This window comes from Thalassospira lucentensis, from assembly GCF_011806425.1.
Classification (GTDB): Bacteria; Pseudomonadota; Alphaproteobacteria; order Rhodospirillales; family Thalassospiraceae; genus Thalassospira; species Thalassospira lucentensis_B.
The window spans coordinates 519,043-749,728 of the sequence record NZ_JAATOV010000003.1 but is presented as its reverse complement, the minus strand read 5'-3'; the positions used below and the strand labels follow the sequence as shown (position 1 = coordinate 749,728).

209 protein-coding genes, 5 tRNA genes and 1 riboswitch (2 of these 215 running past the window's edge) are annotated in these 230,686 nt (G+C 53.0%); of the genes, 124 read left to right on the top strand and 90 right to left on the bottom strand.

Going from position 1 to position 230,686, the window contains the following annotated elements:
• Positions 1-110, bottom strand: the beginning of a protein-coding gene (locus HCZ99_RS13480) for a mechanosensitive ion channel family protein (protein WP_167447500.1). The gene continues 928 nt to the left of window position 1, outside the view; the window shows 110 of its 1,038 coding nt (coding positions 1-110); the start codon lies at positions 108-110; its stop codon lies off the left edge, out of view.
• Positions 111-336: 226 nt separating this feature from the next.
• On the opposite strand from HCZ99_RS13480, the gene HCZ99_RS13475 reads away from it, so the two are divergent.
• Positions 337-1,233, top strand: coding sequence for an OmpA family protein (locus HCZ99_RS13475; protein ID WP_167447499.1), 897 nt, complete (start codon positions 337-339; stop codon positions 1,231-1,233).
• A gap of 174 nt (positions 1,234-1,407) precedes the next feature.
• Complete coding sequence (locus HCZ99_RS13470) at positions 1,408-2,049, top strand: hypothetical protein (RefSeq protein ID WP_254869602.1); 642 nt, start codon at positions 1,408-1,410, stop codon at positions 2,047-2,049.
• A gap of 149 nt (positions 2,050-2,198) precedes the next feature.
• Here the strand turns inward: HCZ99_RS13470 and HCZ99_RS13465 are convergent, their stop codons facing one another.
• On the bottom strand, positions 2,199-2,642 hold the full coding sequence (locus HCZ99_RS13465; RefSeq protein ID WP_167447497.1) for a CoA-binding protein: 444 nt from the start codon (positions 2,640-2,642) through the stop codon (positions 2,199-2,201).
• Between the two features lie 218 nt (positions 2,643-2,860).
• On the opposite strand from HCZ99_RS13465, the gene HCZ99_RS13460 reads away from it, so the two are divergent.
• Entirely contained in the window at positions 2,861-3,751 is an 891-nt protein-coding gene (locus tag HCZ99_RS13460) for a sulfite oxidase heme-binding subunit YedZ (protein WP_167447496.1), read from the top strand.
• On the opposite strand, the gene HCZ99_RS13455 is transcribed toward HCZ99_RS13460, so the two are convergent.
• Both HCZ99_RS13455 and HCZ99_RS13450 read right to left on the bottom strand, forming a co-directional pair.
• Complete coding sequence (locus HCZ99_RS13455; protein WP_167447495.1) at positions 3,723-4,358, bottom strand: LysE family translocator; 636 nt, start codon at positions 4,356-4,358, stop codon at positions 3,723-3,725. The two genes, HCZ99_RS13460 and HCZ99_RS13455, sit on opposite strands and share 29 nt — an antisense overlap.
• Before the next feature lie 237 nt (positions 4,359-4,595).
• The gene (locus tag HCZ99_RS13450) at positions 4,596-5,390 is read right to left on the bottom strand and encodes an enoyl-CoA hydratase (protein WP_167447494.1); all 795 of its coding nucleotides are present in this window, start codon (positions 5,388-5,390) and stop codon (positions 4,596-4,598) included.
• 149 nt (positions 5,391-5,539) lie between these two features.
• Here HCZ99_RS13450 and HCZ99_RS13445 point away from each other — a divergent pair, with 149 nt between their 5' ends.
• From HCZ99_RS13445 to rpsI, 5 genes are all read left to right on the top strand, one after another.
• Positions 5,540-6,415 (top strand): hypothetical protein, encoded by an 876-nt coding sequence (locus tag HCZ99_RS13445; protein ID WP_167447493.1) that lies wholly within the window; start codon positions 5,540-5,542, stop codon positions 6,413-6,415.
• A 280-nt stretch (positions 6,416-6,695) separates the two neighbouring features.
• Positions 6,696-7,013 (top strand): hypothetical protein, encoded by a 318-nt coding sequence (locus tag HCZ99_RS13440; RefSeq protein ID WP_167447492.1) that lies wholly within the window; start codon positions 6,696-6,698, stop codon positions 7,011-7,013.
• A 169-nt stretch (positions 7,014-7,182) separates the two neighbouring features.
• Positions 7,183-7,650 carry a PaaI family thioesterase gene (locus HCZ99_RS13435; protein WP_167447491.1) on the top strand — a complete coding sequence of 156 codons (468 nt, stop codon included), beginning with the start codon at positions 7,183-7,185 and terminating at the stop codon, positions 7,648-7,650.
• A 170-nt stretch (positions 7,651-7,820) separates the two neighbouring features.
• A complete protein-coding gene (rplM, locus tag HCZ99_RS13430; RefSeq protein ID WP_033067260.1) occupies positions 7,821-8,288 on the top strand; it encodes a 50S ribosomal protein L13 in 468 nt (155 codons plus the stop codon).
• On the top strand, positions 8,288-8,776 hold the full coding sequence (gene rpsI / locus HCZ99_RS13425) for a 30S ribosomal protein S9 (protein ID WP_167447490.1): 489 nt from the start codon (positions 8,288-8,290) through the stop codon (positions 8,774-8,776). The genes rplM and rpsI overlap by 1 nt, the downstream gene beginning before the upstream one ends.
• Before the next feature lie 201 nt (positions 8,777-8,977).
• Here the strand turns inward: rpsI and HCZ99_RS13420 are convergent, their stop codons facing one another.
• Positions 8,978-10,141 carry an alpha-hydroxy acid oxidase gene (locus HCZ99_RS13420; protein ID WP_167447489.1) on the bottom strand — a complete coding sequence of 388 codons (1,164 nt, stop codon included), beginning with the start codon at positions 10,139-10,141 and terminating at the stop codon, positions 8,978-8,980.
• 382 nt (positions 10,142-10,523) lie between these two features.
• Between HCZ99_RS13420 and HCZ99_RS13415 the strand changes: the two genes are divergently transcribed.
• From HCZ99_RS13415 to HCZ99_RS13390, 6 genes are all read left to right on the top strand, one after another.
• On the top strand, positions 10,524-11,429 hold the full coding sequence (locus HCZ99_RS13415) for a GNAT family N-acetyltransferase (RefSeq protein WP_167447488.1): 906 nt from the start codon (positions 10,524-10,526) through the stop codon (positions 11,427-11,429).
• Positions 11,430-11,633: 204 nt separating this feature from the next.
• Positions 11,634-12,980, top strand: coding sequence for a hypothetical protein (locus HCZ99_RS13410; RefSeq protein ID WP_254869601.1), 1,347 nt, complete (start codon positions 11,634-11,636; stop codon positions 12,978-12,980).
• A gap of 231 nt (positions 12,981-13,211) precedes the next feature.
• On the top strand, positions 13,212-14,258 hold the full coding sequence (argC, locus tag HCZ99_RS13405; RefSeq protein ID WP_167447487.1) for an N-acetyl-gamma-glutamyl-phosphate reductase: 1,047 nt from the start codon (positions 13,212-13,214) through the stop codon (positions 14,256-14,258).
• A gap of 219 nt (positions 14,259-14,477) precedes the next feature.
• A complete protein-coding gene (locus HCZ99_RS13400; RefSeq protein ID WP_167447557.1) occupies positions 14,478-15,005 on the top strand; it encodes a gamma carbonic anhydrase family protein in 528 nt (175 codons plus the stop codon).
• 194 nt (positions 15,006-15,199) lie between these two features.
• Complete coding sequence (locus HCZ99_RS13395) at positions 15,200-16,006, top strand: substrate-binding periplasmic protein (RefSeq protein ID WP_167447486.1); 807 nt, start codon at positions 15,200-15,202, stop codon at positions 16,004-16,006.
• A 188-nt stretch (positions 16,007-16,194) separates the two neighbouring features.
• The gene (locus HCZ99_RS13390) at positions 16,195-17,094 is read left to right on the top strand and encodes a DMT family transporter (protein WP_167447485.1); all 900 of its coding nucleotides are present in this window, start codon (positions 16,195-16,197) and stop codon (positions 17,092-17,094) included.
• A gap of 92 nt (positions 17,095-17,186) precedes the next feature.
• Here the strand turns inward: HCZ99_RS13390 and HCZ99_RS20825 are convergent, their stop codons facing one another.
• Positions 17,187-17,312: a hypothetical protein gene (locus tag HCZ99_RS20825; RefSeq protein WP_303047844.1), complete on the bottom strand. Its 126-nt coding sequence runs from the start codon at positions 17,310-17,312 to the stop codon at positions 17,187-17,189.
• Positions 17,313-17,364: 52 nt separating this feature from the next.
• Between HCZ99_RS20825 and HCZ99_RS13385 the strand changes: the two genes are divergently transcribed.
• Positions 17,365-18,594: a cytochrome-c peroxidase gene (locus HCZ99_RS13385; protein WP_167447484.1), complete on the top strand. Its 1,230-nt coding sequence runs from the start codon at positions 17,365-17,367 to the stop codon at positions 18,592-18,594.
• A 41-nt stretch (positions 18,595-18,635) separates the two neighbouring features.
• On the opposite strand, the gene HCZ99_RS13380 is transcribed toward HCZ99_RS13385, so the two are convergent.
• From HCZ99_RS13380 to HCZ99_RS13370, 3 genes are all read right to left on the bottom strand, one after another.
• Complete coding sequence (locus tag HCZ99_RS13380; protein ID WP_167447483.1) at positions 18,636-20,243, bottom strand: hypothetical protein; 1,608 nt, start codon at positions 20,241-20,243, stop codon at positions 18,636-18,638.
• Between the two features lie 82 nt (positions 20,244-20,325).
• Positions 20,326-22,059, bottom strand: coding sequence for a hypothetical protein (locus HCZ99_RS13375; RefSeq protein WP_167447482.1), 1,734 nt, complete (start codon positions 22,057-22,059; stop codon positions 20,326-20,328).
• A 300-nt stretch (positions 22,060-22,359) separates the two neighbouring features.
• Positions 22,360-23,697, bottom strand: coding sequence for a tyrosinase family protein (locus tag HCZ99_RS13370; RefSeq protein WP_167447481.1), 1,338 nt, complete (start codon positions 23,695-23,697; stop codon positions 22,360-22,362).
• 126 nt (positions 23,698-23,823) lie between these two features.
• Between HCZ99_RS13370 and HCZ99_RS13365 the strand changes: the two genes are divergently transcribed.
• Positions 23,824-24,291: an Lrp/AsnC family transcriptional regulator gene (locus HCZ99_RS13365; protein WP_175581487.1), complete on the top strand. Its 468-nt coding sequence runs from the start codon at positions 23,824-23,826 to the stop codon at positions 24,289-24,291.
• Between the two features lie 92 nt (positions 24,292-24,383).
• Here HCZ99_RS13365 and HCZ99_RS13360 read toward each other — a convergent pair whose 3' ends face one another.
• Positions 24,384-25,262 (bottom strand): NAD(P)-dependent oxidoreductase, encoded by an 879-nt coding sequence (locus HCZ99_RS13360; protein WP_167447480.1) that lies wholly within the window; start codon positions 25,260-25,262, stop codon positions 24,384-24,386.
• Between the two features lie 97 nt (positions 25,263-25,359).
• A complete protein-coding gene (locus HCZ99_RS13355; RefSeq protein ID WP_167447479.1) occupies positions 25,360-27,162 on the bottom strand; it encodes a PHA/PHB synthase family protein in 1,803 nt (600 codons plus the stop codon).
• A gap of 330 nt (positions 27,163-27,492) precedes the next feature.
• On the opposite strand from HCZ99_RS13355, the gene HCZ99_RS13350 reads away from it, so the two are divergent.
• The 5 genes from HCZ99_RS13350 (at position 27,493) to HCZ99_RS13330 (ending at position 34,340) form a co-directional block, all read left to right on the top strand.
• Positions 27,493-28,767 (top strand): OmpA family protein, encoded by a 1,275-nt coding sequence (locus HCZ99_RS13350; RefSeq protein WP_254869600.1) that lies wholly within the window; start codon positions 27,493-27,495, stop codon positions 28,765-28,767.
• Between the two features lie 370 nt (positions 28,768-29,137).
• Positions 29,138-30,379: an LL-diaminopimelate aminotransferase gene (locus HCZ99_RS13345; protein WP_167447477.1), complete on the top strand. Its 1,242-nt coding sequence runs from the start codon at positions 29,138-29,140 to the stop codon at positions 30,377-30,379.
• A gap of 123 nt (positions 30,380-30,502) precedes the next feature.
• Positions 30,503-31,807 carry a homoserine dehydrogenase gene (locus tag HCZ99_RS13340; RefSeq protein ID WP_167447476.1) on the top strand — a complete coding sequence of 435 codons (1,305 nt, stop codon included), beginning with the start codon at positions 30,503-30,505 and terminating at the stop codon, positions 31,805-31,807.
• 135 nt (positions 31,808-31,942) lie between these two features.
• Entirely contained in the window at positions 31,943-32,902 is a 960-nt protein-coding gene (gene glpX, locus HCZ99_RS13335; RefSeq protein WP_167447475.1) for a class II fructose-bisphosphatase, read from the top strand.
• A 145-nt stretch (positions 32,903-33,047) separates the two neighbouring features.
• Entirely contained in the window at positions 33,048-34,340 is a 1,293-nt protein-coding gene (locus HCZ99_RS13330; protein WP_167447474.1) for an Hsp70 family protein, read from the top strand.
• Between the two features lie 33 nt (positions 34,341-34,373).
• Here the strand turns inward: HCZ99_RS13330 and HCZ99_RS13325 are convergent, their stop codons facing one another.
• Both HCZ99_RS13325 and HCZ99_RS13320 read right to left on the bottom strand, forming a co-directional pair.
• Entirely contained in the window at positions 34,374-34,694 is a 321-nt protein-coding gene (locus HCZ99_RS13325; RefSeq protein ID WP_254869599.1) for a hypothetical protein, read from the bottom strand.
• Between the two features lie 243 nt (positions 34,695-34,937).
• Positions 34,938-35,234, bottom strand: a complete 297-nt coding sequence (locus tag HCZ99_RS13320) for a hypothetical protein (RefSeq protein WP_254869598.1) — start codon at positions 35,232-35,234, stop codon at positions 34,938-34,940.
• Positions 35,235-35,535: 301 nt separating this feature from the next.
• On the opposite strand from HCZ99_RS13320, the gene recJ reads away from it, so the two are divergent.
• The 4 genes from recJ (at position 35,536) to HCZ99_RS13300 (ending at position 39,131) form a co-directional block, all read left to right on the top strand.
• Positions 35,536-37,326, top strand: coding sequence for a single-stranded-DNA-specific exonuclease RecJ (gene recJ / locus HCZ99_RS13315; RefSeq protein WP_254869597.1), 1,791 nt, complete (start codon positions 35,536-35,538; stop codon positions 37,324-37,326).
• A 130-nt stretch (positions 37,327-37,456) separates the two neighbouring features.
• Positions 37,457-38,707 carry an MFS transporter gene (locus HCZ99_RS13310; RefSeq protein WP_167447473.1) on the top strand — a complete coding sequence of 417 codons (1,251 nt, stop codon included), beginning with the start codon at positions 37,457-37,459 and terminating at the stop codon, positions 38,705-38,707.
• Between the two features lie 234 nt (positions 38,708-38,941).
• A tRNA-Glu gene (locus tag HCZ99_RS13305) sits at positions 38,942-39,017 on the top strand.
• A 38-nt stretch (positions 39,018-39,055) separates the two neighbouring features.
• A tRNA-Glu gene (locus HCZ99_RS13300) sits at positions 39,056-39,131 on the top strand.
• Between the two features lie 90 nt (positions 39,132-39,221).
• Here the strand turns inward: HCZ99_RS13300 and HCZ99_RS13295 are convergent.
• Positions 39,222-40,613 (bottom strand): DNA polymerase IV, encoded by a 1,392-nt coding sequence (locus HCZ99_RS13295; protein ID WP_167447472.1) that lies wholly within the window; start codon positions 40,611-40,613, stop codon positions 39,222-39,224.
• Between the two features lie 157 nt (positions 40,614-40,770).
• On the bottom strand, positions 40,771-42,081 hold the full coding sequence (locus tag HCZ99_RS13290) for an EAL domain-containing protein (RefSeq protein ID WP_254869596.1): 1,311 nt from the start codon (positions 42,079-42,081) through the stop codon (positions 40,771-40,773).
• A 291-nt stretch (positions 42,082-42,372) separates the two neighbouring features.
• Here HCZ99_RS13290 and HCZ99_RS13285 point away from each other — a divergent pair, with 291 nt between their 5' ends.
• Positions 42,373-43,773 (top strand): tetratricopeptide repeat protein, encoded by a 1,401-nt coding sequence (locus tag HCZ99_RS13285; protein WP_167447471.1) that lies wholly within the window; start codon positions 42,373-42,375, stop codon positions 43,771-43,773.
• 148 nt (positions 43,774-43,921) lie between these two features.
• Entirely contained in the window at positions 43,922-44,647 is a 726-nt protein-coding gene (locus HCZ99_RS13280; protein ID WP_167447470.1) for an SAM hydrolase/SAM-dependent halogenase family protein, read from the top strand.
• 62 nt (positions 44,648-44,709) lie between these two features.
• Here the strand turns inward: HCZ99_RS13280 and HCZ99_RS13275 are convergent, their stop codons facing one another.
• From HCZ99_RS13275 to HCZ99_RS13265, 3 genes are all read right to left on the bottom strand, one after another.
• A complete protein-coding gene (locus HCZ99_RS13275; protein WP_167447469.1) occupies positions 44,710-45,402 on the bottom strand; it encodes an OmpA/MotB family protein in 693 nt (230 codons plus the stop codon).
• 69 nt (positions 45,403-45,471) lie between these two features.
• Positions 45,472-46,266 carry a motility protein A gene (locus HCZ99_RS13270; protein WP_167447468.1) on the bottom strand — a complete coding sequence of 265 codons (795 nt, stop codon included), beginning with the start codon at positions 46,264-46,266 and terminating at the stop codon, positions 45,472-45,474.
• Positions 46,267-46,535: 269 nt separating this feature from the next.
• Entirely contained in the window at positions 46,536-48,248 is a 1,713-nt protein-coding gene (locus HCZ99_RS13265; RefSeq protein WP_167447467.1) for a methyl-accepting chemotaxis protein, read from the bottom strand.
• Between the two features lie 216 nt (positions 48,249-48,464).
• Between HCZ99_RS13265 and HCZ99_RS13260 the strand changes: the two genes are divergently transcribed.
• The 5 genes from HCZ99_RS13260 (at position 48,465) to HCZ99_RS13240 (ending at position 51,346) form a co-directional block, all read left to right on the top strand.
• Positions 48,465-48,731 carry a hypothetical protein gene (locus tag HCZ99_RS13260; protein ID WP_167447466.1) on the top strand — a complete coding sequence of 89 codons (267 nt, stop codon included), beginning with the start codon at positions 48,465-48,467 and terminating at the stop codon, positions 48,729-48,731.
• 324 nt (positions 48,732-49,055) lie between these two features.
• Positions 49,056-49,280: a hypothetical protein gene (locus tag HCZ99_RS13255; RefSeq protein WP_167447465.1), complete on the top strand. Its 225-nt coding sequence runs from the start codon at positions 49,056-49,058 to the stop codon at positions 49,278-49,280.
• 288 nt (positions 49,281-49,568) lie between these two features.
• The gene (locus HCZ99_RS13250; RefSeq protein WP_167447464.1) at positions 49,569-50,096 is read left to right on the top strand and encodes an adenine phosphoribosyltransferase; all 528 of its coding nucleotides are present in this window, start codon (positions 49,569-49,571) and stop codon (positions 50,094-50,096) included.
• A 118-nt stretch (positions 50,097-50,214) separates the two neighbouring features.
• Positions 50,215-50,661, top strand: coding sequence for a hypothetical protein (locus HCZ99_RS13245; RefSeq protein ID WP_167447463.1), 447 nt, complete (start codon positions 50,215-50,217; stop codon positions 50,659-50,661).
• A 142-nt stretch (positions 50,662-50,803) separates the two neighbouring features.
• Positions 50,804-51,346 carry a Panacea domain-containing protein gene (locus HCZ99_RS13240; RefSeq protein ID WP_167447462.1) on the top strand — a complete coding sequence of 181 codons (543 nt, stop codon included), beginning with the start codon at positions 50,804-50,806 and terminating at the stop codon, positions 51,344-51,346.
• A 79-nt stretch (positions 51,347-51,425) separates the two neighbouring features.
• Here the strand turns inward: HCZ99_RS13240 and HCZ99_RS13235 are convergent, their stop codons facing one another.
• Both HCZ99_RS13235 and HCZ99_RS13230 read right to left on the bottom strand, forming a co-directional pair.
• Positions 51,426-52,532, bottom strand: a complete 1,107-nt coding sequence (locus HCZ99_RS13235; protein ID WP_368484259.1) for a ChaN family lipoprotein — start codon at positions 52,530-52,532, stop codon at positions 51,426-51,428.
• Between the two features lie 32 nt (positions 52,533-52,564).
• Positions 52,565-53,719, bottom strand: coding sequence for a trans-sulfuration enzyme family protein (locus HCZ99_RS13230; RefSeq protein ID WP_167447461.1), 1,155 nt, complete (start codon positions 53,717-53,719; stop codon positions 52,565-52,567).
• Positions 53,720-53,821: 102 nt separating this feature from the next.
• On the opposite strand from HCZ99_RS13230, the gene HCZ99_RS13225 reads away from it, so the two are divergent.
• The 3 genes from HCZ99_RS13225 to HCZ99_RS13215 all read left to right on the top strand — a co-directional run bounded on the left by HCZ99_RS13225 (position 53,822) and on the right by HCZ99_RS13215 (position 57,282).
• On the top strand, positions 53,822-55,135 hold the full coding sequence (locus HCZ99_RS13225) for an NAD(P)/FAD-dependent oxidoreductase (protein WP_167447460.1): 1,314 nt from the start codon (positions 53,822-53,824) through the stop codon (positions 55,133-55,135).
• A gap of 237 nt (positions 55,136-55,372) precedes the next feature.
• The gene (locus HCZ99_RS13220; RefSeq protein ID WP_167447459.1) at positions 55,373-55,900 is read left to right on the top strand and encodes a hypothetical protein; all 528 of its coding nucleotides are present in this window, start codon (positions 55,373-55,375) and stop codon (positions 55,898-55,900) included.
• Positions 55,900-57,282: a flavin monoamine oxidase family protein gene (locus HCZ99_RS13215; RefSeq protein ID WP_167447458.1), complete on the top strand. Its 1,383-nt coding sequence runs from the start codon at positions 55,900-55,902 to the stop codon at positions 57,280-57,282. Before HCZ99_RS13220 ends, HCZ99_RS13215 begins: the two co-directional genes overlap by 1 nt.
• A 61-nt stretch (positions 57,283-57,343) precedes the next feature.
• On the opposite strand, the gene HCZ99_RS13210 is transcribed toward HCZ99_RS13215, so the two are convergent.
• From HCZ99_RS13210 to HCZ99_RS13195, 4 genes are all read right to left on the bottom strand, one after another.
• Positions 57,344-58,369, bottom strand: coding sequence for an MBL fold metallo-hydrolase (locus tag HCZ99_RS13210; RefSeq protein ID WP_167447457.1), 1,026 nt, complete (start codon positions 58,367-58,369; stop codon positions 57,344-57,346).
• Between the two features lie 198 nt (positions 58,370-58,567).
• Entirely contained in the window at positions 58,568-59,533 is a 966-nt protein-coding gene (locus HCZ99_RS13205) for an ABC transporter substrate-binding protein (RefSeq protein WP_167447456.1), read from the bottom strand.
• Between the two features lie 92 nt (positions 59,534-59,625).
• Complete coding sequence (locus tag HCZ99_RS13200) at positions 59,626-60,426, bottom strand: ABC transporter permease (protein ID WP_167447455.1); 801 nt, start codon at positions 60,424-60,426, stop codon at positions 59,626-59,628.
• Complete coding sequence (locus HCZ99_RS13195) at positions 60,426-61,247, bottom strand: ABC transporter ATP-binding protein (RefSeq protein ID WP_167447454.1); 822 nt, start codon at positions 61,245-61,247, stop codon at positions 60,426-60,428. The genes HCZ99_RS13200 and HCZ99_RS13195 overlap by 1 nt, the downstream gene beginning before the upstream one ends.
• A riboswitch (TPP riboswitch) is annotated at positions 61,238-61,349 on the bottom strand. It overlaps the preceding gene by 10 nt.
• A 150-nt stretch (positions 61,350-61,499) precedes the next feature.
• On the opposite strand from HCZ99_RS13195, the gene HCZ99_RS13190 reads away from it, so the two are divergent.
• From HCZ99_RS13190 to HCZ99_RS13170, 5 genes are all read left to right on the top strand, one after another.
• Entirely contained in the window at positions 61,500-62,672 is a 1,173-nt protein-coding gene (locus HCZ99_RS13190; RefSeq protein WP_254869595.1) for an acetoin utilization protein AcuC, read from the top strand.
• Entirely contained in the window at positions 62,669-63,115 is a 447-nt protein-coding gene (locus HCZ99_RS13185) for a DUF192 domain-containing protein (protein ID WP_167447453.1), read from the top strand. The genes HCZ99_RS13190 and HCZ99_RS13185 overlap by 4 nt, the downstream gene beginning before the upstream one ends.
• A 147-nt stretch (positions 63,116-63,262) precedes the next feature.
• Positions 63,263-63,339 (top strand) — tRNA-Pro (locus HCZ99_RS13180).
• 147 nt (positions 63,340-63,486) lie between these two features.
• A complete protein-coding gene (locus HCZ99_RS13175) occupies positions 63,487-63,780 on the top strand; it encodes an ETC complex I subunit (RefSeq protein ID WP_167447452.1) in 294 nt (97 codons plus the stop codon).
• A gap of 164 nt (positions 63,781-63,944) precedes the next feature.
• Positions 63,945-64,021: transfer RNA gene (locus HCZ99_RS13170), tRNA-Arg, on the top strand.
• Between the two features lie 324 nt (positions 64,022-64,345).
• Here the strand turns inward: HCZ99_RS13170 and HCZ99_RS13165 are convergent.
• From HCZ99_RS13165 to hisI, 6 genes are all read right to left on the bottom strand, one after another.
• The gene (locus HCZ99_RS13165) at positions 64,346-65,053 is read right to left on the bottom strand and encodes a hypothetical protein (RefSeq protein ID WP_167447451.1); all 708 of its coding nucleotides are present in this window, start codon (positions 65,051-65,053) and stop codon (positions 64,346-64,348) included.
• A 241-nt stretch (positions 65,054-65,294) separates the two neighbouring features.
• Entirely contained in the window at positions 65,295-66,014 is a 720-nt protein-coding gene (locus HCZ99_RS13160) for a hypothetical protein (protein ID WP_167447450.1), read from the bottom strand.
• A gap of 350 nt (positions 66,015-66,364) precedes the next feature.
• Entirely contained in the window at positions 66,365-67,054 is a 690-nt protein-coding gene (locus tag HCZ99_RS13155) for a YitT family protein (protein ID WP_167447449.1), read from the bottom strand.
• Positions 67,055-67,262: 208 nt separating this feature from the next.
• A complete protein-coding gene (locus HCZ99_RS13150; protein ID WP_167447448.1) occupies positions 67,263-68,093 on the bottom strand; it encodes an aldo/keto reductase in 831 nt (276 codons plus the stop codon).
• A gap of 326 nt (positions 68,094-68,419) precedes the next feature.
• The gene (locus HCZ99_RS13145; protein WP_167447447.1) at positions 68,420-69,592 is read right to left on the bottom strand and encodes a CobW family GTP-binding protein; all 1,173 of its coding nucleotides are present in this window, start codon (positions 69,590-69,592) and stop codon (positions 68,420-68,422) included.
• A gap of 15 nt (positions 69,593-69,607) precedes the next feature.
• A complete protein-coding gene (hisI, locus tag HCZ99_RS13140; protein WP_167447446.1) occupies positions 69,608-70,006 on the bottom strand; it encodes a phosphoribosyl-AMP cyclohydrolase in 399 nt (132 codons plus the stop codon).
• Between the two features lie 150 nt (positions 70,007-70,156).
• Here hisI and HCZ99_RS13135 point away from each other — a divergent pair, with 150 nt between their 5' ends.
• From HCZ99_RS13135 to HCZ99_RS13120, 4 genes are all read left to right on the top strand, one after another.
• Complete coding sequence (locus HCZ99_RS13135) at positions 70,157-70,633, top strand: Fur family transcriptional regulator (RefSeq protein WP_167447445.1); 477 nt, start codon at positions 70,157-70,159, stop codon at positions 70,631-70,633.
• Positions 70,614-71,450, top strand: coding sequence for a zinc ABC transporter ATP-binding protein ZnuC (gene znuC / locus HCZ99_RS13130; RefSeq protein WP_167447444.1), 837 nt, complete (start codon positions 70,614-70,616; stop codon positions 71,448-71,450). The genes HCZ99_RS13135 and znuC overlap by 20 nt, the downstream gene beginning before the upstream one ends.
• Positions 71,447-72,250, top strand: coding sequence for an iron chelate uptake ABC transporter family permease subunit (locus tag HCZ99_RS13125; RefSeq protein WP_217701493.1), 804 nt, complete (start codon positions 71,447-71,449; stop codon positions 72,248-72,250). The genes znuC and HCZ99_RS13125 overlap by 4 nt, the downstream gene beginning before the upstream one ends.
• A gap of 82 nt (positions 72,251-72,332) precedes the next feature.
• Entirely contained in the window at positions 72,333-72,869 is a 537-nt protein-coding gene (locus HCZ99_RS13120; protein WP_167447443.1) for a DUF3429 domain-containing protein, read from the top strand.
• Positions 72,870-72,943: 74 nt separating this feature from the next.
• On the opposite strand, the gene metC is transcribed toward HCZ99_RS13120, so the two are convergent.
• On the bottom strand, positions 72,944-74,131 hold the full coding sequence (gene metC, locus HCZ99_RS13115; RefSeq protein ID WP_167447442.1) for a cystathionine beta-lyase: 1,188 nt from the start codon (positions 74,129-74,131) through the stop codon (positions 72,944-72,946).
• A 205-nt stretch (positions 74,132-74,336) separates the two neighbouring features.
• Between metC and HCZ99_RS13110 the strand changes: the two genes are divergently transcribed.
• Positions 74,337-75,293, top strand: coding sequence for a threonine ammonia-lyase (locus HCZ99_RS13110; protein WP_167447440.1), 957 nt, complete (start codon positions 74,337-74,339; stop codon positions 75,291-75,293).
• Between the two features lie 212 nt (positions 75,294-75,505).
• On the opposite strand, the gene rpmF is transcribed toward HCZ99_RS13110, so the two are convergent.
• The 5 genes from rpmF to HCZ99_RS13085 form a co-directional block, all read right to left on the bottom strand.
• Complete coding sequence (gene rpmF, locus HCZ99_RS13105) at positions 75,506-75,685, bottom strand: 50S ribosomal protein L32 (protein ID WP_007090029.1); 180 nt, start codon at positions 75,683-75,685, stop codon at positions 75,506-75,508.
• 41 nt (positions 75,686-75,726) lie between these two features.
• Positions 75,727-76,413, bottom strand: coding sequence for a GNAT family N-acetyltransferase (locus HCZ99_RS13100; RefSeq protein WP_167447438.1), 687 nt, complete (start codon positions 76,411-76,413; stop codon positions 75,727-75,729).
• Positions 76,410-76,952 carry a GNAT family N-acetyltransferase gene (locus HCZ99_RS13095; RefSeq protein WP_167447436.1) on the bottom strand — a complete coding sequence of 181 codons (543 nt, stop codon included), beginning with the start codon at positions 76,950-76,952 and terminating at the stop codon, positions 76,410-76,412. The genes HCZ99_RS13100 and HCZ99_RS13095 overlap by 4 nt, the downstream gene beginning before the upstream one ends.
• A 64-nt stretch (positions 76,953-77,016) precedes the next feature.
• Positions 77,017-77,874, bottom strand: a complete 858-nt coding sequence (gene sseA, locus HCZ99_RS13090) for a 3-mercaptopyruvate sulfurtransferase (protein WP_167447434.1) — start codon at positions 77,872-77,874, stop codon at positions 77,017-77,019.
• Between the two features lie 173 nt (positions 77,875-78,047).
• Positions 78,048-78,758 carry an alanyl-tRNA editing protein gene (locus HCZ99_RS13085; RefSeq protein ID WP_167447432.1) on the bottom strand — a complete coding sequence of 237 codons (711 nt, stop codon included), beginning with the start codon at positions 78,756-78,758 and terminating at the stop codon, positions 78,048-78,050.
• 238 nt (positions 78,759-78,996) lie between these two features.
• Here HCZ99_RS13085 and HCZ99_RS13080 point away from each other — a divergent pair, with 238 nt between their 5' ends.
• The 3 genes from HCZ99_RS13080 to HCZ99_RS13070 all read left to right on the top strand — a co-directional run bounded on the left by HCZ99_RS13080 (position 78,997) and on the right by HCZ99_RS13070 (position 80,911).
• Positions 78,997-79,740, top strand: a complete 744-nt coding sequence (locus HCZ99_RS13080) for a DUF4194 domain-containing protein (protein WP_167447430.1) — start codon at positions 78,997-78,999, stop codon at positions 79,738-79,740.
• A gap of 85 nt (positions 79,741-79,825) precedes the next feature.
• The gene (locus tag HCZ99_RS13075; protein WP_167447428.1) at positions 79,826-80,338 is read left to right on the top strand and encodes a hypothetical protein; all 513 of its coding nucleotides are present in this window, start codon (positions 79,826-79,828) and stop codon (positions 80,336-80,338) included.
• 294 nt (positions 80,339-80,632) lie between these two features.
• On the top strand, positions 80,633-80,911 hold the full coding sequence (locus tag HCZ99_RS13070) for a S4 domain-containing protein (RefSeq protein WP_167447426.1): 279 nt from the start codon (positions 80,633-80,635) through the stop codon (positions 80,909-80,911).
• 40 nt (positions 80,912-80,951) lie between these two features.
• On the opposite strand, the gene HCZ99_RS13065 is transcribed toward HCZ99_RS13070, so the two are convergent.
• Together HCZ99_RS13065 and HCZ99_RS13060 are read right to left on the bottom strand one after the other, a co-directional pair.
• On the bottom strand, positions 80,952-82,112 hold the full coding sequence (locus HCZ99_RS13065) for a PA0069 family radical SAM protein (RefSeq protein WP_167447424.1): 1,161 nt from the start codon (positions 82,110-82,112) through the stop codon (positions 80,952-80,954).
• Positions 82,113-82,188: 76 nt separating this feature from the next.
• A complete protein-coding gene (locus tag HCZ99_RS13060) occupies positions 82,189-83,748 on the bottom strand; it encodes an inverse autotransporter beta domain-containing protein (RefSeq protein WP_167447423.1) in 1,560 nt (519 codons plus the stop codon).
• Between the two features lie 320 nt (positions 83,749-84,068).
• Between HCZ99_RS13060 and HCZ99_RS13055 the strand changes: the two genes are divergently transcribed.
• A complete protein-coding gene (locus HCZ99_RS13055; RefSeq protein WP_167447421.1) occupies positions 84,069-84,701 on the top strand; it encodes a LysE family translocator in 633 nt (210 codons plus the stop codon).
• 81 nt (positions 84,702-84,782) lie between these two features.
• Here HCZ99_RS13055 and HCZ99_RS13050 read toward each other — a convergent pair whose 3' ends face one another.
• From HCZ99_RS13050 to HCZ99_RS13035, 4 genes are all read right to left on the bottom strand, one after another.
• On the bottom strand, positions 84,783-84,941 hold the full coding sequence (locus HCZ99_RS13050; RefSeq protein ID WP_167447419.1) for a hypothetical protein: 159 nt from the start codon (positions 84,939-84,941) through the stop codon (positions 84,783-84,785).
• Between the two features lies 1 nt (position 84,942).
• Entirely contained in the window at positions 84,943-86,517 is a 1,575-nt protein-coding gene (locus HCZ99_RS13045) for an L-lactate permease (protein ID WP_167447418.1), read from the bottom strand.
• A gap of 193 nt (positions 86,518-86,710) precedes the next feature.
• Entirely contained in the window at positions 86,711-87,730 is a 1,020-nt protein-coding gene (locus HCZ99_RS13040) for an LLM class flavin-dependent oxidoreductase (RefSeq protein ID WP_167447416.1), read from the bottom strand.
• 149 nt (positions 87,731-87,879) lie between these two features.
• Entirely contained in the window at positions 87,880-88,785 is a 906-nt protein-coding gene (locus HCZ99_RS13035) for a LysR family transcriptional regulator (protein ID WP_167447414.1), read from the bottom strand.
• Between the two features lie 111 nt (positions 88,786-88,896).
• On the opposite strand from HCZ99_RS13035, the gene HCZ99_RS13030 reads away from it, so the two are divergent.
• Positions 88,897-90,279: an MFS transporter gene (locus HCZ99_RS13030; RefSeq protein WP_167447412.1), complete on the top strand. Its 1,383-nt coding sequence runs from the start codon at positions 88,897-88,899 to the stop codon at positions 90,277-90,279.
• Positions 90,280-90,398: 119 nt separating this feature from the next.
• Here the strand turns inward: HCZ99_RS13030 and HCZ99_RS13025 are convergent, their stop codons facing one another.
• Both HCZ99_RS13025 and HCZ99_RS13020 read right to left on the bottom strand, forming a co-directional pair.
• Positions 90,399-91,397 (bottom strand): cysteine synthase A, encoded by a 999-nt coding sequence (locus HCZ99_RS13025; protein WP_167447410.1) that lies wholly within the window; start codon positions 91,395-91,397, stop codon positions 90,399-90,401.
• A gap of 132 nt (positions 91,398-91,529) precedes the next feature.
• Positions 91,530-92,135, bottom strand: a complete 606-nt coding sequence (locus HCZ99_RS13020) for an NUDIX domain-containing protein (RefSeq protein ID WP_254869594.1) — start codon at positions 92,133-92,135, stop codon at positions 91,530-91,532.
• Between the two features lie 336 nt (positions 92,136-92,471).
• On the opposite strand from HCZ99_RS13020, the gene HCZ99_RS13015 reads away from it, so the two are divergent.
• The 3 genes from HCZ99_RS13015 (at position 92,472) to HCZ99_RS13005 (ending at position 96,318) form a co-directional block, all read left to right on the top strand.
• On the top strand, positions 92,472-94,127 hold the full coding sequence (locus HCZ99_RS13015; protein WP_167447408.1) for a sensor domain-containing diguanylate cyclase: 1,656 nt from the start codon (positions 92,472-92,474) through the stop codon (positions 94,125-94,127).
• Between the two features lie 76 nt (positions 94,128-94,203).
• Positions 94,204-94,713 (top strand): GNAT family N-acetyltransferase, encoded by a 510-nt coding sequence (locus HCZ99_RS13010; RefSeq protein ID WP_167447406.1) that lies wholly within the window; start codon positions 94,204-94,206, stop codon positions 94,711-94,713.
• A gap of 144 nt (positions 94,714-94,857) precedes the next feature.
• Positions 94,858-96,318, top strand: coding sequence for an aminoacyl-histidine dipeptidase (locus tag HCZ99_RS13005; RefSeq protein WP_167447403.1), 1,461 nt, complete (start codon positions 94,858-94,860; stop codon positions 96,316-96,318).
• A 68-nt stretch (positions 96,319-96,386) separates the two neighbouring features.
• Here the strand turns inward: HCZ99_RS13005 and HCZ99_RS13000 are convergent, their stop codons facing one another.
• Positions 96,387-97,742: a DnaJ domain-containing protein gene (locus tag HCZ99_RS13000; protein WP_167447402.1), complete on the bottom strand. Its 1,356-nt coding sequence runs from the start codon at positions 97,740-97,742 to the stop codon at positions 96,387-96,389.
• Between the two features lie 185 nt (positions 97,743-97,927).
• Here HCZ99_RS13000 and HCZ99_RS12995 point away from each other — a divergent pair, with 185 nt between their 5' ends.
• Positions 97,928-98,959: a methyltransferase domain-containing protein gene (locus tag HCZ99_RS12995; RefSeq protein ID WP_167447400.1), complete on the top strand. Its 1,032-nt coding sequence runs from the start codon at positions 97,928-97,930 to the stop codon at positions 98,957-98,959.
• A 147-nt stretch (positions 98,960-99,106) separates the two neighbouring features.
• On the top strand, positions 99,107-99,232 hold the full coding sequence (ykgO, locus tag HCZ99_RS12990) for a type B 50S ribosomal protein L36 (RefSeq protein WP_007090004.1): 126 nt from the start codon (positions 99,107-99,109) through the stop codon (positions 99,230-99,232).
• Positions 99,233-99,536: 304 nt separating this feature from the next.
• On the opposite strand, the gene HCZ99_RS12985 is transcribed toward ykgO, so the two are convergent.
• The gene (locus tag HCZ99_RS12985; RefSeq protein WP_167447398.1) at positions 99,537-101,405 is read right to left on the bottom strand and encodes an adenylate/guanylate cyclase domain-containing protein; all 1,869 of its coding nucleotides are present in this window, start codon (positions 101,403-101,405) and stop codon (positions 99,537-99,539) included.
• A 47-nt stretch (positions 101,406-101,452) separates the two neighbouring features.
• Positions 101,453-101,890 (bottom strand): Lrp/AsnC family transcriptional regulator, encoded by a 438-nt coding sequence (locus tag HCZ99_RS12980; RefSeq protein WP_167447396.1) that lies wholly within the window; start codon positions 101,888-101,890, stop codon positions 101,453-101,455.
• Between the two features lie 176 nt (positions 101,891-102,066).
• On the opposite strand from HCZ99_RS12980, the gene HCZ99_RS12975 reads away from it, so the two are divergent.
• Both HCZ99_RS12975 and HCZ99_RS12970 read left to right on the top strand, forming a co-directional pair.
• Complete coding sequence (locus HCZ99_RS12975; protein ID WP_167447394.1) at positions 102,067-103,149, top strand: saccharopine dehydrogenase family protein; 1,083 nt, start codon at positions 102,067-102,069, stop codon at positions 103,147-103,149.
• 269 nt (positions 103,150-103,418) lie between these two features.
• The gene (locus tag HCZ99_RS12970; protein WP_254869592.1) at positions 103,419-105,848 is read left to right on the top strand and encodes a tetratricopeptide repeat protein; all 2,430 of its coding nucleotides are present in this window, start codon (positions 103,419-103,421) and stop codon (positions 105,846-105,848) included.
• Between the two features lie 78 nt (positions 105,849-105,926).
• Here the strand turns inward: HCZ99_RS12970 and HCZ99_RS12965 are convergent, their stop codons facing one another.
• From HCZ99_RS12965 to HCZ99_RS12955, 3 genes are all read right to left on the bottom strand, one after another.
• Positions 105,927-106,430 (bottom strand): universal stress protein, encoded by a 504-nt coding sequence (locus HCZ99_RS12965; protein WP_167447393.1) that lies wholly within the window; start codon positions 106,428-106,430, stop codon positions 105,927-105,929.
• Between the two features lie 241 nt (positions 106,431-106,671).
• Positions 106,672-107,436 carry a TIGR02186 family protein gene (locus HCZ99_RS12960; RefSeq protein WP_167447391.1) on the bottom strand — a complete coding sequence of 255 codons (765 nt, stop codon included), beginning with the start codon at positions 107,434-107,436 and terminating at the stop codon, positions 106,672-106,674.
• Positions 107,436-108,359, bottom strand: coding sequence for a sulfite exporter TauE/SafE family protein (locus HCZ99_RS12955; RefSeq protein ID WP_167447390.1), 924 nt, complete (start codon positions 108,357-108,359; stop codon positions 107,436-107,438). The genes HCZ99_RS12960 and HCZ99_RS12955 overlap by 1 nt, the downstream gene beginning before the upstream one ends.
• A gap of 120 nt (positions 108,360-108,479) precedes the next feature.
• On the opposite strand from HCZ99_RS12955, the gene HCZ99_RS12950 reads away from it, so the two are divergent.
• Both HCZ99_RS12950 and HCZ99_RS12945 read left to right on the top strand, forming a co-directional pair.
• Positions 108,480-108,731, top strand: coding sequence for a sulfurtransferase TusA family protein (locus HCZ99_RS12950; protein WP_167447388.1), 252 nt, complete (start codon positions 108,480-108,482; stop codon positions 108,729-108,731).
• An 83-nt stretch (positions 108,732-108,814) separates the two neighbouring features.
• Complete coding sequence (locus tag HCZ99_RS12945) at positions 108,815-109,303, top strand: GNAT family N-acetyltransferase (protein ID WP_167447386.1); 489 nt, start codon at positions 108,815-108,817, stop codon at positions 109,301-109,303.
• Positions 109,304-109,362: 59 nt separating this feature from the next.
• On the opposite strand, the gene HCZ99_RS12940 is transcribed toward HCZ99_RS12945, so the two are convergent.
• From HCZ99_RS12940 to HCZ99_RS12925, 4 genes are all read right to left on the bottom strand, one after another.
• Positions 109,363-110,739, bottom strand: a complete 1,377-nt coding sequence (locus HCZ99_RS12940) for a DUF2336 domain-containing protein (RefSeq protein ID WP_167447384.1) — start codon at positions 110,737-110,739, stop codon at positions 109,363-109,365.
• Between the two features lie 12 nt (positions 110,740-110,751).
• A complete protein-coding gene (locus HCZ99_RS12935; protein WP_167447383.1) occupies positions 110,752-112,473 on the bottom strand; it encodes a sensor domain-containing diguanylate cyclase in 1,722 nt (573 codons plus the stop codon).
• Positions 112,470-114,323, bottom strand: coding sequence for a sensor domain-containing phosphodiesterase (locus HCZ99_RS12930; RefSeq protein ID WP_167447375.1), 1,854 nt, complete (start codon positions 114,321-114,323; stop codon positions 112,470-112,472). The genes HCZ99_RS12935 and HCZ99_RS12930 overlap by 4 nt, the downstream gene beginning before the upstream one ends.
• Positions 114,324-114,513: 190 nt before the next feature.
• On the bottom strand, positions 114,514-115,218 hold the full coding sequence (locus HCZ99_RS12925; RefSeq protein ID WP_167447373.1) for a GGDEF domain-containing protein: 705 nt from the start codon (positions 115,216-115,218) through the stop codon (positions 114,514-114,516).
• A gap of 156 nt (positions 115,219-115,374) precedes the next feature.
• Here HCZ99_RS12925 and HCZ99_RS12920 point away from each other — a divergent pair, with 156 nt between their 5' ends.
• Positions 115,375-115,683: a DUF5818 domain-containing protein gene (locus tag HCZ99_RS12920; RefSeq protein ID WP_167447371.1), complete on the top strand. Its 309-nt coding sequence runs from the start codon at positions 115,375-115,377 to the stop codon at positions 115,681-115,683.
• A 24-nt stretch (positions 115,684-115,707) separates the two neighbouring features.
• Here the strand turns inward: HCZ99_RS12920 and HCZ99_RS12915 are convergent, their stop codons facing one another.
• From HCZ99_RS12915 to HCZ99_RS12905, 3 genes are all read right to left on the bottom strand, one after another.
• Positions 115,708-116,418: an SPOR domain-containing protein gene (locus tag HCZ99_RS12915; RefSeq protein WP_167447370.1), complete on the bottom strand. Its 711-nt coding sequence runs from the start codon at positions 116,416-116,418 to the stop codon at positions 115,708-115,710.
• A gap of 141 nt (positions 116,419-116,559) precedes the next feature.
• Complete coding sequence (locus tag HCZ99_RS12910) at positions 116,560-118,944, bottom strand: Lon protease family protein (protein WP_167447368.1); 2,385 nt, start codon at positions 118,942-118,944, stop codon at positions 116,560-116,562.
• A 228-nt stretch (positions 118,945-119,172) separates the two neighbouring features.
• Positions 119,173-120,615: a PLP-dependent aminotransferase family protein gene (locus tag HCZ99_RS12905; RefSeq protein WP_167447366.1), complete on the bottom strand. Its 1,443-nt coding sequence runs from the start codon at positions 120,613-120,615 to the stop codon at positions 119,173-119,175.
• A gap of 79 nt (positions 120,616-120,694) precedes the next feature.
• Between HCZ99_RS12905 and HCZ99_RS12900 the strand changes: the two genes are divergently transcribed.
• The 10 genes from HCZ99_RS12900 (at position 120,695) to HCZ99_RS12855 (ending at position 133,470) form a co-directional block, all read left to right on the top strand.
• On the top strand, positions 120,695-120,979 hold the full coding sequence (locus tag HCZ99_RS12900) for a DUF1127 domain-containing protein (RefSeq protein WP_167447365.1): 285 nt from the start codon (positions 120,695-120,697) through the stop codon (positions 120,977-120,979).
• Positions 120,980-121,093: 114 nt separating this feature from the next.
• Complete coding sequence (locus tag HCZ99_RS12895; protein WP_167447364.1) at positions 121,094-122,062, top strand: threonine dehydratase; 969 nt, start codon at positions 121,094-121,096, stop codon at positions 122,060-122,062.
• Positions 122,062-123,507, top strand: a complete 1,446-nt coding sequence (locus HCZ99_RS12890) for a pyridoxal phosphate-dependent decarboxylase family protein (protein WP_167447363.1) — start codon at positions 122,062-122,064, stop codon at positions 123,505-123,507. The genes HCZ99_RS12895 and HCZ99_RS12890 overlap by 1 nt, the downstream gene beginning before the upstream one ends.
• An 83-nt stretch (positions 123,508-123,590) precedes the next feature.
• Positions 123,591-124,424 (top strand): PhzF family phenazine biosynthesis protein, encoded by an 834-nt coding sequence (locus HCZ99_RS12885; protein WP_167447362.1) that lies wholly within the window; start codon positions 123,591-123,593, stop codon positions 124,422-124,424.
• A 284-nt stretch (positions 124,425-124,708) separates the two neighbouring features.
• A complete protein-coding gene (locus tag HCZ99_RS12880) occupies positions 124,709-126,580 on the top strand; it encodes an SLC13 family permease (RefSeq protein ID WP_167447361.1) in 1,872 nt (623 codons plus the stop codon).
• 176 nt (positions 126,581-126,756) lie between these two features.
• On the top strand, positions 126,757-127,947 hold the full coding sequence (locus HCZ99_RS12875; protein WP_167447360.1) for a phosphoserine transaminase: 1,191 nt from the start codon (positions 126,757-126,759) through the stop codon (positions 127,945-127,947).
• A 160-nt stretch (positions 127,948-128,107) separates the two neighbouring features.
• Positions 128,108-129,274, top strand: a complete 1,167-nt coding sequence (locus tag HCZ99_RS12870) for an ATP phosphoribosyltransferase regulatory subunit (RefSeq protein WP_167447359.1) — start codon at positions 128,108-128,110, stop codon at positions 129,272-129,274.
• A 35-nt stretch (positions 129,275-129,309) separates the two neighbouring features.
• Positions 129,310-130,605, top strand: a complete 1,296-nt coding sequence (locus HCZ99_RS12865) for an adenylosuccinate synthase (RefSeq protein WP_167447358.1) — start codon at positions 129,310-129,312, stop codon at positions 130,603-130,605.
• Between the two features lie 249 nt (positions 130,606-130,854).
• Entirely contained in the window at positions 130,855-132,987 is a 2,133-nt protein-coding gene (locus tag HCZ99_RS12860; RefSeq protein ID WP_167447357.1) for a serine/threonine-protein kinase, read from the top strand.
• A 147-nt stretch (positions 132,988-133,134) separates the two neighbouring features.
• Entirely contained in the window at positions 133,135-133,470 is a 336-nt protein-coding gene (locus HCZ99_RS12855; RefSeq protein ID WP_254869591.1) for a hypothetical protein, read from the top strand.
• A gap of 142 nt (positions 133,471-133,612) precedes the next feature.
• Here the strand turns inward: HCZ99_RS12855 and rpoH are convergent, their stop codons facing one another.
• Together rpoH and HCZ99_RS12845 are read right to left on the bottom strand one after the other, a co-directional pair.
• On the bottom strand, positions 133,613-134,479 hold the full coding sequence (gene rpoH, locus HCZ99_RS12850; RefSeq protein ID WP_167447355.1) for an RNA polymerase sigma factor RpoH: 867 nt from the start codon (positions 134,477-134,479) through the stop codon (positions 133,613-133,615).
• Between the two features lie 119 nt (positions 134,480-134,598).
• On the bottom strand, positions 134,599-135,591 hold the full coding sequence (locus HCZ99_RS12845; protein ID WP_167447354.1) for an RluA family pseudouridine synthase: 993 nt from the start codon (positions 135,589-135,591) through the stop codon (positions 134,599-134,601).
• Positions 135,592-135,882: 291 nt separating this feature from the next.
• On the opposite strand from HCZ99_RS12845, the gene HCZ99_RS12840 reads away from it, so the two are divergent.
• On the top strand, positions 135,883-136,260 hold the full coding sequence (locus HCZ99_RS12840) for a hypothetical protein (protein ID WP_167447353.1): 378 nt from the start codon (positions 135,883-135,885) through the stop codon (positions 136,258-136,260).
• A gap of 36 nt (positions 136,261-136,296) precedes the next feature.
• The gene (locus HCZ99_RS12835) at positions 136,297-136,782 is read left to right on the top strand and encodes a Mov34/MPN/PAD-1 family protein (RefSeq protein WP_167447352.1); all 486 of its coding nucleotides are present in this window, start codon (positions 136,297-136,299) and stop codon (positions 136,780-136,782) included.
• Positions 136,783-136,815: 33 nt separating this feature from the next.
• Here HCZ99_RS12835 and HCZ99_RS12830 read toward each other — a convergent pair whose 3' ends face one another.
• The 3 genes from HCZ99_RS12830 to HCZ99_RS12820 form a co-directional block, all read right to left on the bottom strand.
• On the bottom strand, positions 136,816-137,919 hold the full coding sequence (locus HCZ99_RS12830) for an HD-GYP domain-containing protein (protein ID WP_167447351.1): 1,104 nt from the start codon (positions 137,917-137,919) through the stop codon (positions 136,816-136,818).
• 79 nt (positions 137,920-137,998) lie between these two features.
• The gene (locus HCZ99_RS12825) at positions 137,999-139,027 is read right to left on the bottom strand and encodes a quaternary amine ABC transporter ATP-binding protein (protein ID WP_167447350.1); all 1,029 of its coding nucleotides are present in this window, start codon (positions 139,025-139,027) and stop codon (positions 137,999-138,001) included.
• A complete protein-coding gene (locus HCZ99_RS12820) occupies positions 139,024-139,887 on the bottom strand; it encodes an ABC transporter permease (protein WP_167447349.1) in 864 nt (287 codons plus the stop codon). Before HCZ99_RS12820 ends, HCZ99_RS12825 begins: the two co-directional genes overlap by 4 nt.
• Before the next feature lie 271 nt (positions 139,888-140,158).
• On the opposite strand from HCZ99_RS12820, the gene HCZ99_RS12815 reads away from it, so the two are divergent.
• Both HCZ99_RS12815 and HCZ99_RS12810 read left to right on the top strand, forming a co-directional pair.
• Complete coding sequence (locus tag HCZ99_RS12815; protein ID WP_167447348.1) at positions 140,159-140,533, top strand: thiol-disulfide oxidoreductase DCC family protein; 375 nt, start codon at positions 140,159-140,161, stop codon at positions 140,531-140,533.
• Between the two features lie 55 nt (positions 140,534-140,588).
• The gene (locus HCZ99_RS12810; protein ID WP_217701492.1) at positions 140,589-141,224 is read left to right on the top strand and encodes an SOUL family heme-binding protein; all 636 of its coding nucleotides are present in this window, start codon (positions 140,589-140,591) and stop codon (positions 141,222-141,224) included.
• Positions 141,225-141,263: 39 nt separating this feature from the next.
• On the opposite strand, the gene HCZ99_RS12805 is transcribed toward HCZ99_RS12810, so the two are convergent.
• The 4 genes from HCZ99_RS12805 to proV all read right to left on the bottom strand — a co-directional run bounded on the left by HCZ99_RS12805 (position 141,264) and on the right by proV (position 146,357).
• Entirely contained in the window at positions 141,264-142,703 is a 1,440-nt protein-coding gene (locus tag HCZ99_RS12805; protein WP_167447347.1) for a pentapeptide repeat-containing protein, read from the bottom strand.
• A gap of 182 nt (positions 142,704-142,885) precedes the next feature.
• The gene (gene proX / locus HCZ99_RS12800; RefSeq protein ID WP_167447346.1) at positions 142,886-143,899 is read right to left on the bottom strand and encodes a glycine betaine/L-proline ABC transporter substrate-binding protein ProX; all 1,014 of its coding nucleotides are present in this window, start codon (positions 143,897-143,899) and stop codon (positions 142,886-142,888) included.
• A 99-nt stretch (positions 143,900-143,998) separates the two neighbouring features.
• Entirely contained in the window at positions 143,999-145,159 is a 1,161-nt protein-coding gene (gene proW / locus HCZ99_RS12795; RefSeq protein WP_167447345.1) for a glycine betaine/L-proline ABC transporter permease ProW, read from the bottom strand.
• Complete coding sequence (gene proV / locus HCZ99_RS12790) at positions 145,152-146,357, bottom strand: glycine betaine/L-proline ABC transporter ATP-binding protein ProV (protein ID WP_167447344.1); 1,206 nt, start codon at positions 146,355-146,357, stop codon at positions 145,152-145,154. The genes proW and proV overlap by 8 nt, the downstream gene beginning before the upstream one ends.
• 238 nt (positions 146,358-146,595) lie before the next feature.
• Between proV and HCZ99_RS12785 the strand changes: the two genes are divergently transcribed.
• Positions 146,596-147,093 (top strand): MarR family winged helix-turn-helix transcriptional regulator, encoded by a 498-nt coding sequence (locus HCZ99_RS12785; protein WP_167447343.1) that lies wholly within the window; start codon positions 146,596-146,598, stop codon positions 147,091-147,093.
• A 108-nt stretch (positions 147,094-147,201) separates the two neighbouring features.
• Here the strand turns inward: HCZ99_RS12785 and HCZ99_RS12780 are convergent, their stop codons facing one another.
• Positions 147,202-148,236: an ABC transporter substrate-binding protein gene (locus HCZ99_RS12780; RefSeq protein WP_167447342.1), complete on the bottom strand. Its 1,035-nt coding sequence runs from the start codon at positions 148,234-148,236 to the stop codon at positions 147,202-147,204.
• Between the two features lie 348 nt (positions 148,237-148,584).
• Here HCZ99_RS12780 and HCZ99_RS12775 point away from each other — a divergent pair, with 348 nt between their 5' ends.
• The 18 genes from HCZ99_RS12775 (at position 148,585) to HCZ99_RS12690 (ending at position 170,358) form a co-directional block, all read left to right on the top strand.
• Positions 148,585-149,418, top strand: coding sequence for a 3'-5' exonuclease (locus HCZ99_RS12775; RefSeq protein WP_217701491.1), 834 nt, complete (start codon positions 148,585-148,587; stop codon positions 149,416-149,418).
• Positions 149,419-149,595: 177 nt separating this feature from the next.
• A complete protein-coding gene (locus HCZ99_RS12770; protein ID WP_167447341.1) occupies positions 149,596-150,612 on the top strand; it encodes a Fe(3+) ABC transporter substrate-binding protein in 1,017 nt (338 codons plus the stop codon).
• 236 nt (positions 150,613-150,848) lie between these two features.
• Entirely contained in the window at positions 150,849-151,874 is a 1,026-nt protein-coding gene (locus HCZ99_RS12765) for a Fe(3+) ABC transporter substrate-binding protein (RefSeq protein WP_167447340.1), read from the top strand.
• A 119-nt stretch (positions 151,875-151,993) separates the two neighbouring features.
• Positions 151,994-153,760, top strand: coding sequence for an ABC transporter permease (locus tag HCZ99_RS12760; RefSeq protein WP_368484258.1), 1,767 nt, complete (start codon positions 151,994-151,996; stop codon positions 153,758-153,760).
• 66 nt (positions 153,761-153,826) lie between these two features.
• Positions 153,827-155,080, top strand: a complete 1,254-nt coding sequence (locus HCZ99_RS12755) for a molybdopterin molybdotransferase MoeA (protein ID WP_167447339.1) — start codon at positions 153,827-153,829, stop codon at positions 155,078-155,080.
• A gap of 86 nt (positions 155,081-155,166) precedes the next feature.
• On the top strand, positions 155,167-156,738 hold the full coding sequence (locus tag HCZ99_RS12750) for an MBL fold metallo-hydrolase (protein ID WP_167447338.1): 1,572 nt from the start codon (positions 155,167-155,169) through the stop codon (positions 156,736-156,738).
• 148 nt (positions 156,739-156,886) lie between these two features.
• Positions 156,887-158,089 carry a glycosyltransferase family protein gene (locus tag HCZ99_RS12745; protein WP_167447337.1) on the top strand — a complete coding sequence of 401 codons (1,203 nt, stop codon included), beginning with the start codon at positions 156,887-156,889 and terminating at the stop codon, positions 158,087-158,089.
• Between the two features lie 22 nt (positions 158,090-158,111).
• Entirely contained in the window at positions 158,112-159,410 is a 1,299-nt protein-coding gene (locus HCZ99_RS12740; protein WP_167447336.1) for a glycosyltransferase family 4 protein, read from the top strand.
• A gap of 12 nt (positions 159,411-159,422) precedes the next feature.
• Positions 159,423-160,562: a glycosyltransferase family 4 protein gene (locus HCZ99_RS20930; protein WP_167447335.1), complete on the top strand. Its 1,140-nt coding sequence runs from the start codon at positions 159,423-159,425 to the stop codon at positions 160,560-160,562.
• A 2-nt stretch (positions 160,563-160,564) separates the two neighbouring features.
• The gene (locus tag HCZ99_RS12730) at positions 160,565-161,194 is read left to right on the top strand and encodes a histidine phosphatase family protein (protein WP_167447334.1); all 630 of its coding nucleotides are present in this window, start codon (positions 160,565-160,567) and stop codon (positions 161,192-161,194) included.
• A complete protein-coding gene (locus HCZ99_RS12725; RefSeq protein ID WP_167447333.1) occupies positions 161,191-162,336 on the top strand; it encodes a glycosyltransferase family protein in 1,146 nt (381 codons plus the stop codon). Before HCZ99_RS12730 ends, HCZ99_RS12725 begins: the two co-directional genes overlap by 4 nt.
• Positions 162,333-163,091, top strand: coding sequence for a polysaccharide deacetylase family protein (locus tag HCZ99_RS12720; RefSeq protein ID WP_167447332.1), 759 nt, complete (start codon positions 162,333-162,335; stop codon positions 163,089-163,091). The genes HCZ99_RS12725 and HCZ99_RS12720 overlap by 4 nt, the downstream gene beginning before the upstream one ends.
• Positions 163,082-163,735, top strand: a complete 654-nt coding sequence (locus HCZ99_RS12715) for a hypothetical protein (RefSeq protein WP_167447331.1) — start codon at positions 163,082-163,084, stop codon at positions 163,733-163,735. Before HCZ99_RS12720 ends, HCZ99_RS12715 begins: the two co-directional genes overlap by 10 nt.
• Positions 163,732-165,660, top strand: a complete 1,929-nt coding sequence (locus HCZ99_RS12710; protein WP_167447330.1) for an ABC transporter ATP-binding protein — start codon at positions 163,732-163,734, stop codon at positions 165,658-165,660. The genes HCZ99_RS12715 and HCZ99_RS12710 overlap by 4 nt, the downstream gene beginning before the upstream one ends.
• Positions 165,657-167,588 (top strand): ABC transporter substrate-binding protein, encoded by a 1,932-nt coding sequence (locus tag HCZ99_RS12705; RefSeq protein WP_167447329.1) that lies wholly within the window; start codon positions 165,657-165,659, stop codon positions 167,586-167,588. The genes HCZ99_RS12710 and HCZ99_RS12705 overlap by 4 nt, the downstream gene beginning before the upstream one ends.
• Positions 167,589-167,666: 78 nt before the next feature.
• Positions 167,667-168,665: an ABC transporter permease gene (locus tag HCZ99_RS12700; RefSeq protein WP_167447328.1), complete on the top strand. Its 999-nt coding sequence runs from the start codon at positions 167,667-167,669 to the stop codon at positions 168,663-168,665.
• Positions 168,662-169,831, top strand: a complete 1,170-nt coding sequence (locus tag HCZ99_RS12695; protein WP_167447327.1) for an ABC transporter permease — start codon at positions 168,662-168,664, stop codon at positions 169,829-169,831. The genes HCZ99_RS12700 and HCZ99_RS12695 overlap by 4 nt, the downstream gene beginning before the upstream one ends.
• Positions 169,832-169,839: 8 nt before the next feature.
• The gene (locus HCZ99_RS12690) at positions 169,840-170,358 is read left to right on the top strand and encodes a GNAT family N-acetyltransferase (RefSeq protein ID WP_167447326.1); all 519 of its coding nucleotides are present in this window, start codon (positions 169,840-169,842) and stop codon (positions 170,356-170,358) included.
• A 31-nt stretch (positions 170,359-170,389) separates the two neighbouring features.
• On the opposite strand, the gene HCZ99_RS12685 is transcribed toward HCZ99_RS12690, so the two are convergent.
• Genes HCZ99_RS12685 through dusA form a run of 4 tightly spaced genes read right to left on the bottom strand, consistent with a single transcriptional unit; the run spans position 170,390 to position 175,595 of the window.
• The gene (locus HCZ99_RS12685) at positions 170,390-171,247 is read right to left on the bottom strand and encodes a class I SAM-dependent methyltransferase (protein WP_167447325.1); all 858 of its coding nucleotides are present in this window, start codon (positions 171,245-171,247) and stop codon (positions 170,390-170,392) included.
• 51 nt (positions 171,248-171,298) lie between these two features.
• On the bottom strand, positions 171,299-172,495 hold the full coding sequence (locus HCZ99_RS12680; protein WP_254869590.1) for an MFS transporter: 1,197 nt from the start codon (positions 172,493-172,495) through the stop codon (positions 171,299-171,301).
• Positions 172,492-174,603 carry a bifunctional tRNA (5-methylaminomethyl-2-thiouridine)(34)-methyltransferase MnmD/FAD-dependent 5-carboxymethylaminomethyl-2-thiouridine(34) oxidoreductase MnmC gene (gene mnmC / locus HCZ99_RS12675; protein WP_167447324.1) on the bottom strand — a complete coding sequence of 704 codons (2,112 nt, stop codon included), beginning with the start codon at positions 174,601-174,603 and terminating at the stop codon, positions 172,492-172,494. The genes HCZ99_RS12680 and mnmC overlap by 4 nt, the downstream gene beginning before the upstream one ends.
• Positions 174,600-175,595, bottom strand: a complete 996-nt coding sequence (gene dusA, locus HCZ99_RS12670) for a tRNA dihydrouridine(20/20a) synthase DusA (protein WP_167447323.1) — start codon at positions 175,593-175,595, stop codon at positions 174,600-174,602. Before dusA ends, mnmC begins: the two co-directional genes overlap by 4 nt.
• A 142-nt stretch (positions 175,596-175,737) precedes the next feature.
• On the opposite strand from dusA, the gene HCZ99_RS12665 reads away from it, so the two are divergent.
• The 8 genes from HCZ99_RS12665 to HCZ99_RS12630 all read left to right on the top strand — a co-directional run bounded on the left by HCZ99_RS12665 (position 175,738) and on the right by HCZ99_RS12630 (position 183,115).
• Entirely contained in the window at positions 175,738-176,091 is a 354-nt protein-coding gene (locus HCZ99_RS12665; RefSeq protein WP_167447322.1) for an ArsC/Spx/MgsR family protein, read from the top strand.
• Positions 176,092-176,103: 12 nt separating this feature from the next.
• Positions 176,104-176,772 (top strand): HAD family hydrolase, encoded by a 669-nt coding sequence (locus HCZ99_RS12660; protein ID WP_167447321.1) that lies wholly within the window; start codon positions 176,104-176,106, stop codon positions 176,770-176,772.
• 343 nt (positions 176,773-177,115) lie between these two features.
• Entirely contained in the window at positions 177,116-178,039 is a 924-nt protein-coding gene (locus HCZ99_RS12655; RefSeq protein WP_167447320.1) for a sugar ABC transporter substrate-binding protein, read from the top strand.
• Between the two features lie 88 nt (positions 178,040-178,127).
• Entirely contained in the window at positions 178,128-179,693 is a 1,566-nt protein-coding gene (locus HCZ99_RS12650) for a sugar ABC transporter ATP-binding protein (protein ID WP_167447319.1), read from the top strand.
• A 1-nt stretch (position 179,694) separates the two neighbouring features.
• A complete protein-coding gene (locus HCZ99_RS12645; RefSeq protein ID WP_167447318.1) occupies positions 179,695-180,693 on the top strand; it encodes an ABC transporter permease in 999 nt (332 codons plus the stop codon).
• Entirely contained in the window at positions 180,690-181,100 is a 411-nt protein-coding gene (gene rbsD, locus HCZ99_RS12640; protein WP_167447317.1) for a D-ribose pyranase, read from the top strand. The genes HCZ99_RS12645 and rbsD overlap by 4 nt, the downstream gene beginning before the upstream one ends.
• Positions 181,097-182,020 (top strand): ribokinase, encoded by a 924-nt coding sequence (rbsK, locus tag HCZ99_RS12635; protein ID WP_167447316.1) that lies wholly within the window; start codon positions 181,097-181,099, stop codon positions 182,018-182,020. The genes rbsD and rbsK overlap by 4 nt, the downstream gene beginning before the upstream one ends.
• 93 nt (positions 182,021-182,113) lie before the next feature.
• Positions 182,114-183,115, top strand: a complete 1,002-nt coding sequence (locus HCZ99_RS12630) for a LacI family DNA-binding transcriptional regulator (protein WP_167447315.1) — start codon at positions 182,114-182,116, stop codon at positions 183,113-183,115.
• Positions 183,116-183,186: 71 nt separating this feature from the next.
• On the opposite strand, the gene ggt is transcribed toward HCZ99_RS12630, so the two are convergent.
• Together ggt and HCZ99_RS12620 are read right to left on the bottom strand one after the other, a co-directional pair.
• Entirely contained in the window at positions 183,187-184,977 is a 1,791-nt protein-coding gene (gene ggt / locus HCZ99_RS12625) for a gamma-glutamyltransferase (protein ID WP_254869589.1), read from the bottom strand.
• A 93-nt stretch (positions 184,978-185,070) separates the two neighbouring features.
• Complete coding sequence (locus HCZ99_RS12620) at positions 185,071-185,907, bottom strand: alpha/beta hydrolase (protein WP_167447314.1); 837 nt, start codon at positions 185,905-185,907, stop codon at positions 185,071-185,073.
• Between the two features lie 246 nt (positions 185,908-186,153).
• Here HCZ99_RS12620 and HCZ99_RS12615 point away from each other — a divergent pair, with 246 nt between their 5' ends.
• Entirely contained in the window at positions 186,154-186,834 is a 681-nt protein-coding gene (locus HCZ99_RS12615) for a Crp/Fnr family transcriptional regulator (protein ID WP_167447313.1), read from the top strand.
• 304 nt (positions 186,835-187,138) lie between these two features.
• Complete coding sequence (locus HCZ99_RS12610; RefSeq protein WP_167447312.1) at positions 187,139-187,516, top strand: DUF423 domain-containing protein; 378 nt, start codon at positions 187,139-187,141, stop codon at positions 187,514-187,516.
• Positions 187,517-187,700: 184 nt separating this feature from the next.
• Here the strand turns inward: HCZ99_RS12610 and rpmG are convergent, their stop codons facing one another.
• The 3 genes from rpmG to HCZ99_RS12595 all read right to left on the bottom strand — a co-directional run bounded on the left by rpmG (position 187,701) and on the right by HCZ99_RS12595 (position 190,039).
• The gene (gene rpmG / locus HCZ99_RS12605; protein ID WP_008890790.1) at positions 187,701-187,868 is read right to left on the bottom strand and encodes a 50S ribosomal protein L33; all 168 of its coding nucleotides are present in this window, start codon (positions 187,866-187,868) and stop codon (positions 187,701-187,703) included.
• A gap of 94 nt (positions 187,869-187,962) precedes the next feature.
• Positions 187,963-189,522 carry a S41 family peptidase gene (locus HCZ99_RS12600; RefSeq protein WP_167447311.1) on the bottom strand — a complete coding sequence of 520 codons (1,560 nt, stop codon included), beginning with the start codon at positions 189,520-189,522 and terminating at the stop codon, positions 187,963-187,965.
• A 139-nt stretch (positions 189,523-189,661) separates the two neighbouring features.
• Complete coding sequence (locus tag HCZ99_RS12595; RefSeq protein ID WP_167447310.1) at positions 189,662-190,039, bottom strand: DUF983 domain-containing protein; 378 nt, start codon at positions 190,037-190,039, stop codon at positions 189,662-189,664.
• A gap of 184 nt (positions 190,040-190,223) precedes the next feature.
• Here HCZ99_RS12595 and HCZ99_RS12590 point away from each other — a divergent pair, with 184 nt between their 5' ends.
• On the top strand, positions 190,224-191,012 hold the full coding sequence (locus tag HCZ99_RS12590; RefSeq protein WP_167447309.1) for an Hpt domain-containing protein: 789 nt from the start codon (positions 190,224-190,226) through the stop codon (positions 191,010-191,012).
• Between the two features lie 88 nt (positions 191,013-191,100).
• Here HCZ99_RS12590 and rnr read toward each other — a convergent pair whose 3' ends face one another.
• From rnr to HCZ99_RS12555, 7 genes are all read right to left on the bottom strand, one after another.
• Positions 191,101-193,542 carry a ribonuclease R gene (rnr, locus tag HCZ99_RS12585; RefSeq protein ID WP_167447308.1) on the bottom strand — a complete coding sequence of 814 codons (2,442 nt, stop codon included), beginning with the start codon at positions 193,540-193,542 and terminating at the stop codon, positions 191,101-191,103.
• Between the two features lie 47 nt (positions 193,543-193,589).
• Positions 193,590-196,262: a type I DNA topoisomerase gene (gene topA / locus HCZ99_RS12580; protein ID WP_167447307.1), complete on the bottom strand. Its 2,673-nt coding sequence runs from the start codon at positions 196,260-196,262 to the stop codon at positions 193,590-193,592.
• A 166-nt stretch (positions 196,263-196,428) separates the two neighbouring features.
• The gene (gene dprA, locus HCZ99_RS12575; protein WP_254869588.1) at positions 196,429-197,727 is read right to left on the bottom strand and encodes a DNA-processing protein DprA; all 1,299 of its coding nucleotides are present in this window, start codon (positions 197,725-197,727) and stop codon (positions 196,429-196,431) included.
• Between the two features lie 63 nt (positions 197,728-197,790).
• On the bottom strand, positions 197,791-198,459 hold the full coding sequence (gene plsY / locus HCZ99_RS12570) for a glycerol-3-phosphate 1-O-acyltransferase PlsY (RefSeq protein ID WP_175581485.1): 669 nt from the start codon (positions 198,457-198,459) through the stop codon (positions 197,791-197,793).
• A gap of 1 nt (position 198,460) precedes the next feature.
• Positions 198,461-199,783, bottom strand: a complete 1,323-nt coding sequence (pyrC, locus tag HCZ99_RS12565; protein WP_167447306.1) for a dihydroorotase — start codon at positions 199,781-199,783, stop codon at positions 198,461-198,463.
• A complete protein-coding gene (locus HCZ99_RS12560) occupies positions 199,780-200,739 on the bottom strand; it encodes an aspartate carbamoyltransferase catalytic subunit (RefSeq protein ID WP_167447539.1) in 960 nt (319 codons plus the stop codon). Before HCZ99_RS12560 ends, pyrC begins: the two co-directional genes overlap by 4 nt.
• Before the next feature lie 178 nt (positions 200,740-200,917).
• The gene (locus HCZ99_RS12555; protein ID WP_167447305.1) at positions 200,918-201,841 is read right to left on the bottom strand and encodes an AEC family transporter; all 924 of its coding nucleotides are present in this window, start codon (positions 201,839-201,841) and stop codon (positions 200,918-200,920) included.
• Between the two features lie 252 nt (positions 201,842-202,093).
• Here HCZ99_RS12555 and HCZ99_RS12550 point away from each other — a divergent pair, with 252 nt between their 5' ends.
• Positions 202,094-202,909 (top strand): VOC family protein, encoded by an 816-nt coding sequence (locus tag HCZ99_RS12550; protein ID WP_167447304.1) that lies wholly within the window; start codon positions 202,094-202,096, stop codon positions 202,907-202,909.
• A 98-nt stretch (positions 202,910-203,007) separates the two neighbouring features.
• On the opposite strand, the gene ruvX is transcribed toward HCZ99_RS12550, so the two are convergent.
• Positions 203,008-203,544, bottom strand: a complete 537-nt coding sequence (ruvX, locus tag HCZ99_RS12545; RefSeq protein ID WP_167447303.1) for a Holliday junction resolvase RuvX — start codon at positions 203,542-203,544, stop codon at positions 203,008-203,010.
• 294 nt (positions 203,545-203,838) lie between these two features.
• Between ruvX and HCZ99_RS12540 the strand changes: the two genes are divergently transcribed.
• The 7 genes from HCZ99_RS12540 to gatB all read left to right on the top strand — a co-directional run bounded on the left by HCZ99_RS12540 (position 203,839) and on the right by gatB (position 212,667).
• Positions 203,839-204,939 (top strand): ABC transporter ATP-binding protein, encoded by a 1,101-nt coding sequence (locus HCZ99_RS12540; RefSeq protein WP_167447302.1) that lies wholly within the window; start codon positions 203,839-203,841, stop codon positions 204,937-204,939.
• Positions 204,940-205,022: 83 nt separating this feature from the next.
• Positions 205,023-206,138, top strand: coding sequence for an extracellular solute-binding protein (locus tag HCZ99_RS12535; RefSeq protein ID WP_167447301.1), 1,116 nt, complete (start codon positions 205,023-205,025; stop codon positions 206,136-206,138).
• Between the two features lie 114 nt (positions 206,139-206,252).
• Positions 206,253-207,917, top strand: coding sequence for an ABC transporter permease (locus tag HCZ99_RS12530; protein WP_167447300.1), 1,665 nt, complete (start codon positions 206,253-206,255; stop codon positions 207,915-207,917).
• A 4-nt stretch (positions 207,918-207,921) separates the two neighbouring features.
• Complete coding sequence (locus HCZ99_RS12525; RefSeq protein WP_167447299.1) at positions 207,922-209,142, top strand: ABC transporter permease; 1,221 nt, start codon at positions 207,922-207,924, stop codon at positions 209,140-209,142.
• Positions 209,143-209,440: 298 nt separating this feature from the next.
• Entirely contained in the window at positions 209,441-209,731 is a 291-nt protein-coding gene (gene gatC, locus HCZ99_RS12520; protein WP_022730672.1) for an Asp-tRNA(Asn)/Glu-tRNA(Gln) amidotransferase subunit GatC, read from the top strand.
• Positions 209,731-211,209 carry an Asp-tRNA(Asn)/Glu-tRNA(Gln) amidotransferase subunit GatA gene (gene gatA / locus HCZ99_RS12515; protein ID WP_167447298.1) on the top strand — a complete coding sequence of 493 codons (1,479 nt, stop codon included), beginning with the start codon at positions 209,731-209,733 and terminating at the stop codon, positions 211,207-211,209. The genes gatC and gatA overlap by 1 nt, the downstream gene beginning before the upstream one ends.
• Before the next feature lie 3 nt (positions 211,210-211,212).
• A complete protein-coding gene (gene gatB / locus HCZ99_RS12510) occupies positions 211,213-212,667 on the top strand; it encodes an Asp-tRNA(Asn)/Glu-tRNA(Gln) amidotransferase subunit GatB (protein WP_167447297.1) in 1,455 nt (484 codons plus the stop codon).
• Positions 212,668-212,748: 81 nt separating this feature from the next.
• Here gatB and HCZ99_RS12505 read toward each other — a convergent pair whose 3' ends face one another.
• Positions 212,749-213,429: a type 1 glutamine amidotransferase domain-containing protein gene (locus tag HCZ99_RS12505; protein WP_167447296.1), complete on the bottom strand. Its 681-nt coding sequence runs from the start codon at positions 213,427-213,429 to the stop codon at positions 212,749-212,751.
• A 106-nt stretch (positions 213,430-213,535) separates the two neighbouring features.
• On the opposite strand from HCZ99_RS12505, the gene HCZ99_RS12500 reads away from it, so the two are divergent.
• Entirely contained in the window at positions 213,536-214,441 is a 906-nt protein-coding gene (locus tag HCZ99_RS12500; protein WP_167447295.1) for a LysR family transcriptional regulator, read from the top strand.
• Positions 214,442-214,531: 90 nt separating this feature from the next.
• Entirely contained in the window at positions 214,532-215,107 is a 576-nt protein-coding gene (locus HCZ99_RS12495; RefSeq protein ID WP_167447294.1) for a thymidine kinase, read from the top strand.
• A gap of 102 nt (positions 215,108-215,209) precedes the next feature.
• Here the strand turns inward: HCZ99_RS12495 and HCZ99_RS12490 are convergent, their stop codons facing one another.
• Positions 215,210-215,836 carry a LysE/ArgO family amino acid transporter gene (locus HCZ99_RS12490; protein ID WP_167447293.1) on the bottom strand — a complete coding sequence of 209 codons (627 nt, stop codon included), beginning with the start codon at positions 215,834-215,836 and terminating at the stop codon, positions 215,210-215,212.
• A gap of 175 nt (positions 215,837-216,011) precedes the next feature.
• Here HCZ99_RS12490 and HCZ99_RS12485 point away from each other — a divergent pair, with 175 nt between their 5' ends.
• The 7 genes from HCZ99_RS12485 (at position 216,012) to HCZ99_RS12455 (ending at position 225,067) form a co-directional block, all read left to right on the top strand.
• On the top strand, positions 216,012-216,911 hold the full coding sequence (locus HCZ99_RS12485) for a LysR family transcriptional regulator ArgP (RefSeq protein WP_167447538.1): 900 nt from the start codon (positions 216,012-216,014) through the stop codon (positions 216,909-216,911).
• Positions 216,912-217,045: 134 nt separating this feature from the next.
• The gene (locus HCZ99_RS12480; protein ID WP_167447292.1) at positions 217,046-218,401 is read left to right on the top strand and encodes a paraquat-inducible protein A; all 1,356 of its coding nucleotides are present in this window, start codon (positions 217,046-217,048) and stop codon (positions 218,399-218,401) included.
• Complete coding sequence (locus HCZ99_RS12475) at positions 218,398-220,083, top strand: PqiB family protein (RefSeq protein ID WP_167447291.1); 1,686 nt, start codon at positions 218,398-218,400, stop codon at positions 220,081-220,083. The genes HCZ99_RS12480 and HCZ99_RS12475 overlap by 4 nt, the downstream gene beginning before the upstream one ends.
• 66 nt (positions 220,084-220,149) lie before the next feature.
• A complete protein-coding gene (locus tag HCZ99_RS12470) occupies positions 220,150-220,680 on the top strand; it encodes a PqiC family protein (RefSeq protein WP_167447290.1) in 531 nt (176 codons plus the stop codon).
• Between the two features lie 269 nt (positions 220,681-220,949).
• Positions 220,950-222,638 carry a hypothetical protein gene (locus tag HCZ99_RS12465; RefSeq protein ID WP_167447289.1) on the top strand — a complete coding sequence of 563 codons (1,689 nt, stop codon included), beginning with the start codon at positions 220,950-220,952 and terminating at the stop codon, positions 222,636-222,638.
• Between the two features lie 153 nt (positions 222,639-222,791).
• Positions 222,792-223,820, top strand: coding sequence for a GlxA family transcriptional regulator (locus HCZ99_RS12460; protein WP_167447288.1), 1,029 nt, complete (start codon positions 222,792-222,794; stop codon positions 223,818-223,820).
• 71 nt (positions 223,821-223,891) lie between these two features.
• Positions 223,892-225,067, top strand: coding sequence for an MFS transporter (locus HCZ99_RS12455; RefSeq protein WP_167447287.1), 1,176 nt, complete (start codon positions 223,892-223,894; stop codon positions 225,065-225,067).
• A 134-nt stretch (positions 225,068-225,201) separates the two neighbouring features.
• Here the strand turns inward: HCZ99_RS12455 and HCZ99_RS12450 are convergent, their stop codons facing one another.
• Complete coding sequence (locus HCZ99_RS12450; protein ID WP_167447286.1) at positions 225,202-225,423, bottom strand: hypothetical protein; 222 nt, start codon at positions 225,421-225,423, stop codon at positions 225,202-225,204.
• Between the two features lie 282 nt (positions 225,424-225,705).
• Between HCZ99_RS12450 and HCZ99_RS12445 the strand changes: the two genes are divergently transcribed.
• A tRNA-Ser gene (locus tag HCZ99_RS12445) sits at positions 225,706-225,798 on the top strand.
• Positions 225,799-225,959: 161 nt separating this feature from the next.
• On the top strand, positions 225,960-226,475 hold the full coding sequence (locus tag HCZ99_RS12440; RefSeq protein WP_167447285.1) for a hypothetical protein: 516 nt from the start codon (positions 225,960-225,962) through the stop codon (positions 226,473-226,475).
• A gap of 79 nt (positions 226,476-226,554) precedes the next feature.
• Here HCZ99_RS12440 and HCZ99_RS12435 read toward each other — a convergent pair whose 3' ends face one another.
• The 3 genes from HCZ99_RS12435 to HCZ99_RS12425 all read right to left on the bottom strand — a co-directional run bounded on the left by HCZ99_RS12435 (position 226,555) and on the right by HCZ99_RS12425 (position 229,656).
• Positions 226,555-226,797, bottom strand: coding sequence for an Lrp/AsnC ligand binding domain-containing protein (locus HCZ99_RS12435; RefSeq protein WP_167447284.1), 243 nt, complete (start codon positions 226,795-226,797; stop codon positions 226,555-226,557).
• A 118-nt stretch (positions 226,798-226,915) separates the two neighbouring features.
• Complete coding sequence (locus tag HCZ99_RS12430) at positions 226,916-227,866, bottom strand: carbohydrate kinase family protein (protein ID WP_368484257.1); 951 nt, start codon at positions 227,864-227,866, stop codon at positions 226,916-226,918.
• Between the two features lie 188 nt (positions 227,867-228,054).
• On the bottom strand, positions 228,055-229,656 hold the full coding sequence (locus tag HCZ99_RS12425) for a bifunctional metallophosphatase/5'-nucleotidase (RefSeq protein WP_167447283.1): 1,602 nt from the start codon (positions 229,654-229,656) through the stop codon (positions 228,055-228,057).
• A gap of 585 nt (positions 229,657-230,241) precedes the next feature.
• Between HCZ99_RS12425 and HCZ99_RS12420 the strand changes: the two genes are divergently transcribed.
• Positions 230,242-230,686, top strand: the 5' portion of a protein-coding gene (locus HCZ99_RS12420; protein WP_167447282.1) for a BMP family lipoprotein. 551 nt of this gene lie beyond the right edge of the window; 445 of the gene's 996 nt are visible here — the first part of the coding sequence; its start codon is at positions 230,242-230,244; the stop codon falls past the right edge of the window.

Genomic DNA, 230,686 nt, shown 5'->3' with positions numbered 1-230,686 from the left:
ACCCACCAACCGACAATTAAAAGAATAATTGCGCCCAATATGTCCAAGCCGAAGCCCAAAGCGAAGGCTTTTAGCGCTTCTGTGATTGAATCGACATCTGTATCAAGCATTGTGACCTCATCCGCTCCGTGTCATGGTTGTATAGTTTGCTACTCATACCGCTGTATGAGATACTAAGCATTGCAGGTTTAGGAGCCATTGAAAAGCAGGCACAAAGTCCCAAATAATTTCAGGAAATCGGGAACATTCTTTTTTCCTGATCGTTTACAGTCACAATATAACCATTTTTGGTGATATATTAACTCGCTAATAACAACCTAAGACAGGGGATACGACATGCAGTTTCGTTCTTCAGTAATGTTTGCTCTCGGTGGTGTTGCACTTCTGAGCGCGTGTAGCAGCGTTGACAATTCAGGCACCGCTGTACCTTACGGCGGTAACCCGCTGACCTACGGCAATTCCGTTTCTACGGCGATTGCTGGTGAAGAGCCGACCACCAATTTCGGTAAAGCGCTTAAAGCTGAGTACATTGCTTATGCACAGCGTGAAGCCGACGAATGGTATGACTTCTTTGATGCTGACTTCTTCGCACGTAAAGCAGGCAAAGTTGCAGACAACGAAACGATCCTTCCGGAAGATCCGGCAAACTGGCGTTTTGACGAAGAAGAAATCGCACAGAAACGTGCGGTTCGCGACGATCTGATCGCGCTTCTTGATAACGGCGGCCGTGAAGCAATGCCTGCAACCGCAGCAATTGCACAGGCTCGCTTCGATTGCTGGATCGAAGAAAGTGAAGAAGGTTGGCAGACCGACCTGATCAGCCAGTGCTGGAAAGATTTCGAAGCAGCAATGTCTGAACTCGAAGGCGACAAAGTTGTTGCAGTTGTTCCGGTCGAGCCGACCGAGAGCCGTCTGTTCACCATCTTCTTTGATTTTGACAGCGTAGCAATCACCCCGGTTTCTGAGCGCGTTCTTGACGCCGCTGCTGAACAGTGGGCCCAGAGCATGGGTGAAATCAATGTTGTTGGTCACACCGATTCATCGGGTTCGGCTAGCTACAACCTGAAACTCTCTGAGCGTCGTGCTAATGCTGCTCTGAGCGAGTTGACCGGTCGTGGTATCAAAGCTAGCTCGGTTGACACCGATGCCGTTGGTGAAGGCGATCTGTTGATCCCGACTCCGGATGGTGTTCGTGAGCCGCGTAACCGTCGCGTAACGATTTCTGTCGATTAATCGACGTCGTTTACGAAATGTTTGGCAACGAGGTGGCATAGTGCCACCTCGTTGTTTTTGTATGAGCTTTTAGCTGACTGATTTTTTTTGACGTAATTTCAGTTGAAATTGGCGCCGACCTGCATCAAGTCTGCTATGACATACATTCCGAAGCGTTGAATACGGGGACATATGATGGGGACCTTGAAGTCGGTCTTTTTAAGACGTGCCTGCTGTGCGGTGTTGGGTATTGCCATGATGGCGGCAGTCGTGCCGTCGCCAGCAAAATCGGCGGATGTTACGCCGGTCATGCCTTTTGAAAAGTACTATGCCGACCTGCGTGGTGATGGAAAGTTTTTGCGCTTTAACGCGTTTTCCGGCGACATTCCGGGAAAACGTATCAAGGCGCTGCTGCGGTCTGGCCAAGTTGTTGGTGACCGTGTTCTTCTTGCCGAAGACGTCGCAGTTTATTTCCCGGATGGCTATATCGTTCAATCGCAAGCACGGTTTGGTAAATATATCCCGAAACGGGGTATTCCTGCCGGTTCTGTGGTGAAAGCCGATCACCTGATGGAAAATCCGCGTTACGCGCTTGTGAAGAATTTCGATAAGATTTTGGGCAAAGAATGCGCGCGTAGCGAATACGCCAATGGCTTTGCTGCTCTTCGCATTAAGCGCGATGGTGTGATGTCGCTGGTTCTTGAGACCTCTGGGCTTTATGACCCTCTGGTCGATGAACAGACAACCACCTATACCGTCACCAGTGCTGTTCAGCCGGTCTTTATCGGCAATCAGGGCTTGATGCCGGAATTGCTGGCGCAATGCGGTCGCGGTTAATCCAGCGACGCATTCAAAAGTAAGATCGCGTAAGATTTAAGGCACCGGATATTTCCGGTGCCTTTTTTGTTTGGGGCGTTTGGATTGTTTTGGTCGTTTGTGCCGATGGGGGCCTTTAATCGGATCATCGATGCCGATGCATCACACGATCAGTCGATATGCCAGTCGGCAGGGAAAAGGCGGGGGATTTCAATCGCCGGGCAGCGGTCCATCACAACTGTCAGGCCCGCTTTGTCGGCCTTTTGGGCGGCGGGGACATTGATCACGCCAAGCTGCATCCAAACCGATTTGGCCCCGATATCGATTGCGTCATCGACAACACCAGCCGCATCGTCACTGTTACGGAAAATATCGACCATATCGACGGGCTTTCCAATGTCGGCAAGCGTTGCCACAACGGTTTGACCGTGAATTTTGTTGCCAGCCTGACCGGGATTGACCGGGATAACGTCATAACCATGGTCAACAAGGTACTTTAAAACGCCGTTGGATGGGCGTTCAGGCTTTGGGCTTGCGCCGACAAGGGCGATGGTTTTGGTCGCACCAAGCAGGGCTTTGATCGCATTATCGTCCGGATTAGAAAAATCAGTCATCTGTCACATCCGTCATTTGCAAAACCTATTCGTGCCTTGAAGGTATATGATATTTAACGCTTCGCAACTCGACCATAGGTGCGTGCGTGTGTCATCGGACGAAGGATCGCGGTATCCTCGCGGAAAGTTGAATGCGAGTTTAGGTGACGTATGGTGTGAAACGCGGTTGTTTGACGGATAACTTCATTTTGACGGACATGATTGACGGAACCGATTGAATGTATCCTTGGATTGATCCTTCTGGTCGCTTTTCCTTTTTTAAGCTTACGGTCTTTGTGGCGCTGATTGTGCCGGGGATTGTTTTGCTGTGGCCGGTTGTACTTCAGGGTGGGGCGACAATCCCGGTGAAGGAAGCGATCCTGCAAAGCGGGGATTGGACGATCAGGATGCTTTTGATTTCGCTTCTGGTGACCCCGCTTCGCCGGATTACGCGGTTTTCAAAATTGGTACAGGTGCGCCGCCAAATCGGGCTTGCGGCTTTTGCCTATGCCATCGTGCATTTGTCCCTGTATGCGATCAGTCAAAACTTGGATGTTATCAAAATCGTCAGCGAGATTTTCTTGCGGATTTATCTGACCATCGGCTTTGTCGCGGTTGTCGGATTGGCGATCCTCGCGGCAACATCGACCAAGGCCGCGATGCGTAAACTCGGCGCAAAATGGACCCGGCTGCATAAGGCAAGTTACGCGATCGCCATTTTGGGAACGGTGCATTTCTTTATGCAGTCGAAAATCGATGTCAGCGAAGCCACCCTAATGGCTGGCTTCTTTGTGGCGTTGATGCTGTATCGCTTTGTTCACTGGCGCGGATGGTCTTTGCGCAATGTTATGCCGCTTTTGGCGGTATCCGTGCTGGCGGGCCTTGCAACGGCGGGGATTGAATATGCCTGGTACGCGCTGGCGACCGGCGTCCCGGCGGACCGTGTGTTTGCCGCCAATCTTGAATTTATGTGGCCGCCGCGTCCGGCCTGGACTGTTTTCCTGACCGGGCTTTTCATGATTGTCGTGTGTCAGTTTGGCCGCGACGGCGCCGCGCGGGTTTTGATCGGCAATGTGATCGCGCGGTTGCGCGGTGAGCGGTTTAAACCGCAGCACTCGCGCGGCGGGTAAGGGCGGTTAAAAGCCCGGCACCGATCATAACTGCACCACCGGTTCGGGTAAGGCGGCGCATGGCCGTGGCATTGCGGAACCGTTCACGCAAGGCTGATGCCATCACAGCCCAAATCGCAACATTGATTGCCGCAAGGGTGACAAAGGTCGTTGTCATGATGATGAACTGCGGCAAAACCGGGCTGCTGGCGGTTACAAACTGCGGCACAAAGGCGATGAAAAAGACAATGCCCTTGGGGTTAAGTGCGGTGACGATGTAGGCCTGCAAGAACATCCGCGTTGGACGGTTGCGTTTGGCATCGGGATTGTCTTCAAGTGCCGCGGGTTTTTCCCGCCACATCTTAATGCCCAGATAAATCAGATATCCCGCACCACAAAGTTTTAGCACGGTAAACGCTGTCGCCGAGGTCGCCAGCAATGCGCCAGCCCCGGCAAGCGAGATCGTCATGGCGGTCAAATCGCCCAGCGCAACGCCGGGCACGGTGGCCCATGCGGTTTGGCGTCCCTTGCCCAAGGCATAGCTTACGACAAGCATGATGGTCGGGCCGGGAATGGCCAGAACAATCGCGCAGGCGACAACATAGGCAAGCCAGATTTCAATCGGCATATCGGAACTCCGGTGCTTGGGTTGGGATTTGGCGCGGGGCAGCGGCGATATATCAGGACGTCTTAATTTAACTATTCATCTGGCGCGAGAATTGGTCAAGCGTTTGGGATGTAAAAGTCAGCGACACCAGATTGCAAAGAGCGGTGATGCATCAGGGTGATTGGCGACAAAGAGTGAAGTCTCTACCGCCAGTCACAGGTCTTTCTTTGGGATGTCACCGTAAGCCGGAGCACACGTTTATTCGTGACGCCAAGTGGGATGACGTTTTTCGACAAACGCGCCGATGCCTTCGCGGGCGTCATGTTTTTGCATATTGTCGGTCATGACCTTGGACGCATAGGAATAGGCATCTGATAGCGGCATTTCGAGTTGCTTGTAAAAGGCCTGCTTGCCTGTTTGCACCGTCATGCCAGAGCGTTCGGCGATGCCGTGTGCCAACGACTTAGTTACGTCATTTAGATCCGCATCATCGGCAACATCCGATACCAGCCCCATTGAAAACGCGGTTTGCGCCGTAATCGGATCGCCAGTGAGCAACATGCGCATGGCGTGCTTGCGCGCGATATTGCGGCTTAATGCAACCATCGGGGTGGAGCAAAATAGACCGATATTGACCCCCGGCGTGGCAAATTTGGCCGATGTGCTGGCGACAGCAAGATCGCAACTTGCGACAAGTTGGCAGCCGGCCGCGGTCGCCATGCCATGGACTTTGGCAATGACAGGCTGGGGCAGGGTGACGATGCGCAACATCAAATCACTGCATTGGGAAAACAGTTCGGCATGTTTGTCACAATCTGAAATGCCGTTCATTTCCTTAAGGTCGTGGCCGGCGCAAAAGACAGGACCCTCGGCGGCCAAAATCACGCAACGCACGGTGCGATCATTGGCGATATCGTCAAAAATAGCGTGAAGGGCGGTCATCATGGCCCGTGAAAGCGCGTTGCGACGCGCCGGATTTGTCAGCGTTACCGTGGCGACCCCATCTTGATCATTTCTGGTCGCAAGGGGCGCTTGGTTGCGGTCTTCAGACATTATAATCCTCCCATTAAATCGCGCATAAGTAGTTATTGTTATTTCCTTATACATATCGACGTAGTAGAATTGCACGTAACAGATAAAAAATAAAACATTTCAGGACGCTATCTAGGGTGGCTTGCTGCCGTATCAGGTGGGTGGTGGAAATGGACAATGATAAAACGCGTAAACCGGGCCGGGCGCCAGGTCGTTTTGTGGCAAGCAAGGTAATTGCCGAGACGCCGCGTGCCGTTAAGCCGGTGGCGAATACACCGATTAAGCGGTTTGACCGAACCGATACAATCGAGCGCGATCTTGAACGGTATCGCGCGGACGCCCGCGCACGCTTGTTGCGCAATGGATTTGATATTCCACCTTATCTGATGCCCAAACCAAAACCTGCTGAGGATGAAGACGGCAACCCTGTTGAGTTTGAGCCTGAGGACGTGCGCGATATCAGAAGCGGTGTCATGGCAGGCCCCAAACCAGCCCCATTGGCCAATGAAAAAAATGCATCGATTGGCAGCGTGCGGGCTGCCCCACATCCAGGTGCTGCCAAACCATCACGCCATGTGCATGTGAAGGGTGGGCAGGCGCAAATGCTTCATCACGCAGCGCAGCAGCCCCACAGTGCGCATGCCGGATCGGAGTTACGCGATGATGTTGTCGGGCAAAGTGCCTATCAGGATTACCTTGATAGTTTGCACGGTGGTCCAACCCTTCTTGAACATATGCGAAGCGACGAGGCCCCGGTTCGAGGGCGCGTTGATGATTTAAAAACGGCAGCAACCGCAACGTCACGCATTGATCTGCCAGATAATTCCGCGAACTGGGTATCGCGCGATGGGCATAGCCCGCATCCCCTTAATCGTCCGCGTCCCCCGAAACGCCAGCCGCGCTCAAAACGCAAAAGCCGTAAGGGCAGTGCGATCAATTGGAACAAGGTTTTGCCGAAGTTCGCGGCTTATATGATTGCGGCGGTCTGCGTGGGTTATGTTCTGGTGCTGACGCTTAATCAGTTTAACGCGATTTTGCATAAATAATTTTGCCTGTGCCGCTTTGCGGGGCTTTTGCAAACCGATCCTCATCCCCATTTAAATGACGACGATGCCAAACGTTCGCATGTTCGGCACCAAAACATTTGCGCGTTGCGAATGGGGTGGTGCGTGTGTGCGGTACAGACGTGTTGGCATTGCGGATTTAAACGGGGCACTAAATCTCGTCTTGATCCGGCGATATAAAACAAACACCGTCACAGCGTGGCGGATAAAAAAGATTAACTCTTGGTTGGGGGCGGCATTCGGTGCTGCTTGGTCGTTTGGTATGACAGGTGACGCAAATGGTCCACATGCCACAGATGTGCCAGACGCCAAAGGTGCGTCAAATGTTCGGCGTGCGGTTTATCTTCCAGAGAACCGCCATCATTGGGTGACCAATGACGAAGTCAAAAAGCCAATGATCGATATCCTGCGCGGGCCGGTTCGGCCCAAAATTCCGGCGCCCAAAAACGATGAGACAGGCATCACGTCTGCGGAATGGATGCGGACATATCTTCCGCGGATCGGCGCAACCGCAATTGTGGTGATCGTGATTTTGGGGCTGGTTGCCATAATATATACCGATCTGGCGGCTCTCTTCTGAATGTAAAATACTCGGCGCTGTTCGGTCTTTTGGTTCGTTGTGCTTTGGTCGAAGGCCTGGTCGGCTAAGGCCTGTAAATATTGACGTTAACGTAAACGTTATGTCAGTCTTGTGGCCGATGATCAAAGATGTTGCAGCAAACAAGGCAGCACAGCAGGGAGACACCCCAATGAGCCCGTCCCAGACAGATATAAAAAGCGCCGATTGCGCCCCAAAGGGGCAGGGGATTACCCCCGCCGACTTTGACGCGATTATGCGCGAAAAGGTGCCATTTGTTGGCGATATGGGGGTTGTCACCGAACGATTGACCGATGACAGCGCGTTTTTGCGGCTTCCGTTTAAGGAGCGTTACCTGCGGCCGGGGAATGTGATCACGGGGCCTGCGATTTTTGCGTTGGCTGATATTGCGCTTTATGCCGTGGCGTGGTTGGTGGTGCCCAAGGCCGATTTGGCGGTAACGACTGAGGCCACGGTTCACTTTCTGTCTGGTGCAAAACCGGGTGATTTGATTGCCGAGGCCAAGATTCTAAAAGCGGGCAGGCGGCTTTTGATTGCGGAATGTCACATCCGGTCGGCGGTTGACGACAGTCTGTGCGCGCATGTGATTGGCACGTATGCGATGCCACCTTCTGTGTGATCGACGTGAAAAATGCATAAATTCGTGTGGTAAAATAATACCGCGACTATTAAGTCTTTGATTTAAAATGAAATATTCCTGTTGTTTTCCTGTTGAATGCTGGCATAATGCGCCGACTTTCAACGAGGGACGTTTCCCTCCGTGGAACCCAGTTTTCGAGTATTGAAATAATGAAAACCTTCACTGCGACACCGAGCGACATCGAGCGCAAATGGTTCGTGGTCGACGCTGAAGACGTCGTCCTTGGCCGCCTTGCTGCCGTTGTTGCCAATCGTCTTCGTGGTAAACACAAAGCGATGTTTACCCCGCACATGGACTGTGGCGATCATATCGTCATCGTCAATGCTGAAAAAGTTAAACTTACCGGCCGTAAACTTCAGAACAAGAAGTTCTATTGGCACACCGGTTACCCGGGCGGTATCAAAGAACGTACCATGGACAAGCTCCTGAACGGTGAGCATCCGGAACGCGTGATCATCAAAGCTGTTGAGCGTATGATGTCCCGTGGCCCGCTGCGCAGCCAGGTTCTTTCCAAGTTGCACGTCTATGCAGGCACCGAGCATCCGCATGACGCTCAGAAGCCGGAAGTCCTCGACGTTGCGGCTATGAACGAAAAGAATAAGCGGAGTGCTAAGTAATGGCCGAAACTAAAACTCTTGAAGATCTCAAGGATCTGGCACAGGGCGGCGAAACCGCTGCTGCTGCAGAAGGCACCCTGCCGGAGCCGAAGATCGACGCACAGGGTCGTTCCTATGCAACTGGCCGTCGTAAGAACGCAATTGCACGTGTCTGGATCAAACCGGGCTCAGGCAAAGTCACCGTCAATGGCCGCGAATTCGAAGATTACTTCGGTCGTCCGGTTCTGCGCATGGTGATCAACCAGCCGTTCACCGTCACCGATCGTAAAGATCAGTTCGACGTTGTTTGCACCGTTAACGGTGGTGGCCTTTCTGGTCAGGCCGGTGCCGTTCGTCACGGTATCTCACGTGCTCTGACCGCCTTTGAGCCGGCACTGCGTCCGTCGCTTAAAGCTGGTGGGTTCCTGACCCGTGACTCACGTGCAGTTGAACGTAAAAAATACGGTCGTGCTAAAGCACGTCGTAGCTTCCAGTTCTCGAAACGTTAATTCGTTTCCGGGCAGCACGCCCAAAATTGTATTGGAAAAGCGCCACCATCGAGTGGCGCTTTTTCTGTTTGTGGAGTGATGTTCGGTGGGCATGCCGTCAGGATGTCGTCTCGTCGCAAACCTCATAAAAAAGCGGAGTCTTCATCAAGGAAGACACCGCTTTTTTATTTCATGTTGAGAGACGTAATATTGACTGTCGCGTTACTGCCAGCGGTCTGAGAAGTCGCGCGGGATCATCAGAATGTCGCGATCTACCTTGGTCACGTCAGTATGTCCGCAAAGCGCCATGGAAACTTCAAGTTCCTTCTGAATAAGCTCAAGCGATTTGGTGACGCCTTCTTCGCCCATGGCCCCAAGGCCATAGATATATGCGCGGCCGATATAGGTGCCCTTTGCACCAAGGGCGAGGGCCTTAAGGACATCTTGGCCAGAGCGAATGCCACTGTCGAGATGGACCTCAATCTTATCGCCAACCGCGTCCATGATGGCGGGCAATGCCCGAATTGAGGACAGGGCGCCATCAAGCTGGCGTCCGCCATGATTGGATACGATGATCGCATCTGCGCCAACATTGAGCGCCTCACGCGCGTCGCGTGGATCAATGATCCCCTTGATGATCAAGGGGCCATCCCACATTTTCCGGAACTCGCGGATACGGTCCCAATCAAGCGATTGATCAAAAGAGTTTGCTGTCCAGGTGCTCAGCGATGAAGGGTCTTCAACACCCTTGGCATGTCCGACAATGTTGCCAAAGAAACGGCGCTTGGTGCCGAGCATGCCCAGCCCCCACTGCACCTTCGTCATCATGTTGGCGACGGATTTCGCGGTCAGTTTGGGTGGGGCTGAGAGGCCGTTTTTCAAATCCTTGTGGCGTTGTCCCAGCATTTGAAGGTCCACCGTGATGACAGCTGCCGAGCATTTGGCCGCTTTCGCCCGATCAAACAGGCGCTTCATGAAGTCGTCATCTTTGAGTGTGTAAACCTGCAGCCAAAATGGCTTGGATGTATGTTCGGCGACATCTTCGATCGAGCAGATCGACATGGTCGACAAGGTATATGGTACGCCGAACTTTTCAGCCGCACGGGCGGCCTTTATCTCGCCGTCCGCGCATTGCATTCCCGTCAGTCCGACCGGTGCAAGGGCGACAGGCATAGAGACATCCTGACCGATCATCTGGCTTTTGGTTGAGCGTCCTTCCATATCGATTGCCACGCGCTGACGCAGGTGAATATCCTGAAAATCAGTGGTGTTTTCACGGAATGTCTGCTCAGTCCAGCTCCCCGATTCTGCGTAATCGTAGAACATGCGCGGCGTGCGTCGTTTGTAGATACGTTTGAGGTCATCGACACAGGTGATCACTGGCATGAGTTCAACTCCGAATAAAATGCACTTAGCATACGAATACCAGTTGCAGAAGTTATCGCAAACTGAATTTAAAATCAGCTTCTTAGTAACTTTTTCCATATGCCGGAAGGCGGGATGGCGTTATTGTTATTGCGGAATTTCAAAAAAGAAATATGGGAAATTCCGTACCGTGTGGTAACAACAAATATCCCAAGGGATATTTTTAAAATTTAAGGTGTCATCCAATGGTTCGAAATATGCGACGAATTTTCAAAACATAGCTATTTGAACCTCTGTTGGATTTCCCCGTTATTTGTGAAGGGCCGCTAATGGAGCGGTCTTTTTTTTGTGCCAAATTCAAAGTTTGGCAATGACCAGAACCCGAATGAAAGGGACCCCCGATATGCAGTACAGAAAGCTGCACGACGCCGATCTTGATGCCGCAAACGCATTCCTTGCCAACCATGCTGCCACCAGCATGATTTTGCGCGGAAATTTGCGAACTGCCGGTATCGAGCGACGCCGTCATCCGCTTTCTGGAACTTATTTCGGGGAAGTTGCCAAGGATGGCAGCATTTCAGCGATCGTTGCGATCTTTGGCAATGGCAACGTATTTGTTCAGTCGGGCGATCACGCGACCATTCCGCGTAATCTGACCGCCGCATTTTTGGCCGATACGGTTCAACCCATTGCCGGTGTCTTGGGCGATGCTGATCAGGCGTTAGATATGATCGATCAGCTCGGCCTCAAGGATGCGAAATTCTCGCTTAATGCGTCGGATGTGCTTTATCGGCTTGATCTGTCCGATCTCATTGTGCCGGTGAATGTCCGGTCCGACAGTTTTCAGATGGTTGATGCCGAACGCCTTGACCGCCGTACGCTGCTTGGGTGGCTTCGTGATTACGAGATCGAGGCCCTTGGCGCACAAGATACACCAGCACTTGATAGCAAAATCGCTTCGCGCGTGGTGAATGCGCTTGATGCGCGCTGCATGTGGGGCCTGATTGTGGACGGAAAACCGGTCAGTCTTTCTGGCTTTAATGCCCAATTGCCCGATGTCGTGCAAGTTGGTCCGGTTTGGACGCCACCGGCGGAGCGATCAAACGGGTACGCCCGGATTTTGGTGGCGAAAACTCTGTTGGCAGCACGATCTAACGGCGTTCAACGCGCCATCTTGTCCACCGACAGCGAAGCGGCGGCAAAGGCGTATGAGGCCCTCGGTTTTACGAAAATCGGGCGTTATCGCCTCGCATTTCTGGAAAGCCCGGTGAAGCTTCAAGGTCACCTGATCCAGGAATGTGCCGTTTAAACGTCTGTGCCTGAAGGGCCGGGTTGAAACTGTGCATCGGCTTATCTCATCCCGTCAGCAAGAGAGCCTCTGCTGGCGGGATGGGGTTTCACCATACTGAAATAAGATCACAAGGTTGTTTGCGCTGGGCGGAAATCAGATGCGCTTGGCAGCACGAGGAAGCCCGGTTAGGCTTGCTGGTGATGAGAAATCACACCGTATGAATTGAGCGAGGTCGTCCTGAAACGTCATCTATTGCATTTGTCGCGTTTGCTTTCGGTTCTGCCGGTATGCGTCTTGCTGCTGGCAGGGGGCAAAGTGGCGCGCGCGGCAAGTGATGATCAGGTGCTGTATCGGTTTGAAGACCGGGCCTTAACGCTTGGTCGGTATGGCGCGGTATCGGTGTTTCAGCGCAATCTGTTTGTTGCGGCGGCAAAGTGCCAAGGTGGCCCGGTTGCGGTGTATGGCAAGCCCGACGGGATCGTTGGGGCGAAAACCCGCCAAGCGATTATTGATCTTCAGCCGTGTTTGAATTCTGCGGTGCGGGCCGCGGTTGGCGCGCCAAGTTTTGGGGCGATTACAGGTGGGCTTTGGCGGTTATTGATGCCGGCGAACATGGCGCCACCAGATGCGATTGAACGGGCCAATCAACTGACTTTTGCGCTGGAAGGGACCGACTATGACGTCATCCAGTTCAACTTTTGTCAGTCCAAAAATCCGCGCAGTGGCAAACGATTCCTTGAAGGCGATCCTTATTGTCATACCAATGATCCGCGTGCCTATCTGACGTGGGGGCCACGCGGGGCGACGGCCGGGGCAGGGGCGGAAATACAGCAGATTATCTTTGCCGCGGAGCGTGCCAATCCGGGCTTGTTGAAATCGGTATTTGGCCCCTTGACCGAAGACATGCATCGTTTGGCCTTGGGCAATAATGATGCGGCGTTTGATATCCTGTGTTCGATCTGGGTCGATGATGCGCAACGTAATGATTTCAAGGCCCGGTTTGCGGCCTATGGCGCGCGTGACGAAGTGCAGCGCGCCTATCGCCAGGTGTATGACGCGGCGAATGCTGATGGCGGAAAAATTGCGCGGTTTTTCAAATTGTATGCGGAAATTCGCCCGATCATTGGACGCGATCCGACTGAAATCGATCTGGCGTTTTTTATTGATCGCGCCACCCATGGATCCGTGCCGCCGGGCGATATCAGCCAGCTGGTAAAACAAATGACAAGCTTTGCGACCCGCACCCGCAAATTGCCAAGCCCAGGAGAGTTGCGTAAGCAATTGGCCGCGTGGTTGCCGAGCCATCATAAATATAATGACCGACTGGCACGCGATGCGATTTTCCTGATCGATGATCCAAACATCACATTGTCAGACGCCCATCGCCGCATGTGGCAACAACGATCCGGCCTTAAAGCCAGTGACTTTGGCCTGTCTGATCAGCGGTTTGTTGCAAGCTATCCAGTCGCGGCGCCAACCGGGTACGAGAAAATCGAAAAATTCTATACCGTGCTGCCCGAAGATAAGCGCGCCTGCCCAGCGACGGTGCGACGCGCGAGACGTAAATAAGTCGGCTGTTGCGTTGAATTTCAGAAGGTATTTAGACGGTGTTGATCGCCCTTCTGAATAGCCATTAGATGATCAACGCGTGATCCATGTCATTTCGGCATGGGGGAATCTGCGAATGTGGGATGGATTTGTCGCCTAAATGCTTGCATCTAGGGGGCTTGTTTGCCAACATCCGCTCGTTATCAAGGCCCTGATGTTGTTTGGGGCACGCCTTTAGGAGCAAGATTTAAAATGAGTGACGTTAAGGTCAAAGTCGGAATTCTCGGTGCCAGCGGATATACCGGGGCGGAATTGGTTCGTATTCTTGCGCACCATGAAGCTTCTAAAATCACATTGCTGACCGCAGACCGACGCGCCGGACGTCAGTTTGGGGAAGTTTTCCCGCATCTTGCCCATATCAATCTGCCGACCATGATCAAGATCGAAGATGCGGACTGGTCGACTGTTGATGTTATTTTCTGTGCGCTGCCGCATGGCACGACGCAAGAAGTGATTGCCGGTCTGCCCGACCATGTCAAAGTTGTCGATCTGTCGGCTGATTTCCGGTTGTTTGATCCGGAAACCTATCAGGAATGGTATGGCGCGGAACATGCCGCACAGGATTTGCAAAAAGAGGTCGTTTATGGCCTGACCGAGCTGCATCGTGAAAAGATCAAAAAAGCCCGTGTCGTGGCCAATCCGGGCTGTTATCCAACCCCGGTACAGTTGGCGTTGACCCCGCTTTTGGAAAGCAAAATGGTGCATGCAGATGACATCATCATTGATGCGAAATCCGGTGTGACCGGTGCAGGACGTGCGCCCAAGGAAATGACGTTGTTTGCCGAAGTGACCGAAGGCATTCATGCCTATGGCACGGGTGGGCACCGCCATGCACCAGAGATCGAGCAGGGCCTTGCATGGGCATCGGGCAATGATGTTGTGGTCAACTTTTCGCCGCATCTGATGCCGATGAGCCGCGGTATTTTGGAATCCATCTATGTCAAAATGACCGATGGCACGACTGCCGAAGACATTCAGGCAGCCCTTGCCAAACGCTATGCCGATGAGCCGTTTGTTCGCGTTCTGCCGTTTGGTGCCACGCCGCAAACCCGCCACGTGCGCGGGTCGAACTTTGTTCTGATGGGCGTTGTTAAGGACCGTGTACCGGGCCGTGTGATCATCGTCGCGGTTGAGGACAATCTGGTGAAAGGCGCATCTGGCCAGGCCGTTCAGAACATGAACGTCATGATGGATCTGCCTGAAACCATGGGCCTTGAGATCGAGCCGCTGTTCCCATAAGGGGCGGATAAGGTTTCAAAAGACACTTAGAAGGGCGCATTCAAATTGGATGCGCCCTTTAAGTTTGGGCTGTCGTGTGCTTGAACGTGCACCGGTTTGATGTCGTCCGTAAAATGCGTCGGTTGGATTTTTCAACGGAAAGCTTTCGCATTTCCCACGTTAGAATTTAAACTGATGCCCCATTGAGAACCGTCAGTATTTAAGGAAGGTCAAGTGACCATGCGTTTATCTTATCGCGGGGTTTTGCCCACCATCGACGACACCGCATTTGTTGCCCCGAATGCGACGATCATAGGCGATGTGGAAATCGGGGCCGAGACCGGTATTTGGTTTGGCTGTGTCATTCGCGGGGATGTGCATGAAATTCGTATTGGGTCGCGGACCAATATTCAGGACCTGACCATGGTGCATGTCGCCAAGGGCAAGTTTGGCACATATATCGGGGATGATGTTACGATTGGTCATTCGGCAATCATTCATGCCTGCACACTGGAAGATAGAAGCTTTGTTGGCATGGGGGCCACTGTGATGGATGGCTGCGTGATTGAACAGGGCGGCATGCTTGGTGCGAATGGATTATTGTCACCGGGAAAACGCATTCCGGCCGGGGAGCTTTGGGCGGGTGTCCCTGCGCGCAAGGTGCGTGATTTAACCCAGGAAGAGATCGAATTTTTCAAAGTGTCGGCAGATCGTTATGCCGATCTGGGGCAAGAATATAAAACGTCGATCCCCAAAGATCTGGCTTAACCGTCTTTGGAATGTATCTAAAAACACGTTTGAACTTGTGGTATTTCTGATTAGTACCGGTAAACGGGAACGTCATCTTTACATGACGATGCGTAAAATGAAGGAGCCTATGGCTCCTAAATATGAAATCCGGCATGCCTGCGAAATGCGCAGATACGACCAGCATGACACGGATCGTAAGGAGTGGTTGGATAATGGGCGTCAGGCTTTTAATGCTTGGCCTTTTGGCGTTGGTGATTGCGTTTGGCGCCAAGGTGCCAAGTGTATCGGCCAAACCAATGGTGGCGTGCGATCGTCTGCTAAGTGTGCGGGCGTCCGAAGCGTATGCGCCTTTTAGCATGAAAAGCGTTGGCGGGAGTGCTGTTGGCTTGGACAATACGTTCATCGCCCGTGTGCTTGACTCTATTGGGTGTAAATATCGCTTTGTGTTTTTGCCCTGGAAGCGGTCGCTCTATGCGATCAAAACGGGCGATCTTGATATTTTGCCATCTGCGTCCTTCACCAAGGAACGAACCGCCTATGGTTGGTTTTCCAGACCTTATCGTAATGATGTCAGCGGGTTTTTGGTGCGTCGCGGCGAAGCGCGTAAATTCAATATCCACGATCTTGATGACGTCGTGAAATATGATCTTCGTATTGGTCACGTTCGCAGTGCCTATCGCGGTGAAGAGTTTAAAAAATTCGTGTCCAACCCTGAAAATCAACAACATGTGATTGACCTTCCGCGTGCCGAGATGGGCATCAGTTTATTGATTAACGGTCGCATCGACATGCTGATCGGGATCCCCGAAGCATCTTATATGCAGGCGAAAATACGCAGTCTGGACGATAAGGTGGAAATCCATCCGTTTGTTTTGGGCAAAGAGCCGGTGCGTTTGATGTATTCACGTCAAACGATGAGTCCGGAACTTGTGCGTCGTATAGATGACGCCATTGAGCGTGAAACCAAGTTCGCCTGGTACCGCGACCTTTACGGCGAAAAGGCCGTCACCGCCAATTAACCAAGCTAACTTTTAAGCTGACTGTAACCGCTATCCTGACCGCGCTTGTCACTGTGCGGGTTCTGTATTTTAGACGGCGAAGTATCGTTCTTGCGGATCAGTGGTTCATGCGCTAGCAAGGGGACCAATTGATCCTTGAAACTTGCCGCGCGCCACCACGCCCGGTCACAATAAGCGGAACCGGGAATATGATGCGTTGGCAGGCAAACGTCCTGATTGTCTTTGTCGCCCTGATTTGGGGGACGACCTTTATTGTTCAGCAAACCGGCATGGAAAATATCGGTCCGCAGTATTTTACGGGCGTGCGTTTCCTGCTTGGTGCGTTGGTGGTGTTGCCATTTGCGTTGCGCGAGTTTCGCAAGATCAAACGCGAAGGGCGTTCGCTTTCGCGCGGTGATATGTTTGGACTGCTGGCGACCGGCATTGCCATGTATTTGGCCAGTATCCTGCAGCAAATCGGCCTGATGATGACGACGGTAACCAATGCCGCGTTTCTGACCGCATTTTACGTGCCGACAGTCCCGGTTTTGGCATTTCTTGTATTTCGTGCCCGCCCGCATTGGTCGGTTTGGCCCGGCGGGGCGATGTGTATCTTGGGCACTTATATGCTAAGTGGTGGGAACCTTTCCGCCCTTGATGCCGGTGATTTTTGGGTCATGAGCAGCGCGCTGTTCTGGGCAACACAAGTCGTTTTGATCGGGGTGATGGTCAGCCGAACCAACGCGCCAGCATTGGTTTCGACAACCCAGTTTGTGATCGCTGGTATCTTGGCGATGGTGATGGGCGCCATGACCGAGACGTTTAGTTTTGCCGATATTTACAATGCCGGGTTTGAAATCCTGTATGCCGGTATCATGTCGGTTGGGCTTGCATTTACTCTTCAGGCGGTTGCGCAAAATTACACCGAAGCCGCCGACGCAGCCATTATCATGAGTGCCGAGGCGGTCTTTGCCGCCATCGCCGCTGCTTGGTTCCTGGGGGAGCGTCTAGCACCGGCGGAATATGCCGGATGCGGGGTTATTTTGGCCGCAATTGTCGGTGTGCAGCTTTTGCCAGTGATGGGGCGCCGCCGCCGTGTGGTTGTGTGAAAACCTATGCCGTTTGCGGCTGGGTTCTTGGGATTAAAACATCAGAACTATCTGGGGTAGACGGGGAAACCGCGCCAAATTGCGAATAAATGTTAGTGGTCACCATTGACTTTTATCAAAGCAAAAGGCAATCCTGCCGGGTAAATGATAATCATTACCGATTTCATTTGCGTAACAACCCGTCTTTTCCCGATGGTTTTATCAGAAGTAGCTGACATGCGTGTTTCCCGTCTTTGCCGATCTAAGTTCGTAAAATCAGGCCCCGCTGCCATGGCAGTTGCTGTGTTAACGGTGGCGGGGACGGGCGGTGCTGCCCTTGCCGCGGGATCAAATTCCCAGCAGGAATTTTTGCATCACTTGGTAGATGGCCATTCGGTCCGCGAAGTGGCGTCGGCATCCGATAACACCGGTGATAGCCCGTTTGCCGATAAGGCCGAATTGGGCGAGGCGCTGTTTTTCGATACCAGTCTTTCGGCAAATCGCACGGAATCGTGCGCGTCTTGTCATGATCCGTCGACCGCGTTTCGCGATCCGCGGTTTGATGTAGCCAGAGGGGCCTTTTCGCAAGGTGATGATGGCAAAAGCCTTGGCGATCGTAATGCGCCAATGGCGGCCTATGCGATGTATTCACCAGCCTTTCATGTGCGCCCCGACGGTGTTGCCGTCGGTGGACAATTCTGGGACGGACGTGCTGCCGATTTGGCCGAACAGGCCGGTGGCCCGCCGCTAAACCCGATTGAAATGGGGATGGCGGACAAACCAACCCTGATCGCGCGTCTGAAAAGTGATGCGGATTACGAAGCCGGGTTTAAGGCGCTGTTTGGGGATGATGTCTGGTCCGATAATGACGCAGCCTATCTTGCGATGACCCAGGCGATTGCCGCGTTTGAACAAACCAAAGAATTCGCACCGTTTGATAGCAAATATGACCGGTACCTGCGCGGGGAATACAAAATGACCCCGACAGAGGAACTGGGTCGGGTTTTGTTCTTTTCGCAGCAATTTACCAACTGCAATACCTGTCACATGCTTAAAGAAAGCCCAACCGCCGAGGGCGAGACATTCACCAATTACGAGTTCCACAATATCGGTGTACCGCGCAACGTCGCGACCCGCAAGGAACTTGGCAAGGATGTTAGTTTTACCGATAACGGATTGCTTGATAACCCGGCGATTGATGACGAAAGTTACAAGGGCAAATATAAAACCCCGTCACTGCGTAATGTCGCGGTGACAGGGCCCTATATGCATAACGGTGTGTTTTCCGATCTGGAAACCGTCATTCGATTTTACAACAAGTACAACAGCAAGGCGAAAGCCAACCAGATCAACCCGGAAACCGGCAATCCGTGGGGCGATCCGGAAGTGGCAGATACCTTGTCGCTTGATAAGCTAGAGCAGGGCGATGCGCTTGATGAAAAACGCATCAAGGCGCTTGTCGCGTTCCTGAAAACACTGACCGACAAACGTTATGAGCCGCTTTTATCCGAGCAAAAATAGAGCGGTAAGCCCCGGGACGTTCAGTCCCGGAGCGTGAGATGCTACTTTGTGCTGTTTTTGATCGTGTCTTGAAGAAAACCGATGTCTGCTGTGCTGGCCTCCTTGAATAGGAAGCTGAAATCCGATGCCAATTCCGTGTGACCGGCGATGTTGCCGTATTTGTGGCACGAATCGCAAGATTGGTCCTGTACATAGGTTTCCATGGTCGTATTGGCGACGTCGAGATTACCCTCAGAAGTGAAGCTTCCGAAGTACAGCGGCGTTGGTGCGTTTGGTCCGGGCGCATATTGGGGGGGATTAGGTGACTGATCCCACAAAACATTGACCAACTGATAGTACTGAAAGACCGATTTTCCATTGGTTGCCTGAGATATTTGATCCTGAACATCTTGGTTCAATGTGGCAATCGGGCTGGCAATTGGTTGTTCGCGAACAACCTGCACTGGGACGTCCATATCAAATTTATGTTCGCAGACTTCATTGCCCGATTGCGTGCTACACACAATCCGCGGGGCATTTGGTTTGCAGGTATCCCCCGGGCCTTTGCAGTCCTTATTGTAAAAGGAATAGCCATAAGGGTGGTGCGGATTTCCATTTGATGTGGGCACGTTGTCGATTTGCTCAAACGTGGTCCAAATAAAATCGGGGAAGGTCAGGGTTTTGTGAATGATATGAAGACCAACCAACCCGATTACTTCCGAGGCACAATCACCTGTTTCCGGATCTTTAACCCATGCCGTCGATGTGAGATAGCGGCTGAATTGTTCTGGATGATCGGTCAAAATACGCCAAGCGGCCTTTAGCTCGAATGATCCCAGTTCTTCCTGGGCTTGGGGGGCTGCCGGCGGTGTGATCAATTGTTTTCCGCTTGGTAAGTTCAGGCCGAATGGATAGCTTTTGCCGGGCACTTCGTTCTTGGCAACCATGAGCTGGGTCTTGGCATCAAAAAGGCCATTCTCGACGATATAGTCGAATTCGGCTTTCCCAACTTTTTGCTCAAAGAAAATCAGGTTTTTATTCTGATCCGTAAGCCAACCCCCGGTGGCCTCCATGATCGATAGTGAAGGGGTATCATCAGAAGTAGCAACCGATGTTCCCTTCATATGTCCATCGTGATCATTATCCTTTGATGTGCTTTGAAGAACGTGCAACGGGGTTGAAGCCAACAGCATGCCAGTGTCGGAACTTGCCTTGCATCCAGTAGGCTTGGGCATTGGAACACCCCAGTCGTCCGGCTTTGCGGCATAGGGCTTGAAAATATTCGATGGGCTCATAAAGCTGGCCCACACGGTTGACATGTCGAGTGGCTTTTGGGGGGCGGATGGTACGCCCCAGTCGGAAAACTTCGCCGTGCGGTCTGGTTCGCCAGCCTTCGAGGGGGTTTGTGGCCATCCGCTGTCGACCGGCCAATTGAGTGCTATAAACATCTGCCACGCATAGCAATTTACTGTGGCCTGGGTCGGCAACAGTGCATACATATCACTGGTAAGGAAAAGGGAGTTCGTCGGGTCAACGATCAGCTCGCAAGACGAAGCTGCCTTTGCGCTATGGTTCTGCGCGGGAAACCCTGCAAAAAATACGCCTATCGCAAGCAGTATTAATCCGCGTATTGCGGGCGGCCTCCAATGAGTGTTCAATAATTTACACATGTTTTGTCCCCTGATTACGGTCTTTGGGCGCGGCATCGACAAATGCGCGGCCGCGCCCGGATATAGATTTTCTGCTGTTTTTTCAGCTTGCGTCTATTGCCCCCAAACCAGCAGCCCACGGATGGTCGTCGGCGGATGGATTTTTCGGTTCTGATGGGTTTAGGACCCGTAATTTAACAAGGCCGCTTTCGGCGTTATCGGCGACGGTAACGTCGATGATAAAGGCTTGGGTATCGCCTGCGTCGGTTTTGCCCGGTGTCGGGGTGCCGTTTTTCAGATATTCGACAACGTTTACGGTAATGCTGTCGCTTTCGAATTGGATGCGTGCATTGTCAACAGAGGTGTCATTGCTCGCACCGTGTACAACAAGGGCGAATTTATGCGTTGTTCCGGGGACAAGACAGCCGGGTAGATCGCTTGGCGACTGGCCATAAAACAGATCAATTGGCAACATCTGCACAGGGGCAGGTTGCACATGGTTCGCGCGGGTTTTAACGCACCCTTTTTCGCCTTCGGTGGGGGCAATACCATTCCCGGTGGCGGAAAGCGCGATCTTGAAGTTTTCGGCAATTACCCCGGCATGGGTCAGTGGTTTGCCATTGATCGTACAGTCGTTCAATGCGAAGCCAGCATCCTCGGGAATGGCGAAAACGACCTGAAGAATTTGATCTGTTACCTCGTCACCCTGCTTGGTATGGCCGCGCGTGATATTCCAGTATTTACCGATGTCTTCGTTGTTCGGACCTTTCCAGTTTGTAAAGTCGACCGGGTTTTGGATATACAGCCCGATCGGGTCGGTAAGGGATATCTGAGTCCTCAACGCGACATTATTTGCAAGTTTACCAATGTGCGGGTCCGAGTTGCGGTATGGCTGGCCATATTGTGCGCAGCAAATCAGTTCCTGTTGATTTTTCTGCGCACCGCGATTGATGGTGGCCGCCGCAGCAAGATAAATCTCGGCGCTAAGGGTATTGGGACCGGATGTAAGATGCATGGCGCCGCCACTCTTGCCGGGTACGCGTTTGGTGCCGTAGTTCCACTTGTTCAAGGTGTCATAAGCGGGGCGTCCTGTTGTCGCATCTACGACCGGGTCGCCTTTCTTTGCGCCGTTGGGCTGATCATCGGTATAGCGTAGATACAGGTCTTCAAGTTTGACAGCCGGATCAATGTAAAGCTGATAAAGTGAGAGAACAGCTTCTGGATTGATCTGCCACATTGTGAGGAAATACGCCGGATTTTCACAGGTGAACATAACGCTGCGCATCTTTCCGTCCGCGTCATATTCAATCGACCATTCGCAGTATTCGTCCAACCACCCGCGCGGGCCTGAAGGCGCGAAGGGCGCGAATTTACCCTGCCAGTCAATTTCAGGGCATAGGGTTGCCGGGATGTTCAAGATATCTGACGTGCCGCTTGGGTCATAGAGCTTGTAAGTGGTGCCTTTAATCTCAATCTCGCCGGTATCTGCAAGATCGAGAATCTGTTCGGTACTTAAAGGTGATCCACCAAGTTGCGGATTGGCAACGGCTTGTGGTGTCGTGAAGAACTGTATTAGGCGGTTGGGAAATGGCGTCCAGTCAATCGGCACATCGACACCTGCCCCATACCCAGTAAGCAACGGATTGAAATAATCACTGCGCGGGGCGTCATTCACAGACGTCCAAGGGTTGCCGATAATTGCCATTTCAGTCCAGCCGGTGACATTTGTATTCCACGCTGAGCAGAATGGTGCGAGGTCATCCTCCATTCCGATTTTTTTGAAGTCTTTTGCTGCTTGCTGTGCGGGGGGGGTAAATTCTTTGAAGCTGTTCGACATGATTACCATTCCTGTAGTAGTTGTGTTGTTGATAAAGTTGCTCCGAAGTCATGGTGTTCTTGTGCTGCGTTTTCATTCGTACCGTAATTTCGGTTTGTTCGAAATTTGGCATCCGGTAGCGACAGTCTGCACAAGAGCAGCCGCCATCGGATTAGTTTGTGCAAGTGGCGCTACGTCGTAAAAGCCGGATCGCAAAACGCAGCAAGTTCGAGGAAAACCGCGATATTCGACGTTAAGCCGGGCGGGCAAATTGATGGAAATACCAATGCCGACACGTTGGGTAAGGCAGCTGGTATTTGCTTAATTTACCGGATGTTGCGGTAACCCATTCAGCACGCGTGGGACGGTGGATGACGGCGACGGTGAATTTTCCAGAATAAGGTGGCTGTCGATCTTAAGCGGTGAATTTTTCAAAGAGGGCCGATAAGGTCGCGCTTCTGGCAGTCCATATTGATAATCCAGTGCCCGGCTTGCTTGGGCCATCTGTGCAACCGAAGTATATCGCCAGCTTGCGCGGCAGGTTTCGCTCATCTGAGATGCTGTCGGTCCGATGAAAGGGTGCAAGGGGGCGCATGACTGAATTTTAAGGTTGGGCATTGAGTTCAGCCATGTCTCAAGCAATCTGTCTGAGTTGGCGCACAGCGATAAAAACAGCGGGTCAAGTGCGCTGAGCGAAGTTGGGCGCATCTGAAATCCCGCCCATTCTCCAGCTTGGGCAATCAGGTGTCCGAATAGTGCCAGGCCGTCCGTTCGCTGGCCTGAGGGGGAATTCAGGCACGAACCTTCGATCAATTCAGAGAGCGGTCCTTGTAATGCGGCAAGTTTCCGACTTCGGTTTTCAACTGTTTTGGGCGAAAGCTTGAAGGGGGCGAACAGCATAGTGCTGCGAGATGCGTTTTTGTCTTGCCGCTCGGTTCCAAACACATTTTGCAATGCGTAACGGAGAGGGTTTCGGAGCTCTTTCCCGGTTTCGGGATGGACGTAATATTCATCAAGAAATGCTTGGGGCGCACGAGGGCACAGATTGTTGCCATCCGACATCCAAGCTGCCGTCCAGTCCCAGTAGGGGATGGAAATGCCTGTTTCCGTTTCGAAATGCAGCATAAAGGCCCGGTACCACATCGGGATTTGCCGGATGTCCATCGGATACCATTTATGGTGTTGGGAAGCGAACCGTTGCCATATTGATTGGATATCTGGCAATGGCGCTGTCATCGCGGCGTCAATTTCGGCCCTATACTGATCGAGCTCAATCTGATCCATTGATGCGATATCAAGACGGGTTTTGGAGATTTGTATCGGTAGTTCGGGAGGTTGGATGTTTTGGGTGCGGATAAACTCACAATCCGACGTTTTTCTGCATCCCTGGTTAATCCACAGTCGAAAGGTCTCCTGTACTTCGAATGGCCAGAAGTCTTTCGGGGTTGCAGGGTTCAGCAGATGTTGGGACACCATAAAATGATAAATCTTTTCCGCGCCGTTACGCACGGAAATGTAGCTTGCCATATCAATGCAATGGGTCTGAAACGCGCTTGCCAAATGACGACTAAATTCAGCGCGGCGGCCCTCGGCTACCCACGGTGGAGTATTGATCAGATCACGTATATTATCGTCCCAGGTCGGCTTTGCGACAATCATGGTGTTATCCATCTATCCAAGTAATTGAGTTATTTGCATTAAATTTACCTTTTTTTCCTGCTGGGATATTGCAAAGTTAAGCGATAAGTGATGTAGATTTTTCAAATTCAAGTTGTGGGTGAAAAATTGAAAGCAGATAAGATTGATCTCAAGATTCTGGATAAACTCCAGGAGGACTGCACAGCCAATCTGGATGTGATCAGTGAGCACGCTGGTTTGTCATCGGCCAGTTGCCATCGCCGGATCAAGAAGCTGGAAAGTGAAGGGTTCATCAGAGCAAAGAAGGCACAGCTTGATGAAAAAAAGCTCGGCTTTCAGGTCACTGCCGTCTTTCTGGTCGCGCTAGATAAGGACACAAGTGACGTTGACCACAAGATGCAGCGGATTCTGGCGACACGTCCGGAAGTCATGCAGTGCTATTTGATTACGGGCGCGTATGATTTTGCAATGGTCGCAAAATTTCGCGATGCATCAGATTACACCGACTATATCTATCATTTCCTAGAGACCTACGACGATCTTGCAATCAAGAATTATTCATCGCATCTGGTCGTGCGTACCTTGCGCGAAAAAAACGCCTTGCCGTTGCTTTGATGCTGCAACAGCCCGGTGCGCGTGAAACCTTTGAGCTAGGTACGCGCAAAAAGGCGAAGTTCGTGTTTCTTCAAAATCGAAATTTAACGTTCTTATTTATTATTTTTAACGGTCTCGATTACCGCACTTTGTGCCAAGTCACCGAGCCCGTCTGCGGTGGCCTTTTTAAAGGCATCTGACGCAGCCTGACCAACGGGTAGGGACATGTTCATATCGGTGGCCAGTTGCATGGCATAGGCCGCGTCCTTGGCGCGCAAGCCGGTGGTAAAGTGGATGCCTTCGTGGTGGTTGCCGCTGATCATGCCGGGCAAGGTCATTTTTCCAGACATGCTGGCATTCGCACCAGTGGCAAATGTTTCGGCGACCACATCGCCATCAAGCCCGGCTTTTTGAGCAACGGCGACCAGTTCGGCGGCGGCGGCAATATGAACGGCCCCCAGAAGGTTGTGCATCAGTTTGTAAACCGTGCCCGAACCAATCGGGCCAAAATGCACAATGCGTTTGCCAACGGCGTTCATAAACGGCCAGGCGCGATCAAGAACCGTTTCATCCGCCCCAATCAAAAAGACGGTGTTTCCGGCCTGAATATCGGCGGGAACGCCCGTGACCGGTGCGTCGATATAATCATACCCAGCGGCGGTGATTTTGGCCGCAAGGTCCAAAACAAACCCATGCGATAGGGTTGAACATTCCACCGCAAGTGTCCCTGGTTTCATCGCCGCCAGCGCGCCGTTATCACCCAGCCATACCGCTTCGGAGCCGGTGTCATCGGCCATAAAGGATATGACGATATCAACATTGGACACGGCATCGGCCGGCGTTGAGCAGGCCGTGGCGCCCAAGGCAACAAGCGGTTCGGTTTTGCCCGGGCTTCTGTTCCAGACCTGAACGCGGTAACCCTGTTCAAGGGACCGGGCGATCATTGCGGACGCCATGCGGCCCGCACCGAGAAAACCGATTGTCTGCGACATAGTGTGTCCTTTGTCCTAGGTGGTATTTCATAAGAAACGGCCTGCAAATATCGCAGGCCGTTAAAGTGGTCTATAGCGACATTAGGCTATGTTGCGTTCAAGATAACCTGACTTTGACGTAATCCCCAGGTGCCGGGCCAAGCACCTTAAGCTTGCTGTCGCCGGGTTTGCGGGCGTCAACCTTGCCCCCCGAACGGCGGCTGATCCAGTTTTGCCAGTCGGTCCACCATGATCCATCATGCTGAGTGGCCTTTGAAATCCAATCGTCTGGGTCCTTTGGATTGCGGTTATAGGTCCAGTAGCAATATTTCTTGGCCGCGGGTGGATTGACCACACCGGCGATATGACCCGATGCCGACAGCACGAATTTCACCTGACCAGACAGAAGCTGCGTTCCGGCATAGGTTGCCTGCCACGGGGCAATGTGGTCTTCGCGGGTGGACAGGAAATAGGCGGGGATTTTGATGTCGCGCAGGTCAATTTTTTCGCCAAGGATGGAAATCCCGCCCGGTTCACGCAGCAGGTTCTTGTTGTACATGTTGCGCAGATAATAGCTGTGCATGGCTTTGGGCATGCGGGTGGAATCGGAGTTCCAATACAGCAGATCGAACGGGAAGGGGTCTTTACCCAACATGTAATTATTGACGACAAACGACCAGATCAGGTCGTTGGCACGCAGCATGTTGAACGAGGTCGACATATCGCGCCCATCAAGATAGCCCTCTTTGGCCATCTTATGTTCAAGGCTTTTGATCTGTTCATCATCAACAAAGACCGACAGTTCACCGGATTTTTCAAAATCCATCAGGGTTGTGAAAAACGTCGCGGATTTAATGCGTTCATCGCCGGTTTTGGCCATATAGGCCAAGGTGGAGCTGAGCAATGTTCCGCCAAGGCAATAGCCAATCGCGTTGACATCGGTTTCGCCAGTGGCCTTTTCGATCATATCAAGGGCGGCCAAAATGCCGTCCTTGGCGTAATCTTCGAAGCTTTTTTCCGCCAGTTCGCTGTCGGGGTTCACCCATGACAGAACAAAAACAGTGTGACCCTGCTCAACAGCCCATTTGATAAAAGAATTTTCCGGGCGCAGATCAAGAATGTAATATTTATTGATCCATGGCGGGACGATCATCAATGGACGTTTCGCGACCTTATCGGTGCTGGGTGCGTATTGTTGCAGTTCCATAAGTGGGGTTTTGCCGACGACCGATCCCTTGGTGGTGGCGACATTTTCGCCAATCTTAAAGGCATCAAGGTCCGTCATGCGGATTTGCAGTTTGCCCTTGCCGCGTTCGAGATCATCAAGAAGGTTCTGCAATCCCTTAAGAAGGTTCTCGCCGCCACTTTCGATGGTGGCACGCAGAACTTCGGGGTTGGTCATCAGAAAGTTTGTTGGCGAAATCGCATCGGCAAACTGCCGGGTATAAAATTCGACCTTTTGGGCTGTTTTTTCATCAAGCCCATCGACATCATGGACAAGGTTCTGCATCCATTGCGACGATAGAAGATAGGACTGCTTGATGAAATCAAACAGTTCATTGTTTTCCCATGCTTCGTCACGGAATCGACGATCCCCACGCTTTGGTTCGGCCACGGCTTCCGAATCCTCGCCCATCATGCGCAGCGTGGTGTTGTGCCAAAGCATATAATATTGCTGCCACAAATCCATTTGTGCTTCGACCAATTTGGTCGGATTTTGCATGATCTGGCTGGTTAATTCGACAAAGGCCGAGCCAATATTGAGCGGATCAGGATCAGAAATTTCAGGGTCTTCGGCCTGTTTCGTCAGGAAATCTGCGACAAGTCGTTGACTTCTTTCGGCAATTTCTGCCATTGCTTCTGAAAGTTTTTCGGGGTCCGGGTGATTGATTTCAGTTTCTTTGGCCTGTTGATCGCTCATGGGGCATTCCCTTATGATATCTCGACGGATAGGTCGTGATAAAAAAACGTGGTATGCATCTTTGCAAAATCGCAAGACTTTGTACGTTTTATGTTTCGTCTATCCAAATGGCGCGCTGGGTTGAAACTTTGCTTGATCCTAAGTTAATCATAGCCTTAGCCTAGCTTGTCGCGACGGGGTAGTACAAGAATTATAAGGTGACGTTTTGCAGACTTTTTCAACGCAAGCGTCATTAAACCAAGTTTGGAGCAGCGAAAACAAATGGGCGTTCTGAAATCGACGACAGGGCAGTGGTCGTGGCAGGAGACTGCAAAGGGGAAGCTGCGCATATTGCTGCAGACCGGTTCTGCACTGGCGGTGGTCATGACACTGGGCGCTTGTTCTTCGGTTCCTGATGCAATCAATCCGGTTGAATGGGGCAAGTCCGTCGGCGATATGTTTGACGGCGAAGGTGACGATACCGCCAAGTCCGAGGAAGCCATTCCGGGTGAGGACGGCGAATATCCGAGTCTTTCCAATACACCCTCTAAGCCGATTGTAACCGGTGACAAAGAACGCGATGCGCTGATCGCGGGATTGGCAGCCGATCGCAGCAATGCACAATATAGCGAAGGCACTGGCCGTCGCAGCACGCCGCCGGTCAACGCGCTTGAGCCTGAGCCGAGAGTTTCGAATGACGATCCGGTCATTCAGCCAGCACCGACCACACCGGTGAGCAGCAGCGAAATGGCCGCACCGAGCCAAACACAAACCACCACGACCAGCAGCAACCGTGTGACGTCGGCAAAGTCCGGCTCGAAAATTGCGGATGAATGGTCAGCAAAATCTTCTGCGTCGGGCCCAGTTCCGACTCCTGAAGCAGCGCCAGAGCGCCCGGCAGTTGACGATGCAAAATCGCGCGAAGCACAGCAGTTGGCGGCATATGAAGCCGCGCAGTCTGGCAATGTACGCCCTGAGTTGCGGTCGACCGGTGATCCTTTGATGGATCAATATCAGCGTCGTCTGGCTGAAGGGCAGGGCGCGTTTGCAAACGATCCGTCTGCATCGCTTGCCCCGACATCACGTGGTGAAGATTTCGATTATTCGATGTATTCAGACAACGGGTCGGTCGTTGTTGACGAAAGTCAGTTGGGCGGTTCTTCGTCGTCTTATCGGAACGATCCGATGACCATGGATATGACCGAAACCAACGACATTCTGGCATCACGCCTTGGTGTCCGTTCGATCAATCAAAGCGGCCCTGCGGTAAGCGATATGCAGATCGCGCAAATCCAGTTCGGCTATGGTTCATCGAACCTTGGCAGCACGGATGACCGCGTCCTGCAGCAAGTTGCCCGCACGTGGCAGCAAACCGGTGGTGCGCTTCGCATTATTGGTCATGCATCAATGCGCACCGCGAATATGAGCCTTGAACAGCATATGGAAGCCAACCGCCGCGTTTCTGAAAAACGTGCCGCCGCGGTTGTGTCACGTCTGTTGTCGCTGGGTGTTAATCCGGGGGCGATCTTTGTCGGGGCCGACGGATCAGCCGATCCGCGCTACTACGAAGGTGTTCCAGCCGGCGAGGCGGGTAACCGCCGTGTCGAGATCTTTTTGGATTACTAATCGGGACTTTTAAGTTCAACTTGGTGCGAACACGGGGGCGCACGTTGGACTGACAAGGTTTACTGAATCGAACGAAGATTAACAGCGCGAAGGGGCATGCCCCTTCGCGCTGTTGTCGTTTCAGGACCGATCAGGACGGAAAATGGAACACCTTACGCCCAGCTTAAGGCTTGGTTCGTTGGGGCATTTTGAATAAAGCACGGTGCCAAATGCATTAATTCGTTGAGTCATTATCCCAGAAAAGGTAAATCCTTCGAATTGTACGTCGTAAAGCACTGCTTTTTCGGTGCTAAATGCAATATTCGTAAATTCGAGGCTGTGCTTTTCGCATAAAATTCGAAAATCGCCAATTTCATGAGGATGTAGGATAATGTCCCAAGACTTCCACCGCATAAAACGTCTCCCGCCCTATGTATTTGCAGAAGTAAATGCGATGAAGGCGGCGGCACGGCGCGCGGGAGAGGACATTATCGATTTTGGCATGGGCAATCCGGACCCGGCCACGCCGCAGCATATTGTCGATAAACTGGTCGAAACGGTTCAGAACCCGCGCACCCATGGGTATTCCATGTCACGCGGTATTCCGGGCCTGCGCAAAGCATTGTCGGCCTATTACGGTCGTCGGTTCGGGGTCGATATCGATCCGGAAACCGAAACGGTTGTTACATTGGGCTCCAAGGAAGGTTTGGCGAACCTGGCGGCTGCGATTACCAGCCCGGGGGATATTTTCCTTGTGCCCAACCCGTCCTATCCGATCCATGCGTTTGGTTTCATCATTGCCGGTGCGGCCTTGCGCCATATCCCGATTGGGCATGATGAACAGGGCACGTTCAATGCAGAAAGCTTTATGGAGCAGCTGCACCGGGCGGTGAAGCATTCCGTGCCAAAACCAAGTGCGGTGGTGTTGAATTTCCCGGCCAACCCGACATCGCTTGTGGTGGATCTGGCGTTTTATCAGGAAGTCGTCGATTTCTGCCGAAAGCATGAAATCTATGTGCTGTCTGATATTGCCTATTCCGAGATTTATTTTGATGGCAATCCGCCGCCGTCTATCTTGCAGTGCAAGGGGGCCAAGGACATTGCCGTTGAATTTTATTCCCTGTCGAAAACCTATTCGATGGCGGGCTGGCGCATTGGCTTTGCCACCGGCAATAAAAAGCTGATCAATGCACTGACGCGGATTAAATCATATCTTGATTACGGTGCCTTTACCCCGGTTCAGGTTGCAGCGACCGCCGCGTTGAACGGCCCGCAAGATTGCGTTGAAGAATTCCGCAACTTGTACCGTGAACGGCGCGATATCTTTATCGAAGGCGCGCAAAGTGCTGGTTGGGAAATTCCAAGCCCGGCGGCCACCATGTTTGCCTGGGCCCCAATCCCCGAAGCATTTGCCGAGTTGGGATCGCTTGATTTTTCCAAGCTTCTTTTGCAGGAAGCGGGCGTTGCGGTCGCGCCGGGGCTTGGCTTTGGCGAGTATGGCGATGGGCATGTGCGCATTGCCTTGGTGGAAAATAAACACCGCATTCGACAGGCCAATCGGAACATCAAACAGTTCTTTGCCAAATGCCCGGATGCAAATTCTGCACGTGAACTGTTGAAGAAATCCGTCTGATAACCGATAAAGCATTCTGTGTTTCGCCCGGGACATGTTCCGGGCGTTACTTTGTCAGGATGGGATGCGCATAAAACCGTGCGTTTCGCGCCTGCGGATGAACCCACGTGCTAAGGAGTTATCGTGAAAGACGTCGTAAAAATCGGTGTGGCTGGCCTCGGTACGGTCGGTGCAGGAACCGTTAAACTGCTGAGTGAACATCGCGACATTCTGACCGACCGTTCGGGCAGCCAGATTGTTGTAACAGCGGTATCGGCGCGTGATCGAACTCGTGATCGTGGTTTTTCGACCGAAGGTCTGACTTGGTACGATGATGCGCGTGATTTGGCAGCGGACAAAGAAATCGACATTCTGGTCGAGCTGATCGGCGGATCAGACGGCATTGCCTATGATGTCTGCAAAACCGCGCTTGAAAATGGCAAGCATGTTGTCACCGCCAATAAGGCGCTGATTGCCCTTAAGGGGGCTGAATTGGCGCAGATTGCCGATAACAACAATGTCACCATCGCCTACGAAGCCGCGGTTGCCGGTGGTATCCCGGTGGTTAAGGCCCTGCGCGAAGGTTTGGCGGGCAATGCCATTTCGCGCGTGACCGGTATTTTGAATGGCACCTGTAACTTCATCCTGACCACCATGCGGGAGCAGGGTCGTGATTTTGCCGATGTCTTGGCCGAAGCCCAGCAGTTGGGATATGCCGAGTCTGATCCGACATTTGATGTTGATGGCATTGATGCGGCGCACAAGCTTGCCATTCTGGCCAGCCTTGCCTTTGGCGTTGAGGTTGACTTTGATGCCGTGGCCGTGGATGGCATTCGCAGCGTATCGGCGCTTGATATTCAGCTTGCAGAAGAACTTGGCTATCGCATTAAGCTTTTGGGGATTGCCAAGCAAACCGCCGAAGGCATTGAACAGCGTGTGTCCCCGGTAATGGTGGATCGTGCGACCCAGATTTCAAAGGTTGAGGGCGTGTTTAACGCCGTTGCCCTTGAAGGCGATTATGTCGGTCCTGTTGTTTTGCAAGGACGCGGTGCTGGTGAACGACCAACCGCATCGGCGGTGGTTGCCGATATTGTTGATATCGCCGCAGGACGCACCGCACCGGTATTTGGTGTCCCAGCCGAGCGTCTGCGCAAGAACGTGCGTGCGTCGCTTGAGAAGCATGTCGGCGCCTATTACTTGCGCCTGATGGTTTGGGATCGTCCGGGCGTGATGGCAAAAGTCACCGCGACCCTTGCCCAACACGGCGTTTCCATGGCGTCGATGATCCAGCATGGCCGGGCCGAGACCGAAGGCGGTGTTGTGCCGGTGGTGATTGTCGCCCATGAAACGACCGAAGCGGCCATGGCCGGTGCGGTCGAAGATATCGCTGCGTTCGAAAGCAATTCGCAGCCGCCAGTGTTGATGCGGATCGAAAGTTTCGCGTCGTAACAAACAAAAAAAAGACACAAGCGCCTCGCAACACTTATCGTAGCGAGGCGCAAATGCGTCGGGCACTACTTACAGCTTTTTGCCGATAAAAGAATAGGGCCCCCAGACCCTGCATCACGAAACGAGGAAGACAAAATGGATCGAAATCTTGCGCTTGAAACCGTTCGCGTGACCGAGGCCGCAGCGCTTGCGTGCTCTGGCTTGATGGGACGTGGCGACGAAAAGGCTGCTGATCAGGCGGCAGTCGATGCGATGCGCAATGCACTTAACAGCATGGATATCAAAGGCACGGTCGTCATCGGCGAAGGCGAACGTGACGAAGCCCCGATGCTTTTCATTGGCGAAGAAGTCGGTTCTGGCCAAGGCCCGGAAATCGATATCGCGCTTGATCCGCTTGAAGGTACGACGATTTGTGCGACCGGTGGGCCGAACTCGCTTGCGGTTGTGGCCATGGCGGAAAAAGGCGGCTTTTTGAACGCGCCTGATACCTATATGGAAAAAATCGCTGTTGGCGGTGGTCTGCCCGAAGATGTGGTTGATCTTGATGCCACCCCGCATGAAAACCTTAAAAACCTTGCGGCGGCCAAGGGCTGTGCGGTTGCTGATCTTGTTGTTTGTATCCTTGATCGTCCGCGCCACCATGAAATCATTGCCAAAACCCGCGAAGCTGGTGCACGCATCATGCTAATCGGTGATGGTGATGTGGCTGGTGTTATTGCGACGTCGCAAAAAACATCGGGTATTGATCTTTACATGGGCACTGGCGGCGCACCAGAAGGTGTTCTTGCGGCTGCTGCCCTTCGTTGCATCGGTGGTCAGTTCCAGGGCCGTCTTGTTTTCCGCAATGATGATGAAATTGCGCGCGCGAAAAAATGGGGTATCGAAGACCTTAATCGCAAATACAAACTGGGCGAGCTGGCCAAAGGCAACGTGATGTTTGCGGCCACCGGCGTTACCGATGGTGCGATGTTGCGCGGTGTGCGCCGTTTTGCCAATGGTGCTGAAACCGAAAGCATCGTGATGCGCAGCCAGTCGGGTACTGTGCGCTATGTTCGCGCGGTCCACGATTTTAGCCGGAAAATCTGGTACAAGTAAGTTCTGCTGATAGCAGCATTAAGGAAAGGGAGTGCGACGCACTCCCTTTTTTCGTGACACGGTTACGCTAATCGCTTGCAGGGCAGGGCGGTCTGGGTTACATCCTCCGCCCCCTATCAAACACATAACCGCCGGAGCCCGCCAAATGTCTGAAATTATCGCGCTTGATTTTGGGACGACCAATTCAGTTCTTGCCGTGGCAGACAGTGCGGGAAACGTGCAATCGGCAAAGTTTGAAGTGGGTGCCAACAGCTTTGATACCTATCGGACCATTCTGTATTTCTGGGAAGAACAGGAACTGACCGCGCCGGGCGCGCCGACCCATGTTCGAAGCTGCTCTGGCCCGTATGCGATTGATGAGTATCTCAAAGAAAGCCATGATTGCCGCCTGATCCAGTCGATGAAATCCTACCTTGCGTCCAAGGATTTTGAAGGCACAGACATTTTCGGCACGACCTATTCGATCGAAGATCTGATCGGCACGTTCCTTACCCAAATTCATCATTTCGCGCAGGACAGCCTTGGATGGCTGGGGCAGCGGGTGATTTCTGGGCGTCCCGTGGCGTTTGCGGGCAATAATCCCGATAACGATTTTGCCGAAATGCGCCTGCGCAGTGCCTATGACCAAGCGGGCTTTGACGTCGAAGCCATGGTATTTGAACCCTTGGCGGCATCTTATTATTACGGGCGTGAACTTGAAAAAGCCGAAACTGTTCTGGTGGCTGACTTTGGTGGCGGGACAAGTGACTTTTCGTTGATCCGCTTTACGCCAGGTCTTGGCATGCGCGGCGTGCAGCCATTGGCCCATACCGGCCTTGGCGTTGCAGGCGACCGATTTGATTACCGCATCATCCAAAAAGCAGTTTGGCCGCGCCTCGGCTTTGGCTCGGATTATAAATCGATGGGGGCGACCCTTCCGGTGCCGCGGCAATACTATACGGCGTTTTCACGCTGGCACGAACTTGCCATGATGAATCAGCCCAAAACCATCAATGAAATCAAAAGCCTGGTTCGCTCAGCGACCAAACCAGATGATATCGAAGATCTGGTGGCGATCATTGAAGAAGAAATGGGCTTCCACCTGTATCAAACCGTGTCGAAAGCCAAGGCGGAACTGTCATCCAATGATAGCGCGCTTTTGCAATTCTCGCACGGTGGTGTCGAAATTGAAGAACGCCTGACTCGTGCCGATTTTGAAGCCTCTATCGCGCCAGACATGGCCGAAATCGAAGCAGCGGCCAAACATTGCCTTGATCAGGCCGGCTTAAAGGCCGGTGATGTGTCCAAGGTCTTTATGACGGGCGGCACATCCTATGTCCCGGCGGTGCGCAAAATATTCGAAGACGGATTTGGCAAAGACCGCATCGAAATCGGCCAGCCGTTCCTGTCCGTGGCCCATGGCTTGGCCTTGATTGCGGCGGACGAGGGGATCGTCTGATTTTTAAAGCCTGCCATCGCGGCAGGCTTTTTTTTATGAGCACGAAAAATCGCCGCCGCACTGGATTTGCAACAGAACCACGCTTGCGAAAAACAGGCCGATGGCCAAGCCGCTAAGTGCGTAAAGCCAGATCGATATTTCATGGCGTTTGAAAATCCATGGCAGGATGCCGCCCATGAGGCACAATGCGGGGAAGGCCAGAAGGCTATAGAACATCAACTGGGTGATGGGATTGTTTTCTGATCCCGGGGCATCGAACATCATTGGTGCCATCATCACCATTGGCAGCGATAAAAATGCGCCAAGGATGGAAACGATCGTCAGGGTGATCCGCAGGCCTTTTTTGTTCGTCATTGCACGTATCCCATTGTTGTTATGCGATCAGTTTGCATAGTCTTTGGCGCGGTACAATCTTTGGCGGCAAAAGTGTGTTTTTGAAGGTTCAATCAGCCTTTGTTTCCATAAGCCGACACCGCCGTAATGGCAGCTAAGAATAAAGTGCGCGATTGAAATCGGCCAGCCGTGCCTGTGCGTTATGCATGGCTTGGGACTGGCTGCAGTTTACCTTCTCGTAGGCAAATTCGCAGTTCCCCAATTTCATGGTGTCTCAAGCAACATTATTGAAACCAAAAACTGGACGATGGCCAAACCAGTCAGGGAATAAAGCCAGATTGATTTTGGGTGACTTTTGAACATCCACGGCAGGATGGCGCCAAGCATGCTCAGCACCGGAAAAGAGAGCAGAGTGTAAAACAGAAACTGTGCGAGTGGACTTTCCGAAGATCCCGGTGAGTCAAAAATCATGGGCGCAACCATGATCAGCGGGGAAGACATCAGGGCGACCAGTACCGACAATATAGACAGCACGATCCGCGTTTTCTTTCGATGAACCATTGCTCGTATCCTGTTGTGATTAATATGATTTTGTTCGTAAAATCACATAACAATGGATCGTCGGCAAGAGCTTATGGTTTCGCGCAAAACAGTATCAGACCACCCAATGTTGAACTGGTCGCTGGGCAGCAGGTGCGGCAAACACCCTTAAACAATGCCAAAAGAATCGAGCTGTCTAATCGTATGAGCGTGTGTCGCAGCACCAATGAACAAACGGATTTTAGGGGCAATTTGGCCAAGTAGGACCTTCTGATAAATAATCCAGTTTAAGCCGACCCAAGATTGCGCTATTTCATGGGGCATGAATGATCATGCACATGAAAAGACTTTTATGGGGGTCGAACGATCCGCGACCGGTAAATGGTGGCGTGAGCGCGACCTGGATGAGCGACTAGGCATTACCATTGCCCAACGGTTCGGGGTGCCCGAAATTGTTGGCCGCGTCATGGCGGCACGCGGCATCGGTTTGGATGATGCCGAAAGTTACCTGTCGCCGACATTGCGTGATTTGATGCCCGATCCGTCGACTTTAAAGGACATGGATAAGGCCGCATCACGCATTGCCGATGCGATTGAGGCAGGCGAAAAGCTTGCCGTTTTTGGTGATTATGACGTTGATGGTGCGACCAGCACGGCAGTTTTAAAGCGATTTTTCCGCGCCCTTGGCCCAGATGTGCCGGTTCATATTCCTGATCGCATGAAAGAGGGGTATGGCCCCAACGCCCCGGCGTTGCTGGAGCTTCAGCGTAATGGTGCGAACCTGATCCTGACGGTCGATTGCGGGGTCACGGCCTATGCGCCGCTGCAAGAAGCCAAGGATGCCGGGATTGAGGTCATTGTGGTGGATCACCACGCGGCCGAGCCGGAATTGCCGCCCGCCGTTGCGGTGGTGAACCCCAATCGTCTTGACGATGAAAGCGGCCTTGGCAATTTATGCGCGGCTGGTGTCGCATTTTTGCTGTGCGTTGCGGTGTTGCGAGAAGTGCGCAGCCGCGGCTGGCTGGAAAAGGCCGGACTGCGGGCACCAGATTTGCGCAACTTTCTGGATTTGGTGGCATTGGGAACCGTGTGTGACGTGGTGCCGTTGCGTGGCCTTAACCGGGCGTTCGTGACTCAGGGCATTAAGGTCATGCGTCATCGTTCTAATGTTGGCATGACGGCGTTGGCCGATGTTGCCGGGGTCAATGAAACACCAAGTGCCTATCACCTTGGCTTTGTGCTGGGGCCGCGTGTGAACGCCGGTGGGCGCGTTGGCGAAAGTTTCCTTGGTACGACCCTGCTTTCGGGGGACAACCCCGCTGAGGCGCAGGATATCGCGCGCAAGCTTGATGAATATAACCGTGAACGTAAGGCGATTGAGGATATTGTCCTTGATCAGGCGATTAATGCCGTCGAAGGCAAATCAAAAGTCGGGTCGATGGTGCTGGTTGGCGGCGAAGATTGGCATCCCGGTGTGATCGGCATTGTCGCAAGCCGCCTGAAAGATCGTTATCACGTGCCATCCTTGGTAATGGGCATGGTTGATGGGGTTTATAAAGGATCGGCGCGATCCGTACGGGGCATTGATTTGGGGGCTGCGATTATTGCGGCACGCCAGTCCGGGCTTTTGGTCAATGGCGGTGGGCACGGCATGGCGGCTGGCTTTACGCTGGAGCCGGAAAAGCGCGATGAATTTGAAGCATTCCTTGAAGAACGCTTTGCTAAGATCATTGCTGAAAACGATATTCGTCCGACCATCACAGTTGATGGGGCACTTCACGCCGCCGGGGCGACGCTTGAACTGATTGATGCGTTGGAAAAGATGGGGCCATTTGGGGCGGGCAATGCCGAACCCCGATTTGTCTTTGTCGATTGCCGGGTGGTAAAGGCCGATGTGGTCGGGGCCGATCACGTGCGCTGCATCCTGACCGGGGCCAACGGCAAGGGACGGCTTAAGGCCATCGCGTTCCGGTGTCTTGATAATGATATGGGCCAAACCCTGATTAAGCATGGTGGGCGTCCGTTGCATATTTTGGGGCATTTGCGCCGCGATACGTGGCAGGGCCGCGAAGGCGTTCAGCTGATGATTGATGATGTGTCACTGCCAATGTAAATCCGTGATGGACGCCATGGTTTGGTGATTCGCATCATCAGGTAAATGGACCAACGGGTTGTTTTGACAGTTAAAACGGGGCGCAATTTGCTTGCCGTTGGCATGATATCGCATTAAGCCAGATGATATCATGACAGAACAAACACGCCCCACAACGACTTCGCATGGTATCGGCACCTTTTTGATGGTGCTGTTTCCCATCATGCTTGCATTCTCGCTCAGCCAGTTTTTCCGCTCCGCCCAGGCGCTATTGGCCGAGCCGCTTCGGACCGAACTTGCCGTTAGCCCCGAACAGCTTGGCCTGATTGCAGGCAGTTTCCATTTTGGTTTTGCCCTGATGCAGATCCCCGTTGGGGTGATGCTTGATCGCTATGGCCCGCGCAAGACAAATGGCGTGATGATGGCCTTTGCGTTGCTTGGCGTGATCATTTTCGCCAATGCGCAAAGTGTCTATGGCTTGATGGCCGGGCAGGCGGTGATTGGGCTTGGGTGTTCGGCGGCGTTTATGTCGGCACTGATGCTGGCTGCACGGTGGACCGCGCCTGAAAAGTTTGCGGCCGCTTCTGGCTTAATCGTTGCGTTTAGTTTGCTTGGTGTTTTGGCATCGGCCACCCCGCTTGCCGCCTTGGTCGAGGCGTATGGTTGGCGCGCGGTGTATTACGGCTTGGCCGGACTTACGGTGTTGGCCGTGATCCTTGATTTCACCTTGGTTCGCGATACGCCCCCCGGGGCAAAAGATACCGAACGCAAAGGCGAAACCGTTGCCGAAGCCCTTAGGGGCATGGTGTCGGTTTGGAAGAATCGGCAGGTTTGGCTGTTATGCACCGTGGCGGCATTTAGTTATCCGGCGATTCTGACCGTGCGCGGATTGTGGGGCGGGCCGTATTTGCACGACGTTTTCGCCCTCGGGCCGGTCGAAGTTGGCAATATTTTGCTGATTATGACCGTTGGCATGATCTTTGGCCCGCCAACCTATGGCCAGCTTTCGCGTAAGCTGCATGGCAAAACCCGTGGGCTGATTGTGTTTGCGGTGATGGTTGGCAGCCTGATGTGCATCCTGCAGGCGTTTATCGGGCCAACAGGCGTTGGTGTGGCCGCGGTGCTTCTGCTGCTGCATGGATTCCTTGGCAGCAGTGCGACGCTTAATTATGCGGGCTCGCGTGCGGCGGTTCCCGAACATCAGGTCGGGCGTGCCTTAACCACCATCAATCTTGCCACCTTTGCCGGGCTGTTCTTGCTCCAGGGTGGGGCAGGGCTGATTATTGGCCAGTTCCCCGAAGGATCGCCAGATGGCTATCGTTGGGTTTTCGCGTTTTTGGGGTTTGGTCTTGGCACGGCTGCGATGGTTTTCTGGTTCGGAACACGGGCAAAGAAAGAATAATTTCGACGATCAGGCCAATCGAATGGGGATTGAATATCAAGATTGTTGTGATGCCGGGTTGTCGTGAAAGATGAAATAAACCATCTGGTTAAACAGGGTGGCTTGGTTTTTGCGGGTTTTGGCCGGTTCTGGCCTTATTTTAGGGGGAAGATTAAAAAAAACGTCACAGGGGCAAAAAAGCCGCTTGACCTTACCCGACCCAATCGCTAAAAACCGGCCTCGTTAACGCGCTGCGTCCCCTTCGTCTAGAGGCCTAGGACACTGCCCTTTCACGGCGGCAACAGGGGTTCGAATCCCCTAGGGGACGCCACCAAAGCAGACCATACATAAGATCGCACTGCGATTTGCGTCCCCTTCGTCTAGAGGCCTAGGACACTGCCCTTTCACGGCGGCAACAGGGGTTCGAATCCCCTAGGGGACGCCATCTTTCTTCTGAAAGATGAACATATTACCAGCAAATGCTCGCAACGATTTATCGGCGGGCATTTTTTGTGTTTGGTCTTTGGCGTCCTCGCTAAAACCTGAACCTTTGCTGGCGGATGATTTTCTTTTTATGCAGGCGATAACGCCGGGTCAGGCTTTCGCGTAATTCTTCGGTCGTTGGGCGGGGGAGTTCGATGACGGGGCGCTGCTTGACGGTGGCTTTAACGCTGTCGGTGGTGGTTTCATCGTCATTGATCGCGGTATCAAGTGCCGCGTCGTTACCGTTTTCTGCAAACAAATCGACCGGGTCGGCCTGATCTGCTGCGAATAAATCGGCCACACCGATGCCCAGCAGGCGGTATTTGGTGCCGTCGACTTCTTTTTTCAGCAAAGTCAGCGCGGTATCGAGGATGACGTCTTCGCGTAATGTCGGATAGGTCAGGCGCATATTGCGCGTGCGGATTTTGAAATCCGATGATTTTAGTTTCAGCACCACGGTATGCCCGGCGATTTCCTTGCGCGCCAGATCGCTGGCAACACGGGCCGTCAGGCGGGTGGCAATTTCAGTCAGTTCCGAAAGGCTTGCGATATCTTCGTTAAAGGTGGTTTCCGACGATAGGCTTTTGCGTTCCGTGCTTTGTTCAACCCGGCGATTGTCTTGGCCACGTGAAAAGTAGTACAGGCGCTTGCCTATGCTGCCATAGCGACCCTGTAGGGCATGGATGTCGCGTTCCTGAAGCTGTCCGATGGTGGTGATGCCATCGTCATTAAGCTTGCGCTCCATCGCCGGTCCTACGCCCCACATCATGCGCACGGGCTTATCGGCCAGAAAATCAATCGCCTCAGCTTCGCCAATCATCGAAAAGCCAAACGGCTTGTTCAGGTCCGATGCGGTTTTGGCGAGGAATTTGTTATAGGAAAGCCCGATTGATACCGTGATGCCGACTTCTTGGCGGATGGTCGCCTGTAAGCCCATCAGGCATTCGGCCGCCGTTTTGCCATGGGTTTCGCGCGCGTTCGACAGGTCCATAAAGGCTTCGTCAATCGAAAGCGGTTCGATATCGGGTGTTAGGGCACGCATCATGTCGCGCACCCGGTATCCTTCGCGTTGATATTTCTTCATGTCGGATTTCAGAAATACCGCATCCGGACACAGTTCACGGGCCTTAAATGCCGGCATGGCGGAACGCACACCGTATTTACGCGCGATATAGCAGCAGGTCGCAACAACGCCGCGATGCCCGCCACCAATGATAACCGGTTGGTCAATCAGTTCGGGGTTATCACGCTTTTCGATGGAGGCATAAAACGCGTCGCAATCAAGATGGCCGATGGAAAGGTCAAGAAGTTCGGAATGGGCAATTGCGCGTTTTCTGCCACATGATGGGCACGCAACGTATGATCCCGGGCCGCTTTTGGGCAGCGGTCGATCAAGGTGCAGGCGCCATTTATGATGGCAATCGGTGCAAAGCGCGTAGAGCATGTTTGTTTGTACTTCTTTTGTTCCTTTGTTGCCAAGCCCAGAAATTGCATCGTTGTTCTGGTATGCATGACTGCTGACAGGTGATGGCAGGATGCAGACAAAAAAGCCGGCGCAATGCACCGGCTTTGATGGGGTTTGTGTCATCTGGCAGGATTGATCAGCCTGCCGGTTTGCCGACTTTTGGCTTTTGCGCGGCCTTGGCAGCGCGTTTTGCACGTCGTTGGCGGGCGATCATTTGATCGATATAGCGTCCCTGGAAAAGGGTGATGCCAAGGGATTGGCCAAATTTGATCGCCGTCGGGCTGTCGCATCGACACAGAATAACGCGTTCACGGCCGGAATTTTTGACCAGATTGTCCATTTCGCCGTATTTTTTGCGAATGACATTGTCGGTCATTTCTTCGCGCCAGGCGACCTTGATGAAATCGGCCTTTAGGCGTTTGCGATCAACAAAGGAAAGCGATTCGACCGTCAGGTTATCAATCAAGATCCGGTAGCCGCGTTTATGGAAATCATCACGCAGCTTCAGATAGGTTTCCAGATTGGAAAACAAATCGACCTGATTAAGTTCGATAATCACATTGCCCGGCCATTTGCGCCGCACGGTTTCATCGAACTTTTCAAAGTCCTTAGATGTTAGGGTGCCAAGGTTCAGGTTGAGCGAGAACGAACTGGCGTGGGTTTTAAAGGTCCGCTTGCACAGATAGTTGAGCATGCGTTTATCAAGCACTTCGGTCATGTGCTGAAATAGCCAGCGGTTTGACGCCAGATCGATTTTGGGCATCAAGGCCGTGCGCAAATCCGCGATGGACACGAAAAACTCGTCAAACACCGGATGGAGTTCCTTGGAGCTGCCATTGGCAAAAACGCATACCGGTTGTTGGCGGATATGTTCAGACAGATCAGCCGAATGAATGGTTTCTTCAAGCTGAGCGAGATTTTCTGCGTTGATCGGCTGCAGGCTATCATTTTTGTCGCGCTGCTGAGCAGGGCGCATATTGATGTTTTGCTGCAGCTTTTTGGCGCGCTCGTCCAGATGCTGACAAAGCAGCAGGAATTCTTGATACTCGGTATTAAGGTTATACCAGGTGCAAAAACCGGTTTCCTCGCTGTCATCTTGTGACAAGGGATCATCGCGGAACAGATAGCGCAATGTGTCGACAGCGGGTTCAACATCGGCAATCGATTTGTCTTTCCAGACAAAAATCAGGTCGTTATTGGTTAGGACGAAAATACGCCCAACATACAGTTTCACATAGCTTTCAAAGGTATTGGTCGCAACGCGGATGTGGTAATCGCGGCGATGGAACGGTTTCATCCGCGACATATGGATATGAACCGCACGATGCCCGTATTTGCGGGTTTCGAGCCGTTGCACATAATCAAGCAACAGGTATTCCTGAAGAGCTTGCTGACCATATTGCTGCGGTTCAATCACGAGCATCCCCTGAGAGATTAAACTATTCATTTTATATCTTTATAGGCTCATTCCATACAATCGTACTCAATGAATGAGCAAATCATATTCTTCTGAAGTTCAGGTTAATGCGTTGTGCGTTCTTCTTTATATGAAGCGTTGCGCGCGAAGAGCAAGATATAGCTGAATGGACGTGTTGGTTTTTTCTTTAACGAATTCTTGGCAAGCAGAGTGCAAAATCAATGTGATATGGGGATAGTCGATACTGTTTTGTCGCCGACTTTTGGCCGAACATGCAGTATGGTCTTACGAATAGTTGTTATATAATAGGGGATTGGCGCCATGCAGGTATCCGCAAAGCGGACCGCAAACTGGCTGAAAATCAGCAAAGGACTTGCTGTGATCGGTATGGTTTCATGGGTGTCGGCCTGCGCGCCGTTGCTAGATCAGGACTTTTGGGATGAAGCAACATCGTTTGCCGATTCCAATTATACCGCACTTGGCCTTCAACAACTTGCCAGTGGCGATTATGCCTCGGCTGAGAAGTTTTTTGACGAGGCCCTTCGTAAAGACCCGCAAGACGGGCATGCGATGCTGTGGCGTTCGGTTCTTTATCAAAACACCAATCGCCCAGACCGTGCGAAGGATGGCTATGATACGCTGATTGCGATGAACCCGCCCGGTACTGTGTTAATGAGTACCGCAAACGGTACCCAGCCGCGCCCTTTAAGCGATGCTGCGGAATTTAACCTGATGCGTCTGCAGCGCGGCTTGCCCGGATCGCTTAGCATTAATGATCAGATTGTCACCGGTCCTGCCGGGCTTGGTGAAAACGGTCGTGTGGTCGAAGTGCCAACAGCCATGGGCAAACCGATGCCACAGGCAAGACCCGCCATGACCGGCACACGCACGGCAAATATCCCTGAGGGCGATGTTTTAACCGCCAGTGATGAAGCGGTGGCAAAGCGGTTTGGTATTTTGCGTGATTTGCAATCGGCTGGCCTGATCACGCCAGAAGAATATTCTGCACGGCGTTCGGCCAACCTTGGTGCGTTATTGCCCATGAGCCAGCAGGCGCCGTCAGCCTTCCTAGATAGCCCGCCGCCAGATGGGGCGCAGATCGAACAGCGCCTTAATCAGTTGAACCGCGCTCTTCAGATCGGCGCGATCACGGTGCAGGAACATGTTTCGGAACGCACCGCGATTTTGGATGCGTTGTTGCCCGCCCAACCGCGTCAGCGCGCAACACCGCCACCTGCACCGCAAGGGTTGATGGATGCCGCCCGGCAAATTGCCCGGATTGAAGATCTGGCTCAGATGAAGCTTGTGACCGCGGATGAATTTAAACGCGAACGCGATGCGATCGAGGCCGCGATCATTGAACCGGCCAAGGCAAATGTGATGACAATTAACCCCGGCGAACCTGTGCGCCGGGTTGCCACGGGCAACAGCCGCCCGGTTCAAGGCGGCGAAGCACCGGCTGGTGATGCCGCCGTGGTGGCAAGTGGCAACCGATCTGCCCATCTTGCATCCTATCGCAGTCAGTCGCAGGCTGAACGGGGCTGGAAAGTTCTGACGGGGCGGTATGGTCAATTGGCATCCATGCAACATGACATCATGCGCGCCAACATCCCGGGCAAAGGAACCTATTACCGTCTGATGGCGACGGGGCTTAGTGACAGTGTTGCAAAATCGTTGTGTGCGGACCTTAAGCGCCGTGGGCAATTCTGCGACGTGAAATAACGCATCACCGCCAGAACGATTTGGCGGCGAAGCCAAATGAATTGGTTTTCAATAACGCCGACGGTTTGATCCTTCGTGATCTTAGATGCCGTCGGCGTTATTGTTTGGGGTGTGTTTACGCGATCTTGTTTAACGACGGTGCAGCGGCATGATTTTCATCTTTAGCGATTTTGGTATCAACGGCCCCTATAGCGGCACCATGCGATCTGTGGTGATGCGCGGTGCGCCGACTGTTCCTGTGTGTGATTTGATGGTCGATGCCCCTGATCGAAATCCCAAGGCTGCCAGTTATCTTTTGGCGGCGCTTATGCGTGAATTCAAACCCGGCGACGTTGTGTTGGCGGTGGTCGATCCCGGTGTTGGCAGTGCGCGCAAAGGTGTGGTGGTCAACTGCGATGGTGTGTCATTTGTCGGGCCGGATAATGGGCTTTTTGAAATGATCATTCGCCGCGGAACAGATGTTTCAATGAACACGATTGATTGGCAGCCCGATGATCCATCGGCAAGCTTCCACGGGCGCGATATTTTTGCCCCCGTTGCGGCAATGATCGCCACCGATACATCGTTTGCGGCCAGACCGCTTGCAATTGATGACCGGCATGCCGCCGCGAAAGACTGGCCAGATCAGCTTGAAGAAGTGATCTATATCGATACCTACGGCAATCTCATGACCGGCATGATGCCGCCAAAGGAAGTTGGGCATGTGAAGGTGAAGGGTGAGGTTGTGGGACCTGCGCGTACATTTTCCGATGTGAAAGTCGGGCAGGGGTTCCATTACCGCAATTCAATTGGGCTTTGTGAGATCGCGGTCAATTGCGGGCGTGCGGATCAGAAATATGATGCACAAATTGGGACTGCGGTTTCAATTGTTTAGGTAAAACTTAGGCCGCCCCATCGTGCGGGCTAGGAGCCGGTCTGCATTCCCTAAGTCACGGCTTAGAAGACGCGGGAATATTTCGGGAAAATGCGAATTTCGATGCGGCGGTTTGCATCCCGGTTTGCTTCAATCGGATGGCCGAAATCATCGCGGTTGGGCAGTTTGGGCTTTGTGTCGCCATAAGAAATCGCGCGCATGCGTTTCTGATTGGGATCGACGCCAAGGGCGTGCAAAAAACGCACAACAGCAATGGCACGCCCCGATGCCAATTCCCAGTTTGACGGAAAGCGGGGCGTGCTTATTGGGGTGTCGTCCGTATGACCGGCGACTTCAACCTGAAAACCAAGATAGCGGGGCTCTTTTAGCAGGTCGCCGACGTCCTTTAGGAAGATGACCGCATCGCGCGTCAGGTTGGCGGAGCCCGGTTGGAAAAATGCGCCGCCGCCCAATTCCATCAGGATGCCTTCATCGTCGGTCGATACATTGACCGAACTGTCCATCGCCATATTGAACACGACGTCTTTGAGGTCGGTTTCAAGGATTTCGGTCGGACGGATGACTTCGCGTTTGCCGATTTGTTCGGCAATACCGGCTTGGACCTTCTCAAAGATCGGGATTTCAACTTTGGAAAAGCTGACCAGCATAACAAAGAACGCCATCAAAAGCGTGATGGCATCGGCGTAGGTCGCAAGCCAGTCTTCGCTGACTTCTTCTTCCTTAATCGGTTGCATGGCTTTTCTACGGCGCGCCATATGATGTTCCCTTTGTCATATGTTTGTATCGCGTGTTTCTGCGTGGTGGCCCGATGCGGTGATCGACGGTTATTTTGCCGACTTGTCGATATTGAAATGGATCGCCGGATCCAAAAATGAATTCATTTTGTCCTGAATGGCGCGCGGACCTTTTCGGTCGGCAAGCATGATCAGGCCCTCGGCAATCAGGTAGTTGCGAAACCGCATGATTTCTTCGCGCTGCTGAATTTTACTGGCGGCGGGCATAAAGAAAAATCGCGCGGCAACAATGCCATAAAGGGTGGTGATCAAGGCAATCGCCAACCCGGCACCAAGCGAGGTTGGATCATCGGCCATTTTATCAAGCATGATGACAAGCCCAACCAACGTCCCGATCATGCCAAAGGCAGGGGCGGCGGCAGCCATGCTTTTTAGGATCGAAACGGGCACGATGCTGCGGTTAAACGAATTTTCTATCGCGTTATGGAGCATGTCGGCGGTGTCATCCCCGTCATAACCGGTAATGACGATTTCCATTGCCCACCCCAGAAATGGTTCTTCCTTGGCTACGCGCTCTGATTCCTGTTCAAGCGCGTTGATGCCCTTTTTCTGAAGAAGATAGGCCCATTTCACAACCCGGCCGACTTCGCCGGTCAGCTGTCCGCGGCCCATTTGCGGGGCCCGAAAGATTTTGAAAATCAGTTTAAGGGCAAGAAGAACATAGCGTGCTTCGTAAGCAATGAATGTTGCCGCAAGCGTGCCGCCAATGACCATTAGCGCACTCGAGATGCTTACAAAGACAAGATAGTTATCGGTCGAGATAAAAATTGAACCAACAAATAGCCCAAGACCGATCACTATGCCCAAAATTGTCGTAAACGACATCGCTACTTCCATTCCCCCAAGAAAGCACGTCCCGAACGTATCAGCCGATAACTTCGTGTTCGCAAAGGTTCATACTTGCGTGCTGACATCGTCGCGCGATGTAAGGCGATAAGGTAAATTCGGCGCGATATATCAACAGATTGAAACGGCCAGACAGGTGATTTTGTCTGACCGTTTGGTTCTGTTACATTTTTGGGGCGGGATCGACAAATACAAGCTTTTGCAGGCAAAAAAGACGCTGTTGCCAAGCCGGTAGGATGTCTTAGAGCTTATGACGCACGAATGTCGGCAAGGAATTTGTCGACTTCGGTGCGTAGATCAACAGACAAGCCACCAAGTTCATCGGCTACAGCCAGGACAAGATGGGCTGCCTGATCGGTTTCCGATACCGTGCCGCTCACGCGTTCAATGTTGGAACTGACTTCCTGTGTGCCGATGGCGGCCTGTTCAACATTTTGGGCAATTTCGCTGGTGGCTTCTGATTGCTGCTGAACCGCGTCGGAAATGGTGTTGGTCATGTCGGTGATCCGCGTGATCACATCAGCAATATCGCCAATCGAGGTCACGGTTTTACCGGTTTCTTCCTGAATGGCGGCAATCTGGGCGGAAATGTCGCCGGTTGCACGTGCCGTCTGATTGGCAAGGTTTTTAACTTCGGATGCGACAACAGCAAATCCTTTGCCGGCTTCACCCGCACGGGCGGCCTCAATCGTCGCATTCAGGGCCAGAAGGTTTGTCTGACCGGCGATGTCGCTAATCAGCTCGACAATCTCGCCAATACGGTCGGCGGCATCCGACAGGTTGGCAACAGTGGTTGATGATTGCGCGGCTTCGCGTGATGCTTCTTGGGCAACCAGGCTTGATTGTTGGGCCTGTTCACCGATGGCCGAAATCGATTCAGACAAGTGATCGGCGGCCTCGGACACGGTGCGAACATTGACCGTGGCTTGCTCGGACGCGGCGGCAACGGTGGTTGCGCTTTTGCTGGCAAGGTCGGCGGCCTGCACCAAGCCACGGGCGGTGGTTTGCATTTCACCGGCTGAATGCGATACCGCATCAATAATTTTGGCAATCAGGCCGTCAAAGTTTTCAATGTGGCCTTCAAGTTGGCGCATGCGTTCTTCGCGGCGCTCAAACGCTGCCTGCTGTTCAGCCTCCATCTTTTTCTTGGCGATGGCATTGGTGCGGAACACATCAACTGATTTCGCCATATCGCCGATTTCATCACGGCGCGACAGGGCGCTTATTTCAAATTCTGTATTGCCATCGGCAAGGGCGGTCATGTCGTTGCCAAGGTTTGATAGCGGGCCGGTCACAATCCGCGACAGCAATGCGCGCATCCCAATGATGGTCGCGATGGCGATCACAATGCCGCCAATGACAATGCCAATCAGGATGCGGTTGGTTTTGGCCTGTTCCGGGCCGACTGACAAGCTGGACGACAGAACGGCAATCACGTCGCCTGTTTCGGCTTCCATCGCGCCGTGGCAACTAAAACAAACTTCGCGGTCCGCCCCCTTGGTGACACCCAAGACAATCGGCATTGATTTGCGATAGGTACCATCATCGGTATAGCGGCCGATGGTTTTGCCGGTTTCGATGGCCTCGATATCAATGGCATCCCGCGGAGTTTTGATGGGCTTTTCGCCATATTCCTTCATATAGGCAAGGGTGGTCGGGCCCCATGCGGACCACAGTTCACCAGGGTAATCTGCGTTGCGGCTGTCAAACCAGTTGTTGAACACGTTAATGCCGATGTCATCAACGTCATCTGGGCGCGCGGCCATCACATTCACAATCAGTGCATGAAGCGATGTCAGTTCATTTTGGCTGAGTTGATCAAGCTTGGCATCCATGGCGCGTTCTTCGACATAGGCCATGATTAAAAGGGAAATGATCACGGTTGACGTCACGCCAAACGCGGACGCCCACATAAAGCGTTTACGGATGCCCATAGCATTAAACGCAGACAAAATTCGCATTTTTTATTATTCCCTGAGTGGCGGTCGTTGATGAAACCATACGGATAATAGGTGTGCGCCGCCAGTCGCGTATGGATTGTCCCAACATCGCCACAACACGCTTCGCGTGCTTTGATGTAAGTCAAGGACGGGCAAAGATTGGGCTGGGGCTTGTCAGTTTTGCGATGAACAGGCATAACCACGCCAACTCATGCATTCGAACGACAGGACGGTTTTATGACGCTTTCATATAGCGACACCCGCAAAAAGCTTGATCAAATCACCGCCGAAATGGTGGGCTTGATCCGTAAATACGATCTTGATGCGGCCAGCCCGTTTGACGTGATTTCCGTCGCGCGCGCCAAGATTTCAAATCAGGACGATTACATCCGGTTTTTGGAACTGTCGCTAGAAGGGCGGATTTACGGTGAGTATGGCGAAGCGCTGCAAAAGCAGATCGACCAAGAAGCCAAACAGGCCGAGGCAGCAAAAAAGCTGAACTGATCAGCACGTCCGGTCCCCGTAGAAAGTATTTTCGTTTAAGCGACCAAGCGCCTGTTGTCTGAAATAGAAGACAGGCGCTTTTCGTTTTGGGACGTTAAGGTCTGTCATCCTTGGCGCAAATGTTCTATGGCGTTTTAACGCCTTTTGCGCGTGGCAAACCTGATTAAGGCGGTTTGTCACAAAATATTCCCGATCTTGTCACCGTCCTGACGTTGAGAGACCGCGTAACAGCGATTATATCGCAGCGGTAACAACGGGCAGCATCGCCCCAACATTGTTTCACCAACGACTCGGTGAAACACAACGAGCAACAGGATGGCTGACATGAAAAAGAGTTATGTCCAAACTCTGATGGAAGTCGAAAAAGTATTCGGTCAGATCAATGACCACGACTATCGCCTTTACCGTGCGGTATGGGGCAATCGGCAGGCTGCTGAAACCGGCCTTTCGCGCGGTACGCGTGCGGAAATCAGCAAGAAACTCGCCAATGATTTCGTCACAGGCCCCAAGGATATCGCATCACGCGGCACGTCTGCACACGCTGCGTGATTGATGAGTACATTCTCCCTCGCATCCGGGTTTTAAAGCCGCCATGCGCTAAGCTGTTGGCATGACTTAGGGATCTGTCATGAAGGGCCGCGGTCCAGGGTAACGACGGGCGTGTATCGACTTATTTCGCGTGATGTCGATGGTCTGATTTTACCGTTCATTGGGCGATGCACCTTGCCAATCCCGCCGGTTTCAGGCATCAAGTGACCCGAATTTAAGGTAAGGCCGGTTGAAACGGCGGTTCTGCCTTTCGTGTTTTTCATGCCCGCTTGCAGACCGGAGAGCTTTATGTCGATTAAGTCGTTGATCCGCACCATTCCCGATTATCCCAAAACGGGAATTATGTTCCGCGACATTACGACGCTGTTTTCCGATGCCGACGGATTGCGCGAAGTGATTGACGGTTTTGCCGCCGAATATCAGGACAAAAAGATCGATGTGATTGCCGGGATCGAAGCGCGCGGCTTTGTGATTGGCCCTGCGGTCGCACTTGCACTTGGCATCGGATTTGTCACCGTGCGTAAAAAGGGCAAACTGCCCGCAGAAACCATCAGCGTTGAATACGATCTTGAATATGGCTCAGATGTTATTGAAATCCATAAGGATTCCATCAAGCCCGGTCAGCGCGTTTTGATCATGGATGACTTGATTGCAACGGGCGGCACGGCCCTTGGCGCTATCGATTTGGTCGAAAAGGCGGGCGGCGAAGTTGCCGGTTGTGCCTTTATCATTGATCTGCCTGATCTGGGTGGGGCACAGAAAATTCGTGATCGCGGTGTTGACGAATTCCATCTGGTTGAGTTCGAAGGCGAATAAGATTTGCCTGAAAACCGCGGTTCAGTTGATTTTTCTGACCTGAATCCCCATTTTTCGAGTATAATGTTTAGGTTGGATATCAACTAATGCGTTGCCGGTTGTCGGCAGGGGATTGAAAATGGTTGCTACCGTAAACCCACCACAAGTCGTTTCACAGGTTAGCCAGTATGGCCGACCTGCGGCTGCTGGTGCGCGCGGTGTGGCAACTGTTGACCGTAATGCGCAGGTCGAACAATCCTCTCAGCATTTTGGCTATAACCCTGATGATGATGGCATTTTGTTTAATGCCTATATCGACGGGCAAAGCAAACGCCAATCCGGGCAGGGCAATTCCGGCGAGCAAAAAGACCAACGCACCGAACAACGTACGGTGTCTGCTGCACGGCGTGCCAGTGACAAAGAAGGTGCGATTGAACCGACCACGGATATCGCGTTTTCCAGCCTGCTTGATCCCAGCATTCCATTCGATTTGTCATCAAACAGCGGTCCGTCATTCTATGCCGTGGTGAATGCGGTGGTGCATGGGGCGGGCCATCGTGGAACGCATCTCGATACCGTGATTTGATCACGCGTGGGTTTCACCCAACCATCATCATTCCTTTTTAAATTCGATCAAATCTGGATGCGGGTGCTTGTTGGTGGCGCGCATAGATCGTATGATTGCGGTTCTTTCCATCCCAGTAGACCAGTAGACCATCGGGCCAATCATGAAGAATAAGCCGGTTCTTAATACCGTATTCGAAGCAGCCTTCAGACTGATTGATCATGCGCTAAATGATAACGAATACCTGCAGCCACAAAAGCTGCATCGGCTTTTATATCTTGCCCAAGCCTATTACGGGGCGAACTATCACGGGCGTATGTTGATGCCAGCCCTGTTTGTCGCCGAGGAATTTGGCCCGGTTGAACCGAACCTTTACGCGGTGATGGAAGAATGTCGGCCAGATGTGCGGCTTAAGCCTGTTGATCCGAAAACCGCGCACTTTATCGAAAGCATCTGGGCGCAGTTTGGGCACCACACAGTCGAGCACCTAAGCATGACAGTGCGCAATCACCCGCCCTACACCAATGCCTATAAACAGGGTATTGGCACAATCATTCCCTATCAGGATTTGGTGGATTTTTACACGTCGGTGCGCAAAACAGCCACCACGCCAGAGGCCAAAGACGTCGTCCGCCCGCGCGTAATGCAGTCGCATAAGGGCAAACCCGTTGCGACCACTGACTGGATGCCACGCCGTATCAAATAGACGGGGGTTTTCTAAGCTTAAGAAGGACCGGGCTGGGCTCGTGTGCTCGCCATGTCATTGGGTGTAAGGCGGCGTTGGGCTATTGCCCCATATTGATGTTGTCACACGGATTGCTGCGCATGATGTCATTGGTAAACCACATATAATCAATCGCGTCTGATGCGCCAAACCGCATGGCATAATCGTCTATTGTTGCGGGGGTGTCGCTGGGCGCATCGGCCTCGACCAGGCTGACAACAGCAATGTCCTTATCCGTCAGGCCATCATCAAACCGTGCCAGATGCCAAGGGGCGGCAATGCCGCGTCGCACATGCATTGCACCGGCAATCAAAAATGCACCGTCCGTATCATCGTTATTTGCTGCGTCATACATGGCACGTGCAAGGGATGCATCACGGGCAAATTGCACCGTTGAAAATGCCGGTAACATTGATTTTGGCAATGTGTTGCAATGGCCTTCGGCCATTTCCTGATCCAGCAAAACTTGAATGTTATCTGGGATTGGCGGCAGGGAAAGGTCCTTTGCCAATTTATCGGGCAGGGCCGACCGACCGTCGGCAATCATTGGGCGCAAAATGTCGTCGGGCAGGTTGCCCGCAACCATCGCCAGATCATTGCTGCGCGCGGCCTCGGCAATCGGGGCGTAATCGTGCCAAGATGGCCAACCGCGGTCTTCCCATGTCATGGCAGCACCCAAATCCTCAACCGACAGTTTTTGCCAATTCTGACTAAGCGAGCTTTGCTGATCGCGGGTGAACATTTCCCAGACAACCGCGCGGTGGCGGTCATCAGATTTGCTGAGCGCGTCGACCAGTTCCGCCTGGTGGTGGTGATGGATCGGATTGTCGTGCTTTTCACCGATCAGGATATATTTGGCATCGCCAATACGGCGCACCAGTTCGCCCAGCATGATGTACTCCCCGGCGCGCACATCAAAAATAAGGCCCGGCGCCGGGGGCAGGCTGCTGACATCCGGGATCCTGATCGGGGCGCCAACGCTTTGTGATCGGGCCGGGATACGCTGAAGTTCTTCATCTTCATCGCCATTTGCGGCGTTTGCCACGTCGGCGGCCATCGCAATCATCAACGTTGCCGTCAAAATGCCAACAGCGCCGTATCCCGGGCGGGTTGGTGCGCAAAAGGTCGTGCGTTCAGACAGCTTTATTTTTGATCGTATTGCGTTCACAGGTGTAATCCCAGATGACGGATGGACATGTCTTATTTGGATGATTTCAAAGCATTTTCAATATCATCAATCAGATCTTTGCCGTTTTCGATGCCAACGGAAAGTCGCAACAGGTCGCTCGGCACGGGACTGGTTGGGCCTTCGACGGATGCGCGGTGCTCGATCAGGCTTTCGACTCCGCCAAGGGACGTTGCCCGTTTAAACAGTTTGCAGTGGTTATGGAGCGCAACGGCACGTTTTTCGCCGCCCTTCACCCGGATCGATAGCATGCCGCCAAATCCGCCGGTCATTTGCTTTTTGGCGATGTCGTGACCGACATGGCTTTGAAGGCCCGGATACTGGATTTGTTCGATGTCGGGGTGGTTTTCAAAATGTTGCGCGATGGCCATCGCATTGGCCGATGCGCGTTCGACCCGGATGGATAAGGTGCGCATGCCGCGCAGCAAAAGCCAGGTTTCAAAGACGCCTAAAACAGCACCGCCGGATGCGTGTTGTTTACAAACCCACTGCCAAAATTCGCTGTCTTTGGCGGTGGTCAGGCTGCCAGCCAAAACGTCACTGTGACCATTCAGATATTTGGTGGCCGAATGCATGACGATATCGGCGCCAAAATCAATCGGGCGGGTCAAAAGTGGGGTGGCAACCGTGTTATCGACGACAACCACGGCCCCGGCGGCATGGGCAATATCGGCCACGGCTGAAATATCGCTGATCTGCCAATCGGGATTGGCCGGGGTTTCCAGCCAGACCATCTTGGTTTTGCCCGCAACGATATGTTGGGCCCAGTCATCGGTGTCGCCATTATCGACAAAATCAAACGTCAGTCCGGCGCGAACACCGCTATCGAGCATAAAGCTGCGCAGCGCCCAATACATGACTTTGGGGGCGACAACATGATCGCCGGGATTAAGCGCATGCAAAACCGCAACCGCGGCGGCCATACCCGATGAAAACAGGCGGGTTTCAGTACCACCTTCAAGCGCGCTCAAAACCGCGCTCGCCTGATCATATGTCGGGTTATCAGCCCGGGTGTAACAGCGCCCGTCATGGTAACTCAGGTCCGGGTTACGTTCGAACGTGGTCGACGGATAAAGCGGCGGTGTAACCGAACGCGTCGCGTCATCGACCCATCCCAAAGCCTGTGCGGTGATGGTTGCAGGAGATTGTTTTTTGGCCTGATCCGCCATGGTGCCACCTGATTTTGTTGAGATTTGTTGGCGCGCAACATAACGTGGTTCGCGCCACACACCAAATCGAAAACAAAATACGATCAGATTAAGAGGCCCCACATGACGCAGTACCCAAAAATCGACCTTCCCAACGCATGCGACGTCGTTGTTATCGGCGGCGGTATTCATGGCGCATCAAGCGCCTATTACCTGACCAAGGCCGGGATGAAGGTTGTTCTTTTGGAAAAGGACACGGTTGCATCGCATCAGTCCGGGCGCGCATGGGGGTTCGTTCGCCAACAGGGACGCGATCCGGCGGAATTACCCCTGATGATTGAATGCAACCGCATTTGGCAGGGGCTGGAAAAGGAACTCGACGCCGATCTGGAATGGCGGCAAGGCGGGGTTCTTTTTGTTGCGCGTGACGGTTCGGAAATGGCCGAATATGAACAATGGATTGAAGAAACAAAGGGCTTTGGCATTGAAACCCAAGTTCTTGATACCAAAGGTGTCGAAAAGCTGACCCCGGGGATCACAACACCGGGTGTTGGCGGTATCTACACACCGTCCGATGGGCAGGCCGAACCGAAAAAGGCCGCACCTGCGATTGCCAAGCGTGCATCGGAAATGGGGGCCGTCATCGCCGAAGGATGCGGCGCGCTTTCGATTGAGACCGAGGGCGGTGCCGTAAGCTCCGTCGTGTCAGAACGCGGCGAGATTAAATGCAAATACGTTATTTGTGCTGCCGGGGCGGCGTCGCATAAATTTGTTGCCAAACTGGGCCGTCGCTTGCCGCAGCAAACCACGCGCGGCACGGTTATTCGGACCACACCAGTCCCCCATATTTCCGCCGCCGGAACATTGGCGGCAGGCCTTGCCTTTCGTCAGCGTACAGACGGGTCGATGAATATCGCTGACGAGTTTATGACCGATATTGATCTGACCTTGGGCCGGTTTAAATTTGCCCGGGATTTCGCGCCGGGGCTGTTTGATAACTGGGCAACGTTCAAGTTCCACTTTAACAAGCGGTTCTTTGATGATCTGGTCGATCGCATGCCCGGATCAGAAGCCGCAAAACAGCCAACCATTGGCCGACGCACCAACCAGGCAGAACCTTATAAAGTGCGGGTGAACAACGCGATGGCAAACCTGCAAAAGGTGTTCCCACAGATCAAGCAGGTCGGCATTGTCGATCAATGGGCCGGCGATATTGATGTGACCCCGGATGCCGTGCCCGTGATTGATCAGCTTGATCGGCCAAAGCACTTCTTTATCGCCACCGGATTTTCCGGCCATGGATTTGCCATGGGCCCGGTTGTGGGCAAGGTGCTGGCTGACTGGATCACCACCGGCCAACCTTCCATCACCCTTGCCGGGATGGAACTGGCACGCTTTGAAGACGGCACCCGCCGCCGCCCACGCTCGCGGGTCTGATATTCCCAACAAAGGTTGTTCGCTCTTAAAATCTTTACGTGTTTTCTTGACGTTAACTCGAAAAGCTCCGCCGAAACCAATCCGCGATCTATATAAAATCAGCTGTTGCTATGTTTTGAGAAAGACCGGCGTCGCTTGTTTGCGGGGCCGGTCTTTTCACATGCGGATGCTATGTGCGTCGTTCTGGTGCAGGCGTGATTCGTTGTCCTGCACCACGGTCTATGAATGAGGCAGGCAATGGCACTTGATCCCGAACTTCAACAAAGTATCCAGACCGCAATAAATAATCTGGAGCAAGTCAGTAAGACGATTTTGGCGCGTCAGGATTTAAGCGACGTAGAGCCCGGTAAGGCTGCGGTGCCGCTTGCCATGGTCTTGGAAAAGGAATTGAATGCTGTCCTCGTGGCAGCGCAAATGACGCCATCGATGGCGACCAGTATTGAAAATTCCATCGCTGCTATTTCGCCCGGATTGGCAGAGCTTCATATCAGTGAGGCGAAAATGAGCGCCAAGACTGGGCAGCTCAATAGGTCCAAAAAAGTCTCAACATCAGTAAGTACTGCATTCTCTGCGCTTTTGAAGGAAACGCTGACGAGCCTGAATGTGGTCGACACACTCATCAAAGTGCAGCCCTCTATACCTTCCAAGCCAGTGCAGCCCCAAAGTGGTGCAGGAGACTATCGCAAAGCAATCCGTGCAGAGTTTGAAAAGCTAAATACTGGCGTTACAAAGATTACGATCAAAAATGTTGTGAGGGCAGGCTAATGGCAAAGATATTGATCATTGGTGCAGGTGTCGCAGGGCTGAGTGCTGCCATTAAATTACGCACAGCCCATCATGATGTCGAAATCGCCGAGGCATTGGACCTGATTGGCGGACGTGCTTTTTCCGAGCAGATCGAAGGTGTTTATTTCGATTGGGGGGCTGAAGCAATTGAAGCAAAAACCGATGCGGAGGCATGGCTTTTGAGGGACGATCAATATGCGGTGGAGAACCCGCCTGATGGGTACCACCCGGTGCAAGAGCCACCTCTCGGCGTCGACGGTGCGGATTGGAAACTGTTTCGATTGCCTTTTGCCGGTTCCGGGCAGCGTGAGGCCTTGGTTACAGGAGGGGCTGAGGTGCCGCAAGGCAGTAAGACCGTCGATGAAAACAGGCAAGCTGTTGTGGGGAATTTCCAAACAGTTAATGACGATTTTTTTAACGAGGTGAATATCCTGCTTGGCCACGAGGATCTGAACAGTATTCGTTTCCGTCAGGGGCAATTCGGGTCATGGCCAATTATTTCCGATGCTGTCGAAGTTAATCCTCCTTGGGGTTCCATCCACAATTTTGCGCGCGCCGCTGCTGCCAATAACGGGGGGGAAGTTCGTGAAGATGAAACCAATCAGACCCTCGGTGCGTCGGTGCTGCGCTGGGCAAGCGCCAATAGTCTTGATGGCATTATTCGTCGATCAACAGTGGTGACGCAGGTTACCAATATCGCCGATGACAAGGTTGAAGTCAGATTTCGCGGTGCAGCAAATGCCACATATGATGCGGTGTTGGTGACCGTGCCTACCGATCGGGTAAAGGGACCACATGAAGCGCGGCAAGCCAATGATTTGTTCCTGCCTGATTTGACAGCCCCCCAGATTGCGGCATTCAGGGGTAACCCTCTAGGTTGCTATTTCAAACTTGTAATGACGGGTATCAATGGTGTGCGCGTGCCTAGCCCGGGCAACGGCGTTTATGTCACGCTTGAAACCGGCTATAGCCATTTTCTTATCGGGCAGAATGCAGCTGCATCACAGATTTATCTTCATGCTGCGGGCGATACCGGACGGGTTATGTCCGATGATCATGAACTGGCAGCCCAGGTCTTGGTGCAATCGATCAAACGTTTGAATAATACTGCGGATGCGTTATTCCCGCTGCCTCCTGCTGTTACAGCATATGTTTACGACTGGTGCAGAGAACCATATTATGGCGGGGCTTACTCGTTGACGCGTCCTAATGCGTGGGAGACAAGGCAGCAACTGAGGGATTTTCGGGCGGCGCGGATCTTTTATGCTGGCGAGGCGTGCTCATTGCGTTGGTATGGCCAGATTGCCGGTGCGATGGAAAGTGGAAATGCAACCGCTGACAGAATGATTACTATTCTCTGAGTTTATATTGTGCGCGTCTTTACAGAGTGCTGATTTATTCCGGTTTCTGCCGCGCAATCCTTTAGGCGGATTCAGGACTTTTGCCTGTTGTTCTGCCCGAAAAATGCCGCGTCGCGCCAATCGGCGGGGCAATGAAATCAGCCTCGGCAACTCCGGCCTCTTTCCGCGCCGATGCCAGTCGTTGCGGCGGTTCATCAACCGGTTCGGCGGTTAGGACGAACGTGCCCCAATGAATGGCAAGGGCTTGTTTGACGTCCATTGCTTGCATGATTTTCACCGCTTCGTCGGGATTGGTGTGGGCGTTGCGCATGAAATCGCGTGGGGCATAAGCCCCGATGGGGATCAGGCCAAAATCAATCCCGCCATATTGTGCACCCAGTTCGGCAAACAGCTTTTCGTTCCAGCCGGTGTCACCCACAAAATAGAACCGATAGCCGTCTGAAAATTCAAGGATATAGCCGCCCCACAGCATTTCCTTACGGTCGCTGGTCGTGCGGCTGGACCAATGGTTGGACGGTACATGGGTGATGGTGACCCCCGGATGGGAAAGTTGATCATCCCAATCAAGTTCGTCATACCGATCCGGCGTAATACCCGCCTTTTCAAGCAAGGATCCATTTTTAAGCGGCAAAACATAGCGCGGCGCATTGCCAAGCTTAGACAAGCTTGCCAGATCGAAATGGTCATAGTGATTATGTGAAAGCAACACCAGATCAAGCTTGGGCAACTCATCTATCGACAAGCCCGGTGGGCTATAGCGTTTGGGGCCGAGCCGCTTAAACGGAGAAGCGCGTTTGGAAAAGACCGGATCGGTCAGGATGTTAAGTCCGCCATATTGCACCAGAACCGTGGCATGGCCGACCCACGTCACCTGTAATCGCGTGGGATCGGGGTTTTGGATGGCATTATGGTCTGGGGTTTCAACCGGAATTTTACCATGTTGATGTTTGGCCTTTGGCCAGTCGTCATTGCCGAAATACCGACGTTTTAAAAAACGCCAGAAAGACCGTTTGACCGGATCGGGCAGGGGGTGGCGGTTTTCAAATCCGGTTTCGGTATGATGTGCTGGCTTGTTTTTGGTCTGCACGCGTGTTGCCCCTGCGAATGATGTTTTTCAATCTTTACAATGTGTCGCATCCAACAGATTGCGCAAGGCTTCAAACCAAAGCACACGCCCGCTTGGACCGAAGCCCGAAAAATATAAAGGCCGGAACGGGGCGTGCGTTCCGGCCTTTGGTCTGTTTGTCATTGCCCCAATAGGGTGGGTGATAACTTGGTAATTGCGTTACTCGATGACGGTGACGTAGCTTTCAAGTTCCGGCGCCGCATCAATCAGGCCCTGCGACACCATGTAGTCGGCAAACCGGCTGTAGCGTTTTTTATCAAGGGCGGCAGGACGCAAAGCAAAGCGCGGCAGGGTATCGGCCCATGCGCGTTTGTTAAGCTCATCATCTAGGTTCGGATAGGCGGCAACAAAGGCCTTCCAGCTCTCATCGGGGTGATTAACCAGATACTGAACGCCTTCTTCAAGGGCGGCCAGCATGCGGGCATAGCGCGGGTCGTCGGTTTTGTCGTTACGCACGGTCAGGACCAGCTCGTCATAAGGCGGCACACCTTCTTCTTCGACAAAGAATGCCTTGCCTGGTTTGCCTTCGATATCCATTTGGTTGAGTTCAAAATTGCGATAGCCGCCAATGATCGCATCAACCTGCCCGGAATAAAGCGATGGCGAGAGCGAGAAATTGACATTCACCAACTCAACATCGTCAATCGATATCCCATGATTGCCGAGCATGGTCGCCAAAAGCGCGTCTTCAAATCCGGCCAATGAATAGCCGATTTTCTTTCCCTTAAGGTCGGCGATATCTTTGACCGGGCCGTCTTTTAGGACGATCAAGGTATTGAGCGGGGTCGCCACCAATGTCCCGATGCGGGTTAGTGGTAATCCTTGCGCGGCTTGCACATGAAGCTGGGGCTGATAATTCACCGCCACATCCCCCTGACCAGCGGCAACAAGACGCGGCGGGGCGGATGGATCGGATGGTTCAATCAATTCGACATCCAAATCATGCTTGGCAAAGAAACCCTTTTCCTTGGCGACGATCAACGGCGCGTGATCTGGATTTACAAACCAATCAAGCAAGATGGTCAGCTTATCGGCGGCGCATGCCGGGCTGGCGGTGCCAAGCAGTGCGGCACTCATGGTTGCGCCAATCGTCGCGGCTTTGATCATGGATTTTAGGCGTGACATGGATGAACCTCCGTTAGGATGTCGTCAATTAAATTGTATGAGGATTGTATTTTTGTTGGATCGCGGCCCGTTTGGCCGGCGATCAATTTGATTTAGGAAACAGGTTTCAGGCTGTCTGGCTGCCAGGGCAGGGCGGCACGCAAGATGCGATCAACAATGAAATATTGCGTGATCGAAAAGACGCACAGGATCAAAAGACAGGCAAAAACCATATCAATCTGAACCCGCGCATTGGCGTGCAGCATCAAATATCCAAGCCCGTGACTTGATCCGACCCATTCGCCAATCACCGCCCCAATCGGGGCAACGGCCGTGGCAACGCGAAAGCCCGATGCAAATGCCGGTAAGGCCGCCGGCAGGCGAATATGGGTTAAAAGCCGCCAACGGCTGGCCCCCATGGTGCGCGCCAGATCAAGCCATCCCGGTTCAGTGCGGGCCAGCCCATCAAAGAAGGCGACAGTCACCGGGAAAAAGATAATAAGCGCAGCCATGGCGATTTTGGATGCCAAGCCAAAGCCCAGCCAAAGCACCAAAAGAGGGGCAAGCGCAAAGAACGGAATGGCTTGCGAGACCAGCAAGATCGGCATCAACCAGAACCGTACGGGCGTAAACAGTGCCATCGGAATGGCCGCCAATGCGCCAAGGGTTGCACCGGCAAATAGCCCAATCACGGTTTCGGCAATGGTATATTGTGCGTGATCCAACAGAACCGCGTAACGGGTGATCAGAGTGACCCAAACATCCGCCGGGGTTGGCAGCATGTATTTTGGCGCACCGGTCAATGTCACGGTCAATTGCCATGTGGCAATCAGCGCGACGACAATAATGATCGGCCGGGCAATTTTCAAAAGGCGCCGTTCGAAAAGCGGGGTGTGTTTGGCATGCTGGCGCATTACGCATCCTCCAACAATGTGGCGGATGTTTCATTGGCACCAAGTTGTCGCAGCAATTCGGCCTGCTGGCGCAAAATATCAGGATCGGTAATGTCGCGCGGGCTGGTGCCGCTTGGCGTGATCGGATGTTGTAACCGGGCCGGACTGCCGCGCAAAACGTGAACCACGTCGCCAAGACGCAATGCTTCGAGCGGATCATGGGTGACCAGCAGCACGGTCTTCCCGCGCAGCACCTGTGCGGCGAGTTCTTGCAGGCGCAACCGATTGACGGGATCAAGGGCCGAGAACGGTTCGTCCATCAGGACAACCGGGCGATCTTCCATCAGGGTGCGGGCAAGGGCGACCCGTTGTTTCATGCCGCCTGAAAGGGCGGCTGGCCGCAGATGGGCGGCATCGGTCAGGCCGACTTGCGCAATCAGGCGATCGGCCTTGGCGTGATCGGGTCGGTCGCCGCGCAATGCGGCACCCAGTTCGACATTTTCACGCACAGTGCGCCATGGCAGCAACAAGTCCTGCTGAGCCATATAGGCGATGCGCCCTTTAAGAGGGATGCCATCCGAACAGGTGATGTTACCGCTAACATCACCTTCGACAAGATCGGCGAGGTAGCGCAAAAGTGTGCTTTTGCCCACACCACTTGGCCCCAGCAAACAGGTAAAGCTGCCCGCCGGAAGGCTAAGATCAAGGTCATGGAAAATATCAACACCGCCAAAGGCCACGCGCGCTGCACGCAGATCAATATCAAATCTGGTGGCATTGGGCGCCAAATTAGGGGCGACGGTGGAGGGGTGGTTTTTGGATGTTCGGTCTGTGTTGGTCATGCGATCCTTCCTACGCCGGTCTTAACCGGTTCAGGTTCAAAGGGTCGTTTGGCAACACCAAACCTCTCAGCCGATTTACGATCGGCCCCCCCGGAGATGACGGGACTATGCGCAGTTAAATCCCGCACGTCAAGGATTGTGACAGTTCGCAAAAATTGTGCACTGCATGCATGACAATGGCGTTCGGGGGTACGCATTGCGTGAAACAGTTCTTGCAGCCAGATGGCTCTGCGCGCAATGCTGTGACCTTAATTGCCCAACAGACTAAAGGCCGCCGTAACCTTGCCCCATACACTTCCTGATCATCGCATCCCAACAATCCCAACCCGCATGATCGCTGCCGAGATTTATCGTGGCTCAAGCTACGGTCCCAAACATCCGCTGGCGATCCCGCGTGTGTCGTTGGTGGTGGATATGGTGCATGCCATGGGGTGGGTGGATGCCGATCGTTATGTCACCGGGCCGGTGGCAACGCCCGAACAACTCACCCGGTTTCATGATCCTGATTATGTCCGGGCCGTCATGCAGGCCGAACGCGATCAGGCCTTGCCCGAAGACATGATGGTGAAATTCGGCTTGGGCAAAAACGGCAATCCGATTTACCCCGAAATATTCCGACGCCCGGCAACGGCGGCTGGGTCATCCATCATGGCCGCCGACATGATTGCCAAGGGCGGGATTGTGCATCATCCCGCGGGTGGAACGCATCATGGATTGCGCGACCGGGCATCGGGATTTTGTTATTTCAACGATCCGGTTTTGGGCATTTACCGGCTATTGGATTCGGGCCTCGATCGGGTGCTTTATCTGGATATTGATGCACATCATGGCGACGGGGTGCAGATCGCGTTTAAGGATGATGAACGGGTTTTAACGGTTTCCATGCATCAGGAGGATTTATGGCCGAAAACCGGAAGCATTGATGACATTGCTGGGGGCATGGCGCGCAATTTGCCAATGCCCGCTGGGATGAATGATGATGAAATGCGGTATGTTCTTCATGAATATTTCATTCCACTTGCATTAAGTTTTGCGCCACAAGCTATTGTTTTACAATGTGGTTGCGATACACTTTCGGAAGATCCACTGTCAAAACAGCTTTTGGGGAACCAATCAATTTGGGAAGTCGTGGGGGCGATGACCCGATTGGCACCAAGAAGCCTGGTCCTTGGCGGTGGGGGATATAGCCCGTATGGGGTTGCGCGCTGTTGGTCTGGGATTTGGGCAACCATTAACCAGATAGAAATACCAACCGTGTTACCGAAAAATGCGGAAAATATCCTGCGTGTCATTAAATGGTCGCATAGTCGCGGCAGACAGCCCGACAGTGATTTGTTTACGACACTCGGCGATCCATGGCGGGGTGGCACTATCCGGGAAGAAACCCGTGAACGTGTGCGAAGACTAAAGGGGTATGGGGTATGAAGTCGCTTTTTCAGATGGTTCTTGTGGTTTGCTTTGTGTGTGCCGCCGTTGTTGCGGGGCTGAATGCAAAGGCAAACGGGTTTGAGCGCTCCCGCATTATGGTTGATGGCGAAGTCTTTAATGTTGAACTTGCCATCACGCCTGAGGAACGCTCCCGCGGATTGATGTTCCGAACTGAAATGGCCAAGGATGCAGGCATGCTGTTTGACTTTGGCCGGGCAGCAGATGTTTCCATGTGGATGAAAAACACCTTCATCTCGCTTGATATGCTGTTTATCGATGCTAACGGCACGATTGTCGGGATCGAACAACGCACCGTCCCGCAATCACAAACCATCATCCCAGCACCAAAGCCTGTGCGCTTTGTTCTTGAGTTAAATGGTGGCGCTGCAGAGCGAATGGGCTTCGAAGTTGGTGAAAAGGTTGAAGGCCTTCCGCGTTAATCACTGCACTTTCAGGCATTTATCACAATCAGCAATAGCAAGCCCGCAGAGGATATCTGCGGGCTTTGGTTTTTTATGCATTTTTATGATAAAAAGTGCAAAACGGGCTTGCCCACGCCAGAGTGTGGTGCTAAACCCTCCCTCGTTCGGGGAGTAGCGCAGCCTGGTAGCGTACCTGCTTTGGGAGCAGGGGGTCGCGAGTTCGAATCTCGCCTTCCCGACCACTTTTCCCCTTTTGTTGTTTCATGAAGTTCCAATGGGATTTCCAATTGGCAGCAAAAGGTGTAAAAGATGTGATGATGGTAACGGGTTCTTAAGCCCACTTAATGGCCATCGCCATCTTAATCCTGACGGTCAAGACGAGGGTCCCGATGAAGGTCCGTGTTTACAAACCTGCCAAGAACGCCATGCAGTCCGGTCAAGCTGCGACCAAGCACTGGGTTATGGAATTTGAACCGGGTGCCAAAAAAGTCGCGGATCAGCTGATGGGGTGGATCGGTTCCACCGATACCCGCGGTCAGGTCAAAATGTATTTCGATACGCTTGCAGAAGCCCAGGCCTTTGCCGCGAAACACAAATTGATCGCCGACGTCGAACAGCCAAAACCTCGTAAGCTTCAGCTCAAGGCATATGCCGATAACTTCGCGTTCAAACGCGTCGTTTAAGTGACGGAGCTTCGTTCTGGCAACCAGAACGGCAAGACCCATTTACCGGGGCGGATTTCCGCCCCGTTTGTCTGACAGGGGACATTAAATCCTGTGACCAGCCGGGCAGGCGCCCAATGCCAAGCCCGCATATACCATCCGGGGAAACAACCACCCCACACCGCGGTCCCTTAGCTCAACTGGATAGAGCAACAGACTTCTAATCTGTAGGTTGCAGGTTCAAGTCCTGCAGGGATCGCCATTTTTTTCATATTTTTTCGTGCCTTACCGGTGTCGTTCATGTGTGCTGATTTGCTTGGTGAAGGCGATCAAGGCCAATGCTCTGCCAATCAAACCAAGCAATCCAGCAAGGATGGGATTCCCATTGGAAACTTTGGATTTCGTTGCATGTGGTGCCAGCGCATCCTGCAACGAGGTCATGTCGGTAAAGGCTGAATACGACGAAACCGAAGACGATTGCGCTAATGGCGGTAAAAGACAAAAACGTCCACATGACTTTCATTGCGTAGTATCCGGACTGTGCTTGCAGAGTGGGCATGCACATCGGGTGGCAGGTAAATCAATATTAGCTGTCGTCAACTCCGCAGCGGTCATAGATCAAGCCTATCTGTGCGAGGATGCATTCGCTCGAAAGGTTTGCGCTTTCTCTAGCCTCATTGAGTTTGTGCTTCAATTTGACCATATCATCGGTAATTGGATTGTTCGCTGGCGTAGGAGTGGCAGGTTTGCAGACAAATCCCTTGCTGTCCGCAAGCTGCGTAAGTGCTTTGCTTACTTCAAAATTGAAACTGGTCATAGCGTGCGCGTTAACGATTTTCGTAACGTGATCGCATCGCTGAACGAGCATCTGGTGGGTTTCGCCGTACAAGTTATCCCCTAAGGACAATCTCATAGGGGTGCTCATGTGGTTTTGTTCAAGTTCGTCAATACACGAGAGTTTATATTCCGCCCATGCTTGGAAGTTAACGGCCACTTCGCGTGCAAGTTCAAGTGGGGTACTTGCTTCGTCAGCCCTGTGCAGCTTGGCTTGCCGGAGCGATCGGTCTGCCGTTTCCTGCATGGCCGCAATTTGTGCACGGCTTGATGTGATGACAAATATACCACCCATCAAACCAAGGGCCCCGGCAAGGATGCTTTCCCATTCAAAGCCGCGCCAAACGACGCAGTGAAAGTTGGGGCTATTAGTGCATGCTGCATTAACGCCCAGAAAAAGCACAATGAAGGCAAACGCCGCGATGACGACGGTTATGGCGATATAGGTGAGCTTGGTCATGGCGGTGCTGCTTTGACTGAGAAGTTGAAACGGTGCGATGATCATGCGCCTCTGTTTGTGGGTGGGTCAATGTTGACTGCCCGCGTGGGTGGCGCTCCCGTCAAAAGAAAACGCCCAATGTGCTAACAAGCGCGAAACTTTAGCGCCAACTTGCACAAAGACCATCTCGTTCCGTGCAAGCCTTATTCCATCACGACAACGATGGAAGGGCATGGAAATGCGGAAACGGAAATCAGCTTCACTACGACCGAGGGCGGGATGTTGGTTCCAGAGGGGATTGATCAATCAGTCGCAGTATCTCTGCTCGCAGAAATTTGGTCTGCATTCTGAATTCTCTAATCTCTGCCGGGATGATCGAAACCGCTGCATAATACGTGGTGTTGAAAAATCTATGGTGGTTTTCCTCTTTGACGAGCGTGAGCGGTTTAAGGCTTTCCCAGTCTTCAATGATCAAGCGAACCGGCCTGAGACTGTCTTTGAAGATGCGGCGAATAGTTATTGGAATGCTATCTGGCAACTTGAGTTCTGCGAGCTCCCCCAGAACGCTGTTCAGATCTCTGGCCAGGTATCGGATTTGGCGTTTGCATTTGCTCGCGTGGCCAAGCAGTTCTTTGCTGCCATCTCTCATAAATCCTTCTGTTTGAGAAAGAGCCTGCCAGTAATCAGTGGAATGAACCTCTTCGTAATCGGTGAAGGTGTCTTCAAGCCATTGGATAGCGTCAATAATGTTGTGGAACTGTTCTTCGCGCTTGGCTTTACGACTAAGTTTGTCTTGCCTGTGAACAACATAAAGCGCCGCAGCGGATGTCATGGCCGCGCCAAGAAGTGCACCGATAATGGTTGCCCATCCATCACCGACGGCCATTGGCAATACATATGTTGCGGCGATGAGCCCAATTGGAAAACCGACTGCACTACCAGCCCCCATTGCGGCGATGATGTATACAGGTTTATCGCTCAAGGTGATCTCTTTCCCACAATGCCCTAGCCGCAGTTGAGGTTAGCATAATGCAACCTGCAATCGTAAAGCAATGTGATCGCCAGGGCTGCAAGCGTTCTGGAATGCACATCATGGTCAATCACGGGCGTTGGTGCCGAGAGCATATCTCTTTGGAATTCTTCTGATACAAGCGCATCTCCGCATCTGAAGAGCGTGAAACAGACCCAATTGGTATTGCCGAGTGGTCAAATAAAACCCAAACAAGAAAGGTTATTCTAAGATGCCAGATGACCAGACGAACCGATCTCTAGAGCTGAGCGCTGGATAAAACAGCATATAGGGCAGGCGCGAAAATCGCGTGTTTTTCAGGATTAACGCGCAGCCAAATACCGCCCCGGACGGTGGTTGATGGCGATGATCAGGTTCAGCACGACCGCCCCCAAGATCGATAGCAGGACTTTGTCAAAGGGCAGGGTCAGGAAAGCGATGACGAGGATCACCATGTCGATGGCAAGCTGCACGTAACCAGCCCGGATGCCAAAATGTTCTTGCAGGTAAAGGGCGAGGATATTGATCCCGCCAAGGCCGGCGCGGTGACGAAACAGCATTAACAGGCCAATCCCCATCAGCGCACCACCCGCAACGGCGGCATAGATCGGGTTGAGCATGGTGAAATCGACCATCATTGGGGTCAGTTTGGAAAAGACCGACACCAGACCCACCGCGATAAAGGTTTTTACCGTAAATGCGGTTCCCATGCGTTTATAGGCCAGCCAGTAAAAGGGCAGGTTGATGAGAAAGAAGATCATCCCAAAGCCAAGCCCGGTCGCATGCTCGATCAAAAGGGCTGCACCGGCCGTGCTGCCGGTGACCAGAACGCTTTCGCTATAAAGTGTCACACCAAGCGAAACCACCATCGTCCCCAGCAAAAGAGCCAAAACATCCTCATACAGGCGATGGGAAATGTCGCCTTTTTTCGCAGCGTCTTGCGATTTGACGTCAGGCGTGTTTTCCGGTGCGCCGTTTTTGGCGTCGCTGGTCTGCGTGGCGGATGTGGTCATGAATGGGGTCCGTCTTTTGTCTGATGAATAGATATCAGGTTACGCTTTTCGCAACTGCGAAACAAGCGGGCGCGTTGAAGGCGGCGTTATATGCGCGTTTTTGATAGAAGTGTGCTCGCAAACGCAAAAGACCGGCCATCAGGTGGCCGGTCTTGGTAATTTTATGCGTCGGTTTGACGTTTGGCGGCTTGCCTGATCGTGTTGGGGATCAGGCCGCGTCATCCCATTTCGGCGCAAAGTCAGGATCAATCAGGCGGCCATCGGGCTTGGCCAGATTGCTGATGTCGGTCATTTCGCCTTCTGACAATTCAAAATCAAAGATATCGAAATTCGCCGCCGCATTTTTGGGCGAGCCAGATTTTGGAATGGCCATCACGTCATCTTGTTGCAGCAGCCAGCGCAAGGTCACCTGAACGGCTGATTTTCCGTGCTTCTTGCCGATCTCGGTCAGGGTTTTATCCTTAAGCACCGAGCCACGTGCAATCGGGCAATAAGCCGTCAGCAACATGTCGTGCCCACGCAGGTTTTCAAGCACCTTGGTCTGATCCAGATAAGGGTGATATTCGACCTGATTAACTGTCAGCGGAATATCGGTGAGGTCATTTGCCTTGTCGATCAGCGCAGTTGGGAAGTTTGAAATCCCGATCAGGCGCGTCATGCCAAGGTTTTTAACCTCGTTCAAAGCCGCCAAGGTTTCGTCGAGTGAGACGTCTTCGTTGGGCCAGTGCAGCAGCAGCAGGTCAACATGTTCCTGATCAAGCTTGCGCAGGGACTCAACGACCGAGGTTTGCAAATCGCCGCTTTGGAATTTGTCGTACCAGACTTTGGTCGTCAGGAAATACTCATCGCGCTTGAGGCCCGACTCTTTCAGGCCCTGACCAACGCCTTCTTCGTTGTGATACATCTGTGCGGTATCAAAGTGGCGATAGCCAATCTTGGCGGCCTCGGCGACCATTTTGGCCGCTTGGGCGTTATCAAGCTCGTATGTCCCAAAGCCCAGTGCGGGGATCTTGTTGTCTTGCCATTTCCGGTAAATCATGTGTGTACCCCCTTGGTTTATTTGTTGTGTTTGTAGATTTCGGTCCCCGACGTTGCAGGGGACAAATGGGCGGATATGCACCAGATTTAATCCATAAGCGCTTTCTCGCAACCTGTACGAACAGATGAGTACGGATCAGCTTGGATTACGTGCGCTGTTTTCCTGCGCAAAAGTGCATTCTTGACGGGGGATGTATTGGGCTTTGAACTGCGCAAGAAAAAAGGCGACCTCTGAAATAAGGTCGCCGGAGTTCTGGACTTAGAGTGAGGCTGTATCAAGCCAAGGACGACATTGCCCCATATCCACATCATGTTCCTTGATGTGGCTCAATCGTGTTCGTTTAATTCACCTGACGCGCCATTTTGCGCATTTTTTGCGTCTTCCGCCGTTTCCGCGACGGCCGCATTTAAGTGATAAAGCGATTCCCGGATGACCTGCGGTCCAAGATCCTTGGTGATAAAGACGATTTTGGATCGATGGTCATCACTGGGCCAAGCGGGCAGGGATGCCGGCGGGTGGAAAATATGCTGAACCGCGTGAATGGCCACCGGCGTGTCTTCACCGACCAGATTTAAAATCCCCTTCACCCGCAACAGGCTTTCGCCGCGCATCTGGGTAAAGATTTCTGCCCAGGTAACAAACGCATCCCAATGGATCGGCTCATCAAACGTGATGCAGAATGATTGGATATGATCGTCGTGGCGGTTTACGTCGTTGCCGTGGTCGTGACCGTCAGCATGATCGTGGTCATGGCCGTGATGCGCGTGGTCGTGGCTGTGGTTATGCTTATGCGCTTCGTCGCCGTGATGGTCATAGGCTTCATCACGCAGCCATTTTTGCACATCCATGCTTTTGGTCGCAGGGTCATACAGCCCGGCATTAAACAATTTGTCGGCAGAAATATCGCCATTGATCACCGGGTAAATCGGTGCCGCCGGATTAAGGGCGCGAAGGCGCGCTTGCAGTGCGTTACGTTGTTCATCGCTGGCGAGATCGGCCTTGGTCATGAGGATGCGGTCGGCAACGGCGGCCTGTTTGACACTTTCGGGATGTTGATCAAGCTGGCCCGATCCATGAACGGCATCGACGGTGGTCACCACGCTATCAAGACGGAACTTGGTCGTCAGCAACGGATCGGTCATCAGCGTATGCAGGATCGGTGCGGGGTCGGCAAGGCCGGTGGTTTCAATGATCACGCGATCAAAAAGCGGGATTTCACCGCGCGTGCGTTTGACAAACAAATCGCGCAGACCCGAAATCAAATCACCACGCACCGAACAGCAAATGCAGCCGGAATTTAACAGCACCACGTCTTCGGAAACTTCGCGCACCAGCAAATGATCAAGGCCAATATCGCCAAACTCGTTGATCAGAACGGCGGTTTTATCCATGCCGTCCTGTGTTAGCAGGGCGTTTAAAAGGGTGGTCTTGCCGCTGCCCAGAAAGCCGGTAATGACCGTGGTGGCGACGCGTTCAGATTGTTCGTTGGAAATGGCCATGGGATACCGTTTTGATCACTTCTTGCCGTAGAGTTCATCAACAGAGACTTCCGGCTGGGAAATCACGACTTCTGCGCCATCGCGTGCGGCGAAATAGAAACAGTTGCGCCGCCCGGTGTGGCAGGCAACGCCAAGCTGATCGACCTGTGCCAAAATGGTGTCCTGATCGCAGTCATAGCGAAAATCGACAAGTGTCTGCACTTGGCCGGAGCTTTCGCCCTTACGCCATAATTTCCCGCGCGAGCGTGAGAAATAGCACACCCGACCGGTGTCGAGTGTTTCAATCACCGCATCACGGTTCATCCACGCCATCATCAGGATTTCGCCAGTGTCATGTTGCTGGGCGATCGCCGGGATCAGGCCGTTTTCATTGTATTTCAGCTTGTCGGCAATCTGTGCATTGGCGGTGGTCATGGTGGGCTCCGGTGGATGATGGTTGACTTTTTATGCTGTAACAGTCAGAAAATGATATATTATAACATTTCAACAAATGCCATGGCTTTTTGGTTGTCGCCAATATGCCCGCAATCGGTGCGATGTGGCAATGCTGCGAGATAATCGACAATGAGCGATCTTTTCCCGAAAAAGGGCCATAATCACGACAGATGTGTGAATACCGCACTTGCCCAGGCTGAGAAAGTCTGTGCGGATGCAAATGCGCGCTTTACCGACATGCGCCGCAAGGTTTTTACACTGATCTGGCAATCGCACAAGGCCGTGACGGCCTATGAGCTGCTTGATGCCCTAACCGCGGAAGGCATGCGTGTTCAGCCACCCACGGTGTATCGAGCATTGGAATTTTTGTCCGACCTTGGATTGGTGCACCGGATTGAATCGCTGAATGCCTATTTCGGCTGTGATCAGCCAGATTGCGATCATTTGGGGCAGTATTTCATTTGCACCCAGTGCGGCCGCGTGGCCGAAGCGGTAAACGAAGATATGAGCAAAGCCGTCCATAAGGCGGCGGGCAAAGTCGGTTTTACCATTCAAGCGACCAGTGTTGAAATCAAGGGGCAATGCCATGACTGCGCCACTCATTGAAGGCCGGGGATTAACCCTGTCCTTTGGCAGTGAGCGTGTTCTTGATCAAGTGTCGCTTGCCATTCAACCCGGTGAGATCATTACCCTGATCGGGCCCAATGGGGCTGGGAAATCCACCCTGGTTAAAACGTTGCTGGGCCTGCAAAAGCCAGACGAAGGCAAGGTGATCCGCAAGGCTGGACTTAAAATCGGCTATGTGCCGCAAAAGCTTGCGATTGATCAGGTCCTGCCAATGACGGTAAGGCGGTTCTTGACCTTAACCCGTTCTGCGACGCGCGCGGAATGCGAAAAGGTGTTGGGCGAAGTTGGCGCAACGCATGTGATCGACGCCCAAATGAGCAGCCTTTCAGGTGGTGAGTCGCAGCGTGTGATGTTGGCGCGTGCGCTGTTGCTGCGTCCGCAATTGCTTGTGCTCGATGAACCGACCCAAGGGGTCGATGTCAGCGGGCAGGCGGAGCTTTATCGTCTGATCGATACCATTCGCCACGAACTTGATTGCGCGGTGCTGATGATTTCCCATGATTTGCATCTGGTGATGGCCAAAACCGATCAGGTGGTGTGTTTTAACCGCCATGTTTGTTGTTCGGGCATGCCTGAAACCGTGCGTCAGCATCCTGAATACAGATCGCTTTTTGGCGTCCGCGAAGCCGACGCCATTGGCATCTATACCCACGAACATGATCATGAACATGATTTGTCGGGCCATGTAGTTGGCGGGTGCGGCCATGATCATGGGCACGGACATGACCATAATCATGGACATCATCACGATCATTCGCATGACACCGTAAAACACGCCGCAGGAGGCGCAAAATGATGGATGACTTCCTGTTTCGCGCGGTGCTGGGCGGTGTGTTGCTGGCGGCCGTTTGCGGGCCGTTTGGCGCCTTTATCGTTTGGCGGCGCATGGCGTTTTTCGGCGACATGCTGGCGCATTCGGCGTTGTTGGGCGTGGCCCTTGGTCTTTTGATCGGGGTAGATGTGCGCCTTGGCATGATTGCGACCTGCCTTGCCAGTGCGCTTATTCTGGCCATTGGTCAACGGCAATCACGCATTGGCAGTGATACGGTTCTGGGCATGTTGGCCCATTCGACATTGGCCCTTGGCATGGTTGCACTTGCCTTCGTGCATGGGGTGGCTGTCGATATTATGGCCTATTTGTTTGGCGATATCCTGGCGGTCAATATGACCGACATCTGGCTTTTGGCGGGTGGCGGTGCCTTTGCGATTGCGGTTTTGATTTGGATGTGGCGGCCATTATTGGCGGTTACGGTCAGCCCGGAAATTGCCGCCGCTGAAAGCATTCCTGTCGAACGGCTTCGCCTTGTTTTCATGTTGTTGATGGCGCTTGTGATTGGCATGGCGATCAAGATTGTCGGCGTATTGTTGATCACGGCCCTTTTGATTGTGCCCGCTGCCAGTGCGCGGTTCTTTTCCAGAACGCCTGAGCAAATGGCGATTGGCGCGGCGTTGTTTGGTATGGCATCAGTTTTGGCCGGTATTGCCATGTCATGGCATTTCGATACGCCAGCGGGGCCAAGCATCGTGATTTCGGCGGCGGGGCTATTTCTGGCCTGCATCTTTGTTGCACCGGTCTGGAAACGGATGGCGGCCTAGTCACAGCGATATTCATCAAGTGATCAGTCTTTCCAAATGTGTCGTATCATCCTCATAACCTTATTTAGCGGATGGGGATGTTATGGCACTGGAAAACTTGGATACTTCTGAAAACAGCGACGCGTCGCAACAGGGCGCACAATCCACCGACAAAATTCCCGCTGCTGCCTTATGGCTGGGCGGGACGGGGGCGATTCCGTTTGTTGCGCTGGCCTTGGTTGGCTATGTATTTGGGCCGATTTATCTGGCGGCGTCTGGCTTTGCACTGTTGGCATATGGCGCGGTGATTTTGTCGTTTTTGGGCGGTATCCATTGGGGCCGCGCCATTGGTACGACAAGCGCCGCAGGCTTGACGCAAAAGTATGATGATAAAACCAGCGTCAAACTTTGGGCCGGTCTGGGGCTTTCGGTGGTGCCGTCGTTAATTGCATGGGGTGCTTTGATCTTGCCGGTTACGACGGGTTTGATCGTGCTTGCGATCAGTTTTGGCGGGATGCTGCTGGTTGATTTGCGCGCCTGTGCCATGGGCATCTGGCCGCGCTGGTATGGGCGGTTGCGCATCCCGTTAAGTTTGACGGTGATTGCGTCGCTGTTGCTGGGCTGGGGCAGCTTACAGTAATGGTATGAGGATTGATAAAACCAAAAACGGCGCGGAAATTTCCGCGCCGTTTGTTTTTTGAAAACCCGTTTTCCTTAGGCGGTTTTGAGCCGTTCAAACCCGGCTTCAAGATCAGCTATCAGATCATCGGCATCTTCAAGGCCGACATGAAGGCGGATCAATTGGCCGTCTTCGTCCCAATTGGTGGCGGTACGAATTTTGGTCGGATCGGATGGCAAGATCAGGCTTTCAAACCCGCCCCAGCTAAAGCCCATGCCAAACAGATCCATGTGGTTGACCATGTTGGCAAGTTGCTTTTTCTCAACCGGTTTCATCACGAACGAAAACAGACCACAGGCACCGCTGAAATCACGTTTCCAGATTTCATGTCCCGGATCATCGGGCAGGCCGGGGTGAAGCACGCGTTTGACTTCGTCGCGGGTTTGCAGCCAGCTTGCGACCTTAAGGCCGTTTTTGTGATGCTGTTTCATCCTTACGGAAAGGGTACGCAGGCCGCGTTGTGCCAAATAGCAATCATCTGGCCCAATCGCATCGCCGGAAATCAGGATCTGCTTTTTGACGGTCAAAAGGTCCTGTTCGGTGGCGGTGGTGATGGTGCCCATCATTACATCGGAATGGCCGACGATGTATTTTGTGCCGGCCTGAACCGATACATCCACGCCCAATTCAAACGGACGGCACAAAATCGGCGATGCCCATGTGTTATCAAGCATGACCTTAACACCGCGATCATGCGCAGCCGCTGCAATCGCCGGGATGTCTTGCATTTCAAAGGTCAGGGAGCCGGGGCTTTCGCACCAGACAAGAACCGTGTTGTCGCGGATCAAACCGGCAATGTCACCACCAATGGTAGGATCGTAATATTCGGTTTCAACGCCAAACTTTTTCAAGAAGGTGTTGCACAGATTGCGCGTCGGGAAATAGGCGCTGTCGGTGATCAGGATGTGATCGCCCGGTTTGACAAAGGCCAAGATCGCGTTGGTGATCGCAGATGCCCCGGATGAAACACACAGCGTGCCAAAGCCGCCTTCAAGTTCCGCAACGGCTTCTTCGAGCAAGAAGCGTGTTGGTGTGCCGTGCCGACCATAGGTGGTCTTACCCGGTCCGCCGCCGGTTGCGGCCTTTTCAAGTTCGTCGAGGCTATCAAACAGGATCGTGGATGCATGAAGAACCGGCGGGTTGACCACGCCGTGATATTGGCTTGACCGGCGACCGGCATGGACAAGTTTGGTTTCTGGCTTTTGGGGGCGATGACCTGACATGGGTGGTGCTTCTCCTTGAGGTGGGCTTTGTTGTTTATCTATAAGACAAACCATCTCGACGCCCCACGTTCAAGGCTTTTTCAATGCGTTGGTGCATGGCACCATTGTCAAATACGCCAACTGGGTTATTTCTTATGGGCGCGCCTGTCCTTTGGCCGCGACCTTATCGCTCCAAAATAAAACGTTATCGCCTTCAGGAGGCCCCGTGATCGAACTTCAGGATTTCCGCACTGCGCGGCGTGCTATTTCAAGCCATATGCGCCTGACCCCAGTTTTTAAGGCCGAAAATTTCGCCACCACGTCGATCTTTGATGCGCCCGATCGTGTGCCGGAAATGTTTCTAAAACTTGAAAACATGCAGGTGTCTGGTTCGTTTAAGGCGCGCGGGGCGATGAATGCAGCCCTTGCGCTGGATGCGGACAAACGCGCCAATGGGCTGTGTACGGCATCGGGCGGTAATCACGGCATGGGCGTGATCCATGCGGCAAAAACACTGGCGGTTCCGGTGAAAATCTTTTTGCCGACCAACACGCCCAAGCCAAAGGTCGAAAAGCTGCGTGCGCAGGGTGTTGACGTCACGCTGGTCGGGGCGGTTTGGGATGATGCCAACCGTGCGGCCATGGCGCATGCACGTGAATATCACATGGCCTATATTCATCCCTTTGCCGATCCCAAGGTGATTGCCGGGCAGGGTACCATCGCGCTTGAGATGCTTGAACAGCAACCGGATCTTGATACCCTTGTTGTTGCGGTTGGCGGCGGCGGGTTGATTTCTGGTGTGGCGACGGCTGCGCGTTTGTTGCGCCCGTCTATTCGGGTGATTGGGGTTGAGCCGGTCGGCGCGGCAACCCTTTTTGAAAGTTTAAAGGCGGGTGAGGTTGTGACCCTGCCGACGGTCAATACCGCAGCCACCAGTTTGGCCCCACGTCAATCATCGGCGTTAAATGTCGATTTGATTGGCAAGAATGTCGACCGTATCGCGTTGGTATCGGATGAAGAAATGCAACAAGCCGCCGGTTGGCTATGGCGGGAGCTTGGTATTTCGGTTGAGCTTTCAGCGGCGGCGGGAATGGCCGCGATTATGAAAGACAGGCTGGGCGTTGATGATCCGGGGCGGGTGGGTGTGATTATCTGTGGTACGGGCACCGATGGCCTGAAATAGGTCAGGAAGGCCGCAATGGAAGTCGGCTGCCTGTTTTAATGGGGTTAAAGCGGGCGGCTTCCAATCGGCACTTTTAAATCATCAGACAAATAAAAAGGGATGGAACCAGAAGGCTCCATCCCTTTTTAAACCAGACGCCAGCCGAAGAACGGATAGCGCGGAATTTTGTAGCGTCGCAAACCGCCAAAGAGCAAAAGCTCCCCGGAACGGAATTACATCTTAGGCTCGACCACCTGACGACCACGGTACATACCGGTGTTCGGATCAATGTGGTGCGGGCGATGCAATTCGCCGGTTTCTTTGTCTTCGCGGTACGAGCCCTTGGCGAGCTTGTCATGCGAGCGACGCATGCCCTGACGGGACTTGGTCACTTTTTTCTTTGGCACTGCCATGGGTCATCATCCTCTGGCTTGGGTAAACTCAGGCGCGCTTGTTACCGTGCGCGCTCGGGAAAGTCAACGACCAAAGTGTCAGAATCTGCATTATCTGCATTTTCTGGGTCACTTTCGCTGGAAGGCGCGTCGCCATCCAAATGGCCACCATGATCAATAGGGTGGTCAATTGGCGGGATCAGCCCGACATCGCGAGGATCGTCAACAATATCTGTTCGCTGGTCGTATACAACAAAGCCAGCCTTTTGGTAAGCCCCCAATGCACTTGGGTGATCTAAAGTGCACGTATTTACGGTAAGGCGGCTTGGCTTAAGGCTCCAGGCGGTGTCTACGGCCCAGTTTAAAAGGTATTTTCCGTATCCTTTGCCGATGAAATCGGGGATCAGGCCCATATAGTGAAGATCGATTTCACCGCTTTGGGCATGCTTGCTAAGATCAAGCTCGGCAAAGCCCGCGGGCACACCTGCGACGTAAAGCACGTACACATGGGTTTCTGGTGCTTCCAGGATCGGCGCAAGATCCTCGTCCGTCATCATGCGGCGTTCCCACCACATCCATGGTTCGCCGACTGTATTATATAAGTAGCGATAAAATGACAGTGTCGGAGTCTCTGCCCGGACGATGGCAACTTTGCCCGGCGGGATGATTGCAGCCGGGCGATCCGGCGGTGTCTGCATTTCAAGGAAGCTTACGACAACGTCAAGCTTGCGCGGGTTTGATTTGCTCATGGGTTTAACCTCTTGCGCATGATCGAATGTGTGGTGCTGTCATGCGCCTTTGTGTGTGCGGTGCCTGAAAGGGGCTGATAGCCCAATTTGGCATAAAATTCTGCGACCTCGTCATTTTCAATCGTAACACGGCTTTCGTCAATTTTTGCCGCGCGCAGGATATCTTCGGCAAGGTCGATCAGTTGTCGGCCAAGGCCAAGGTTTTGAACATCTTTGGCGATTGCCAGATAATGTATCCAGCCAAAGATGCCGTCATGGCCGGTCATCATGGTGGCGATGATGCGTTGGTTGGATGGAAGTCGGGCGACAATCAGGCTGCCGTTATCGGCATTGATGCAGCTTTCGATGTCTTTGCTGGCATCGCGGATGACCGGGATCAGGCCGGTATCGATCCATAGGTGTGTGATTGCCGCAATATCATCATGTGTTGGTGATTTAAGCTGCGAAAGTAAAATGCCCGACACGTCATCCTCGCGCGCCGAAACCGCCGCATTTGCAGCGGTGTTTTGTTTCCGGCGATGGGATGTCGTGTCGGGCATTGTTGTTTCAGGCTTTTTCGGCTTATTTCAGTGCGTCTTGTCACCGTGATTTTCGGTGGGGGCTTTATGCCGGGCCGGTTGCGACTGGGCTGTCTTCGGTCGAAGCCCACTGCGCCCATGAGCCATCAAAGACGGCGACTTGTTTATGCCCGGTGATATAAGCACCCATTGCCAAAACGCAGGCCGTAACCCCCGATCCGCAAGTGGCGACCACAGGGCGATCAAGGTCAACGCCGGCTTCTTTGAAGGCAGCGCTGATTTCATCGGCATCCTTGAAGGTGCCGTCGGCATTCAGCAGTTGGTCAAATGGCACGTTAAACGCACCTGGCATATGGCCGGTTTTGCCCCATGGATCATCGACTTCGCCACGGAAACGTTCAGCCGCGCGGGCATCGACAATCTGTTCACGCTTGCGCGTGACATTTGACAGCATCTGATCATATTCGCGCAGTAAGAAACTGTTGGCGCGCGCGGTGAAATGACGTTCGCGCGGCGGGGTGGGGGCATCGGTCACAGGATGTCCCTCAGAAAGCCATTTGGGCAAACCGCCATCAAGAACGACCACGTCCTGATGGCCGAAATGACGAAGCATCCACCACGCACGGCATGCGGCCATGGCTGATCCTGTTTGGGAATAGACAACAATGCGAACCCCGTCGCCCAGACCAAGTTTACGGACCTTGGCGGAAAATTTGATGGCGTCTGGCATCATGTGTGGCAGCGGCGCGCTGTCGTCAGCGGCGATGTCATCAATATCAAAGAAGACCGCGCCGGGAATATGCTGCGCTTCATAAATCTCGCGCGCGTCTTTGTTCTGGGCAGGCATATAATAGCTGGCGTCAACGACGCGGACATCCGGTGCGTCGAGGTGATCCGCAAGCCACTGGGTGGAAACCAGGGCGTCGGAAAGTGGGTTACTCATGGACAAGCTCCGATTGGCAATGGTGGGTATTGCATGATCCCGGTTGGGCCCGAGGATCTTTGTTTCTATGCGTCCTGACTAAATTTGTAGCGGGCTTAAGCCCGGCATGCAATATCGCGCCCCAAAGCAATTACAACTTTTGGTGCGCCTGTGCGGTGGCGTTATGGTGGGGCTTATTCGTCAAAAACGATATTGATGCGTCGATTTTGACGGCCTTTCTTTTCGATTTTCGACACCGTGACGCGGCCGATTTCAGACGTGTTTTTAACGTGCGTTCCGCCGCAGGGTTGGAAATCGATGCCCTCGATCGTGACGGTACGAATGGAATGGCCATCCATTGGCGGCTGTACGGACATGGTGCGCACCAGTTCGGGATTGGCTTTAAGCTCTGCGATGCTGATTTCGCCATCATAAACATCGGCGTTGCGTGCAATCAGTTCATTAAGTTTCGCGGTGATGTCATCTTTGTCGAGTACAGCATCAGGCAAATTGAAATCAAGCCGGGCCTTGTGCGCGGCAATGTTGCCGCCCGTGACATCGCCGTCAATAGTTGCGCATAGCAAATGCATGCAGGTGTGATAGCGCATCAAGCGATGTCGGTTATCCCAATCAATAATGGCCTCAACCTCATCCCCAATGCCGGGCAGGTCATGCCCATCGGCGATAATGTGCAGATGTGTGCCGGTTTCTTTGTCCTTAACCGTGGTGGCAACGGGAATGCTTGACCCTGACGCGGTTTTAAGGATGCCGATGTCGCCCGCTTGCCCGCCGGATGTGGCGTAGAAAACGGTTTGATCCAGTGCGACCCCGCGATCGGAAATCGCTGTTACTTTGGCGGTGCAGCTTTTGGTGTAGGCATCTTCACGAAACAAAAGGCGTGTCATTTTGGTGTTTCTCCGGTGGGGCTTGGACGCAACGACCGTCATGTTTGTTTGTATTTTGCCGCCGCGATGCTTTCGGTGGTGTCATGGTGCGGTCGGGTGGGGTGGATTGTCGAGGATAAATATGCAGCCGGCACGTGCATTAGGGGTGTATAATAATTTACGAAAAATGAATAATGATGTTTGTATACGTACATAATGTATGATATGTCAGGGTCGTAAATCAGGAGTATGACCCAAGGTGTCGGCACTTATTCACGTAAAACTGACGGGCGAAGGTGACTTCGGGCCGGTGGATCTAGAATGTGCGATCCCGCCTGCGCGCCTGCCTGTTGTGATGGCCGCCTTGTTTGGGCAGCCGTTGCCGGTTGGCGGTGACCGAATTTCCCATAATGCCACGGCGTCATCGCCATCGCCCAGCAATGCCCACGATATGCGATCAAAAACGGATGCCCGTTTGACTGGCACGTCTGTTGATGGGGCGGATGACAGGGCGGTTGGTGGTGCAAGTGTTGGACGCGCAGGGGCCGCTTCACCGATCAACGAGGATGTTGTTGCGGATCGTCTGGGCGGATCGGCGGCGCCTGGCGTTTCCCATGAGAATGCGCGGTCTCAGGGCGGTTTACTTGCTTTTGCGCCAGAATCTTATGGGGCCGGGGGCGAGGTGATGGACCCGGGGACGTTCCTGACGCGGTTTGTTGGGACACTTGGCGATTTGGTGGCACGGTTACAGCCGCGCGGTTTTGCTGAAACCATTTTGATTGCAGCGATTTGGCTGCATTACCGCGATGCACGCAACATGGTGACGCGCGATGATATACGACGGGCTTTACGCCGTCAGGATCACCTTCGCATGCCGCGCAATTTTAGTCGTGATTTCCATACTGCACTGTCACGTGGCTATCTTGAGATGGTCGAAAACGAAGACGGCTATGTGGTTTCGTCGGCGGGATATCAGTGGTTTCGTTCTGAATGTCGAAAATGATACAAAAAGTCGAAAAGTAACTTGACTATATGTATGGATAATGTATCGTTTTTGACAGGGACAATAAAGTGGGCGGGACCTAAAAATGCGAGAGTGGGAAGTCAGAACCAGCTGCCGTGTCTGGCGCGGGCGGTATGTCATCCGGGGGGATGTTGATCGTATCGCCAATGACATTGTTGAATTGAAACAAAATCGTTTTCCGGGTTTGGACAATGGCAAGGTATCGCTTCGTGTTGTGACGATGGCGGTCATGTCGGTTCTGGCCGAGGAATGCTGCGAAGACGGGGTGACCGCAGCCGAGCTTTCATTTCTTTTGACGACCTGCCTTGGTATGCCGATTTCACCGACCCGGATCGAACAGGAAATGAAGGACCTTACTGGTCTTGTCTGGACCGGGACATGGGGTGGTGAAACCTTGTATGTCATGGAAAAGCGCGGCTTACGGTTCTTTGACGGCGCGCGTGCGATGGCACTGCCAAAATGCAGCAACGATATGGCGGCCGAGCCGAAAACCGCGCAGGACAATGATAGCGATGTGGTTGATCTTGCGGTTTTGGCCAATCGCGCACCCCATGCGCGGTACCGTGTTGTCAGTTGATCCATTTGATTGATTTTAGATATTTTGACCCGTCGGTTACGTCCGGCGGGTTTTTTATGTTTGCGGTCACAATCTAGCGATTGCGCAAAAGACGCTTGACCGTTTCGTTTTTCAGCCTTAAAAATTTGCCATGGAAAACACAAAGATTCATATTAATGCCTATTTTACGTCGTCCAAATAAGGGCGGCGCGTGTTGATTTGTATCTGATCAAATGAAAACAGGCTGCCACAGGGCGGCCTTTTGTTTTTCATCCCCGGTTGCCCTTGGTGGTCTTATCACGAAGGAAAACCGAAATGACCCATATCTCTGTTTCTGATCGTACCCCGGCCCTTGAACTCGCCCCGGATGACCTGGAAGGCGGGATCGAGGTGGCATCGCTTATTGTTATGGCGGGATTTGCCAAAACACGCACAGAGGCCCGCGATCTTGTTGGGCATGGCGCGGTCTGGATCGAAGAAAAACAAATCCGTGATCCGGAACATCATGTGCTGAGTTATGCGTTCGACGACGGTGAAATCCTGCGGCTTTCGGCGGGGGCAGGTCGTAGCGCAACGATCCAGCGTGTGGGCTGAACGGTTTTTATATGTGCCGGGCAGATGTTGCCAGATACGTTTAAAATAGTGACATCTGCCCATCGGCACTGGGCCGTTTAAAGCCGGTACAATCAAGATTAAGCGACCGTCCGTCGAGGCCATGTTTTCTGCGTGCGGCCTTAAATCGGGTGGCGATTAAATCGGCAATCGGGCCGGTACCGCGCATGCGGGTGCCAAATTCTGATTGGTAGATATCACCGCCACGCATTTGCTTAATCAGCGAAATGACTTTGGCCTTGCGGTCTGGGTAGTGGGCTTCAAGCCATTCTTCAAACAAATTGGCAATTTCAAGCGGCAGCCGCAGGACGATATGGCCGACTGACCGTGCCCCGGCATCCGCACAGGCGGCCACAATGTTTTCGATTTCCGTGTCATTAAGGCCGGGAATGATTGGCGCGCACAATACGGTTACGGGAATGCCCGCATCAGATAGCTTGCGAATGGCATCAAGACGCCGGTGTGGGGCCGATGCACGCGGTTCCAGCAGGTTCGATAATCGGTGATCCAGGCTGGTGACAGACACGGCGACCGATGCGCGGTTATTCGCCGCCATGGGTGCAATCAGATCAATGTCGCGCGCGACAAGCCCATTTTTCGTAATCAGCGAAAAGGGGTGCTGGCAGTCTGACAGAACCTTGATGATGGATCGGGTCAGCTGTTTATCGCGGTCAACCGGCTGATAAGGATCGGTGTTGGTACCAATGACAATCGGGGCCGGGGAATAGGACCGCGCGGAAAGCTGTTTGCGCAAAAGGGTCGGCGCATCGGGTTTCCAGAAAAGCTTGGTTTCAAAATCAAGCCCCGGCGAGAGGCCGAGATAGGCGTGGCTTGGCCGGGCAAAGCAATAAACGCAACCATGTTCACACCCGCGATAGGGGTTGATTGATCGATCAAATGGCACATCAGGGCTTTGATTGCGGGTAATCACACTGCGCGCGCCATCAATACCAAGGGTGGTTTTCGTGCGCGGTGGGGCATCTTCCATCAATTGCCCCAGCCAACCATCATCGACTTCTTGATGAATGTGACGTTCAAAACGACCGTCAATATTCGATACGGCACCGCGCCCCTTTTGGCTGCGGGCGGGCAGGATGCTTTGGTCGTGTGGCGTGGTTGACCATCCATCATCAAATCCCGCCCTTTGCGGGCAGGCAACAGTGTGCGAGATGTTGTTCTTCATACGTGTACATTAAAGAACAAAATAGGAACATTCAAGCGAAAGCTGATGTCATCAAGGTATGCGATACGATGCGAGGTTAGGGGCAGGTTGTGCCGCTTGTCGTGACCGTTCCGGTAATGGTGTAACCACTCATACCCGTCGAACATGTTGTGATGTTCGATGTATTGCCGCCACCCGACAGATTGGTGATCACGACGCTGCCGGCAAGTACGATATATTTTTTGGTGCCAGCTTTACCGGTTATGGAAACCGTGTTGTCATTGATGCGGATGTTTGAATTGTTGCTGCCCCTAATAGATAAGAGCTGAGCAGTGCTGCCGTTGGCCACAACGGAAATATCGTTGTTTTCAATTGTGACATTGTGCTTTCCATCGATTTTGGCGATGGCTGTGCTTTCTCCCTTTGTGAGGTTTGCGGTGATGCCAATCAGGCTGCTGTTATCAGCCATATCAAAGAAACGACTGGCACCACCCCCAGCGACTTGTCCTTCACCAGAGATGGGTGCATCTGGAATGGCGACCGTAACCGACCGTCCGGTTGGGGTTTTGATGTTAAGTGCGCCACCCCCGACAATTGTTTGCCCATCCTGAACGGTTGTGACGGACGCAACATTTGTGTAGTTGCCGTTTAGGATCACGGTGGAATTGGTACCTGCATTGGCAATGGCGGTGGAAAAATCGGCTGCCGATATTGCGTTGCTGTTCAAAAGCGTGATCGTTTTTCCGTCCGCTGTCTGGGTAATTTCAGTTGGGGCCGAAAACTGTCCTGCCTGACTGACGACATCGATGTCGCGGATGATGGGGGCGGTCATTCGCCGTTCCATCGCGGTTAAACGTGGTTTTGGGGCATCGCCAAAATTTTGTAGTGGGATACGAAGCCGGAAGCTGGCAAAACCCTTTGTGCCGCGCGGATTGTCATGCTGAATTTCAGCCCCCAATGAAAAGCGCGATCCTTCCCATAAGAACGGAACTTTATCAAAGGTCAGGTCCAGTCGTCCGCGTGGTCCTTGAATGGTATCAACCTTTTTCTCGGTAAAGCGATACCCACCGGCATAAGCGCGAAGCTGCTGCCCGGCATCCGGCTCAAATAATGGAATGCGCCAGCCAATTTCCGCATCAAAACCCCGCAAAGCGCGTTCTTCACCCTGGCTATACATCAATGTGGCGCCACTAACATCGACAGTGCTTAGACTGTCTTCCATATATTGCGTGGTGCCAATTGGCACATAGGCATTGGCGCGGAAATCCCAATCAACAGAAAGTGCTTCGGCGCCAAAGGTGAGTTGATTGAATTTGTTGCCATATGGGCTGTGGCGGCGGTCAAAATAACCGTAACCACCGATATTCCATCCCGTATCAAGCATCTGACGGATGCCAAGGCCAAAATTGCCTTCGTGGCTGTTATTGTCATCCATGCGTGCGCGGATACTGCCAAAGCTCAGCGTGTTGTCGTCTTGCCAAAGCGGGATAAACAAGTCCGCCTCGCCAAGGTTTCGGTCTGTTCCTGCCTTGCCTTCCAGATCAATATGCGGGCCCCATTTGTCGAGGGTTCGCACGGTGTCGGCATTGGCGCCAGACGCCGCCAAAACCGTTGAAGCAAACAGCAATCCAATCAGGGTGTTCTTTTTCACTCGCATCACAAAATCTGGTCATCAGGCATCATTATGCCGCGGCAATAAGCCACAGCATCGCGGTGCATCAAAGGTGCAAATATGTGGGAATGACAGTGTCCCGCTTAGGCATGACTGTTTGTCATGTCTTTGTTTTGTTGTGAAAAAGTTACCGACAAAGACGCGTGCTAACAAAAGGTATTCTTTATCATTTTCCCAAAAGTTATCATTATCCAAAGGCGGGAAAGGTGAATGCCATATCAATGTATGGTGACAATTCTTGCCTTGCCGGTTTTCCGATCCGTTCTATAATTTTTTATGCGCCGTCATCATCAGGGGATCATTTAATGGATTGGACACAGGTTTTAAGTTTCGCACTTGTCGCGTCGCTATTGGTGATGTCGCCCGGTCCGAATGGTGTCTTGATTGCCAAAACCGTGCCGACATCGGGGCGCGCGGCCGGGGTTGCCAATGTTGCGGGATTTGTGACGGCGTTTTACCTGCATGGGACGCTGTCGATTTTGGGCATCTCGGTCATTTTGGTGCAATCAGCACAGGCGTTTTTGGTGGTTAAGCTGTTGGGGGCGGCCTATTTATGCTGGGTCGGGTTTAAGGCGCTGCGCGATGCGTGGCGCGGTGTTGCCAAGGTCGCCGATGTTAGCCCGGCCAAACAACGCCGGACCTTAATGGCGGCTTACGGCGAAGGTTTCCTGACCAATGCGCTGAACCCAAAGGTTTCGATTTTTTATCTGGCGGCGTTCCCGCAATTTATTCCGGCGGGCGAGGGGGCTGTTGGTGCTGCGTTCATGCTGGTTTGTCTGCATGCGTTGATCAATGCGGTATGGTTTGCGGCGATGGTCATGTTGCTCGCACGCTTAACCCGCTATGCCACGAGTGGCCGGTTCCAGCGCAGTTTAAAGGCCGTAACCGGGGCGGTGTTTATTGGCTTTGGCGTCAAACTGGCGACGTTTAGGCCCTAGTTTGACTGTCGTGCCAATTAGCCCGCTTTTGGGCTTGTCGCTATACTGATGCCCGTCCGGATGCATATCCCGGCGGGCTTTTTATTTGCGCAGAATAATCAGCACCAAGATACAGGCAAACGCGCCAAGCAGGATGTCTGCAACCATGGTGCTGTTGACCATCATGGCCTCGAAGGCGGCGATTGGCAGGATCAGGGATGCCAGAAACAAAAAGACCGGATTAAACAGTTTGTTTTTCATCTTAGGCCCCTATCGAATTCATAGAAATCAACAACATACCAAGGGCAATGAAACCGCAAAGTAAGGTCAGGATCACACCCGTTTTAAGGACAACCGATAATACCGGGCCTTCCTTGCCTGACAGCCCAACCGTGGAACAACCGACAAGGATTTTCGAAGGGGCCAGCATGCTGCCAAGGGACGCACCCGCGGCCTGTGCGCCCAAAACCAGCGAGGTTGAAATTCCCGCAAGTTCGGCGGTGTGGCGTTGGAACATGCCAAAGACAACGTTGGAGTTGTTCGTGCTACCGGTCATGAAGGCGCCCAATGCACCAACGACCGGGGCAATGATCGGATAGGCAATGGCAAAGGCGCCAGAAAACAGCGCCGCACCGCCTTCGGCCAGGGCATAGGTCATGCCCGCGTGGTCCATAATGATCGCAAGACCAATTACCGGAACCATGCCAATGCTGGTTGGAAGCCCGCTTTTAAGCGTGCGTTGCCAGATGCGTTTGCCAATCCCGTCGGCGTAATGCCCACGGAGCTTAAAGAAGGTAAAGCTGATTGCCGAGGTATATAAAAGCAGGGCGCCCGGATGGCCGAAAATGGCAATCGCCTTGGCACTTTCGGCGTCAACCTGCCAGCCAAGCGATGTGCTGGTGGCCGGGAAATCAAGTGTAAAGCGGATGCTGCCCAAAAAGGTTTCGACGGCTGGAATAAAGGTCGCGCAGCCGACCAAAACGATAAACACCAGATAAGGCGTAAGCGCCTCGATCAGGGGCATCGGTTGATCATCTTCCTCGACCTGTTCGGCAACGTCATCAGGATGGGGTTTCCAGAACCGGGTGACAAGGATCGACATCGCAAGCCCGGCAATCCCGGCGGTCAGCCCGCCCAATGTCCAAACGCCGTAATTGGCCATGACATATTGCGTGATTCCCATGGTGCCAGAAATCAGCAGCAGGGGAATGATCCGGCGGCGAATGGTGCGAAAACCGCCATCCAGCCACAGAACCGCCGCGCCACATAGCATCCCCGACAGCCCCAAAAGAATGGCGGCATCATGGGTAAGATCAGCACCAGGAATGCCGGTGACACCAATAAGCGCCTCAAACGAGGTGGCCATATTCCCAAACAGGACCGACCAACTATGCCCGATCATCGGGGCGGCAACCGCCAACACCGGCGAGAACCCCATTCCCAGCAAAAGCGGGGCGACCACGGCAATCGGCACGCCAAAGCCAGCCACACCTTGCAAAAAGGTGGCAAAGACATAGCCCAAGATCAGCAATTGCATCGGGCGATCATCGGTTAAGGACCGAATGGCGCGGCCGATGGTTTTAATCGCACCGGCTTCGTCTGCCGCAAAATACAGGATCAGGGCGGCCCAAACGATATAAAGAATATAAAGGGCCAGCATCACGCCCTTGGCCTGGGCGATGATCAGCATTTGCGTCGGAGCGCCGAAATAGAAAACAGCAATTAGGGCGGTGACGAACCATGCGGCAGCACCGGCACGTGCGGCCCCCCAATTGGCTTTGATCATAAGGAATAGGATGGTCGCAATCGGCGCTGCCGCCAACAAAAACTCAGTCATGTGGGGCGCACCATAACCGTTTGAAACATGGTTGTTTATCGTCGGACAGTCGACGGGATAAGCATACTGTCCGAGCCGGCAATTAAGTGCAAGTCGCGTGCTGTTGGTATTTCGTATGATGAAATACAAATGCCGGACTCAAACTGAGCCCGGCATGATGTTTTGACAGCTAAGAACAGGATTGCGCGTTGGGTTACGCGCAGTTTTGTTTGGTTTCTTCGCCGTTAAGTTCTTTGATCAGTTCGGCTGCGATGCCAAACGATTTAAGCCGTGCGGTTTGATCAAAAATGTTGGCCGTGACCATGACTTCATCAACATTTGTCATGTACAGGAATTCACGCAGTTTTTTGCGTACCGTGTCGCGCCCGCCAATCGCGGCATAGCGCATGGCATGATCAACACCGGCCTTTTCGACCCGGTTCCAGATGGTGTCCATATCCTTGACCGGTTCGGGCAACTGTCCCGGCGTACCACGGCGCAGGTTTAAGAACTGCTGCTGCATCGAGGTTGCCAGATATTCGCCTTCCTCGTCGGTATCAGCACCAAAGAACCCCATCGCAGCGATCGCATAGGGTTTATCAAGCTGGTCACTCGGTTCAAAGCGATGACGATACAGCGACAGTGCATCCATCAGCATGTCTGGTGCAAAGTGCGATGCAAAGGCAAAGGGCAGGCCAAGGCGCGCGGCAAGATCCGCCGAAAACAGGCTGCTGCCCAAAAGCCACATCGGTACTTGGGACCCATATCCCGGGACCGCACGGATCGGCGGATTGCCTTCGAGCGGGGCCAAGAAGGCCTGTACTTGAAGGACGTCCTGAATAAAGCGGTCTTCTGAGCCATGCATGTCGCGGCGAAGGGCGGCGGCGGTGCGTTGGTCTGTGCCCGGTGCGCGGCCAATGCCAAGGTCAATGCGACCGGGGTGTAGGGCATCAAGGGTTCCAAATTGCTCGGCAATCACCAGCGGCGCATGGTTTGGCAGCATTACGCCACCCGAACCAACGCGGATGGTTTTCGTGCCCGCTGCCACATGCGCAATCACGACCGAGGTGGCCGCACTGGCAATGCCGGGCATATTGTGATGTTCGGCCAGCCAGTAGCGATGATAGCCGAGTTTTTCGGCATGCTGGGCAAGTGTCAGCGTATTACGCAATGCATCACTGGGATGCTCACCGGTATTGACGGGGCATAGATCAAGAAGGGAATATCTTACCATTCGACAGACTTTCGGTTTGGCGCGCAATCAAGTCCGATGAACCGGCGCGCCCAATTTCGACAATTGCACCTAATTTAGCGTGAAATCGTCTTGCCGCCAGTCCCGGTTCCGATGATTGCGCAGCAAGCCATTGATTTTCTGATTTATTCCTACGCGATGGGGGCCATATCGCGATGTGCAGCCAATGTGCGGCTGACAAAATTGCGAAGTGCGATTGAGATATCATTACTGCGATAGGCCAAGGATAATTGGGCAATTGGCACCGCACCATCAATTTCGCGGTAGGCGACCCCGTTGGCCTGAAGCTGTGTCATGGGTTTGGGGACCAATGAAAAGCCAAGTTCGGCCGCAACGAAATTAATCACCGAGCCAAGCTGGGGGGCTGATTGGCCGAGGTTGGGTTCAAATCCGGCGGTGCGACAGGCAGTCACGACCTTGTCAAAATGGGTCGGGCCCACGGCCCGTGGGGTCAGGATGAGGGATTCTTCTGCCAGTTCCGAAAGGGCAACCTTTTGCTTTTGCGCGGCGGGATGCCCCGCGGGCAGAACCAAGACCATCGGTTCTGCTGAAATGACATGAAGCCGAATACCATCGCCTGCAATCGCGTCTTGACGCAGAAATACCGCATCAAGGCGTTCGTCTTTTAAGCCGGTAACAAGCTGTGCTGAGTTGGCTTCTTCCAGGGTCATTTCCACGCCGGGAAAGGCACGGCGAAAATCACGGAAAATGCGCGGGACAGACGGGCTAAATGCGGCGGATGCGGTAAAACCAACCCGCAGCGATCCAACTTCGCCACGTCCGGCACGTTGGGCGGCCCTGATGGCGCGTTCGGCAAGGTCGGGGAACTGTGCGACGATGTCGTAAAAGGCTGACCCGGCCTCAGTCAGTTCTGCCCCGTGTGGAACGCGGTGAAAAACGGCGGTACCGATTTCGGCTTCAAGGTCGCGGATTTGTTGACTAAGCGGGGGTTGCCCAATGCCGATTTTTGCCGCCGCACGGGTAAAGTTTCCTTCGCGGGCGACCGCCAAGAAATAACGGATATGGCGCAGTTCCATGGTGGTTATATCCAAAACATATCAAGATTGATTGTATCATATATTGGACGGATGGGGCGTGAACTGCAACCATAAGCGCCATTCTACGCATCATTCTAAATGAGATGATAAATGCCTGCATTTCCGGGGAACTCCCAAGATCGCGATAAGCTGCAAGCTGGCGGCGGTGCCGATACCCATAATGACGCGGTCGGGCCAAGTGCAATATCCTCGCAAACAGGTGAGGGTGAGGCAGGTGGTGACACCAGTGCGCGTGCGTCTGCGGACCCGGTTTGGATACAGCCCGGTTCGGCGGCGTTTCGCCGGATCAGTGTGGCGCTTTTCTTGGCCGGGTATGCGACCTTTTCGCTGATTTACTGTGTGCAACCCTTGTTGCCGGAATTGGCCCGTCACTTTGCGGTGGGGCCGGCGGAAAGCTCGCTCGCGCTTTCGCTGACGACCGGGTTTTTGGCCTTTGCGATCTTGCTGGCCGGTGCCGTGTCCGAGGCGACCGGGCGTAAGAAGCTGATGCTGATTTCAATGTGTGTGGCGTCGGTTTTAAATCTGATCGCGCCCTTATTATCAGACTGGCATGCGTTTTTGGTTGTGCGCGCACTGGAAGGATTAATGCTGGGCGGTGTGCCCGCGGTTGCGATGGCGTATCTGGCCGAAGAAATTGATCCCAAGGGGCTTGGCATGGCCATGGGGATTTACATCAGCGGCACGGCGATTGGCGGATTAAGCGGGCGCGTGGTGATTGGGTTCCTAACCGATCTTTTGGGCTGGCATATGGCGTTGGGGGCGATGGGCGCGCTTGGCCTTTTGGCGGCGCTTGGTTTTGCGATTTTGCTTCCTGCTTCGCGCAATTTCGTCCGGCGTCCCGGTTTTCAGGTGGGTTACCATATGCGGGCGTGGGCCGGGCATTTAACCCATGCGGGTTTGCCGTTTGTGTTTTTGATCGGCGCGTTTGCCATGGGCTGCTTTGTGACGATCTTTAACTATGTCGGTTTTCGATTATCCGATGCACCCTATGAGCTTAGTCAAAGTCAAATCGGTTTGATTTTTGTCGTCTATTTATGTGGATCGGTCACGTCATCCATTGCAGGCGCCTTATCAGACAAGCTGGGACGTGGACCGGTCTTGGTGTTTGGGGTGCTGTTGGCCGGTGCTGGTGTCGGTATGACATTGCTGGAAAGCCTGCCGGGGATCATTGGCGGGATTGTCGTTTTGACCAGCGGTTTTTTTGTCGCGCACTCTATCGCCAGTGGCTGGGTGGGGCGCCTTGCCGAAACGTCCAAGGGCCATGCGTCGTCATTGTATCTTCTGGCGTATTATTTGGGATCAAGCATCATGGGATCAGTCGGTGGTTGGTTCTGGGCGCACGGTGGATGGAACGCAGTTGCGGCATTTGCGGGTGCGATGTTGGTTGGGGCGCTGTTGTGCGGTTTGTATTTGTGGCGGATGGCAACCCAGGCGCGACACAAAGCACAGGATAGCTTGGCCAAGGCATCCTAGACCCAGATGTGACGAATTGCCCAACCGGGCAGGGCTATAAACGTGTTTCGTGCGATAAAACAAAACCCCCGGCCTTTTGCAGGTCGGGGGTTTTCAATTTTGATCGCTGGGGCGTGCGTTTAAAGCCAGCTTGGGGTCGGAAGACCTTTTTCTTTGAGGAATTCCGGGTTCCAAAGCTTGCTCTGGTAGCGCGAACCAAGGTCACAGAGAATGGTGACGATGGTTTTACCTGGCCCAAGTTCGCGGGCAAGACGCACAGCACCGGCAATGTTGATCCCGGTGGAGCCGCCCATGCACAGGCCTTCTTCCTTTAACAGGTCAAAGACGATGGGCAGCATTTCGTCATCGCTGATCTGGAACGGGTGATCAATTTCGACCCCTTCAAGATTGGCAGTGATGCGCCCTTGACCGATGCCTTCGGAGATTGAGCTTCCTTCGGATTTCAGTTCGCCAAATTTATAGTGGCTATAAAGGGCGGCCCCCATCGGATCAGCAAGGCCGATCTGGATGTCTTTGTTTCGGTCTTTCAGGCCAAGCGACACACCGGCAAGTGTACCCCCTGTGCCAACAGCACAGATAAATCCATCAACCTTGCCATCGGTCTGTTCCCAGATTTCAGGCGCGGTGGTGTCGATATGGCCCTGACGGTTGGCAATGTTGTCAAACTGGTTCGCCCAGATTGCGCCATTGGGTTCGGTTTTTGCCAATTCCTCGGCCAGTCGGCGCGATACGTGAACGTAGTTGTTTTCATCGCGGTAGGGGACAGCAGGCACTTCGCGAAGGTCCGCACCCAAAAGACGCAGAAGGTCTTTCTTTTCCTGGCTTTGGGTTTCCGGGATCACGATAACGGTGCGATAGCCAAGCGCATTGCCAACAACGGCCAAGCCGATGCCGGTGTTGCCAGCCGTACCTTCGACGATGACGCCGCCTGGTTTCAAAAGTCCGCGTGCCTCGGCGTCGCGGATGATGGCAAGCGCAGCACGGTCTTTAACCGATCCGCCCGGATTGGCGTATTCCGCTTTGCCCAGAATGGTGCAGCCCGTCAACTCGGAGACCTTTTTCAGTTTCACAAGTGGGGTGCGGCCAATGGCTTCGATGGTGCCATTGCGAATGTCCATGACAGACTCCAAACATAGTTGGGGTGAAAACTTGATGACCTGTTGATTGGGTGGTTTATACACAAAAGTCAAGATGGATTGCGTCATACAACACGAATTAAGTGTTGATTAATCGGCGAAGGCAGTTTTGCATTAGTCGCCGGAAACGCCGGTTTCCGTGCGCAGGCGGTCGCGATTAAGCATCAGCCACTGAACCGCAATTGTCGCCGTTGCATTACAGAGTTGTCCATTTTGCAACATGGCAAAGCATTCTTTGGCCGAAACTTTGTAAACACGGATATCTTCGCCTTCATCCTTTACACCGTGGATGCCACCAATATTGGTGGTGTCGACACGCCCGTAATAAAGGGTCACGGTCTCGCTTGAGCAGCCCGGCGTGACATAATATCGCGATATGTATTCTAGTGGCCCGATGATCTTACAGCCGGATTCTTCCATGGTTTCGCGATGGGCGACGTCGGTTGCATTTTCGCCAACTTCAATGATCCCGGCGACGATTTCATTTAACCATAATGGCATGTCGTCATCTTGCTGGTTTACCGATATTGCGCCGGGGCGAAATTGCTCAATCAGGACAACCTCATCACGCACCGGGTCATAGGGAAGGACCGCAACCGCATGCCCGCGTTCAAGAACTTCGCGCTGAAGAACCGCACTTTCGCCGCCATCAAACGTTTCGTGACGCAGGCGATAAACATCCATTTTGAAATAGCCATCCCAACCGCGGTTTTTTTTCAAGAATTTCGTATTTTTTAGGGCTCATTTTATCTGTATCCATTGTCGTGTTTGCGCAAAATTTTAATTGGGATGGTTAGGGCTTGGGGCGGAAAACTCGCTGGAATATTCGACTTAAAGCATTTATTATCCATTTGTATGGTAAGCTCGATATGTTGCAGGTGATTTGGCGTTAGATGCGGTAACATTTGAACCAATTATATCGCAATGCAATGTGTAGATTGATTTAACCACATAGAACGTCTTTGGTTTTGGTCTATGGTCCCGCGTCTTTGCCCGGACTAATAGTGACAATTCTGTACGAAGTACCGGGAAACGCATGGGGGATTTTGGGCGTTGATGCGATTTGAGCCAACTGAGATCGCACGTCTTTATGGGCGTTCACGGGTAGGGGTTGTTGTACATAAGGACCTTAAGGCCGTGTATGTGAACGATGCCTATGCCAAGATGGTTGGCCGTCGGGATGTCAAAGATTTCATGGCATCACCGGATATGCGCCAATATATCCCGCCCAGCTTTCATTACGAAGCCGTAAAGCTTGTAGATACCTATCAGCATAGCAGCGGCTTTCACGGTTGGAAAAAGGTTTACAACCTTCGGGTGGATGGATCACCCGTCTGGATGGAAATCAGCGATGAAACCGTTGAATGGCAAGACAGCAGTGCCGTCCTGACCACAGCACAGATGATTGATAACGGCACGACCGCGATGCAGGTCGACCATATGTTGGGCCGGTCTTTCATCGGGGTGATGGTTCACCGCAACATGACAGCCCTTTATGTAAACGAAGCATTCGCCCGCCTTATGGGGGCCGAAAATGCCAGTGAATTCATGGCAAATCCCAACGTGCTTCGGTTTGTGCCAAAGCGGTATCAAGAACGCGCAACCAAACACGTTGCAGCGATTTTAAGCGGTGAAATACACGGTGAACGGCATCGCGTCGAAGATATTCTTGATGATGGAACTTCGGTTTGGCGCGATCTGACCGATGAACGTATTTTATGGCATGATGGCAAGCCTGCCATTTTAACCACGGCACATGATGTTCGTGAAGAAGTCGAAATGCATGACGCCTTGGTGCGCGCCAAGGCCGGGCTCGAAGAAGCCGTAACCGAAGTCATTCGGATGGTGCCGTCGGCGGTGGCGATGCTTGATAACAAGCTCGACGTTATTCACTATAATCATGAATTTTCCCGCCTGTTTGGTACGAATGGCAATCCCGAAGATGCCTCGCCATCCTTTGAAATCGCGGCGTTGCGTGATTGTTATGCGCATTTGAAGGAAAATGGGCATGGGCACGCGACAATTGATGAAATGGATACGCCATCGGGGCGTCTGGCCGACGTTCGCATGAACATGATGGAAGGCGGCGGTGTGATGATTTCCGCCACCGATATTACCGATCACAAGCGCAAGGAAGAATTCCTTGATACCCTGGCGTCAACAGATCCACTGACCCGGACGCTAAATCGGCGCGGGTTTGAAAGTGCGGTCAGCCGCCTGCGCGAAATTCGACATCTGAAAGATAAAAGCTGGGTCTTTGGCCTGATTGTTCTGGATCTGGATTTCTTTAAGCAGACCAATGACACCTATGGTCACGCGATCGGTGACCGTGTCCTTGAAAAGGTGGCAGAAGTGTTGCGCCAAGCGCTGCGTGATGATGACCTTGTTGTGCGGTTAGGCGGTGAAGAGTTTGCCGTTTTGTTGCCATCGGCCACAGTCGCGGTAACCAAACGCATTGCAGAAAGACTGGCCAGCCTGATCCGCGATGTTGAAGTGCCCGTCGATAAGGATGGCAGCACCGTTGCAAAAGTCACCGCCAGTTTCGGTGTGACTGTTGGCGGGGAAGGGCGGAAGAAATCCATTGAACTTGCCGAAGCGATGCGTGTTGCGGACCGAGCCATGTATGCGGCCAAACAAGCCGGTCGTAATCAAATCAAATTCAAAATGATGGACTCGGAAGGCGCGAAACCTTTGAGTAGTCGGTCCTCCTGATCTTTAATCTCTCCATGGCGTTGAATTTTCTGTAATCTGTTGCAAGCCGTGTGCATGCAAAGCAGGAGCTTTTCCTATGGATATTCGGGCGATGACATCTTCTGATGGCAATGGCGTTGTCGATATTTATCGGCGTGGATTGCAATCGGGGCACGCATCCTTTCAGGAAAACGCAGGTCATTGGTCCGATTGGGATCAGGGCCATCTGGATATTTGTCGTTTGGTCGCCAGTGAACCCGATGGGCAGATATGTGGTTGGGCTGGTCTTTCGGGTGTTTCCGGGCGCTGTGTTTATCAAGGGGTTGCCGAGATATCGGTTTATGTCGACCCCGATTGTCACGGGCAGGGTGTGGGCAGCATGTTGCTTCGCCGTTTAATCGCCGAAAGTGAAAAACATGGCTTTTGGTCGTTAGAGGCCGGGATTTTCCCCGAGAATCAAGCAAGTATTGCGCTTCATGAAAAACACGGTTTTGAGCTTGTCGGGCGCAAGCGCCGATTGGGGCACATGGGGTATGGGCCGATGGCAGGGCAATGGCGCGACGTGATGTTGTTTCAGCGGCGCAGTGAAATTGTCGGGATTGATTAGTTTGGCGGCTGGTGCGACGGCAGTGTTTGGGGTGAAATTGCGCAGAAACCCTTGCGCGCACTTTAAATTATTGCCTCGATAGGGTAATTAACGGGACGAACCCGCGAAACCCATAGGGCAATAAACATACAGGAGAGCGCCACCGTGAACGAGATCAGCAAAATTGCGCCGGTCGCGATTTGGGAGAATTTCCAAAAGCTTTGCGATACCCCACGTCCATCGAACAAAGAAGAAGCCGTTTTACAGCTTCTTGAAAAAATGGCAGATGCCAAAGGGTTTGCGCATTTCCGCGATAGCGGCAGCAACCTTGTCATTACGGTTCCGGCGACCCCGGGCTATGAAGACCGCAAAATGGTTATCCTGCAGGCCCATGTTGATATGGTGACCCAGGCCAATTCCGGTTCGACCCATAATTTTGATACCGATCCAATCCGCATGGTAATGGACGGGGAATGGATCACCGCAGACAACACCACCCTTGGCGCGGATAACGGCATTGGTGCCGCGGCCATGATGGGCTTTATGACCGAAGACGGTCTTGAGCACGGCCCGCTGGAACTTCTGTTCACCGTGGATGAGGAACGCGGCCTTACCGGGGCGATGAACCTTGAACCGGGCCGTCTTCAGGGTGAAATCCTTTTGAACCTTGATACTGAAGACGAGTATGAACTTTGCGTTGGCTGTGCCGGCGGTGGTGACCTTGTTGCCCATTTTGAGTATCAACCAGAAGCCGTTGATGGTGACTTTGTTGCCCGTGACATCGCGTTGACCGGCCTTAAAGGCGGGCATTCGGGGATTGATATCATTCTTGGTCTGGGCAATGCCAACAAGCTGATGTCGCGTTTCCTGCGCCGCGCGATCCGCGATTTTGGTGCACGCATTGTATCGATCAATGCCGGCACGGCGCGCAATGCCATCCCGCGTGAATCGTTTGCATCTGTTGTTTTGCCAGCCGATCAGGCGTCTGCATTTAATACCGCACTGGCGGAATTTGGCGAAGAGGTCAAAGACGAAATTGGCGCGATTGAGCCGAAATTTGCCATCGCCGCCAAAGACGGTGATCTTCCTAAAAAGGCGATGAGTACTGCTGACTCGCAAAAATTCAACAATGCCTGTGTTGGCGTGCCCAATGGCGTTCAGGCCATGAGCACAAGTGTTGAAGGGGTTGTTGAAACCTCGATCAATTTGGCGATCATTAAACTTTCTGATGGCAAAGCAGAAGTGACCCTGTCGGCACGCAGTTCGATCAATTCGGCACGTGATTCAATCCGCGAAGCCGCGACCGCTGTTTTTGAAAATATCGGTGCGACGGTCAAATGGGGCGATGCCTATCCGGGGTGGAAACCAAACGCAGATAGCGAAGCGGTTAAACTGATGATGGCCGTGCATCGCGACATGTTTGGCAAGGATCCTGAAATTCGTGTGATCCATGCTGGTTTGGAATGCGGCGTTCTGGGATCGAAATATCCACATTGGGATATGGTTTCGTTTGGTCCGACCATTAAACGTGCGCACAGCCCGGATGAATGTGTCCATGTGCCAAGTGTTAGCCGTTTCTGGGATTACCTGTTGGCGGCATTGAAAGCGATCCCGACCAAGGCGTAATCGCCTTTCGGGAGCAAACGCACACTACAGAGATGGCTTTTATCAATGCGACTGACTGCCTTTGGTGGTCAGTCGCAATTGTTTTGGCTGCACCATGTATCCCGTGCATCGGCACCATTGCCGGGCACAAGGGCATCAAGGTTTACAAAGCCGGTTTCACCAATCGATGTATTGATCTCAACCCAGATGCCTTCGCTGTCGCCAGAAACATAAACCGTTTCGAACCGGGCAAGACGGCGAATGACCTTGGTGTTTACGCCAGCCCCTTCGCGCATGTTTAGCAAATCACGGTCGACATAATATGGATCGCGGTCTTCGCCGATCATTTGGGCGACTTGGCGGGTGATCGCGGTGCTTTTTTCCGCGACCATTGTCGGCAGGTCGTGGGTCAGGAAACCTTGCCCGGGGCCAAAGGCGATCAATAGCGCGAATATCAGTACAAAAAGCGGACTTAGATGGAGGAGGGCGACCAATGTGCCAACCTGTTTCCATTCATCGCGCACGCGCCGGGCTGGTTGTCCGTCTTCTAGGCGGCGAATGCTGGTGCGGATTTGTTCGGCCAAGGCGGATCTGTTTGTGCCGATAAAATCACGCGCCTGAAGCAACACCGCACGCGCAAGCGGCCGGTTGCCCGACCGTTCAAATGCGGTGGCTTGGGCAAAAAGAAGCTTGGCATTGCCTTCGGCCGGGAAGGTGCCGCCGCGCATGTTGCCAAGGATGGCGCGCCATGCTGGCACAAAACTGCGCCAGCCCCAAAAACCGCGCAGCCATGTTTTAAAACTGGCCTTAAGCGCCATGCGTCTTGCACCCTTTGGGGCAAGATAGGCGGAAACGGTTTCTGTGCGCATGCTATTGAAAAAACCACGCACGATCTTGAATTCAACCAAGCGCGGCTGCGCAGATACGACTCCTGTTACCGCGCATTGGATTAAACCCGCTGTGTTGCTGGTCGGTTTTTTGTTTTTGTGGCGCCGCGCACCGGGGTGAATGTTGCTTTTGCGGGCGCTGGCTTTTGCCTGCTGTTCACGGTACGCCTGATTGGCGCGGGCATATTTATCATTCTTACCGGGCGGCGGTTGCTGTTCCTTGCGGCCCGAGCCGGCAAATCCTTGTCGCGTCTTATGCGCGTTGCCCGGCCCGGCGGCGTTGGGGCCATAGGCGGATGTGCCTGATGGTTTGCCGTTGGTGTTGCGCCCTTGGCCGTTGGCGCCGTTGCTGGCCTGTGGTGGGGCTTTGCGTTCGCCGATCAGGATTTCGTATGCTTCGGTGATGTCTTTGAATTTTTCTTCCGAATCCGCGTCTGTGTTGCGGTCAGGATGGTATTCGAACGCCAGTTTGCGATAGGCAAGCTTGATTTCCTTTGCACTCGCACCGGGCGCAATGTTTAGCATGCGATAATAAATGCCCAGGCGATCCTGATTCATGGCGAAAGAAAGTTCCTGTCTGGCGTGGCTTCCCTGCGCGGGAGCATTCGTTGCAATCGGTTTTTAAAAGTCGCTTTGTCAGCGCAATCATATGATTGAAATCTTAACACGTTGTCACTTTTGCCGAATTGCCATATTTTGCAAGAATCAAAGTTAAACATCTTCGGAACAAACAGGTAGCCACATTGAAGCTGAAGTTTTGGCAACGCAATGTCGATCAAGACGATGATGTGTCGCAAGAAGACAATGCGTCCGAGTTCCAGATGCCGCCGGGGCATTACCTTAGCCTTGGCACCCGTTTGCGTGCCAAATGGGAAGGCTATGACGATCCGATTGAATATTATCTGCTTCAGCTTGAAATAGATGCCTATGCCGATTGGCTGCGCAAGATGCGTATTTTTCTTGCCCGCCCGGTCGAGCCTGAGCTTTCTGAGCTTGATCTTGATGAAGAAATCGGCCGCTGGCCGCCCGAACGCATTCGGCTTTATGACAAGCTGTTTGATCACGGCATCATGATCCCTGGGGGTCATGAATACGCCCTTGAGCTGGCAAAGCCACTAGCACTTGATGAAACACTAAGCTGTTTGGAGATTGGTGCGAAGCTTGGTGGGGTGGCGCGTATCTTGGCGGATCGGCTTGGCGTTTGGGTGACGGCCTATGAACGCGACGGTGAATTGGCGCTGCTGGGCATGGAGCGTTCAGTTCAAGCCGGGGTCCAGAAAAAAGTCCCGGTCCAAGTTTTTGATCCGAGTGCGCCGGATCTTCGCAAAGCCTATTTCAACGTGGTTTATTCCTTTGGCGAGATGTTTAAAGTCCCGGGAAAGGATGCGTTTCTTGCGGCCCTTGCCGATACATTGCGTGACCACGGACAGATATTGCTGACCGACTATGTCCTGACCCGTGATCTTGATGAGGCCGAGCTTGGTCGATGGGCGAAGTTGGAAGAAGAAGAGCTGTTTCCGTGGACGGCCCAAGAATACAAAAAGAAATTGGGCGCGCTTAAATTCGATATCCGCATTGCCAAAGATGAGTCGGAAACGCATCTGTCGCACATCAAAATGGCGTGGATGACCATCTTATCAGATATGCAAAGGGGTGGTTTAGACCCCGATTTGATGGATTATATGGTTTCTGAGATGGAAATGTGGATGAATCGCGTAAAAATGCTTGAAAATGGGTCGCTGGCCTTTTATCGCTTCTACGCAACAATCCGGTGACCGGTAAGTTTTTGACTGCCGCAGGCGACTTTATTGGGTTTTATGCCAAATTGTGTCGCCGCAACCTGTTTTATGTGTTGACAGGGGCTGGTCCTACTTCTATTTTCCGGCTTCCTCAAAGGGGCCAAGTTTCTAAGGTTTAAGATTATGAAGATCCGGAACTCATTGAAATCCGCGAAACTGCGGGAAAAAGGCTGCCGTATCGTGCGCCGCCGTGGCCGCGTATACGTCATCAATAAGAAGAACCCGCGCTTCAAGGCGCGTCAGGGTTAATTCCCGGCATCTTGAATGCAATGGTTTTACAAAACGCCGCATTGGTTTTCCAATGCGGCGTTTTGTTTTGTGCGCTGTTTAAGGCTTTTGATTGCGTCTAAGTGGGCAGGGTTTGTTGTGGCAGCTATAGAGAGGCCTTTGCCGGCAGGCTGCTTTGTTGCCGTTGGCGAGCCGCATAGCACGTTATAAACGGACTAAGTGGGGCGTTAAAGAAGCCGTTAGCGGTGCCCGGGAGCATCCATAGCATTTGGATGGAAACCTCTTGGCCTCCATCCAAAGGAAGTGTTTTTAGCTGTTCGAGTGATTAATGGGTGGTTGGACCTGATTTCGGTGACGACGGTGCGACCGTATAAAGTTCGGTCTTGCTATGGCGGCCGCGCAGAAGAACGTCGCCGGCCTTGATCACCCGGCTTGGATCCGAAAGTAACGCACGCGTGCTTTCGGAGATCAGAACATTGGTATCAAGGGCCTTATTTTCCTGTTCCAGTCGCGACGCGGTGTTGACCGCATCACCGTGAACCGTAAAGGACAGGCGTTCCTTCGCCCCAACATTCCCGGCAACCATTTTGCCTGTATTCACCCCGCAGCGGCAGCGGATTGATAGTCCTTCGAATGTGCGGCTGTTGACTTCTTGTTCTAGTGCAATCGCACTATTAAGTGCTGCATCGGCATGGTTTTCTATGTCATTGAAAACATTATAAACCGCAAGGATCGCATCGCCCTGGAATTGGGTGATGATACCGCCATGGGCTTCGATAATGCGGGTTGCACAATCGAAGTAATCATTAAGTGTCGAAATAATTTGCTGCGGTTCGAGGCTTTCGCACATGGCGGTGAAATCCACGATATCGACAAACAGCACCGTTGCTTCGGTCAGCTGTGGGGGGAGAACCCCGGAATCCGTTCCCGATGCCAGCAGTTTTTTGGCAATTGATGGCGGGACAAATTTACCAAACAGGCTGGTGATGCGTTCGCGGTCACGCACCGCAATCATCATGTGATTGAATGACCGCGCGGCGTCGTCATATTCACGAATGCGGCTGCCCATCAGGTGCGGCATGTCGGTCATGGCGATGTCTTCGTCTTCAAAGTCCCGTGCCGCTGCGGCAAACCGTCTGATGGGTTTGGTGAATTGGCGTGAAACAATCACCGCAACGATGATGGCGACCAAAAGCACGACGCCGCCCAGAACCGATGCCAGGACAAGTCGTTGCCATTCATCATTAAATAGCCTTTCGTCGAAATGGATTCCAATGATGATCGGCGAAATTGCTGCGTCATCGATTTGGCGCGTCACAATCAGGTTATATTTACCATCAAGGTCTAGTCCAGAAAGCTGGATGCCTTTGGTTTCCGGGTGATCGTCATCATCAATTTCAAGGCGTTCGGATTTTCCAAGGTTGGCCAAAACCGGATCGTTGATGTCATTGATGGTTGGAAGCGGGATGGGGCTGCGCGCGATATTTGCGTCATTAATCAGTTTTGACGCCGTATTCGTTCCCCAGTCGCGCAATCCCGGATGCGCCATAACTCGGTTGCCGCCAATCAGGATAAACGGTGTCCCGGGCAAATCTTCGCGCCCACGAATAAGGCTGTCTGACAGGTTTGAAAGCGACAGATACTGAATAAAGGTTCCAAGATATTTGCCGTCACTAAAAAGCGGCACCCAGCTTGTGACGACTGTTTTTTTGAAATAGGGGTCCCAGCTTGGATAGCCGGTTCTGGCGGGGACGGGGCCGCGCAGTTGGGCCAACTCAGAAAACAGCATGTCATCAATCGGCAGGGTCCGGCGGATGATGCTCATATCTTTGGGGTTATAGCCGATAAACTGTCGTTCATCGGTGATCAGGCCATAGGCCATGACGTCAATGTCCGCCGCGGCAAGCGCACGCATGGCGTTGCCCCATCCGTACTGAAAACTCGGATCAAGCGCGCCCGTTTCGACCTGTCGGGCCACCCAGGTGGAGCGTTGATTAACCTCGTGCATGCGTTCACGCATGGTGCGTTGTACCGATGTCAGATCGACATCGGCAAGCATGACCCAAAGATTGCGCGTGTTTTCATAGGCGGTGCCAAGGCCGACATAAAGTGCAAGCCCAACGCCCAGAATGCTTGTCGCGGAAAAAGCAGCAATAAGGACAGAAAGGACAGAATATCTGCGTTTTGACGTCACTCGGTGTTTCTTCCTCAATAGGAGGTTCCCCAACCTCAGTTCGCAGTTTAGCGGCGATCGAATTTGGTTGAAAGGATGATTGAGCTTGATGTGCGTTTTATTCCCAAAAGTCCGCCGATCTGATCAAGCACGGCATCCAGTTCTTCGGGGGTGTCGGCAGCAATTTCCGCAATCAGATCAAACTCGCCAGAAATCGCAAGGCAGCGCACGCAATTGGGCACTTTTTGTAAGGCGCTAACAACACCAGCGGATTGCTTTTGTTCAAGCTGAATCATGACTTCTGCCAATAAAACGGGTCGGGCCTCGTCGCCCAACTGAACGGTATAGCCCGTGATTGTTTGGGACTTTTCAAGCCGTTCGAGCCGTTCTTGAACTGCACTGCGTGATAGGCCGACATCGCGTGCTAGTGCTGCAATCGGGGTGCGCGCGTTTTCCTGCAATCTTGCGATCAGGCGACGGTCTGTTTCATCAGGTCGGCGTTTCATCGGGTTTACCCATAAAAGTGACGGCTTATTTACGTGTTTTGACAGTATCGCCGGGTTGTAAGCATTCGTCCAGCGGCGGACGATAAAAGGGCTATAAACAAAACGTTATCAGGGCTGGCTGGGCATCAACAATGACATGGTCTGTTGGTCGTCGAGTGGTTTGGGAGTGATAGAGAATGAAAAAGATTTTGATCCTTGGTGCCGGGAAGATTGGGCGTATTGCGTCTGTGATGCTTAATGTTACGGGTGATTATGCGGTGACGTTGGCCGATGCCAATTGTGACATGTTGGAATTGTTTGCCGATGAGACGGCCGCGACCTTGGTGAAGGTGGATGTCACAGATGAAGTCGCCCTGACCGAGGTTGCGCGCGGCCACGACGCCATTTTGTCCACGTGCCCATTTTATTTGAACGTAGCAATCGCCCGTGTGGCCCGTTCGGTGGGGGCTGCCTATTTCGATGTGACCGAGGATGTTGAAACAACGCGCGCCATTCGGGGCATCGCCAATGGGGCAAGCAGCGCGTTTGTGCCGCAATGTGGCCTTGCGCCGGGCTTTATATCCATTGCCGCCCATGACCTGTTTAAGCGATTTGACCGCGTCGATAAATTGCGTCTGCGGGTCGGCGCGTTGCCACAAAATCCGACCAACCGTTTGAAATATAACCTGACCTGGTCGACCGATGGTTTGATCAACGAATATCTTAATCCGTGCGAGGCCATCGTAAATAGCAAACGGGTCGAGGTGCTGCCGCTTGAAGGATATGAACGCTTTTCGATTGATGGCACGGAGTACGAGGCTTTCAATACCTCGGGCGGGGTTGGGGCGCTTTGTGATATGCTTGAGGGCAAGGTCGCAAATCTTGACTACAAAACCGTGCGATATCCGGGGCATCAGGAAATCCTGAAAATCCTGATCGAAGATTTACGCCTCGGTGAACGCCCCGATATGATGAAGGACATCTTTGAAAATGCGCTGCCCGTCACGCAGCAGGATGTGATTGTCATTTTTGCTGATGCGGTAGGCACACGAAACGGTGTTCTGTGTGAAGAAAACTTTGTTCGTAAAGTCCATGGTACCGAAATCGGGGGACAGAAATGGTCGGCAATTCAGATCACGACATCTGCCGGGGTATGTACCTTGATGGATATGGTTTTGACCGGCGAGCTTCCCGGTGTCGGCTATGTTCGACAGGAGCAAGTCAGTCTTGATGATTTTCTTGCCAATCGATTTGGTCGGTATTTCAGTCCTACCCATTAAGTTGTAGCCCAAAAGGGCCTTGCTTTATCTTATGGGTTATCTAAATCCCCCGAATGAGAATTTGGGGGATTTTTGTATGTTTCTTCGGGTGTTATGCGCCGGTCTTGTCGGGGCAAAAGATGAAATTCACCGCAGGGCAGGATCGAAATTCATCAATGCAACCGTTGGGCATGGTCAAGCATAAGAATTTATGGCAAAGACGTTGTTTGTTAACGCTTGGCCCGTATGGTGGCGGGATAAATTAGATACTCTAACAGCGAAGGCATCTTTTGGCTGATTTCGGCAACATGTTCCAGTCTGCGATGGATTTGTATGAAGCAGGGCAACTTGCGGAGGCGGAAGAAGCCTGTCGCAAGATGACGCGCGCCTATCCGCAGGCCGCAGAGGCCATGCACCTGGCAGGGCTTGTCGCCATGCGTCAGGGAAATCTATCTGTTGCCGCCGAACGCATGGGCCGGGCTGCGATTGCAGACGCCAATAGTGCGGAAATTCAACATGATCACGCGCAGGCCTTAAAGGCGGTTGGTAAATTACGCGAAGCAATTGGCGCGTTTAAACGGGCCATTCGGTTATGCCCGGATGCACCGGCGCTTTATTGCAACATCGCCAATACATATCGCCAGCTTGATGATCTTGCTGATGCGCGTGAAAATTACGAACACGCATTGGAATTGGCGCCAGATGTTGCTGAAATTCATGCAAATTACGCCACTTGTCTTTATGCCTTGGGCGATGTTGCCGGGGCAGAAAAATCGTGCCTGACCGCGCTTAAAATGCGCGACGATATTGTTAATGCGCTGGTGCTGATTGGGCAAATTCGCCTTGATCAGGGACGGACGGTATCCGCCAGTGAACCATTGCGCCGCGCACTTGAACTTGAACCGGGTCATCAACGCGCCTTAAGCGCCTATGGCGATGCGCTTTTCCGGCTGGGGCAATTTGCCGGGGCGCAGCATTGTCTGCGACGGGTTCTTGCCCTTGATCCTACCGATGCGAAAGCACGCCACACCTTGGCGTTGCTTAATCTGCGCGTCGGGCAGGGCACAGAAGCCATCGGGGCGCTTGAACCGCTTTTGGCCGAAAACCCAAGCGATCCAGCACTTTTGTTGATGATGGGCGAAGCACTTAGCATCGTTGGGCGTCACAGCGAAGCGGTTGAACAATTTGGTGCAGCCATCGGTGCGGGTGGCGGTGATGACGCGGTATTTCGTCTTGCTGTCGAGTTGGCCGAAGAGGGCGACACGCAGTCGGCGCAATCGGTTTTGCAAAACGGCATTGATCGCAAAATTGCGGCCGGTGAAAACGCGGCACTGTTTCGTACTGCACGCCGGTTACTGTTTGCACCGGTCCCAACCAACATTGCCGCGCAAAATGACGAAGTCGTGCGTGATTTGCTCGACGATGCCATGGATGAAGACGCGCTTGAGCCCGGGTTGGAATATGCCGGAACGGACCGGATTGATCCGACCATCTTGACGCGTTTCCCACCTGTCTGGCGTGCGGCCCTTCGTCCTGAAGGCGATAAGCAGTTGCGCGCGGTTGGGCATTATTGGGAACAGTTGGTGTCGGGCTATGATGTGCCCGAAGTCAGCAAGGACAAACCCCATAATGGCGGCAAAATCCGTCTTGGGATTGTGTCGGCCAATATGCGCGAAAACGGGATCGGACGCTGGATTGTCGGGCTTGTTGATGCCATTGATCGTGATCGATTTGATATCACGGTCATCCGTCCGCCGATCGGCGAAGACGATATTACTGCGCGCATTGATGAATATGCCGATCTTGTCGTGCCATTGCCGCTGGATCCATTGCATTCGGCACGCGTGATTGCCGGTCTTGATCTTGACGTGTTGCATTATGTCGACCCGCAAGCAGATGCCTATACCATGTTGCTGGCAAGCTGGCGTCTTGCGCCAATGCAGATTTCCGGCGGCGGCATTGCTGCGACCAGCGGGCTTTCAAACATCGATTACCATTTGATTGCCGAAGATTGGGAAACCGCCGGCGGTGAAAAGCGATTTAGCGAAAAGCTGATCCGTTTGCCAGGACTATTTGTGAATGCGACGCGGCCAGATGATCTTGGGTTAACGTCGACCGATTTGCAGCGTCATTGGCGCTTGGCGCAGGATAGAAACACCTATCTATGTCCGCAGCCCTTGGACGTATTGACCGCCGAGTTTGATCCGCTGATTGCGGAAATTCTGCGATTGGATGAAACGGCCGAACTGATATTGATTGCGCCAGAGCGCGATAGTTGGGATGCGGCGTGGGGCCGTCGGTTTGCGATCAATTACGCTGATGTCGCCGGACGCATGCGGTTTGTCACGGTACGCAATCGATCCGATATGCTGTCATTGTTGTGTGCGGTGGATGTGGTTCTTGAAAGCCCGGCATGGAACGATGCCATGTTGGCGTTTGATTGCCTTGGCCTTGGCGTGCCGTTGGTGACCTTGCCCGGAAGTGCCGCACGGTCCCGGCGCAGCCACACCTGCTATCGTCAGATTTCGGTCTTTGACTGCGTAGCGTATCATTCAGCCGATTATGTTGATACCGCCCTGACATTGGCGACGGATAAGCGTCGCCGGTCTGTGGTGTCGCAGGCGATCCGCAGCCGATCCCACATCCTGTTTGGGCAAAAATCGTCCTTTGATGCCTATATGCAGTTTTTGGAAAACAGCATCCAGCCCGCATACGCCTGATCGCACGCATTGAGCGGCGGGCCGGGCGTTTGTTGGTTTGGTGTGCTTGGATGGTTGCGGTTTTTTATATGCGCTGGGTTAGCTAAGCGCGTCGAGGTCGGCTTCTGATAGGGCGGCGGGGACGATGGTCAGGGGCAGGCGCAATTGACCCACCGTGTCGCTTTTGGTCAATGCGGTGATAAGCGGACCGGGGCCTTCCGAAGTTGTGCCAGCAGCCAGCACCAGAATAGAAATCTGTTCTTCTTCTTCAAGCAGGGTCAGCAATTCGTCCTTCAGGCGGCCTTCACGGATAAAGAGAAGCGGCATGGCACCCGTTTGTTCGTGGACATAGGCGGCCAATTCGTTGACGCGGGCTTCGGCTTCTTCGCGGGCTTCTTCCTTCATCAGGTCCCCAACGGCGACCCAGTGCTGAAACTCGGCAGGTTCAATCACACTTAGCAAGGCAACACGACCGCCGGTATGTTGTGCGCGACGGCAAGCATAGCGAAGGGCTTTGGTCATTTCGTCACTGTCGTCGACCACAACAAGAAACGTGCGGTTCGACGATATGCGGAGTTCGGCATCGGCATCGTATGAAGTCATATAGAAAGCCCTGAAGAGTTTAGAGGATTGCTTATTATTCCGCCGATTGTGGGGCGGCGGCATTTGCCAGTTTCCCAAAGTGTGCCGTAATTTGCAGTGCGTTTCCAAGTGGTTTTTTTGCCGAACGGCCAAAGAAATATGTATTACGCAGGTGCGAAGGTCTCGCTGCGGTTGCACAGAAACATGTTTTCACAGCGCGTATAATCGTCAGGACAGGCGAACTTGGACCGCGCGGCGGGAATTATCCCTTGCGGAAGACGACGCTTGCGATCCAGCCCGAAATCACCGCGATAATCACGGCAATGATGCCGTAAAGTGCCGAGTAACGGTGCGCGAAATCATAGACTTCTGCGCTCACCCCGGTTTTTGAAACAACAAGCGGTGTTGTTTTCACGCTGGCAATGCGACCATCACGGATCAAATAAACATTGATCATATAGGTGCCGGTCGGGGTGTTGGCTGGGAAATGGATGTCGGTTCTAAAAAGCTGGTTGGACAAAAAGCTGATTTTTGCCGGACGCTGATTGAACAAGCCGACATTTTGCATATTACGAACCAGCGCATCGCGATAGGTTTTTTGCTCCGCCTGCGGGATGTCGTTTGTTGCGATAAAGCGCTGGTGCTTTAAGCCAATGCGATAATCTTGCAGGACGTTGTCGTTGGCGATGATATCCATCGGCCGGTTTGATGCGCTGGCATAATAGGTTGGCACGTTTTTGAATGTGGCACTTTCGCGGTTAACCCAAATGCCCAGTGTGCGTTCCTTGCGGCGCACGACCATGTCCTGATCTGGACCACGTACAGTAACGATCACATCGCCTTCGTTCTGGACCGCCCCAAACAGCAAAACATCAGTACCGGTAAAGCCGGTGGTGATCGCCACAAGGTGGTTTGACAAATCCACCACCAATGCATCAGCCTTGCCGGATTTCAGGGGCAGGGCGACGGACATCAGGGTGATGGCCGTGACGATGGCGGTACGGAGTGTGTGCTGTGAAAACGTCATCACAGGTTCCCCGGCATGATCGAATAAAGCTCGCTCGGTTCGATTACCAGATCAAACAACAGCTTGAGACAGACCGACAGCACAAGCAAACCAAGCAGGGCACGAAGATGCTCTGCCTTTAGGTTGGATCCGAAACGTGCGCCAAACTGTGCACCGATCACGCCACCAATCAAAAGCAGCGTCGCAAGGGCAACATCCACGGTTTGTGTCTGGATCGATTGCAAGAACGTCACGTTGGCCGTGACAAAGATGATCTGAAACAGCGATGTTCCGATGACAACACCAGTTGGCATACCCAACAGGTAAATCATCGCGGGAACCATCACAAAGCCACCACCAACGCCCATCAGGGCGGTCAACATGCCAACACAGAAGCCAATCAAAAGCGGCATAAGGGCGCTTATATAAAGCCCCGACCGGTAAAACCGCATTTTAAACGGCAGGCCGTGGATAAAGCTGTGCTGGTGCTTTTTGCTGCGCCGGATGCCGCCACCTTTGCGCCGGGTGCGGAAAATGGCGCGCGATGCTTCAAACAGCATCATGCCGCCAATAATGCCAAGGAAAATGACGTAGCACAGCGAAATGACAAGGTCGATCTGCCCAAGGGATCGCAACCAGGCAAACACCCAAACCCCGACGGTGGAGCCAAAGATACCGCCAAATAGCAGGACCAGCCCCATTTTCAGATCAACATTGCCGCGCCGCCAATGCGCAAAAACGCCCGATACCGATGATGCGACGATCTGGTTTGCGGCCGTTGCAACGGATACTGCCGGGGGTATGCCATAAAAAATCAAAAGCGGGGTAATCAGGAACCCACCACCCACGCCAAACAGGCCAGACAAAAAGCCGACCCCGCCGCCTAGACCCAGAATAAGAAATATGTTTACCGATATTTCGGCAATCGGGAGATAGATTTGCATCTTGGGGAGGCTAACAGCGTTTGATTGATTGTTATTATCTAGTCTAACATATTGTGCAAATGCAACAATCGCCAAATGGCGCTTTATCAGACAGAAACCGATTTTTTTATAAGGTTCTTCATGCCGACATCTTCAAGTGATGAGTTTGATGTAATTTTGGATGCAAGGGGCTTGATGTGCCCCATGCCGGTGCTTAAGACCAAGAAGGCATTGCGCGACGTCGCAACTGGCGGAATCCTTAAGGTTCTGGCGACGGATCCGGGGTCGGTTGCCGATATGAAATCATTCTGTGAGATGACAGGAAACCATCTGCGTTCGTCCGAACAGGAAGATGACGTTTTCATTTATTATGTCGAAAAAAGCCCTGCGTGATCTGATAGTGCTCGTTATAGTCGCGTCTATGACGCCATTTCCTACCTTTATGCGGTGCAACGCCGTTACGAAAGATGCCCCACATGCCAAATAATCAAAAAAATCTGACATGGATTTCTTGTCAGTTTGACGAAATGACCCCGCTGCAAATTTACAGCCTGCTGAAATTGCGCCAGCAAATTTTTATCATCGAACAGGAATGTATTTTCCCGGAAATTGATGGCCTTGATCCGCAATGCGATCACATCATCGCATGTGATGACAATGACGTGCTTGGGGCTGTGCGGATTGTTGGGCCGGGTATCGATCCTGATCACGTGGAACAAGGTGACCGACCGGCTATTGGCCGTGTGGTTGCCGATGAAAAACTACGCGGGCAGGGGATTGGGCGGCAATTGATGACGCGCTCAATTGATCATTGCAATCAACGATATCCGGGCAAGGCGATTTATCTAAATGCGCAACTTTACCTAAAGAACTTCTATGAAGGGCTTGGTTTCGTGCAGTTTGGCGATGCCTATGAAGAAGATGGCATTCCACATATTTGCATGGAACGCCCGGCTGCCGAGTAGGGATGCCACGTTACCCTTATCGTTGATAAAAGTAAGCGCAGCGTCGGGATGAAGCTGAATTACCGCTGCGCGGTGATGGTCATGCCGGTAAAGAATTCCAGCTGCCAATTCATGTCATCTTCACTCAGCGGATATTGATCGCCATTGCGGGGATTGAGCGTCTGGCTGGGCGGAACGTGGCCCAGCTTGACCTGAATCTTTACCGCAAGATCGGCGGGCAATCCGGCTTTCCATGTTAGGGCAACAACCCCCTTGGCAGAATGCGTGTTAAGCACTTTTGACACGGCCTCTGGCGGGATGCCGGCTAGTACAGAAAGGGCTGCGCGCGCAAATTTCACATCATTGGCGGCAAGTGCCTTGGCAACTTCCTTGTCCGTTAGCTTCTTTTTGGCATGCATGGCAATTGCCTTGTCATAGGCTGGCTCTTCTTCTTCCTCTTCGTCGGCATTGCCTGCTTTGGTCTCGGCACCTTTCGCCTCTTCAGCAGGGGCGTCTTTGGGGGCTTTCTTTTTCGGAGCCGGTTCTGTGATTTCGCGTTTTTCGAACTCACCCGATGCAATGCGGCGTTGAACCACATCACGCACGGCTTCAAGTTGCTCTTTCTTAAGGTCTTTGCGCCGTTCCAGCACGCTAATCAGGTTGTCTGCAACAAACCGGGCCAGTTTGCCCGCCGCACTTGGCGGCAATTTCGGGCGTTCGACCAATGGCTGATGCCATTCTGGATAATCGGGTGCACGATCAATCAGTTGATCAAGGGTTTCTTCGCGTATTTGCGCCGATTTATTGCCCAGAAGATGCGAAATCGCATCTTTGTCGCTGCTGGCGGCAATGGCATCGGCCAGCTTTTCGCCGACATTGCGCCGGCGCGACACAAAGCTAAGCGCGCTGCGTCCAGAACTGCCTTCGATGATTTCAAGAAGATCGTCTTCGCTCAGCACCGGCGAATATTGCAACACCGGGCCGCAGACAACACTTTCGGTGTCGCGCGCAAGCTGCTGAATAATCGGCTGCGGCGCGTCGGCGATGTCTTTGAGTGTTTGAGAGATAACTTGGCGGACGTGAACGGCCTGATCGCGTGCCAGCTTATCAAGCGCTTCGTATGTCATACGACGCAGCTTGTCGCTTTCATTCGGGCTAAGGCCTGCTGACAGATGGGCGATTTTCTCGGCAAGGCTGCCACGCACGCTGTCATCGGTATCATCGGTCAGAAGGACGTCGGCCTGCACCGGTGTTGCTTCGTTCGCGGCGATATGCCGGCGCACAGATGAATCCGTATCATTGGCAAGGAAATACAGGATTTCAGGGCGCGTATCATGACGTTGGGCAAGCGTTCCGCGCACGTCGGCATCGGGACTTGCCGCCATTTGTTTGGCTTCGTCATAGGTGATGGGGGTTTCGCGTCGCTTGGTGAATACCCGCTGCAAAAATCCCTTCATCGGGCATTCCTCCTATTCTTCGATCTGAGCCGAATTGGTTGTCCCGGGGGCCGACGCAATGCCAAAGCGACCTTTACCAAGTTTCTTCACTTGATACATCGTCTGGTCAGCGCGCTGCACGAGTTGTTCTAAATCTTCCTTCGATCCTGCCTCATGAACCGCAATCCCCACTGATATGCCTAGCGGATGGTCCTTGTCACCGGAATATTTGGCAAGGATGGCGCTTTCTTTCATCAGTGTCTTTGCGCGGCGTGACGCGGCATCAACATCAGCACCTTCCAGCCAAAGCACAAATTCATCCCCGCCCAATCGTGCAACCAAGTCCGAGGGACGTACATTTTCCTCGAGCACCTTGGTTAGGGCAAGAATGGCTTCATCGCCAGCTTGGTGGCCATGGATGTCATTGACCAATTTGAAGTTGTCCATATCGACATACATCAGCGATGCTGGTTCATGTTCACGTTGCAGGCGGCTGTGACGGCGTTTGAGTTCATCAAAGAATGCGCGACGGTTCAGAAGCCCGGTCATCCCATCTGTACGGGATAGGGTCAGGATCCGTTCATGTTGAATTGCCTGTTCGATCGCAATGCCAATCTGATCGGCGACTTCGGTCATGATCGCGCGTTCACCGTCATTTGGATCCGGATGGTGTGAATCAAACAAGAAAATTACAGCACCATTATTGCGTTGATGATAATGGCAGGGCAGGGCAAAGACATGCCACGTATCAATCTGGGCATCAAAAATACCACCAGATTTCTGAAGCTTTGCCAGTGCCTGTTTGGAAATATCGTTGGCATCTTTGTTTTCGTCGCCCGCTGCGATTTCCAATTCATGTGTTTCATCATTGCGTTTGAAAATAACGCAATTGGCGCAGGCAAGTGCACGGGTGCTGGCCTCGGACGCGCCTTTTAGGACCAGCAGCGGATCAATTTCATCGCGCATGGTCCGCACGATATAGGTCATCAGGCGGTCACGATTTCGCGCGGTCGATACTTCGCTTTCGCGGCGTCGTTGTTCTGTGATGTCATGTGCAAGTCCACGGGTTCCAATCCATTGGCCTTCGCGGGAATAAACCGGGGTCGAAGACACCGCAAGGCAGGCATCGCTGCCATTTGACCGGCGAAGCCACACGGGCACGTCGCGCACGGCCTTTTGGGTGCGGAAAACGTGTTCGGCTTCGGTATCGGCGTCACCCATGATGAACTGGCGGGGATAACGGCCTACGATTTCTTCGGCGCGATAGCCAAGGGCACCGCGCGGTGACACAAAGACAAACTTGCCAGTGTCGTCAGTTTCCCATGCAAATGCCGATGAAACTTCGACAATGTCCCGGTAACGCTGGCGCGAATCAATTAGCGCCTCGCGCAGGTTGCGGTCCATGCTGACATCGCGCGGCAACAACATCACGTTATTGTTCGTGGTCGGAAGCGCGATTAATTCCAGTGTCGCAGTGCCACGCTGGACCTCAAAGGTCATCATTTCCACCACCCCGCCTGGGGTCGTTAACGTGCGGCGGATCAGTTGGTAAATTTCCGGAAACAAGCCGTCGCGAATGCCGTTGGCAAAGCCGACAGCATTTTTATTGGCAAATAACGGAACGCCCTGTGCGTTCATAACAATAACCGGTGCCTCCGCATCGGCCATGACTTTTGGATCAAGCGCAAAGACATCACCATCATAAGCCGTCAGGTCGTCTGAATGGTCAATTGCGGCAGGATGACGTGGTTTCATGGGCGTCCTCCTGAAACGGTTTGGCTGGAATTGGCGATGGATGATGCCATTTCGGTGGGGCTGTTGGTCGATTTGGCGCCGATCGTAACCGGTGGGCCAAGGTGATATCCTTGACCGTAATCAATACCAAGCTCACAAACCATGTCATAGCTGGCCTGATCATGGATCATTTCTGCAATGGTATGGATCTCCAGATCCCGGCACAAAAGGGCAGTTGCCTTAAGGAATGCACGACCTTTTGGGTTGGCAAGGGCGGTACGCATGGCGCCACCATCAAACTTGATAATGTCCACATCAAGGGCGCTTAGATATTCAAAGTTCGCGGCCCCAGCACCAAAATCATCAAGACAAATTTTGTGTCCGCGGGCGCGCAAAGTTTGCAGACCATCATTCACGTCCTTAAGGGCGCGAATACGCGATGTTTCCGTGACTTCGAATAAGACGCGGTCAGGTTCGATATCATACTCATCCAAGATGGCCATCAGGTCGGCCAGAAAGTCACTCTGTTCAAGCGAGTGACCCGAAAGATTAACGGCCACTGGATATGGAATATCACTTGGCGTATCGCGTAAATGATCAAGCACCTTGCGGCTCATTGCCAGATCAAATTCGGTAATAAGGCCGGTGCCCTCGGCAAAGTGAATGATTTGATCGACGGCAAGCGGGTTGCTGCCATTGGTAAAGCGCGCCAATGCTTCAAAATGGTGCATTTCGCGATCGCCCAGACGCACAATCGGTTGAAGCGCAACCGCAAAGGAACCGTTCTCGACAATTTCGCGGAAGGCCCGAACCGATTTCAGCGTTTCCTGAATAAGGTGGGGCAGGCTGGCCGACAGACGTTCTGCTGATACGTCATTTTGGCTTCTGTGCTGCATACGGTTAAGCGCATAGGCAACCGCACGCGTCAGATTGGTTTCCCGATCATTTTCCCCATCCGAAAAGGGGGCCGCCGCGTCAAGCTGATGGATATTGCGCGCACTGTCATAGTCGTTGCCAAACATATCCGTGGTCGGTTCGGCGGCGGATTTTTTGGTGGTGATACCCGATGAGACATCGTTGGTCAGCGATAGAAGCGCCTCAGTCGTCTCAGCTGTGGAAGTATCATCAAGGTCAACCCGCAATGCACTGGCATAGGCCACGATCCTGCGTTCTAGTTCGATCATCGGTTCATCAACCGGATGGATCGGGTTTTTAAGGGCGCTTAGGGTCGATGCAAAGAAATTCGATGTTTTTGGCGTGCGAATACCGATTAGGTGGGCCAATTCATTGGTCGCGGCGGTTTCCGCCTCTGACCGCGATGCTGCGAGATTTTCAAGAACCACCAATGCTTCGCTTTGATGTTTTGCTGATATCTGGTCGGTGTTTTTGTCGGATGATTGGCTTTCAGGCGCACGTTTGTTCTTTTGAACCGCACTTTGCAAGATCAGGCGATCAATACCCGATCGTGCACGTGGGCGCATGGCGCGATGGCGCGCGGCCAGAAAGTATCGGCTGGTGGGATTGGCGACCATGTAGCCGCTCAGCGACAGGGGAACTGCATCCTGAACCTGTGTGCCATCCGGATTAAATAACTGAAAATCCAGATCCAACTCTTCCAGGCGCTTAAGGCCCGATCCTGCATGCAAATAGGCCCGAAGTAAGGGGCGTTCTGACTTTAAAACCAGCTTTTCCAGTGCTTCACCGATTAGGCGATCCGGACCACATCCAAGAAGGCTTTCCGTCGCACCGGCAACAAACAGCACATATCCGTTTTCATCGACTTCCAACAGCATGTCTGCCCAGCAAAATGCCATCGCCGCCAAAAGGTCTTGGTCATTCGTTTCTGCTGAATAGCCAGAGCTATGCGTCATTGGGGAACCATCATCAAAAGCCGCCTGATCGAAGTAAGTGCAGTGTTAGCTGTCTATATTAAATAGCAATCCTATAGGGGATATGAAGGATTTGCACTTCATTAGCGAAAAAATTAAGGGCGATCTTTGAAATTTGGGCGTGGGCTAAACTGAAGATGGTATGAAGCGCAAGCGGAACAGTTTTAAAACGTCACGCCGCGTTATGGTCATTACGTTTGGTTGCGGGGGCATTTTGATCGTCGCGCGCGGCATGTTTGTTTTTGTACATGTCTTTGTCAGCCGCGCTGATGAGATCGGAAATATCTTGTTTTGCGCCATAAACGGCAAAGCCGAAGCTTGCCTGAATGCGCAACGGATTTCCTTGCCAAATCAGCGGAAAACGTTCCGTTGCTTTTTTGAGCTGTTGAATACGTTTTTCTGCCGCATCTGGATCGCTTGCGCTGAGCAGGACGGCAAATTCATCACCGCCGAACCGGGCGACAAAGTCGTCGGCCCGCGTATGAGTGCGTAGGTTTTGACCAAAATGGCGTAAAACGGCGTCGCCAGCGGCGTGGCCGTGTTCGTCATTTATTTCTTTAAAACCGTCAAGATCGGCGATCAGAATAACACCGTTTTCACCGCTTCGGGCCGCACGCGCAAGGGCCTCGCGCAGGCGCCGCATAAAACCGCGACGGTTATATAAGTTGGTAAGTTCGTCGGTTTCGACCATCAGTTCAAGCTGACGGATGCGGTTTTGCTGCTGGTCCAGTCGTGCTTGCATGTCGCGGGCAAGATCAACAAGCGTTGACAGTGCCTCGTTTTGTTCGGCTTCCTCGGACGCGCGAGTGTTAATCGCCGTCTGTTGCTGAAATTCTTCAGCAAGCTGTGAGAGGAATTCGATTTGCGACTTTGCCATGACCGGTCAGGTAACCCATGTTTTGAAATCGGGTACGAAATTGCGAAATCCGCAAAAGGATGAATACCTTTTTACATCCTGCTGCGTTACAAGAACATTAACGTAAAACTACAGAGTTTGTGACGACGCGACATCGTTCACACAGGAGGTTGAAGAATGAAGACCGGTTTGATGGCAGGATTTTCAAAGAAAATTGCAATTGTTGCAGTGGTGGCAGCGGTGTCTGCATGCTCCGTCATTCAAAAGAATAATTTCACCGTTGCCGGTGAGATTACCGATCAAGGGCAGGAGTGCGTAACGTTCCGTGCAGAGGATGGGACATTGTATGCGCTTGCCAACAAGGCAACCCGCTTCCGCCCGGGCGACAAAGTACGCGTCACCGGCCACGCCGCTTTGATGACGACCTGCACCGAAGCATCAACCTTGATCGTTGACAAGATTGTTATGCTGGCACCTGCGGATTAAATTCCGGTCGTTTGGCGCGCCGTTCTATGGGCGAATGGCAAAACATTCTGTGCCGTCAGCAATCAGCTGGCGGCATTTTTCGTTTGCGGATGACTGGTTGGGAAAACCCGCTAGACGCAGGCGATGAAACACCCCCTTGCTGCCGAGGTCCGCTGTGGCGATTTCGCGCTGGTGTGCTTTGACCAGATCGGGATAGCGAATGCTAAAACTCGCCCAATATGTTTGCGCACTGATCGTGTCATGAAATGCGCCAAGCTGGATGACATAAGGGCCGGTTGTGTCATCAGCCACCCCGTTGGCAAGGGCTTGCGTGTTTGCGTTTGGCCGCGATGCTTGCACGGACGGTGACGTCGTTGCCGCCACTTGCTTGGTCAATGTTTGACCTGCCAAGGAACGTGTTGATTTGGTGCTTTGGGCGGCGTTGGACGTTTCTGGCGTTGAAGGGACGTCTGGTTGTGTTGGGGCGGACTGTTGTCTTGTTGTTCTCGGCGCACCACCGTTGATGGTTTGATGATATATTTCGGCCAAAGACGGAATGTCTTCTTCGAAGGTTGGTGTGGTGGCGGCCGGGATTGTGCCGGGCAGCAAGCTTACCGGAAGGTTGGGATCACGCCCGGTCGATGCATGAACCGGAATGTCCGTTGGGATGGCGTCAACGCCCGTGATTGGGGCATTGGCATGGGCGTGCTGGGATTTGGCCGTCGACGGTAATATTGCCAACGTCGAAGAAGTCATCAAAGCCACGGCAATTATACTGGTTCGCAGCCTTGCCGTTATCGTGTCCGTATTCATAAAATCCCGCCATAAAGCCACGCATTTTGTACGCGAAAAAGGGATCGCATAGCGTGGTTTATGGCGGGTGTCTATGAGCATTTTTTACTGTTCACTGCGATGAGGGTAGGCGTGTCTGTCACGCAATATATTGTCATTGTGGCGCAGCCTTTCCATGGCTTTGCCATACATACTATCGGCGGGATATTGCCCGTCTGATCGATCGCCAGATTGCAGGCCGCTTAAAATCTCAATCGCGTCGTTAACGTGTTCGATGGTCCATATATTGAACTTGCCCTGGCGAATGGCCTGCACGACTTCTTCGCGGAGGACAACATTTTCGGCATTGGCTTGTGGGATGATAACGCCTTGATCACCGGTAAAGCCCTGATCGGCGCAAATTCGATAGAACCCTTCGATTTTGTGCGATATGCCGCCAACCGGCTGTGCTTCACCAAACTGGTTCATAGAGCCGGTCACGCCAATGTTTTGACGCATTGGAACGTTGGCGATGGCTGAGACAATTGCGCAAAGCTCGGCCATGGACGCAGAATCGCCTTCGATGCCGCCATAGTTTTGTTCAAACGTGACGTTGCAGGCGAACGATATCGGGAATTCCTGCGCAAAGCGCGATTTCAGGAACCCTTCGATGGTCATGACCGACTTTTGTTGCAGCGGGCCAGACATGTCGACCATGCGTTCAATGTTTAAAACGCCAAGGCTGCCGACATAGGATCGTGCCGACACGCGCGCCGGCAAGCCAAAGGCATGGTCGCCGTAATCAAGCACGGTCAATGCGTTGACCTGACCCGCGACCGAGCCGTAGCTATCAATCAGGATTTCCCGCCGCTGCACGCGTTCGTGCGACTTGTCTTCAAGGCGGCTGTTACGGTGGCGTCGTTCTTCAATTGCCCGCCTTACATCGGCGGCGCGGATGTTGTCGCGGCGTTCAGATTTGGCCAGTGCACCGGCCTCAATGGCAACGTCTTCGACCCGTTCGATTTGTGCGGTCAACTTATCGCGTTCACCCGCCCAACGGGCCGCTTGCCCAAGAAGTTGGCGAATGGCGCCGTTATCGACCGGAATGCCCGTACGTGATAGCGCTGACTCCCGCAATAATCCGGTATAGATCGAAATATTACGCCCGGCTGCGGGCATGTCCGCGTCAATGTCCGCCTTTACCCGGAAATGATTTCGGAAATCCACATCGAGCGAGAAGAAGGTGTAATAGAATTTCGGCGCGCCAACGATCACGACCTTAAGATCAAGCGGGATCGGACGCGGTTCCGGTGCCCCCGCGGTCGGTGGGCCGCCCTTGTGGGTTTCTTCGATGCGGATTTCGCGGTCCCGAAGGGCCGCCTTAAGGTAGCCCCAGCAATCTTCATGCTCCAGCAGTGATTCTGCACGCAGAACCAAAACGCCGCCATTGGCGCGATGTAGCGCGCCGGGCTTAATCAGGCTGAAATGCGGGTGCATGCCGCCCCCCATCGGGCGGTACTGAATTTGGCCAAAAAGATTGTCATAGCTTGGGCTTGGTTCAAGCACGACATCAGGGTGGCTGTCGCGTGAATGGTCAATCAACAGATTAACCGCATAGCGATCATCAACGGTTTCGGGAATTTTGCCATCGCCGCTTTCGATGGCGGGCTGATCGCTTTCTTCTTCAAAAGCATCGATATTATCAAGGATGTCTTTTTCAAGCGCTTCGAACCACGCTTTCAGGCCCGGACTTGTGAACTTGTCGCGCAGTTTTTTGATGCGCGGTTTAAGGACAACCTTGGCCGCATCACGGCGTAGGCTGTTGAGCGTATCTGAGATCTGTTCTTCAAGATCACGGGTCGACAGTAATGTCTTGCGGGCTTCCTCTGCGACATCTTCGAATGATTTTTCGGCTTCGCGACGCCGTTCCTTGGGAATTTCGTCAAGTGAAACAGGATCGCCATCCTCGTTCAGGGCGACGATCATGACACCTTTTTCGTTTTCCTGAACATCAAGGTCACGTTCGCGGGCGTAATCGCGCAGGGCATCAAACCGTTCGCGCACTTGGGCACGGGCTTCTTCGGTTTGGGCCTGGGTTTCTGTCAGGTGTGCCGGGGCGTTAAAGGCCGACGAAAACGCTTCGCGCAGGTGCGAAATCAACGTTTCCATCGCGGTCATTAATTTGACGCCTTGACCCGCGGGCATGGCATACGGGCGGGGGCGGTTGGCCCGCGAAAAATTGTTCAAATACACCCAATCATCGGGTGTTTCGCGTTCTTCCATCGCCTTGTTAAGATAATCAAGCGTTGCGGTCATGCGACCGGCCCTATCAAGGCCCAGAACAAAGATGTTAAAGCCCGGCTCATGCATGGAAAGCCCGAATTTCAGGGCTTCTGCCGCGCGGTAATGCGATGAGAAATCGAAAATTTTTGGCTGTTGGTCTTTGTGTGGGCTGCGAATCCTAAAGTGCGGAAAACCGCAATCTTCTGCGTCAAGGCGGGAAACTGACATCTGCTGACTTTCTACTGCCCAAGATCATAAACGGCGACGGGTTTTTATGCCGTGCAGCATATCTTGAAAGCAACGCAATAGAGTGGTCAAGCACTGCGTGGAGAAATTGTTGTTATCGCATCAAAAATCGTCCTCCCAAAGAGAGAGGGCGACGAAATCATCAGCCAAAATTGAGTGCATGTTTCGGTGTGTTTGCGCGGGTTTTTTTCTTGGTTTTGGTGCGGTCCGTTACATCACGACGCTATTGCCAAAATCGCTGCTTTTAAGCAACCGGTCCAGGGTTTGAGCACCAGTGCGCAGACGCTCCACCGATTTCTCGCCGCCAAAGCACAGGCGCAAACCGCGTGGTACTGGGCCAACGGCAAATTGCTGGGCGGCAGTTAAAAGAACCCCGCTGTTGGCGGCGTTCATGATCAGTTCACCCGGGTCAATATGATCGGGCAGGGACAGCCAGATATGATAATTGGTCGGGTGGGACCGCACGTCATATCCCTTAAGCGTGCCAAGGATAATGGCAAGACGTTTGCTGGCCTCTTCGCGGTGCCATGCTTCAAATTGCTGCAGACTGCCATCCATAATCATCCGCGAGACCAATTCCAGATTAATGGTCGAAACCATCCAGCAGGTTGCACGGATCGCACTTGCAAGTTTGCCAATCAGTTCACCCGGCGCGTGGATATAGCCAACGCGCAATCCGCCGCCAATGCTTTTGGAAGCACCATCAAGATAAATGCTGCGTTCTGGCGCAAAGCACGAAAGCGGGGGCGGCGCATCGGGATCAAGGAAGTGGTAAATGCCATCTTCAATCAAGGTCAGGTCGTATTTGCGCAGAATTTCGGCGATGTCGATGCGTCGCTGTCGGCTCATTGTGCTGCATAGTGGGTTGTGCAGGGTCGGCATCAGGTAAATCGCGCGTGGGCTGTGTGTGCGGCAGAGATTTTCCAAAACATCTGGAATAATGCCGTCATCATCCATTGCAACACCGCGCAACCGAAACTGCAGCAAATTGGCAAGGCTGCGCAGGTTGGGGTAGGTGAGTTCTTCACACAGCACCAAATCACCCGGACGCACGGTTGCCAGCAAGGACACTGTCATGCCGTGCTGGACGCCTGCGGTTGGGATGACGCGCTCAGGATTGTCATCTAGCCCAAGGCGCCCGGCAGCCGTGGCAATTGCCTTGCGTTGATGGGCCATGCCGTATTCGGACTTGTAGGTGACCATATCGTCAAGCGGCATGGTGCTTGCGATATCAAGCAGCGTATTGCGCAAGTGATCATTTGGCGGTGGCAGGGGGCAGTTCATCCGAAAATTGATCGGGCCGGTATTTTCGGTTTGTACTTCACTATCTGCATGGCGCATCGGACCAAGGTTGTTGGTAAAGGACGCTGGCAATAGCGACCTTGTCGCCATGTCGAGTTCCGACTGCTCATTATCCAGAACATAAGTGCCCCGGCCGACTTCCCCGGCGACAAGCCCGATCCGTTCAGCTTCGCGGTAGGATCGCGTGATGGTCCCGACCGTAACACCCAGATGATAGGCAAGGTCACGGTGGGTCGGCAGGCGGTCGCCCGGCTTTAACGTGCCGTCTTCGACCGCACTACGGATAGCCTGGGCGATCTGTCGATAAACAGGTCCGCCGGCATCTTTCAGGTTTGGAAGCCATATTGTCATGGTGACAATGTTTAAATTGACACAATTACAATGTCAATGACAAAACAATATCGAGACAATTCATCGACAGGAGATGGAAATGGTAAATTGTAACGATACAATCCGGCTTTCCAATGTCGGGATAGAAGATCACGAAGTCGCAAATAGCTCGGCATCAGAAAAGTCAGTCCCATTGCGCTCTGCTATGGTTGGGGCTGTTATCTTTTGTTTGGAAACACTGCGTCAATTTCAGGCAAATGCGCGCGATCGTAAGGTTCTGCAACACCTTGATGATAATGCCTTAAAGGATGTCGGCATGACACGTGCCGACCGTGATCAGGAATTGTCACGCACCCTTTGGTCTGGATTTCCGCCGCGCCGTTAATCCGGGCCACATAATGGGGTTTCTCGATTATGGCATGCCCACTGAGGGGCTGACGAAATCCGTTTTTGCTTACGTAAATGTCGATGTGTTTGATCGATGGATTGAAGGGGTACAATGTCTTTATTCGATATAGCAGAACTTCGCGATGCAGCGTCATTTGTGCGTCAATATGTCGCGCCAACCCCGACAATCCGTTGGCCCCTTTTGGATCGTGCGACCGGCTTGTCATTGTATGTGAAGCACGAAAACCACACCAAGCTTGGCGCCTTTAAGGTGCGTGGTGGTTTAACATTTTGCCAGCATTTGATGGGATCAAGTGACACTCGCCGTGGTGTGATCAGTGCGACGCGGGGCAATCACGGGCAAAGCATTGCCCATGCCGCACGCCAGTTTGGCCTGACCGCGACGATTGTGGTTCCGCACGGAAATGCGGTCGAGAAAAATGCCGCCATGCGGGCATGGGGTGCAGAGGTCATCGAACATGGTGATGATTTTCAAGAAGCATCCGAATTTGCCGTCGATTGCGCTGCGCGCGAAGACCTGATTATGATCCCACCATTTCACAGGGAACTGATCCGCGGTGTCGCGACCTATGGCCTTGAATTATTTGAACAGGTTGCGAAGCTTGACCGCGTTTATGTGCCGGTTGGCATGGGATCGGGCATTTGTTCGTTAATTACTGTGCGCGATGTACTGGGACTAGATACGGAAATCATCGGTGTTGTCGCAAGTGGTGCCGACGCGGTCGCACAGTCTTTTCGGGCTGGAGAAATTGTTGAAACGTCTGCGGCACATACGTTTGCCGACGGTGTCGCATGCCGAAGCCCCAATCAGGATGCGCTTGATATCATCCTCCGCGGTGCGCGCGATATTGTCACCGTTGGCGATGATCAGATCCGTCGTGATGCAATCCGCCTTTATTTCAGTTCGTGCCACACCCTTGCCGAGGGGGCCGGGGCCGTGCCATTGGCCGCGGCCATGGCCGCAAAGCACGAGAATATCAACAAGAAAGTTGCCGTCATTTTGACCGGTGCGAACATCGATCGGACTGAGTTCGCCCGCATTTTGGCAGGAGACACCTGATGAACCATGTCGAAAACAGTTTTCAAAACCGCGCTAAAAGCAGCCCCACTGCAGATACAGCGCGTCATCTGATGTTTGATGACCTTGAAAAGCTTGGTCGTATCCTCGTGCATACGGGGGATATCGCGCACAGCTTTGTACACGGTGCTGATGACATGGATGTAATATGCCGCGACTTTTCTGCATTTGACCCTTCGCGCCCACTCCCGCAGAAAGGTCGCGGCACCCTTGATAGTTTGCGCGCAGTGCAGGATGAAATTCTGCCGCTTTTGGCCGCATCGATTGGTCCGCGATATCTTGGCTTTGTCACCGGTGGCACAACGCCTGCCGCGCTTGTGGGCGATTGGTTGGCGAGTGCAATTGATCAAAATGCCACCGGACCCGAAGGATCGGTTAATGCCGCAGTTGAAGAACAGGTAATCAACTGGTTGTGCGAAATTGCCAATCTGCCGGTGCGGCAATTTGATGGTGTTTTGACAACCGGCGCGACGGTTTCGAACCTTTTGGGGTTGGTTGCCGGTCGCCAATGGTGTGGTGAAAAAGTTGGTGTCGATATTGATGCCGATGGCGCGGGCGCATTACCCGATTTAGAGCTATTCGCCGCCAGTCCCCATGCCAGCATGATCAAGGACCTGTCGATCACCGGGATCGGTCGCAACAATTTCACCAAGGTTGCGACCCATCCGGGGAGCGAGCAAACAGATACCGCCGACCTCCAGGCAAAGCTGGCGGCCAGTGACGAAAGGGGCAAAATTGTCATTGCGTCGGCCGGGACGGTGAATGCGACGGACTTTGATGATTTAAATGCAATTGCCGATCTCTGCGCCACGTATGGGGCGTGGTTACATGTTGATGCGGCATTTGGCATGTTTGCCGCCCTTGATGAACGCCGTGCCCATCTTTTGGCCGGGCTTGAACGGGCTGATTCGGTTACCTCAGATGCGCATAAGTGGCTGAATGTCCCATACGACTGCGGCATTTTCCTGACCCGCCATATTGATGTTTTGGAAAAATCCTGCCGGGCGTTTGCCCCGTATCTCGACACCAAGGCCGAAGGAAACATGTATATCAATCGCGGGGTGGAAAATTCCCGTCGGTTTCGGGCCTTGCCCCTGTGGGTGTCGATGCAGGCATATGGGCGTGATGGATTTGCCGGGATCGTGCGGTCAAATTGTGATCAGGCAGCTGACCTTGCCGCGTGGGTGAAGTCGCATGATAAACTTGATCTTCTGCGCGATCCCATTCTGAACGTGACGATGTTTACCGGCATTGGGTCGGATGATGACAATCGCGCACTGCTGGATCGGATTAATGCCACGGGCGAGGTTTTCCTGACGCCAACAATTTACGGTGGCCGGTTTGGTTTTCGCGCCGCGTTTAGCAATTGGCGCACCCAGAACCATGACCTAGTCATCATTAAGCAGGCCATCGAAACCGTATTGTAACGGGTCAAGCCAACCCGTAATGTTTTTGCCGATAAGAACGGCGGGTATTTTATCAGAAGACAGAGCTATTTTAGGAAAAGACCATGACGACCAAAAATTTACCGATTTATCAAATAGATGCCTTTAGCGACATGTTGTTTGCCGGTAATCCGGCGGCTGTTGTGCCGCTGTCGGCGTGGTTGTCTGATGATGTCATGCAGAAAATTGCGATGGAAAACAATCTGTCAGAAACTGCGTTTTTTGTGCCAATTGACGGCGACGGGGATGACGAAGCCGATTTTCATATTCGCTGGTTTACGCCAACGGTTGAAGTACCGCTTTGCGGGCATGCGACCCTTGCCAGTTCATTTGTAATTTTCAATCAGCTTGGGTTTTCCGGTGATCTTGTCCGTTTTCAAAGCAAAAGCGGCATTCTGACCGCACGCCGTGAAGGCGATGCAATTGTTTTGGACTTCCCGAAGCAGCAGATTGTCGCCCAACCAGTTCCCGACACCGTGATTGCAGCACTTGGCGGTGCGACGCCCGTGGAAACATTTGGGGTGAAAAGCCGCGATACCGACATGGTTGTTGTTTATGACAATGCCACGATTGTGCGGGAAATGAACCCGGATATGTCGATATTAGCCAAGCTTGCCGACCGTGGCGTGATTGTGACCGCGCCGGGTGATAAGACTGGGCTTGATATGGTGTCGCGCTATTTCTTGCCAGCCCTTGGCATCGATGAGGACCCGGTAACGGGCTATATGCATTGTGTGGTTGCGCCGTATTGGGCCGACAAGCTGGGTCGGGATGAGGTCGTCGGCCACCAGGCATCTGCACGCGGAGGTGTGGTGACCTGTAAGGTTTCGGGCGACCGCGTCCATCTAAAGGGCGAGGCGGTCTTGTACCTGAAAGGTGAAATTACCGTTCCGGCATAGAGCTCGGGCCGTGACAAAGATAAAATTTAAAAGACGGGCATCGCAACGGGTGCCCGTTTTTTGCTGGATTAAGGCCCGTTTTATCGCCTGTTTTACGGAAATTGCGCCTACCAAATAATCCGCATTGCGCTGGTTTCTGTCGGTTTTTTATTGACCACGGTATAGGGCTTTCGTCTAAGTAATGGGAAAATACAATGACTGTGGCAGGATCGCGTGGGTAAACGCGCCGGTCTGAAACCGCATATGGAACCGCAATGGTTTGCAATTACAGGGGAAGATAGATCGTGATCGAAAGTGTTGTCGCCAGTTCTGCAACACCGTTACAGATGTGGGTGGTTCTGGCCCTTGTTGCTGGATCGCTTATCTTATACGGGCTGGAGCGCATTTCGCTCGAACTGACCAGTATGGCGCTGATCGCGACCCTGTTGCTGTTTTTCAACTTCTTCCCGCTTCTTGATGCCGACGGCAACAATATGATGGGGCCAACAACCGTCATGTCCGGGTTTGCCAACCCGGCACTTCTGACGGTTCTGTCCTTGTTGGTGATCGGGCAGGGGATGGTTCTGACCGGCGGGGTAAGCTATATCGCTGGTCTGATTACCGAACATGGCGGCAAGCAGCCTGCGATTGCGATTTTTATTGGCCTGTTTGTTGTGATGTTGATGTCGGCATTCCTGAACAACACGCCGGTTGTGGTTATCTTCATCCCAATCATTCAGGCCCTTTCCGAACGTATTCAGCGATCGCCAAGTGCATTGATGATCCCGCTATCCTATGCGGCGATCCTTGGCGGGATGACGACGTTGATCGGGTCATCGACCAACCTTTTGGTATCGAGTTCCCTGATTGAGCTGGGCATGCCGCCACTTGAATTCTTTGAATTTACCGTGATCGGTAGTGTTCTTGCCTTGGTCGGATTTGGCTATGTTCTGTTTATTGCGCCCCGGCTTTTACCCGCCTTGGCCTCAATGAGCAGCAAGCTTGCAAACCCCGATAGCAGCGGCAAACAGTTTATTGCCCAGATAACGGTTGGCCCAGCCTCGCAAATGATCGGCACGCGCCCGATTGCCGGTTTTTTCAAAAACCTGCCCAACATTACCATTCAAATGATCGTGCGCCGCGAACATGCGGATTTGCCACCCTTCGAAGACGACATGGAAATTCAGGCGGGCGATGTTTTGGTGGTGGCCGCAACACGCAAAGCCCTGACCGAAGCGCTGCAAAAAGATCCAGGCTTGCTTCATGCCGATGCCGCGGCCCTTCATGACAGCGGGGGCGAAGCGCCGCAAAAAACAACCGAGCTTCTGGCCGAGGTCATGTTGCCACCCGGCTCGCGCCTTATTGGCTTTAATCTTGAGCAGATCGGCTTCCGTTATCAGTATAAATGCCTTGTCTTAGGTGTTCAGCGTCGATCCCGCATGATCCGCACCCAGATGACGGAAATCCGCCTCGAAGCCGGTGACGTCTTGCTGGTTCAGGGCAAGTCCGAAGATGTCGAAGCACTGCGCACCATTCGCGATGTTGTTTTGTTGGAATGGTCTACCCGTGCCTTGCCGCGTCCATTCCATGCGCGTCGCGCAGCCACGATTTTCCTTGGCGTGATCGCGCTGGCGGCAACGGGTGTCGTGCCGATCATGATTTCAAGCTTTATCGGGGCGGGGCTTATGATTGCGTCTGGGGCGCTTAACCTGCGTCAGGCGTCGCGCGCAATTGATCGCAAGATTGTTTTGATGGTTGCGGCAGCGTTGGCATTGGGCAATGCGTTGCAGATGACTGGTGGTGCTGAATTTGTTGCCGATCAGTTGCTTGCTGTGACCCGTGGGGCACCGGCACCTTTGATCTTGTCGCTGTTTTTCATCATTGTTGCGGTCTTTACCAACGTTTTGTCGAACAACGCGTGTGCGGTTCTGTTTACCCCGATTGGTATTGGTATGGCCCAGCAATTGGGCGTCCCGCCGCACGTGTTTGCGATTGCGGTGGTCATGGCGGCAAACTGTTCGTTTGCATCCCCTGTTGGCTACCAAACCAACTTGCTTGTCATGGGGCCGGGGCATTATCGCTTTATCGACTTCCTTAAGGCGGGAACGCCGCTGATTGTTGTGCTTTGGTTGACGTTCAGTCTTTTTGCTCCTTGGTACTATGATATCCCATTTTAAGTGACGCAGGCCTGTAATTGCAGGCGCAGCATACCGGCCGGATCAGCCATGCAAATTTGGCTGGTTCGATTGTGGTTATGACGTTTGACTTTTGCCCGTACCGCAATAGGATCGGGCGCCTAATTTGATCTGACATGATCTACGCAGATCGTTCTTTTTGCTCAGGAATGTTTTAGATGGCCCAAAATACTGAGAACGCCGCGAACGCCAAACCCGACCTTCGTCCAGCCAGCCCGAATTTTTCATCCGGTCCGTGCAAAAAGCGCCCCGGTTGGTCGGCTGACGCGCTTCAGACAGAGGTCCTTGGCCGTTCACATCGTTCCAAGTTGGGCAAGCAACGCATGGAAGAGGTCATTGACCGTTCCCGTGCGATTTTAAACCTGCCAGACGATTATTTGCTGGGCGTTGTGCCCGCATCTGATACCGGTGCAGTGGAAATGGCCTTGTGGTCAATGCTGGGCGCGCGTGGTGTTGATATGTTGGCATGGGAAAGCTTCGGCGCGACCTGGGTGACCGACGTTGTTAAGCAGCTTAAACTTGATGATGTGCGCACCCTTGATGCGGATTACGGCAAGTTGCCTGATTTGGGCGCCGTTAATTTTGACCGCGATGTTGTTTTCACCTGGAACGGCACGACCGCGGGTGTGCGCGTTCCCAATGGTGACTGGATTGCTGATGACCGCAAAGGTTTGACCATTTGCGATGCAACGTCGGCCATCTTCGCCATGGAACTGCCATGGGATAAGCTCGACGTTATCACCTATAGCTGGCAAAAAGTTCTGGGCGGCGAGGGCGGCCATGGCATCATCATCCTAAGCCCGCGTGCGGTTGAACGCCTTGAAAGCTACGTTCCGGCTTGGCCGATGCCGAAAGTTTTCCGCATGACCAAGGGCGGCAAGCTGATTGACGGTATTTTCCGTGGCGAAACCATCAACACCCCATCGATGCTGGTGGTCGAAGATGCGATTGACGCGCTGAAATGGGCCGAAGACATCGGTGGCCTTGATGGGCTGTTGAAACGGACTCGGGCAAACCGCGCGCATCTTGATGCGTGGTTGGCGACAAGTGATTGGGCTGCCGACCTGGCCGAACTGCCCGAAACGGCATCAAACACATCGATGTGCATTAAAATCGTCGATCCGTGGGCCTTGTCATTGTCCGACGATCAACAGGCTGCTTTGCCAAAACGTATTTCGCAGATGTTGGAAGCCGAAGAAATCGCGATGGATATCAATGGCTACCGCGATGCGCCAGCCGGTTTGCGCATCTGGGGTGGGGCAACCGTTGAGCCCGATGATGTTAAGGCGTTGCTGCCGTGGCTTGATTGGGCATATGCGACTGTCAAAGCCGAAATTCAGGCTGGCTAAGACGTCTTTCATACGTATTATTTGCGTTTTGGGACTTTTCCCCGTTGCCCTGTCCGGCACAAAGCGGTAGTAACCGCTACCGGATAGTGAGCCCTGACCGAAATCGAGATCAGGCTGCCATCAATTTGAATTTGCGCGCCCAGTCCGGAAAGCACACACAATGACCGAACTCGCCAGGAAAGCTCTTTTGCCCGCCGGCCTGCAGGATGTCCTGCCAGGAACCGCCGCCCGGGAAGCCGAAATCCGCGAAAAGCTGATGGCCAGTCTGGCACATGCGGGCTACGAGCGGGTCAAAACCCCGTTGGTCGAGTTCGAGGAAAGCCTTCTTGAAGGTGCTGCACCGGAACTTTCCACGCAGACATTCCGCCTTATGGATCCAGAATCGCGCCGCATGATGGGCGTGCGATCGGATATGACCCCGCAGGTCGGCCGAATTGCCGCAACCCGTTTGGTCGATGCACCGCGTCCATTACGTTTGTCGTATTCCGGCGATGTCTTGCGGATTAAGGGATCGCATCTGCGTCCGGAACGCCAATTCGCCCAAGTGGGTGCCGAATTGATTGGTGTTTCCAGTGCCGCGGCCGATACTGAAATTGTTCTTTTGGCCCTCGAAGCACTCGATAGCATCAATGTGCCGTTTGTTTCCGTCGATTTGAATTTGCCGACCTTGCCGGTGCGTCTGTTTGACGCCTTTGGCGTTAAGGGAGATGACCGCGAAGAACTGATCGAGGCGCTTGAACGTCGTGACGTTGCTGCCCTAAAGTCGATCAAAGGTCGGGTCACGGATGTTTTGGTCGCCTTGCTTGAGGCGGCTGGTCCGGCGCAAACCGCATTGCCGAAACTTAAAAAGCTTGAACTGCCACTAGGTGCATCCGACGAGCTTTATCGTCTGATTGACGTTGCGGAACGCATTCTGGCATCCGGACTTGATGCCGCCTTGACGATTGATCCGGTTGAAATGGCTGGTTTCCGTTATCAGACCGGCGTTAGCTTTACCTTGTTTGCCAAAAACGTTCGCGGTGAGATCGGCCGAGGTGGTCGTTATCGCGCCGGTGGGACGGCGGGCGAGGCGGCTACAGGTATGTCGCTTTATATGGATAGCATCCTGCGTGGTTTGCCCGATCGTGAAGCCACGCCGCGTGTTTATGTGCCGCTTGGCATTCCCCAGCGCGAAGCACGTCAGCTGCGTTTGGATGGTCACTATACGGTTGCGGCCCTTGAAGGGGCGGCAGAAGCAAAAACAGAAGATGGCGCACGCGATGAAGCGCGGCGCATGGGCTGTGATTATATTTATCTTGGTGGCAAAGTCGTGCCACTAAGCGCGTAATTTAACGAAATCTCTATCGCACAAGGAGTTTTGCGATGACCAATGTTGCCGTGATCGGATCCCAGTGGGGGGACGAAGGAAAAGGCAAGATCGTCGATTGGCTGTCAGAACGCGCCGACGTCGTTGTTCGTTTCCAGGGTGGTCACAACGCCGGTCATACTCTGGTGATTGACGGCACGACCTACAAACTCAGCCTTCTGCCGTCAGGCATCGTGCGTGAGAAAAAGCTGTCTGTGATCGGTAACGGTGTTGTTGTTGATCCGTGGGCGTTGCTTACGGAAATCAACCGCCTGAAAGAGCAGGGCGTTGATATTTCGCCTGAAAACCTGCGCGTGGCTGAAAATGCCTGCCTGATCTTGCCGTTGCATGGCAATCTTGATCGCGCACGCGAAGCTGCTGCATCTGGCGACAACAAGATCGGTACCACCGGTCGTGGCATCGGCCCGGCATACGAAGACCGCGTTGGTCGTCGTGCTATCCGGGTTGGTGATTTGGCAGATGTTGACCTGCTCGAAGCCAAGGTCGAAAACCTTCTGACCCACCATAATGCGCTTCTGCGCGGTTTGGGCCAGCCGGAAGTCGATGGTGCCGAGCTTCTTGACCAGCTCAAAGAAATCGCACCGAAAATCCTGCCGTTCTCTGACACGGTTTGGAAGTCGCTCAACCAGTTCAAAGAAGCTGGCAAACGTATCCTGTTTGAAGGTGCGCAAGGGACGATGCTTGACATCGACCACGGTACTTATCCGTTTGTGACCTCCTCAAACACGGTTTCGGGGCAGGCAGCAGCCGGTTCTGGCATGGGTCCATCGGGTGTTGGTTACGTTCTTGGTATCACCAAGGCATACACCACCCGCGTTGGCGAAGGTCCGTTCCCGTCCGAACTGTTTGACGAAGACGGTGTGCGTCTTGGTGAACGTGGGCATGAGTTTGGTGTTGTTACCGGGCGTAAACGCCGTTGTGGCTGGTTTGATGCGGCACTTGTCCGTCAGTCGGTCAAGGTTAACGGGATTACCGGCATTGCATTGACCAAGCTTGACGTTCTTGATGGGTTTGACGAAATCAAGATCTGCACGGGCTATGACATTGACGGCAAAATCTATGACCACTTGCCGGCAAACCAGCGTCTGCAGGCCAAAGCCAAGCCGGTTTACGAAACCATCGAAGGCTGGTCCGATACCACCATGGGTGCACGCAGCTGGGCCGATCTTCCGGCCGCTGCGATCAAATATGTTCGCCGTATCGAAGAACTGATCGAAGCGCCAGTGGCACTTCTGTCGACCAGCCCGGAACGTGATGACACCATTTTGGTGCATGATCCGTTCAGCGCCTAAATAACAATTTGTGCTCTGTACCGTAAAAGCCACCAGTGTTCTGGTGGCTTTTTGCGTTCTAAATGAATAGCTTGCCGGAAAATGTTGCCAAATGCGTGCGGTGTAACCGCTTGCGACGGTATGATATCATAAGTATCGTTTTATCAATCTTTTGAGGGTAAAGTAGACTGCGTCCTGTATGACAGGCGCAGGTGGTTGCGATCACCCCACTTAAGCAATGATAAAATTCGGTAATGAAATATCGGGATTATGGCAGAGCAAGCGGAAGATCAGGTGCAGGACGCTTCAAGTGATGCCGGGCAAGAACCAGAAATGGACAGGCCCGGTGGCGGTGCGCCTGCGCAAGAACCTGCAGCTGCATTCACAGAGCCTGCGGAGGATATCGGAACCGGTGGAAAAAGCCTTGAAATCGGTAATTTTCGGGTCTTCACCGATTTGCGTTTGCCAGAATTCGATATGGGGCACTGCAAGGCCTATGCCGCCGATAGCTTAAGCCGAAGCGACGGGCGTGTCTTTGCGCTTGTGACCGATCCTGTCTTGCCGACCCGATATGATTTGCTGCGGTTTCTCGCGGGCGTTCATATCGGTGGTCAGATTGACCTTCTGGATCACGACGTTGCTTACTGGCCGCCCTTTGGCCGTAAAACCATGGTGCTTTTCTATGAAAAGCCCAAAGGCGGACGCGTCATCATTGCGTCGGGCAAAAACCGCTCCATCGATGAACAAGACATCGCGTCGGTTGTTGTTGAACCCCTGATGAATGTATTGCAGGCGCTTTCGGAAAAGGGCCTGACGCATCGTTCCATCCGTGCGACCAACCTGTTCTTCGCCGATGCTGAAGGGGGTGCGGTTATCTTGGGCGATTGCGCATCTGGTCCCCCCGGTTTTGATCAGCCATTGGTATATGAAACGGCCGCGCGCATGGCGTCCGAGCCAGCAGGGCGCGGTGTTGGCACTTTGGCTGATGATCTTTATGCGCTTGGCATGACCCTTGCCGAACTGGGCATTGGGCGCCGACCATTGGCGAAAATGTCTGATCAGGAAATTATGGACATCAAGCTGTCCAAAGGATCATTTCAGGCCGTCGCATCGCAGGAAAAGCTGCCGCTTGTTTTGATTGAGCCGGTTCGTGGCTTGCTGAGTGACAATGCCGACGAGCGTTGGGGATTTAGCGAACTTCACGCTTGGCTTGATGGGCGCCGAACCAAGCCCCAGCAAGGCAATACCGAAAAGCGTGCGGCACGTTCGCAAAACATTTCCGGCAAGGATTATTATACCGTGCGCTCCTTGGCACAGGGGGTTTCAAAAAACTGGGTCAATGCGCTGGCACCGTTGCGCGATGGTTCGGTGGAAATTTGGTTGCGCCGAGGCCTTGGCGACAATGATCGGGCAAAAGCATTGTCGGATGCCATGCGGCAATTGCAATGGGGCGGATCGGATAAGCGTGCCGCCGAGGATGTCTTGATTGCCCGCTCGATTATTATTCTCGATCCCAAAGGGCCCATCCGATTTAAGGGCTTTTCCGCAATGATCGATGGGCTGGGTAATATGCTGTCTTATGATGTGCAGCATGGTCGCGGTCCGCAGCGTTTTTCCGATGTTGTTGCGCGCGAAATTCCGTCCTTCTGGTTTGGTCGCCAAGAAGGCTTTAATCCCGACATTCACAAGCTTCAGCAGGTTTATAAGAACCTGCGCTACTACGTTCAGCAAAAAAGTGCCGGGTACGGGTATGAGCGGTGCCTGTATTCGATGGTGCGCAATCAGCACTGTCTCAGTCCGATGATCGAAAAAGAATATGTTGTCGATATCGGGCAGCTGCTGCCAGCGCTTGAAAAATTTGCCGAAAACGCCGCCGATGAAAGTTGGCCCGTTGACCGTCACATCGCGGCCTTTATCGCTTCACGTCTTGAAGATGATGTTGAAGGCCAGCTGATGGCGATGCAAAACCCATCTGATGAAGTGGAATACAGTCGTGCCATCATCAGTATGCTGGCGATTGTGCAATGGCGCCACGGTCCGGATAATTTGCAAAATCTGTCGCACTGGGTTGCACGTTTGATGGAGCCGGCCGTAAAGGTCTTCCACAGCAAGGCGCGCCGTGAACGGATTGAAACCGAAATTCCCAAGCTGGCAAAGCGTGGCAATTTGGTTGAGCTTTACAACCTGATCAATGACGAGCAAGAACGCCGCAAGGACCAGTCGGAATTTGTCGAAGCGGTCGCGGAATATTCCGAGGCGGAAAGCGAAGTCTTTGATCTTGAATCTTCCGGCTCCGCCCGTCTTGAAATGGCTGAAACAGTCGGCCAGCAAGCCGCGGCATTTGCGTCAACAATGATCGCGCTTCTGACAGTCTCCGCACTGTTTTTGATGCATATGTTTTAAGGGATCGACATGGCACCACGGGGAAAAGGGAAAAAAACAAAAGGGCGGGGCGCATTTTCCGGTTTATCGATAATTGCGTCGGCGGTTTTGTTGTTTGTCGTGGCATTGCCAACGTTCGTGACGCTGGCGGTTGGCCTTTTGCCGTCTATGGCAGCGTTCATTTTTGATCGCAGTCCGGGGCGCATGATGGCGCGCTGTGTGTTCGGTCTGAATTTTTCGGGTGTCGCACCTTATCTTCTTGAGCTTTGGCAGCATGGCGCCCAATCGGTTGGTGGTGCAACCCAGCATGTTTTTCAGCCGCTTGCACTTTCCATTATGTATGGGGCGGCGGGCTTGGGATGGTTGATGTATCTTGCGATGCCGCCGATTATCGCAAATATCTTAAACCTGTCTGCGCAGCGCAGGATTTCCGAATTGCGCAAAAACCAGCGCAATCTGATTAAGACCTGGGGCGATAGCCTGATTAAGGAAGTCGACCGTTAAGGCAGCTCAGCCGTTTGCGATCGGTGCCTGCCTTGCCGCGATGTTATTTACCCACCATACGTGCAAAAAAAATGGCGGACACAGTGTCCGCCATAGTTTTGTTCTTGATGGGGAGTTATCATGAACAGGAAATACAGACCGCTTAGTGCGGCATATCCGTGTGGATCGACTTTCTGACTTTCTCAAACGCGCGCACTTCGATCTGACGAATACGTTCGCGCGAGATGCCATAGGCAACACTAAGATTCTCAAGCGTTACCGGGCTTTCAAGCAGACGGCGCTGGGTCAGGATATCACGTTCGCGTTCATTAAGGTTGGACATGGCACTTTTAAGCATATCCATGCGCTGAAGGAACTCTTCGCGCTTGCCATACGTGGTTTCCTGATCGTCCTCGTTGCTTTCGATCCAATCAAGCCATTCGCCTTCGCCTTCAACACGGACCGGCGCGTTAAGCGAGTGATCCGGCCCCGAAAGGCGGCGGTTCATCATGATGACTTCGTCTTCGGAAACGCTCAGCTTGGTGGCAATGAATTCGACCTGTTCAGGTTGCAGATCGCCTTCATCAATTGCCTGCATCTGGCTTTTGAGTTTACGAAGATTGAAGAATAATTTTTTCTGAGCTGCCGTGGTGCCCATTTTCACCAGCGACCAGGAATGCAGGATATATTCCTGAATTGCCGCGCGGATCCACCACATTGCATAGGTCGCAAGTCGGAAGCCCTTGTCAGGGTCAAAACGTTTGACCGATTGCAAAAGACCGACATTCCCCTCGGAGATTAGCTCATTGATCGGCAGGCCATATCCGCGGTAGCTCATCGCGATTTTGGCAACCAGCCGCAAATGGCTTGTAATCATCTTACCGGCAGCGATTTCATCATCGTTGTCACGGTAATCGCACGCGTATTGCGTTTCCTCTTCCGGTGTCAGCATTGGATACTGACGAATACGTTGCAGATATACAGTCAAACCATCTTGTGAAACCGTTGGAATTGCATTTCCCTGTTTCATTGAAGCCTCCCGTTACGCCCCGAAATGGTGTGGGGTATTCCTTACCACCACCAACAGGGTATACAGAGGTATTAGATCGCGTCAACAAAATTTAGACCATAAAGTCTAGTGTGATCTATCTATAGGTATAGTTCTAGGCTTCGAATCAGGTCTGCAAGGTCATCTGGGATGGGTGCTTGGGTGGAGATATATTGACCAGTGGTAGGGTGCAAAAACCCCAGAGTTCTGGCGTGTAGCGCCTGTTTGTTGAAGGTGTTCAGAAGCTGTTGCGTTTCAAAGTTGAACTTCTGTGAAACTTTATTCCTGCCGTAAACTGGATCACACACAAGGGAGTGGCCGATATGGCTCATATGCACGCGAATTTGATGTGTTCTTCCGGTTGCAAGGCGGCATTCGACAAGAGAAGCTAACGAGTCGTCGCGTTTTGCCAGCACCTTATACCGGGTAAGGGCATATTTCCCGCCAGATTTAAGGACCGTCATCTTCTTTCGGTTGCGCGGACTACGTCCGATATTGCCTTCGATCTCGCCTTCGCTTTGGCGCGGAACGCCCCAAACAAGCGCGATATAGGCACGGTCAATATTCTCTTTATCTTCGGAAAATAGGGTCGACAGGCCGCGATGCGCCACATCGTTCTTGGCGACAACCATCGCACCGCTGGTGTCTTTATCAAGGCGATGGACAATGCCGGGTCGTTTAACCCCGCCAATACCCGATAGGCTGTCTCCGCAATGGCCCAGAAGCGCATTGACCAAGGTTCCGCTTTCATTGCCCGCTGCCGGATGAACCACCATGCCAGCAGGCTTGTTGATCACCAGAAGGTCATCATCCTCATACAGGACATCAAGTTTGATATCTTCGGCTTCCGGGGTGGCGGGTTCCGCTGGCGGGATGGTCAGCACGAAACGATCGCCTTGTTTGACCTTGGCCGACATTTTCAGAACCGTTTGATCGTTCTGGACAAGGTGCCCATCTTCGATCAGGGATTTGATCCGGGATCGTGATTGATCCGGCCATGCGCCTGCAAGAACCTTATCAAGGCGCGCACCTTCGTCCGCAGCAGTTGCGGTATGGCTAAGGATCTCGGTCTGGTTGTCGGTTTCTTCGGTCATTTAACAATATATGTTGCTGTGCCATGCAAGGCGACATCGCAATGATGTCAGGGCAGGCGGGATACCTTTGGTTTCCCGGTTTTAGCGCGTCTGACCCGTAATGCAATCAAATGAAATGTGGATCATGGCTTTTAATCGCGCTTAATCGTCATCACAATCACCGATCAAGATCATCTTGTGAACTTGCAATTGCGCGGTCTTGGGGCTATGGCGTTGACATAATGTTTTGCATGATTGGCACCATCGGGCCGAAAATGTAGCAATCCCACAGTTTTATCGGTTGGAAATACGATGCGTGCAGTAAAGATTCTTGTCGCTTTTATGGGGCTTCTGATTGTTATCGGCATTGGTCTGGTGGCCTATGGCTTGTCGCTCGATAAAAATAAAACCGCCCCGCAAGAAACAGTTTCTGAACCTGCTGTGCCGTTGGCCGGTGGGGATGTGTCGCCGCAAACTGCGCCTGTTACCGTTTCTGAGCCACTTTCGGACTTTGGCGATATTTCGGTTGATATGGCCGCGGATGAACGCCTTGTTGGCTATTCCCGCCAGGGTAATCAAATCACGTTGCAGATCAATGCGGCAGACGACAGTACATCACGGCTTGTCATCGTCTCGATGGATCAGAAAAAAGTGCTGGGACGCGTCATCTTGGGGGCGCCTGCGCAGTAAGCTGGCACACGCGGCGGCTTAACGGGGAAATCACGCATGAAAGATCGGGGCAGCGAAAACAATGGTCAAAACCAAAACCAGATCGTTTTCTCTGCACGTCTGCATCAAGAAGTGCGTGACCTTGCCGCACTGCATTGGCCAGAAGAAGTTTGTGGCCTTCTGATCGCGTCCAAAGACAGCCCCAACCGCATTGGCCGGGTCGTTGTGGCACGCAATGTTGCCGATGATCCGCAAAAGACCTTTGAAATCGATCCACAAACCTTGTTCGATACGCACCGCGCAGTTCGAACCAGCAATGAGACGATTGTTGGCTGCTTCCACTCCCACCCGAATGGCAATGTTTTGCCGTCAAACACGGATCGCGAACGCGCCGACGAAGACGGGTTTTTATGGCTGATTATCGCCACAACGCATACCGGGGCCGGGGCGAGTGGCATGTATCGCATCGTGCATCAAACGTCGGACGTGCCAGATGACGGCGCAACCATCCGCTATTTTCAGCGCTGCAAACTGACCGAATAGGCGAAAGACGTCTTTGCAAACGTGCTGCGGGGCTTAGCGCGGTCCGCTATCCAGCAAATCATTTTCCGGAAGACGGAGTGACGTAACCGCGCAATCAAACACCTTCGCCATCGCAACGACGAGGGCTCTTTCAACCTTGCCCTGATCAGCCATTTTGAAAAGCACGGCGATTGCTTCGCGCACGGTAAACGGCTTTTTATAGGCACGGCGTTCAAGAAGCGCACCCATAATGTCGCAAATCGTCAAAATACGCGTGATGTCGGTGATTTCGTGTGCCGCAAGGGCGTCGGGATAGCCGCTGCCGTCGAGATACTCGTGATGATGCAACACGGCATCAAGGATATCGGGGTGCACGTTGCCTTGCCGGACAAGCTGCAAATAGCCGTCTTTGGGGTGGCGTTTGACGATGTCAAACTCTTCGCGGGTCAGTTTGCCGGTCTTGTCCAGAATGCTTGCGGGCGTCCAGACCTTGCCAATATCGTGCAACAGCCCAGCTTGGGTTAGCTTGGCAACATCTTCGATGTTCATACCGACCCCTTGGGCAAAGGCGCACGCAATCCCGGTTACCAGCAAGACGTGCTGGAACGTGGAATGATGGTACACGCGTACCGTATCAAGCCATTCCAGAACACCAAGATCGGCCACGGATTCCGCGATCTGTCGGCCGGTTTCACCAATCAGGTCAATATCAATCGGTTCTTGCTGGGCGGCTTGCTCAAAAATCTCGCGCATCGCCCGGGCAGCTGTTTCGATGATCGTCGTCGTCGATGGGGTGACAAAGCGGTGCGGGGTGCGCAATTCCTCAATCACGATGGCAAGGCCAATTTCGCTAAGCGGTTTGAGGATGGTTTTCTTCGCGCCAAGCGCACTTGCTTGTCGTTGGTTCTGGCGGTCGTTTTTGTTGACCGCAATGAAAATTTGGGTGTGTTGCTGGGCGACGTTACGAAACGCCCGAATTTTATCAACCGAGTGCGGGTTTTTAAGATCAATATCGGCCAACAGCAGGTCAATATCCGCCGGCACCGGCTTTCCTGGATCAAGAAAACAAACGTCAACGCCCATAACAGACGTTGGTAAATACCCGATTTGACTGCTCTCGCTGAGAACATGCAACGTCGTGCGTAACTTTGGTTCCATTTCGCACCCTGATTTCCCGTACCCCACAGCACCGTTTGCTATACGCGTAAAGGTGGAAAGGCAAGTGATTATGGGGCTCTTACGGGCTTGTGGGTGTTATTATTTCTACAATTCTATGCCTTTCGATAAGGCCGACTATACCGTTGGTAGTATCTTTGACGCCAATTGGACTCTCGGTTGAAAGTGATTTAGCGATAATATCCTCAAGGCGTTCGTTCTCATCGACGATATAATTCGGATCATGGGCCGGTAGGCCGTCCTCAATCGGGCGCATAATACTGCGCGCACGGATGACCCGCCCGCGGTTCACATCGCGCGTAAATGCCTCGACATAGGCGTCCGCTGGATGAAGGATGATTTCTTCGGGGCGACCAACCTGAACCAGTTTACCATCTTTCAGGATCGCGATCCGGTCACCAATTTTAAGTGCCTCATCTAGATCGTGGGTAATAAACACAATGGTTTTGTGAAGCTCCTCCTGAAGCTTCATCAACTCGTCCTGCATGTCACTACGAATAAGCGGATCAAGTGCTGAAAAAGCTTCATCCATCAACAAAACTTCTGGGTCGGTGGCAAGGGCGCGGGCCAGACCAACGCGCTGCTGCATGCCGCCCGACAGCTGGTCGGGGAATTTGCTTTCATACCCGGCCAAACCAACCCGCGAAATCCACTTGGCCGCAGCTTCTTGCCGTGTTGATCGGTCTACACCTTGAATTTCAAGGCCATAGGCAACGTTATCGATCACATTGCGATGGGGTAGCAGTCCGAAACGCTGAAACACCATGCCAAGACGTTTGCGTCGAAACGCATTTAAGGTTGGAATATCCATCGCCAGGATATCTTCGCCACCAAACGTCACTTGGCCCGCTGTCGGATCAATCAAACGATTAAGGTGGCGGATCAAGGTTGATTTACCCGATCCAGATAACCCCATCACGACAAAGGTTTCACCCTGTTCAATCGACAGCGAAACATCATGAAGCCCAACGGTATTTCCCGTTCGGGCAAGGATTTCGTCCTTGTTCACACCGCCCCTTGCCAACGAAAGGCCGGTGTCGGGGGTGGGGCCAAAGATTTTGAAAATATTGCGGATTTCGATATAGCTCATGACTTATCCTCCGCATGGCTGCGTTGGGATCGTTTGCCATATGCCTGTCCGATCCGGTCAAACACCACGGCCAGCAACACAATGGCAATCCCGGCTTCCATACCAGCCCCCACATCCAAGCGCTGAATACCCATCAAGACCTGCTCGCCAAGGCCACGCGCACCAATCATGGATGCGATCACCACCATTGAAATGGACATCATCGTCGTTTGATTAATGCCCGCCATAATATTCGGAAGGGCCAGGGGCAGTTGTACGCCAAACAGGATTTGTTTGCGGCTTGCGCCAAAGGACCGCGATGCTTCAAGGACTTCTTGATCAACAAGACGAATGCCCAAATCCGTCAAACGGATAAGAGGTGGTGCAGCATAAATTACCGTTGCCAAAATGGCGGGAACCTTACCCAACCCAAACAGCATCAGGGCAGGGATTAAGTAAACAAAGCTCGGCATGGTTTGCATGGTATCAAGGATCGGGAGCATCACGGCGCGAAGTCGGTTGGATATGGCCATGGCAATGCCGACCGGAACGCCAATAATGACCGCAAGTGATGTTGCAACAATCATCAGGGCCAAGGTCTGCATTGCCTTGTCCCAAAGACCAAGAACGCCAATGGCAAACATCGCAATCACAAGCCCCGTGGCCAGTTTCCAGTTTTTTGATGCGTGCCACGTAATCGCGGCAATCACGATCAAAACCACCCACCAAGGTGCGCCGCGCAATACTTGCTCCAGGGCGACCAAAACGGTCAGCAGACTGTCGGCAAAGGCCTCAAATCCAGCCCCATAATTGATCACCAGCCAATCAACAAACTGATTGACCCACTTGCCCAATGGCACATTCAATTGTTCTGGAAACATAATGGCGCTTTGCCCGATCTGCTCATTAAACCAACGAGCGTATAAGCCTACCAAGATCATGCCGCCCGCGCGACCGTAAATCGACCCGCCTCAAAGATGTCCTGCCAAAGTTGGTGACATCGCTGCGGTGCTGGTCAAAGGGCAGGGGTGTTTTAGGTGGCAGATAATCCACACAACCGCAAACAACGTATAATGATCTGATGTGGCGCGCCAAAGCGCTTCAAAGGCAAACGTCGTTGCCAAAAACGCTGCCACCAAATTGGGGCTATAGATGATTACGGTATTTTACGACGGCAAATGTGGCTTATGTGCCCGCGAAATTGATCACTATCGGACCATCGCACCAAGCGGTGTTTTCGATTGGCAGGATGTTACCGAAAGCGACGAAGCCCTTAAACAACAAGGCATTTCTGTTTCCCAGGCCTTGAAACTGCTTCATGCCAAAGACCAACAGGGGCAGATGCATATTGGTGTTGATGCCTTCATCCTGATCTGGTCGCAGTTAAAACGCTGGCGCATTTTGGCGGTATTCGTCCGTCTGCCGATCATTCGCCAGATCGCCAATTTCGCCTATCGAAAATTTGCCAATTGGCGTTTTAAACGCCTGACTCACTGTCAAATCGCCGCCCATCATCACACACCGTGAACATATTATGATGCGGCGCGTTACCCAAATACGGACATTAAAACGGAAAAGACGATTGAGAAAAAAATGGATTTTGACGATTGCGGGTATTTTGGTTGTTGTCGGTGTCAGTGCTGTTGCCGTGGGGCCGGTCATGAGTGATGTGGAAACGCCCGACTACGATGTGGTGTCGTCCGACGGCGCGTTTGAGGTGCGGCAATACCCGCCAATCATCATCGCAGAAGTCACCCTTGATGGATCGCGCAAAGACGCCATTGGCGATGGGTTCCGTTTGCTTGCCGATTACATTTTCGGCAATAACAAAGTCAAACAAGACATCGCGATGACCGCACCGGTGCAACAGCAAAAAAGCACCGAAATCGCCATGACCGCACCCGTGCAGCAACAATCTTCTGGCGATGAATGGACGGTCAGCTTTGTCATGCCATCAAAATACAGCATGGAAACGCTGCCAGACCCGGTCAATCAACGCGTCAGCCTAAAACAGGTGCCCGCCAAGAAGTATGTGGTCATCACCTTTGCTGGCACGACGTCTGATGAAAACGTTCAAGAACACGAAGAAAAGCTAAAAACCTATATCACCGACAACAGTTTGTCGGTATTCGGCCCACCCAAATATGCCTTCTATAACCCACCATGGACACTGCCGTCGATGCGCCGCAACGAGGTCATGATGGAGATACAGGACTAACCAAGCCGAAAGCCGTTGAAAATCATAGTTCTGCTGTGTCTACTTCAGCTTGAAACGGTTGCGGATGCCAAGCAGGATTAAAAAGAGCAGGGCAGAGGACAGCAGCGTCTGAAGGCCGAGTGCTGCTGACGTCAATGTCGGGATTGTGTCGCCATACAGGCAATCATATGCCTGCATAATAAGCGTGCGATCCGCTATCCCCGGAAACAAAAGTCCCTTGCCAATGGCCAACTGAATGGCAGAAACCCATTGCCAGCCTTCACCTTTGACGCATTGCAACGCAACCTTGTCCATCGACTGCTTGGCCGTAAGAAGGTATGATGTCGCGCTTAGGCCCACGATAAGAAGCCAGAACAGGAGCGGGCGCAGGATGGAGCGTCCATAATCCGAGGTGATCTGGAAAATCCCGCTCAGAATCCAATCCCAATGCCATCTTTTATCGACCAGCAGTCGTTTTGATCGCAGTTCCTCCGCAAAGAACTCAACCTCGTGCTTGTGGTCATGCCCCTGAATGGCAAGGCGTTTGAGCGCGCGATAATTTGCGATGACTGTGAAATCCGGATAATGCGAAGATTTCCGTTGCTTGATGACGGTGCTGTCAATGTGGACATCATCAAGCAACGGCGCTTCTTCGCAATGAGTTTGCCGGAAGTCGGGCACTTCTTTGAACCGTGCTCCACTCAGGTCAAAGGCTTGTTTGATTTGGGCCGAGTTAAAGGAGGCGTTCGTGTTAAACCGTGCATCTGAAAAACGGGTTGGCTTTTCAAAGCAGACGCTATTGAACTCCGCGTCGCGCTCAAAGGTCGCGCCATTGAACCACGCGACGTCCTTAAAGGTCGCGCTAACGAACCACGCGTGGCCGTTAAAGGTCGTGCTATCGAAATCCGCGTCGTGCTCAAAGGTCGCGCTGTTGAACCAAGCGACGTCTTTAAAGGTCGCGCTAATGAACCACGCGTGGCCGTTAAAGGTCGCGCTATCGAAATCCGCGTCGTGCTCAAAGGTCGCACTATCGAACTTCGCGACGCCCTCAAAGGTCGCGCTATTGAATCCCGCGACGCCTTTAAATTCCGCGCTATTGAAGTCCGCGTTGCCCTCAAAGGTCGCGCTATCGAAACGCCCCTCACCCTTAAAGGTCGCGCTATCGAAGTCCGCGTTGCCCTCAAAGGTCGCGCTATCGAAACGCGCCTTACCCATAAAGGTCGCAGCGTTCCATTCAGAGACGGATGGAAATAGCCAGCCTTGAAAAGAGGTCGCATCCGGAAAAAGGTGTGGCGTTTCTTTTGAGGAAAAGACGGCGCGGGCGTCTTCGAACCATTTCTGAGTTATCTCGTTTTGGGGGTGTTCGCCCCAAGGCGCAACATTGACATCCCACTCGCCTTTGTCCTCCAATGCCTTGCGTTCCGCCAGCATCTTTTGGGCCCAATCATTCCAGACCTCTTTGCCCTGTTTCCAAAGTGCGAGTGTTTCGTCCTGATTCATGTGGCTCCCCAATGCCATCGGCGGTCTATGCTATTTGTCTGACTAAACATGCCTTGGTTCTACTTTGCAATCGGCAATTGTGGCGGGCGTGTCCCCAAACGAAAACACCCCACAAGATTTCTCCTGCGGGGTGTTTGATTTTGTCTGATCAAGTTGAAACCTGATCGCGGTAACCGTGTGGATTACTCAGCCGCAGCGCGGGCTTCGTCGAGCCATTTGTCGAACGTTGCGCGATGACCTTTGATCCAGGCATCAGCGTGACGTGCGATGTCTTCGGCGGATTTTTCGCCGTTACGCATTGCAAGGTTTTCAGCCGAAATGTCGTTTGCCGACAGTTCCATAACTTCAAACAGTTTCGCAGCTGCCGGGTTTTCATCCGTCCATGCCTTGTTGGCAATGATGCGCTGGTTATTCACCTGGAAGCCATAGTTGCTGCCGTCCGGAAGGGCGGTGTCAGCGTCTTTGTTTTCACCCGGAAGCGATGAGAACGGAACCTGCAGCCAGGTTACGTCTTTACCCGGGACCAAAACGCCCGAAACCCAATACGGGGTCCAAGTGTAATACAGGATCGGTTCACCGGCTTTGTAACGGGTGATGGTGTCGGCGATGATTGCCGAGTACGTACCCTGATTGTGGGTTACGGTATCACGCAGACCATAGGCATCAAGGTGGTTTTCAATCACACCTTCACAACCCCAACCCGGGTTACAACCGGCCATATCGGCGGTGCCATCATCATTGGTATCAAACAGGGCTGCGATCTTTGGATCTTTAAGCTGTTCGATGTTGGTGATGTTGTATTTATCGGCGGTTTTTTTGTCGATCAGGTAACCCTGAAGCGCGCCCGGTGAATAAACACCTTTGCGATAGATTTTTTCATCGCCGCCAGCGGCTTTGTAGAAATCAGCGTGCAGCGGATCCCAGTGATCGGCCATAAAGGTCGCATCGCCGTTGCCAATGGCAACGTGGCCAGCAGCGTATTCGATTTCCTGGATGTCTTTAACGTCGTATCCCAGCTCTTCAAGAGCCTTCATGACCACGACGGTCTGGAAGGTTTCTTCGGCGATCGAGCTTTTCAGCGGCTGAACTTCAACGCCTTCACCCGGCATTTCGTTCGCATAAGCCGCACCGGTCAACAGCATTGAGCCGGTAACGGCAATCGCTGCACCAGTCGAAAGTTTTTTCAGGATCGTCATGAGCTTCTCCTCGTTGATTAGACATGGGGCACCAAGTGCACCCGTTCTTAGAACCGGTGGAACGATGAAATGTTCCACCGGCTATCTTATTGATTGTAATTATTTTTTCTTGAGTACGGACCGGATGACGCCAACAGGGCCAGCGTCATACCAATGGCGCGTACCTTTGGAACGTTGATCCTTGCCCAAAGCCTGGGTCATGCGATCAAGCACGATGGCCAGAAGGACAATGCCAACGCCACCAATGGTCGCAAGGCCCATATCAAGACGGCCGATACCACGCAGAACCATCTGACCAAGGCCACCAACCGCAATCATCGATGCGATCACAACCATGGAAAGGGCCAGCATCAGCGTCTGGTTCACACCGGCCATAATGGTCGGCATGGCAAGCGGCAGCTGTACACGGAACAGAAGCTGGTGCGGACTTGCACCAAATGATCGTGCAGCTTCGACCAAGTCACCCGGCACCTGGCGGATGCCCAGGATCGTCAAGCGGATCAGCGGCGGCAAGGCAAAGATGATGGTCACAACCACACCCGGCACGTTCCCGATACCAAACAGCATCACGATGGGGACAAGGTAAACGAAGGCAGGGGTCGTCTGCATGGCATCAAGGATCGGACGCACCGCGTTGGATGTGCGTTCGTTCCGCGCAAGCCAAATACCGGTCGGAAGACCAATGACAACGCAGAAGAATACCGATGTCAGAACCAGCGACAGGGTCACCATCGCCTCGGACCATGCGCCGATCAGGCCGACAACCGTCATGGAAATCAACGTACCAATTGCCAAGCGACGCCCGGCAAGCTGCCACGCAACAAGCGCCATGATAACGATGATCAGGATGGCTGGTGTGGCCTGCAAACCGGATTCAACCCCGGACAGAACCGCATCAATCGGCCAACGGATGGCCTGAAACACGCTACGGAAATTAGAAACAACCCAATCAAGGCCGTTATTGACCCAGATATCAAGCGGGATCAGGGCGTCGTGAAACGGATGAAGGATATCAAAATGGTGTTCCGGGGCAGGGGCCGTGTTCGAAAGCCAATCTGGCGTCGCCGCGGCATCGCCACCACCTGCGCCACCGGGGCCCGCTGCCGGTGCCGGTGCTGGGGCACTGGTTGCGGCATCGGGACTTGGTGTGGCGGAACCGCCGCCCCACGGATTGCTGGCAGCCGCGTCTGATCCGCTGCTTGCTGCGTCTTCGGCACCGGCCTGGCTGGCCTGGCCCCAAGGGTTACTGTTATCAGCCATTGGTGCCATCTCCTTCACGGTCGAGTGTTGCCAACAGGTTGGCTTTCTTGATCACGCCCATATATTTGCCGTTTTCACCAATCACCGGCACGCCGCACGGCGCATGCGCCACAGTTCCGATCAAATCGGAAAGCTGCGTGTCATGGGAAACAGGTTCAATATCAGGGATAAAGGCGGCAGAAAGTTTTTCCGCCCCGGCTTTGATCGCCGCGTCAACGGTTTCAACCGAAATCACGCCGTGGAAGTCAAGCTTGTCACCAACGATATAGGCAAAGTCGCGGTCTTCCTTGTTCAAACGGTTCAGCGCGGTTTTAAGGCCAACACCTTCGCGTTCGATCACGGTGACTTCGCGTTTGGACGCAATGTCTTTCGCACTCAGGATGGTGGAAACATCCACCCCGCGGAAGAACGATTTGACATAATCATTGGCCGGGTTGTTCAGAATTTCTTCTGGGGTGCCGACCTGCACGACAATGCCGCCTTCCATGATCGCGATGCGATCGCCGATCCGCATGGCTTCATCCAAATCGTGCGAGATAAAGATGATCGTGCGTTTATGTTCGCGCTGAAGTGTCAGGAGTTCATCCTGCATTTCGGTGCGGATCAATGGATCAAGTGCAGAAAACGCTTCATCCATCAGCATCACGGCCGGGTCGTTGGCCAATGCACGGGCAAGACCAACACGCTGCTGCATGCCGCCCGACAATTCGTCGGGGTAGGAATGTGCGTGCGCAGGCAGTCCGACCTGTTCGAGGGCGACCAAGGCACGCTTGTGGCGTTCTTCTTCGTCCATGCCGGCCAATTCAAGGCCAAAGGATGCGTTATCAATCACAGAAAGATGGGGCATCAGTGCAAAGGACTGGAAGACCATCGCCATATCGCGGCGGCGCAGATCGCGCAGTTCTTCGTCTGACATGGCGGCGATATCAACGCCGTCATACAAAACCTGACCAGATGTCGGTTCGATAAGGCGGTTCAACAGTCGCACCAAGGTCGATTTGCCAGAACCCGAAAGCCCCATAACGACAAATATTTCGCCCTCTTTAACGGTAAAGTTTGCACCGCAGACGCCAACGGTTTGTCCCGTTTTGTCAAAGATTTCGTCTTTGTCGACGCCATTGTTGATCATTTGCATTGCTTGATCAGGTCGGTCGCCAAAGACTTTGTATAGGTCTTTTACAACGATTTTTTCGGTCATGAGCCCTTGTCGATTCTTAGCGATAAACGATTCACTTCGCGCAAGCAAAGCTGCCTTCGCGCGGCAAAAAACGTTCATCTATTTTAATGTCAATACCGGTGAGATGGGGCGGAATGCCCCGAAGGTTTCCCTGAGTACTTTTTAATTTGCGGAGCGAATGATTACAGGTCAAAACATTTGATGTCAAATGATGATTGCGCTAAGGTCCGGCCAACTCTGAAAAAAGGTGGGTGGTTACATGGGCGAGCAAAAACAAAAAAAGCGCGAGTTTCTGGACATTTTAGTGGCTTTGCGGCAAATCATTCGCGCAACCGATCTTCATTCAAAACATGTTATGAAGGTTTGTGGTCTTACGGTTCCCCAGCTTGTTGTTCTGCTGGCGATTGAGGAACTTGGTGCCGTAACAGTACGTCAGATTTCAAAGCATGTTTCGCTAAGTCAGGCGACGGTCACCACGATCCTGAACCGCCTAGAAGACCGCAATTTTGTTAAACGCACCCGCAACACCACCGACAAGCGCGTGGTAAACAGTTGCCTGACCGATAAGGGGCGCGCTGTTCTTGTTGATACGCCGCCTTTGATGGATGGGCATTTTATGTTGCGCTATGAAAAACTTGATTCTGCAAAGCGCGCCGAAATCCTTGAAGCCCTTCAAGAGGTCGCCAATCTGATGGCCCCCGAAGAAGGTACCCCAATCCCACCGACAGATGACGGTGAATTGACGCCGCTGCTTTAGGTTCGTTTCAATGGTTGTGCGGGCCGAAGTTTAAGCAGGTGTCGTCATAAAAAAGGCGCAGGTATTTCACTGCGCCTTTGGTCTTAAAGTTGTTTTTTATCAATGCGTTTAAAGCGCGCTTTCAACGTTTTTCGCAACGTTTTCTGGCACCCATGATTTCCAGACTTCTGGTTTCTGCTTCAGGAAATAGCGCGCCGCATCTTCCGGCTTTTCTTCATTTTCCTGCATATAGGCCAGCATTTCCGAAACAAGCGCATTGCTGGTTTCGTACTTGGTCAGAAACTTGATCAGGTTTGGTGCAGCTTTTTTGAAGTCGTTATTCACCCCGATCGTCACCGTGCTTTGCGGCGAAGCCGTTGCCTTGGTTGGGTTGTCTTCGGCTTTCAGCGCGTCAAAGATTTCCTTGTCATAGGCCGGTTCTTCAAGGCGCGTGCTGTCATACAGACCCATCACCCATGTCGGCCCCCAATAGTAATAAAGGATCGGTTTGCCGCGTTTATGCGCCGATGCGATGGCGGCCGAAAGTGCGGCCCCGGTTCCGGGGCGGAAATTGGTGTAACTGTCATTTAGGCCATAGGCCGCCAATTTACCCGAATTGACCTTTTCACAGACCCAGCCTGATGGGCAGTTGTAAAAACGACCTTTGCCAGGTTCTTCGGCGTCTTCGAATAGCTCGACATATTTGGGCAGATCATCGACAGATTTAAGGTCAGGTGCCATCGGCTCAATGCCGCGTTCTGCATCGCCTTTAATGACATAGCTTGGCACGTACCAGCCTTCAACAGCATCGTCAAAGTTGACGCCGATCTGACTGACATTCCCCGATTCTTCGGCCTTTGTCCACGCTTCGGCGATATTGTCGCGCCACAGTTCCATGACGACGTCAATGTCGCCTTTGCCGGTCCCGGTCAAAAGCGGAACAACCTCGCCAGGCAGGGCGTCGGTTTTACAGCCATAGCCGTTTTCGATGATAAAGCGTGCGACAGCGTTATGGAACAGCGCACTGTCATAGTTCAGCCCGGCGAACATCACCGGACGGTCGATTTCACAAGATGCGTCTTGGGCCTGTGCTGTTGATGTGAATGTCGTAAATGCGAGGCCAGCGGCCATCAGCATTGCGGCTCCGGTAGGCAGGGTGGTCATGTTTCTTGTCCCTTCGTGTTTGCGGTCCGGAATCGCATCAAATGCAATGTCTTGCGGCGATGTGCCGCGCGGCTTGGTGTTTTAAAATGTAAATTTAAGCCAGACCTTACCCCTGATACAGGTGTGCTAAGTTTAACCGCGGGTATAAAAGTGATGCAACCCTGAGTCATAAAATCCATCAAGGTGAAGATTTTTTGGTGTGTTTAGGCTGCTTGGTTGGTTATCGCAGAATGCTCCTGACAGGTACGGCAGGAGGTGTCAGTTGGATGTTATTTTTTGCGCCGATAATTCCGTGAAATTATCGGGCGTTGTCGTTATGTTGGGCAAAACACACCGATGGGGCCAGCCATGATGCATAACAGTCTGTTCGTTTTTGATATCGAAACCGTGCCCGATATTGACGTCTTGCCACAATTAACCGGGGAAACCGCACCGGACCCGGAAACCGGGCGCAAGATGCTCGAAGACTATCATCTTGAGGTCACCAACGGCCGCAATGGCTTTGCCCGGCAGCCCTTTCACAAAATTGTTGCCATCAGTTTCCTGCGCGCGACCATTCAGCGCGATGACAATTGTGAAATGTACGAAATCGAAGAACTGCGATCGGGTGGGGACCTCACGACCGAGGAAAAAGATCTGGTCAACGGGTTCTTTTCGTATTGCGGCAAGCTGTTCCCGCGTTTGGTCAGTTTCAATGGCCGAGGGTTTGATATTCCGGTGTTGAAATACCGGGCCATGAAACACGGTGTCAGCGCACGCTGGCTGCATCAATCGGCCAATAAGTGGGAAAATTACACGTCGCGCTATGCGCCGAACTGGCATTGTGATTTGGCCGAAGTCCTTTCTGATTACGGGGCGTCGGCGCGCACCAAAATGAACGAAGTTTGTGCGGCCCTTGATTTGCCTGGAAAAACCGGGGTCGATGGCAGCAAGGTCTCGGACATGTTCGATAATGGCGAGATTGATGGCATTCGCCGGTATTGCGAAACCGACGTGCTTAATACCTATCTTTTGTATTTGCGCCACGCCCTGCATACCGGGCTCACCGATCATGATGGTTATAATCATGCGATCAATCTGACCGTTGCATGGCTTGAAGAACGCGCGGGCGAAATTCCCGCCTATCAGGAATTCCTTGATGCGTGGCGCACGTCAAGCGGTGGCTCTTTTAACGTCCTTTAGGCGATCAGGTCACAGCAGGTTGGCGCGTTCTTAAAAGTGAACTGCGTCACACCTGCGGTTTAATTTGAACAAAACAATGTTGAACAAAGCGGCGAGGTCGGTTTACCTGCTTGTTGCGGGTGCAAATGATTTGCATCTTCAAAAATTAACGCACACAAGCTTACGGGAACTGTTCAAATGGATTTCAGAAAAGTCATCTGGAGTGCCGTCTTTGGCACGACAGCACTTGCCGCATCCGCCGCATCTGCGCAGGAAGTCAACGTATATTCCTTGCGTCAGGCATTTCTGGTCGAACCGCTATTTGAAAAGTTCACCGAACAGACCGGTGTTAAGGTCAATGTGATCTTCGCCAAAGAAGGACTGGTTGAGCGCATCAAACAAGAAGGCATCAACAGCCCGGCAGACGTTTTGATGACCGTTGATATCAGCCGCATTCAGCAAGCAGTGGATGCCGGTGTGACCGAAGCAGTCGACAATGATGTCTTGTCGAACAATATCCCGGCCCATCTGCGCGACCCCGAGGGTCACTGGTTCGCCCTGACCCAGCGTGGACGCGCGATTTACGCATCCAAAGAACGCGTGAATGAGGGTGAAATCACATCCTACGAAGATTTGGCTGATCCGAAATGGGAAGGGCGCATTTGCACCCGTTCAGGCACGCACGTTTATAACGTTGCATTGTTTGCATCGATGATTGCCGTGCATGGCGAAGAAAAAGCCAAGGAATGGCTTGAAGGTTTGAAATCAAACCTTGCACGCAAACCGCAAGGCAATGACCGCGCACAGGTCAAGGCGATCAAGGAAGGCGAATGCGATCTCGCCCTTGGTAATACCTATTACTATGGCAAGATGCTTGATAATGAAGAGCAGCGCCCATGGGCAGAAGCCGTCAATATCGTCTTCCCCAATCAGGATGATCGCGGCATGTCGATGAATATTTCGGGCATGAGCCTGATCGAAGGTGCGCCGAACCACGACAATGCGATCAAGCTGATGGAATTCCTAAGCGGCGACGCTGCACAGGAAATCTATGCCGACGTGAACTACGAATACCCGGTCAAGTCCGGGGTTGAATGGTCCGACAACGTCAAGTCATGGGGCACATTTAAGGCTGATACTGTATCGCTGGCCGAAATTGCCCGCCTAACACCTGAAGCGATCAAGATGGTCGATGAAGTCGGCTATAACGAATAACGACAAAGCTTAAACACGCCTATCACAGTGCTGTTTGACAAAGGGGATGGTAACGGACCATCCCCTTTGTGCGTTTCGGGTTACGCGTTTTTGTCATCATTTTTATATCTCGGCATTGCTCATATGTGGTTTTGGGACTTGCAAACGACGGGGCAGGGCCTTTAGTTTCTGGAAAAGCAAATACAACTCATTCCTAATTGCTGCTAATTCATCAGGCATACCCAAGAGAGGCATTCATGATTTCCCTGCGCAAAACGGTCTTTGGTCTTGTTGCAGTTGCGATGGGCATATCGTTGCACCAACCCGCACATGCCGCAGAAGAAGTGAATGTTTACTCTTTGCGTCAGCCGTTCCTGATCGAGCCAATGTTTAAGCGCTTTACCGAGGAAACCGGCATTCGCGTCAATACGCTGTTTTCGCAAAGCGGTCTGGTCGAGCGGATCAAGCATGAAGGCCGCAATAGCCCGGCAGACTTGCTTTTGACAGTTGATATCGGCCGTATTCAGGATGCGGTCGATGCCGATATTGCCCAGCCGCTTAAAAGCGACGTGATCAGTGCAAATATCCCAGAGCAGTTCCGCGATGAAAATGGCCTTTGGGTTGGGATGACAACCCGTGCGCGCGTGATCTACACGTCGCTTGACCGTGTCGGTCCTGATGAAATTACGTCTTACGAAGATTTGGCCGACCCGAAATGGAAAGGTCGCATTTGTATCCGTTCGGGCATGCATGTTTATAACATTGCGCTGATCGCATCGATGCTGGCCCATCATGACGAGGCCTATACCAAAAAATGGCTGACCGGGTTGAAGGACAATCTGGCACGCAAACCCCAAGGGGCGGATATCGATCAGATCGAAGCGGTGTCACAGGGCGTATGCGATGTCGCCATCGGCAATTCTTATTACTATGGGAAGATGCTTGATGATCCGAACAAGGCCCCGGCGGCCAAAGACGTCCGGATTGTCTTCCCCAATCAGGCAGACCGCGGCACGCATGTGAATATTTCCGGTGTGGCCCTGATGAAGCATGCTCCGAACAAGGAAAATGCGATCAAACTGGTTGAATTCCTGTCGGGGGAAGAAGCCCAGCACATGTATGCCGAAGTAAACTTTGAATACCCGGTCAAGCCGGGCGTTGCGTGGTCTGACATGGTTCAGTCATGGGGCACGTTCAAGCATGACGATCTGTCGCTTAATGTCGTTGCGGCAAAGCGCGGTGAAGCAATCCGTCTGATCGATGAAGTCGGGTTTAACGAATAGGGCTGTGTCGCTGTGATTGCATATCTGATGGTTTGCCTTTAATCGTCTTGCAGGCCATCGGATATCGCCCGACGTCTTTGCGATGATGTTGCATTTCGACGCATAACACGAGAACCATAGTGAACACCGTCCGCCCATCGACACCAAATACCAAACGCGGCGAAGACATTCGCCCAACCGTTGCCACGGAAACCTTTGATCCGATGCGGATGCCAAGGGGAAAAGCTGCCATGCGGTGGTTGCCGCGGCGCCAATCGGCGATTTGGTTGTTTGGGGCGTTTGTGATTGCGCTTTTGGTTGCGGCCCCGATTGTGGCCGTCGTTTACATTGCACTGTTCCCAACCGAAAACATTTGGCCGCATCTGGCATCAACCATGCTGCCCCGGTATCTTAAAAACACCGGTATTTTGATGCTTGGCGTTGGGATTGGCGTGACGCTGATCGGCGTGTCATCGGCATGGGTTGTCACCATGTGCAAACTGCCCGGTAAGCGGTTCTTTGAATGGGCGATGCTGCTGCCGATGGCAGTTCCGGCCTATATCGTCGCCTATGTTTATACCGACCTTTTGGAATATGCCGGGCCGTTTCAACGGTTGTTGCGCGATATGTTTGGCTGGCAATCAGCACGTGATTACTGGTTCCCCGACATTCGCACCAAGGGCGGGGCGATTTTGGTGCTCAGCCTAACACTGTATCCTTATGTGTATATGCTTGCCCGTGCGGCCTTTTTGGCGCAGTCGATCTGCGTGATCGAAGCCGCCCGTGTGTTGGGGCGCAGTGCCTGGAATTCCTTTATCACCGTGGCATTGCCGCTTGCGCGTCCGGCCATTGTTGTTGGCGTTGTCATTGCCTTGATGGAAACGCTGAATGATTTTGGCACGATTGATTTCTTTGCCGTCCATACCCTAACTGCGGGCATCTTTAATGTCTGGCTCGGCATGGGCAATGCCGGTGGGGCGGCTCAGATCGCCTTGACGATGTTGGCCGTGGTCATCGCACTTTTGGTGATAGAACGTTATTCACGCCGTCGGCAGCGGTTCCACGATACCACCAACCGGTTTCAGGAACTGCCGGGATATGATCTTAGCCTGATGGGCAAGATCGGCGCGTTGGCGGTTTGCATCTTGCCAATCGTGCTTGGCTTCGTCGTGCCGTCGCTTGTTTTGATTTACTATTCCATTGGCTATTTCGATCAAAGCTGGACCGCAAATTTCTTTGAATTTGCCGGTAACAGTTTGCTGGTATCGGGCCTTGCGACCTTGGTCGCGGTCGGATGTGCGGTCTTTATGGGCTATGCCTTGCGCCTGTTCCCACAACCATTGTTGAAGTTCTGTGTGCGGCTTTCATCTGTTGGCTATGCGGTGCCGGGCGCAGTTTTGGCAATCGGGGTTTTGATCCCGTTTGCGCGGCTTGATAATGCGGTTGATGCGGTCATGCGCGATACTTTCGGTATCTCGACCGGCTTGTTGCTGAGCGGCACGGTGTTTGCGCTGGTGTTTGCCTATGCTGTTCGGTTTATGGCGGTGTCTTATGGCTCGATCGAGGCCGCCTTGGGCAAAGTCCGCCCCAGTATGGATGATGCGGCCCGAACATTGGGCGAAAGCCCGTGGGGTACGCTCAAACGTATTCATTTTCCAATGGTGCGCGGTGGCATTTTGGCCGCATCGGTTCTTGTCTTTGTCGATGGGATGAAAGAACTGCCCGCGACGTTGATCTTGCGGCCGTTTAATTTTGATACGCTGGCAACCCATGTGTATCAATACGCCAAGGATGAAATGATCGAACAGGCCGCCTTGGGCGCGCTGACCATTGTTGTGGTCGGGGTCATTCCGGTTATCATGCTGAGCCGTGCGATTTCACGCTCACGTCCCGGACACGGGAAATGATCCGCGCAATTTGCTAACCGCACGCAACGCCAAATACGCCACACAGCAAGACGGGCATTCAATCACATGCAAAACATTAAACCCGGATTGACCACACTTTCCGACGCGCTTGAGATCGCCTTTAAAGAGGTTGGCCAGCGTACCGACGTCGAAGAACGTCCATTATCTGAGTGTTTTGGCGCTGTTCTGCGCGCCGATGTGATCGCAAAAGTAAATGTGCCTTCGGTCGATAATTCGGCCATGGACGGTTACGCATTGCGTTTTGTTGATCTTGCTGATGTCGATGGGCCTCTGGATGTGGTCGGTAGTTCCATGGCAGGGCATCCGTTTGACGGTGAAATTCCCACTGGCAAGGCCGTGCGCATTGCCACGGGTGCCGCCATCCCCAAGGGTGCCGATTGCGTAATCATTCAGGAAAACGTCACCGCCAATGATGATGAAACGATTATTGAAATCAACCCGGATGTGATTGCGCGGACGAAACGCGATCAGAATATCCGCCGTGCCGGTGAAGACATCAAAAAAGGCGCTGTTGTTTTGGCAGCCGGTTCTGTGCTGCGGCCCCAGGATGTGGCGATTGCCGCCGGGCAGGGGTGTCAGACCCTAACGGTTTCAAAACCCATCTCTGTCGCGGTGTTTTCCACCGGGGATGAGCTGGCAAAACCGGGCGATCCTTTGCCGCCGGGGGGGATTTATGATTCCAACCGGTTTGCCATGATCGGCATGTTGAAAAATATTGGCTGTACGGTCACCGATCTTGGGCTTTTGGCCGATGATTTCGACGTTCTAAAGGATGCCTTGGGCAAGGCAGCCAAATCCCATGATGTGATTATGACGTCGGGTGGGGTGTCGGTCGGCCGTGCAGATTTGCTGAAACCGGTTGTCGATCAATTGGGCGAAATCCACGCATGGAAATTGGCGATAAAACCTGGAAAACCATTGATGCGTGGTAAAATCGGCGATTGCCTTGTTCTTGGTCTTCCGGGTAATCCGGTTGCGGTTTTGGTGGCGGGGCTTTTGTTCGCTGTGCCGCTTTTGCGTCATATGATGGGGGCGGACCGTGCACAGTCCAAGCCCGCACGCATGCCGGTCCGTGCTGGGTTTGATTTTAAACGCGGCACGGGGCGGCGTGAATGGTTGCGTGCCCAACTGGTTCAAAATGATGATGGTGAACATGTCGCCATGGCGTTCAATTCAACCAGTTCGGGCATGCTGTCATCAATGGTCTGGGCCGACGGTTTGATCGAAGTTCCAGAAGATTGCGGGCAGATTTCTGTGGGGGATGACGTCCTTTATCTGCCACTGCGCGGGCTTCAGTAATCCGACAATTGTGGTGATCCATGTCATTGTAATGTCGTCCTGTTTGCGCGAAGGTGGGATATCGGCACAAACAGCACGAGGACGTCATGACAATAGCGGTTACTTTTTGCGGTGCGGCTGGCGGCGTGACCGGATCGTGCTATTTCCTGCAAACAGATCAGGGCAATATCCTTGTCGATTGCGGGATGTTTCAGGGTAGTAAAACAGTCCGAGAACTTAATTACGGGCCGTTTGCGTTTGATGTCGGTTCGATCAAGGCTGTCCTTTTAACCCATGCCCATATTGATCATTCTGGTTTACTGCCCAAACTGGTCAAGGCGGGGTTCAAGGGGCCGATCATTGCAACTGAGCCTACCTGCGACCTTCTGACATATATGTTGCCTGATTCCGGATATATTCAGGAATCAGAAGTCGAACGCCTTAATCGTCGCAATGCCCGGCGCGGTCGCCCGCAGGTAACACCGATCTATACCCGCCATGACGCGGAAAGAACCCTCGATCAGTTTAAGGTTGTCGATTACCACGCCTGGAAAGAAATCATTCCCGGCGTCAAAGCCCGGTTTTGGGATGCGGGGCATTTGCTTGGGTCGGCATCGATTGAAATTGAAATCGCGCAAAATGATGATGACACCCCAACGCGAATGCTATTTTCTGGTGATATCGGAACCGGCGAGGCGGTGTTTAACAATGCCCCAGAAGCCCCGGCAGACCTTGATTATCTGTTCGTCGAAACAACCTATGGCGACCGAAATCGCACCGATTTAAGCGACGATGAACGCAGGGCATTGTTGCGCGCCGAAGTATGTGACGCATTGAAGGCAGGTGGAAACCTGATTATCCCAAGTTTCGCCGTTGCTCGAACGCAGGAATTGATGGTCGATCTTGCGTATTTGTTTAATCACGGCGACCTGCCAGAGGCGACTGTGTTTATTGATAGTCCGTTGGCAAAGCGCGCGACCGAGGTTTTTGCAAAGCATTTAACAGGTGCCGACGCACGGGCCCTTGATCATCCGAAGTTTCACATGGTCCCGGATGTCGAAGCCAGCAAGCAACTTGCCTTGGTCAAAAGCGGGGCCATTATTCTGTCGGCAAGTGGGATGTGTGATGCAGGACGCATTCGGTATCATTTGAAAAACAACCTTTGGCGTGACGAATGCACCGTGTTGCTGGTCGGGTTTCAGGCCGCAGGGTCATTTGGCCGTGTTTTGCAACGGGGTGCGAAGCGTGTGCGTATTCACGGCGAGGAAATAGAAGTCCGTGCGCGCATCCGGACGCTCGATGTGTATTCCGGTCATGCCGATCAGGAAATGTTGCTGCGCTGGGCCCGTGATCGCCAGCCCGTCGCAAAGCGCATCTTTTTAACCCATGGAGAAGAAGGGGCGCGAACTGCCTTTAAACAAGCGCTGTTGGACGAGGGGCTTGATCAAAACAAGATCGCCTTGCCCATGCTTGATGAAACGGTAAAGCTTCGTGCCGGGGCCTTGCGAACGGCGAAAATTCAGCCCAGATTGTCAGGCGAAGACTTGTCGCGTGATGATTGGCACAATTTGTACGCTGGCACGATTACCGAACTTTCGGAAAAGCTGCGCTCTCTTGAAAGTGATGCCAAACGGCGCACGTTGCTTGAAAAAGTCTTGCGCGATATCGGGTCTGTATGAGAGCAATAAGCCAATTATAAGTTTACGGGTTTTAAAGTACGTCCAAATTGGATGTACTGGTTAAATATACTTGAATTCAGAGATACCCTGTCACCATGCGTTTATGGTTGAATAGGTGTAGTGGGCCACTGCGTTAGCGGACGAATATATGTCAGTAGTAGGGAACTCCGGCTATCGGGTTCTAATTTATAGCCATGATACCTTTGGGCTCGGTCACTTGCGCCGTTGCCGAACCATTGCGCATGCGCTTGTGTCTCGTCGTGATGATGTTTCAGTTCTGATCCTGTCGGGGTCACCGATCATTGGCAGTTTTGAATTTCGATCACGAGTCGACTTTGTCCGCATTCCTGGCGTGATTAAGCTGTCAAACGGCGAATATACGTCACTTAACCTCAATATCGATGTTGATCAGATTCTTGAAATGCGGGAATCGATCATTAAGCACACCGCAGATGTGTTTAATCCCGACATTTTCATTGTTGATAAAGAACCACTTGGTCTTCGGGGTGAAGTTGAATCCACTCTTCGCATGCTCAGCGAACGCCGCACCCGTCTTGTGATGGGCTTGCGCGATGTGATGGATGATCCGGCTCATCTTCGCGAAGAATGGGACCGCAAACAATGCGTGCCAGCCTTGGCGGACCTGTATGACGAAATATGGGTCTATGGCTTGCAGGAAATCTGTAATCCGCTTGCTGGCATTGATTTGCCGCCCGGTGTCGAAGAAAAAATGGCCTATACCGGCTATTTGCCACGGACCGCGACCCGGCGCCCGTCACCAGAACACGGTGCGCTTGGCCTTGAAGAACCGTATTACCTTGTCACCACCGGTGGCGGCGGGGACGGGGTCAATATGGTTGATTGGGTGATCAGCGCCTATGAAACGGACCCGACCATTGCGGTGCCGTCGCTTGTCGTGCTGGGGCCGTTTATGCCGCCTGCGGATCAGAAATCCTTTATGGATCGCGCTGAAAAGATCGACAAGCTGTCGGTGATTACGTTTGACGCCAATGTCGAAATGCTGATGGATAAATCCGCCGGCGTGATTGCAATGGGCGGCTACAATACGTTCTGTGAAATTCTGTCATTTGATAAACCGGCCGTTATCATACCGCGTACGGTACCACGCCTTGAACAATATGTTCGTGCGTCGGCGGCTGAAAAGCTCGGCCTTGTCAAAATGCTGACCGAAGAGAACGGACGTGATCCGCGTCAGATGGCCGATGCGCTGCATGGGTTAATTTCGCAAGCCAAGCCGTCGCATGTGACCGTTCCAAACCTGATGGGCGGGCTTGATCGGATTGGCGATCTTGTTGATCGCTGGCTTCCGCCACAAATGGCCGCCGAATAAGAAAACGCCGGGACATAAAGTTATGACACGCGACAATCTTGCAATCGTGGTTAAGGGATATCCGCGATTGTCGGAAACCTTTATTGCGCAGGAAATTCTTGGCATTCAGCAAGCGAACATTCCCTATCGGATTGTGTCGCTGCGCCATCCGACGGATAAAAAACGCCATCCGATCCACAAACGGATCACGGGCGATGTCGATTATCTTCCAGAATATGTCTATCAGGAACCGATGCGTGTCTTGCGCAGTTGGTGGAAAGTCCGCAAATTGCGCGGCTATCGTCGGGCGGTAAATATCTGGTGGCAGGATTACCGGCGTGATCGCACACCAAACCGTGCCCGACGGTTTGTTCAGGCCATTGTTATGGCCGCCGAGCTGACCGACGATGTCACCCGCATTTACGCCCATTTCCTCCATACTCCGGCCTCTGTGGCACGGTATTGCGCGATCATACGTGGGTTGCCATGGTCCTGTTCTGCACATGCCAAGGACATCTATACCAGTGCGGATTGGGATATGCGCGAAAAGCTGCGTGATATGGACTGGCTGGTCACCTGTACGCAGGCCAATGTCAGCTATTTGCGCGATTTGGCCGAGGACCCGTCAAAGGTTCATCTGCTTTATCACGGGCTTGATTTTTCACGCTTCCCCGAACAATTGCCCGAACGCGAAATGCGCGATGGCAGCAACTCGGACCAGCCTGTCACGATTCTTTCGGTCGGCCGTTTGGTCGGCAAAAAGGGCTATGACGATTTGCTGCGTGCCTTGGCAAAACTGCCAAACGATCTTGCGTGGCGATTTGTTCATATTGGTGGGGGAAGCGCGGATAAATACCGCAAGCTCGCAGTTGATTTGGGCGTATCGGACCGGTGTGAATGGCAAGGTGCCCGCGACCAACAAGAAGTCATCGCCGCCTGTCAAACCGCCGATTTGTTTGTCTTGGCCAGCCGAATTCAAAAAGACGGTGACCGTGACGGGTTGCCCAACGTTCTGATGGAAGCACAGCTTTGCGGTTTGGCTGCGGTTTCAACCGCCATTTCAGCCATCCCGGAGCTTATCGATGACGGCGTGAATGGCCTTCTGGTTGAACAACGTGATCCGGATGCACTGGCGACAGCATTACAAAGCCTGATCACCGATCCAAAACGTCGCGCCGAGATGGGCCGTCAGGGCAATGTAATTGTGCGTCGGGATTTCTCATTCTATCGCGGGATGAAGGACTTGGCACATCGCTTTGGCGTTTCGGACAAAGAATACGAAAACGCGATTGCCGACAAACCTTCGCGCTTAACACCCTCAGAAACCTCAGCAGCAGAGTAGGGGGCAACTGCCGTGAAGGTTGCCTTCTATGCCCCGTTAAAGCCCGCTGATCATCCGGTGCCATCCGGCGATCGGTTGATGGCGCGGATGCTGATTAAGGCGCTTGCGGCATCTGATATGGATGTCGAGATTGCCGCACGCCTGCGCAGTCGGGTTGCAGACGGCAATATCCTGCAACAGGCCCGCCTTGCTGAGTTGGGGTCAAAACTGGCCGCGCGCTTGCTGCGTTTTTATCAATCCGGTGTGCGCCCCCGGCCAGATGTCTGGTTTACCTATCATCTGTACTATAAGGCGCCCGATTGGATCGGGCCGATTGTCGCCAAGACACTGGATATTCCTTACGTCGTTGCCGAAGCATCCTTCGCGCCAAAGCGGGCAAACGGTCCGTGGCAACAAAGCCATCAGGCAGTTGAAATTGCGCTGCGTCACGCGGATGCGGTCTTTTCGCTTAATCGCGCCGATATGGAATGCCTAAGGCCGATCTGCGATGCCAAGGCGCTGCATTACCTTGCCCCCTTTACCGAGGTTGAAAATTGGCAGGTAACGTCGCGCGCGGACATCGGTCCTGCGTGTATTAGGCTCGTTACCACCGCCATGATGCGCGGTGGGGATAAGCTAAAATCCTTTGAAATTCTTGCACTTGCCTTGGGCCAGTTAACGCAACGCAACATCGATAACTGGCACCTGACCATTATTGGCGATGGCCCCGCAAGGGCCGAGGTGGAGAAATTGTTTGCAAAACAAGGCATCACCGACCGCAATCTCCGCTTTGCCGGTCTGTGTCGGCCCGAACAAACCCGCGATCATCTTGCCGTGTCCGACCTGTTTGTTTGGCCGGCGGTGAATGAAGCCTATGGTATGGCATTGCTCGAAGCACAGGCGGCAGGGTTGCCGGTGCTGGCCGGAAATACTGGCGGCGTGCCCGGCGTGGTTGCCGATCAGAAAACGGGCTGGCTTGTCCCGGTCGGCGATGCAGACGCGTTTGGCGCACAGTTGGCAAAATGTCTGACCGATCAAGTGCAGATGCTCCGTCCCTTTGGTCTGGCCGCTGCAACCAAGGCCGCGCACGACCACACCATTGCATCTGCATCCGAACTGCTGGGGGCAGAGCTTCGCCAGATTGTTGCAAAGTCAAAGGCAGGGCGAGCATGAGCATGAGCACCATACGCTTTGCCTTATTGCGCCATGGGGTAACGGACTGGAACGCGGAAAAGCGTATTCAGGGGCGATCTGATATTTCCCTTCGCACCGATACCATCGCGCATTATCGCACCTTACGGCTGCCCGACGATTGGCAAGACGTGCCGTGGTATTGCACGCCGCTGACCCGGACCCGTGAAACCGCCGATGCGCTGTCTATTTCACCCGTCACCGCCCAACCTGATTTGATCGAAATGGATTGGGGCACGTGGGAAGGCGAAAGACTGCCCGATCTTCGCGCAAAGCTTGGGGCAGAAATGGCGCGAAACGAAGACCGGGGTTGGGCGTTTCGCCCGGATGGTGGTGAAAGCCCACAAGATGTTCTTGTCCGCGTGCAAGATTTCCTGACCCGCCACACGGCCAATCAGGCCCCCGGCACGAATGATACATTCGGTGCGATCACGCATAAGGGCGTTATTCGTGCCGTGTATGCGGCGGCGCGCGGCTGGGACATGATGGGCAAAATCCCCGATAAACTCGATTGGGAATGTCTGCATGTTTTTGACTGGTCGGAAACAGATGGTTTTTCGGTGGTCGCGTTGAATGTGCCATTGATTGTTATTGATGATGAGGACCGGCTATGAGCGACGTTATGGTCTATGTTCAGCACTTGCTTGGCATTGGGCATGTGCGGCGCATGGCCCTGATTAATCAGGCAATGCGCGATCAGGGGCTGACCGTAACCGTTGCCAGTGGCGGCATTCCTGATCCATCCCTTGATTTCGCCGCTGACCGTGTCGTGCAATTACCTGCCTGCCGCAGCGCCGATAGCAATTTTTCCGGCCTTGTGGATGTCAATGACACGCCGGTTGATGACGATTGGAAAGAACGTCGCAAAGATGATCTTTTGGCCGCGTTCAAGGAAACAGCGCCAAAGGTGCTGCTGATTGAAATGTTTCCGTTTGGTCGGCGTGCCTTTCGGTTTGAACTGATCCCGTTAATGACAGCGGCCAAACAGGCAAGTGTGCCAATTGTTTGTTCCGTACGCGATCTTTTGGTGCGCAAAACCGATCCGGCAAAAACAAAATGGATGCGCGATATTGCCCGCGAATATTTTGATCGGGTTCTGGTTCACGGGGATCAAAACCTGTTCGGCTTTGATCACAGTTTCCCATATGCCGATGATATCAAGGACCTGATCGTCTATACCGGTTATGTCGCACCATCGCATCCTAAGGTCGCATCAAACACAGATCATGGTGCGACCCGAAACGGCGTTTTGGTTTCGGCCGGTGGCGGTGCCGTTGGGGCAGGGCTGATTGATCTTGCGATTGCTGCGCATGGACATTCCGAAAAATACCAAGATGTACCGTGGGACATCGTCACCGGCCCGCATTTCCCCCAAGACCGGTTTGACGCGTTGGTCAACACAATGCCGCCCGGCATTACGCTGCATCGCTTCTTGCCCGATTTTCGCGCCCGCATGGCCAAGGCGGCTGTTTCTGTATCCCAGGCGGGGTACAATACATTGATGGATGTGCTTTCGACCCAAACACCCGCTGTCATGGTCCCATTCGCCGAGGGCGGCGAAAGCGAGCAAAAAGAACGTGGTGAGATATTGGCAAATGCCGGTGTTATTTCCTTGCTTGATCTTGATGGGCTGACTGCGCAATCATTGGCAAAACAAATAGATCGCGCCAAACCGCCGCAACAGTTAAATGTTGCCCTTAACGGCGCGCAGAAAACAGCGTCATTAATCGCAGCATTGGCAAAGGGAACGGCATGAGCAGTTGGGACCAATTGCGCACGGAACTTGATCTGTGGCAGTCCGAGGGACGGGTTGCGACGGCGTGGTGGCGCGATGATGATGCTGTTACGGTAACACCCGAACTTGAAACCCTTTTGGGGTTTGAACAGGATTATAACGTCCCGTTGGCCTTGGCGGTTATTCCGGCCTCATTGCAAGATGATCTTGTCGAACGCTTGGTGGAAACCATTGATACCCGTGTCTTGCAACATGGCTGGGCCCATCAAAACAACATGCCCGAAGGCCGTAAAAAGCAGGAACTTGATGATATCCGCGATGTTGACGCGGTCATTGCCGATTTAAAGCAGGGCTTTGCGGTTTTGTCATCGCGGTTTGGTAATCGTTTCTTGCCCGTCATTGTCCCGCCGTGGAACCGAATTTCCGATGACGTCGCGGCGGCCCTTCACAATATCGGTATTTGCGGCTTAAGCACCTTTAACGCCCGCAAGAAGCCAGAGCCTTATAAAGGCGTGCTTCAAGTCAACACCCATGTCGATGTAATTGATTGGCGCGGAACACGTGGCTTTGTTGGCGAAGACGCCGCCCTTGGCGCCATGATCGCCCATCTTTCGGCACGTCGCCAAGGTGACGTGGACCCGCAAGAACCAACCGGCATCCTGACCCATCATTTGGTGCATGACGCACCGACGACGCAATTTCTTGATAATCTTTTTTCAATGGAACATTCAGCACTGAGCTGGTTAAGAATTCCCGGAGTATTTCCATGGCAATAAGTCCGAATAAACATCCGGATATGAATGATACGCACGAGATCGATGGCACAGACGGTGCCGCCGATGGCGCGACTGATCCGGTCAAACCGGCAGGGGTGTCTGAGGGCGATGTGCAAATGCTGGCCTATCCGACAAAGGCAATGGCACCCGATCTTGCAAAGTCGATTGTTGGCTTGCTGATTTGCATTGTGATGGCTGTGATCCCTGACATGCTTTCGATCATTCAGTGGACGGCGGCTGGTTTGGCGTTGCTGTTTATTTTCTACTTTGCGCGCACCATGCTGCGCTTTCAGCAAAAGATCTATATTTCCGAATATGGCATTCGGCTTTCAAGCATTTATGGCGGGACAGCATTTGCATGGCCGGAACTTTCTAAGTTCCGCTTGCGTTACTTTAGTACCAAGCGCGATGGCAACAAAGGTTGGTTCGAGCTGACAATACAGGCGCACGGCGCCAAAATTGTTGCAGAATCTTCATTGGTTGGTTTTGACGAACTTCTTGATATTTCTCGTGATTGGGCCAAAGATAACCAAATTCTTGTAGACGACGTGACCCGTACAAATCTGATGCGCATCGATGAGGCCGAAACCCTTGTCAAAGCGGCAGCATCAGAAAGAAAACATGGTGGTGCCGAACAAATATGACTGACATTTTGCGCATTAAGGATCTGAAGGTCGAATTTGTTTTGCCCCATATGCGGGTTAAGGCAGTCGAAAATGTGACTTTTCGGATCGGTGCGCAAGAAACAGTCGCGCTTGTTGGGGAATCTGGATCGGGCAAAAGTACGATCTCGCAGGCGATTATGGGCCTTTTGCCCAAAGTCGCGCAGATCACCAACGGATCCATCATCTTTGCCGACCCGGACAAGCCCGGAACGCGTGTTGATCTCGCGATGCTTGACCGGGCAGGGGCGCAGATGCGCGCCATCCGCGGTGGCCGTATCTCCATGATCTTTCAGGAGCCGATGAGCTCCCTCTCACCGCTACATACCATTGGCGATCAGATATGCGAGGCCGTCCGACTTCACCGCAATGTCGACCATCGTGAAGCCCGCGAACTTGCCAAGGAAATGCTGACCCTTGTTGGCTTTGGCGACCCAAAGCACGCGCTTAAAACATATCCCTTCGAACTGTCTGGCGGCTTGCGCCAACGTGCCATGATTGCCATGGCCATGGTGTGCCGTCCGGCATTGCTGGTGGCCGATGAACCAACAACTGCCCTTGATGTCACCATCCAGGCGCAAATACTGCGTCTGATCAAGGAAGTGCAAAGCGAACTTGAAATGTCGGTACTGCTCATCACCCATGATTTGGGGGTGGTGGCAAATATGGCCGACCGGATGGTGGTGATTTACGATGGCCGTGTTGTTGAAAGTGGCAAGACCGAAGACGTCTTTATTAATCCCGGACATGGCTACACTCGGTCTTTGTTGGCCGCTGTGCCGCATTTTGATATGGGGCCGGATGAACGGTTAAAGCCGCTTCGTGAAATCAAACCAAAGACCGGAAGTCTTCTTGCGCTTGATGGAGATGGCGAAGATACCCGCGAACAAAATGACGTTCCGCCGTCTTTGGCCTTGCATCCAACCATGGCAAGCGAACCAGTCCTTTCTGTTCGGCATCTCAGCAAAAGTTTCACCACCCGCAAAGGCCACTGGTTAAAAGCCAAAAAGCAATTGATCCCGGCGGTGGCGGACGTGTCGCTAACGGTGAACCGCGGTGAATGCGTGGGGCTGGTGGGCGAAAGTGGTTGTGGCAAGACAACGCTGTCAAAGCTGATCATGCGCGCTATGGCGCCTGATGACGGATCAATTCTGTTTCGCGGTGAAAGCGGTCAAATGACCGAACTTGTCGGGCTTGATGAAGATAAGCTCAACCCTTATCGCAAACGCATCCAGTTTGTATTTCAGGACCCGTTCGGCTCGCTTAACCCGCGCATGACGGTTCAGGACATCGTTGCCGAACCCATGATTATTCACGGGGTGGGTGACAGTGCCTATCGCAAAAAAATGGTGCTGGAACTCATGGAAGTTGTCGGGCTTGATCCGCGCTACCTAAGCCGTTATCCGCACAGTTTTTCCGGTGGCCAACGCCAACGTATCGGCATTGCCCGCGCGCTCAGTCTTAAGCCCGATCTTCTGATCTTTGATGAACCAACATCGGCACTTGATGTATCGGTTCAGGCGCAAATTCTTAATCTTTTAAAGGATTTACAGCGTGATCTTAATTTGACTTATCTGTTTATCTCGCACAACCTTGCGGTGGTTGATTACATCGCGGATCGGATTGCGGTGATGTGTGCGGGGCGCATTGTTGAAACCGCACCGCGCGAAAAGCTGTTTCGTAATCCGATGCATCCATACACGCAGGCGTTACTGAATGCAGTGCCGTTTGCCGATCTGGACCATCCGCTTGATTTCAACAAGATTGTCGATGGCAAGGCTTCTGATCCGGCGCGATGGCCGGCGCCCTTTACCATCAACCGCGACAGCGACCCCAAAATGATGCAATTGGCCGACGATCATTTCGTCCGGGCCGAGCGTGCCGATTTTACGGAGATAGCAATATGACCCGCTGGTCACATGACAAAGGTTCTGTTTTACGTCACGCGATCGCAGGGGGTGTTTTTGCTGGCGGTTTACTCGGCGTGGCAATGCTACCAAGCTTTGCACAGGCCGAAGTACCATATTTTGAAAATGCGATTGCCAATGGCACTTTGCCTCCGATGCTTGAACGGTTGCCCGAACACCCCAAGGTGATCGATTTTGCGGGCGAAAACAAAACCATCGGCAAATATGGCGGTCAGTTTGTTACGATCATGGGCCGGTCCAAAGACATCCGTATGGCGGTTGTCTATGGCTATGCGCGTTTGATTGGCTATGACGAAAATCTCGATCTAAAGCCCGATATTCTCGAAAGCCTTGATGCCAATGACGCGGGGAACGAGTTTACCCTTCATATCCGCAAAGGCCACAAATGGTCCGACGGAACGCCATTTACTGCCGAGGATTTCCGGTATTATTGGGAAGACATCGTCAATAATGATGAACTGTTTCCTGTTGGTCCGCCGCGTTTTCTGTTTGTTGGCGATGAACCGGCGACTTTTGAAATTATCGACGAATATACCGTTCGCTATAGCTGGTCTAAGCCCAATCCATTCTTCCTGACCGAGCTTGCCGCAACCCGGCCACCGTTTATTTATCGCCCGGCGCATTATCTGAAACAATTCCACGCCAAATACCGCGATCCGGCTGAGCTTGATGCGATGGTTAAGGAACGCGGTTTGCGCAGCTGGGCGGTTTTACATACCGATTTGGATCGCCCTTATAAGCTGTCAAACATCGAACGCCCGTCATTGGAACCGTGGCTGATTACGACCGAAGAACCATCTGATCGGTTCGTGTTTGTGCGCAATCCCTATTATCATCGCGTCGACCCGGAAGGAAACCAGCTTCCGTATATGGACAAGATGATCTTTAACATTGCCAATTCCAAATTGGTGCCGGCAAAAGTCGGGGCAGGCGAAGTCGACCTGCAAAGTCGCATTCTGTCGTTAAAGGATTACACCTTCCTCAAACAGTCAGAACCACAACAGAACTATAACGTCCGTCTTTGGGATGTTGGGGCAGGGGCCTATGCCGCCCTTTATCCCAATCTGACATGTTCTGATCCGGTATGGCGCGATGTCTTGCGCGATGTGCGTTTCCGCCGGGCTTTGTCGTTGGCGATTAATCGCACGGAAATTAACCGCGTAATGTTCTTTGGTTTGGCGCAGCCGACCAACAATACCGTTTTGCCCAAAAGCCCTTTGTTTAAGCCGGAATACCGCGAAAACTATATCCAGTTCGATCTTGAACGTGCCAATGCCCTTTTGGACGAAATGGGGCTAAACGAACGCAACAGTGATGGCATCCGACTTTTGCCAGACGGTCGCCCAATGGAAATCATTGTCGAAACCACCGGCGAAAATCCCGAACATGACGACATGCTTGAACTGGTTCGCGACAGCTGGCGCAAGGTCGGGATAAAGATGTTTGTCAAAGGCTTGCAGCGCGAAGTTCTGCGCAATCGTGCCTATACCGGCGAAACCATCATGTCGATTTTCAATGGCGTGGATAACGGTTTGGCAACGCCAAATTCGGTGCCGTCCGAATTTGTCCCGGTTCAGCAAGATACGCTTCAATGGCCCAAATGGGGCCAATACTATCAGACCGACGGCGAAGCAGGCGAAGCACCCGATATGCCCGCCGCCAAGGAACTGATGGATTTGTATCAGAAATGGCAAACCGGTAACGATGCCGCACGTGTTGAGGCGTGGCAGAAAATTCTGGATATCAATTCGGAAAACATGTTTTCGATTGGGTTGATTGGCAATGTGCCGCAACCCGTTGTCGTCGATAAAGACATGCGTAACGTGCCTGAAAAGGGGATCCATAGTTGGGAACCGGGCGCATTCTTTGGCATTTATCGCCCGGATACATTCTGGTGGGATCGATAAGCAGACCAATTTGATTATTCTGCGTTTAAGCCTAATGTGGGATTGGGACGAAAACGTTTGGGGGGAGCGTAAGCGCCGATGCTGACCTATTTGGCTAGACGGCTTTTTGTAATGATACCAACACTGTTTATGATCAGTGTGCTGGTATTCGTGATTATTCAGCTTCCCCCTGGGGATTTTCTGAGCACCTATTTGAACGAACTTCAAGCTCAGGGCGAGGCGGTTGATCCGGCAAAAATCGAATTTTTAAAGCATCAATACGGCCTTGATCAGCCGTTATATGTGCAATATTTCGAATGGGCTTGGGGCCTCTTGCACGGCGATCTTGGCTTCTCGTTTGAATATAACCTGCCGGTGTCAGAAGTTGTCGGCGACCGGTTATGGCTGTCGCTGGTTCTGAATTTCAGCACCATTTTGTTCATCTATATCGTCAGTTTCCCCATCGGGATTTATTCCGCCACACGGCAATATAGCTGGGGCGATTACGGCTTTACACTGCTTGGCTTCCTGGGCCTTGCGATGCCGAACTTCCTGTTCGCCCTGATTTTGCTCTATTACGCCAATGTTGTGTTTGGCACCTCGATCGGCGGTCTGATGGACCCGGAATTCATCAATCAGGGTTGGTCGTTCGACAAAATCACCTCCATCATCGAACATCTCTGGGCACCGGTTTTGGTCATTGGCACATCTGGAACCGCGGCAATGATCCGGCGTTTGCGCGCCAACCTTCTCGATGAACTTGGCAAGCAATATGTCGTGACCGCCCACGCCAAGGGACTAGCCCCGCTTAAGGTGTTGTTTAAATATCCGCTGCGTATGGCGCTGAACCCGTTTATTTCCGATATCGGCAATATCCTGCCGCAAGTGGTGTCCGGGTCTGTTTTGGTATCCGTTGTGATGTCTTTGCCAACAACCGGGCCGATGCTGCTAAGCGCGCTGCAAAGTCAGGACATGTACCTTGCGGGGTCGTTCCTGATGTTCTTGGCACTTTTGACAGTTGTCGGCATGTTTGTGTCTGATGTGTTGCTGGCTTGGCTTGATCCGCGCATTCGATTGCAAGGGGGGATCAGCCAATGAGCCGCGAAGAAGAAAAGCGCAACGCGCATTTTGTCGATCAAGCTCCCTTTGATCCCTATGACCGCGAAGCCCTAACGCCAGAGCAGGAAAAATACTATCTGGCATCGCAATGGCGTTTGACGTGGTGGCGTTTGAAACGCCATCGCTTGGCCTATGTGTCGCTGATCATTTTGGCAGTGATGTATGCCTCGGTCTTTATTGTTGAATTCATCGCGCCCTATGCGCAGGAAACGCGTAATTCGAACTTTATCCATCATCCGCCGCAATCCATTCATTTGTTTGATGATGGTGAATTTGTCGGGCCGTTTACCTATGGCACCGATTTTTCGGTCGATATGGAAACGCTTAAACCGGTTTACGTGCCAAATCCGGACCGGGTTAATCCGTTGCGGTTCTTTTGCTCGGGCGATGAATATGAATTCTGGGGCCTGATTGAAGCTGATTTTCATTTTGTCTGCCCGGCCAAAGACGGAACCCTGTTTCTGTTGGGGACGGATCGCCTTGGCCGCGACATGTTTTCGCGGATCGTTTATGGCGCTCGCGTCTCGCTGACCATTGGCCTTGTCGGCATTACGGTCAGTTTCTTCCTTGGCATCGTCATTGGCGGGGCAGCGGGCTATTATGGTGGCTGGGTCGATGCTACCGTCCAGCGCGTGATCGAGGTAATCCGCTCCTTGCCTGAAATCCCGCTATGGATGGCGCTTTCGGCCGCCTTGCCTGTAACCTGGAGCCCCATCCTGATTTATTTCGGGATTACGATCATTCTTGGTCTGATCGACTGGACCGGTCTTGCGCGTGCAGTGCGTTCCAAACTGTTGGCGTTGCGTGAAGAAGACTATGCGCTTGCAGCACGCTTGATGGGGGCGTCGCCCAAACGGATTGTTGCCCGTCATTTGCTGCCAAACTTTGCCAGCCACTTGATCGCGTCGGTCACGCTTTCGATCCCCAATATGATCTTGGGCGAAACCGCGCTCAGTTTCCTCGGGCTTGGTCTGCGTGCGCCGGTGACAAGCTGGGGTGTGTTGCTTAATGATGCGCAAAACATCAACGCTGTCGCAGTCTATCCGTGGCTAATGTTGCCGGTGGTGCCGGTGGTGATTGTTGTGCTGGCGTTTAACTTCTTGGGGGATGGTCTGCGCGATGCTGCCGACCCATACAAAAACTAAATGCGGCGATGACGAACGATATTCCACATCTTGAAACGGACCGCCTTGTTTTGCGGGCCATGACGATGGGCGATTGGCCCGCATATCAGGAACTGATGCTGTCAGAACGTTCGGTGCACATGGGCGGTCCCTATGATCTTGCGGGCGCATGGGGGATGTTTTGCAGTGACGTGGCCCAGTGGGGCATGTTGGGCAACGGTGCCCTGATGATTGATGAAAAACTGACCGGCACATGCGTCGGTCAGGTCGGTATCAATCGCGGACCTCTATTTCCCGAGCATGAACTTGGATGGTTGCTGTTCCCAGAGGCCGAAGGACGCGGGATTGCCTATGAAGCTGCTGTTGCGATGCGCAGATGGGCATTTGAGGTTCGCGGGCTAAAAACACTGGTAAGCTACATCGCGAATGGCAATACACGGTCAATCAAACTTGCGAACAGACTTGGGGCGACATTGGATGTTAATGCCGCCCGTCCTGATCCATCAGACTTGGTTTATCGCCACAGCGCTGGTTTTCATGAAAATTGAATAATGCGTGTCATTATTCGTTTTCAGTGACTTATTTCTTATGCAGCCACAAACTGGTTTCAATCGCGCCGTCCGGCAAGTGAATGCTGTTGGCAGGCGACGCGGCAACCAAGTCGTTTAGGCGGGTGGTGGCGTATGCACTCGACCACAGGATTTCAAAACCATTCCCGGCCAAAAGTGATGCCACACCTTGTTGCTCATTATATCCGCGCCAATGCCATTCCGCCGGATAATCGTCGGGCAGGGTGATGTCGTGGATGTGAATGATGATCCCACTTGGCAGGGTCGGAATGATCGATGAAAACAGCAGGTCAACATCGGTGCCGGGCATCAGGATGTGGCTGGAATCAATCGACAGGATATCCGCACCGCCAAGGGTGTCGAAAATGGTCGGGTCGGCTTTTTGAACGATGGTGCGATCAACCGTAATCGGCAGTTTGGCAATATCGGCACGCGGGGCCGGATCAATCGCGTGAAATGCGGTTTCAAGTTCCCCATCGCGAATGGCGCGGTGATAAAACCGGGTGGAATGACCTGACCCGATTTCAACAATCCGTTTGGGGCGAAATTCGCGGGTCATGACATAGGCCATCATGCCGTCAAGACGCGGAAACCATGCTTGTTGCCAGCGCGGTTCGGGCGGCTCGGCATCGTTTAAGGTTTCAAAGACATCCTGATATTTTTCCGCCTTGGTCAGCCACGCCTTCATGGTTGGGGCTGCCTGTTCCATCATGCGTTCAATCGCAGGATAGGTTGGCTTCCCGACGGCCTTGGCGGTTTCATCGGCATAACGATACGGGATGAAATAGCCCGCAGGTGATCGACCAAACAGGGTTTTCAGACCGAATTTCCAGCGACGCATTCGGCGTGATAACGGCATTAACGTCATGAAGGCTCCCGTTTGGCGGATAAATTTACGTGTGATTGATGTGTCATTCTGTCAGTCGCAGAACGTCTTGTCTTCGCCCCGCCAGCTTCGCATAAGCCAGAGGGAGAATACCAGTGCAATTGCCGAAGAACCGGCCATCGCATAATAGGCATGTGATCCAAAATGCTGATAAAGCGGCCCGGATGCCCAGATGCTGCTGCCCAAAAAGACCCCCATCGATAAGGTCGCCATCAAGCTTTGGGCTGAGGTCGCCAATTGTTGCGGGATGGCGCGCGCGATGAAACTGACCGCAGCTAAGTGGGTGATCCCAAATGTCAGGGCATGTAACGGTTGGACCAGCATGATCAGCCAGACATCATCGCTACTGCCAAGCACGATCCAGCGTACGATGCCCGCAATCGCCCCGATGGCAAACAAAATGCCGGGATGACGGCCACGGACAAATTTACCGGCAAAGGCAAATAGGGCGACTTCGGCCATGACTCCGGTCGACCAGAATGCACCGATCATTTCATGCGAATAACCAACCGATTCCCAGTGGACAGAGGCAAAGCTGTAATAGGTGCCGTGCGCGCCCTGGGCAAAGCCGATGCATCCAAGGTAAATCAGAAATACCGGCTTGCGCAGCAGGTAAATCAGCGATGATCCCGACCGCAAGGATCGTTCCGTCTGGGGATCGGGCATGCCGGTGACAATCGCAAAATTGATCACACCAGCCGCAAACAGCATCCAGACAATCCAGGTGGTCGACGTGCCATCAAGGATCCAGCCAACGCCGTAAGATGCGACAATAAACGCAAGCGATCCCCAAAGCCTTACCCGCCCATAATCAAGGTCGCGGGTTTTGCATTCATGCACCGTAATGGTGGTACCCAGGGGCAAAAGCGGGGCATAGGTAAACCCAATCACCATGGATAGGGCCGCCAACCACCAGAAGTTACTCGAAACCGGAAAGGCCAGCACGGTGACGACATAAATACCCGCAAGCCATAACATTGGCGTTTTGCGGTTGCCGGTATGATCGGCCCGCTGTGCGATCAATGGATCAGCAAATACCCGCACCCAGTTTGGCAGCGACAGCAATATGCCAATTTCACCGGCCGATAATCCTTGCGCCTTTAACCATACCGGCCAATAGGGCATGAAAACGCCCTGGATCGCAAATAACCCAACAAAAAACAGCGCCAGAATGGTGGCTGTTTTCATCCGGTCATCAAGGGTTGGCAACGGCATTTTGGGCATGTTCATACCGCGATCTGGCGCCGTTTAAGCCCGCGGATAATGAACCGTGCGGGATGAACAGCATGCATAAGCGGTTTTTCCAAGGGCAGGGGCATGGCGCAAATCTCGCTGGCAAGAATTTCGGCGGCAAGCGGGGCCGCAATCAACCCGCGTGCCCCAAATCCTGTACAGATATACACGTCCTTGTGGTAGGGCGCATTTAAATATCGCGCGTAATTCTTGCCTTTATCCAAGTCCGGATAGGCCGCCAGAAACGCATCATAATCCGGTGCCGGTCCAATCATCGGCAAATGATCAATTGTGATGGGCCGAATGGCCGCACGCCCATCCAGATCACCGGGCGAAAGCCGGCTGGCAAGGTCGGGCAACACAGTGGCCAGTTGGGCGATGTTAAAGGCGTGATCTTCGTCGCGCAGATCGGTTTTCGTGTCATCGCGCGAAAATGTCGCCCCCAAAACATGAATGCCGTTACGCGCCGGTGTCAGATACCCCTTGTGACTGAGCACGCAACGAATTTGATCCGTATCGTTGCTTTGGTTCACAATACTTTCGGGGAATGTGCTGATTTGGCCGCGCACAGGTTGCAGGTAATCGCGCAGCCATGCCGTCTGCGAAAGGTTTGTTGAGTCTGTCGCGCTGGCAATAATCACCGCATCAAACGGACCATGTGCCACACCGTTATGATCGGTCAGCACCTTGCCCGATGCATCGTCGGAAATATCTGTGATTTCAGTCAATAGATGAAGGTTAATCCCATCTGACAGGGCTTTAACAAAGGACGGCGGATTAACCCATCCGGCATTTGGGTAAAACAATCCACCGGCGGGCAAGGGCATGCCGAATGCCGTGCTGGCGTCGTCCTGGTCAAGGGGCTTCACCAAATCGGGTTTACCCGGCAGGCGTTCCAAAAGGCCAGCGTGGCGTTCCTGTTCGCGTTTTGTCGTAGCCATATCAAGAACGCCACAAAATGCGGCCTCGACCAGACCTGCCGTGTGCAGGCGTTTGATCATACGATGGCTGTATCGGAACCCGGCCTCGTAGAAACGGCCCATAATGGCGTTATCGGCCGTTAGATACGGTTCCAACATGCCAATCGCGTTGCCGGATGCGGCCCCAGCTATTTGAGGGGCCTTTTCAAACAAATGAACGTCACAGCCGCGCTGTTTTAACGCTTGCGCGCAGGCCGCCCCGGCCATGCCCCCGCCAATAACCGCAATGGTTCGCCGGGTGGTTTTCGCGTTCGGTCGCGCGTTGGCCGATTGGGGCAGAACAAACCACGGCGTATCAATCGGTTTAAGCCCGGCGTCATTTGGCGGTGTGGCGGGCAGGGTGGCGGTGATCATGTCGCGCTTATGACCAAAACCCTTGCGCTTTGTGACGGCAAAGCCAGCACCTTGAAGGCCATCCCGCGCAATACGCGCCGATGTAAATGTCGCCAATGTCGCGCCGGAAGTGTTGGATGCCGATGCCAAGGCGGAAAACAGGTCGGCGTGCCACATGTCGGCATTGCGCGATGGCGCAAAGCCATCCAGAAACCAGCAATCAATGTTGCCGTCATAATCGCCAAAACATGTGATCGCATCGCCGATTAAAACCGTCAGGCTGATCGCACCATCGCCCAGAACAAAGCGATGAATGCCGGGCAGCATGGTTTCGGTGGGCCAGATATCGGTAAGCTGTTTTGAAAAAGTGCTAAGTTCCGGCCAGCTTTGATGTGCGCGGATCATATCATGGCGCGACAGCGGGTATTTTTCGACCGATACAAAATGAAGGCGCGTTGATCTGTTCGGATCTTGCGCCCAACATTGCCAAGCGGCCAGAAAGTTCAACCCGGTGCCAAAGCCGGTTTCACCGATGGTGAAATTTTCAAGCCCGTCCCATGCCGCGGGCAGGTTATTCCCCTCAAGAAACACATATCGCGTTTCGGCCAGTCCATCCTTGGGATTGTAATACACGTCGTCAAAATGCGGTGAAAACGGCACGTCGCCATCGCGCCAGGTGATGTCACCAGCAACGGGCTGATCGTTGATTGTGCTGTTCACTTTTTTCCCATCATCAATCGTGTCATCGATCTGGGCGTTATCAACTGATGGGGACGACGTGTCGCCAGTCATGCTGACAGCGCCGCGTCTTGCTGTTCGGGAACAAGGGCCAATGCTTCGCGCACCACATCGGTTCCAGCCCCTTTGCGGTGGGCATTTTCACTTAAATACCGACGCCATTGTTTCGCACCGCGCATTTGTTGGAAAATACCCAGCATATGGCGGGTGACATGGCCGATGGTTGCGTTTTCTTCGTTAAGGTGCTGCTCGATATAGGGGAGCATCGCCTCAACCACCTGATGGCGGGTCAGGGCGGGGGCATCATCCCCGTAAAACCGGCGATCGACATCCGACAGGACATAAGGGTTCTGATAGGCTTCGCGCCCGATCATCACCCCATCAACATGTTCAAGATGCTCTTCCGTTTCATCAAGGGTTTTGATGCCGCCATTGATCAGGATTTCAAGTTCCGGGAATTCTTGCTTAAGCTGATAGACCAGCTCATAGCGAAGCGGCGGTACTTCGCGGTTTTCCTTGGGCGATAGGCCTTTAAGCCACGCCTTACGGGCATGGACAATGAATGTCTTGCACCCGGCATTGGCAACCGTTTCGGTAAAACGTTTCAGAGACGGGTAGTCTTCTTGATCGTCGATGCCAATGCGGTTTTTTACCGTGATTGGCGCATCACTGGCGGCAATCATCGATTTCACGCAATTGGCAACCACGTCCGGTGTTGCCATCAAGCAGGCGCCAAACGCCCCATTTTGCACACGATCAGACGGACAGCCGCAATTAAGGTTAATCTCGTCATAGGCATATTCATTGGCGATGTCACATGCACGCGCCAGATCATCCGGATCACTGCCGCCAAGCTGAAGCGCAATCGGATGTTCCGCATCGTGATAACGCAAATGCCGATCCACCCCGCCATGAATGATCGCCCCCGTTGTGACCATTTCGGTATAAAGCAACGTATGCCGACTGATCTGCCGCAAAAAATAGCGATCATGCCGGTCCGTCCAATCCATCATCGGGGCGACGGAAATACGTCGATTAACACTCATATGCTTGCTGCTCGTTATCAAATCGGGGTCAATGGGGTTGCCGTCGTCAAAGTCTGGTCTTTATATAGGTTCAATGATTTAGGGTCAAAAGCGTTTGCATTACGCATAGCTGGATCGCAAAACACAAATTACGGATATGAATATGGTTACGATTTACGGCATCAAAAACTGCGATACAGTTCGCAAGTCCCTGAAATGGTTCGACGCCAAAGGTGTTGAAAACAAACTTCATGATTTTCGTGCCGATGGTATTGATGCCAAAACCATCCAGGACTGGCTTGATGAAGTGGGTGGCAAAACCCTGATCAATAAACGCGGACCAAGCTATCGCAACCTGTCTGACGACGATAAGGCGACGCTTGAACAGGGTGGGGCCGACGCCGCCAGTATTCTTGCCGCCAATCCGACTGTGATCAAACGTCCGGTTGTTGATTTTGGCAATGTCCGGACGGTTGCCTATGACGAAGCGCGCTGGACCGAATTGGCCGGGTTGTAAGGATACAAAAAAATGACGAAACCCATCGTGCGTGGCGTGATCTTTGATTGCGATGGCGTGCTTGTTGATACCGAAACCTTGGCCAATCGTGTGTTGACCGATCAGCTATGTGAGTATGGCTGTGACATGACGGTCGAAAAGACCCACGATCTGTTTATCGGCGGTACGCTTGCCATGGTGCCGCCCAGAATGAAGGAATTGTTTGGCATTACATTGCCAGACGATTGGCTTTCAAGCTGCTATTCACGCACGTTTGATGCCTTTAAACGTGATCTGGAACCCTATCCCGATTTAATGCCGATCCTTGATTTTTTGGATGCCAAGGGCATTCCGATGGCGATTGGCAGCAACGGCCCGCATGACAAAATGGATGTGTCATTGGGCAAGGTCGGCCTGAAAGAACGCTTTAACGGCAATATCTGTTCGGCGCATGACGTCGCCAATGCCAAACCACACCCGGATGTTTATTTACTGGCGGCGGAAAAAATCGGCGTGCCGATTTCTGAATGTGTTGTGGTCGATGACAGCCAAAATGGCGTACGTGCCGGAGCGGCATCTGGGGCGACGACGGTTGGTCTGGTTGATATCACGCCAGCCAATTTGTTGCGCGACGCCGGGGCGGACTATATCGCAACGGATCATCGCGCATTGCGAGACATGCTTTCAGATTGGCTGTCTTAACGGCATCTAAGCACGCGCTATAACGTCGTGGAATTTAAAAACTGGGCGATGATGATCATCGTCCAGTTTTTTTGTGTTTTCCGATCCATTAAGCATATCTGGAAACGCAGTCGCATGCGTTTCTACCGTGTGTATCCAACATAACCTCGCGTAATAGGTTTCATCGTCCTGAAAATTAACAGCTTATTTTGCGCAGTTTTCCGCCAAATATGAAACGTTTCAAAAATATGAAACGTTTCATATTGACAGGTTTTCGCCAATAGGTTTTGAATATGTAACCGAATGTAACGCAATGAGAACAAAACAAATGCGTCGTTCGGTTTCATAACATCGGGAGGAAACGATGAAATTTCTAAAGATGGCTGCCATCGCAGCCACAAGTCTTACCTTGCTTGGCAGTGCGGCGCACGCGGCCGATGACAAACCGGTTGTCGGTTTGGTTATGAAGTCACTGGCAAACGAATTTTTCCAAAACATGCTGGAAGGGGCGAAGGCCCACGAAGCCAAACGCGGCGATTATGAATTGCGTGCTGTTGGCATGCAAAACGAGACCGACATTGAAACGCAGATCAACGCGGTCGAAAACTTCATTACCCAGGGCGTGGACGCGATTGTCGTTGCCCCGGCGGATTCACGTGCAATGGTTCCGCCGCTTAAACGTGCCAAAGAAGCCGGCATTGTTGTGGTGAACTTCGACGTGGCCCTTGATACCAAGGCCAAAGAAGAAAACGATGTCGAACTGGCCTTTGTCGGTCCTGATAACCGGGAAGGCGCAAAGATGGCTGGTGACGCATTGGCCAAAAAAATCGGCAAGGGCGGCAAAGTCGTTATTGTTGAAGGTAACCCGGGCGCAGATAACGCGCAGCAACGCAAACTTGGCTTTGACGACGCGGTTGAGGCCGGTGAGCTTGAACTTCTTGATAGCCGCACCGCCCATTGGGAAACCGAAGAAGCCAACACGGTCTTTAGCAACATGTTGACCGCCCATCCCGACATTGAAGGGGTTATGGCCGCAAATGATTCAATGGCAATTGGCGTTGTGAAGGCGCTTGAATCCGCGGGTCGTACCGACATCCAGGTTGTTGGTTTTGACAACGTTCCTGCCGTTGGTCCGATGATCAAGGATGGTCGTTTGTTGGCAACCGTCGATCAGTTCGGTCAGGAAATGGCGGCAAACGCAATTGATATGGCGCTTGAAGTTGTTCGCGGTGGACCGGAACTTGAAGGTTGGGTCAAAACGCCGATCAAACTCGTGACGGCTGAGTAAACCTCGCAGCATATGGTGCATGGGGCTCGTTCCGGGCGACATGCACCATTTCGCGTGCACCTGAATTGCCAACAAACTGGATAAATCAATGGCCGCCACGCAGTCATTTGAGCAAGCGGCAAATTCGAATTTGGCCGCTGACGAAATTCTACATGTCGATAATCTTCGTAAGCATTTCGGTGGTGTTAAGGCGCTTGACGGCGTCAGCTTTTCACTGCGCCGGGGTGAAGTCCATGCGCTTGTCGGTGAAAATGGCGCTGGCAAGTCGACCTTGATCAAAATCCTGTCGGGCGTTTTCCCCTATGACAGTGGTACGGTCACCCTGGATGGGGCTCCGTATCGACCGGCCAGTCCCCGCGATGCCAAGGCACATGGGGTGCAGGTCGTTCATCAAGAATTCAATCTGTTAAATCATCTTAGCGTTGCTGAAAATATCAGCATCGAAGCAATGCCCAAAACTCGTTTTGGGTTGCTTGACAGTGCGGAAATGAACCGCCGTGCGCGTGCCGCACTTGATGCGATTGGCTTGCGCGATGTTGATGTCCGCAGCAGCGTTCAAAAACTGGGCATTGCGTATCGTCAGTTGGTGGAAATTGCCCGCGCCCTGCAATCAGAAAGCCGTATTCTGATTTTGGACGAACCAACCGCAACCCTGACAGAACGTGAAACAGAACGCCTGTTTGATATTGTTGGTAAAATCAAATCAAAGGGCGTCACAGTTGTTTTCGTTTCCCATCACCTTGAAGAAGTGTTTGGCATTTGTGACCGGGTGACGGTGTTTCGAAGCGGTGAAACAATTGCCACTGAAAACATTGCCGACACCAAACCACAAGACGTGGTGCGCCATATGGTGGGGCGCGAATTGGCCGCTGAAATGGAACAGGCGGAAAATCACAAGGTCGGGGATGTTGCCTTGTCCTTACGTAATTTCCGCGTTGCGCAATCCCCCCATGCCGAGGGGGTGTCGCTTGATATCCGGTATGGCGAAATCGTCGGGATCGCGGGGCTTGTCGGGGCGGGGCGCACGGAATTGCTGCGCGGGATTTTCGGCGCAGAACCGATTGTTTCAGGAACGATCGAACGTGACGGTGTCGCCGTCCAATTTAGCGGACCACGCGACGCCATTGCATCGGGCATCAGTTTCGTCACCGAGGACCGTAAGGATGAAGGCCTGATTTTGGATATGCCAATCGCGGCAAACGTATCATTGGCCAGCATGAAGCGCGTATCGACGAACGGCTTTTTGCGACCGGCCAATGAACGCAAATTGGCCGAGGAAGCGGGTGCAAATCTTCGGCTGAAATACGGCAAGATCACAGACCCGGTTGCGAGCTTATCAGGCGGTAATCAGCAAAAGGTGGTTCTTGCCAAATGGCTTATCCGCAATCCCAAGGTTCTTATTTTGGACGAACCGACACGCGGTGTTGACGTTGGGGCCAAGGCCGAAATTTACGCCATACTAAAACGTCTGGCACAGGATGGTGTTGCCTTGCTTGTGGTGTCGTCGGAAATGCCTGAATTGATGACGCTGGCGGATCGGGTCGTGGTCCTTGCCAATCATCAAATTCGCGGCGAATTGCCGCGCGCTGAATTCTCACAGGAAAAAATCCTGAAACTGGCGTATGGCCAGGAAAATCAAGGTGGGAAACGTTAAAATGACCACGAATGTAACCAAACAGGACGTGGGGCCTGAAAGCGGCCTTTCAATGCGCAATGTGATCCACAAAGCCGGTATCAGCGTTGCCTTGCTTGGCTTGATCATCTTCTTTTCGGTGTTCACAGAACATTTTCTGACACCAAATAACATCACCAATATCCTGACCCAGATTACGATCAATCTGGTGTTGGCGGTTGGTGTTACCTTTGTCATCCTGATTGGCGGAATTGATCTTTCGGTTGGGTCTGTTATGGCCTTTGCCGCCGTTGTCGCAGGCAAGGCAATGACGTTGCCCGATATCGGCACGTTCGAGGCCATCGCCATTGCGGCCTTTGCCGCCGTGATTGCCGGAACGATTTGCGGTTTCATGAATGGCGTTGTCAGTGCTTATTGGGGATTGCCGTCCTTTATTATCACGCTGGGCATGCTCAATATCGCGCGTGGGGCGGCTTTGCATGTCTCAAATGCTCAGACAATCTATTCCTTCCCTGCGGCGTTTAATGCCTTTGGCTCGGCCATGGTGTTCGGTGTGCCGTTGGTGTTTGTTGTCGCCCTGTGTTTGGTGTTTCTGGCGTGGTTTGTCTTGACCAAGACGGTGTTTGGCCGACTGTTATACGGCATTGGCAATAACGAAGAGGCCGTGCGCCTCGCCGGGCATCCAGTGTTTTGGTACAAGGTTGCGGCCTTTACCATTTGTGGCCTGACGGCCGGGGTTGCGGCCATCGTCTATATGGCGCGTCTTAATATCGCCAGTCCGATTGCCGGCATTGGGTTTGAGCTTAATGCGATTGCGGCCGTGATCATTGGCGGCACCAGCCTAAGTGGTGGGCGTGGGTCGGTGATCGGCACATTGCTTGGTGCCTTTATCATCGGGGTTCTTGCCAATGGTTTGATCCTGCTTGGCCTGAATGATTTTATGCGCCAGATGATTACCGGGGTGGTTATCATTATCGCCGTTATTCTTGATTATTATCGTGCAAAGTACGCTGCAAAATGAAACGAACACAGCTTCTAAATCGTCATATCAGCCGCCTTGTCGCGGAACTGGGCCATATGGATGAAATCATCGTCGCCGATGCCGGTTTGCCGGTGCCCAGCGGTGTTGAGGTTATCGATCTTGCCGTTTGTCCCGGTCTGCCATCGTTTTTTGATGTGCTAAGCGCGCTTAAAAGCGAACTTGCCATCGAGGCCGCCATTTTCGCCAAAGAGGCGTCCCAAGAACTGGCGGGAACCTTGACCGCGACGTTAACCGCATGGGGTGACGAGATTGGGAAAAATGTCGATATCACGCGCATATCCCACGACGACTTTAAAAAACGTAGTGCCACGGCAAAGGCCGTCATCCGAACCGGGGAAACAACGCCTTATGCCAATGTCATCCTGATCAGTGGGGTGGTGTTTTGACGCGGATCACGGTTGTCGGCAGCATCAATATTGATTTGACCAATTACTTTGATGACTGGCCCTCGGTGGGTCAGACCGTCACCGCCCTTGAAACCCGCATTTCATTGGGGGGCAAGGGGGCCAATCAATGTGTGGCCGCTGCGCGACTGGGCGGTGATGCCGTGATGGTCGGTGCGGTTGGTCAAGATGGGTTTGGCGATGACGTTCTAAGCCGCCTTGAAATGCCGGGCTTACAGTGCAAGGTCGACCGGGTTGCCAATACCGCCACAGGCATGGCCTTTATCGATGTTGTGCGTACTGGTGAAAACATTATTCGGTTGTCAGCGGGGGCCAATGGTGTGCTTGACATCGATATGGTCAATGCGCACCGCGATGAGATTGTCGGTTCAAAGGTAGTGTTGCTTCAAAACGAAGTCCCGGTTGCCGCATCACTTGCCGCGGCGCGTTTGGCGCGTGATGCGGGGGCGATTGTGATTATGGATCCGGCCCCGGCACCCGTTCCGATGTGGGGCCGCGATATTTTATCGGCGTTTGATATCATTACCCCCAATGCGCACGAGGCCAAACTGATCCTGGGATCAGAGCCAACCACACTGGCCGAGGCACGCGATGCCGCCAAGGCCATCTGTGAAACGGGCGTTGGTACGGCCATTGTTACAATGGGCGGCGATGGTGTGGCGTGGTCATCGAACGGTGTTACGGGCGATATGGCAGCACCAAAAGTCGATACAATTGATACGGTTGCCGCGGGTGATTGTTTTAACGGTGCCCTTGGTGTCGTGCTGTCTGAAGGGCGGCCAATTGACGACGCCATTCAGTTTGCCGTTTGCGCCGCAGCCCTTGCGACAACGCGAAAAGGTGCGTCGGTATCTGTTCCCGAACGGGGCGAGGTCGACGCGTTTTTGGCGGGTTTTGGTTGATTTTATCGGCGCTGAAACCATCGTCTAATTCTTGGATAACGGGGCCTTTTGTTATAGGAATAAGCAACAGCAATCAGGAGCGCGGTAAACACGATGGCAACAATAAAAGACGTCGCTGCGCGGGCAGGGGTGTCTGTTGGAACAGTGTCCCGCGTGTTGGCAAACAACCAAACCGTTAAGCAACCGCTTCGCGAAAAGGTATCAGATGCGGTTGCTGAGCTGGGTTATAAGCCCAATTTGGCCGCGCGGGCGTTGCGCACCAACCGCATTGACGTGATCGGGGTGATTGTCCCGGATATTACCAACCCGTTCTTTGCCCAGATTGCCAAGGAAATTGAAATTCAGGCCGCCGATATGGGCCATTCGGTCATGTTGGCCAATACCCATGATGATCAGCAGCACGAAGCCAAGCAAATCTCGGCACTTCTCGATCGTGCGCCGCGTGGGATCATTGTGATTGCGGCCACTGATAACGGGAACTTTGCGCCCGAAACGGATATTCCCATTGTCGCACTGGATCGGCCCTTTGGCGATTTCGCGTTTGTTTCCACCGATCACGAGGCTGCCGCCGCCTTGATTGCCGATCATATCTGTGATCTTGGTGTTGAACGGGTGGCCTATATTGCCGGGCCACAAAGCACTCAGGTTGCGCGGGTGCGCAAGGCCGGCTTTGTGAACCGGATTTCGGAACGTAATAACGCAGGCAGTCGGGTTGAATTACAGATCGAAGAAGCCCTGTTTGATTACGCATCTGGCGAAAATATTGCGCGGCGATTGCTTAGTCTGCCGATGGATCAACGGCCCCATGCCATCGTCGCGGCCAGCGATCAGCAGGCGATTGGTGCTTTGCGGGCGGCCCTTGATCTTAAGCTGCGTGTGCCGGACGATGTCCTCATCACGGGATTTGACGACATTGCGTTGGCATCCCTTGTTGTACCGCGTTTAACGACCATCCGCCAACCGTCATCGGAATTGGCCCGACGTGCGTTGGAACTCGTTCTTGATCCAACAGAGCTTCGCAATACATCGTCACTGCTTTTGCCGGGTGAGCTGATTGTCCGTGGATCGTCTGGTGGTCCGCGAAAATCGGTGTGACCTTTTAAAATGCAAAAAGTCCGGTAAATGCACCGGACTTTTTGTTTAACGGTCTTGTTCTGGGATAACGGTCACTCGCCAATCACGATGCCCTCGCGACGCGGATCGGCGCCGCCAATTAGGCCATTTTCCGTGATCATGATGGCGTGAATGCCGGAATTAAGATCGCGGATATTGGTCTTGAAACCCATTTTCTGAAGGTCCGGTTCAAGGTTTTCGGCCCATGTTCCTTCTTCCAGATCAAAGGTGCCAAACCGATTGACCAAATGGGGCATGCTGACTGCGTCCTGTGGCGGCAGTTGCCAGTCAATCATCGCAATAATCGATTGCGCGACATAGCCAATAATCCGTGATCCGCCCGGTGACCCGGTTGCGATGAAAGGTTTATTGTCCTTCATTACAATGGTTGGTGCCATCGAGGATCGTGGACGTTTGCCCGGTTCAAGCCGGTTGGCGATTGGAAGGCCATCTTTGTGCGTGCGAAATGAAAAGTCGGTCAATTCGTTATTAAGCATAAAGCCCCGCACCATAAGCCGTGACCCAAAGCCATTTTCAATGGTGGTTGTCATTGAGGCGACATTGCCATAGGCATCGACAATCGAAAAATGACTGGTGCTGGGCAATTCAATTGCTTCATCGTCGGCAAGGTTCATTGCGTGGCTAAAGGCAGGCGATCCTGGTTCGACGGATTCAAGGGCGCTGTCACGACGCAGCAGTTCTGACCGGCCTTTCAGGTACGACGGGTCAAGCAATCCACGAACGGGCATGGGAACGAAATCAACATCGGCCATGTATCGGCCGCGGTCGGCAAAGGCCAAGCGCGAAGCATCGCCAATCAGCCGCCAGCTTTCCGGGGCATTCGGGCCAAGGGATGCCATGTCATAAGGTTCCACAAGACCAAGAATTTGACCAACTGTCAGCGCCCCGGACGACGGCGGGCCCATGCCACAAACATCATAGGTGCGATAGGTCGCGCATACCGGCGCGCGTTCCTTAACGTGATAACGGGCAAGGTCGCGAAGCGATAAAACGCCGGGGTTCCAGTTGGCACCTTTGACCTTATCGACGATGTCTTGGGCAATTTGACCGTTGTAGAAATTTTGGATGCCGTTTTGAGCCAAATCCTGCAACGTTGCGGCATAGTCTGGATTTTTAAGCGTTGTGCCCGCGGTTAAAGGCGCTCCGTCTTTGTCAAAGAAGTGGCTTTTTGCCACCGGATCGCGCGACAGTTTTTCCTGGTCGCTGGCAATCAGTTCGGCCAACCTTGGCGACACGGCAAAGCCATTGGTGGCCGTGCGGATTGCAGGGCGAAGCAAGCTTGGCCATTCAAGTTGACCCCATTTTTCATGGGCGGATTTGATCAATGCCGGTGTGCCGGGCGTTCCGACTGAGCGTCCGCCAACAACCGCGTCATAGAATTTAAGCGGTTCGCCATTTTCATCCTGAAAAAGCGTTGGTGTGGCATTTTCGGGTGCGGTCTCACGGCCATCAAGCGTGGTTAGCTTGCCATTTTGGGCGTCATAGTAAATCAGAAATGCACCGCCGCCGATGCCCGACGATTGCGGTTCCACAAGGCCCAGCATTGTCTGAACCGTGACCATGGCATCAATCGCGTTGCCACCACGGCGCAACACATCGGCACCGGCCTTAACGGCCAACGGATTGGCCGCCGTAATCATCCAGTGATCAGATTTGACCGATGTTCTTGGCGCTGTTTCGGACGCGGTGCGCTGTATGTTGCCCTTTTCTGGTACAACAGCATCGGTGGCCTGCTGGGCATTTGCGCGTGCGATCTGCAGCGTCGCCAATCCAACAAGACCCAAGCTAAGCGCCACGTACAAAGACATTTTCTTTTGGGGCATATCCACAACCTTTTTCTGGTGACGGGTAAATCCAGAGGTTGTTTATGCTTCCAGACTTTCTATGAAATAGAAAGCTCTTGTTTTGTATATTTGTCAGGCGGCGCTTTTGTTGCCTTTGCGACGTTCTTGGGTAACCAGCGTAATCTCAAGCCATTGCAGGATGGTGTCCGCGACCTTTTCCCAGTTTTGGTCCAGCATCATGGCGTGCGCGATATTATCAATCAGCGCGTAGTCGGCGTTATAGCGCCGCGCGGTTCGATGGATCAGTTCGCTTTGGATAATTTCATCGTTCCGTGCGCCAAGCACAAGCATCGCCGGCGCATCCGTCGGGGACAAGAAAATGGGATTGGCGCCCATCATATCCATCAACGCGCGGTGGCTTTCGGTTTCAAGCCGACCAAAATAAATCATGCCTTCGTCTTCGGCGATATCAGGCGATAGCATCGCGCGACCCAGGCGATTGCGCAGTAATGTGTGCGGGCCGATGGCCTGTAACCAGAACATCTGCAAATACAAATCAGGCTGCGCCATTGCCATCATAGCGTTACTTGCCAAAAGTCCCTCAGGCGGGACGGAGGCCAAAAGAACAGCGGCCTCAACCTTATGGTTTTCGAGATATTTTTGAATGATATAGCCGCCCATCGAATGACCGATCAGGACCGGCTTTTGGCCCAGCGTGTCGACGACTTCTTCAAGGTCTTCGACATAATCATCAATGGATGCAAGGTTGCGTAATTCTCGGCCGCCACTGCCACCATGTCCGCGCAAAGAGAACGAGATTGTTTCAAACCCCTGATCGGCAAACCATGTCAGGAAATGCTCGTTCCAGCACCACGCACCGGTAAAGGCACCATGTACGAATACGATGGGGGTTTTACTTTTGGCTTTGCCGGTTGGGCTGCGGCGAAAAATTTCCAACTCGGGACTCATGGCCGGTCTCCTTGGTAGTGGGACGGACGAAAGATGAAGCCTTGTGTGAAAACATTATCTGTATGTTCGCACATGCAGCATAGATGAGTCTATCTTCATGTGGTTTTGAACAATCGTAAGTGCAATGATTGTCAGTACGGTTTTGATTTAATATGATTGAACCAAGAGTGGAACTAAACCGGATCGACCTGTCTACAATGTGGGGCGGTCCAATGAAAATAATACAAAAGTGAAAAGCGCGGGTACATGGTTGACTTATCTGTCGTGGGGATCCTCGCGGGGTTGGACGAGGATGCTCTTGCCGATGTTGAACGGCACATCAATCGCAGAAGTTTTTGTGCGGGCGCACAAATCATCGAGCCAGAATCAGACAGCTCAGACGTTTATCTGATCCTGTCTGGCCGGGTGCGTATTGTGAATTATTCCCTGTCCGGGCGTGAAATTACGCTCGAAGAAATTGGCGCTGGGGGCTGTGTCGGGCAATTATCCGCCATCGATGGGCAGCCAAGGTCGGCTTGCGTGTTTGCTGTGACGGATACTGTGGTTGGGACGTTAAGCCCGGCTAATTTCGAAACCGTTGTTAAAAGCCACCCATCGGTCGGATGGAACGTCATTCGGGAACTTGCCCGTATTGTCCGGACTTCGACCCGGCGGATTGTTGATGTCAGCACGCTGGGTGCCAATGAACGCGTGATTGCTGAAATCATGCGTCGTGCGCAACAGGTTGCTGATGCCAACGGCTTTGCGAAACTGTCGCCGGTGCCGGTGCATTCCGAAATTGCCGGACGTGTGAGCACGTCACGGGAAACTGTCGCGCGCGTGATGGGCAACCTTGCGCGTCGCGGACTGGTGACCAAGGATGACGACGGATTGATTGTTCAAGATGTCCGCCGCCTTGAAGAATTTTTAAGTCAGGCCATCGGTTAGTCAGGCAGAGCGTCAATTACCGAGTGACCATGGGCGCGAGAGACGTTTGTTCTTGGCGCGCTTGCCAAAGCTTAAAATAATTCACCAATTGTGACGGTTGTCACATGCAGATGTTGTCTGTTGCAGTAGTGATCGTGGTGTGACGGGCATTTTAAATGTTCGGCACATCTCCCCCAAGAGAGTTTACTGGCCGTGCATTTTTATGTACGGCCATTTTTTTTGCGTTATCGCATGGTTGTTTCCCCAACACAGATGTAATGTTGCCTCCTGTTTTTACGTTTCCCCAAGCAGGAGAATATCCGTCATGCGAATGTCAGTTGCGATGGCCGGGATTAATGGTGCGATGGCTGTGGCGCTTGGCGCATTTGCCGCACATGGCATGGCCGGTGCTGATATGGACTATGCGCGCAGTCTGGTAGAGAAGGGCGCGCATTACCAATTGATCCACGCCGTCGCACTTGTCGCCATTGCTGCCCTTGTACGTCAGGTGCCCAATGGCAAGATTTTGCGCATTGCTGGATATGCCATGCTGGTTGGAATTTTGTTCTTCTGCGGTGCGCTTTACGTGATTGCCTTTACCGGACTATCGGTATTTGGTGCCGTGGCGCCCATTGGTGGCCTGTCGTTTATTGCAGGTTGGCTGTTGCTTGCTGTGGCGGGATACAAGCACTGTTCTGCCTAAGCGGTAAAATGCTGGCCTTCTATTTCGCGTGTGTCTGTCCGAGTGCCAAGGGCAGGGCGATAAGGCAGTGCTTGGCCAGCGAAGCCCTCATGCCATTCCCAAATTTCAGACCAAACAAAAAAAGACGCGCCCAAAGGGCACGTCTTTTTAAAGTCTTGGTGTAACCAAGTTCCGAAGAACCAGATTACTTCATTTTCGCTTCTTTGAACACGACGTGCTTACGCACGACGGGGTCGTACTTGCGAAACTGGAATTTCTCGGTGGTATTCCGCGGGTTCTTCTTAACAACATAGAAGTAACCGGTATCTGCGGTGCTTACCAACTTTACGAGGATCGAAGCGGGCTTCGCCATGTCTCTGCATCCTGTCTTCAGGTGTATCTCAGGCGCCGGAACATAAAGGTTATCGTCAGACTGTCAAGCGATTTTGGCAAAAAAGAATGCAAAATCACTCAGCATTAAAAATGTCTGCGATTTCCTGCTGTCCAGCAAAGGCAAGTGTTCTGTAATCAGGATGGTTTTTAATCAATTCCAGCGCCACGTCAACGTCAAATGCAGTCCCGTGTGTTTCCGCCGGGCAAACACTGCGAAGCTCTTGGCGTGTTGCTTCATCCTGATAATCAATATGACGCCATTTCGTCATGACTTTTGTAATCTGATCACGATGGGCAATCGCGTTTGTCACCGGCTCATATGCGTGGGTCGTCTTCGCGGTTGGACTGCCGGTACAGATCGCAGGGAAAAGCCCAATGCGATCGAATGTATAGCCCGATGGGGCCGTCATCCGCGACCAGGTAAAGGTCAGCGTGCCTTTGTTGGGCAGATCGTTGATCGCCTGCACCGATCCCTTGCCAAAGCTGGTTGAGCCGATCAAGACCGCCCGATTGCGGTCCTGAAGGGCAGCAGCAACCAATTCCGCCGAGGAGGCCGTACGCCCGTCAATCAGGACGACAAGCGGTGCACCCGCACTTAGGTCACCTGTTTCGGCCTTAAACGTATGGCGGGCGGCTGTGACGCGTGAAAACGTATTACCAATCGGCCCGTTTTCCAAAAACAGATCGGCAACAGCCACACCTTGCTGCAACAACCCGCCGCGATTGCCCCGAAGGTCCAGAACAACGCCCTTTAGGCCGCCGGGATGAAGCTGCGCTGTCAGGATGCTGTCGTTTAACGACCGTGCAGTTGCGCTGTTAAAGCTGCTGATGCGGGCAATCAGGATATTATCGCGGAACTCGGTAAAGACCGTCGGATCAATTACCCGTTGGCGAACAATTTCCATCGGAATGATTTGTGCGGAATTAACGGTATTGACCTCAATCCGGACACCACTTCCTTCTTCACCATGCAGAAGGTCGGCGGTGTACTGGCTGGTCCGGCCATACATGTCATCGCCATTGACCGAAACAATTTCATCACCCGGAAGCAAGCCGGCCAAATCCGCCGGGCTATCAGGATGAACAAGCTTGACCACCGGATATCCTGGCCCACCAATCAAACGCACCCCAATGCCAACGTATCCGTCGCGGCGATAGCGTGCCTTTTCGGACTTTTGCGGGCCTTCATACCGGCTGTAACGATCCAGATTGCGGATCGCACCACTGATCAATGCCGATTGAATGTCACGTGTTGTGCTGGCCCGAAGCGGGGCCGAATACGCCCGATAGGTGCTTAACCCCTTTAGGGTGATTTCCGACAGCAAAAGCGGGCTATCAACGCTATCAAGTGTTTTGGGAAGCTTGATGGTTTGAACCGTTTGTGCGCCGTAATTCAGCACAAGATCGTCTGGCGTGATGTTGACCCGGATTTCATCATCGAGTTCAGACAGGCCATCAAGCGCGCTGACCAATATCTGTTCGCGGCTGATCGGATCGATATAGCGTGTTGCGACCAACTCAATCGTTTGGTTAAGCAGCTCCCGCGTTTGCGGATCGTCGACCGATGTGATGGCGGGCTGGTTCGAGGACGCACAGGCCACCTGCCAAAGACAGGCACCAACAATAGCAGCCATGCGCAAATGCGTTCGCAAACGATTTGGCGACGTGCAGACGTCTTTGATTGGCAGGGCAGCTGTAACCAATTAGATGTTCCGGTTCAAATAATGCGGCAATGCGTCTAATTCTAAATAAAAAAAGCCGTTACGCCAACGGTTATCCTTTGATCTTCATCGCCCATTGCGTTCCAAGAATCGCGCCTTTGATAAAAGGCAGGATCGCAAGGCACAGAATAACCGTGGTCGGCAGCCAGACCGACAATTGAAGCGCCAGTGACGGACTCATGGATTGCTCCATCGTCAGTGCACCGCCCACCACAATGTGCCCAACCAGAAAAATGGTGAAATAGGGTGGGGCATCGTCGCAGCGATATTCACCAATCGGGTGTTCGCAGACTTCGCATTGGGAACGCAGGGCCAGATAACCGTTAAAGGCGAAGCCATGCCCGCAATTGGGGCATTTGCGGCGTAAGCCACGCCGTAAACCGGTCCATAAACGATTGGCACTTGTTTCGGGGGCTGGGGCGTCATGCATGGGGCGATCACTCCTAATTCTTTTTCGTGGCTCTTGATCCGCGCACGAAAAAGGGGCATTCAGACAAGTGGTCATCATCATGATGTTCCATCGCCAAAGCAAGAGAATTCATTGAATGTAATTCACCTGCCGCGCGTGATCGGGATTGTTGAGCCTTATCAAATACCTGCCAAAGGAGTACCCCATGGGAACCGCTGACGATGTCGTCGCCAGTCTGAAACAGGACTTCATTGAGGACACCATGGACCGTATCGATCGGATCGAAACCACAATCGATCGGGTTGCTGGCGGCATGGATGAGGCCGGGCCAGGCATCGCAGAGCTGCGCCGCGAGGCACACACGGTCAAAGGGTTGGCTGGATCGTTTGGCTTTCCGCTGGTTGGGGCGATTGCACACCGCCTAGAAGATTATATCGCCGATCTGAGCGAAATTAACGATCTTGAGGCCGCATCGCTGGTGGATTTCACCAGCTGGATCCGCGAAATCATCGAAAGTGGGGCAAATCCGGCTGCTGATGAAGAAACGCGTATTTTGCGTTCCTTGCCGACCCGAAGCGTTAAAGCAGACGACGAAGGCACCAAAGATAACGATGCGGCCGCAACCGCCAATGACAAGGAAATCTTGCTGGTTACGGCGACGGCGGTACAGGCGCATTTCCTGCAACGTGAATTGCGCGAAAAAGGGTTCCGCACCATCACCGCACGCAACGCGGTCGAGGCGTTTGAAACCGTGGTTCAATCCCATCCAGATGCCATCATCACCGCCGCCGTTCTTGACGGGTTAAGCGGGATCGAACTGATCCGCGCCCTTGCTGCGATGAAAACGTTGGCTGATAAAAAATTGGGCCTGTTGACCAGCTTTGATGCCAACCATCCCGATATGGAAGGCTTGCCAAGCAATGTTGCGATCATCAACAATCGCGGCAAGCAAACCTCTGAACATCTGGCGAAATTTATCGAAACCATGATGTAAGATACGATTTCGAAAATTGGAATTCCCACGCAAAAGGGCGGCCATTTGGCCGCCCTTTATCGTTTGATCTGATCTGAGCAGTAACGCGTTATTGCGGTTTATCGCCGCGTTTGGCCGAACTTCTTGCAACCCGGTTCGATGCAACCATTTTACGCTGCTTTTTCGGGGTTGTTTTCTTTTTGCCGCCGGCTTTTGCCGCGCCAGTACCCTTGGATTTGGTGGCGGATTTTCCGCCGGGTCCATTGGCATCACGTGGCCCGGACCGGAAACCCGGTTTGCTGCCATGACGATGGCTGCGATCACCCGGGCTGCCACGACGCTTTTGCTGACCGCGACGACCGCGTGGGCGTTCTTCCAAATCGCGTGGGGTGATGTCCGCATGTTCAGCCAAACGCAGCGCCAGCGACCCTGTGGCCGCGTCCGCATCGGCAATGCGCACCACAACCTGATCGCCCAGACGGAACGTCTTGCCACGATTTTGGCCAACCAACATATGATTGGCGGCATCATGCACGTAATAATCGTCGGGCAGGGTGGAAATTGGCACCAAACCATCCGCGCCGGTTTCCTGCAACGCGATGAACAGGCCAAAATGCGTAACGCTTGAAATCTTGCCAGGGAATTCCGCGCCAACCTTATCGGCCATATAGGCGGCGACATAGCGATCAACGGCGTCTCGTTCTGCCATGGCCGCGCGGCGCTCGGTCCCGGAAATATCGGCACCGATTTGCTCAAACCGTTCGCCTTCTTCGGGCGGCAGGCCACCTTCGCCCAGTTTCAATCCAGCAATCAGCGCGCGATGCACCAACAGATCGGCATAACGCCGGATCGGGGATGTGAAGTGCCCATATTTGTTCAGCGCCAAGCCAAAGTGCCCGATATTATCGGGGCTATACATCGCCTGTGACTGGCTGCGCAATACCACGGTATTGATCAGTTCGGCTTCTGGCGTGTCTTTGGCTTTTTCAAGGATCTGGTTAAAATCACGGGGCCGCAAAACCGCGGCTTTGTTTAAGGTATAACCAGCGCCTTCTAGGAATTCACGAAGGGCTTCAAGCTTTTCCTCGCTTGGGGCATCGTGGATACGATACATGCAAGGTTGCTTGATCCGTTCAAGTTCCTCAGCCGCACAAACGTTGGCCGCGATCATGAATTCTTCGATCAGTTTATGACTGTCAAACCGTGCGCGCGGCGCGATGGCGACAATCTGTCCCTGATCATTGAGTTCGATCTTGCGCTCAGGAACATCAAGTTCCAAAACGCCACGGCGCTTACGGGCCTGTAAGAACGCGTCAAACGCGCCATAAAGCGGTTTGATGACCGTATCAAGCAATGGCGCGGTTGTGTCGTCTGGCTGGCCATCCATGGCGCGCTGAACCTGATCATAGGTCAAACGCGCCGCAGAGCGCATCATCCCACGACAGAACTTATGCCGAAGCTTGTGACCGTTTTTATCAAGCCACATTTCAACGGCCATACAGCCGCGATCTTCATGCGGGACAAGCGAACACCACCCGTTTGACAGCTCAAACGGCAACATCGGCACCACACGGTCCGGGAAATAGCAACTGTTACCGCGTTTTACCGCTTCACGGTCCAGCGCATCACCCGGGCGCACATACCAAGACACGTCGGCAATCGCCACCATAAGGTGCCAACCGCCTTCGTTTTCGGGATCGGTGTCAGCTTCGGCCCAAACCGCATCATCAAAGTCGCGCGCATCGGCACCATCAATGGTGACCAGCGGAATATCGCGAAGATCGGTGCGGTTGCCCATCGGCGTTGCCTTGGACTCACGGGCCTGCAATTCGACTTCGGGCGGGAATTCAAACGGAATGCCGCGCGCATGGATCGATACAAGGCTGATCGATTTGGGTTCATTGATATTGCCAAGAACCTCGGTGATCCGGCCTTTGCGCAATCCAAAATGTTTGCCCGGCAGAATTTCGGTCAACACCAGCGCACCACTTTCCAGATCAGGATGATCATCAAGTGGCACGGCGATCTCGCCGCTGTCTTTGCGGTCGGTCGGGACAACACGGCCTTCGCGCTCGTTCGGGCGATAAAGGCCCAAAACGCGCTGTGGTCCGCTGCCCAGAACCTTCATGATGCTGGCTTCGTAGGTTTGCTTGCCGGTATAGCGCAGCTTGGCCAAGATTTTGTCGCCAATGCCCGGTGCACTTGGTCCGCCACGGCGGATCGACTTTACCGTGATCTGCGGCGGTTCATAGTCGTGCTTCCACACATTTGGTTTGGCAAGAACTTCGCCGTCATCATCAATGCCGGTGATTTCAAGAACATCAACCGGGGGCAGGCGGTCTGGTTTGTCAAACCGTCTGCGTCCTTTGACGACATCGCCGCCAATATTCAGGTCTTTCAGGACTTTTTTAAGTTCAATCTTGGCAGCACCTTTGATGTTAAAGGCACGCGCGATTTCGCGCTTGCCAACGGGTGTCGGGCTCATGCCGATGAACTCAATGATTTCTTCCCGGGTCGGGAAGTACTTCTTATCGTTTTTATCGTTCGCCAACTTTGCGGCGTCCTTTCAATCGTGTGCCCCGAAAAGGAAGGCGGCGATTAAGTCGCCGCCGCCTTTTTCGTGGTTGTCTTTTTCGCTGCAGGTTTCTTTGCAGTTTTCTTTTTAGCCGGCGCTTTCTTGGCCGCTTTTTTCGGGGCGGCCTTCTTTGCGTCTGCGGTCTTTTTCGCCGCTGGTTTCTTGGCAGCGGCTTTTGTGGTTTTGCCAGACTTGGCTTCTTTTTCCTTGATCGCCTTGATCGCCATTTCCAACGTGATGTCGTCACGTTCGACATCGCGAATATTGGCCATGGTTTTCTTATGCTTTACAAAGGGTCCCCAGCGCCCAACAGCAACAAAAATCGGTTCCCCGTCATCGGGATGTTTGCCGATTTCCTTGCCTGCCTTTTCGCGCTTATCGGCGATCAGGGTAATGGCGCGGTTTTCACCAATGGTCAGAACATCATCATCGGCCTTAAGCGATGCAAAGATGCTTCCGGCCTGCACATACGGACCAAAACGACCAACATTGGCCTTCATTTCTTCGCCGGTTTCCGGATAAATCCCGACCAAACGCGGCAACGTCAAAAGTTCTTCGGCCTTTGACAGGTCAACAACCGATGGCTCCAGCCCCTTTGGAAGGGATGTGCGTTTCGGTTTAACCTTTTTGGGTTTGCCGTTTTTGCCTTCGACTTCTTCTTCTTCACCGAGCTGCACATAAACCCCGTATGGGCCTTTGCGCAGGGTGATTTCCTTGCCGGTTTCCTTGTCAACGCCGAGAACCTTTGGTCCGGCATCAAGTTCGGAATCCCCCCCATTCTCGTTGGCAACCAACGGACGGGTGAAACTACAATCGGGATAGTTCGAACAGCCAAGGAACGCACCAAATTTGCCAAGTTTCAGGCTCAGCTGGCCATCTTCGCATTTGGGGCATTTATGCGGATCTGTACCGTCCTCGCGGGCCGGGAACAGGTAATTTTCAAGCATCACCTGAAGCGCATCAAGCACTTCGGTAATTTTAAGTTCTTTGGCTTCGTCAACATTGCCTTTGAACGATGTCCAGAAATCTTTCAGAACATCTTTCCAGGCAAGGTTGCCCATCGACACTTCATCAAGCTGGTTTTCAAGGTCCGCTGTGAAGTTGTACTGAACATAGCGTTCAAAGAATTTCGACAAGAAGGCCGTAACAAGACGCCCACGGTCCTGGGCGACAAAGCGACGACGCTCCAGCAGGACATAGTTACGATCCTGCAAAACCGAAATGATCGACGCATAGGTCGACGGACGGCCAATGCCAAGTTCTTCCATCTTCTTAACCAGGCTCGCCTCGGTGTAGCGGGGCGGGGGCTGGGTGAAGTGCTGATCAATCGTGACATTACCAAGATCAGGTTTCTGACCTTCTTTTAACGGCGGCAGACGGCGATCATTTTCATCGTCTTTTTCGTCGTCCTTGCCTTCCTGATACAGTTTCAAGAAGCCATCAAACTTAACGACAGAGCCGTTTGCACGTAAAACAACGTGATTGTCATTCGATGACAAATCAACCGCAACCTGATCAAACCGCGCATCTTCCATCTGACAGGCAACGGTACGTTTCCAAATCAGGGTATACAGGTTCAACTGATCTTTATCGAGATGCCTTGCCACCTGATCGGGGCGACGGAACAGGTCGGTTGGACGGATGGCTTCGTGGGCTTCTTGCGCGTTCTTTGATTTGTTGGCAAAGTTACGTGCATTGGCCGGAAGGTACGCATCCCCGTAATCCTTGCCAATCAGGCGCCGTGCGGCGGCCAGCGCTTCGCCCGACAAGATCACGGCATCGGTACGCATATAGGTGATCAAACCAACCGTCTCGCCGCCGATATCCACCCCTTCATACAGGCGCTGTGCCAGCTGCATGGTGCGTTTTGCGCCAAAGCCAAGCTTACGCGATGCTTCCTGCTGCAAGGTCGATGTGGTGAACGGGGGCTGCGGACGGCGTTTAACGTCTTTGCGATCAACCTTTGAAACCGTGTAGCTGCGCGCTTCCACCTTTTCTTTGGCAATCTTGGCGGCGTCCTCGTTGCCAAGGGCCAGTTTATCAAGTTTCTCGCCATTCAAATGGGTCAGGCGGGCCGAAAACTTGCCTTCCGGAACGCCAAAGCCAGCTTCCAGTGACCAATATTCATCGGGCTTAAAGGCTTCGATTTCGATTTCGCGTTCACAAATCAGGCGCAGCGCCACCGATTGCACACGACCAGCAGACCGCGAACCGGGCAGTTTTCGCCACAGGACCGGCGACAGGTTAAACCCAACCAGATAATCCAATGCGCGGCGCGCCAAATAGGCGTCGACCAGCTCCTGATTAAGTTCACGCGGGTTGGCAATCGCCTCGGTCACCGCTTTTTTGGTGATTTCGTGAAATACGACACGATGGACATCACGACCGCGCAGCAGTTTTTTCTGCTCAAGCACTTCAAGAATGTGCCACGAAATAGCTTCCCCTTCGCGATCCGGGTCAGTCGCGAGGTAGATGGTGTCGGAGTCACGTGCAGCCGATGCGATCTCGCGGATCTGCTTTTCAGACCGGCTGTCTGTTTCCCAAATCATCGAAAATTCGTTGTCGGTATCAACCGAACCGTCTTTGGACGGAAGGTCGCGGATATGGCCGAAAGAGGCCAATACCTTATAATCATCACCGAGATATTTGTTGATCGTCTTGGCTTTGGCCGGGGATTCGACGATGACAAGATTCATTACGTTTTTCGTGTCCGGTTCTTGCGCCCGAAGGCGATTATTATGCTGTGTTTCGAATAATCCGTATAGGTGACACATATATATAGTGTGTCAGATGTCCAGATCAGATTGCGCAAAATGCAGCAAATCACAACAATATTTGTCACGCCTGCTTTCGACGCGACTCTCATTTCGCGATACGCGATACCCTATTTCCGGGGTGACGTTCAACCCTTCCTGCAAGTTCAAGTTCCGTCAAAACACTCGAAATGCTGTTTGCCGGAAGCTTGGACGCCCGAATAAGATCATCAATCAGAAGCGGTGTGGTCGACAAAAGGTCGAGAATTTTATCGCTTGGATCAGCAGGGGTATCTACAGGCGGCAATTCGGTGGAAACCATATCAATTTCAATGGGTTCAGCCGGTTCTTTTGATCCCGTATCTTGGGCGTCACGCGCCATTGATTGCATGATATCGTCATAGTGCGAAGGATCGGCATTTGTGGTCGCGTTGCGGGCCTCTGTGTTGAATTGGTGAAATTCTTCAAAAAGATGTGTGTTTTGCATCACATCACGCAAACTATCCAAAATCACATCCGCAGAGTCGCATAATATTGCGCCATCCCGGATCAGGCTGTTGGGGCCTGCTGCACGTGGATCGGTTGGTGATCCCGGAACAGCAAACACATCGCGCCCTTGTTCGGCGGCAAACCGTGCTGTGATCAGCGACCCGGAATTGCGTCCGGCCTCAATCACAACCGTGCCGTATGAAAGGCCCGAAATAATACGATTGCGGCGCGGGAAATGGCGCGCTTGCGGGGTTAGACCGGGGGGCATTTCTGAAATGACGCAGCCTTGTTCGCACAGCTTTTCATAAAGTTCGCGGTGCTCGCGCGGGTAAATCACGTCCACACCGCCGCCAAGAACCGCAATGGTGCCACCGACGGCCGCATCGTCATTTTGGTTGCCGATTTGCGGCGCTTGAAGGGCGGCTTCATGGGCAGCACCATCAATGCCGCGTGCCATGCCCGAAACAACAACATATCCAGCCCCACACAGGGTGTGGCTGATTTTTCGCGCAAACCCGCATCCATTGGCCGATGCATTGCGCGCGCCCACCATTCCGATTGATGGTCGGGTTAAAAGCTCAAGCCGACCAATGGCGTAAAAATAAGGCGGGGCATCTTCAATCCGTGCGAGTAGGGCGGGATATTCCGGATCGCCCCAAATGATCGGCTTGGCATTGCATTTCTGCGCCTGCTCAATCTCGGCAACCGTATCGTCCCGGCTGGCCAGAACGATTTTGCGCACGCCTTTGGTGTTCGCAATGATATCAGGCAGTTGCTCTATCGCGGCGCGGGCTGTGCCAAAACGTTCCAAAAGCTTGCGAAACGTAATCGGGCCGACATTGGTACTGCGCGCCAGTCGCATCCGCGAAAGACGTTCCGATTGCGATAATCGCGAAGGTTGCTGGTTGCTTAAAATCATAACGCCCGGATTGTGCTCATCCGGGCGTTAATTCGTCAAGTACTTCAAAAGTGCGGCGCGGGCTTAGGTCGCAGGAATATCTGCATCCTTGTCATCGTCAGATGCTGCATCTTTTTTCTTTTGTCCGATTTTCGGTTCTTCGCCGCGCAAAAGGCGTCGAATGTTGGCGTGATGGGCCAACCAGACGATTACGGCCAAAAATACACCAAGCCAGCCAGCACCCGGATCATGGGCGATAAAGAATGCCGCAAGCGGGGCAGCAATCATCGCAACCAATGCCGACAGCGATGAAATGCGGAAAATCAGCGCCATGACAAGCCATGTCAGCGCCGCACAAAGCCCCATGATCCAGTTTACCGCTGTAAGGGTACCAAGTGTGGTGGCGACACCCTTGCCGCCCTTAAACCGCAGCCAAATCGGGAACATGTGGCCAAACACAGCCGCACCACCGGCAAAGATGCCCTGTTCTACGCCCATGAAGTGGGTGATGATCAAAACCGCAAACGCGCCTTTGCCCGCATCCCCAACCAGGGTAAGGAACGCCAAACCCTTGCGTCCGGTGCGCAATACGTTGGTCGCGCCAATATTGCCCGAACCGATTTTGCGAATATCACCAAGGCCGGCCATCCGCGTCAGGACAAGACCAAACGGAATGGACCCCAGCAGATAACCGCAAACTGTTGCGACCTGAAGCGACATCAACATTGCTTTGTAGGTAGCATCAAGTTCCATTTCAGGCACCTTCTGTAAACACTTCGCGGCCATCAATCAGGGTGCGCAAAACGCGGCCCTGTGTCAGACGTCCGTCAAAGGGCGAGTTTTTTGATTTCGATTGGAACTGGTAGGGATCGATTTTCCACGGACGGTCCGGATCGAAAATCACCAGATCGGCGGCGGTACCATCTTCAAGCGTACCTGCACCCTTAACCCGAACAAGACCCGCCGGAACATGGGTCAGTTTCGTAATGACCTCAAGCAACGACATGTGCCCGTTGTGGTAAAGTTCCAACGCGATGGGCAGAAGTGTTTCAAATCCAACGCCACCGGCGGCGGCCTGCGCAAAGGGCAGGCGTTTTGAATCGACATCTTGCGGATTATGGTCCGATGCAATCGCATCAATCGTCCCATCAGCAAGGCCCGCAACAATCGCCTGACGGTCATCTTCGGATCGAAGGGGCGGGGAAAGTTTGGCAAATGTACGGTAATCGGACACCGCATTTTCATTCAGTGCAAAGTAAAACGGTGCCGTGTCACAGGTGACTTTAAGGCCGCGTTTTTTTGCCTTGCGGATGACTTCAACCGATTCACCCGTCGAAATATGGGCAAAGTGCAAACGCCCGCCCGTCATTTCAACAAGACGCAAATCGCGCTCGATCTGAATAACCTCGGCCAGGGGTGAAACACCCGAAAGGCCAAGACGGGTGGCAAGTTCGCCACTGTTCATCGCCGCACCCTTGGAAAGTTCAGGTTCCTCGGGATGCTGGACGATCATGCCGTCAAAGAAGGTTGAATATGCCAATGCCTGACGCAAAAGGCGCGCGCTGGAAATGGTTTGGATGCCATCGCAAAATGCAACTGCACCGGCCTGGTGCAAAAGGCCAAGCTCGGTAATTTCCTTGCCTTCGATGCCTTTTGATACCGCGCCATAGACAAATACTTTTGCCAGACCAACCTTACGTGCGCGCCGGGCGATGAATTCAACACCGGCCACATCGTCAATCACCGGGTCGGTGTTGGGAAGGGCGATGATGGTTGTAATGCCACCGGTGGCCGCCGATTTTCCAGCGGTTTCGATGGTTTCTTGGTGCTCAAATCCCGGCTCACGCAATTGCGCGCGCATGTCGACCAGACCCGGTGCCAAGCATGCGCCGTTAAGGTCGGTTACCAAATATCCATCGGGCACGGTATCGGCGGTAACATCCGCACCGCTTTTTAGGATTTTGTCATCCTGGATCAGAATACCGCCGACGGTATCGGTTTGGTTGGCCGGGTCAATCAGGCGGGCATTCACAAATGCCTTGTTGCCAGCCCCTTTGGCGCGAATGGCGGGGTTCATGCCTGACCTCCCATCTTTCTGTGGTTCTGGACAAGCATCTCAAGCGTTGCCATCCGAACAGCAACCCCCATTTCGACCTGTTCGCGAATAACCGATCGTTCGACGTCATCGGCCACTTCACTGTCGATTTCAACGCCGCGGTTCATCGGGCCGGGATGCATGATCAGTGCGTCGGGTTTGGCATTTGCCAATTTGGCGCGATCCAGACCGTGGAAATGGAAATATTCGCGCACGGATGGGATAAAGCTGCCTTCCATACGTTCGAGCTGCAGGCGCAGCATCATGACGATGTCGCAGTCTTTCAGGCCTTCTTCCATATTGTGGAAGATTTCAACACCCATCCGGTCGATTTTCGACGGAATAAGGGTTGGCGGCGCGACAAGGCGCACTCGCGATCCCATGGTGTTAAGCAACAAGATGTTTGATCGTGCGACCCGTGAATGGGCAATGTCGCCGCAAATCGCAACATTCAGGCGATGCAGGCGTCCCTTGTGGCGGCGAATGGTCAACGCATCAAGCAATGCCTGTGTCGGGTGCTCGTGGCGTCCATCACCGGCATTTAGAACCGCGCAATTTACCTTTTCGCTGAGCAGTTTGACCGCGCCACTGTCACCATGGCGGACCACAAGCGCGTCCGGGTTCATTGCATTCAATGTCATTGCCGTATCAATCAGGGTTTCCCCCTTTTTGACCGAACTTGTTCCGACCGTCATGTTAATGACGTCCGCCCCCAGACGTTTGGCTGCAAGCTCAAACGAGGTCAGGGTACGGGTGGAATTTTCGTAAAACAGGTTAACAACCGTCGCACCGGCCAGAATATTGCTGGTCTTGTCCGCAGAGCGGTTCTTTTCCGCGTAATGCTGTGCCCGATCAAGAATAAGGGTGATTTCCCCGGGGGTAAGACCCTCGATGCCGAGGAGGTGTGGGTGCGGATAATGATCCGCCGCTGGTCCCATGACGCTCATGGCGTTGCACATTTTCCTTGGGTGATCCTAGAAGAATTTCGCGCGGAGCATACCCAATTGGTCCGGTCACGAAAAGGTAAATATTGCCCCGTGACAGTGCCTTTTTCTTGACCCGATGGTCAAGTTTTCTAATCCGTTGGACGATGAGGATGATGCGAAAGGTCAGCCCTTAAACCGCATGCACCAAAATGGCGATGATCGGCATGCTGCCAATTGCCACCAGTGTATGAACGGTAATGATGCTGGCCATCATCTGTGCATCGCCCCCCATCAGGCGGGCAAGAACATAGGCACTGGCCGAGCACGGTAATGCTGCATAAAGCACAACTGCCGCCATATCTGCGCTGGGCACACCAAATACCATACAAAGCCCTGCTGCGATGGCGGGGCTGATCGCAAGCTTGCCAAGGGTCGAAAGCCCCACCGGAATGCCTGCGCGTCGTGCCGCCGTCAAATCAAGCCCGGCACCAACCGCAAGCAACCCAATCGGTAGGGCCGCACGCCCAAGAACTTCTAAAAACGGCCCAATCACCGGCGGCAGGCCAAACCCCATAACATTCACAAGACTGCCAAGCACGCAGGCCATTAAAAGCGGATTTTTAATCACATCGCGCAACAGCGATACGACGCCGGTTTTGCGATCATTATCGCCCCAATGTGCACAGGCCAGAACTGACAACACATTCACACTTGGCACTACCAGTGCAACGCAAAGTGCCGTTACTGTCAGGCCATTATCCCCCAAAAGCGCGGCTGCTACCGCAAGCCCGATATAGGTATTTGGGCGAATTGCCCCTTGAAACAGCGATGAAAATGCCGCTGGACGGACCTTTAAAACCGGCTTGATCGCAACGATCAGGATCGCACAAATCGCAACCGTGCCCAGAATCGCCGCGGCAATCCCAAAAAGCGGCAAGCTGCCAAGATCGGCCTTGGCGGTATTGGAAAACAAAAGGGCCGGGAAGGTCACGAAATAGGTCAGCTTTTCAGCACCCGGCCAAAACGCATCAGGCAGAAATTGGCGTTGCCGCAACCCAAATCCCAAAATGATCAGGGCAAATGTCGGAAGAAGGGCCGAAAGGATGGCAATCATCAAATGTCCTTGCGCAAACCGCGGTGAAAAGGATGTTGGTCGGGTGACCTTAAACGGATGGTTTGTAATTAGAAAACAATAGCTTGTTTTCGGCTTTGAATTTAAAAAATTGGGTGTGGTGGGGCGTTGTTGTTCTTTGCCGATGCTATAAGACTGTGATAACCAACACAGGAATTATATTGCTTAAAATGTTATGTAATTTCAATTGAAAGCACGGTATACGCTGCCAATACCGCCATTAAGGGGACGCCAATGTCGCGTGCAATTGATCATCTTGTCTTATGTGTAAATGATCTTGATGCGGCGATTGCTGCCTATGGCAAGCTTGGCTTTACGGTAACTCCGCGGGCGACACATCCCTTTGGCACGGGCAATGCGCTGATCCAGCTTGATGGCATGTATATTGAATTGCTGTCCGTGGTTGAACCGGCCAAAATTAACGAAACCGACATATCCGCACCGTTTTCCTTTGCGGTCTATAACCGCGATTACCTGCGTCACCGCGAAGGCATGTCGATGCTGGCTTTGCAATCACGGGATGCGCAAAAGGATCGCGACGATTTCATTGCGGCGGGGGCTGCTGTGCCGCGTGTGTTTGACTTCGAACGCGATGGCAAAACCCCGCAGGGCGATGATGTCAGCCTGGCGTTTTCGTTGGCATTTGCCATTCATCCGCTGCTGCGCAATGCGGTCAGCTTTGTCTGTCAGCACCGGCACCCATCTCAGAATTTCTATTTTCCAGAATATCAGACGCATGAAAACACCGCGCGAAAGATCGGCAAGGTTCTTTTGTCGCACTGGGCGGCGGATGCGGTACGCGAATTTTACGAGGCGATTGAGGTCGATACCGTGATCGAATCGCTGCATGCCGATGAATTAATTGATAAATACGGCATTGATGATCCGGATTTTTCGACCGATGGCTTTGCCGGGTTTGAATTGATTGTCGACGACATGGCAAAAATCGCCGATGCCGCCAAATCGTTTGGCGCGATTGCCAAAAAAGACAAACTGATCCTGCCACCATCGAAATTCTTTGGCGTGATGGTTGTGATTTCCGGCAAATAAAAAAGCTGCCTGAAGAAATCTCAGGCAGCTTTGATTATTCTGTGCAGTGGTGCGGGCCTTGATGCAAGGTGCTGTCACCAAAGGGCAGGGCGGAAGACTTATTCTTCTTCGTCGCCCGCATCAAAATCGTCTTCTTCTTCGTCCGGGACGGCATTTTCGCCCGGATCGGTATGACGATTAAGGTTATCAAGTGCGCCTTGCAGGATATACGCGGCAGCGGTTTTATCGACAACTTCCGCACGGCGTTTACGCGTCATATCGACTTCGCCGATCAATACGCGTTCAACAGCTGTGGTTGAAAGACGTTCGTCCCACATCAGAACCGGCAGATCGATGTATTTTTCCATCTCATCGATAAAGGCATAAACCCGGTGGCATGCCTTGCCGATGGAGCCATCAAGTTCGCGCGGGAAGCCAATCACAATCCCCCCAACATTCTGTTTGGTGACGATCGACGACAGCTGCGCGATATCGCGGGTGAATTTCTTCCGCGAGATCAGCTCATAAGGTGATGCGATCTGAAGCCCAACATCTGAAAGGGCCACGCCAATGGTTTTGGTGCCAAGGTCTAGCCCCAAAACGCGCGCTGCTGGTGTCAGGCACCGCAGCAATTCCTGTGTGTCATTGCAAATCATGGCGACCTTATAGGGGCGTTAACGCCAAAATGCCAGCGCAAAGCAATCATGTTGCCCATCTTTCGATGCATAGCTGCGCGCACCGGCAAAGTGCCGTTTAATCCTGTTTGGTGTGCGATTGTTATTGGCAATTGTCGCAATGGTTCTGTGTTGAAACATTTCTTTGGGTTGAACTGTATGGGCATGTTTGTTCTAATACATTCATTCAAAATTTGAGCAACAAACAAAAAAGCACAAAAATTGTGCGAAAAAGGACCTCAAAATGAATAAAGGTAAAACAGGGGGTATTTGGGCTTGACCGACGGTGCAACCAACGACGCGTTTGTTGAATTCGAACGTGTACAAAAAAGCTACGATGGCGAAACGCTCGTCGTGAAAGATCTCAATTTATCAATGCCAAAGGGTGAATTCCTGACGATGCTTGGCCCGTCAGGGTCGGGTAAGACAACCTGTCTTATGATGCTTGCCGGGTTTGAAACTGCAACACATGGCGATATTCGCCTGGGTGGCGTTTCGATCAACAACATTCCGCCGCACAAGCGTGGCATTGGCATGGTGTTTCAGAACTATGCGTTGTTCCCGCATATGACCATTGCCGAAAACCTTTCCTTCCCGCTCGAAGTTCGCAAACTTGGCAAGGCGGAGCGCGAAGAAAAAGTCAAAAGAGCCCTCGATATGGTCGAAATGGGTGATTTTGGCGGTCGTCGTCCGGCCCAGTTGTCAGGTGGTCAGCAGCAACGTGTGGCTTTGGCCCGCGCACTTGTGTTTGAGCCGGAATTGGTTCTGATGGATGAACCGCTTGGCGCACTTGATAAGCAACTGCGTGAAAAGATGCAGTTCGAAATTACCTATCTGGCGCACCAACTGGGCATCACCACCGTTTACGTCACCCACGACCAGACCGAGGCCCTGACGATGTCAGACCGGGTTGCCGTGTTTGACGATGGCCGTATTCAGCAGCTTGCACCGCCAGATCAGCTTTACGAAACCCCGGAAAACAGCTTTGTTGCGCAGTTCATCGGCGAGAACAACACACTTGAAGGTGTCATCAAGGAAATCCGTGGCAACACATGCGTGGTCACCCTTGATGGCGGCGAGGTCATTGACGCGGTACCGGTCAATGTCAGCGAAGTGGGCGAACGTACCCGCGTGTCGATCCGTCCTGAACGCGTTGAATATAATCGTGATCGTCTGCACGAAGATGCCCACACCCTTAAGGCAGAGGTGCTGGAGTTCATCTATATGGGCGACATTTTCCGCACACGTTTGCGTGTCGCGGGCAATGACGACTTTATTATCAAAACAAGAAACGCACCCGATCAAGTGCGCTTAAATCGCGGCCAACAAATCGAAATTGGCTGGCTTGCAGAGGATTGCCGCGCGCTTGACGCGTGACGACCCATCGCAGGCAAACAGGATCGGTACGCCCGGGTGCCTTCCTTAATCAATAGTCCGGGCAACAATCAGGGAGCATTTACATGCGACTTCTTACTTCCATTTCCGTGACCGCACTGCTCGTCGCGTCCAGTGGTACTTCGTTTGCTGCTGACGACATGGCATCGAACATGACGCTGGTAAGCTGGGGTGGTGCCTATCAAGCCAGTCAGACTGCGGCTTATGCCGAGCCTTACAAAAAAATGCATCCCGATGTGACCATCACTTGGGATGAAAGCTCGAACGAGGCCGTTGCAAAACTGCGCGCCATGAACGAAGCAAACAACGTCACCTGGGATCTGGTTGACGTCGTTGCTGCCGATGCCCTGCGTCTGTGTGACGAAGGTTTGGCGATGGAAATCGATCCAGACGAGATGCTTGAAGCCGCCCCGGACGGCACCTCGGCTGAGGATGACTTTGGTGACCTTCTGGTCAGCGATTGCTTCATCCCGCAGATCGTTTATTCGACGACCTTTGGTTACCGCACCGATATGGTCCCAGAAGGGGTCAGCGCACCAGACGACATCTGTGATGTGTTTGATGTCGAGACCTATCCTGGCAAACGTTCGCTGGAAAAACGTCCAATCAACAATATGGAATGGGCGCTTCTTTGTGACGGCGTTGCCAAAGACGACGTTTATGATGTTCTTGCCACCCCGGAAGGGCAGCAGCAGGCGCTTGATAAGCTGGCAACCATCAAAGACGACGTGATTTGGTGGAGTGCCGGCGCAGATACCCCGCAGCTTCTGGCTGATGGCGAGGTCTTCATGGGGTCGACCTATAACGGTCGTCTGTTCTCGGCAATTGTCGAGCAGGATCAGCCAATCGCAATGCTTTGGGATGCGCAGGTGTTCGATCTTGATGGCTGGATCATCCCGGCCGGTCTGCCAGAAGACCGTCTTGCCCGTGTCAAAGACTTCTTGCGCTTTGCCACCGACACCCAGCGTTTGGCCGATCAGGCGAAATACATCTCCTATGGTCCGGCCCGTGCGTCTTCTGCACCGCTTGTTGGTAAGCACGCCGAACTTGGTATTGATATGGCACCGCATATGCCAACCGATCCGAAAAACAGCAAGAACACGTTCCTTTATAACTACGAGTTCTGGGCTGATTATCGCGACGATATCGATGCCAAATTCCAGGCATGGCTCGCTCAATAACACCGAAACAAAAGGGGGCCGCCCGCGGCCCCCTTTTTCCATTGAGTAAAAACAAGCTGAATTATCAGTGTGAATTAGCAGTCCGATGCGCGATGGCGGACTGACGGGGGCGCAATGAGTGATACGACACAAGAATTAGTACTGGCCGCGGATGGCCGGCCACTGAAACAAAGTTTGCGGCGGGCTTTGCTACGGCAAAAGCTACGCGCACTGATGCTAATTGCGCCACTTCTGATTTTCGTGGTTGTGACATTTATCGTTCCGATTTTTTCCATGCTGTTTCGCTCGGTCGAGAACGAAATTGTCCCTGATACCCTTCCTGGTGTGACCCAAGCCCTTGCAGATTGGGATAGCTCCACCGGGGAGCTGCCAAATGACGATGTTTTTCGGCACCTTTATATCGATATGTTCAAGGCCTCAGAGGCCAAGACACATACCCGCCTTGGGTCGCGTCTGAACTATGAAATGACCGGTCTTTCATCCTTGTTCCGCACCACCGGGCGCGGGCTTGATGACATCGGCGAAGAATGGCAAGACCCGCTCGAAGATATCGATCCGAACTTTAAGGACGGTGCCTTTTGGTACGAAATGATGTCGGGCACGGACGGCGAAGATCTGCTGGAAGAACGCCGTGATCTGTTCGCGACCATGGTTGGCGAAAGCATGGATGGCGACGTTGGTTTCATCCCATCGATGCAGATCGCCGAAATGCTGCCCTGGACCACGCGTGCCTATACCGATTTTGCGATCTGGACTGCGATTGATGACGAGGATGTCGTCGCCGAAGAAGACCCATGGGAATCTGTTTATGGCGCGTTGGGAATGGATTTAACTAACCCCGATAGTGTTGCTGCCATTCAAAGCTATTCCGGGTTTGGCGCAGATGCGCTTAAGGCCGCGGTGGCCAATGTCGATCAACTCCCCCAAACCACGTTCCGGGCCGAATTTGGCAAAGAAAACGAAGATTGGTTGTCGCCGGAAGTCTGGTCAACGATCCAGCTTTACTCGTCACGCATGACGCCGGGTTACTTCTTAAATGCTGTTGATATGCAATTGACCCCGGATGGCATCGCCGAAAAACCTGAAAACCAACAAATCTACAAGCAACTCTTTATGCGCACGCTGGTGATGGCGTTGATCATTACGGCGAGTTGTGTTGTCTTGGGCTATCCGGTGGCGTGGTTGTTGGCAAACCTTCCCATGCGTACTGCAAGCCTTCTGATGATCCTTGTTTTGTTGCCGTTCTGGACATCGCTTTTGGTGCGAACATCCGCCTGGAAGGTGTTGCTGCAACAACAAGGTGTGATCAACGAAATCTTGGTTTGGCTTGGCTTCGTCAATGATGCGGACCGACTGATTTTGATGAACAACGCCACGGGCACGATTATCGCGATGACGCATATTTTGCTGCCCTTCATGATCTTGCCGCTTTATTCGGTGATGAAAACCATTCAGCCCAGCTACCTTCGTGCGGCCAAATCGCTTGGTGCGACCAACTGGACGGCCTTCTGGCGGGTGTATTTCCCGCAATCGGTGCCGGGCATTGGGGCGGGGTCGATCTTGGTGTTTATCCTGGCCATTGGCTATTACATCACGCCGGAAATCGTCGGTGGGACAAGTGGTGTCTTTATCTCAAACCGAATTGCCTATCACATTTCAAGTTCCCTCAACTGGGGCCTGGCGGCCGCATTGGGCTCGATCCTTCTGGTGGTCGTGCTTGGGCTGTACTGGTGCTACGACAGGATTGTCGGGATTGATAACGTGAAGTTGGGGGGCTAAGGACATGAATGAGTTAATTGTTAACATCAAACGCCCAAACCTCTTGACCTTCACGATGCCGATCGTGGCCGTGCTTGGTGCGATGTTTGGCTTTGTGACCGGTAATATCTTTGGCGATCCGTTTATCGGCGCTGTTGGCGGAGCTGTCGTGGGTGCCGTGCTGGCCTTGGCCCTTGCAAAGATCGTTTCGATCAAACGCTGGAAAAAAATCTGGGGCGTTGCTGTGGTGTTTGCCGTTGTGGCGGCACTGTTTGGCGGCGTTGGTGGTTTTTTGGGTGGGTTTGTTGTCGGGCTGTCGATGGGGTGGTTTGCGACCTGGGTTGGCACCGGTAAATACCGCGCCGGGGTTCCGATCTATTACACACCGGGGCAGGTGCTGTGGCACTGCACTTTCCTGTTTATCTGTGCTTTCGTCTTCTTCTTCCTGATTGCACCTTTGATCCCGGTTGTGTGGCTTTCCTTTAATGCCGAGAACTTCTTTACCTTCACGCCCGAAATGCTCAGCTTCAAGTCCGCGGGCTACAGCTTAAAGCACTATCGTGATTTCCTCGGTACCGATGAATGGATGGTGCCGCTGAAAAACTCGTTGATCATTGCGCCGATTGCGACATTGATTTCGGTGTCATTGGGGACCTTGGCGGCCATTGGTCTTAGCCAATCGCACGTGCCGGGGCGTCAGGTGATGATGGCGATCCTCATTTCGCCGATGATTGTGCCGCTAATCATTTCCGCGACGGGCATGTTCTTCTTTTATGCCCCGCTGGGTAATTGGCTTCAGCTTAATCTGGGGCTTAATCAGGCCTTTGTCGGGTATGTGAAGGTGATTTTGGCCCACGCAGTGCTGGGTATTCCGTTTGTCATCATTACAGTGACCGCGACGTTGGTCGGCTTTGATAGCTCCCTGACGCGGGCTGCTGCCAATATGGGTGCTGATCCGGTAACCACCTTCTTCCGTGTGCAGATGCCCCTTATTCTGCCCGGAGTGATTTCTGGCGGCTTGTTTGCCTTTATCACATCGTTTGACGAAGTTGTGGTGGTTCTGTTTGTCGGTTCTGCACGCCAGCAAACCTTGCCATGGCAAATGTACACCGGTCTTCGCGAGCAGATTTCACCAACCATTCTGGCCGCCGCGACCATTCTTGTCTCGGTCTCGATCTTGCTGTTGGCCACGGTTGAATTGCTCCGCCGCCGTTCCGAACGTCTGCGCGGCATGAGCCCGGGTTAAGCGAGAAACCAAAACGGGGTAGGGTGGAACGCCCATTGCGCTCCAAAGTCAAAGCAATAAAGGGCCGGCGGCATTTGGTGTCGTCGGCCCTTTTGTATGAAAATCGATGGAAATTGCGCGGTGTCGTGATCAAACACCGGATCGGGAAATTAAAATGACCGCAAAATCGCGTGTTTATCCCCACGACCGGCCCTTGCGGCGGGGGCTTCGGGGTGCTAGTTTCCGCGCTGTAATTCAAGTTCTGGCAGATGGACCATCTGCCGGGTTTTTTGTCATTCCTTAAGAGAGACTTTCATCCATGTCGTCTTTGGATAAGGAAACAGTTCGCCGTATTGCCTATCTTTCACGTATCAACGTGTCCGAAGAAGGCCTGACCGAACTGGCGGGTGATTTGACCCGTATCCTCGATTTTGTCGAGGAACTGCAAGAAGTTGATGTCGAAGGTTGTGAACCCCTGACGTCGGTTGCCGATCTGACCTTGCCGCTGCGCAAGGATGAAGTCACCGATGGCAACATCCAGCAAAAAGTGCTGTCAAACGCACCGATGACCGATGCTGGCTGTTTTGTTGTGCCTAAGGTGGTTGAATAATGACTGATTTGACAAAGCTGACACTTGCCGAGGCCCGCGACGGTCTGGCAAAGGGTGATTATACCTCGGTCGAACTGACCGAAGCACACCTGAAATCGATGGAAGCGCATCGCAATCTGAACGCTTACATCACCGAAACCCCGGACAAAGCCATCGAGATGGCCAAGGCTTCCGATGCCAAGCGCGCCAAAGGTGACGCTGGCAACATGGAAGGTCTGCCGATCGCGGTCAAAGACCTGTTCTGCACCGAAGGTGTTCAAACCACAGCCGCATCGCACATCCTCGAAGGGTTTAAACCCGAATATGAATCCACCGTCACCAGCAAGCTGTTTGATAATGGCGCTGTGATGCTTGGTAAGGCGAACCTTGATGAGTTCGCCATGGGGTCTGCCAATACGTCTTCTTACTACGGCAATGTGATTAACCCGTGGAAAGGCAAAGACGGCAAGGATCTTGTGCCGGGTGGTTCATCTGGTGGTTCTGCTGCTGCCGTTGCTGGTGGTATGGCGCTTGCCGCAACCGGGACCGATACCGGTGGTTCAATCCGCCAACCGGCGTCTTATTGCGGTATTGTCGGTCTGAAACCGACCTATGGTCGTTGCTCGCGCTGGGGTGTTGTTGCCTTTGCAAGCTCGCTTGATCAGGCTGGTCCGATGACCAAAACCGTGCGTGATGCTGCCATCATGCTTGGGTCAATGGCCGGTCACGATGCCAAAGACAGCACGTCTGCCCCGATGGCAGTGCCTGATTTCGAAGCCGCCCTTACGGGTGACATTCGCGGCATGAAAATCGGTATTCCAAAAGAATACCGTGTTGAAGGCATGCCCGAAGAAATCACCAAGCTTTGGGATAACGGCGTTGCCATGCTGCGCGATGCGGGTGCAGAAGTGGTCGATGTGACCCTGCCGCACACCAAATACGCGCTGGGTACCTATTATATCGTTGCCCCAGCAGAAGCATCTTCGAACCTGGCACGTTATGATGGCCTGCGTTATGGACAGCGTGTCATGGACGAAGGCGACAGCCTTGATGACATGTATTCCAAATCGCGTGCTGCTGGCTTTGGTAAAGAAGTCCAGCGCCGCATCATGATCGGCACCTATGTGCTGTCGGCTGGCTATTACGATGCCTATTACAATAAGGCGCTTAAAGTCCGTCGCCGCATCTACGAAGATTTCGCAAATGCGTTTGGCACCGTTGATACCATTTTGGCACCAACCGCACCGTCGGCGGCGTTCGCAATTGGCGAAAACGAAGACGATCCGGTCAAAATGTATCTCAATGACGTGTTTACCGTTCCGGCAAGCCTTGCTGGTCTTCCGGGCCTGTCATTGCCGGCTGGTCTGTCGTCCGAAGGTCTTCCGCTTGGTCTGCAGCTGATTGGCAAACCGTTTGACGAAGAAACCGTTCTGCGTGTTGGGGGCGTACTTGAAAGTGCAGCCAACTTCACCGCGAAACCTTTCGGGCAGGAGGGCTGATCCATGAGCTATATCATCGAAGGTTCAACCGGCCCGTGGGAAATCGTTGTCGGTTTGGAAGTCCACTGTCAGGTGGTTTCCAATTCCAAGCTGTTTTCAGGTGCCTCGACCAAATTTGGTAACGAAGCCAACAGCAACGTTAGCCTTGTTGATGCCGCCATGCCGGGCATGTTGCCGGTCATCAACGAAGAATGCGTGCGTCAGGCTGTGAAAACCGGTTTGGGCCTCAAAGCCCAGATCAACAAAGAAAGCGTCTTTTCGCGCAAGAACTACTTCTATGCCGATCTGCCGCAGGGGTATCAGATTTCGCAGTTTGATAAACCGATTGTTGGCAAGGGCACCATCATTCTTGATATGCCCGATGGCACGACCAAGTCGGTGGGTATTGAACGTCTGCATCTTGAACAGGATGCGGGTAAATCAATGCACGATCAGGACCCGAAATATTCCCATATCGATTTGAACCGTTCGGGCGTTGCCCTGATGGAAATCGTATCGGACCCTGATATTCGCACCCCCGAAGAAGCCGGTGCTTACCTTACCAAGTTGCGCGCAATCGTGCGTTACCTTGGCACCTGTGATGGCAACATGAACGAAGGCTCCATGCGTTGCGATGCCAACGTATCGGTCCGTCGTCCGGGCGAGCCGTTTGGTACGCGTTGCGAAATCAAGAACGTCAACTCCATCCGTTTCGTGATGCAGGCGATTGAGATCGAAGCAAAACGTCAGGTCGAAGTTTTGGAATCTGGCGGGGAAATCATTCAGCAGACCCGTCTGTTTGATCAGCGTCTTGGCGAAACCCGCGCGATGCGTTCCAAAGAAATGGCACATGATTACCGCTATTTCCCGGATCCGGATTTGCTGCCGCTGGTGTTCGATGATGCGTTTGTTGCTGAAATCGAAAAAACCTTGCCGGAACTCCCGGACGAGAAAAAAGCCCGCTTCATCAATGAAAACGGCCTGTCGGCATATGATGCCGGCGTTCTTGTCGCGGAAAAGGAAAAGGCTGATTACTACGAAATCGTTGCAAAGGGCCGTGATGGCAAACTGGCAGCGAACTGGGTAATCACCAACCTGTTTGGCGCGCTGAACAAGGCCGAAGTCGGCATTGCTGACAGCCCGGTTACAGCCGAAAATCTTGGCAAGCTGATCGATCTTATTTCCAATGACACCATCTCTGGCCGTATCGCCAAGGACGTCTTTGAAATCATGATCGAAACTGGCGAAGATCCTGAAAAGATCGTCGAAGAAAAAGGTCTCAAACAGATCACCGATACCGGTGCAATTGAGGCTGCCATCGACGAAGTTATTGCGGCCAACCCGGACAAGGTCCAGGAAATCCGTGATGGCAAGGATCGTATGCTCGGCTGGTTTGTTGGTCAGGTCATGAAATCCACGGGTGGTAAAGCCAACCCGGGCATGGTCAACAAAATGCTCCGCGACAAAATCCTCGGCTGATTTTAATCATCAGACTAATAAAAAAGCCGCCCGTTTCAGATTGAGACGGGCGGCTTTTTAAATGCGTGGTCGCAAAGGTGATTAAGCTTTCAGAAGCTTCATCACTTCATCGGCGGTCGCTTCACTTGATCCCGGGTTCTGGCCGGTGACCAATTTGCCATCGACAACCGCGTAAGATGCCCACATGTCTTTCTTGGTGTAGTGACCACCAAGTTTTTTGAACTCGTCTTCAATCGACAGCGGCACGACCTCTTCAAGGCCAACAGCCTTTTCTTCGTCGTTGGTAAAGCCGGTCACGTTTTTACCCGAAACCAACGGTTTTCCATCCGTTCCTTTGGCGCCGACGAGGGCAGCCGGGCCGTGACAAACAGCGGCAACCGGTTTGCCTTGGGCGACAAAGGCCTCAATCAGGGCGATGGATTTGGTGTCGTTGGCCAAATCCCAAAGCGGGCCGTGACCACCAGGATAAAACAGCGCGTCATAGTCATCGGCCTTTAAGCCATCAAGCGTGACGGTATTGGCAAATGCTTTTTGCGCTTCCGCATCCTGATCGAAACGTTCCGTGGCATCGGTCAGGGCGTCTTGTGCCTGGCTGTTCGGATCAAGCGGCGGCTGACCACCTTTGGGGGATGCCAAGGTGATTTCAACACCTTCGTCCTTAAAGCGGTAATAAGGCGCCGCAAATTCTTCAAGCCAGATACCGGTTTTGTGGCCGGTGTCGCCCATTTTGTCGTGCGACGTCATAATCATCAAAATACGCATAAGATCCTCCATTCGGGGAAGTGAATTGCGTTGAATATAGGTAGCTGACAAAAGTTGCGAAAGGCCGTAAAAGCGACAGGATTGTCAAATTATTTGAGCATATAAAATGTCGGCACTTGATGAAGTTCGCGCCATGATGATTTTTGCCCGTGTGGTCGAAGAAGGCGGGTTTTCCGCCGCAGCGCGCAAAATGGGGCTGAGCCGTGCCGCCATTTCCCACCAAATCAGGCAGCTCGAAGCAAAACTTGGCGTGCCGTTGCTTCGGCGCAGTACCCGAACATTCAGTCTGACCGATGCCGGAACCCGGTATTATGATAGCTGCCGCACGATCACGCTTGAGGCCGAGGCCGCGCGCAAACGTGTCGAAGAATTGCGTGATGACCCGGTGGGGAAAATATCGCTGAGCTGTTCAGTTCATATCGGCAATTTGCGCATTGTCCCGATTCTAAGCCGGTTTCGGCAAACCTATCCCGGTGTCGCTCTTGATGTGCGCTTGACTGACGATGTTGTCGATCTGATCGGGCAGGGGATTGATATCGCCATTCGGTCCGGTCCCTTGCGCAGTTCGGAATTAAAATCCATCCGCCTGTACGAGACCCGGCGTGTCATTGTCGCCAGTCAGGACTATATCGCGAAATTCGGCACGCCAAAAAATCCCGAAGACCTGACCGACCATAACTGGGTAATGTACAGCCGCGTTCCAGAAACGCTGCGTTTAACCAACGGTGATCATGAACGTAAAATTACGGTATCGGGCAGTGTGCAGGTCGATAGTGCGACCGCGCGTTTGCAGTTCCTGCGCGATGGTCATGGGATGGCTGTCGTGCCGTTTTCTGACGTCGCCACCGATATCGCAAACGGGGGGATGCACCCTGTTTTGCCAGACTGGAACTTGCCGGTTTTAAGCATATATGCGGTTTATTCCGGCGATGTCATCCGCAGCAACAAGGTCAAAACCCTGCTTGATTATCTGCGCCAGCAACTGGCCGATATCGATGAAAGAAGGCAATAAACGCCCCCGAGCATGCCCCAGCGTACTATGCCATATTGAATAATGCCCCTTGATCGGCTATTCCCCCTGTCACGATTATTCGGGGGACCCATGGCCAATCTGTTCTTTTACTATTCGTCGATGAATGCGGGCAAATCGACGACATTGCTTCAGGCGAGTTTCAATTACCACGAACGCGGCATGAACACGATGCTGCTGACCGTGGCGTTTGATAACCGCTTTGGCGTTGGCAAAATCGCATCGCGCATCGGCCTTGAGGCCCCAGCCCATCTGTTTGACGCCGATACGGATATGTGCGCGCTCATTCTTGGGCAGATGAAAGAAGGCAAAGTCGATTGCGTGCTGATCGACGAAGCCCAGTTTCTGACCAAACAACAAGTCTGGCAGATGTCGGACATCGCCGATAAGCATCGTATTCCGGTTCTGTGTTACGGCATTCGTACCGATTTTCAAGGCGAGTTGTTTGAAGGCTCCAAATGGTTGCTGGCCTGGGCCGATAAAATTAACGAGCTTAAGACCATCTGCCATTGCGGACGCAAAGCCGGCATGGTTCTGCGCGTCGATGAAAATGGCGATCCGGTGCGCGAGGGGGCTCAGGTCGAAATTGGGGGGAACGACCGTTATGTCCCGGTTTGTCGCCGTCATTTCAAGGATGCAATGGGGTAGTAGCCCTAAGGGGGAGTATGTTCTTTACGTCCTCCGTCCGTTATTTCGTCTCAGGCCAGCAATGGGTGTAATTCTAATTGTATGAGGATTTAATCGGGCCGTTTATGCCCCGATCAATCCGGCAATTTCGGGTGCCAGCAGGTGATAAGCCACCAGCCACATGACGATACATGTCAGCGCATCAACGATTTTCCACGTGATCGGACGCGCGACATATGGCGCCAGCCAAGACGCGCCTAGTGCGATGGCAAAGAACCACACAAAACTGGCACTCATGGCACCCAGCGCAAAGCCAAGCCGTTCATCAGCCGGATACTGCCCGCCAATCCCGCCCAGCATCACCACCGTATCCAAATAGACATGCGGGTTCAGCAACGTTACGGCCAAGGTGGTCGATAACACGGCCTTCCATCCGGTTTTGGCAATGTGTTCTTCGGACAATGTTTCGGTTTCAAACAGCCGTCTGAACGCCCCCAACCCATACCAGATCAGAAACGCACCACCGCCCCATGCGGCGATTGTCGTCAAGATCGGGTAGGCGGCAATCAGGGTGCCCAATCCGGCAACGCCCGCAGCAATCAGAACGCCGTCGCACAACGCGCAGACAAACGCGACCAGCATCGGATGATTGCGCCGCAATCCTTGCCCAAGGACGAAGGCATTTTGCGCGCCAATGGCGATGATCAATCCGCCGCCAAGGCCAAATCCTGTCGCGTAGCTGAGGAACATATACGGGGATCCGTCTGTTTGTTGGTTGGTTCATGACTGTTTGTGACTGCCCCGTCATAGCAATTTGATAAAATAAGGAAATCGAATTATAATGATAGGGCATTAGGATTTTTAATATCGCTGTGGCGCTTTGTCGCAATAGTGTGGGGTATATTAGAAGCACAAGGGGGCGACCATTTTAGATTACAAATTGCTGCAAGCCTGTGCGGAAGTGATCCGCCATGCCAGCTTTGAAAAGGCCGCACGTGAACTTGGTCTGACGCAATCGGCGATCTCGCAACGGGTGAAACTGTTAGAAGATCGTTTGGGCCAACCGTTGATCATTCGGGCCAAACCGATTGTCGCGACCGCCGCAGGGCAACGCCTGTTGCAGCACTATCAAAGTGTCCGTTTGCTTGAGCAGGACTTGCAGGACGAACTGCCCGATATCCCATCAGATGGTCGGTTCGGGCAGGTCGCGCTTGCGGTCAATGCTGATAGCTTGGCGACGTGGTTTGCCAATGTTCCCAAGCGCTTATTTCATGACCTTGAACTTCTTGTTCATCTGACTGTCGATGATGAATCGCTTAATCATCAGGCGCTTTTGGATGGCACGGTTCTTGGTGCAATCAGTTTGCAATCCACGCCGATCCAAGGATGCCGGGCCCGGCCGCTTGGTAAAATGCGCTATGTGATGGTGGTGTCGCCGGAATTTGAAGACCGCTATTTTAAGGACGGTGTTACCGCCGATGCCTTGCGCAGTTGTCCGGCGGTGAATTTTTCACGCTATGATGAGCTGCAAAACCAGTATTTGAAAACCTATTTCGGTTTAAACCCCGGTGATTTCCCCGCCCATACCGTGCCCAGTTCACAAGGTTTCGTCACCGTGGCCGAGCAGGGCATTGCCTATGCCGTTGTGGAAATTCATCAGGCAGAGGAGGGCTTGCGCACCGGAAAGCTGGTTCAGCCTTGTCCGCATGTGATCGACCGACCGCTTTATTGGCATCACCGCACCATGAAAAGCAAACTGCTTGATCGGGTGAACGAAGCCGTTCTATCCGAAGCGCGCCGTTTTTTGCCCGCAATTGAAAGCTAACAGGCTAAATTCACAGCTTATTTTGCATCAGCGCGGAACAATTCCGTTCTGATCTGGTTTGACTTAGATGCGAAACTGGCGCTTACTTTGGCGGTTAACGCCGTTTGATAACAGTCTGTTTAAACAGGGAAACAATGGCGCATCGCCTGATTGCTTGTGAACATTGCGACTATGTCCATGTGGAAGAAGACCTTCCGCCGGGCAGTGTTGCGTGCTGCGTACGCTGTGGCTCAACGCTTTATGAGGCGGAAAAACCACGCTTTGACAAGCCACTTGCCCTGGCCATTACCGCCCTTGTTTTGTTCCTGATTGCCAATACCTATCCGCTTCTAACCTTTTCGATGGAAGGCCGGACCGAGACCAATACCCTTGGCAGTGGCGTTCTGACCTTCTGGCAAGAAGGTTTTCCGTTCTTGGCCTTTATGGTCGCCGTGACGTCGATTATTGCCCCGCTGGTTTTGATTTGTGCGCATATCTATGTCTTGCTGCCGATCTCACTCGGGCGGACTGTGCCGGGCATCAAAACTGTGTGGCGGATACTCGCGATTATTCGTCCGTGGTCGATGCTTGATGTGTTTTTGATTGGATTGTTGGTCGCGCTGACCAAACTGACCGATTTCGCCCAAGTCATCGCCGGATCGGCTTTCTTTGCTGTCTGCTGTTTGATCCCGACCGTCCTTTTAATGACCGTGACCCTTGATCCACGCGCCGTCTGGCGCTGCATCGCTCCCAAGGGGCTTCGATACCTTACCGAAGATGACCTAAGCGTTGATGGTTCGAATTCCCCACAAACCGCCAACACCAAAGGGGCAGAGGAAGGGCTTATGACCTGCCATACCTGTGCGATGGTGGTTGCCAAGGGCAATCTTGATCATGGTCATTGCCCGCGCTGTGGTGCGGTTGTTCATATGCGTAAACCGCGCAGTCTTTCACGCGCCTTTGCCCTGCTGCTGGCGGCGGGTATTTTATATATTCCTGCCAATGTTTTTCCCATCATGACTGTGACCTATCTTGGAAAGGCCGAGGCCGATACAATTCTGTCGGGGGTAGGTTCCCTTGTTCAGGCAGGGGAATGGCCAATTGCGATTGTGGTCTTTACTGCAAGCATCATGGTGCCGATTGTTAAGATCGTTTTGCTGGGATGGATTTATTTTGCAACATGGCTGGGTCTTTCCGGCCCGCTTCGGCAACGCACGCGCGTTTATCGGATTACCGAACTGATTGGCCGTTGGTCGATGATTGATGTTTTTATGGTGTCCATCCTCGCGGCTTTGGTAAAATTGGGCAATATAGCATCCATTCAGCCGGGCTTTGGCGCGGTCGCCTTTTGTGGGGTGGTTATCTTAACCATGTTGTCGGCGATGGCGTTTGATCCCAGACTGATTTGGGACCGGGCCGGACGGCGCAAAAACATCATCGGCACGCACGACAAACATACCAATACCGTCAATAATACCCGTCAGACAGAAACACAGGGGAGCCCGTCTTGAGTGACGAGAACACGACGCCACAAGGATCAAAAGAACGCAATGTTGATCAGCCCGATGTCAAAAAGGGATGGCGCAGCTTTTCGATTATCTGGCTGGTTCCACTGGTTGCCCTGTTGGTTGGCGGATGGCTGTTGTGGCGTGACGTTGTGTCAAAGGGCCCTGAAATCACCCTGACATTCCAAACCGCCGACGGATTGGAAGCGGGTAAAACGTCTGTCCGATACCGCGATGTCGATGTCGGAAAGGTCACCGAAATCAAACTGTCCGACGGGTTTGATCATGTGCGCCTGACCGTGCGCATGAATGACGATTTTAGTGACTATTTGACCGACAAAACGGAATTTTGGGTGGTGCGGCCACGTGTGTCTGGGCGGGGCATTACCGGTTTGGATACCATCGTTTCGGGGGCCTATATCGAAGTGGCCCCGGATGATACCGGCGCGCCGGAAGATGAGTTTGTCGGTTCTGAGGAACCCAAACTGATCACCAGCGAAGACCAAGGTACGCGCTTTATCCTAAAGGCGGAAAAACTGGGGTCGCTGTCGATCGGCGCACCGGTTTTGGTGCGTGGGGTTGAAGTCGGCGAAGTCCTTGATACCGAACTTGATGATGACGCAAAGGGCGTCTCGATCCCGATCTTTATCAAAAAACCGTTCGATCAGTTGGTTAAGCGCAATACCCGTTTTTGGGATTCAAGCGGCATCGCGGTTGATCTGAATGCAGATGGCCTGTCGCTGCGCGCCCAATCGGTGCGATCGGTTTTGGCGGGCGGTATTAATTTCTATACCCCCGATGACAAACCGCAAGGCGACGTCGCCGAGCCTGAAACGGTCTTTAATCTGTTTAAAACGCTTGAGCAGGCGGAACTTCAGAACACCGGCTATAGCCAGAAATTCATCCTGTATTTTGATTCCTCCGTTCGGGGCCTTTCGCGGGGCGCACCAGTGGAATTTAACGGCATTCGGGTGGGGACGGTCGATAGCGTCGAACTGGAATATGTTGTTGACGAACATTCATTCCGTGTCCCGGTCCTTGTCACCCTTGAACCGGAACGCGTCAGTGTGGTGGGCGGCCAAATGGGGCTGCTGCAACATACAGAAACGATCAAAACACTGGTCGATAATGGCCTTCGTGCACGCCTGAAAACTGCAAGCTTCATCACCGGGCAGCTGTTTGTCGATCTGTCGATGAACCCGGTTGCGCCGGCACGGTATCTTGGGGATCAAAAGGGCGATATTCCTGAATTGCCAACCTTGCCGCAAAAGATTGATGAAATAGCCAATTCGCTGACCAGCCTGCTTGAAAAGGTTGAAACATTCCCGCTGGAAGAAATCGGCTATCGCGTGCTTGGCACGGTCGAAGGAATGGAAAACATCGTAACGTCACCGGCCTTGACCGAGGGGATTGCAAACCTGCAGCAGGCCTCGGCAGGTGTAAATAAACTGATCGAAAACCTTGATAGCAGCGTGCTGCCGGCAACGCAGAAGGCACTTGATAGTGCCCGCGAAGCCCTAAGCGGGGTGCGCGATGTCACCGGGCCAACATCGCCGGTGCGTTATAATCTTGAAGAGGCACTCAAAGAATTGACCGCAACGGCGCGTTCCTTGCGTGATCTTGCCGAGTTTTTGGAACAAAACCCAAGCGCGCTGTTACTTGGTAAAAAACGGTCTGAGGGAGAATAACCAATGCGCCAGTCACTTCGAAAGCATATCCGGGCAGGGGTGCTCCTGTGTGTGATAGCACCCCTAATGGCAGCGTGCACTGCGGCGCCACAGGATCAGTATTACTTGCTATCCTCAACACAGGCCCCGGCATCATCTGCAACCGGGCAGGGCATGGTTGTCGGCATCGGGCCGGTCAGCATTCCAAGTCACCTTGACCGTTCGATGATTGTGACACGCAGCAGTTCAAACCGCTTAAATGTTCTTTCTGGTCATCGTTGGGCCGAACCGCTTGATGAAAACATCAACCGCATCTTGGTCGAGAATTTTGACCACACCGGCAAGGCATCGCGATTGGAAACCTATCCGTGGACGTCGCGTGCGGGGGTTGATGTGCAAGTGATCGTCGATATCGACCGGTTTGAACGCCAGCCGGACGGAAACGTTCTTTTGTCGGCCCGTTGGAAGCTGGTTGCGTTTGAAAGCGGCGTAGTCAAAGCATCCAACAGCTATGAAAAGACGGGCGCGCCAAATGGATCGGATGTCGAAAGCACCGTTTCCGCCATGAGCGATCTTTTGGCTGACCTGTCTGGTGAGATCGCAAATTACGTTCCGTAACCCCAGATAAACATACCGGCGCATAAAATAATTACAAATGGTTGTGCGGGGTGTCGTCCTGTTAAGCTACTGGTTTCATTTCAAGAAGCATTATTTCGCCATTTCCGCACAATCAAAATTTTAAAAATTCCAACAGCAGCCTATTGTTTTCGTTACCTGCTTCGTCTAATAAAGGGCTTATAAATATAAAAGCCTTGGGACACGCGCCTGACTGTTTAACTGGCATGTAAATGCCACCCAAACAGGATGTTAGGGAGCCAGAGCGCGTTATGTCGGATACGACATTTGAAGTACGGGTTCAGCGAGGGGATCGCTGGATCATTCATTCGACATTCGATGTCGAAAAAGAAGCGGTAACAGAAGCCGAAAAGCTTTTGAAAACCAAGGTTTCTGGCGTCCGCGTTGTCCGTGATTGGGAACGCGACGATGGTCGTCATATCGAAAAAGTCCTTCTGGATAAAGAAGGGGTTGCCGATGATCAGGAAACAGATGTGCGTGTTTCGTCGATTGACGAAGCCCCCCTTTGTGATACCGACAATGACCTTCTGCAGAAAGAAAGCCGCGCGACCATCAACCGGTTGCTGCGCAAATATTTCGAACAGGAAATTCTGACACCTTGCGAGGTAATGTATAATTACCAAAACCTGCGCAAGTTGATGTTCCATGACAGCTTGATGCCGACTGCGGTCGATAAGGTTGCCGGCCTGCATGCCAAGGCGACCGACGGCGATCACATCGAAGCCATGAATAACCTTCATGGCGCGATTGAACAGCTTGCCGCACGTGCGCGCGAAGTTGAAAAGGTCGATCTTCCTGCCTTCGAAGATGCAACAATTTCAGAAGTCCGCGATGAAATTCGTAGCCTGAATTTGGCCGAAGACACCGATTTTCTGACGATGGTCGCGCTGACACGCGTGATGTCATCGACCCGAAATTGGGTGGGTAAGCTTGATCTGGCGCTTAAGGTCAAAGGCGACGAAAAAGACGAAGCCGCCAGAAAGCTGCTTGATGACGTCATCGCCGATATTCTGGGTTCTCCGGTGGCGTTAAAGGATCTGCTTGGCAGTTCGCGCAGCTTTGGCGACGCGGTAACCCGTCATATCGATGTTGCATTGGGCCGGGCCAAGGGTAATCGCGGTGCGGCCGATGATATCCTTGATCTGTTGAACCCGCTTTTTGGTTCTGGTCTTTTGGCGACCAGTCAGGACGCGCTTTTTGACTATATCGTGCGGGAGCTTAAAAGCCCCAACGCATTGCGACGTCATGAAAGCGAACCAGATCCGCTGAGCGATATTCTTGATCGGCTTGTCAGCGAAAAAGGCGTTATCTACGGAACCGCGATGGTCGAAGCCCTGGCCGAACGCGGTGCGCGCCTTCGCAATGTCGGTGGCCCACGCGCACTGATCGAAGGGGTTACAGAAATCTGTGATCGCCTGGTGCCCAATTGGCGGAAACTGACGTGGCTTTTGGCCGTATCGAACAGCGGCATTGTCGATGATTTCGCCGATGAGCTGCATGTGATGATGTTTGATGCCGTCAAGGATATGCGGGCCCTGCGCGCGTTCTGCGATCCAGAAGCAAAACCACGCGACAAGATGGCAACGGTCACGCAGATGAATGATGCGGTCGAAGCATCCAACCTTCCCGATGTGCAGAAAAAGCGGATTGGCGCACGGCTTGATGATGGGTTGGCGGAATATCTTGTCCGCGAAAAGGTCATTGAACGGATCGACAATCCGTCGCTTCATTTGCGTAAACGCGCCTATATGTTGGTGCAATTCTGTTCCAGCGGTGTCCTGATCGAAGGTAAATCCGCCTCGATGGCACGTAAAAGGGTGGTCGGATACCTAAAACAGCCGAACTTCACCGATAAGTTGGTTGATGACATCAAGGACATGCCCACCAAGGAAGGCACCATTCGCGACTTTTATGCACTTTTGCAGCGAAGTGGTTTCTAGCGGTCCTTGTTTCCTCGCGGCCGATTAGAACAATCAGATAACTGAACATGACAAACACCCCACCATGCCAAACTGGCAAGATTGGTGGGGTGTTTGTCATTGTTGCCAGTTTTGATTTGCGGCATTCTGATCAGGCTTTAGGGAGATCATGCAATGTCCAAACCCGCATCCGACACCAGATTGATGGTCTGCTACGCCTATGACAATGTCATGAGCCTCGATATTGTCGGGCCGCTTCAGGTATTTGCGACCGCCAATGACGAACTTGCGTTGCTGGGGCGTGTGGAATCCTATGAGTGCATGGTTGTCGCCGACCAAGCCGGACCGATCAAAACATCATCCTGTATCCGTCTGCATGCGGATGTTGCCCGCTCTGATGTGTCGCTTAAAGACATCGATACCCTGTTTGTTCCGGGTGGTGATGGCATGCCGACACTGCGCAAGGACGTTGGTCTGCGCCAATGGTTGCAAGACGCCGAAAAGAAGGTCACGCGCTTGGGATCAATCTGTTCGGGCGCGCTCATCTTGGCCGAGGCGGGGCTATTGGATGGACGGATGGCGACAACTCATTGGTCGCGGTGCGATGAAATGGCCCGTGATTTCCCGGCTGTTCACTTAATGGGGGATCGCCTGCACAGCTATGATCCGACCGGGCTTGATGGCGATCCGCATGTTTTCACATCCGCTGGCGTGACCGCCGGAATTGATTTGGCTTTGGCGATTGTCGAAGCCGACTTTGGCCGTACCCTTGCGCTTTCGGTGGCGCGGCGCTTGGTGATGTTTTTAAAGCGCCCCGGTGGGCAGGCACAATTTAGTTCCTATCTGATCCCCGATAAGGGGGTAACGTCGCGGCTTGCCAGTTTGCTTGATTGGGTGCCCGGGAACCTTGATCAGAACCTGTCGCTAGACGTTCTGGCAGATCGGGCAGGGATGACACCCCGCACATTTTCGCGCGTCTTTACCCGTGACATGGGCATGAGCCCGGCGCGCTATATCGAACGGGTTCGCGTCGAAGCCGCGCGCGCCCTGTTACAGGATGACACGATGGCGATTTCGACCGTCGCAACATTGTGCGGCTTTCGTCATCCTGAAACGCTTCGCCGCGCGTTTCAGCGGCATTTATCGGTCAGTCCACAAGAATACGCCGAACGGTTTGCCCGAAAGTCGCTGACACCGGTTTAGAGAAGCCGATTTAGAGAACCGGTTCAAACACTTGAATACCCACAAATTATTCCCTTTTCGGAGTTGGAAACATGTTGTTGCTGACCAATGGATCAGTGCGTCTGCTGTTTGCCGCCCAGGCGCTATATTGGTCCTGTTCGCTGATCGGGATCACCTTGACCTCAATCGTTGGTGTGTCGCTTGCACCCAATCCGGCATTGGCGACTTTGCCGCTGGGCATTTTGATGTTTGGCAATCTGGCATCGGTTCATCCGCTGTCGATGGTCATGCAACGTTATGGCCGACGCACCGGGTTGTTTTTGGGGGCGATTTTCGGTGTTGCGGGCGGGTTGTTGGTCGCGCTTGGCATCTATAACGCGCAATTCTGGCTGGTGGCGGTCGCACCGTTCCTGATTGGCATTTATCAGGCATCCGCGGCTTATTATCGTTATGCCGCACTTGAGGCAGTCGATACCGTGCATAAAGGCCGTGCTGCCGCATTGGTGGTCGGCGGCGGCGTGTTGGCGGCGTTGATTGCACCGGAAATTGCGACCTCAAGCCGCGATATGCTGCCGGTGCCCTTTGCGGGTGCCTATATCGCCCTTGCCGGTTTGGCGGGGCTTGGGGCGTTTTTGATGGTGATGCTGCCTGATGGGGCGGTTCCGGTTAAACCACACACCAATGGTGGCATCATGCGCGATCTTTTGCGTCGTCCGGCCGTTCGTGGGGCGATTGCAATCAGTGCCAGCGGGCAGGGCATCATGGTGTTGGTGATGACGGCAACACCGCTTGCGATGAAATATTGCGGATATGATGTCGATGTCTCGGCCAATGTGATCCGCTGGCATCTGGTGGGCATGTTTCTGCCCGCATTTGTTGCCGGACCGATGATTGATCGCTTTGGCGCGCGTCAGGTCGCTGTTCTGGGCAGCCTTACGCTTGGCGCCAGTGTTGCCGTTGCGGTATCGGGGATTTCGGTGCCAGCCTTTTTGATCAGCTCATTCTTGCTCGGCATTGGGTGGAATATGTTGCTTCTGGCGGGCACGGCTCTTTTGGTGGCGGGGCATAATGATGCCGAACGCGGCCATGCGCAAAGCTTGATGGAATTGGGCAATGGCCTGACCGGAACATTGGGATCATTGGCATCTGGCGTTCTGATTGCCGGGGCAGGGTGGGATTTGATCAATTATGGCGCAGTACCGGTTTTGTGTATCGCACTTTTCATGATGTGGCGTGCGCGTCAGGGCCGTGCGGCGGCGAATGCCTAAGCATAGCCAAAAGAAACCGCCGGTCACGCCGACCGGCGGTTGGAGTTCGAGACGAGCGGGGCTTGCCCGCCTCGGCGCGATAAGTGGCACGAAGCATCAGGTTGTGCGATGTTCGGGCACTAAAAAACCGGCCTTCAGGCCGGTTGAGCATTGATCGACGGGATATTGCCCGCGACAAATTCTTTGATCTTCTGCAATACCAGTTCCCGCGAGCTAATTTCACGGGTACGGAAAAGAACTTCGCGGTCTTGAATGACCAAACCCAAATAGACCGGATCTTTATAACCTTCCGGGGTTATTTTCAGGGCGCGAAGCGTATGACCGAAATCATCGGTGCTCTGATAGATGGTACGCATGTTACTCCAACCAGCTTGTAGCGTCTTCAGACGGTGAAAAACCAATCGACACCCGCTTTATGACAGGTGTTTTTTGCTGATCGATGACAGCTATATGATGGTTTGAAGACTCTTTTGGATTTCAACCAAAAAAGCCCATGAGGGCGGGTGGCAAAAAGCCGCTGGTTTTATTTGATGGTCCTGTTAAAAATAAAACCTTCAAAAGCCTGTTTTCGGGCATTGACACATGCGGTGCCGATGTTTAAGAAAGGCGTCGTTCCGCAGGGAACACCAAAGAGATACGGGCAAGTGGCCGAGTGGCTGAAGGCGCTCCCCTGCTAAGGGAGTATAGGGTCAAAAGCCCTATCGAGGGTTCGAATCCCTCCTTGCCCGCCATTGATTAAAGCACCCTTACAGGGTGCTTTTTTCGTTTCTGCGGTACCTTAAATCTCCTCAAAAACCTCTGTCTTGATGGCGCTTATGTGCGTCGGGCCTCGTATTTTCCGTTCATAGACCATATGTGTTGGGAACGAGCAAATGACGAGGATTAACAATAAATGCCCCAAAACGTGATGTTTCCCGGCCTGTTACGCGCCAGTACCCTTGCGATTGTTGGCAGCATGTTCGCGATTGCGCCCGCATCGGCGCTTGTTACCAAAAGCGACCATGATCACACTGTTGTCGAAGTCGCACAGGATGGCCGTATCTTTTCAGAAGAAGAACGCCGCATCATTGCCGATGTGTTCGATTTGGCGACCGGTAAAGCCCAAACCGAGAATGATGACGTTGGCAACGGCAAAGATAAAAACGGCAAATCGGGCAAGGGCGCAAAAGGCAAAGGTAACAATGGTGTCGGCAATAATGGCCTTCCGCCGGGGATCGCCATGAAGCTTGAACGCGGCGGACAGTTGCCCCCAGGCATTGCCAAGCGTGATCTTCCGGCTGATGTGCAGGCACGCCTGCCAAAGCGCAATGATGGCACGATCCGTCAAGTTGTTGGCGATGATGTCGTGCTGATCGAAAAGGGCACAGAGATCATTCTTGATGTTATTCGCAACGTGGTTCGGAATTAATCTTCTTTGATTTTAAACGTAAAAAAACGCGGCGTATTTTCTACGCCGCGTTTTTCATGTTCGGAACGAGTTTTCGCCATTAGGTAAAGGCGTTAAACGTGATGATGGTCTGGGTGTCTTTGATATTAGGCAGCTTGTGAATGTTTTCGTTCACATAGCGCCCGATATCCTGCTGTTCCTCAACATAGACCTTAACCAGAAGTTCGAACGGGCCGGAAATGGAATAGACTTCCGACACACCTTCGACTTCCTCGACAAGATCGGCGGCAACGTCATAGGCTTTACCCAATTCGCATTTCACGAAGATGAAAAAGGGATGCATCGGCAGTGCTCCAGTACGGTTTGAATTTTGTCACAAGCTATCGCGCCACAGCAACGCTTGCAATGTTCGTGCTTACGTATCGCATTATAGTCCGGTGACCCAACGCGATTAAATACGTTCAAAGCGGTTTTTTATAGGCATGCTGGGCACGCAGGTTCACCGCTTCCTGCGTTACGTCCCAGACAGTCGTTCCTTGGGTTTCCGCCGTCAGGCTGGCCATGGCCAATCCTTGGCACATCGCATCGTCCATGGTGGCACCGGGCTTGGCAAAGCATGACAGGAAACCAGAATAAAACGCATCCCCAGCACCATTGACGTCGCGCACCATGGTCGGCAATGGCTGCCAGAATGCGCAGTCGTCTTGATGGGATGACACAACACCTTGCGCGCCCAGTGTAATCACCGCGTCGGTGACACCTTTATCACGGAGCTGCGCAATGGCGGTTTTCGCCTGATCAATCTCTTTGATGTCAATACCGGTTAAGACCTTTGCCTCTGCCCGGTTGGTGATCAGAAGGTCGATTTTATCCAACACCGGGGCAAAACGTGCGGCCTTGCTTGGTGATACGGTCGCAGCACAGAACTTCGACGGGCCTTTGTTTTCCGCCAACCACGCAATCGTTTCGACCGGAAGGTTGGCATCAATCAACCACCAAGGCCACGCCTGTAAATTGGCAAGCTGATCGGCCAGCAAATCAACGCTGAGGAAATCATAAACCTCGGCATCCATCATCCCCAATGCCAGTTCGCCAGTTTCATCAAGCACGGCGGTATAGCCCGCTGTGTGCTTGTCTTTGAACTTTGTAATTCGGCGGGTATCAATGCCAATTTGCGACAGGGCGGCGATCACGTGTTCGCCGTCACCATCATCACCAACCGCGCCAAGCATCGCGACGTTATTACCAAGCAACCGCAGATGAACCGCAATATTGCGTCCGACACCACCGGGTTTACGATGCAACGTTCGGACTGGGTTGGACGCAGCGGGAACATATTGTTCTGTGCATTGCACAGTGCGGTCAAAATGGGCGGCACCAAAACAAAGGATATTGGCCAACGGCGTGATCACGGTGTGTTGCTCTTTATGGTGGGGTAAACAGGCATGGGCATTCGTTCTAATCTAAGGACTGTCATAGTCCGCCCCAACGATCAAAGGCAAGAAAAACAACCAGAAAAACAAAAAGGGCGACCCGCACTATCAGGCCGCCCTTTATGGATTGTATATCGATCAAAAGATCGCGTGACCTTTGCCGTCACTTATTTCAGATTGATGCGGTCCCCAGTGGTCGGGCGCATCGGTGAATTCATGCTGATATAATCGGCAACCGCCTGTTCAAGGTTCGGACCAAAATCATAAACATCCGTGGCATTGTCGCGGAACAGCACATAGCCATCACCGCCATTGCGCATGAAATCGTTGGAAACAACGCCATAAAGCTTGTTGGGCTCAATCGGGTCGTACCCATCGCTATCGCCATCGGCGACCATAACGTTGGAAACACGCGATCCAACCGGTTTGGAAGTATCCAGGTCGAATTTAAGGCCCGCGACCTGCGGGAACTGGCCTTTATCCTCGTCGAGCTTTGAAACACCATGTTCAAGCGACGCAACAATGTCCTTGCCCGAAAGCTTGAATGTCGCCAGTGCATTTTGGAACGGCAGCACCGTCATAACGTCGCCCATGTTGACCGTGCCTTCATCGATGCTTGCGCGCACACCGCCACCGTTTTGAATGGCAACCTGATAACCGTTGCCAGCCTTCCACAGCATTGCATCGGCAATCAATGATCCCATCGAACATTCCATATGACGGCATGTCTCGCGCGATCCGTCGGCGGGCGCGGTAAAGGTACCGACCTTAATGTTGCGCACGGCATCAACCTTGCCACTGGCAAGCGCAATAACGTCTAAAACGTCTTGGGCGGGTTTGATGCTGGCATCAAGGGGGATCGGTTCGCCCGACCACGCGGTGGCAACGCCGTCATCGTCAAAGGTGACATCAAGTTCGCCAAGATAGCGGCTATAGGCATAGGCCTGCACGATAAGGACAGGTTTGCCATCAGGTGCCGTTTCAACAACCGGGTAGGGGTAGGCGGCCTTTTCATTGTTATTGGAAAACAGCTGGTGGTCGTGACCACCAACAATAACATCAATACCGCTTACAGTTTTGGCCAGTTCGAAATCTTTGTAAGACCCCGAATGGCTGAGCACGATGATTTTATTGACCCCGGCAAGGCGCAGGCGCGCAACCGAATAACGCAGCGCCATTTCAGAATTGGTAATCTCGACCTGATCGCCCGGGCTTGAAATGTCGGGGGTTTCTTCGGTTGTGATCCCGATCAGACCGATTTTCTCGCCGCCAAGCTCGATAGTGGTTTCCGGGATGATTTCCCCATCAAGGCTGGACGAGGCGGTTGGATGCACATTGGCCGACAGGACCGGCATTTTGCTGGCCTTGATAAAGGCTTCAAGCACGTCCGGGCCGTCATCAAATTCATGGTTGCCGATGGTCATCGCGTCGTAGCCGGCCATCTGCATCAATTTTGCGGTCAGTTCGCCCTTATAGGTCGAATAATAAAGAGACCCCTGAAACTGATCGCCGCCATCAACGGCCAACACATTGCCGCCTTGCGCCTTGGCATCGCGAATAGCGGTCGCAAGACGGGCATAGCCGCCAAAACATTTGCCCGCCGCGTCATCCTCGGCCGCACAGCTATTGTTGTATTTTGTCACCGATTCAACGCGGTCATGGACATCATTGGTATGAAGGATGCGCAGATTATAATCGGCCCATGCGGTTCCGGCGCCAAAGGTCATCATGGTGCATGCCGATAGCACCCCTGCAATTTTATATTTCATTATGGATCTCCAGCAAAAGCCAGGTTCGCCGATCCCGCGCGGCTGTCTGGCATAATATGTCAACGGCTTAAACGCACGGAATGCTAACACCAATTGGCTGCCTGCGGTATTCCAGGTTGATGACAGACCGGTGAAAATTGCAAATGTCGATGTGCGTTATTGCGCCCGTGTTAAAGAATCGGCAGCACGCATGGGGCCCATTACCATGGCAAAGGACACAAAACGACTTTGATCAATTACAAACGGGGCGAAGAAAATATTTTGCCACGAATAACACACAACCAGACGGCTAAAAGTCCCCCAACCTAAGGGAAACCACGCAGAAGCGCGATTGCATCCAACAATTTGCCGTAAACCTTTTGCCGCGCGTTCGGCAGGTTATCGGCCTAGTTGCGCGGTCTTCTATTTACAGGGTACTACATTTTGTAGTTACCATAAGTTTCGCGCAGCACAGACACACCGGTTCAATCGCAACGAAGGACCAAATTTGGTCGTGCTGCGGATCAGGTTTTCGATGAGGGAGTTCCGCCGGTAAAAGGGCACCGACGGAAGAATAAACAGAATCAAGCAATGAAGGGCATCGGAATGAAAAAGCTTCTGACCTCCGTGGTCGCGGCTGTCGCCTGCTATGCAGGTGTTGCTTCGGCTGCAGACATCAAACCGGCAGTGGTCTATGACCTTGGTGGCCGTTTTGACCGTTCGTTTAACCAGGGCGCTTACAACGGCGCAGAAAAATACAAAGAAGATACCGGTACCGAATATCGCGACTTCGAAATTCAGAACGATTCCCAGCGTGAACAGGCCATGCGGAACTTCGCGCGTCGCGGCATGAGCCCGATTGTCGCGATTGGCTTCTCGCAGGCAACCGCTTTGGAAACTGTGGCCAAAGAATTCCCTGAAACCAAGTTTACGATCATTGATATGGTTGTGGATCTGCCAAACGTTCAGTCTGTTGTGTTCAAAGAACACGAAGGATCGTTCCTGGTGGGTGTTCTGGCCGCAATGGCATCAAAAACCGGCAAGGTCGGTT

Bases quoted from the DNA above. Each gene is read 5' to 3' on its own strand.
- HCZ99_RS13265 (WP_167447467.1), bottom strand. From the start codon at position 48,248: ATGCGAATTTTGTCTGCGTTTAATGCTATGGGCATCCGTAAACGCTTT.
- HCZ99_RS12915 (WP_167447370.1), bottom strand. From the start codon at position 116,418: ATGACTTCTTCGACGTTGGCAATATTACCGTCGACGGCCAAATCCCAG.
- HCZ99_RS13195 (WP_167447454.1), bottom strand. From the start codon at position 61,247: ATGACCAACACAGACCGAACATCCAAAAACCACCCCTCCACCGTCGCC.
- metC (WP_167447442.1), bottom strand. From the start codon at position 74,131: ATGTCAGGTCATCGCCCCCAAAAGCCAGAAACCAAACTTGTCCATGCC.
- HCZ99_RS13030 (WP_167447412.1), top strand. From the start codon at position 88,897: ATGCCTGCATTTCCGGGGAACTCCCAAGATCGCGATAAGCTGCAAGCT.
- HCZ99_RS12620 (WP_167447314.1), bottom strand. From the start codon at position 185,907: ATGAGTCCCGAGTTGGAAATTTTTCGCCGCAGCCCAACCGGCAAAGCC.
- HCZ99_RS12440 (WP_167447285.1), top strand. From the start codon at position 225,960: ATGCCCCAAAACGTGATGTTTCCCGGCCTGTTACGCGCCAGTACCCTT.
- HCZ99_RS12500 (WP_167447295.1), top strand. From the start codon at position 213,536: ATGTCGGCACTTGATGAAGTTCGCGCCATGATGATTTTTGCCCGTGTG.
- HCZ99_RS13245 (WP_167447463.1), top strand. From the start codon at position 50,215: ATGGTTGCTACCGTAAACCCACCACAAGTCGTTTCACAGGTTAGCCAG.
- hisI (WP_167447446.1), bottom strand. From the start codon at position 70,006: ATGACCACCGCCAATGCACAGATTGCCGACAAGCTGAAATACAATGAA.
- HCZ99_RS13435 (WP_167447491.1), top strand. From the start codon at position 7,183: ATGAGCCCGTCCCAGACAGATATAAAAAGCGCCGATTGCGCCCCAAAG.
- HCZ99_RS12650 (WP_167447319.1), top strand. From the start codon at position 178,128: ATGGCCGCCACGCAGTCATTTGAGCAAGCGGCAAATTCGAATTTGGCC.
- HCZ99_RS13230 (WP_167447461.1), bottom strand. From the start codon at position 53,719: ATGGCGGATCAGGCCAAAAAACAATCTCCTGCAACCATCACCGCACAG.
- HCZ99_RS12530 (WP_167447300.1), top strand. From the start codon at position 206,253: ATGAGTGATACGACACAAGAATTAGTACTGGCCGCGGATGGCCGGCCA.
- proX (WP_167447346.1), bottom strand. From the start codon at position 143,899: ATGACGATCCTGAAAAAACTTTCGACTGGTGCAGCGATTGCCGTTACC.
- HCZ99_RS12920 (WP_167447371.1), top strand. From the start codon at position 115,375: ATGAAGACCGGTTTGATGGCAGGATTTTCAAAGAAAATTGCAATTGTT.
- HCZ99_RS12730 (WP_167447334.1), top strand. From the start codon at position 160,565: ATGAGCACCATACGCTTTGCCTTATTGCGCCATGGGGTAACGGACTGG.
- HCZ99_RS13385 (WP_167447484.1), top strand. From the start codon at position 17,365: ATGGCAGTTGCTGTGTTAACGGTGGCGGGGACGGGCGGTGCTGCCCTT.
- HCZ99_RS13215 (WP_167447458.1), top strand. From the start codon at position 55,900: ATGGCAAAGATATTGATCATTGGTGCAGGTGTCGCAGGGCTGAGTGCT.
- HCZ99_RS12930 (WP_167447375.1), bottom strand. From the start codon at position 114,323: ATGACGCATAGCTCTGGCTATTCAGCAGAAACGAATGACCAAGACCTT.
- HCZ99_RS12690 (WP_167447326.1), top strand. From the start codon at position 169,840: ATGACGAACGATATTCCACATCTTGAAACGGACCGCCTTGTTTTGCGG.
- HCZ99_RS12495 (WP_167447294.1), top strand. From the start codon at position 214,532: ATGGCCAATCTGTTCTTTTACTATTCGTCGATGAATGCGGGCAAATCG.
- HCZ99_RS12555 (WP_167447305.1), bottom strand. From the start codon at position 201,841: ATGATTGCCATCCTTTCGGCCCTTCTTCCGACATTTGCCCTGATCATT.
- HCZ99_RS13465 (WP_167447497.1), bottom strand. From the start codon at position 2,642: ATGACTGATTTTTCTAATCCGGACGATAATGCGATCAAAGCCCTGCTT.
- HCZ99_RS12975 (WP_167447394.1), top strand. From the start codon at position 102,067: ATGAAAAAGATTTTGATCCTTGGTGCCGGGAAGATTGGGCGTATTGCG.
- HCZ99_RS13400 (WP_167447557.1), top strand. From the start codon at position 14,478: ATGCGTTTATCTTATCGCGGGGTTTTGCCCACCATCGACGACACCGCA.
- HCZ99_RS13460 (WP_167447496.1), top strand. From the start codon at position 2,861: ATGTATCCTTGGATTGATCCTTCTGGTCGCTTTTCCTTTTTTAAGCTT.
- HCZ99_RS13125 (WP_217701493.1), top strand. From the start codon at position 71,447: ATGATGGATGACTTCCTGTTTCGCGCGGTGCTGGGCGGTGTGTTGCTG.
- dusA (WP_167447323.1), bottom strand. From the start codon at position 175,595: ATGAGTGTTAATCGACGTATTTCCGTCGCCCCGATGATGGATTGGACG.
- pyrC (WP_167447306.1), bottom strand. From the start codon at position 199,783: ATGAACCCCGCCATTCGCGCCAAAGGGGCTGGCAACAAGGCATTTGTG.
- HCZ99_RS12535 (WP_167447301.1), top strand. From the start codon at position 205,023: ATGCGACTTCTTACTTCCATTTCCGTGACCGCACTGCTCGTCGCGTCC.
- HCZ99_RS12710 (WP_167447330.1), top strand. From the start codon at position 163,732: ATGACTGACATTTTGCGCATTAAGGATCTGAAGGTCGAATTTGTTTTG.
- HCZ99_RS12955 (WP_167447390.1), bottom strand. From the start codon at position 108,359: ATGCAAATCTATCTCCCGATTGCCGAAATATCGGTAAACATATTTCTT.
- HCZ99_RS12765 (WP_167447340.1), top strand. From the start codon at position 150,849: ATGATTTCCCTGCGCAAAACGGTCTTTGGTCTTGTTGCAGTTGCGATG.
- HCZ99_RS13165 (WP_167447451.1), bottom strand. From the start codon at position 65,053: ATGACCAAGCTCACCTATATCGCCATAACCGTCGTCATCGCGGCGTTT.
- proV (WP_167447344.1), bottom strand. From the start codon at position 146,357: ATGACCGAAAAAATCGTTGTAAAAGACCTATACAAAGTCTTTGGCGAC.
- HCZ99_RS13035 (WP_167447414.1), bottom strand. From the start codon at position 88,785: ATGGAACTGCGCCATATCCGTTATTTCTTGGCGGTCGCCCGCGAAGGA.
- HCZ99_RS12610 (WP_167447312.1), top strand. From the start codon at position 187,139: ATGCGAATGTCAGTTGCGATGGCCGGGATTAATGGTGCGATGGCTGTG.
- HCZ99_RS13275 (WP_167447469.1), bottom strand. From the start codon at position 45,402: ATGGCGCGCCGTAGAAAAGCCATGCAACCGATTAAGGAAGAAGAAGTC.
- HCZ99_RS13455 (WP_167447495.1), bottom strand. From the start codon at position 4,358: ATGCCGATTGAAATCTGGCTTGCCTATGTTGTCGCCTGCGCGATTGTT.
- HCZ99_RS12680 (WP_254869590.1), bottom strand. From the start codon at position 172,495: ATGAACATGCCCAAAATGCCGTTGCCAACCCTTGATGACCGGATGAAA.
- HCZ99_RS12925 (WP_167447373.1), bottom strand. From the start codon at position 115,218: ATGGCAAAGTCGCAAATCGAATTCCTCTCACAGCTTGCTGAAGAATTT.
- mnmC (WP_167447324.1), bottom strand. From the start codon at position 174,603: ATGACTGGCGACACGTCGTCCCCATCAGTTGATAACGCCCAGATCGAT.
- gatB (WP_167447297.1), top strand. From the start codon at position 211,213: ATGAGCTATATCATCGAAGGTTCAACCGGCCCGTGGGAAATCGTTGTC.
- argC (WP_167447487.1), top strand. From the start codon at position 13,212: ATGAGTGACGTTAAGGTCAAAGTCGGAATTCTCGGTGCCAGCGGATAT.
- HCZ99_RS12940 (WP_167447384.1), bottom strand. From the start codon at position 110,739: ATGAAGGGATTTTTGCAGCGGGTATTCACCAAGCGACGCGAAACCCCC.
- HCZ99_RS12685 (WP_167447325.1), bottom strand. From the start codon at position 171,247: ATGACGTTAATGCCGTTATCACGCCGAATGCGTCGCTGGAAATTCGGT.
- HCZ99_RS12780 (WP_167447342.1), bottom strand. From the start codon at position 148,236: ATGACCACCCTGCCTACCGGAGCCGCAATGCTGATGGCCGCTGGCCTC.
- HCZ99_RS12865 (WP_167447358.1), top strand. From the start codon at position 129,310: ATGACCAATGTTGCCGTGATCGGATCCCAGTGGGGGGACGAAGGAAAA.
- HCZ99_RS13240 (WP_167447462.1), top strand. From the start codon at position 50,804: ATGAAGAATAAGCCGGTTCTTAATACCGTATTCGAAGCAGCCTTCAGA.
- HCZ99_RS13185 (WP_167447453.1), top strand. From the start codon at position 62,669: ATGAAGTCGCTTTTTCAGATGGTTCTTGTGGTTTGCTTTGTGTGTGCC.
- HCZ99_RS12905 (WP_167447366.1), bottom strand. From the start codon at position 120,615: ATGACAATATGGCTTCCAAACCTGAAAGATGCCGGCGGACCTGTTTAT.
- HCZ99_RS13440 (WP_167447492.1), top strand. From the start codon at position 6,696: ATGACAGGTGACGCAAATGGTCCACATGCCACAGATGTGCCAGACGCC.
- HCZ99_RS13145 (WP_167447447.1), bottom strand. From the start codon at position 69,592: ATGGCCATTTCCAACGAACAATCTGAACGCGTCGCCACCACGGTCATT.
- HCZ99_RS13355 (WP_167447479.1), bottom strand. From the start codon at position 27,162: ATGAGCGATCAACAGGCCAAAGAAACTGAAATCAATCACCCGGACCCC.
- HCZ99_RS12715 (WP_167447331.1), top strand. From the start codon at position 163,082: ATGGCAATAAGTCCGAATAAACATCCGGATATGAATGATACGCACGAG.
- HCZ99_RS12830 (WP_167447351.1), bottom strand. From the start codon at position 137,919: ATGGAACCAAAGTTACGCACGACGTTGCATGTTCTCAGCGAGAGCAGT.
- HCZ99_RS13095 (WP_167447436.1), bottom strand. From the start codon at position 76,952: ATGCCCGACACGACATCCCATCGCCGGAAACAAAACACCGCTGCAAAT.
- HCZ99_RS12665 (WP_167447322.1), top strand. From the start codon at position 175,738: ATGGTTACGATTTACGGCATCAAAAACTGCGATACAGTTCGCAAGTCC.
- HCZ99_RS13200 (WP_167447455.1), bottom strand. From the start codon at position 60,426: ATGCGCCAGCATGCCAAACACACCCCGCTTTTCGAACGGCGCCTTTTG.
- HCZ99_RS12965 (WP_167447393.1), bottom strand. From the start codon at position 106,430: ATGACTTCATACGATGCCGATGCCGAACTCCGCATATCGTCGAACCGC.
- HCZ99_RS13280 (WP_167447470.1), top strand. From the start codon at position 43,922: ATGATTTTCATCTTTAGCGATTTTGGTATCAACGGCCCCTATAGCGGC.
- HCZ99_RS13155 (WP_167447449.1), bottom strand. From the start codon at position 67,054: ATGACCACATCCGCCACGCAGACCAGCGACGCCAAAAACGGCGCACCG.
- gatC (WP_022730672.1), top strand. From the start codon at position 209,441: ATGTCGTCTTTGGATAAGGAAACAGTTCGCCGTATTGCCTATCTTTCA.
- HCZ99_RS12875 (WP_167447360.1), top strand. From the start codon at position 126,757: ATGGCCCAAAATACTGAGAACGCCGCGAACGCCAAACCCGACCTTCGT.
- ykgO (WP_007090004.1), top strand. From the start codon at position 99,107: ATGAAGATCCGGAACTCATTGAAATCCGCGAAACTGCGGGAAAAAGGC.
- HCZ99_RS13060 (WP_167447423.1), bottom strand. From the start codon at position 83,748: ATGCGAGTGAAAAAGAACACCCTGATTGGATTGCTGTTTGCTTCAACG.
- HCZ99_RS12890 (WP_167447363.1), top strand. From the start codon at position 122,062: ATGAACCATGTCGAAAACAGTTTTCAAAACCGCGCTAAAAGCAGCCCC.
- HCZ99_RS12845 (WP_167447354.1), bottom strand. From the start codon at position 135,591: ATGACCGAAGAAACCGACAACCAGACCGAGATCCTTAGCCATACCGCA.
- HCZ99_RS13025 (WP_167447410.1), bottom strand. From the start codon at position 91,397: ATGGACATTCGCAATGGCACCATCGAAGCCATTGGCCGCACCCCACTT.
- HCZ99_RS13370 (WP_167447481.1), bottom strand. From the start codon at position 23,697: ATGATTGTCGCAAAGCCGACCTGGGACGATAATATACGTGATCTGATC.
- HCZ99_RS13255 (WP_167447465.1), top strand. From the start codon at position 49,056: ATGAAAAAGAGTTATGTCCAAACTCTGATGGAAGTCGAAAAAGTATTC.
- glpX (WP_167447475.1), top strand. From the start codon at position 31,943: ATGGATCGAAATCTTGCGCTTGAAACCGTTCGCGTGACCGAGGCCGCA.
- HCZ99_RS12840 (WP_167447353.1), top strand. From the start codon at position 135,883: ATGCGTGCAGTAAAGATTCTTGTCGCTTTTATGGGGCTTCTGATTGTT.
- HCZ99_RS12655 (WP_167447320.1), top strand. From the start codon at position 177,116: ATGAAATTTCTAAAGATGGCTGCCATCGCAGCCACAAGTCTTACCTTG.
- HCZ99_RS12950 (WP_167447388.1), top strand. From the start codon at position 108,480: ATGCCGACATCTTCAAGTGATGAGTTTGATGTAATTTTGGATGCAAGG.
- HCZ99_RS13135 (WP_167447445.1), top strand. From the start codon at position 70,157: ATGAGCGATCTTTTCCCGAAAAAGGGCCATAATCACGACAGATGTGTG.
- rpsI (WP_167447490.1), top strand. From the start codon at position 8,288: ATGGCCGAAACTAAAACTCTTGAAGATCTCAAGGATCTGGCACAGGGC.
- HCZ99_RS12590 (WP_167447309.1), top strand. From the start codon at position 190,224: ATGGGAACCGCTGACGATGTCGTCGCCAGTCTGAAACAGGACTTCATT.
- HCZ99_RS20825 (WP_303047844.1), bottom strand. From the start codon at position 17,312: ATGTCAGCTACTTCTGATAAAACCATCGGGAAAAGACGGGTTGTTACG.
- HCZ99_RS12750 (WP_167447338.1), top strand. From the start codon at position 155,167: ATGACAATAGCGGTTACTTTTTGCGGTGCGGCTGGCGGCGTGACCGGA.
- HCZ99_RS13415 (WP_167447488.1), top strand. From the start codon at position 10,524: ATGCAGTACAGAAAGCTGCACGACGCCGATCTTGATGCCGCAAACGCA.
- rplM (WP_033067260.1), top strand. From the start codon at position 7,821: ATGAAAACCTTCACTGCGACACCGAGCGACATCGAGCGCAAATGGTTC.
- HCZ99_RS12455 (WP_167447287.1), top strand. From the start codon at position 223,892: ATGTTGTTGCTGACCAATGGATCAGTGCGTCTGCTGTTTGCCGCCCAG.
- HCZ99_RS12490 (WP_167447293.1), bottom strand. From the start codon at position 215,836: ATGTTCCTCAGCTACGCGACAGGATTTGGCCTTGGCGGCGGATTGATC.
- HCZ99_RS12595 (WP_167447310.1), bottom strand. From the start codon at position 190,039: ATGCATGACGCCCCAGCCCCCGAAACAAGTGCCAATCGTTTATGGACC.
- HCZ99_RS13225 (WP_167447460.1), top strand. From the start codon at position 53,822: ATGACGCAGTACCCAAAAATCGACCTTCCCAACGCATGCGACGTCGTT.
- HCZ99_RS13395 (WP_167447486.1), top strand. From the start codon at position 15,200: ATGGGCGTCAGGCTTTTAATGCTTGGCCTTTTGGCGTTGGTGATTGCG.
- HCZ99_RS13260 (WP_167447466.1), top strand. From the start codon at position 48,465: ATGACGCTTTCATATAGCGACACCCGCAAAAAGCTTGATCAAATCACC.
- HCZ99_RS12745 (WP_167447337.1), top strand. From the start codon at position 156,887: ATGTCAGTAGTAGGGAACTCCGGCTATCGGGTTCTAATTTATAGCCAT.
- HCZ99_RS12870 (WP_167447359.1), top strand. From the start codon at position 128,108: ATGACCGAACTCGCCAGGAAAGCTCTTTTGCCCGCCGGCCTGCAGGAT.
- HCZ99_RS12700 (WP_167447328.1), top strand. From the start codon at position 167,667: ATGCTGACCTATTTGGCTAGACGGCTTTTTGTAATGATACCAACACTG.
- HCZ99_RS13000 (WP_167447402.1), bottom strand. From the start codon at position 97,742: ATGAATCAGGATCGCCTGGGCATTTATTATCGCATGCTAAACATTGCG.
- HCZ99_RS13150 (WP_167447448.1), bottom strand. From the start codon at position 68,093: ATGATTTACCGGAAATGGCAAGACAACAAGATCCCCGCACTGGGCTTT.
- topA (WP_167447307.1), bottom strand. From the start codon at position 196,262: ATGAATCTTGTCATCGTCGAATCCCCGGCCAAAGCCAAGACGATCAAC.
- HCZ99_RS12835 (WP_167447352.1), top strand. From the start codon at position 136,297: ATGAAAGATCGGGGCAGCGAAAACAATGGTCAAAACCAAAACCAGATC.
- HCZ99_RS13175 (WP_167447452.1), top strand. From the start codon at position 63,487: ATGAAGGTCCGTGTTTACAAACCTGCCAAGAACGCCATGCAGTCCGGT.
- dprA (WP_254869588.1), bottom strand. From the start codon at position 197,727: ATGATTTTAAGCAACCAGCAACCTTCGCGATTATCGCAATCGGAACGT.
- HCZ99_RS12465 (WP_167447289.1), top strand. From the start codon at position 220,950: ATGTCGGATACGACATTTGAAGTACGGGTTCAGCGAGGGGATCGCTGG.
- sseA (WP_167447434.1), bottom strand. From the start codon at position 77,874: ATGAGTAACCCACTTTCCGACGCCCTGGTTTCCACCCAGTGGCTTGCG.
- HCZ99_RS12945 (WP_167447386.1), top strand. From the start codon at position 108,815: ATGCCAAATAATCAAAAAAATCTGACATGGATTTCTTGTCAGTTTGAC.
- HCZ99_RS12895 (WP_167447364.1), top strand. From the start codon at position 121,094: ATGTCTTTATTCGATATAGCAGAACTTCGCGATGCAGCGTCATTTGTG.
- HCZ99_RS12630 (WP_167447315.1), top strand. From the start codon at position 182,114: ATGGCAACAATAAAAGACGTCGCTGCGCGGGCAGGGGTGTCTGTTGGA.
- HCZ99_RS12935 (WP_167447383.1), bottom strand. From the start codon at position 112,473: ATGAAACCACGTCATCCTGCCGCAATTGACCATTCAGACGACCTGACG.
- HCZ99_RS13470 (WP_254869602.1), top strand. From the start codon at position 1,408: ATGGGGACCTTGAAGTCGGTCTTTTTAAGACGTGCCTGCTGTGCGGTG.
- HCZ99_RS13375 (WP_167447482.1), bottom strand. From the start codon at position 22,059: ATGTCGAACAGCTTCAAAGAATTTACCCCCCCCGCACAGCAAGCAGCA.
- HCZ99_RS13320 (WP_254869598.1), bottom strand. From the start codon at position 35,234: ATGGTTCATCGAAAGAAAACGCGGATCGTGCTGTCTATATTGTCGGTA.
- HCZ99_RS12825 (WP_167447350.1), bottom strand. From the start codon at position 139,027: ATGAGCTATATCGAAATCCGCAATATTTTCAAAATCTTTGGCCCCACC.
- HCZ99_RS13325 (WP_254869599.1), bottom strand. From the start codon at position 34,694: ATGACGAACAAAAAAGGCCTGCGGATCACCCTGACGATCGTTTCCATC.
- HCZ99_RS13100 (WP_167447438.1), bottom strand. From the start codon at position 76,413: ATGAGCAAATCAAACCCGCGCAAGCTTGACGTTGTCGTAAGCTTCCTT.
- HCZ99_RS12770 (WP_167447341.1), top strand. From the start codon at position 149,596: ATGGATTTCAGAAAAGTCATCTGGAGTGCCGTCTTTGGCACGACAGCA.
- HCZ99_RS12755 (WP_167447339.1), top strand. From the start codon at position 153,827: ATGCAAAACATTAAACCCGGATTGACCACACTTTCCGACGCGCTTGAG.
- rbsD (WP_167447317.1), top strand. From the start codon at position 180,690: ATGAAACGAACACAGCTTCTAAATCGTCATATCAGCCGCCTTGTCGCG.
- HCZ99_RS12740 (WP_167447336.1), top strand. From the start codon at position 158,112: ATGACACGCGACAATCTTGCAATCGTGGTTAAGGGATATCCGCGATTG.
- HCZ99_RS12820 (WP_167447349.1), bottom strand. From the start codon at position 139,887: ATGTTTCCAGAACAATTGAATGTGCCATTGGGCAAGTGGGTCAATCAG.
- HCZ99_RS13075 (WP_167447428.1), top strand. From the start codon at position 79,826: ATGCGAGAGTGGGAAGTCAGAACCAGCTGCCGTGTCTGGCGCGGGCGG.
- HCZ99_RS13040 (WP_167447416.1), bottom strand. From the start codon at position 87,730: ATGGTAAGATATTCCCTTCTTGATCTATGCCCCGTCAATACCGGTGAG.
- HCZ99_RS12525 (WP_167447299.1), top strand. From the start codon at position 207,922: ATGAATGAGTTAATTGTTAACATCAAACGCCCAAACCTCTTGACCTTC.
- gatA (WP_167447298.1), top strand. From the start codon at position 209,731: ATGACTGATTTGACAAAGCTGACACTTGCCGAGGCCCGCGACGGTCTG.
- znuC (WP_167447444.1), top strand. From the start codon at position 70,614: ATGACTGCGCCACTCATTGAAGGCCGGGGATTAACCCTGTCCTTTGGC.
- HCZ99_RS13010 (WP_167447406.1), top strand. From the start codon at position 94,204: ATGGATATTCGGGCGATGACATCTTCTGATGGCAATGGCGTTGTCGAT.
- HCZ99_RS13055 (WP_167447421.1), top strand. From the start codon at position 84,069: ATGGATTGGACACAGGTTTTAAGTTTCGCACTTGTCGCGTCGCTATTG.
- HCZ99_RS13345 (WP_167447477.1), top strand. From the start codon at position 29,138: ATGTCCCAAGACTTCCACCGCATAAAACGTCTCCCGCCCTATGTATTT.
- HCZ99_RS12660 (WP_167447321.1), top strand. From the start codon at position 176,104: ATGACGAAACCCATCGTGCGTGGCGTGATCTTTGATTGCGATGGCGTG.
- HCZ99_RS13360 (WP_167447480.1), bottom strand. From the start codon at position 25,262: ATGTCGCAGACAATCGGTTTTCTCGGTGCGGGCCGCATGGCGTCCGCA.
- HCZ99_RS12980 (WP_167447396.1), bottom strand. From the start codon at position 101,890: ATGAAACGCCGACCTGATGAAACAGACCGTCGCCTGATCGCAAGATTG.
- HCZ99_RS13445 (WP_167447493.1), top strand. From the start codon at position 5,540: ATGGACAATGATAAAACGCGTAAACCGGGCCGGGCGCCAGGTCGTTTT.
- HCZ99_RS12885 (WP_167447362.1), top strand. From the start codon at position 123,591: ATGACGACCAAAAATTTACCGATTTATCAAATAGATGCCTTTAGCGAC.
- HCZ99_RS12805 (WP_167447347.1), bottom strand. From the start codon at position 142,703: ATGAATCAGGACGAAACACTCGCACTTTGGAAACAGGGCAAAGAGGTC.
- HCZ99_RS13285 (WP_167447471.1), top strand. From the start codon at position 42,373: ATGCAGGTATCCGCAAAGCGGACCGCAAACTGGCTGAAAATCAGCAAA.
- HCZ99_RS12645 (WP_167447318.1), top strand. From the start codon at position 179,695: ATGACCACGAATGTAACCAAACAGGACGTGGGGCCTGAAAGCGGCCTT.
- plsY (WP_175581485.1), bottom strand. From the start codon at position 198,459: ATGGAACTTGATGCTACCTACAAAGCAATGTTGATGTCGCTTCAGGTC.
- HCZ99_RS12720 (WP_167447332.1), top strand. From the start codon at position 162,333: ATGAGCAGTTGGGACCAATTGCGCACGGAACTTGATCTGTGGCAGTCC.
- HCZ99_RS13450 (WP_167447494.1), bottom strand. From the start codon at position 5,390: ATGTCTGAAGACCGCAACCAAGCGCCCCTTGCGACCAGAAATGATCAA.
- HCZ99_RS13250 (WP_167447464.1), top strand. From the start codon at position 49,569: ATGTCGATTAAGTCGTTGATCCGCACCATTCCCGATTATCCCAAAACG.
- HCZ99_RS12425 (WP_167447283.1), bottom strand. From the start codon at position 229,656: ATGAAATATAAAATTGCAGGGGTGCTATCGGCATGCACCATGATGACC.
- HCZ99_RS12470 (WP_167447290.1), top strand. From the start codon at position 220,150: ATGGCAGCGTGCACTGCGGCGCCACAGGATCAGTATTACTTGCTATCC.
- HCZ99_RS13270 (WP_167447468.1), bottom strand. From the start codon at position 46,266: ATGTCGTTTACGACAATTTTGGGCATAGTGATCGGTCTTGGGCTATTT.
- HCZ99_RS13295 (WP_167447472.1), bottom strand. From the start codon at position 40,613: ATGCTCTACGCGCTTTGCACCGATTGCCATCATAAATGGCGCCTGCAC.
- HCZ99_RS12505 (WP_167447296.1), bottom strand. From the start codon at position 213,429: ATGCGTATTTTGATGATTATGACGTCGCACGACAAAATGGGCGACACC.
- rpmF (WP_007090029.1), bottom strand. From the start codon at position 75,685: ATGGCAGTGCCAAAGAAAAAAGTGACCAAGTCCCGTCAGGGCATGCGT.
- HCZ99_RS12460 (WP_167447288.1), top strand. From the start codon at position 222,792: ATGTCCAAACCCGCATCCGACACCAGATTGATGGTCTGCTACGCCTAT.
- HCZ99_RS12435 (WP_167447284.1), bottom strand. From the start codon at position 226,797: ATGCATCCCTTTTTCATCTTCGTGAAATGCGAATTGGGTAAAGCCTAT.
- HCZ99_RS13390 (WP_167447485.1), top strand. From the start codon at position 16,195: ATGATGCGTTGGCAGGCAAACGTCCTGATTGTCTTTGTCGCCCTGATT.
- HCZ99_RS13475 (WP_167447499.1), top strand. From the start codon at position 337: ATGCAGTTTCGTTCTTCAGTAATGTTTGCTCTCGGTGGTGTTGCACTT.
- ruvX (WP_167447303.1), bottom strand. From the start codon at position 203,544: ATGATTTGCAATGACACACAGGAATTGCTGCGGTGCCTGACACCAGCA.
- recJ (WP_254869597.1), top strand. From the start codon at position 35,536: ATGAATGATCATGCACATGAAAAGACTTTTATGGGGGTCGAACGATCC.
- HCZ99_RS12725 (WP_167447333.1), top strand. From the start codon at position 161,191: ATGAGCGACGTTATGGTCTATGTTCAGCACTTGCTTGGCATTGGGCAT.
- HCZ99_RS13050 (WP_167447419.1), bottom strand. From the start codon at position 84,941: ATGAAAAACAAACTGTTTAATCCGGTCTTTTTGTTTCTGGCATCCCTG.
- HCZ99_RS12860 (WP_167447357.1), top strand. From the start codon at position 130,855: ATGGCAGAGCAAGCGGAAGATCAGGTGCAGGACGCTTCAAGTGATGCC.
- HCZ99_RS12855 (WP_254869591.1), top strand. From the start codon at position 133,135: ATGGCAGCGTTCATTTTTGATCGCAGTCCGGGGCGCATGATGGCGCGC.
- HCZ99_RS12615 (WP_167447313.1), top strand. From the start codon at position 186,154: ATGGTTGACTTATCTGTCGTGGGGATCCTCGCGGGGTTGGACGAGGAT.
- HCZ99_RS12695 (WP_167447327.1), top strand. From the start codon at position 168,662: ATGAGCCGCGAAGAAGAAAAGCGCAACGCGCATTTTGTCGATCAAGCT.
- HCZ99_RS13420 (WP_167447489.1), bottom strand. From the start codon at position 10,141: ATGCCAGTGATCACCTGTGTCGATGACCTCAAACGTATCTACAAACGA.
- rpoH (WP_167447355.1), bottom strand. From the start codon at position 134,479: ATGAAACAGGGAAATGCAATTCCAACGGTTTCACAAGATGGTTTGACT.
- HCZ99_RS12705 (WP_167447329.1), top strand. From the start codon at position 165,657: ATGACCCGCTGGTCACATGACAAAGGTTCTGTTTTACGTCACGCGATC.
- HCZ99_RS13015 (WP_167447408.1), top strand. From the start codon at position 92,472: ATGCGATTTGAGCCAACTGAGATCGCACGTCTTTATGGGCGTTCACGG.
- HCZ99_RS12910 (WP_167447368.1), bottom strand. From the start codon at position 118,944: ATGTCAGTTTCCCGCCTTGACGCAGAAGATTGCGGTTTTCCGCACTTT.
- HCZ99_RS13065 (WP_167447424.1), bottom strand. From the start codon at position 82,112: ATGAAGAACAACATCTCGCACACTGTTGCCTGCCCGCAAAGGGCGGGA.
- HCZ99_RS13205 (WP_167447456.1), bottom strand. From the start codon at position 59,533: ATGTCACGCCTAAAATCCATGATCAAAGCCGCGACGATTGGCGCAACC.
- HCZ99_RS12600 (WP_167447311.1), bottom strand. From the start codon at position 189,522: ATGGCTGCTATTGTTGGTGCCTGTCTTTGGCAGGTGGCCTGTGCGTCC.
- HCZ99_RS13330 (WP_167447474.1), top strand. From the start codon at position 33,048: ATGTCTGAAATTATCGCGCTTGATTTTGGGACGACCAATTCAGTTCTT.
- HCZ99_RS12480 (WP_167447292.1), top strand. From the start codon at position 217,046: ATGGCGCATCGCCTGATTGCTTGTGAACATTGCGACTATGTCCATGTG.
- HCZ99_RS12450 (WP_167447286.1), bottom strand. From the start codon at position 225,423: ATGCGTACCATCTATCAGAGCACCGATGATTTCGGTCATACGCTTCGC.
- HCZ99_RS13070 (WP_167447426.1), top strand. From the start codon at position 80,633: ATGACCCATATCTCTGTTTCTGATCGTACCCCGGCCCTTGAACTCGCC.
- HCZ99_RS13045 (WP_167447418.1), bottom strand. From the start codon at position 86,517: ATGACTGAGTTTTTGTTGGCGGCAGCGCCGATTGCGACCATCCTATTC.
- HCZ99_RS12900 (WP_167447365.1), top strand. From the start codon at position 120,695: ATGGTAAATTGTAACGATACAATCCGGCTTTCCAATGTCGGGATAGAA.
- rpmG (WP_008890790.1), bottom strand. From the start codon at position 187,868: ATGGCGAAGCCCGCTTCGATCCTCGTAAAGTTGGTAAGCACCGCAGAT.
- HCZ99_RS12815 (WP_167447348.1), top strand. From the start codon at position 140,159: ATGATTACGGTATTTTACGACGGCAAATGTGGCTTATGTGCCCGCGAA.
- ggt (WP_254869589.1), bottom strand. From the start codon at position 184,977: ATGCCCCAAAAGAAAATGTCTTTGTACGTGGCGCTTAGCTTGGGTCTT.
- HCZ99_RS13220 (WP_167447459.1), top strand. From the start codon at position 55,373: ATGGCACTTGATCCCGAACTTCAACAAAGTATCCAGACCGCAATAAAT.
- HCZ99_RS12960 (WP_167447391.1), bottom strand. From the start codon at position 107,436: ATGACGTTTTCACAGCACACACTCCGTACCGCCATCGTCACGGCCATC.
- proW (WP_167447345.1), bottom strand. From the start codon at position 145,159: ATGGCTGATAACAGTAACCCTTGGGGCCAGGCCAGCCAGGCCGGTGCC.
- HCZ99_RS12775 (WP_217701491.1), top strand. From the start codon at position 148,585: ATGATGCATAACAGTCTGTTCGTTTTTGATATCGAAACCGTGCCCGAT.
- HCZ99_RS13380 (WP_167447483.1), bottom strand. From the start codon at position 20,243: ATGTGTAAATTATTGAACACTCATTGGAGGCCGCCCGCAATACGCGGA.
- HCZ99_RS12550 (WP_167447304.1), top strand. From the start codon at position 202,094: ATGTCGCGTGCAATTGATCATCTTGTCTTATGTGTAAATGATCTTGAT.
- HCZ99_RS13120 (WP_167447443.1), top strand. From the start codon at position 72,333: ATGGCACTGGAAAACTTGGATACTTCTGAAAACAGCGACGCGTCGCAA.
- HCZ99_RS13085 (WP_167447432.1), bottom strand. From the start codon at position 78,758: ATGACACGCCTTTTGTTTCGTGAAGATGCCTACACCAAAAGCTGCACC.
- HCZ99_RS13290 (WP_254869596.1), bottom strand. From the start codon at position 42,081: ATGAATAGTTTAATCTCTCAGGGGATGCTCGTGATTGAACCGCAGCAA.
- HCZ99_RS12785 (WP_167447343.1), top strand. From the start codon at position 146,596: ATGGGCGAGCAAAAACAAAAAAAGCGCGAGTTTCTGGACATTTTAGTG.
- HCZ99_RS13310 (WP_167447473.1), top strand. From the start codon at position 37,457: ATGACAGAACAAACACGCCCCACAACGACTTCGCATGGTATCGGCACC.
- HCZ99_RS12560 (WP_167447539.1), bottom strand. From the start codon at position 200,739: ATGGGACCAGCGGCGGATCATTATCCGCACCCACACCTCCTCGGCATC.